This window comes from Burkholderia sp. AU30198 (assembly GCF_020419825.1).
Taxonomy (GTDB): domain Bacteria; phylum Pseudomonadota; class Gammaproteobacteria; order Burkholderiales; family Burkholderiaceae; genus Burkholderia.
The window spans coordinates 112,870-337,875 of record NZ_JAIZSA010000004.1; the positions used below are offsets into that span (position 1 = coordinate 112,870).

Below are 225,006 nucleotides of genomic sequence, written 5' to 3' on the forward strand. Positions count from 1 at the left end.
GAGCCAACGCAGCTTGTCAGTCGCCGCATCGTGGTCGGTCGTGTTCGCGGCGGCGTGCGTCAGCGCGAGCGTGTTCGCGGCGCCGCCGGTCAAGGGCAGCCTGAAGGGCGGCGGTACCGGACAGCTCGAATACACCGTCAAGGTCGACTCGAAGGCCTTCGGCAATACGCAGGAGACCCGCAAGATCCGCTCGGGCGAGACGGACGACTTCAACTGGAAGTCGGTGCCGCCGAGCGGTGCGGTCGCGATGCCGGACGGATGCCCGAACGCCGACAGCCTGCCGCGCGACGAGAACGGCGCGATGGTGCGCCAGACCCAGGTGCGGCTCGCGCCGTCGATCGACGCGAAGGGGATCGCCAACGTGCAGATGAGCTTCCAGGCGGCCGCGCCGAAGGGCACGCGCAACGTGACGGTCGGCGGCAAGTCGCTGCAGTGCCCGGACGTCGTATCGGTGAGCCAGGTGAAGTGGGTGTCGATCCCGACCAATGGTGGGTCGAAGTCCGTCTCGATGAGCGATGGCACAAAGGTGACGGTGTCGATCAAGCGCTGAGCGGCGCGCGCAGGCCGGTGCCGGAGCCGGTGCGTGCGCAACGGCTTCGACTCGCGCGCCGGCCCGGCGCACGTGACCGTTTCGTGTCGCCGTCACGGTTCTTTCCCGCGACCTGCTTCGCGGTAGCGTGCTGCTTCAACGGCATGGCAGCCGTTCGACGTGCGACAACATTGCTGGGCGACCTGCGTGACGTCATGCGAATGTCACGCTATGCTCGCCCGCATCATCACCTTCCTGTCACGACATCCCGATGAAATACCGAATGCGCGCGTTGCTGTGCGCCATTGCGTTCGTCGCCGCGCACGCGCACGCGGCGGACGATTGCGGCTTCGTGAAAAAGGTCGAGTTGCCGTTGCGGCAGCAGGTGGCTGTCGTGTCGAGCGGCGAGCTCGAACCATGCTCGACCGGCAGTTACGCGGTGCGCGTGTATTCGACCGCGCATGCCGCTCCCGGCTTCGATACCGACGATTACGTGACGGGCGCGCTGCATGCGCGTGACGGTACGGTCACCGATGCGTTCACGGCCGACCTCGGTGCACGTGCGCCACAGGCGCTCGTCGTGACGACGCGCTCGGCCGGCAGCGGTGGCTATGTCGGCGCGCAGGCCTACGTGACGACGCCGCGCGCGGTGCGGCTCGTTGCGTCGGTCGAGGGGCTCGCGCCGGACGCGGACATCGCGGCCGCGTTGCGGCAGGCGCTCGGCAAGCGCCGCGGCGTGCACTGAGCGGCGAACCGCGCGAACGCGTCGCGCAGTGACACCGCGTGTCAGTGCGCGCGTTCTTCGAGCCGCGAGGCGAGAAAGCGGTGATCGGGCGAGAACAGCCGGCGATAGGTCATCAGCACCGCACCGACGGTGCCGAGCGCGGAGGCTGCGGCGATCAGGAACATGATCACGATCTGGTAGCGCACGGCCTGCAGCGGCGACTGGCCGGCCAGCACCTGGCCCGTCATCATCCCCGGCAGGCTGACGACGCCAACGACAGCCATCTGGTTCAGCGTCGGCAGCATGCCCGCCCGCACGGCCTGGCGCGCAGCGTCCTGAGCAGCCTCCCAGCGCGTCGCGCCGAGCGCGAGTGCGGTTTCGACACGGTCGCGGCGCGCCGTGAGCTCTTCCATCATCCGTTCGACACCGAGCGACACGCCCGTGAGCGTATTGCCGAGAATCATCCCGAGGATCGGAATCGCGTATTGCGGCGCGTACCACGGATGGATGCGGATCACGACGAACAGGCCGACCGCCGCGACGAACCAGCTGCTGAACCAGATCGACGCGATGCTGTCGATGCGCTGGCCGTGATACGTGCGCTTGCCGCGCCCCGCGCCGGCGAACCCGGCGATCAGCGTCATCAGTGCGGTGAGCGGCAGCACGACGTACCAGTGCGGATGGCCGAACACCCAGCCGAGCACGTAGCCGATCGCGAGCAACTGCACGACGGTGCGCACGGCCGCGAGCGCGAGCTTGCGGCCGAGGCCGAGCGACAGTGCCATCGAGATCGCGCCGTTGACCGCGACGAGCGCAGCGGCGATGCCGACGTCGACGAGGCTCAGGTCCTGCAGTGTGGGGCTCATTGCGTGGCCTCCGTCGGGTTGGCAACGTGCATCACGCCGGCCTGCATCACGAGTCGCATCGTGCCGATTCGTGCAGCCTGGGCCGGATCGTGCGAGATCCACATGTACGCGCGGGCGTCGGGCGCCGCGTCGAACCATGCGCCGACGAGTGCCTCGATCGCGCGCGCCGATTCGGGGTCGAGCGCGGACGTCGGCTCGTCGAGCAGCAGCACATCGGGATCGAGCTGCAGCACGCGCAGCAGCGCGGCGATCTGCGCTTCGCCGCCCGACAGGTCGCTCGCGCGCTTGTCGAGAAAGTCGGGACCGCGGCCGGCCTGCGCGGCGAGCGCTTCGGCGCGCGCGCGATCGAACGCAACGTCGCGATAGATCGCGAGCGAATACGGATAGCGCAACTGCGCTTCGACGGTGCCGTCCATCTGCGCGGGGCGCTGGCGCACATAGGCGACGCTGCGCCGGTAACGCGGGATCGCATTGCGCCGGATCCCTTTGCCGCGCCACAGAATGTGGCCGCCGTCGAGCGGATCGAGCAGCGCGAGCGCGCGCAGCAGCACGCTCTTGCCCGACCCGGACGGCCCGGTGATAGCAATTCGCGATCCCGCTGCGAGGCTGAAATCGGTCGGGGCGAGCAGGGTCTTGCCGCTGCTGGCATCGCGCCGCGTGATGCGCTCTGCATCGATGAGGCCGGTGGGGGCTGTCATGTCACAAATGAAAAAAAGCGTTAATGGCGCCGAAACGTCACCATGGCGTGCGTCATAATACCGATTGAAAAGCCGCGGGTGTCGTGCGCCGTTCGTCCACGCAAGCGGCCCGGCATGGTGCGGCAACATTTCAGAACAACAACGGAACCGCCATGACGCTAACCCGAGCCATCGGCAAATCGGCTGCATGGATCGTCGGTATCGTCGCGGTGCTCATCGCGGCGGCCGGCGTCTTTCTCTTTATCTTCGACTGGAACCGCGCGAAGCCGTGGGTCAACGAACAGGTCACAGCCGCACTCGGCCGCCCGTTCGCGATCAACGGCGACCTCAAGGTCGGCTGGCGCCGCCCCGACGGCGAAACCGGCTGGCGCGCGTGGGTGCCCTGGCCGAGCTTTACGGCCACGCAGCTCGAGATCGGCAACCCCGACTGGGCGAAGACGCCCAAGTTCGTCACGCTCGATGCCGCGCACTTCGATCTCGCGATCCTGCCGCTGCTCGCGCATGAAATCGTGATCCCGTCGATCGACGTCGTGAATCCGGCCGTCGACCTCGAGCGGCTCGCGGACGGCCGCAACACGTGGACCTTCCAGTTCAAGCAATCGTCGCAGCCGTCGCCGTGGAAAGTGCGGCTCGACAGCTTCGGCTTCGCGAAGGGCACCGTCACGTATCGCGACGCGATCACCAAGGCCGACCTGAGCGTCGCGATCGATACGCTCGGGCAGCCGATTCCACTCGGCGACGTGCTGAAGGAGCAGGAGCAGACGTCGCGCGCGGCATCGGCGCAGCGTGTCGGCAAGCACGGCGCCGCGCAACTGAGCGCGAAGGCCAACGCGGAGGCCGCGTCGAGCGCTTCCGCCGCGCAGGCTGCGAGTGGCGCGTCGGCGGCAGGTGCGTCCGCTGCGTCTGCCGTGGTGTCGGCATCGTCTTCATCTTCCTCGTCCGCTTCTTCGGCATCGGCTGCTGCCGCCGCGTCGGGTGCAAGCGGTGCGAGCAGTGTCGCGGCGCCCGCGAAGCCGTCCGGCCCGACCTATGCGTTCGGGCTGACGGTCGACGGCCGCTACAAGAACGTGCCGATCAGCGGTACCGGCAAGCTGGGCGGCGTGCTCGCGATCCAGGACGCATCGCGGCCGTTCCCGCTGCAGGCCGACGTGAAGGCCGGCGACACGCGGCTCGCGATCGTCGGCACGCTGACCGATCCGATGCATCTCGCGGCCATCGACCTGCGGCTGTGGCTGCAGGGCACGTCGATGTCGCACCTCTACCAGCTCAGCGGCATCACGCTGCCCGATACGCCGCCTTACGCGACCGAAGGGCGGCTGATCGGCAACTTCAAACGGAAGGCCAGCACGTTCCGCTACGAGAATTTCAACGGCCGCGTCGGCGGCAGCGATCTCGGCGGCACGCTCGCTTACGAGCAGCGCGAGCCGCGGCCGAAGCTGTCGGGCGAGCTCGTGTCGAACCTGCTGCAGTTCTCCGATCTCGCGCCGGTGATCGGCGCGGATACGGCCGCGAGCAAGGCCAAGCGCGGCGACACGACGAAACAGCCGTCGAGCCGCGTGCTGCCGGTCGAGACATTCCGTACCGACCGCTGGCGCGCACTCGACGCGGACGTCAAGTTCACGGGCCGCAAGCTGGTCAAGAGTTCGGACCTGCCGATCACCAACCTGTACACGCATATCGTGATGACGGATGGCGTGTTGTCGCTCGAGCCGCTGCAGTTCGGCGTCGCGGGCGGCACGCTCGCAACGACCGCGCATCTCGACGGCAGCGGTGCGCCGCTGAAGGGCCGCTTCACGGTGGCCGCAAGGCACCTGAAGCTCAAGCAATTGTTCCCGGCGCAGAAGGTCATGCAGTCGGCGCTCGGCGAGATCAACGGCGACGCGTCGCTGTCGGCGACCGGCAACTCGCCGGCCGCGCTGGCCGCGACGTCGACCGGCGAGGTGAAGGCACTCGTGACGGATGGCCGCATCAGCCGCCTGCTGATGGAAGCGGCGGGGCTGAACGTCGCGAACGTCGTCTACGAGAAGCTGTTCGGCAACAACGACGTGAAGATCAACTGCGCGGCGATCGACTTCGTCGCGACCAACGGGATCCTCGACCCGAAGGTGTTCGCGCTCGATACGGACGACGCGCTGATCAACGTCGACGGCCCGATCAGCCTGCGCGACGAAACGCTGAACCTGAAGATCCATCCGCACACGAAGGGTTTCCGGATCTTCTCGCTGCGCTCGCCGCTGTATGCGAAGGGCACGTTCAAGAACCCGGACGTCGGCGTCGATGCCGGTGCGCTCGCGCTGCGGGCCGGCGCAATGATCGGCCTCGGGCTGATCAACCCGTTCGCGGCCTTGATTCCGCTGATCGCGCCGAGCAACAACCGCGACGTGCCGTGCTCGGAGCTGTTCGGTCAGATGAATGCGAAGGCCGCACAGCGGGCGGCGGCGAAGGTCGGCAAGTAAGGGAGCAGTGCGACGACTGGCGGGGCGCTCAGGCGTGGCCGGTCGCTCCGCACAGCGGGTGAATTGACGGGGCCGGAACGGGCGTGGTCGGCAGTTTCTCCGACACCTGCTAAAATACACGGTTTTCCGTCGATTTATCCTTTAACGGGACCTGCCGTGCTTTCTACTGCCAACATCACGATGCAATTCGGGCCGAAGCCCTTGTTCGAGAATATCTCGGTCAAATTCGGCGAGGGCAACCGCTATGGTCTGATCGGCGCGAACGGGTGTGGCAAGTCGACGTTCATGAAGATCCTCGGCGGCGATCTCGAGTCGAGCGCCGGCAACGTCGCGCTGGAGCCGAACGTCCGCCTGGGCAAGCTGCGCCAGGACCAGTTCGCGTACGAAGACGTGCGCGTGCTCGACGTCGTGATGATGGGCCACACCGAGATGTGGGCCGCCATGACCGAGCGTGACGCGATCTACGCGAACCCGGAAGCCACCGACGACGACTACATGCACGCCGCCGAGCTCGAAGGCAAGTTCGCCGAATACGGCGGCTACGACGCCGAGGCGCGCGCGGGCGCGCTGCTGCTCGGCATCGGCATCGAGGAGAAGTTCCACACCGGCACGATGGCCGACGTCGCGCCGGGCTGGAAGCTGCGCGTGCTGCTCGCACAGGCGCTGTTCTCGAAGCCGGACGTGCTGCTGCTCGACGAGCCGACCAACAACCTCGACATCAACTCGATTCGTTGGCTCGAGCACACGCTCAACGAGTACAACTCGACGATGATCATCATTTCGCACGATCGTCACTTCCTGAACGCGGTGTGCACGCACATGGCCGACATGGACTTCGGCACGCTGAAGGTCTGGCCGGGCAACTACGACGACTACATGCTCGCATCGGCACAGGCGCGCGAGCGTCAGGCCGCGGCGAACACGCGCGCGAAGGAGCGCGTGGCCGAACTGCAGGACTTCGTGCGCCGCTTCTCGGCGAACAAGTCGAAGGCCCGCCAGGCGACCAGCCGCGCGAAGCAGATCGACAAGATCAAGATCGAGGAATTCAAGCCGTCGTCGCGCCAGAACCCGTTCATCCGTTTCGAGTTCGAGAAGAAGCTGCACAACGTCGCGGTGGTGGCGGAAGACATCACGAAGAAGTACGAGCGCACGATCTTCCAGAACTTCAACCTGTCGGTTCAGCCGGGTGAGCGCATTGCGATCATCGGCGAGAACGGCGCGGGCAAGACGACGCTGCTGCGCTCGCTGCTCGGCGCGCTCGCGCTCGAGCACGGCACGGTGAAGTGGTCCGAGAACGCGAATGTCGGCTACATGCCGCAGGACACGTACGAGGAGTTCCCTAACGACATCACGCTGATGGACTGGATCGACCAGTACCGCAAGGACGGCGACGACGAAACGATGGTGCGCGGCACGCTGGGCCGCCTGCTGTTCTCGTCGGACGACATCAGGAAGTCGGTGAAGGTGCTGTCGGGCGGCGAGAAGGGCCGCATGATCTGGGGCAAGCTGATGCTCGGCCGCCACAACGTGCTGCTGATGGACGAGCCGACCAACCACATGGACATGGAGTCGATCGAGTCGCTGCAGATCGCGCTCGAGCAGTTCGAAGGCACGCTGATCTTTGTTTCGCACGACCGTGAGTTCGTGAGCGGGCTGGCGAACCGGATCATCGAAGTGAAGACGGACGGCAACCTGTTCGACTTCGGTGGCAATTACGAGGAGTTCCTGACGAGTCAGGGGCAGGAGTAATTGTCCTGACGCTTTCGTTCATGTGTTGCGGCCAGGCAGTTGTACGAAGCCGGAACGCATAGCCGCGCGAAGCCGCCAGAAACGCATCGGGCCCGCATCGACAGTATTGTCGATGCGGGCTTTTTCATTTCCGTGCCGACGAAGCACGGCCGTGCCGCACATTCCCGTTTCCTTCCGTCAATCGACTTCGGGTAAATTACGCTCCAAATACCACCCTTAATTCCGACCCGGAGCTGCCCCCTCGATGCAGGACCATCCATTCCCGCTCGATCTATCCGGCCTTTCGCAAAGCCTGTATGCGCAGGGCACCGAGGAAAGCATCCTGTCGCGCCTGATGGAGCGGATCGCGCCGACCAACCGCTTCTGCGTCGATATTGGCGCAAGCGACGGCCTGCGCAACAGCAACACGGCGCGGCTGCTGCGTGAACAGGATTGGTCCGGCGTGCTGGTGGAAGGCAGTGCGTACCGCTTTGGCAAGCTTGCCGCCCACTACGCGGGCGCTGATCGCATCAGTCTGCACCACGACCGCGTCCAGCCCGACACAGTCGATCAACTGCTCGCCGATGCGAACACGCCAACCGACTTCGACCTGCTGTCGATCGACATCGACGGCAACGACTACTGGGTGTGGCGCGGCCTGCAAGCGTTCAAGCCACGCATCGTCGTGATCGAATACAACCCGTACTACACGCCGCCCGAGCGTTGGGTGATGTGCTTCAACCCGGACCACGAATGGGACGGCTCGACGTATTACGGCGCGAGTCTCGAATCGCTCGTGCATCTCGGCAGGCAGAAGGGCTATGAACTCGTCTGCTGCGACGACATGGGCAACAACGCGTTCTTCGTGCGGCAGGACCTGTATCCACGGCTCGGCATCGCGAACAACGCTCCCTCGGTGCTGTTTCGCCCGGCGATGTACAAGGTGCGCTACGTCGGGCACAACACGTTCCTGAGCGGCCATCCGTATCGATTCGGGCCGGCCGAGCATATCTGAATGGACTCGCTCGCCGCGACCTTCGACGAGATTCGCGATGCCTATGCGCTGGGCCGAAGCGGGCCGCCGCGCCAGGTCGGCGAACGCGTGTGGCATCTGCCGACCGATGACGGTGGCGTAGCGATCAAGCTCTACGCGTCCGAACATCATGCGCGTGCGGCCAAGGAAGCTGCCGTGCTCGCGCACTTCGAGACGCACGGCGATACACGTTTCCACGTGCAGGTGTTGAAACGCACGGCGGCTGGCACGTCGATGTGGACGGGGTCAAACGCCCACGCGATGCTGACGCGCTGGGAAACCGGACAGTTCAGAACCTACGACACGTTTTCGCCGACCGAATGGGACGCCCTCGGCGCGAGTCTGGGGGCGTTGCACACGAGTCTCGATCAGCTTTATCTGCCGCAGCTCGACACGATTCGCGCACGGCTGACCGCGATCGACGCGGACACGGTGCGCCGCAGCCTGCTCGACGCGCTGGATCGCGCACACTCGAACGACGGCGCCGAGCATTTGCGCCGCTATGTCGATCTCGCGCTGCGCCTGCTCGACCGCTACTATCCGGGCAGCATCGACGCGTTTCCCGCCGACGATCCGCAGCACCCGATCCACAACGACTACAACCAGTTCAACTATCTGTTCACGGGCACGCTGCCGCCGCTCATCCTCGACTGGGAAGCGTCGATCGGCGCACCGCGCGAATACGAACTGGTGCGTTGCCTGAACCATCTGCCGCTGGAGGCGCCGCGTCTGGCGGAAGCATTCGTGCTCGCGTATCGGCGGGTCCGGCCGGTGGATTCCGCGCGTATCGCATGGGCGGTCGATGCCGCGTGTCTGCAGCACGCACTCAAGCTCTGGATCGTGCAAGGCTGGCTCGACGATCCGTCGCGCTTTGCGTCGCATCTGAGCGGCGCGGTGACGATGGCGTCCGCGATGGTGGATGCGCGCGACCGTCTCGTCGATTTCTTTTCCCGATGCATGGAAGCAGGACGCTGAAGTGAATGCGAATCTGAACCGGATCTCGAATCCGACGCCGCCAGGCGAGCGGCAGCATGTGTTTCCGCCGCCGCTGGATCGCGATTACCGCGTCGAAGACGGGCGCGTGCTGACGCGCTCGCTGGAAGCGCACATCGTCGATCACTGCAACCTGACCTGCGCGGAATGCTGCTCGCTGTCGCCGCTGCTGCCCGAGTGGTACGCGAACCCCGCATCGCTCGAGGCCGATCTGCGCCGCGCCGCGAAGGTGCTGCGCCCGCGCATGTTCAAGCTGGTCGGCGGCGAACCGCTGCTGCATCCGGCGCTCGTCGAACTCGTCCAGTGCGTGCGCGCCACCGGCATCGCGCCCGTGATCTCCGTCACGACGAACGGCCTGAAGCTCGGCGAGATGACGGATGCGTTCTGGCAGGCGGTGGATGCGCTGACGATCTCGCGCTATCCGAAGCCGTCGCTGTCGCGCGAGCTGGTCGCGCACATCGAGCATCAGGCCGCGCGCTTCGACGTGCGCCTGAACTGGAAGGTGCAGGACGTGTTCACGACGATGAACCGCGCGCAACCCGGCACCGATCGCGACGAAGCGCAGCGCCTCTATCAGGATTGCTGGATCCGCGAGCGCTGCCATATGATTCGCGACGGCATGTTCTACACGTGCACGCGTCCGGCGCATTTCCATACGCTCTACCAGGGCGAGAGGGATTTTCAATCCGACGGCCTGCCGCTGCGCGACGACGCCGGCATGCTCGACGCGATGCTCGCCTATCTGCAACGTGACGCACCGCTCGAAGCGTGTCTGCATTGTCAGGGCGGCAGCGCGCCGGTGGCGCCGCATCGCATCCTCAAACGCATTGAAGTGGACTCCTTGAAGGCACGTTATCCATGATCGTCGGCACGCGCGACCTGTTCGGCTTCGACCGGCTTCACTATCATCCGCGCAGCGGTACGACGGCGTCCGGCATCCGAGCCGTCCTGCGTGCCGCGGGGCAACCGGCCGGCGAGCCGGACGCGGCGGCCATCGCGGGCTACCTGAGCGGCGAGCGTCTGATCGGCCGCACCGTGCTGCGCGACGTGCGCGCGGTGCCGCCCGGCCATGCGCTGATCCGTTTGCCGCAAGGGCTGACCGTGCAGCCGGCACCCGAGCAGCCGCGGCACGCCGATCTCGAAACCGTGCTGCGCGCGTCGCTGCAGCGCGCGCTCGACAGCGGCAAGCGCGTTGCGCTGGCGCTGAGCGGTGGGCTCGATTCGGCGCTGCTGCTCGCGTTGCTGCGCGAACTCGGCGCGCAGCGGCACGTGACGTCCTACATCCTCGTGACCGACATGCCGGACTATTGCGAGCGCGATGCCGCACTCGAACTGGCCGCGCAGATGCAGGCGACCGTGAAGATCGTGCGCGCGAACGAGGCCGATTTCGTCGCGGCGCTGCCGAGAACGACCCAGGCGGTCGAGGAGCCGATGTTCAACCTGCATCCGGTCGCGAAGCTGCTGCTCGCCGACGCGATGGCCGCGGATGGCGTCGAGGTGGCCATCACCGGCGATGGCGCGGACCAGGTGTTGCGCCGCGACCAGTCGGCCAACTATCTGCCGCTGTGCCATGCGTTGTTCGACGCGGCGTCGGTCGACCTGCATCCGCCGTTCGTCGACGCAGCCGTCGTCGCGCATCTGACGAGCATCGCACCCGATCCGGACAAGCAATGCCTGCGCGATCTCGGTGCGCGCCTGAACCTGCCGGACCGGCTCGTGCACGGCCCGAAGCGCGGACGGCTTGCCCCGGCGATGGACCTCGCGGCGCTGCTCGATCGCGACCGCACGCACGCGCTGGCCGACACGCTCGGTCTGGCCGCGCCCACGTTGCAGGCGGATACCGAACGCGTGCTGTGGACGACGCTATCCCTGCTTCTCGATGATTTCGATTCCCTCGATGCCGCGCATCGCCCAACCTGAGTCGTTCATGAAACGCATCCTGTTCTGCGTGGTGCCCGAGAAAGGGCACGTCAATCCGTGTATTGGCCCGGCCCAGCATCTGCGCGATGCCGGGTGCGACGTCGCGTTCTATGCGCCCGCCGATATCAGCGCACAGCTCGACGGTGCCGGCGGCTTCGAATTCGTCGGGCCGCGCGAGACGCCCGAGCGCCACGACCTGTCGCGCGGCGCGAGCTTCGCTGCGAACATTCGCGACGCGGACTGGCTGCGGCACTGGATCCGCACGCTGCTGATCGATCTCGCGCCCGCGCAGGTGGACGGCATTCGCGCGGTGCTGCGCGATTGGCGGCCCGACGTGGTCGTGATCGATCCGCTGCTCTATGCGGCGGCGATCGCGGCGGAGCTGGAAGGGCTGCCGTGGGTCTCGATGTCGAATTCGCTGAATCCGGTGCTGCCGGACGATCTCGATTCGGAACTGCTGCGCACGGTGCGATGGCTCGCGCCGGAACGCACGCGCCTGTTCGCGCGCTACGGGCTCGATGCGCGTTTTCGCGGTTGCGACATCCTGTCGCCGCACCTGACGCTCGCGTTCACGACCGATGCGCTGGTCGGTGCACCACCGCCCGGTGTCGAGCTGGTCGGCCCGGCACTGCCGTCCGGCCCGCGCGGCGACGAGACGCCGTTCCCGTGGGAACGCCTCGATGCCGCTCGTCCGCTCGTCTACATGTCGCTCGGCAGCCAGCTTTACTACCATCCCGACGTGTTTGCGAATGTCATCGAGGCGACGCGCGCGACGTCGGCGCAACTGGTGCTGTCGGTGGGCGAACTGGTCGATTCGGATCTGCTGCCGGCCGACGACGGGCGTGTGGTCGCAGTGCGTTACGTGCCGCAACTGGCGCTGCTGCGACGCACGCACGCGTTCGTCAGCCACGGCGGCGCGAATTCGGTGATGGAGTCGCTTGCCTGCGGCGTGCCGATGCTGCTGTCGCCGTTCTGCAACGACCAGTTCCATTCGGCACACTTCGTCGAGCGGGCCGGTGCGGGGTGCGTGCTGGATCTGCAGCAGGCCGGCGTCGCGGACATTGCCGATGCGCTCGAACGCCTGTTGCGGCCCGGGACGTTGCGCGATCAGGCGGCGCGGATTCGCACGAGCTATGCGTCGCGCGACGGTTCGGCCGGGGCAGCGTGCCTGATCAACGCACTCGCTTCAGGAAACCGCCTGGCGACAGCGTCATGAGTACGCGGTCCTCGATGTCGTAGTCGACTTCGAACCGGTTGTCGCGAGCGAGGAATTCATGCGTGGCGGTGGCCGGGTTGTTGCCTTTGCCGTACGGCTTGCCGTCGAACGTCGACGCGGGCAGGTACTCCATGATGGTGTCCATCACGATCGCGTAGCTGCCGGGCGTCACGAGCGGCGCATAGCATTCGAGTTCGCGCAGCACGTGCGCGTGAGTGTGCGTGAGATCGAGGATCGCCATCACGCGTGCGCCGTCACCGATCTGTGCGTGCACCGATGCGAGCGTGTCGGCCGCGCACGATTCGCCTTCGATCAGCGTCATGCGGTGGGCGAGCCGGTGCGATTGCAGGCGCTGCCTGACCTCGTCGCGCAGGCGCGGCTCGACCGCGACGACGCGGCCGTTGTCGCCTGCCAGTTCCAGCATCGATGCGGAGAACACGACGCCGCCGCCTGCCGCGATGCCGGTCTGCACGATGCAGTCGGGACGCACGCGCCAGATCAGTTCCTGGAGTGCGAGCATGTCGCCGGGCAGATGGAAGAAGCGCTCGCCGAGCCAGCGCGTCTGAAACAGATGGTCGAATTCGGCAGCGCGCGTCAGCCATTCGATGTTGATGTCCCGCATGCGGGCCGAAGGACGCTCTGACATGGTCAATGCAACGAGTAGGAGTGACGTGAAAACGCTGGAGCCGTGGCTTCACAGGTACTGGAACATCGGGCCGGCGCGCGTGCAGGCGCTGGCGTCGGGCCATACTAACAAAACGTATCTCGTCGAGTGCGATTCGGCGCGCGCGGTGCTGCGCGTGTCGTGGCCCGGCAAGCCGGTCGAGCAGGTGCATCGCGAAGCGGCAATACTCGGCCGTCTGCGTACTGCACCGATGCTGCCCGCGCTGCCGCGCCTGCGGCCGACCGTGGACGCACGGTCCGGTGTGCAGCTTCCCGATGGAAGCTGGCTGCATCTGTTCGAGCATATCGACGGCATTCCCGGCCTGCCGGGCGATGGGGAGGCGGGCGCGCTCGATGCGATGCGTGCGCTCGCGCATCTGCATGCCGCGCTGGCGGCGATACCGTCGACCGAATCGGTGCCGCTTGCGTGGTTGTCGGCGCGTCACGCACGCGTGGCGGCGCGTGCTGCGCCGTCGTTGCCGGGAGGCCTGAGCGGCCACTACGAGACGATGATCCGGCGCATTGGCGCACATCTCGACGCTGCCGCGCACTGGCTGACGGGGGCGGTGCACTGGCTGCATGGCGACTATCACGCGGGCAACCTGCTGTACGTCGGACACGCGGTGAGCGGCGTGCTCGATTTCGACGATGTCGGGCAGGGTGCGCAGTGGCTCGAAGCGGCCTTTGCGTTGTTCGCGCTGTCGCGCGATGCGGGCAGGGACGATCGCTTCGTATTCGATGCGCAGCGCTGGGACGTCGGCCTGCAAGCCTATGCAGCGACGCGGCCCGATCCTGCACCGGACTGGATGCGTGACCGCCGCGATGCGCTGACGGCCCTGTTCTGTGCAGACCAGACGTTGATCCACCTCGAAGCCGCGCAGCGCGGCCTGTGGACGCCGGGGCCCGGCATCGGCTTTCTCGGCGGCTGGCGGCAGTTGCTGGATGGCGCGGCGCCCGGACGCTAGCCGGCTGCCGCGTCAGCGCTGCCGATTCAGGAACAGGCGCACCGCTTCGACCGTGTTGGGCCGCGCCTCGCCGTGCCGCGATCCGTCGTGCATGCAGAACAGCACGTCGCGCTGCCGTGCCGTGCTGGCATCGACATGCGCGCACATCGCGTCGAACAGCGCCTGCGGCGACGGCGCCGGCCGCTGCCAGTCATCCAGTATCGCGGTCCAGCCCGTGTGTTCGCGCTGCAGCCGCGCCAGCACGCCGGCGCGATTGTCGTGCGGCATCAGCCCGTATGGCAGGCGCAGCGGGATCGTGTCTGGCGCGGGCACGCCGGCCCGGCGACAGGCGTCGCGGATCAGCGCGTCGGTCGTCTCGATCTCGTCGATCAGCGCATCGTCCGTCAGCGTGCCCGGCCTCGCGTGCGAACGGGTGTGATTGCCGAGCCGATGGCCTTCACGCGCGATTCTTGCGGCGACGTCGAGCGCGCCTGCGAGATTCTGGCCGAGCAGGAAGAAGGTCGCCCGGCAGGATGCGGCGTGCAGGACGTCGAGCAAGGGGAGCGTCGAGGGGCCGGGGCCGTCGTCGAAACTGAGGTGAATGGACATCGCGAGCGGGTGCGCCGTTCAAGGTGTACCGGACGAACGATAGCGCAAGTCGCGGCGAGCGGCGGCCGGTGCTTTCATCGGCCGGCTACTGGAGCGGCTCGATGGCCAGCGGACAGGTGCCGATCCGGCGCAACCGTGTGCCGGTCCACTCGTAGAAGAACCGGGCGGCCTTCGCGCTGTTGTAGTCGCAATCGTCGTTGAAGCAGCCCGCGACGATCAGCAGCCTGCTGCCGAGTCGGAAATCGACGCGCTCCTCGTCGTTGCCCATCACGCCCGCGATGGCCTGCACGCCGGGCATCGTGTAGGTCGCACCCGTGTATTTGTCGACGATCGCGAAATTTCGGCAATCGGTTCCGCAACCCCAGGTCGCAACACGGTAGTGGCCGGCAAAATTGGCTGGTTGCGTGAATTCGTCGCGAATGGCGGTGCGGTAGAGGCGCGCTTCCTTGGTGGTCAGGCGTGGCGCGTGGGCCGTGGTGTGCGGTGCGGGCGCCGTGCGCACCGGATAGCGTTCGAACGACGGCGACGGGCAGTTTGAGGCGGCCGCCGCGGTGACGGGCACCGGCTGGGCAGCAGCCGAGCCGGCAAGCATGGCCGTGGCGCTGGCCGTCAGCAGAAGTCGGTATGCGCGCATCACGCGATCGTCCTTGCAGGGTAGAGGAACAGGCCGCCGTGTGTTCGTTTGCCGAGGTCGCGGTGGGTCGGGACCGACGGCCCCGCCGCGCGATTCTATGATGCTTTGCTCGCGCCGGCACGCGTTGTAATCGGCGTCCGATGCGGCCGCGCGAATGGCATGGCGGCCTGATGACCGCAAGCCGGACCGGTCGTCAGCGCGACGACCGATCCGCGCTCAAGCGTCGCACGCTTCCCACGCGTCATCCGTCATGGCTCGCTCCGCGAGCGCGACGTAATCGCCGGCCGCCGTGCGTTCGACCCGGGCATCGACGCGATACGCGCGCCGCAGGTGCGGCGGCGTCAGGACTTCGGCGGGTGTGCCGTCGGCGACGAGGCCGTCGGTGCCGAGCAGCACGAGCCGGTCGCAGAATCGCGACGCAAGATTCAGGTCGTGCATTGCGACCAGTACGACCGCACCGTGTCGGCGTGCCGCGTCGCCGACCGCCTCCAGCGCGAGCAATTGCCAGCGCAGGTCGAGCGCGCTCGTCGGTTCGTCGAGCAGCAGCAGCGGCGTGTCGCGCACGAGCACCTGCGCGAGTCCGACCATCTGCCGCTGTCCGCCGGACAGCCGCTCGAGCGGCGACATCGCGAGCGCCTGCAGCCGCAGGCGCTCGAACACGTTCTGCAGGCGCCGATCGCGAGTGACGTCGGACAAACCGGGGCAGGTCGCGCGCAATGCACTGCGTACGGCTTCGTACACGAGCAGCGACGACGGTTGCGGCAGCGTCTGCGGCAGGTAGCCGACCTGTCGCGTGTGTTCCCGGCGCGCGCCGCGCAGCAGGTCGAATCCGCCGAACGCTGCGTTGCCGCGTGCGGCCGCGAGCCGGGCGAGTGTGCGCAGCAGCGTCGATTTGCCGACGCCGTTCGGTCCGAGTAATCCGACCATCGTGCCCGGCGCTACGGGCGCGAGCGACAACCGGTCGAGCACGACCTTCGCGCCATAACGCACGACGAGGTCGTCGACGCACAGCGTGCGCTTATCCATCGAGCCTCCTGCGCCGGCTGACGAGGATCATGAACAGCGGCACGCCGACCAGCGCGGTGATGATCCCGATCGGGAGTGTCACGCCGGGGATCAGCGCCTTGCTGAGCACGGATGCGCCGGCCAGCATGATCGCGCCGGCGAGGGCGGCGCCGGGCAGGTAGTAGCGATGCTCGTCGCCGACGAGCAGTCGTGCGACGTGCGGCCCGACGAGACCGACGAACCCGATCGTGCCGACGAACGACAGCGCGGTGGCCGACAGCAGGCTGATGCGAATCAGCGCGACGAGTCGCAGCCGCTCGACCGCGATGCCCATACTGCGTGCCTGTTCGTCGCCGGCGCGCAGCGCCGTCAGCGACGCGACGTCGAAGCTCGCCCACAACGCGCACGCGGCGAGCATGCACGACAGCAGCGCGATCTTGCCCCACGTCGCGCGCGCGAGGCTGCCCATGCTCCAGAACACGATTTGCTGAAGCGCGTTCGCGTCCGCGAGAAACTGCAGCAGCCACAGCAGCGCCTCGAAACTGAACATCAGGCCGATGCCGAACAGCACCACGGTTTCGGTCGTCGCGCCGTGGCGCCACGCGAGCCAGACGATCAGCAGCGTCGCGAGGCTCGCGCAGCAGAACGCGCCGAGCGACAGCGCGATGTTCTCGTTCCAGAGCACGACGTGCCAGCCGGAGATCACGACGAGCGACGCACCGACGCTCGCGGCGGCCGACATGCCGAGCGTGAACGGGCTCGCGAGCGGATTGTTCAGCACGGTCTGCATTTCCGCGCCGGCGAGGCCGAGCGACGCGCCGACGAGCACGGCCATCAGCGCATACGGCAGGCGCACGTCCCAGAGGATCACGCGCTGCTCGAGCGGCAGCGCGTCCGGCCGGAACAGCCCGGTGACCAGATCCGCGATCGGGAACGGCGACGGGCCGGTGCCGATGTCGACGACGAGCAGGGTGCCGAGCACGCAGGCGAGGAACATCAGCGCGCCGCCCCGCCGCGCGGCGACGGCGCGGTAACGCAGCTTCAGCGAAGCGGACGAGCGGGACGAAGGCGACGATGCGGGCGACGCGGCACTCATACGGCCTCTCCCGCGACGGCTTCGGCCGCGATGCGCGCCGCCAGCATCGCGCTGGGCACCACGACGCCGCCATGATCCTCGCCGTCGATCAGGCGGAACGTCGCGTCGAGGCCCGGGCGGGCGCCGACGCGCTGGACGAAGTCGCGCGCGGAGCTGACCTGCTTGCGCGCCTGCTGCCGGCGCATGCGTTCGGCGTCCGGATTCGGCGCGCCTTCTTCGAGACTGCCCGCGGTGACCAGCAGCCGCAACGCGGGCGCGAGCGGCGCCGATTGCGTGGCGAAACGATCCGCATAGGGCAGCAGCGCGCGGTCGCCCCACCAGATCGACGGGCTTGCCGCGACATACCGCGCGAACAGGTGCGGGCGCGTCAGCATCGCGTACAGCGTCAGCAGGCCGCCGTATGAATGCCCGAACAGCGTCTGGCGTGCCGGGTCGACGGCCACCTGTTGCGCGAGCCAGGGCTGCACGTCGTGCTCGATGAAATCGAGCAGGCGGTCGGCGACGACACCGCGGCCGTTCGGCAGCGGCGCGAGCGTGTAGTCGTCCGCGCGGGCGGCCATGTCGTATGCGGCGTCAGTCGGATAACCGATGCCGATCACGACGGGTTCTGCATCGGGCGGGGCGTCAGGGCGTGCACGCCGGTTGCGCACGAGTTGCGTGGCGAGCGGGAAGAGCGCGTTGCCGTCGAGGACGGTCAGTACCGGATGGGATCCGGCAGCGGCGCGCTCGGCGGGCAGCGCGACGAACAGGCGGCGGGGCTTGCCGCCGACCGTGACGTCGAACTGGCGGCTGTTCGGCACCTGCACGGCGGGCGCGGCGTCGAGAGCCGGCCAGTCCGGTGCGCGCGCGGCGAGCGCGGGGGTGAGGTGGGCGCCGAGCGGGCCCGCAAGGCCGGCGACGAGCAGCGAGCGACGCATCGTGGAAGCGGGGTGCGACATGTCAGGACCCTTCCTGCACCCAGTATTCGCCCTGCAGCGGAACCGGCTGGAAGCGTTGCACCATCGTGTCGAGCGTGCGGCGCGGGTCGACATCGGCGAACAGCGCCGGATGCAGCCATTTGGCCATGGCCTGCACCGCGACGACGTTGAACGGCGAGTTGTAGAAGTGATGCCAGATCGCATAGGCCCGGCGCTCGCGCACCGCGCGCAGCGGCGCAATCTGCGGGCGCTGCAGCGACCGGTCGAACGAACGGGTAGCGGTGTCGCGCGACACGCCGGCGCCGAGTGCGATGCGCAGCGGCGCACTTTGCAGTGTCTGCGTCGAGCCGATCCCCGTGCCGATGTAGAAGTCGGGCTGGCGGCTGAGCAGGTATTCCGGATTCAGCGTGCCGTGCTCGCCGGGCACGCGGCCTTTCGCGATGTTGTTGCCGCCGGCGGCGTCGAGCAGGTGCCCCATCATGCCCGTCATCGTGTCGCAGCAGTCGCTCGACAGGCCGACGCGGCTTTCGAGGAACACGCTCGGCGCGACCGCATGCGCGTTCGCGAGCCGCGTACGGACGAGATCGAACTGCGCCTGCCAGTACGCGTTGAAATCCGCCGCGCGCTGCGGCGCGCCGAAGACCTGGCCGAGCAGCGCGATGCTGCGCGTCGTATTGACGAGCGGGTCGTGCCGGAAATCGACGAAGACGATCGCAACGCCGGCGGCTTCGAGCCGCGCCAGCGTCTCTCGGTCTCGCTCGCCGGGGCCGTGGCCGCCGCCGAGGCCGAAGATCGCAACCTGCGGGCGCAGCGCGAGCGCGCGTTCGTCGCTGAAGCTGCCGGCCTGCGAGCGGCCGATGCGCGGCACGTCCTTCAGCCGCGGAAACCGCTCGAGCCATTGCCCGTAGCTGGCCGGATCGAGCTGTTCGAAATCGCCCATCATGCCCACGAGGCGGCGAGTGGGATCGGCGTCGACGACCGCCAGCGCAGGCAACAGGCGCCCTTCGCCGAGCAGCACGCGTTCGACGCGCGCGGGAATCCGGACCTGCCGACCGGCGAGGTCGGTCACGGTGGTGTCCGCGCATGCCGCCTGCGCGACGAACCCGCTGCACAGCCATGCGACCAGCATGGCCCACATTCCACTTGTCTTTCTCACACGACTCCCGATACGATGTAAATGAGAACAATTCGCATTTAATTGTAACCGAGCAGTCGGGCATCGCGGGATGCCGGCTGTTTGTTCCAACGACGAAATAGTTTGTGCGGGCCCATGGTGCCCGACGCACGCAACGGGGTATCAAGACATGACAGCGCAGACGTCAGCTGCTTTCCAATCCGACGGCAATCGCCACGACGCGCACGTCGCGCGAATCCGCGAGGTGCGTCCGGGCCTGCGCATCCACGCGGACGACGCGACCGACGAATTCGATGCGGTGATGTCGGGGCAGTGCACGCCGGGCCTGCATCTCGTGCTGCTGCTCGAAGGTGCGCTCGACGTGTCGTACGGCGATCGGCGCGTGGTGCTGACGACGGATGCGAGCCGCGCGAGCCGGGCCCCGGTGCCGCGGCCCGCGGTGCGGATGCAGTCGTTCCTGCTCAACGCGGTGCAGCCGGATACGTTCCGCCGGCGGCTCAGCAAGGGCGGCTATGCACGGCGGCTCAGTCTCGCGATGTCGGGCGAGTGGCTCGGGCATCTGCAGGCTGCGAGCCGCGGCATGCTGCCGGAGCGGCTGGACGCGATGCTGTCCGCGCACCTGGCGATCCGCTTCTGGCAGCCGACGCCGCGTGCGACGGCACTGGCCGAGCAGATCGTGCGGCCGCCGACCTATCAGCCGATGCTGCAGGCGATCTATCTCGAAAGTCGTGTGCTGGAATTGCTTGCCGAGGCGTTCGCGCCGCTCGAGGCGGAGGCGGTGGACGCCGCACCGGCGCAGGACGCGGCGCTCGGATCGCGCGACTACCGCCGGATGGCGGAATTGCGCGCGTTCCTGGCGAGCGATGCCGCGCAGGACTTGTCGCTCGACGATATCGCGCGCCATGCCGGCATGAGCACGAACGCGATGCAGCGGCAGTTCCGTGCCGCCTACGGCACGACGGTATTCGACTTCATCCGCGAGCATCACCTGCAGCGCGCGCGGCTTGCACTCGAGCGCGACGCAGTGAGCGTCAAGCAGGCTGCGGCACTGGCTGGCTATACGAGCGCCGCGAATTTCGCGACGGCCTACAAGCGCCGCTTCGGCGTCACGCCGACGCTCGCGCGCCGCAGCGACCATCGCTGACGAGGCAGCCGCCGTGACTCAAACGAGTTTGTAGCTTACGCAAAGATTTCGGCGCATTACATGTTTCATAATGTAAATGAGAATCAATCACATCATGAAACATCGAAAGCGCCACCATGTCGAGTCAAGCTGCACACTTTGCATTGAAGCCGGCCGTCGTTGCCGGTCTGTACCTGATGGGCGTGTCGAGCGCGTGGGCGCAGACGCCTGATCAGCCTGCCGGCCCCGCCGGCGCACCTGCCGCCCCGGTCCAGGCGGTGGCCGGCGATCCGCCGGATCCGATCCTGCTGAAGGACATCGTCGTGACGGCCAGCCGTCGCGAGCAGGCGATCCGCGAAGCACCCGCCAGCATTTCCGTGATCGGTCGCGACGAAATCGAAGCGAAGCCCTACACGTCGGTTGCGGAGATCGTCAACAACGTCGAGGGGGGTGAGCGTCGTCGGCGCGTCGCCGAACGACCAGGACATCTCGATCCGCGGGATGCCCGGCGAATACACGTTGCTGCTGGTCGACGGCCGCCGCCAGAACACCCGTGAAACGATGAACCGCGGCAGCTCGGGCGTGCAGTCGAACCTGATGCCGCCGCTGTCCGCGATCGAGCGGATCGAGGTCGTGCGCGGGCCGATGTCGTCGCTGTACGGTGCCGATGCGATGGGCGGCGTGATCAACGTGATCACGCGCAAGGTGCCGAAGCGCTGGGGCGGCACGATCACGGCCGGCAGCGTGTGGCAGCTCGAATCGAACCAGGGCGATACGCAGAGCGTCGACTTCTGGCTCGGCGGCCCGCTGAAATCCGACGTGCTCGGGCTGCAGGCGTCCGGCCGGCTCCTGCATCGCGGCGAGGACGACATCTTCTACGCGAACAGCGGTACGGGTGGCGCGAACGGGCAGCGGATCGGCAGCTTCGACGTGAAGCTGTCGGCGAAGCCCACGCGCAACCAGGACGTGAGCGTGAACATCGGGCGCGAGCAGCTCACTTACCTGAGCACGCCGGGCAAGAGCGCGGCGCCGCTCACGCCGCGCACGGCCACGTCGGCGGTGACCGAGACGCGCCATGTCCGCGACTACTGGGGCATCACGCACGACGGTCGCTGGGGTTTCGGCAACACGACGGTGTCGCTCTATGGCGAGCGCGGCGTGCAGGACCAGTGGACGCCGGCCGGCCGCGACGCGATCAAGCCCGCGCTGACCGACACGATCCTCGAAGGCAAGGCCGAGGTGCCGTGGTGGGGCGAGCGCAACATCCTGACGGTCGGTGGCCAGCATATCTGGTCGACGCTGTCGGGCGTGGCCCGCCAGGACGCGGTGCCGAAGGGCCACGCGGCGAACTCGGACCGCATCCGGCGCAACGCGTGGGCGCTGTTCGGTGAAAACGACTACTTCTTCAACGACCGGTTTACGCTGACGACCGGCGTGCGGCTCGATCACGACGATCGCTACGGCAGCCACGTGAGCCCGCGCATCTACGGCGTCTACAAGCTCAGCCAGGCGTGGACGGTGCGTGGCGGCGTGTCGACGGGCTTCCGGCCGCCGTCGTTGCGCCAGAGCACGGGCGGCTACTGCATGACGTCGGGCGGCGCGGCGGGGGCGATGCCCGGCACGCTGTGCGGCAATCCGGATCTCAAGCCCGAGACGAGCCTGACCGAGGAACTCGGCGTGCGCTACGACCTGGGCGACACGTATGCGGGGCTGACACTCTTCAACAACCTGTTCAAGAACAAGGTGGCCAGCTACGACACGGGCAAGGCCGATCCGCGCTCGCCGGGCCGCAACATTTACGTGTACGACAACATCGACCGGGTCAAGCTGTACGGCCTCGAACTTGGCGCGGGCACGCGCGTGATGCGCACGCTGAAGGTGTCGGGCACCTACACGCTGACGCAGTCGCGCCGCGAGGGCAGCGGCGAGAAAGCGTTCAACGGCAGCTCGCTCGACGGCTATCCGCTCGACAAGACGCCCAAGCACAAATTCAACGTGCAGGTCGACTGGACGCCGACCGCCAAGCTCGACCTGTACGCGACGGCGAACTATATCGGCAGCGAGTCCTGGGCGGCGTTCCGCAACGGCGCGCAGGGCGTCCGCGAGCGGCCGTCGACGACCACCTTCGATCTCGGCGGCCGCTACCGGATCGACAAGCGTTTCTCCGTCAACTTCGCGGTGCTCAACCTGACCAACAAGATGGTTCCGATCGACGATCGCACGCGCACGACCGGCCTGAGCGGCAACTGGCTGGTCGATCAGGGGCGTCGCGTCGCGGTGAGCCTCACCGCCGAAATGTGACGGCACGGCCGGTGCGACGCGCCGGTCCTTCAATCTGGAGATGAATGCGATGAATGCGATATTCCGTCCTTCCGATCTATTAGCACCCCAAAACATATGGGATCTCTATCGAGCCGATGCGGCGCTGTTCCTCGCAACGCCGGCCCATACGCTGCTCGCGGCCGATCCTGCGGAAGCGATTCCGCATGCGGATACGCCGCTGGCCGAGCGCGTGGCGCGGGCGCTGCGTCATGCACAGGCGCAAGGGCATGCCGGCGCAGCGGTGGTCGGCGCCGTGCCGTTCGACGCAGATACGCCGGCCGCGCTGCGGGTGGCGCACACGATGCTGCGTGCGGCGCCGCGCGGCGCGCCGCGGGCGCCGGAGCCGACCGGCATGCGCTATGCGACGCGCGAGGTGCCGGCGGCCGACGCCTATGCCGATGCGGTGGCGCACGCGGTCGCGCGCATCCGCGCGGGCGAGCTCGACAAGGTCGTGCTGGCGCGCACGCTCGAAGTCGTCGGCGAGCAGCCGGTCGCGGTCGCGCCGCTCGTCGCGCGTCTCGCGGCTCGCAACCCGCACGGCTATACGTTTTCGGTCGATCTCGGCGAGGGGCGCACGCTGCTCGGCGCGAGCCCGGAGCTGTTGGTGAACCGCTTCGGTGGCATCGTGCGCGCGAATCCGCTGGCCGGCTCCGCGCCGCGCAGCCGCGACCCCATCGAGGACCGCCGTCGCGCGGAGGCGCTGCTGGATTCGGCCAAGGATCTCGACGAGCACCGGGTCGTCGTCGAGGCGGTGCGCGACAGCCTCGCGCCGTACTGCCGGCATCTCGACGTGCCCGCGCGCCCGTCGCTGATGCACACCGAAACGATGTGGCACCTGTCCACTGAAGTGCGCGGCGAAACGGACGCCGACGCGTTGACGCTCGCGCTTGCACTGCATCCGACGCCGGCGGTCTGCGGCGCGCCGCGTGATGCTGCCCGCGCGTGCATTCGCGCGGCCGAGCCGTTCGACCGGGGGTTCTACGCGGGGATGCTCGGCTGGGTCGATGTGCGCGGCGATGGCGAATGGATCGTGACGATCCGTTGCGCGCAGGCGTTCGATCGCACGCTGCGGCTCTATGCGGGAGCGGGTATCGTCGCCGAGTCGACACCCGACGGCGAGCGGGCCGAAACGGCGGCCAAGTTCAGGACGATGCTGGATGCGCTGGGGATTCGCCACGACGCCGCATCGGGCGGCGCCCGGGAGGCGGCATGACGATCGCGCACGGCACGCCGTGGCCGGCCGCGCTGGCCGACACGTACCGGAAAAAAGGCTATTGGCGCGGCGAATCGTTCGCCCGGTGGTTCGATGCGCGCGTCGCGCAATTCGGCGAACGGACGGCGCTGGTGCAGGGCGATCTGCGGTGGTCGTACCGGACGCTTGCGAGCGAGGCGCAACGCGTTGCGCGCGCGCTGAGCGCGGCGGGCATCGCGCCAGGCGATCGCGTGGTGTTGCAACTGCCGAACTGCGCGGCCTTTTTCGCGACGACGTTCGCTCTGTTCCGCATCGGCGCGCTGCCGGTCTTTGCACTGCCCGCGCACCGGCGTCGCGAGATCGGTTTCTTCTGCCAGCACGCGGGCGCGGTCGCCTACATCGCGGCGCAATCTCACGATGGTTTCGACTACCGGTCGCTCGCGCGTGACGTGCAGGCCGACGCGCCGACGTTGAAGCACGTGTGGTTCACGACGCCGGGTAACGCAGGGCTCGATCTGCCCGATGCGCCGGACGCCGCATTGCCGCCCGGGCCGGCCGCGCACGAGGTGGCGTTCCTGCAGTTGTCGGGCGGCAGCACGGGCACGCCGAAGCTGATCCCGCGCACGCACGACGATTATCTGTACAGCGTGCGGGAGAGCGCGCGCATCTGCGGGCTGAGCGAACGCACCGTCTATCTCGCCGCGCTGCCGGCCGCGCACAACTACGCGCTCAGCTCGCCGGGCTCGTTCGGCGTCTTCGACGCGGGCGGCACGGTCGTGCTGTGCGACAGCGCCAGCCCCGACGTTGCATTCGAGGTGATCGAACGCGACCGCGTGACCGTGGTCGCGCTCGTGCCGCCGCTCGTGCTCGTGTGGCTGACGGCCGTGGCGCGGCGCGGCGGCGCACCGGCGAGTCTCGAACTCGTGCAGGTCGGCGGGGCGCGATTCGATCCGGCATTGGCCGCGCGCGCGGCGGACGGCTTCGGCGCGCAGCTCCAGCAGGTATTCGGGATGGCGGAAGGGCTCGTCAACTACACGCGGTTGGGCGATCCGCGCGACGTCGTGATCGCCACGCAGGGGCGGCCGATCTCGCCGGACGACGAGATTCTCGTGGTCGACGACGACGATCGTCCGGTGGTACCGGGCGAGGTCGGTCACCTGCTGACGCGCGGCCCGTACACGATCCGCGGCTACTACGACGCACCGGCGCACAACGCGCGCGCGTTCACCGCGGACGGCTTCTATCGCACCGGCGATCGCGTGCGGATCACCGACGGCGGCTATCTCGTCGTCGAGGGGCGCGCGAAGGACCAGATCAATCGGGGCGGCGAAAAGATTCCCGCGGAGGAGATCGAGCACCTGCTGCTGGCGCATCCGGGGGTTGCCGACGCGGCACTCGTGCCGATGCCGGATCCGTATCTCGGCGAGCGCAGTTGCGCGTACGTGATTCGCGGAGCGACGGCACCGAGCGCGGCGGATCTCGTGCGGTTCGTGCGCGAGCAGGGCGTCGCGACCTACAAGGTGCCGGACCGGATCGAGTTCGTCGACGCGTTCCCGAAGACCCCGGTGGGCAAGATCGACAAGCGGGCGTTGCGGCAACGCATCGCCGATTGCGTGGCCGACGTGCCTGCCTGACGTCTGGTGCCGAGGCCATTCCACATCCATTCATTGTTACGACGCTTCACGACGCATTCCAACATGGCCATTCCGAAAATCGCTTCCTATCCGATGCCGGCAGACCTGCCGGCCAACCGCGTGGCCTGGCCGTTCGAGCCGCGCCGCGCGGCGCTGCTCGTGCACGACATGCAGGACTATTTCCTCGACTTCTACGATCGCGGCGCGGCGCCGGTGCCGTCGTTGCTGACCGGCGTGCGGCGCCTGATCGATTTCGCGCATGCGATGGGGATGCCCGTTTACTACACCGCGCAGCCGGCGACCCAGGCGCCGGCGGATCGCGCGCTGCTGACCGACATGTGGGGCCCGGGACTGACTGCGCAGCCGGCGCGCGCGGCGATCAGCGAGATCGTCGCACCGGTATCCGGCGACACGGTGCTCGACAAATGGCGCTACAGCGCATTCCGGCGCTCGGATCTCGATACCCGGCTGCGCGCACAGGGGCGCGACCAGCTTGCAATCTGCGGGATCTACGCACACATCGGCTGCCTGATGACTGCGTGCGACGCATTCATGCGCGACATCCAGCCGTTTTTCGTCGGCGATGCGCTTGCGGACTTCTCGGAGCGCGAGCATCGGATGGCGCTCGAGTACGTCGCGGGACGCTGCGGCAGCGTCGTGTCGGTCGACACGCTCGTCAGCGCCACCCATGACGATCTCGCGACGCCGACCCTCGACGACATCGCGCGGCTGGTCGCCGAAAGCCTGCGCATTCCGGCCGCGACGCTGAGCGCGGACGCCAACCTCGTCGATTGCGGTGTCGATTCGATTCGCATGATGACGTTCGTCGAGCAGTGGCGAGCCGGCGGGCACGACGTCACGTTCGTGCAGCTCGCCGAACAGCCGACGCTGGAAGCGTGGACGCGCCTGCTGCAACGCACCGCGCAGGTGCCCGCATGACCGGGCACGACATGCCCGGCATCCGTCCGGCGCCGTTCGCCAGCACGGCGGAAGTCACGCTGGCGCAGGCCGATCGCGTGCTGTTCAAGCTGTGCAAGCACTACGCGATCAAGGTACCCGTCGTGTTCGACGAGCACCGTGCGACCGTCGACTTCCCGTACGGCACCTGCCGGATGCAGCGGACCGACGATCGGTTGCGGATGCGCTGCGAAGCCGATACGGCCGACAAGCTTGCGCAGATCCAGTACGTGATGGACGAGCACCTGGTTCTGATGTCGCGCAATCGCGAACTGGTGATTGCGTGGCAGCAGGCCGACTGACGGCGTGCATTTCCGGTTCAACGCTTATTCGCGATAACTCTCCATTCATGCAACTCGAAGAAAGACCGATAGAACGGCCGATACGCGCGACATCCGCGCAATACGGAATCTGGGTCGCGCAACAGGTCGATCCCGACGATCCGGGCTACCTGACAGCCGAAACCATCGAACTTGACGGCGCGCTCGACGTCGATGCGCTCACCGGGAGCGTCGAGGCGGTGCTCGATCATGCCGACGCGCTGCACATGCGTTTTGCGTGGGCCGACGATACGCTCTGGCAACATCGCCGCGCGGCGGCCACGCGGCTGCCGCTCGTCGACCTGTCGAGGCAGGCGGATCCCGAGCAGGCGGCGCGGGACTGGATGAAGGCCTCGCTGGCGGTGTGCTGCGATGTCACGTCCGATCCGCTGTATCGCACGGCGCTGCTGCGGCTCTCGCCGACGCGGCACTGGTGGTATCTGCAGGTCCATCACATCGTGCTGGACGGCTTCGGCTACGGGCTCCTGCAGCAAGCCGTCGCGGCACGCTACAACGCGCGTGTCGGCCATGCGCCCGTGCCGACGTTGCCCGACTGGCGTGTGGATCGCGTGGTCGAAGCCGAGACGAGTTATCGCGCGAACGGCGGCTTCGAAGCCGATCGCGCGTTCTGGAGCAGATACCTGCGCGACCTGCCCGCGCCGCTCGCGCTCGCGCCGAAGCAGGACGTGGCGCCTGATGCGTCGCGGGCCACGCGCGTGGTCGACGGCGCCCGGCTCGCGCGGCTCAGGGATGCCGCGGGGCAGGCGGGCGTCGACTGGAACGCGTGGCTGCTGTGCGCGACCGGGATCTGGCTCGCCAGACAGGGCGGGCAGCGCGACCTGACGCTCGGGTTGCCGGTGATGAACCGGCTCGGCACGCCAGCGCTCGGCGTGCCGTGCATGGCGATGAATATCGTGCCGTTTCGCGTGCATGTCGACGCAGGCCATTCGCCGCGCGATCTCGCGCGTGCGTGTTCGGATCAGTTGCGCGCGATCCGGCCGCACCTGTATTACCGGTACGGCTGGATTCGCGGCGATCTGGGCCTGCTCGAGCGCAACGTGTTCCTGTTCAACCAGGCCGTCAACGTGATGCCGTTCGAACGGCAGGTCGCGTTTCGCGGGCTGGCGAGCGAGACGCGCGCGGTGAGCGGCGGGCCGGTGAAGGACCTGAACGTGACGCTCGCCGTGCGCGGCGGCGCGTGGCATCTGACGCTCGAGGCCAATCCGAATGCGTACGATGCCGACACGCTGGCGGCGCACGCGCAAAGCTTCGTGGACTGGCTCGACACGTTCGCCGCGTGCGCGGCCGACGAACCGGTCGCGCGCCTGCTCGACGACATGCCGCCGCCGTCGATCGTGCGTGGCGCGCCGCTCCCCGGGCCGCACGACGACGTGATCGCGCTGATTGAACGCGCGGCACGCGGCGCGCCTGCGCATACGGCGATCGAAGCCGGGGAGCGTCGCGTCGACTATCGCACGTTGCTCGCCGACACCGCGGCGTTGGCGGACGCGCTCGCCCGGCGTGGCGTGACGCAGCAGACGCGCGTCGCGTTCGCGGCGCCGCGTGCGCCGGACGTGATCGCTGCCATGCTGGCCGTCCTGAAGCTGGGCGCCGTCATCGTGCCGCTCGACCCGGACGGGCCGCCGCAACGCACGGCTGCGATGCTCGCGGACGCGTCGCCGGCGATCGTCGTCACGCGCGGCGCGCACCGCGCATGTGCGGGCGCGTGCCCGGTGTTCGATCTCGACGCGGCGCGCGTGCCGGCGACGCGGCATGCGCCAGTCGGCGACGAACCGGTGCCGGATTCGCTGGACGCGTATCTGCTGTACACGTCGGGATCGACCGGGCGCCCGAACGGCGTGCTGACCGGACGCGGCGCGCTCGGCCAGTTCGTCGCGAGCACGCGCGACCTGTACGCCATCGGGCCGCGCGATCGCGTGCTGCAGTTCGCACCGCTGCATTTCGACGCGAGCTTCGAGGAAGTCTTCGCCACGCTGTGCCACGGCGCGACGCTCGTGCTGCGGGACGATGCGATGCTCGATTCGGTCGATACGTTCACGGCCGAAGTCGAGCGGCGCGGCATCACCGTGCTCGACCTGCCGACCGCCTACTGGCACGTGCTCGCGCATGCGATCGACGCACGCCATGCGCGGCGCCTCGAACGCGTGCGTCTGACGATCATCGGCGGCGAGGCCGCGTTGCCGGAGCGGATCCGGCAATGGCGTGCGCACCTGCCGGACCGGGTGCTGCTCAATACCTACGGACCGACCGAGGCGACGATCATCGCGACCGCGGCGTGCGTCGGTGGCCCGCAGGCAGTCTGGCAGGAGGGCGAGCCGGTGCCGATCGGTACGCCGCGTGCGGGTGTCGACGCGTGCATCGTCGACGAGCGCGCGTACCCGGTCGCCGCGGGACGCACCGGCGAACTGGTGCTGTGCGGCGACGGGCTGGCGCTCGCGTATGCCGGCAATCCCGCGCTGACGGCGGAACGTTTCGTCACGTTGCCGCGCGGCGGGCAGCGTGCGTACCGTACCGGCGATCTCGCGACGCTGCGCGACGGCCGGCTGTATTTCGACGGCCGGATCGATCACGAAGTGAAGATCAGCGGCGTGCGCATCGACCCGCGCGAGATCGAGGACGCGCTGCTGCGCGAACCGGACGTGCGCGAGGCGGCGGTCGTCGCATCCCGCAGCGGTGCAGGCGCGGTGACGCTCGTGGCGTTCGTCGCCGGGCCGGCCGAGCCTGCGGCGTTGCGCATGCAACTGGCGCAGCGGCTGCCGGCGGCTGCGATTCCGGACCGCTGGCACGTGCTCGAACGGCTGCCGCGCAACGCGAACGGCAAGATCGATCGCAACGCGCTGCAGCGCGCCGATGTGCGGCGTGACGAGGCGGCCGACGATCCGCGCGCCGGCGCGCTGGAGCGGCAGGTGATGGCCGTGTGGCGGAACGTGCTCGGCGAGGTCGCGCTGACGCCGGCCACCAATTTCTTCGACATCGGCGGCAAGTCGCTGCAGGCGATGCAGGCGAGCGCGAGGCTCGCGGCGGAACTCGGGCGCGACGTGCCCGTCTCGATGCTGTTCCGGCATCCGACGATCGCGATGCTGACAGCCGCATTGCGCACGCCGCTGGCGTACCGGCCGCGCACCGAGCGCAACGCGTTCGCGCCGCACCTGGCGATCCAGTCGGGCTCGGGCGCTGCGCCGCGGCTCATCTGCATTCATCCGGCCGACGGCCTCGCGTGGAGTTACCTGCGACTTGCCGCCTATCTGCCCGACGCGACGATCGACGGGTTGCAGCTTTCGGTCGACGACACGCGCGATGCAGCTGATTTCGACGCACTCGTGCATACCTATGTGCGGCGCGTACGGGCATTGCAGCCCGACGGGCCGTATCACCTGCTGGGCTGGTCGCTCGGCGGCGCGCTCGCGTATGGCGTCGCGGCGGCGCTGGCGCGCGACGGCGACGCGGTCGGCACGCTCGCGCTGATGGACAGCTATCCGTCGTCGGCATGGACGGCGCAGCCGATGCCGGCCTGCGGCGACGCGTTGCGGATCCTGCTGACGGTCAACGGCGATTTCGACACGGCCGACCTGTCCGACACCGTGCTGCGACAACGCCTGCTGCGCGCGAACAGCCCGTTCGCGGCGCTCGGCGGCGCCGGCCTCGATGCGTTCGTCGCGGCGACGCTGCGGCAGATGCGCCTGTTTCGCGCGGCATCGACGCCGCGCTACGACGGCGAACTGCTGCTCTTCAACGCGACCCGCAAGCGGCAGGGCATACCGACGCCCGAGAGCTGGCATGCGCATCGGCCTTCGGGGACGCTGACCTGCCATGCGCTCGACTGCTCGCACGACGGCATGTCGGACCCCGAACCGATGGCGGCGATCGGCGCCGTCCTCACCGAACGGCTCGCCGCAACGGCGGGCCCGGATCTTCAATCACGGAATTCGAATCGATGAACAGCAATCCGAACCTGACTTTCCCGGCAGGTATCGCCGTCGTGACCGGTGCGGCGCGTGGCATCGGCGCCGCGGTCGTGCGCGCGCTTGCCACGCACGGCGTGGACGTGGGTGCCTTCGACATGGATGGCGACGCGCTGGCGCGCACGATCGCCGACAGCCCGCCGACGCCTGGGCGCGTGCACGCGTTTTCGGTGGACGTCGCGGACGCGCGTGCGGTGCAGGTGGCCGTCGAACGGGTGGAATCCTCTGTCGGTCCGATCGGCATGCTTGCCAACGTTGCGGGCGTGCTGCGGCTTTCAAGCGCGGCGTCGCTGACGGACGATGACTGGGCGCATTGCTTCGCGGTCAATGCCGACGGCGTGTTTCATCTGTCGCGCGCGGTCGCGCCGCTGATGATCGCGCGCCGGGCGGGCGCCATCGTGACCGTCGGATCGAACGCGGCGCTCGTGCCGCGCACGCAGATGGCGGCGTATGCGGCATCGAAGGCGGCGGCCCATCAGTTCACCCGTTGCCTCGGCCTCGAACTGGCCGGTCACGGCATTCGCTGCAACATCGTCGCGCCGGGATCGACCGACACGCCGATGCAGCGCCAGCTCTGGCATGGCCCGGAAGGCCCGGCAGGCGTCATTGCGGGAGCGCTCGACAGTTACCGGAACGGCATTCCGCTCGGCCGCATCGCGACCCCCGGCGATATCGCCGAAGCCGTGCTGTTCCTGCTGTCCGACGCGTCGCGTCACGTGACGCTGCACACGCTGTGCGTGGACGGCGGCGCGACGCTCGGCGTATGACGCGCGAACGGTTTTCGGAGCCCTGGCCATGAAACATCTCACTGCCACTACCGAACAGGGTGCGGCGGGCGCATTCGCGCAGCCCCGTCAAGACGAGCGGCTGCGCGTCGGCGCGCCGCTGCCGTCACCCGAAACGCTGCGCCGCGACGTGCCGGCCTCGTTCGCCGCGCGGGCGACCGACGACACGGGGCGCGCGCAGTTGCGGGCGATCCTCGAGCGGCGCGATGCGCGCCGGATCGTCGTCGTCGGTCCATGCTCGATCCACGATCCCGGCGCGGCGCTCGACTACGCGCGGCGGCTTGCCACGCTCGCGCATGCGGTGCGGGACACGTTCTGCATCGTCATGCGCGTCTACTTCGAGAAGCCGCGCACGACGGTCGGGTGGAAAGGGCTGATCAACGATCCGGGGCTCGACGGCAGCCATCGTATCGAGGACGGCCTGCGCACCGCGCGGCAGCTGCTCGCCGACATCAATGCGATCGGGTTGCCGGCCGCGACCGAAGCGCTCGACGTGATGGCGCCGCATTATCTGGGCGACCTGGTGAGCTGGGTGGCGGTCGGCGCCCGTACGACCGAGTCGCAGATCCACCGCGAGATGGCGTCGGGTCTGCCGATGCCGGTCGGTTTCAAGAACGGGACGGACGGCCAGATCGACGTCGCGGCTCACGCGATGCTGGCCAGCATGCGGCCGCACACGTTCATCGGGATCGACGGGGCCGGCCGTCCCGCGCTGCTGCACAGCGCGGGCAATCCGCATGCGCATCTCGTGCTGCGCGGCGGCCGGCACGGACCCAACTACGACACGGCATCGGTCGCGGCCGCGGCAGACGCGTTGCGGGCCAGCCGCTTGCCCGCGAACGTGCTGATCGATTGCTCGCATGCGAACTGCGGGAAGCAGGCGATGCGGCAACTGGCGGTGCTCGACGATGTCGTCGAGCAGATGCGCGCGGGCGACGACGCGATTCGCGGCGTGATGCTCGAAAGCTTCATCGAGACGGGCGCGCAGCCGCTCGGCGGCGCGCTGCGCTACGGCTGCTCGGTGACCGATCCGTGCATCGGCTGGGACGCGACCGCAGATGCGTTGCTGCATGCGCGCAACCGCCTGCTCGCGCGAGCGGGCTGACCGTGGCCGGCACCGGCCGGCCTCTTTCATTTCTCCAACACGACTCCAACACGAACGAATCATGTCGACCCCTTCCGCTGACACCCTGAACGCGCCTGCCGATGCCGGCGCGTCATTTTTGCCGCTGCTGCTCGCGAACTTCGCGATGGTGGCGGGAACCTATGCGTTCGTCACGATCGCGGGCCCGATGGCCCGGCGCATGCACCTCGAACCGCTGCACGTCGGCGCGATCATCGGCATCGTCGGGCTCGTGTGGATGCTGGTCGCGCCGCGCTGGGCGCGGGTCGCGGATCTGCGCGGACGGCTGCCGGCCATGCGCGCGGCGATCGGCGGCTTCATCGCGAGTTCGTTGCTGCTGACGGCGTACGTCGGCTGGGCGCTGCGCGACGGCGGCACGGCTGTGCCGGCCGTCTGGATCGGCTTCGTCGCACTGCTCGTCACGCGTGCGGCGATGGGCGGTTGCTACGCGGGCTTGCCGGTCGCCGCGACCGCGTGGATCGCGGATCGCACGGCCGTGGCGGGACGCGCGGCGGCGATCGCCCGGTTCGGTGCCGCGGGCGCCGTCGGGATGGTGGTCGCACCGCCGCTCGCGGGCTGGATCGCCGGGTACGACATGACGCTTGCGCTGGCCGTGTTCGCGGTGTTGCCGCTCGCCGGGCTGGCCGGGTTGCGCAGCCTGCGCGATGGCCGCGAGGGCGCGGCGCGACAGGCGCCGCCTCGCCTGAAGCCGACCGAGCCGCGCCTGCGGCTGCCCTGGTTCAGCGCGCTGGCGCTTTACAGCGCCGTGATGATCGCGAACAGCGCCCTCGGGTTTTACGTGATCGACCGCCTGGTCGTGAGTGCGCAGGCCGCGCCGCTCATGACCGGGTATGCGCTCGGCAGCGCGGGCCTCGGGCTGATCGTGACGCAGGCGCTGGTCGGGCGTTTCCGGTCGGTTGCGCCGGCGCAGTGGCTGCGTTGGGGCGCGCTCGCGGGCGGCGCCGGATTCGCATCGGTGCTGATGGTCCATGCGTCGCAGCCGCTGGCGCTGTGTGCGAGCTATCTCGTCGCGGCATGCGGGATGGGCGCGGCGTTTCCGGCCGTGGCGGCGCTGGCGAGCGCACGGGGGGCGCCGCACGAGCAGGCTGCCTGCGCGGGGGCGATGTCGATGGCCCAGGGGCTCAGCATGGTGATCGGGCCGCTGGCCGGCGCGATGCTGTACGAGCTGCATCCAGCCATGCCGTTCGCGTCGATCGGCGTGATGCTGGCACTCGTTTCCGTTGCCGCTTCATGGCGGGGAGCGCGTGCGGCGGATGCATAGCGGCGCGCATGCGCGCGCCGGGCGACTGGCTGCGACGCGTGCGGCGCGAATGACGGGCCGGTGAGCCGACGCGTGACGTCAAGCTTTGTCAAATTGTGGCGATATCACGATGCCTGACGTTTCGGGCCGCATCGGAAGGCTGTCATGCACCGGTTGATTGAGTATCCTTGGATTCGATTCGCGGTACTCACGCAGTCACAACCGGGAGGCTTCACATGAATGCACGTCTATACCGCGCGACCGTTGCCGGCGCGCTGATCGGATTGCTCGCGCCGTTTTCGGTGGCGCATGCACAACTTGGCGACGTCCTGAAGCAGGTCGGCGGCGGTGGCGATTCAGGCAGCGGCGCAGGCGGAGCGCTCGGCAACCTCGGCGGCCTCGGCGGTGCATTGACGGGCGGTGGCGGTTCGTCGCTGATGCCGGGCAGCACCGGCAACGTCGCGGGGCTGCTGCAGTTCTGCATCCAGAACAACTATCTCGGCGGGGCGTCCGGCGGCGCGTCGTCGGTGAAGGACGCGCTGATGGGCAAGCTCGGCGGCAACGCGTCGTCCGACAGCGGCTATACCAGCGGCGCGAGCGGGGTCCTCGACGCCGGCAACGGCAGCAAGCTCGACCTGAGCGGTGGCGGCCTGAAGCAGCAGGTGACCAAGCAGATCTGCGACAAGGTGCTGACGCAGGCGAAGTCGCTGCTGTAAGTTTCCCGGCGTGTGGCGGTGCGGGGTGCGCGACGGACCTGCTCAGGTCATTCCGGCTGCCACGCGCAAATCATCGACGAAAAGACGGGCGGCCGCGCGATGCCGCGGCCCGCACGCATGGACTCAATCGGCCAGCCGCTTGTCGGCGAGCGCCTTGCAGCAGTCTTCGTACACCCATTGCACGAGTTTCGCCCGATAGTCGAGATCGTCGGTATCGACGATTTCCTCGACCGCGTCGCGCGCCCACGACGCATCGACGAACCCGGCATGCCGCTTCGCGATGTCCTGCGCGAGCGCCGCGAGCCTGGCGATCACGAGCCAGTCGGCCTGACGGTGATGACGGTCGAGCCAGCGGTGTGCGGCCTGGACCTGGAACGTGGCGTCCGGCCACGATTCGTTGAGGTAAAACGCGCCGAGGTTGCCGCAGGTGAGCCAGCAAAGCAGCTCGAGGCGGTCTTGCGAGCCGAGGATATGGGATGCGTCGGACATGGCAGCGCTCACGAAATACGTCGATTCCGGGCGGCGCCGGTTGCAGTGAGCCGGTGCCGATAATAAAAACATAGCACGATGCGGGCCCGGCCGCGCACCCGGGCGGATGCTGAGATGGCGGCGGCGAAACGGACGCTGCGCCGGCATGGAGGGCCGACGGCAGAGTGAGGGTGCAGCGGGAACGGAAAGTGCGCGAGCGCGTGGGGAATCAGGCGGGAAGAGGCGGCCGGCGACCGGCCATGTGTGCCGGGAAGCGGGCCCGGTGCCGGGCCCGCCGCAGCCCGGTGCGCGGGCTGACGGGGAAGCGAACTCAGGTCGTCGTGTGCGTGGCGCGCGCGATCGAGCGGATGCTGCGCTCGACGCGGATCAGGATGATCAGCACCGCGAGCGACACGAACGAATACAGCGCGACGAGTGCGGCGACGCCGGCATAGCGCGCGGTCTGGCCGTTCTCGGCAGCCGTTTCTTCCGCGGCCTTCTTCTCGTTGTCGATCGCGGTCCGGCGTGCGTCGTAGCGCTCGGAGAAGTCGCGCATGACCGCCGACACGACGTCGGTGTACGCCTGCTCGCGCGCATATTCGTCGCCGTGCCCGGTGACCTTCTTCTTGACGCTGGCTGCGACGTCCGCACGCGACAGCACCTTGTCGAGATACGCGATCTGCTGCTCGTAGTACGCGACGTCCGGATGGTCGTCGTCGCCGAGCACGCGCTGGAACGACGGCTCGTACGCGTCGCGATCGACCGCGTAGTCCGACGACAGGGCCGTGCGGCCGTGCTTCTGCACGATGCCGGACAGTTGCGTCGACAGACGCAGCGCGGGCGACGCGCTGTCGTCCTTCGCCGCGGCGCCGTTGGCAGCCGGCGTAGCCTTGGCGGGTGCATCGTTCTCCCACGCGAACGATGCAGGATCGACCTGGATGGCCGAATCGACCTTCGGCGGTTTCGACAGGCGCGCATCGAGTGCGACCGCGCCGAATATGACCCCGCCGATCAGGACCGCGGTCGCGAACAACAGCACGATCACGCGCAGTACCTGAAGATAGCCGCCCTCGATTTTGGTCAGGATGCTCAAGGCATTCTCCTTTCTTATGATGAATGAGGCGCCGAGGCTAAAGACCTTTCTATTGGCTGTCAATCGTCACACCGGCCGACCGAAACGCTCGCTAGAATGTCGGCTTTCCTGGAGGCGGAAACGATGAAAATCTACGACCAGTTCTATATCGACGGCGCGTGGCGCAAACCGGCCGGCACCGGCACGATCGACGTGATCGACTCGGGCACCGAAGCCGTGATCGGCCGGATTCCGGAAGGCGTCGCATCCGACGCGCAGGACGCGATCCGCGCGGCGCGCGCAGCCTTCGACGCCTGGGCGGCCACGCCGGCCGCGACGCGCGCGGGCTACCTGCACAAGATCGTCGAGCATCTGCAGGCGCGCAGCGAGGAACTCGCGCAGTCGATCACCGGTGAAGTCGGGATGCCGATCAAGCTGTCGCGCGCGATCCAGGTCGGCGGCCCGATCTACAACTGGAAGGCGTACGCGAAGCTCGCCGAGTCGTTCGAATTCGAGGCACAGGTCGGCAACTCGCTCGTCGTGCGCGAGCCGGTCGGCGTCGTCGCGGCGATCACGCCGTGGAACTACCCGCTCAACCAGGTGACGCTGAAGGTCGCGCCGGCGCTCGCGGCCGGCTGCACGGTCGTCCTGAAGCCGTCCGAGGTCGCGCCGCTCAACGCGTTCATGCTCGCCGAGGCGATTCACGAAGCCGGGCTGCCGGCCGGCGTGTTCAACCTCGTGTGCGGTTATGGCCCGGTGGTCGGCGAGGTGCTGGCCACCGATCCGGACGTCGACATGGTGTCGTTCACGGGCTCGACGCGCGCCGGCAAGCGCGTGGCCGAGCTGGCGGCCGCGGGCGTCAAGCGCGTCGCGCTCGAGCTGGGCGGCAAGTCGGCCTCGGTGATCCTCGACGATGCCGATTTCGCGACGGCGGTGAAGGGCACGGTCAACGCGTGCTACCTGAACGCGGGGCAGACCTGTTCGGCGCACACGCGCATGCTGGTGCCGGAAGCGCGCTACGACGAAGCACGCGCGATCGCGAAGGCGGCGGCCGAAGCCTACGTCGCCGGCGATCCGCGGCAGGAAGCGACGCGTCTCGGTGCGCTTGCGTCGGCGGTGCAGCAGCAACGTGTGCAGGACTACATCCAGCGCGGGATCGACGAAGGCGCGGAACTCGTGACGGGCGGCACGGGCCTGCCGGAAGGGCTGGATAAGGGCTTCTTCGTGAAGCCGACCGTGTTCGGCCGCGTCGACCCGAAATCGACGATCGCGCAGGAAGAGATCTTCGGGCCGGTGCTGTCGATCATCACGTATCGCGATGAAGACGAGGCCGTGCGAATCGCGAACGATTCGCCGTACGGGCTCGGCGGCGCGGTGTGGGCCGGCAGCGACGAACGCGCGATGGGCATCGCGCGCCGCATCCGCACCGGGCAGGTCGACATCAACGGCGGCGTGTGGAACATGGCCGCGCCGTTCGGCGGCTACAAGCAGTCGGGGCACGGCCGCGAGAACGGCGTGTACGGGCTCGAAGAATATCTCGAGTACAAGTCGATGCAGCTCAAGCCCGCGAAGCCTGCCTGAGCGTTTCTCACGGCCTGACCCGGAAACGGCACGCTCGCGTGCCGTTTTTTTATTGACGGTCGTCAAGGTGCGCGTCGGTGGATCGTCGATCATCGCGGTTCCGATGTTCCGATGAGGTTTCAGATGACCGTACGCACTTCCTTTCCGCCGCTGACGATTCGCGGCCGCACCTTGCTGCCTGTCGTGCAGGGCGGCATGGGCGTCGGCATTTCCGCGCACCGGCTCGCGGGCAGCGTCGCGCGCGAAGGCGCGGTCGGCACGATCGCGAGCATCGACCTGCGCCACCATCATGCGGACCTGCTCGCGCGTTGCCGCGCGCAACCCGATCGCGCGACGCTCGAGGCCGCGAACCTCGAGGCGCTCGCACGCGAGATCCGCCTCGCGAAGACTTACAGCGAAGGGCGCGGGATGATCGCGGTCAACGTGATGAAGGCCGTGAGCGCGCATGCGGATTACGTGCGGGTCGCATGCGACGAGGGCGCCGATGCGATCGTGATGGGCGCGGGCCTGCCGCTCGACCTGCCCGATCTCACGCAAGCACACGACATCGCGCTGATCCCGATCCTGTCGGACAGCCGCGGGATCGCGCTGGTGCTGAAGAAGTGGATGAAGAAGGGGCGCCTGCCCGACGCGATCGTGATCGAGCATCCGGCGCATGCGGGCGGCCATCTCGGCGTCACGCAGATCGACGACATGCACGACGGCCGCTTCGATTTCGCGCGCGTGCTCGACGAGACCGCCCAGGTGATGGCGTCGCTCGGCCTCGCGCGCGAAACGATCCCGCTGATCGTTGCGGGCGGGATCAACAGTCACGACAGGGTGCGCGCCGCGTTCGACGCCGGCGCGAACGGCGTACAGGTGGGGACGCCGTTCGCGGTGACGGAAGAGGGCGATGCGCATCCGCACTTCAAACGGGTGCTCGCTGACGCGACGCCCGACGACATCGTCGAATTCGTCAGCGTGACGGGGCTGCCCGCCCGCGCGGTGAAAACGCCGTGGCTCGATCGTTACCTGCGCAACGAAACGCGCATCCGCAACAAGCTCGGCGCGCTGAAGCAGCGCTGCCCGACCGCGCTCGAATGCCTGAGCGTATGCGGCCTGCGCGACGGCATCGAGAAGTTCGGCCATTTCTGCATCGACACGCGGCTGGCGGCCGCGCTGCGAGGCGACGTCGCGAACGGGCTGTTCTTCCGCGGCCGCGAAGCGTTGCCGTTCGGGCGTGCGATCCGCAGCGTGCGCGATCTGCTCGACCTGCTGCTGACGGGCGGTGCCGCGGAGCCTGCGGCAAACCGTCCCACGTTTACGCTGGCTTGACGGATATCAAGATGACGAAAAGACCCTACTGGGAGAATGGAAACCATTCTTTGGGGGTCCGTACCATGCATAAAACGATTCGAACTTGTGTCACCGCTGCGGCCGTTGCAGCCGCTTTCGCCGCGATGCCTTCGCTGTCGCACGCGGCCTCGCCGGGCGACGGCATCAATCAGGGCGATGTCCTGGTTCGACTGCGCGCGATCAGCATCCAGCCGAACGAACGCGCGAGCGACACGCTGGGCGCGCTCAACGTCGGCGTGAACAACGCGATCGTGCCCGAGCTCGACTTCACGTACATGATCCGCGACTACCTCGGCGTCGAGCTGATCCTCGGCACGTCGCGGCACCAGGTGACGTCGAGCGTCGGCAATCTCGGCGGCGTGGGCGTACTGCCGCCGACGCTGCTGCTGCAGTATCACTTCAACCATGCCGGCAAGGTGCGTCCGTACGTCGGCGCGGGCGTGAACTACACGTACTTCTACAACAACGGGCTCAATGTCGGCGGCGAGGGTGTGTCGATCAACAAGAGCAGCTTCGGCCCCGCGCTGCAGTTCGGCGTGGACGTGCAGTTGACGAAGAAGGTCTTCATGAACGTCGACGTGAAGAAGATCTGGATGAGCACCGATGCGACGCTCGGCGACAAGGGCATCGGCACGCTGCACATCGATCCGCTGATCGTCGGCGTGGGCGTCGGGATGAAGTTCTAGACGCGGCGGGAAAAGAACAGAGTTGGGGTTGGCGGCATGGCGGTCGGCATGCCGCTTTTTTTTTGCGCGGCGGATTTACAGCTTGTCGTACTGGAAGCGCATCGCGGTGCCTTCGCGCGAGATGCGATCCCAGATCGCGCGCTTTTCGTCGTCGCTCAGGAACACCCAGTTCGACACTTCGGCGGCCGTGCGGCCGCAGCCCTTGCAGACTTCGTCGAAGAGGGTCGAGCACACGCCGATGCAGGGGCTGTCGGGCAGGTCGTGGAGATTGGAGGCCATCGGAAGGGTTTGCGCAGTTGAATCGTCAGCCGCCATTTTAATGCATCGCGGCCGGTCGGTCGGGCGGGTGCGGCGAGCATGCCGTACGGGTGCAGCGGCGGGACAGTACGGCCGGGTGTCGGGCGCAGCCGCCGGGCGGCTCGCGCATCCGGCCGGCGAACGCGCGAACCGACGCCTGTTTTTCCCGGTGGACAGCCGCCGATTACCCGATAGAATTCTCCGGGAACGCCCCGTCGCACGGGCGGCCTGGCCGGCCGGCGGGGGGAATCTGTTCCGTTTGCGCGACACCGCCATGATTTTTTTGTGACGGGGCGCGAATGATGGTAGTTTTCGGGGTTTTCGAGGGGCAGCGCGCCAGAATGCGCCGCCATGACGAGGCAGACGGCAGCCGGGCAACGTGTCCGGTCGGAGGGAGAACGGGATGAATGCAAAGGTAGTGGGCCGGTTCGCAGCGCTCGCGCTGTGCGTGGGTGCATCGGCGGCAGCGGCGAAGGATACGCAGCTCAATGTCTATAACTGGTCGGACTACATTGCGAAGGACACGATCCCGAACTTCGAGAAGCAGACGGGCGTCAAGGTCCGCTACGACAACTACGACAGCGACGACACGCTGCAGGCGAAGCTGCTGACGGGCAGCTCGGGCTACGACATCGTCGTGCCGACCAGCAACTACGCGGGCAAGCAGATCGCCGCCGGCATCTTCGCGCCGCTCGACAAGTCGAAACTGCCGAACCTCAAGAACCTCGATCCGCAACTGATGGCGCTCGTCGCCGGTGCGGACCCGGGCAACAAATTCTCGGTGCCGTGGGCGTACGGCACGACCGGCCTGGCATACAACCTGACCAAGGCGCAGCAGGCGCTCGGCAAGGTGCCGCTCGACAACTGGGACATCCTGTTCAAGCCGGAAAACCTCTCGAAGCTGAAGACCTGCGGCGTGTCGGTGCTCGACGCACCCGACCAGATGTTCGCGGCGGCGCTGCACTACATCGGCAAGGATCCGATGAGCACGAACCCGGCCGACTACAAGGCCGCGATGGAAGTGCTGAAGAAGATCCGCCCGTACATCACGCAATTCAACTCGTCGGGCTACATCAACGACCTGGTCGGCGGCGACATCTGCTTCGCGTTCGGCTGGTCGGGCGACGTCGTGATCGCGAAGCATCGCGCGATCGAAGCGAAGAAGCCGTACAAGGTCGAGTACTACATTCCGAAGGGCGGCGCGCCGGTGTGGTTCGACGTGATGGCGATCCCGAAGGATGCGAAGAACAAGGATGCCGCGCTGCAGTGGATCAACTACATCGAGGATCCGAAGGTGCACGCGGCGATCACGAACGCGGTGTACTACCCGAGCGCCAACGCCGAGGCCCGCAAGTACGTGCGGCCCGACGTCGCGAACGACCCGGCCGTCTATCCGCCGGCCGACGTCGTGAAGACGCTGTTCCTGCTCAAGCCGCTGCCGCCTGAAATCCAGCGTCTGCAGACGCGTCTGTGGACCGAGCTGAAGTCGGGCCGCTGACACGAGCCGGTGTTCCCAGCAGTCATGAAGCCCCTGGTGCCCCCGGGGGCTTTGTTCGTTCAACGCAGGAGAGATGCAGCACATCATGAATAGCCAGTCGGGTGCGCCGGTCGCGGGCGCGCCGTCCTCCGTTTCCTCCTCCGGCGCCGATGCGCGCGCCGAGACCTTTGTCCAGATCGTCGACGTCGTCAAGAAATTCGGCGACACCGAAGCCGTGCGCAGCGTCAACCTGACCGTGCGCCAGGGCGAGCTTTTCGCGCTGCTCGGCAGCTCGGGCTGCGGCAAGTCGACGTTGCTGCGGATGCTCGCGGGCCTCGAGACGGTCACGTCGGGCAAGATCCTGATCGACGGCGAGGACCTCGCGCAGATGCCGCCGTACAAGCGGCCCGTGAACATGATGTTCCAGTCGTACGCGCTGTTCCCGCACATGTCGGTCGAGTCGAACGTCGCGTTCGGCCTCAAGCAGGAAGGCACGCCGAAGGCCGAGCTGAAGGAGCGCGTCGCATCGGCGCTCGAACTCGTGCAGATGAGCAAGTACGCGAAGCGCAAGCCGCATCAGCTGTCGGGCGGCCAGCAGCAGCGCGTCGCGCTCGCGCGCTCGCTGGTCAAGCGGCCGAAGCTGCTGCTGCTCGACGAGCCGATGTCCGCGCTCGACAAGCAGATCCGCCAGCGCACGCAGATCGAGCTCGTCAACATCCTGAACAAGGTCGGCGTCACCTGCATCATGGTCACGCACGACCAGGAAGAAGCGATGACGATGGCGAATCGCCTCGCGGTGATGAGCGAAGGGCAGATCGTGCAGATCGGCTCGCCGAACGAAGTGTACGAGTATCCGAACAGCCGCTTCTCGGCCGAATTCATCGGCTCGACGAACCTGTTCGAAGGCGTGACCGTCGAGGACGAACCCGACCACGTGTACATCGAATCGCCGGAGCTGCCGAGCCGGCTGTACGTGAGCCACGGGATCTCGGGCCCGCTCGGGATGCCGGTCACGGTATCGGTGCGCCCCGAACGGATCGCGCTCACGCGCAAGCCGCCCGAAGGCGCGTTCAACTGGGCGCGCGGGCGGATCAGCAACGTCGCGTACATGGGCGGCTATTCGCTGTATCACGTGAAGCTCGACGCGGGCAAGACGGTGATCGCGAACGTGTCGAGCCTCGCGATCTCGGAGCTCGACACGCCGGCGCTCGGCGATGAAATCTACGTGCGCTGGAGCGCGACGGCAGGCGTGGTGCTGACGTCATGACCACGTTCAAGTCCCTGCTCGAGTGGCCGGTGCGGCGCTTCAACCTGACGGGCGCCACCGCGGTCGTCGCCGGGCCGTTCACGTGGCTCGTGCTGTTCTTCCTCGTGCCGTTCGTGCTGGTCGTCAAGATCAGTTTCGCGGAGCTGCAGCTCGGCATCCCGCCGTACACGGAGCTTGCGTCGTACACCGACGGCGTCGTGCACGTCGCGCTGAACCTGTCGCACTACGCGTTCCTGTTCACGGACAGCCTGTATTTCGCGACCTACGTGAACTCGGTGTGGGTGGCCGCGATCACGACGCTGCTGTGTTTGCTGATCGGCTATCCGATGGCGTACTACATCGCGCGCTCGAACCCGGCGACCCGCAACCTGCTGATGATGGGCGTGATGCTGCCGTTCTGGACGTCGTTCCTGATCCGCGTGTACGCGTGGATCGGCATCCTGAAGAACAACGGGCTGCTGAACGACTTCCTGATGTGGATCGGCCTGACCCATACGCCGATCGAGCTGTATCGCACCAACTACGCGGTGTACATCGGGATGGTGTATTCGTACCTGCCGTTCCTCGTGATGCCGCTGTACGCGCACCTGGTGAAGATGGACCTGCGCCTGCTCGAAGCCGCGTATGACCTCGGTGCCAAGCCGTGGAAGGCGTTCGTGCAGATCACGCTGCCGTTGTCGAAGAACGGGATCATCGCGGGCTGCCTGCTCGTGTTCATCCCGGCGGTGGGCGAGTACGTGATTCCCGAGCTGCTCGGCGGCGCGAACACGCTGATGATCGGCCGCGTGATGTGGAATGAGTTCTTCAACAACGCAGACTGGCCGATGGCGTCGGCCGTGACCTGCGCGATGGTGCTGCTGCTGCTCGTGCCGATGGCGATGTTCCAGCACTTCCAGGCGAAGGAGCAGGGAGGCCGCCGATGAAGCCGAATCGTTACCTGCAGTTCGCGGCGCTGTTTGCCGGCTTCGCGTTCCTGTATATCCCGATCGTCAGCCTGATCGTCTATTCGTTCAACGAGTCGAAGCTCGTCACCGTGTGGTCGGGCTTCTCGTTCCGCTGGTACGCGGCGCTCGTCGAGGACGACGAGCTGCTGACGGCCGCGTGGCTGTCGCTGAAGATCGGCGTGATGACCGCGTTCGCGTCGGTGATCATCGGCACCTGGGCCGGCTTCGTGCTTGCCCGGATGGGGCGTTTCCGCGGCTTCGCGCTGTTCAGCGGGATGATCAACGCGCCGCTCGTGATTCCCGAGGTGATCCAGGGGATCTCGCTGCTGCTGCTGTTCATCGAACTGGCGAAGTGGATCGGCTGGCCGGCCGAGCGTGGCGTGTTCACGATCTGGCTCGGCCACGTGATGCTGTGCATCTCGTACGTCGCCATCATCGTGCAGTCGCGCGTGCGCGAGCTGAACCCGTCGCTGGAGGAAGCCGCTCTCGATCTCGGCGCGACGCCGCTGAAGGTGTTCTTCACGATCACGCTGCCGCTGATCTCGCAGGCGCTGATCGCGGGCTGGCTGCTGTCGTTCACGCTGTCGATCGACGACCTCGTGCTGTCGGCGTTCCTGTCGGGCCCCGGCTCGACGACGCTGCCGCTCGTGGTGTTCTCGCGCGTGCGTCTCGGCCTGAATCCGGAGATGAACGCGCTCGCGACGCTGTTCATCGTCGCGGTGACGGCCGGCGTCGTGATCGCGAACTTCGTGATGCTGCGGCAGGAACGCAAGCGGATGGCCGGGTTCGCGACCTGACGCTCAGGTGGTGATCGCGATGGACAACGCCCGGTGCCGACGACGAGTCGGGCCGGGCGTTTTGTTTGATGAGACAGGCGTGCGGATGTGCCCGGCAAAAGTGACGAAGCGGCGCCGAATCGCCGGCGGGCACCACGGGAGAAAAAAATGAAAGTGTCTGAATGGCTTGGCGCAAGTCTGACCGCTGCGATCGTGGCGGGCCTGCTCATCGGCCTTTTGTCCGCCAAGGATTTCGGCAGTGTGTCGATCGTTTTCGCCGTGGTTGCTTTCGCGGTTGCATTCCCGGTGGCCATGCTGCTTTCGTATCCGGTCTATTGGGCAGGCGCGCGGCTGCCGCGGCAGGCGGCCTTGCCGATGGTGGTCATCGTGGGGGGCGTGGCAGGATCGATCGTTCTTGCGGTTCTGACCAACGCGGGATGGCCGGACGTCGCAGGGAACGGGAAAATGGTGTTGCTGTATGCGGCAGTCGGCGCGATGTGCGCGGTTTCGGCGCTGGGGTATGTCGAGCGATCCAGAATTGCCGGCACGCTGCGCAAATGGCTCGAATGACGGGCACGCCGCGTCTGTCTGGATGAGGACGGGCCATCGTTCCGTTGGGCGGTGGTGCTCACCGCAGTAAAAACGCCCGGCGCCGACGACGAGTCGGGCCGGGCGTTTTGTCGGGTGGCGCTGCGCGTGGGTCGGTGCCGGTCAGTACGCGAAGCTCTTGCCGGGCGTCGTCCAGACTGCCGTGGCGGCCGTACACGGCTGGAGCGTCAATGTGCTGCCGGCGGCGGGCGCCAGGCAGCGGCCCGTCGACGGCGACACGAGCTGCGCCGAACCGGGTGCCGCGCCGGCTTTCACCAGCCATTGCTGATCCGCCGCACCGGCCGCGCACGTGCGCAGCAGCGCGCCGTTGCCCTGCGCGGTGAGGCAGTAGCTGTACTTGGTCTGCAGCGTGCCGTCGCTTGCGACGACCCACAGTTGCGGATTGAAGTGTGTGCCGCCGGACGTGTGCACCGATGCGAGCGTCGGGCAGGCACCGAGCACCGCCGGATGGCCGTCGGCCAGGCCGCCGGACGCGGTCAGGCAGATACCGTTCGCTTTCACGAGGCCGGCCGCCGATTGCTGCGGGCCGCCGATCAGCGTCGCGACGCCGTTCGACACGGATGCGTTCGCATCGCCAGCGGGACAGGTCTTGTTGACCGTGACGGACGGTGCCGGCACCGTCACCGCGTTGCCGATCGCGTCGTACGCGCGAATGCTGAACTGCGCGTCCGTGTACGCGATCGACGTGCAACTCGTGCGGCTCGAGTTCCAGTCGAAATATTCGACCCACTGGCTGATCGACGAAACGGGCACTTGCGTCTGCGTCGTGCCGACATAGATGCTGCCGATGTCGAAGCTGTCGCCGGCCGAGCCGGGCGTCACGTCGGTGACGTTGCTCTTGAACCAGCCGGGGCCCTGGTTCGCGTCGGGTGTGATGCGGAACCGGTAGGTGTGGCCTGCCTGCCAGTCGTAGCGATAGCGGCACTGTGCGCCCGCGCTGCCGTCGGTCGCCGAGCCGCTGACCGTGCAATAGCTGCCCGCGCCGATGCCGGCGCTCGCGGGCGTGCCGGGCTTCGCGGCCGTGGCGCCCCACAGGCTGAACAGGAATTGCTTGCCGACGCCTTCGCTGGCCGACACCAGCTCGGTCGACTGCAGGCCGGTGTAGCCGTGCAGCGAATTGACCTGGTTCGACCAGAACACGTTCGAGTTCGGGCCCGGGTCCGTCTGCGGCGTGATGAACAGGTCGAGCGTGCCGACGCTGCGCACCGTCGACGGAAACCACGTGTTGCTGTAGAGGCCCGGCGTCGAACCGAGGAAGCCGGACAGCGTCGGTGCGGTGGCGGCGGATAGCGTCGCGAGACCGGGTGCCGGATTGCCCGTGACGGTGAAACTGCGCGCGCCAGCCGGCGGAAGTGCCGCGACGGGCGGCACGTCGAGCGTGAAGTTGAACGTGCAGGCGCCGCCGGCCGGTACCGTCGCGCCCGACAGCGCGACTTGCGCGGTGCCGTCGCTGGCCAGCGTGCCGCCACATGCGTTCGTGAAGCCGCCGGCGGTGAAGCCGGCCGGCATGCCGATGAAGAGGCCGGCCGTGGCCGGCTCGGTGCCGGTGTTGGTGAGCGTCAGCGTTGCCTTGTCGGTCCCGCCGACCGACGGCGAGAGACTGGCGAGCGTCAACGCTGCCGTATAGGCAGGCGTGGCGAGAGCGGTGAGTGGCGCGAGCAGCAACGCGGCGACTGCCGCGCGATGGACGGAGGTGACGAGCATGGCCGGACTCCTGAATAATTATTCGTTGTCGACGCGCGATGGATGGGCGCGCGGCGGCGAGTCTAGCATGCGGTCCTGACAAATTCGCGACGGTTGAAGGGCGTCGTGGGCGGGGCGCGGGTTCGATTCCCGCGCCCGATTGTGCATCGCCTCAAGCGCCGAACGCCGCCTTCGCCAGCAGCCCGAGCGCGACGCACACGAGCACGGCCGCGAACCCCGCCTGCACGTGCCGCGCAGCGAGGTGGTGCGACGCGCCGCGGCCGGCGGCCATGCCGAGCGCGGTCGCGACGGTGAACCACAGCGTCACGTCGAGCGGTGCGCGTGTGCCCGACACGAGTGTCGCGAACACGCCGCCGGTGCCGACGAGCGCGATCACCATCAACGACGTCGCAACGACGCCATGCATCGACACGTTCGTGAACTTGCGCAACATCGGCACGATCACGAAGCCGCCACCGACACCGAGCAGCCCCGTCATCAGGCCCGTCATCGCGCCGGTCGACGCCAGCGCGACGCCGACCGGCCAGGACCACACGAGCCGGCCCGTATCGGGATTCACGCGGCCGACGCACAGCGGCGACGCGTCGGCGTCGACCGGCGCATGCCGCAGCGCCTGCCGCAACAGGCGGCCGGCGACGATCAGCATCGTCAGCGCGAACAGCGCGAGCAGCAGGCGTTGCGGCAGCACGTGCGCGAGCCGCACGCCGAGCGTGGTCAGCGGCACGCCGGCCACGGCCATCAGCAGCGCCGCGCGATAGCGCACGAGCCCGCGGCGGAAACCTTCGAGCGCGCCGAGCGCGGCGCTGCCGGCCACCGCGACCAGCGCGACGGGCGTGGCCTGCTGCATCGGCCAGCCCATGCCGACGACGAGCGCGGGCACCGCGAGGATGCCGCCGCCGGCGCCGGTCAGGCCGAGCACGGCACCGACGAAACCACCCAGTACGAGGGAAATCAGCATGACGTCAGCGGGCTCCGGTCAACGTGCGATCGCGGGCTTCGCGAGCCATTCGCGGCCCTTGAGCATCGCCTTCCAGTAGAGCGGCGGCAGCACGCGCTCCTTGAGCAGCCACGCAAGCCGCGACGGGCGCTTGCCGTCGATCAGCCACGCGGGGAAGGTCGGCGCGACCTTGCCGCCGTACAGGAATTCGGCGAGCACGATCTTGCCGCGCTCGACGGTGAGCGGGCACGAGCCGTAGCCATCGTACGCGGCGTCGCCGTGCGCGCGGCCGAGCGACGCGAGCAGGTTGTGCGCGACGACGGGCGCCTGCTTGCGGGCGGCCGCGGCCGTTTTCGCATTGGTCGTGTTGGTCGCGTCGCCGAGCGCGTAGATGTCCGGGAACTGCCGGTGCCGCAGCGTCGCCGGATCGACGTCGATCCAGCCGGCTGCGTCGGCGAGCGGGCTCGAACGCACGAAGTCGGGCGCCTTCTGCGGCGGCACGACATGGATCATGTCGAACGAACGCACGACGGTTTCCTTGCCGCCGTCCGGCAGCGCGCGTGCGAACGTCGCGCGGCGTGCGGGCCCGTCGATCGACACGAGGTTGTGGCCGAACGACAGCGCGATGTCGTAGCTTTTCACGTACTCCATCAGCGCGGGCACATAGTCGGCGACGCCGAACAGCGCGGCGCCTGCATTCAGGAACTCGACGTTCGCGGCTTCCAGGCGGCCGGAACGCCGCCAGTGGTCGCACGACAGGTACATCGCCTTCTGCGGTGCGCCCGCGCACTTGATCGGCATCGGCGGCTGCGTGAAGAGCGCGTTGCCGCCGCGGAACGCGCGCACGAGTTCCCACGTGTACGGCGCGAGATCGTAGCGGTAGTTCGACGTGACGCCGTTGCGGCCGAGCGTGTCGGCGAGGCCGTCGATCGCGTGCCAGTCGAGCTTGAGCCCCGGGCACACGACGAGCTTGCGATACCCGATGCGGCGGCAGCCGTCGAGCACGACCGCCTGCGCGTCGGGCTCGAAGCCCGCGACGGCGGCCTGGATCCGGTGCACGCCGCGCGGCAGCACGTCGGTCATCCGGCGCGCGGTGGTTTCGGGCCGGAACACGCCCGCGCCGACCATCGTCCAGCCCGGCTGGTAGTAGTGGACATCGGCCGGGTCGATCACCGCGATGTCGAGCGACGCATCGCGCGCGAGCAGGCTCGACGCGACCGCGATACCGGCCGCGCCCGCGCCGACGATCACGATGTCGTGCCGCGCGTCGACGGCCGGTGCCGCCTGCCTGCCGCCTTGCACGACCCGCGACGCGAGCGCGCGCAGGTCGTAGCCGGCCGCCGCGGCCGTCGCGACGATGTCGTTCAGCGGGCGCAGGCCGGCTTGCGACAGCGCCCACAGCGTGGCCGAACGCGTGCCGCTGCGGCAGTACGCGAGCACCGGGCCTTCGAGCGACGCGACGAGCGCGCCGAACTGCGCGGCCTGGTCGTCGGTCACCTTGCCCGTATCGACCGGCAGGTAATGCACGTTGATGCCGAGCGGCGCGGCGGCCGCGCGGATCTCGGTGACGGTCGGCTGGTCGGGGCCTTCGCCGTCGGGGCGGTTGCAGATGATCGCGCGGATGCCGGCCGCGTGAAGCGCGGGCAGGTCGGCCGCCGCGATCTGCGGCGAGACCGACAGCGCGTCGGTCAGCTTGCGGATGGTCATGTCGGGGTTCTCCGGGTGGGGCGCGCGGCTCAGATCGCGTCGAGCGGGATCTTCAGGTAGCGCACGCCGTTGTTTTCGGGCTCGGGCAGGTGGCCGGCGCGCATGTTGACCTGCACGGACGGCAGCATCAGCACGGGCATCGCGAGCGTGGCGTCGCGCGCGGTGCGCATCGCGACGAAATCGTCCTCGGTCACACCGTCCTTCACGTGCACGTTCGCGTGGCGCTGCTCGGCCACGGTCGTCTCGAACTGCACGTCGCGGCCGCCCGGCTGGTAGTCGTGGCACAGGTACAGGCGCGTGTCGGGTGGCAGGCCGAGCACGCGCGCGATCGAGCGGTACAGCGTGCGCGCGTCGCCTCCGGGAAAGTCGCAGCGGGCCGTGCCGTAGTCGGGCATGAACAGCGTGTCGCCGACGAATGCCGCGCGCTGGGTCGCGTCGTCGACGCAGTAGGTCATGCACGCGGGCGTGTGGCCCGGCGTATGCAGCGCGCGGATCGTCAGCGCGCCGAGCGCGAGCGTGTCGCCGTCGTCGAGCAGCCGGTCGAACTGGCGGCCGTCCTGCGCGAAGCCGGGGCCCGCGTTGAACAGCGTGCCGAACACGTGCTGCACGCGGCGCACGTGCGAACCGATCGCAATCTGGCCGCCGACGTGTTCCTTCAGGTACGGCGCGGCCGACAGATGATCGGCGTGCACATGGGTTTCCAGCAGCCAGTGCACGTCCGCGCCGAGTTCGGCGACGCGGGCGATCAGCCGGTCGGCGCTGGCCGTATGCGTGCGGCCGGATTTCGGGTCGTAGTCGAGCACGCTGTCGATCAGCGCGCACGCGCGGCTCGCGGTATCGAGCAGGAGATAGCTGACGGTGTGGGTCGCCGGGTCGAAAAAGCCTTCGACCGACAGGGTGGTGGCATGGCTCACGGGGTGTCCTCGATCGGGTTCTGCATCTTTCATCGGGATCGGTAAATCAAGAAGCGTGCCAGCTTGCAGCGCAGTGCCGGCTGATCTGCCAGGGACTTGATTCGGCTCGGGTTTTTGGCGCGGCCGCCGCGATGCGCGGGGCGTCGGCGGCATCCGTCTGTCACAGTGGACTGCCACATCTGGCAGTGTCGTGGCAGAATTGGCAGTCCGCCTGGCAGTGCGTCGGGCAGCCCCTTCACCGAGTCCGCATGAATCCGCACGACACCATCCCGATCGTCCCCGCGTCGCGCCACGACGTCATGCCCGACGTGCGCGCGCTCGTCGCGTATCTCGAGCAGGATCCGCAGCCGATGATCGTCGTCGATCCCGACTACCGCATCCTCGCGGCGAACGATGCGTACCGGCGCCAGTTCGGCGTCGCCGGCGTCGAGCACGTGGGCCGGCACTGCTTCGAGGTCTCGCATCACTACGACGTGCCGTGCGACCAGGCCGGCGAGCATTGCCCGATGAAGCAGGCGCTCGAATCGCGCGGGCTGAACCGCGTGCTGCACATCCATCACACACCGCGCGGCCCCGAGCATGTCGACGTCGAATTGCGGCCGATCTTCGATGCGCACGGTAACGTAATCGCGTACGTCGAGCGGCTGACGACGGTGCGCAGCGCGTCCGCGCAGCCGAGCGCGGAAGGGCTCGTCGGCGGCGCCGATGCGTTCAATGCGGCGCTCGGCGCATTGCAGCGCGTGGCGCCGTCGATGCTGCCGGTGCTGCTGCTCGGCGAATCGGGCACCGGCAAGGAACTGTTCGCCCGTGCACTGCACGAGGCGAGCGATCGCGCGATGGGGCCGTTCGTCGTCGTCGATTGCTCGGGGATCGCCGAGACGCTGTTCGAGAGCGAACTGTTCGGTTACGAGAAGGGTGCGTTCACAGGGGCGAACCAGCGCAAGCCGGGCCTCGTCGAGACTGCGCAGGGCGGCACGCTGTTTCTCGACGAGATCGGCGACGTGCCGCTGCCGATGCAGGTGAAGCTGCTGCGGCTGATCGAGTCGGGCACGTTCCGCCGCGTCGGCGGCGTCGAGGCGTTGCGCGCGGATTTCCGGCTGGTCGCGGCGACGCACAAGCCGCTGCGCGAGATGATCGACGATGGCCGGTTCCGGCAGGACCTCTACTACCGGATCAACGCGTTTCCGATTCCGTTGCCGGCGCTGCGCGACCGCCGCGGGGACGTCGCGCTGCTGACCGAATCGATCCTGCGGCGGATCGCGAACACGCGCGCCAGTGCGGGCGATGCGGGTACGCGGCCGTTCGTGCTGACCGAGCGCGCGCGCGCGTGTCTCGATGCGTATGCGTGGCCGGGCAACATCCGCGAGCTGCGCAACGTGCTCGAACGCGCGTGCCTGTTCGCGGACGACGGGACGATCCGGATCGAGCATCTGCCGGCCGAGCTGGTCGCCGCAGCGGCGGTGCCGCAGGACCGGGCGGCCGATGCGCGCGGCGTGTCGGACGCGGAGCTCGTGCGCATCGCACGCACGTTCGACGGCACGCGCAAGGCGCTCGCCGAGCAGGTCGGGATGAGCGAACGGACCTTGTACCGGCGGATGAAGGCGCTCGGGCTCGGGGTGCGCGAGCGCTGAACGGGCGCATGCGACGGGTGGCTGGCAGCGGCAGGCGGCTTTGTCGATAATGGCGCGTTCGATCCAGCCTCCACCTCGCCGATGAAGACACGCGTCCTTCCGCCTTGCCTGTTTCTTGCATGCACTGCGCTGTGCAACCTGGCGCAGGCCGCCGCCGAATACACATGGAACGATGCGGCCGGCGCGCATGCGGTGACGCTCGCGAGAACCGCGTCAGGCGATGACCTCGAGCTCAAGGTTGCCGCGACACTCGACGGCCGGCCAGACTGGACCGTGCGCGATTACGTGAAGGCATGCCCGGTCGACGTGATACTCGACGTCGTGCCCGCGTCGATCGAAATGCGTGACCTGCTCGGCAACGGCCGCAAGCAGTTCCTGTTCGCGTACAAGATCGGTTGCCGCGGCGACGTCAGCGCTGACCAGGTCAAGTACCTCCTGATCGACCAGGGCACGAAGTATGTGCTGCGCGGCGAGGAAACCGTCACGGTCAACGGCAAGTTCATGGACGGCGGCGCGGCGCCCGTGCCGAATGCAGACCTGAAAGCCCAGCCCGCGTTCCTGCGCTACATGACGAAGCATTGGCACGGGATCAGCGTGCGCGACTATCGGTAGGCGGGCGCTTGGCGACTGCGACGGTGCGTGCAGCACGCGCGTGTCGACGCGGGTCGAACATGCAGTGCGATAAGAAATCATGGTAGGACAACAATTAATTATCGTTTTACGATAATTATCGTCGTACAATCGACGCACGTTCATTTCCCGTCGAGGACTTCGCATGCATTCCGATCGCATTGCCCGTATCAGCCAGCAGATGGCCACCGTCACGCTGTGGTTCATCGTCGGCATGCTGGTGCTCAACGCCGCGTGCTGGGCGTTTCCGTCGCTGAACACGGCCTCCGGGCCCGGTCTCGTATTCGGCCTCACCGATTCGGTGATCTCGAACCTGAACGTGGATGTCGCGGCTTTCCCGTGGTGGCAGAAGGCCTTCGGCATCCTGCTGTCGAGCGTGCCGCTGATTGCACTCGCGAACGGCCTGCGCCATCTGCGCGCGCTGTTCCGCACCTACGCACGCCGCGACTATTTCTCTGCACAAGCGGCCGGCCATCTCGGCAAGACGGGCCGGGCGATCGGCCTGTGGGTGTTGCTGAGCCTGCTGTGCGAACCGCTTCTGAGCCTGTGGGCGACATTGCGCGAACCGGTCGGCCATCGCGTGATCAGCATCGGCTTCAGCCTGCCGTACGTGGTCGCGCTGTTCACCGCGGCCTGCATTGCGATCATTGCGCACATTCTCCGGCAGGCGAGCGAACTCGATGCCGAACATCGGCAGTTCGTCTGAGGCGCGCCATGTCGATCGTGGTCAAGCTCGATGTGATGCTCGCGACGCGCAAGGTCCGCTCGAAGGATCTCGCGGCGGCCGTCGGCATCACCGAACAGAATCTGTCGCTGCTCAAGCAAGGGAAGGTCAAGGGCATCCGTTTCGCGACGCTCGAGGCGATCTGCCGCTATCTCGACTGCCAGCCCGGCGACCTGCTCGCGTTCAGCGATGACGGTGTCGGTGAGCCGGACTGACACATCGCAGCCGCCCGGTGCCGAGGTGGCCTCCGGTCGCGCGTCGTCACGCTGGCCGCGCACCGCGCACGGGTTGCAAAGGTGAAGCGAGCGGCACGGGGGGAAATCCGCCGGCCGCCCGCACCGTCATGCGCTCAACGCGCTCAACGTGTTCATCGCGCAGGCGCAAGCTGCGCCATCGCGTCCCGCACAAAGCCGATCAACGTGTCGTCGATCCACGAATCCTTCGTCAGCGACGGCTCGCTCATCATCGCCTGGCGGAATTTCGCGTGCGTGGCCGGATCGTTGCCGGCATAGCTGCAGAACAGCGTGAGCCAGCGCTGCGCGAGCGCGCGGCCTTCCGCTGAATCCGGTCGGGCGCCCGCATCGATCGCGTCGCGCACGTCGCCCATCAGCTGCGGCCATGCCATTGCGCTTTCACCGTAGTGCGCCCGCATGAAGCGGATCTCGTCCGGCGCGAGGTACTTCTCGAAGATCCGCATCTTGTTTTCCGACGACGCGCGCAGCACATAGTCGCGCAGTGCGGTCGAAATGCCGATCTTCGACTGCATCGCCGGTTCGTGTTCGTGCATCAGGTTCAGCTTCGCCAGCAGCCGCGGATCGTTGTTCGTGTCGCGCACGAGCAGCGCCATCCAGCGGCTGGCGAGCGCACGGGTGCGTTCGTCTTCGGCGGGCACGCCTGCGTCGTGCAGCGCGCGAACGTCGTCGACGAGTGCGATCCATTCGGCGTCGCCCGCCTGGCTCTTCTGGTACATCGGCAGGCGTGCGAGTTCTTCCTCGGAAAAATATTTGTCGTACACGGTCATCAACTCCAGGGTGGTGAGCCAATCAGCCAGCTCCGGCTCCGTGCCCGCGGCGAGCTGCGCATGCAGGCTCACGAGCCGCTCGCGCAGCTGCGCGGTCTGCGCGAGCTGACGGTCGAGCAACGCGATCTGCTTCGCGACGAGATCGACGAGCGGGGTGTCGGGCTGGTTCAGGTGGTCGCCGATTTCGGTGAGCGACAGGCCGAAGCGACGCAGCGCCTGGATCTGGTGGAGCCGGGCGATGTCGTGGCGGTCGTACAGCCGGTAGCCGTTGTCGGCGCGCGCCGAAGGCGTCAGCAAACCGATTGCGTGATAGTGATGAAGCGTGCGGACGGTCAGCCCGCTGCGTTTCGCCAGTTCTCCCACTTTCAGTCGCATTCGTTCCTCCATTCGGGTCGCACACTGGAGTCTCGAACGTTACGCTACGTGAGGGTCAAGCGGAAGATCGGGAATCGGGTGCGCGGGGGATTCCGCGCGCACCCGATGGCAGGGCCGGCTTATTGCGGCGCAGGCGGTGCAGGCGGCGCAGGCGGAGTGTCGGCCGTGGCGGCGCGCGCTTGCTGGCCGGTTGCGTTGTCGGCCGCCTTGTCGGTCTTGCCGGACGGGCCGGCCTTGTCGACCGGCGGCGTGCCCATCGCCTGGTAAAGCCGTGCGGTATCCGCGAACCGCGCGCCGGTCGCGCGGATCTCGTCGAGCCGCGCGTTGCGATACTGCAGCTCGCTGGCGCGCGCGGCCGATGGCGGCAATGCGCCGAGTCGCACACGGGCTGCCGCATCGTCGTATGCGCCGCGCGCGGACAGCGCGGCACGGGACGATGCGTCGAGCGCCTCGGCATCGTGCTCGAGCGCCGCGAGCGCATCGGCGACGTTCTGGAACGCGCCGAGCACGGCCTGCTTGTACTGGTCGACGGCGGCCTCGTAGGTCGCCTTCGCCGCGCGGCGCTGCGCGAGCAGCGCGCCGCCGTGGAAGATCGGCTGGCTCAGCGACGCGCCGATGTTCCAGATCGAACCGGCGCCCGACAGCATCGTCGGCCAGCTGAAGCCGCCTTTGCCCATCGCGGCCGACAGCGACAGCTGCGGGAACATCTGCGCAGTCGCGAGGCCCACTTCGGCCGCGGCCGCCTTCAGCCCCGCGTCGGCCGCCTGGATGTCCGGGCGGCTTTGCAGCAGGTCCGACGGCACGACGACGGGCACCTGTTCGGGCAGGTGCAGATCGGCGAGCGTGAGGTCGGCCGGCGGCCGGTCGGGCGTGCGGCCGACCAGCACCGCGAGCGCGTGGCGCGCCGAGTCGCGTTGCTGGCGCAGCGCGGGCAGGCTCGCCGCGAACGTGTCGGCGCTTTGCCGCGCGTTCAGCGCGTCGCTGCGAGATGCGGAACCGAGTGCGTAGCGGCGTTCGGCATCGTGCGCCTGGTCGTTGGCGAGCGCGACGAGCCGCTCGGTCGTGTTGATCTGCGCATTCAGCACCGATACCGTGATCGACGCGGTGACGATGTTCGCGGCCAGCGCGCGCCGCGCGGATTCGAGCTGGAACGCGCTGACGTCGACGCGTCGTGCCAGCGCGCGGTTCGCGAAACGCGACGCGCCGAACAGGTCGATCGTGTAGCTCGCCTGCAGCTGCCCGACGAACGTGTCGTACAGCAGCGTTGGCGCACCGAGCGCGGGAATCGGCACGCCGAGCGCACGCTGGCGCGTGGCCTGGCCGCCCGCGTCGATCGACGGCAGCATCGAGCTGCCGATCTGCCCGCGCAACTGTTCGCGCGCGGCATCCAGCGAGTGCGACGCCGCGCTCAACGTCGGGCTGTTGCGCAGCCCTTCGTCGACGAGCGCGGCCAGCGCATCGGAGCGGTACTGTTTCCACCAGTCGGGCACCGGTTGCGCGCCGACCTCGAACTGCTGCGCGACGCCTTGCGCGGACACGGTCTGCTGGACTTGCGGCGTGGTGCCGTAGTGCGCGGGCGACGGCATCGCGGGCGGCTCGCCGCTCGGCGCGAACCACGAGCAGCCCGCGAGCGGGCCGGCGAGGCTCGCCACGGCGAGTGCCCGCACGGTTTTGGTTTTCAGGTTCATCGATCGATCCATGGTCGGGCTCCCGACGGCGCGGCAGGCGTGCCGCCCGGCGGCGGGCCGTCCTGCGGGTCGCGTTCGTCGCGCTTCACGCGGAACCACGTCGCATACAGCGCGGGCAGGTAGAACAGCGTCAGCACGGTCGCGCTCGTGATGCCGCCCATCAGCGCGGTCGCCATCGGCCCGAAGAAGTTCGAGCGCAGCAGCGGGATCAGCGCGAGCACGGCGGCCGCGGCCGTCAGCGTGATCGGGCGGAAGCGTCGCACGGTCGCGCCGATGATCGCGTCGATGCGCCGGTGGCCGACCGCGATGTCCTGCTCGATCTGGTCGACGAGGATCACCGAGTTGCGCATGATGATCCCGAACATCGCGATCACGCCGAGCATCGCGACGAAACCGAACGGCTGGCCGAACAGCAGCAGCGTGGCGACCACGCCGATCAGCCCGAGCGGCGCGGTCAGCACGACCATCAGCACGCGCGAGAAACTCTGCAGCTGGATCATCAGCAGCGTGAACACGGCAATCGCCATCAGCGGCATCTGCGCATTGATCGACTTCTGCGCCTTCGCGCTTTCCTCGACCGAGCCGCCGATGTTGATCTGATAGCCGACGGGCAGCTGCGCGCGCAATGCGTTCAGCTTCGCGTCGACCGCGTGCGTGACGTCGATCCCCTGCGCGCCGGCGCGCACGTCCGACTGCACGGTGATGGTCGGCTGACGGTCGCGTTCCCACACGACGCCGTATTCGAGCGTCGGCTTGAAGCGGCCGAGCGAGCCGAGCGGCACCGGGCCGTTCGGGGTCGGCAGCGCGAGGCCCGCCAGCTTCGCGGGGTCGACACGGTCGGCCCGCGGCGCGCGCAGGTCGACCGCGATCAGCTTGTCGCGCTCGCGGTACTGCGTGACGGTCGTGCCGGACAACGTCATCGCGAGGAAGCTCGACACGTCCTGCGACGTGACGTTCAGTTCGCGCGCCTTCTTCTGGTCGATCTCGAAGCGCACCGAGCGCTCGGCCGGCTCGTCCCAGTCGAACTGCACGTTGACCGTGCGCGCGTCGCCGCGCATCGTCGCCGCGACCTTCTCGGCGATCGAGCGAACCGTCGCGATGCTGTCGCCGCTCACGCGGAACTGCACCGGGTAGCCGACCGGCGGGCCGTTCTCGAGCCGCGACAGCCGCGAGCGCACGGCCGGGAACTGCTCGCGCAGCGTCGTTTCGAGCCAGGTCGCGAGCTTTTCGCGATCCTCGACCGATTTCGCGGTGATCACGAACTGCGCGAAGTTCGGCAACTGAAGCTGCTGGTCGAGCGGCAGGTAGAAGCGCGGTGCGCCGCTGCCGACGAAGTTCACCGAATGATCGATCTCGGGGCGCTTGTCGATCACTTTCTCGAGGCGTTCGGTTTCGCGCAGCGTCGCCGCGAACGACGCGCCTTCGGGCAGCCGCAGATCGACGAGCAGCTCGGGGCGGTCGGAGCTCGGGAAGAACTGCTGCGGCACCAGCGAGAAACCCATCAGCGCGACGACGAACAGCGCGCCGGTGATCAGCAGCACGACGAAGCGCCGCTCGATGCACCAGTCGATCCAGCCGCGCAGCCGCCGGTAGAAACGCGTGTCGTAGATGTCGTGTTCATGATCGTCGGGCAGGTGCGCCTCGTGCGCCTGCCGCTTGCGCTCGGGCAGCAAGTGGAAGCCGAGCAGCGGGATCAGCACGACCGCCGCGAACCACGACGCGATCAGCGCGATCGCCGACACCTCGAAGATCGAGCGCGTGTATTCGCCGGTGCTCGATTTGGCGAGCGCGATCGGCAGGAAGCCCGACACGGTGACGAGCGTGCCCGTCAGCATCGGGAATGCGGTGCTCGTATAGGCGAACGCGGCGGCGCGTGCGCGCGTGTAGCCCTGTTCGAGCTTCACGGCCATCATCTCGACCGCGATGATCGCGTCGTCGACGAGCAGCCCGAGCGCGAGCACGAGCGTGCCGAGCGACACCTTGTGCAGCCCGATGTCGAACAGGTACATGAAGAGGGCGGTGACCGCGAGCACGACGGGGATCGAGATCACGACCACCATCCCGGTGCGCAGGCCGAGCGACACGAGGCTCACGACCAGCACGATCGCGACGGCTTCCGCCACCGCTTCGAGGAAGTCGTCGACCGAATGCTCGACCGCGTGCGGCATGCTCGATACCAGCGTCAGCTTGAGGCCGGCCGGCAGTTGCGCCTGCAGGTCCTTCGATTCGGCGTCGAGCGCCTTGCCGAGCCGGATCACGTCGCCGCCCGGCTGCATCGTGACGCCGATGCCGAGGACTGCCTTGCCGTTCGAACGCATCTGCGTGACGGCCGGATCGTCGTAGCCGCGCTTCACCGTCGCGAGATCGCCGAGCCGGAACGTGCGGCCGTTGATGCGGATCAGCGTGTCGGCAATCGCGTTGACGTTGTCGAACTGGCCGCTCGGCCGCACGAACACGCGATCGTCGGCGGTCGTCAGCGTGCCTGCCGACGAGATGTCGTTTTGCGCGTTGATCGCCTGCCCGAGCTGCTGCGGCGAGATGCCGAGGCGCGTGAGCTGCGCGTTGTTCACCTCGATGAAGATCCGCTGGTCGGGGTCGCCGAAATAGTCGACCTTGCCGACACCCGGCACACGCAGCAGCACGGTGCGTAGCTGGTCCGCGTAATCGTGGAGCTGCGCGGGCGTGAAGCCGTCGCCTTCGAGCGTCCAGATGTTGGTGTAGACGTCGCCGAATTCGTCGTTGAAGAACGGGCCCTGCACGCCGGGCGGCAGCGTATAGCCGATGTCGCCGACTTTCTTGCGGATCTGATACCAGGTGTCGGGCACGTCCTTCACGGGCGCCGAATCCTTCATCGTGAAGAAGATCAGCGATTCGCCGGGGCGCGAATAGCTGCGCAGGAAGTCGATGGCCGGCGTTTCCTGCAGCTTGCGGCCGATCCGGTCGGTGACCTGTTCCTGCACCTGCCGTGCGGTCGCGCCCGGCCAGAACGTGCGGATCACCATCACGCGGAACGTGAACGGCGGGTCTTCGGATTGCGCGAGGCGCGTGTACGCAAGGATGCCCGCGAGCGTCGCGAGCGCGATCAGGTAGACGACCAGCGCCTGGTGGCGCAGCGCCCACGCCGACAGGTTGAAGCGGCCTTCTTCGTAGGAAACGCTCACGATGCGAAGTCCTCCGGATGCAGCGGCGCGATCGCGCGTACCTTCTCGCCCGCGCTGACCGTGTGCACGCCCTGCAGCACCACGCGCTCGCCGGGTTGCAGCCCGTGCGACACCGTCACCGTGCGCTCGTTGAAGCGCGCGACGTCGACGCGGCGCAACTCGAGCGTGTCGTCCTTCGCGCGCACGACCCACACGGCCGGTTGCTGGCCGTCGTGGAACAGCGCGGTCGCGGGCAGCGTGATCGACGGCGCGTCGCCGGTAGCCGGTGCGCCGTCGAACGCGACGCTGGCCGTCATCCCGAGGCGGATCGCCGGATCGGGCGCGGCGAGCGTGAGCTTCACGCGATAGGTGCGGCTCTGCGGATCGGCGGCGGGTGCCACTTCGCGCACCTTCGCGGCGAACTGGCGGCCCGGCAGCGACGGCAGCGTGACGGTGGCAGTGTGGCCCGGCGTGAGCGACGCAAGCGCGGCTTCAGGCACGTCGCTGACGACGTCGACGTCGCCCGACCACGCGAGCTGGTAGACGGCCTGGCCGGCCGACACGTTCTGGCCGGTGTCGGCCTGCTCGGCCGTGATGTAGCCGGCATGATCGGCGACGAGCGTCGCGTAGCGGAGCTGGTTCTTCGCGAGTGCGAGCTGCTGCTGCGCCTGGTCGCGCTGCGCGAGCGCCGACGTGTAGCTGTTTTCCGTCTGCTCGAGCTGCGCGGTCGCGATCAGGTTTTCACGTGCCTGCGCGCGATCGCGATCGAGCTGCTGCTTCGCGAACGCGAGGCTGTGCGTCGCGGCATCGAGTTGCGCCTGCGCGCTCGCGGCGTTCTTCTCGACGTCGGACGGATCGAGCAGCGCGACGACCTGGCCGACCTTGACCGTATCGCCGAGGCGCACCTTGCGCTCGATGATCTTGCCGGCGATGCGGAACGACAGCGGGGTGGCGTAGCGCGGCTGGATTTCGCCGGGGAGCGTGCGGGCGACTGCGGCGTCGTCGGCATGGGCGGGCAAGGCGACGACGGGGCGCGGGGCGGGCGGCGCGGATTCTTTCGGATGACAGGCGGTGAGGACGAGCGCGGCGCCGATCAGCAGCGCGGCGCGGGAACCGGAGCGATTCACGAAACCCCCAGATGAGGTGAGAGCGAGAGCGGAACGAAGCCGGCAAGCGCGGCGGACGCTTGCCCCGAGCGGCGCCGGCACGGGCGTGCGGACACCATCTTTCAGAAACTGTGGCGAATTCTAATACACACCTGTATCTGAATGCAAAGATGAATCCGAAAGGTAAAGGGTGCTAGACTGCGCGCCATGAAACCACAGCGCTTAACTCGCGAGCAGAGCAGGGACCAGACGCGCGAACGTCTGCTGAATGCCGCGCACCGGATTTTTATGAAGAAAGGCTATGTGGCCGCGAGTGTCGAGGACATCGCGGCGGCGGCCGGTTTTACGCGCGGGGCGTTCTATTCGAATTTCAGCAGCAAGTCCGACCTGTTGCTGGAGTTGCTGGAGCGCGATCACGCTGAGGTGCAGGCCGACTTCCAGGCGATCTTCGACGGGGGCGGAACGCGCGAGCAGATGGAGTCGATGTCGCTCGCGTATTACCGGACGCTGTTTCAGGACGATGAATATTCGCTGCTGTGGGGCGAGGCGAAGCTGCAGGCCGCGCGCGACGCGAAGTTCCGCGTGCGCTTCAACCAGTTCCTGCATGGCAAGCGCCTGCAGATGGCCGAGTTCATCCGGAGCTTCTCGGAGCGCGCGGGCACGCCGCTGCTGCTGCCGGCGGAGACGCTTGCGTTCGGGCTGATGTGCCTGTGCGATGGCGTGCAGTCGTACTACACGGCCGATCCGCAGCACGTGTCGGCCGAGGTGGCCGAGTCGGTGCTGGCGGGATTCTTCGCACGCGTGGTGCTCGGGCGCGCGCCGGACTGAGCGGGCCTTGGCCGTGTTGATGCGCGCTCGCGCTGCCGGTGGCGAATCGCCCGGTCAGCGCTCGCCGGTCATCCGCCGGTACGCATCGAGCAGCGACGTCTTGTAGACGACCCCCGCGAGCGTCGGCTCGGCTTCGCTTTCGATCACCGGCAGGCGTTCGCCCTGGAACGCCATGAAGCGCTCGAGCGCGGTGGCGAGCGGCATGTCGGGCGTGAGCAGCGGAAACGGCGTGTGCGCGTAATGCGCGGCCGTCTTGTCGGTCGTGTCGCGCTTGTCGAGCAGGTCGGACGTGATGTCCTTCAGCGCGACCGCGCCGCGAAAGCGCCCGGCGTCGTCGGTCACGTACAGGTACTTCACCGGATATTCGAGAAACACGCGCGTCATGTCGGCGACGCTCGCCGTGAGCGGCACGACCGTCTGCGCGGGCTGGATCAGCGCGCGCATCTGCGTCGTGCGGATCCGGCTGCGTTCCTCGGCATCCTGGTGGTGGTGCAGCGTGATCTCGTACATCGACGTCGTGCCGGTCGCGCGCGCAACGAAGTACGCGAATACGCAGGACACCAGCAGCGGCAGCACGACCTGGTAGCTCAGCGTCATCTCGAAGATCATCAGGATCGCCATCAGCGGCGCCTGCGTGGCGCCCGTCAGGAACGCACCCATCCCGACGATCGCGTACGCGAAGTACGCCGACGTATGGCCGGGCCACACGGCTTGCATCGCGAGTCCGAACAGCGAGCCGAACACCGCGCCGACGAACAGCGTCGGCGTGAACACCCCGCCGATCGCGCCGGAGCCGACGGTGGCGGAGGTCGCGATCACCTTGAACACGAGCACCGCGACGAGTGCCTGCCAGGTCCACGGCGAATGGAGGATGAGGTTCACGACGCTGTAGCCGTTGCCCCACACGTCCGGCACCCATACCGAGATCACGCCGACGACGAGGCCGCCGAGCGCGAGCCGCACGGGCAGCGGCACGGGCAGCCGCTTGAACTGGTTCTTCGATGCATCGAGCAGGTGCAGGAACTGCGGCGCGAGCACGCCGCACAGCGCGCCGAGCACGACGAACAGCAGCACTTCGGGGCCGGTGACGGCCGGAAACACCGGCATCTCGTACGGCGGCCGGTAGCCGACGAATTCGCGCATCACGATGTTCGCGACGACCGACGCGACGATCATCGGCCCGAGACTTTCCATGGCGATGCCGCCGAGCACGATCTCCGACACGAAGAAGGCGCCGGCGATCGGCGCGTTGTACGCGGACGTGATGCCGGCCGCGGCCCCGCAGGCGACCAGCAGGCGCAGCCGTGGCGGGTCGAAGTGCGCGAAGCGGCCGACGAGCGATGCGGCGAGCGCCGCGAGCTGCACCATCGGGCCTTCGCGGCCGATCGAGCCGCCGCTGCCGATCGTCAGCAGCGACGACACGCTGCGCCACAGGCTCTGGCGGACCGGCACGATGCCGTTGCCGAGCGCGACCGATTCCATGTAGTCGGTCTTGCCGGCTTTCTTGTCGCCGCGGGTTGCGAGCAGCAGCACGCAGCCGGCGAGGAAGCCGCCCGCGGCCGGCATCCAGAACCGCACGTACCACGGCAGGCGCTTGGCCATCTGCACGAAGCTGCCGCTTTGCCCGGAGATCAGGTGCTGCATCAGGTCGATGCCTTCGCGGAACGCCATCGTGGCAAAGGCGCCGCCGACGCCGACGATGGCCGACCAGATCAGCATCGTATGGGCGTCCGACAGGCGGAACAGCGTTTGCGCGCGAGTGCGCAGCTTCAGCAGGAACGAGAGCACGGCTGAACGAGGGCGATGGAAAACGACGCGAAGCATAGCACTGCGCCGCGCCCGCGGGACCATCCCGTCGGGCGCGGCGCGCGAAGTGTCACGGGCGGGCAACTCAGCCAAGCCAGTGCTGCACGGCCCAGGTGATCCCGTAGCCGCCGGCGATCAGCCACACGTACAGGATCAGGCCGGTCATCAGCGCACGGGGGCCGGCTGCGCGGATCTGCGCGACGCGGGTTTCGATGCCGAGCGCGGTCATCGCCATCGTCAGCGCGAAGGTGTCGAGCACGTTCAGCGTGTGGGTGACGTCGGTGGGCAGCACGTTCAGCGAATTGACGATCACGAAGCCGAGGAAACCGAGTGCGAACCAGGGCACGGCCACCTTGCGCTTGCCTTGCGCGCCGCCGGCGGTGGCGCGTGCCGAGCGGGCGAGCCACCAGCCGAGCACCAGCAGCACCGGGACCAGCAGCATCACGCGGGTCATCTTGACGATCGTTGCGATGTGCGCGACCTGCGGGCTGATGTCGCTCGCCGCGCCGACCACCTGCGCGACCTCGTGGATCGTGCCGCCGAAGAACAGGCCGAGGCCGGCCGGATCGAGGTTCAGCAGCCCGGCGTGATACGCGATCGGGTACAGGAACATCGACAGCGTGCCGAACAGCACGACGCTGCCCACGGCCATCGCGCTCTGGTGCGGCTTCGACTGCAGCGTCGACTCGAATGCGAGCACCGCGGCCGCGCCGCAGATCGCGCTGCCGGCGGCGGTCAGCAGTGCGGAGTCGCGGTCGAGCTTCATGATCTTCATGCCGGCCCAGGTGCCGATCACGAGCGTGCTGACGACGACCAGCACCGACACCGTCAGGCCCGGCAGGCCGACCTGCGCGATTTCCTGCAGGCTCACGCGCAACCCGAAGAACGCGACCGCGATGCGCAGCAGCTTGCGCGCGGAGAAGTTGACGCCGGCCGCCCAACTGGCCGGCATGCCGTCGCGCAGCGCGTTGCCGTACAAGGCGCCTGCGACGATGCCGACGATCAGCGGCGAAAGGCCGAGCCCCGCGATCGCGGGGAGCTGGGACAGGCTCGTGACGGCGGCGGCGAACAGCGCGACGAACAGCACGCCGTTCAACTGGCCGCGCATCGACGGCGCGGCGGGGCTGAGATGGGGAGTCGGGGCAGTGGACATGGAAGCACCGTGATGGAGCGTGTTGCGATGGTGTAATCCTAATTTCGTTATATCGATATGAAAAATTGTGATTTGTGACGTAAGCTATCCGGAAATCCGATAATTTATCCCCATGACCCCGGATCAACTGATAACGTTCGCCGCCGTCGCCGAACACCTGAACATCAGCCACGCCGCCGTGGCGCTGCATCTGTCGCAGCCGGCCGTGTCGGGCCAGTTGCGGCTGCTGCAGGACGAGTTCGGCGAGCCGCTGTACCAGCGCGAAGGCCGCGGCATTCGCCTGACCCCGGTCGGCGAACAGCTCGCGCAGTACGCGAAGGCGCAGCGCGATACCTTCGCGCAGGCGCGCGCGTTTCGCGACGCGGTGCGCGGCCTCGAGGCCGGCACGCTGCGCATCGGTGCGAGCACGACACCCGCGAGCTACCTGCTGCCGTACCTGATCGCGGCGTTCCAGCCGCGCGCGCCGCGCGTGGCGATCCACACGATGAGCGGCAACACGGCCGACGTGGTCGCGGCGCTGCCGTCGCTCGATATCGCGATGATCGAAGGTCCGCCCGGCGAGGCGCTGCCGCCGGGCACCGCGGTGCATGCGTGGCGCGAGGACGAGATCGTGGCGATCGTGCCGACCGGGCATCCGCTGGCCGCTCCCGAATACGCGCCGGGGGTCACGCTTGATGCGCTTGCCGCCCATCCGCTCGTGTTGCGCGAGGCGGGCTCCGCCGTGCGGCAACTCGTCGAGCGCGCGTTCGCGCACGGCGCGGCGCCGATGCGCGTCGCGTTCGAGATCGCGGGCGTCGAGGCCGTGAAGGAAGCCGTGCGCGCCGGGATGGGGGTCGGGTTCGTGTCCGCGATGTCGCTGCGTCACGACGATGCCGCGCTCGTCCTGCGCTCGCTCGCGCCCGCGCCGCTTACGCGTCACTTCTCCATCCTCGTGCCACACGGCGGCGCGCCGTCGCGGGTCGCCGCCCAATTCCTCGAGATGAGCCTCGCGCACGACATCGCCTGAGCGGCCGAACCCGGCCCGGGCACGCGCGATGCGAGCCGTCGGGTGCGCGTTCGCGTCGTATTCCGTCTTAGGGATTTCCTCTATGGTGTGGGTCCGACGTGAAGCGCACCATCCGTCTCAAGCAAATGGAACCGGTTCCAATCCGGTGAAAAGGGCAACATGACAGACATCGTGATCGTGGCGAGCGCATTCGGGATGGACCGCGTGCGTCAGGAGGGCCACAGCGCATTCATCGCCACCGCGGCGGCATCCGGTGCGACCGGTTTCGAGGTGCGGCGTGAACTGTTCGCGTCGGAAGACGAAGCGGCACCCGGCGCGCTGGCCGCGCTCGGTGCGCAACTGGCCAGCCACGGTTTGTGGTCGGTCTATTCGACGCCGGCCAACCTGTACACGGAAACGGGCGCGCTCGATGCGCACGCGTTGCGCAGCACCCTCGCGGAAGCCGACGCGCTCGGCGCGCGCTTCGTGAAATTCCAGCTCGGCGGTTTCGCCGGCGACGCGCACGCGGCCAACATCATCGCGCTGTCGCGCAGCGCGCGGGCCCGCGTGGTGGTCGAGAACGGCCAGCTTCCGGTTGGCGGCGCGCTCGCGCAGTTCCGCGGGCTGTTCGAGGCGCTGGCCGCGGCCGGCATGCCCGACGCGCTCGGGATGACCTTCGACATCGGCAACTGGCAGTGGCCGGGCGAAGCGCCGCTTGATTGCGCACAAGTGCTTGCGCCGCATGTGGAATACATTCATTGCAAGGCCGTCGAGGGCGAGGGCGCGCGCCGTTTCGCCGCCGCGCCCGCACCGAACGACCCGCTCGTGACCGGTGTGCTCGCGGCGCTGCCGCAGCAGGCGCCGCGCGGCATCGAGTTTCCGTTCGACGCGGCCGACCTGGCGGGCGATGCGTGCCGGCGCGTCGCGTGGCTCGCTACTGCGTGACGGCGGCAGGATCCTGGAGAGTTCATTCATGAAAGCAGCACTCGATGTCGTGACCTACGGCGAAGCGATGGCGATGTTCGTCGCGACCGAGCCCGGCCATCTCGCGCACGCGGCGCAATTCGCGAAGCGGATCGCGGGCGCCGACCTGAACGTCGCGATCGGCCTGTCGCGGCTCGGTTTCCGGGTCGGCTGGATGAGCCGCGTCGGCCGCGACTCGTTCGGCGGCTACGTGCTCGACACGCTGGCGCGCGAAGGCATCGACGCGTCGTGCGTGACCGTCGACCCGCGTTACCCGACCGGCTTCCAGCTCAAGTCGCGCAACGACGACGGCTGCGACCCGACCGTCGAGTATTTCCGCAAGGGCTCGGCCGCGAGCCACCTGTCGTGCGACGACTATGTAGCCGACTACGTGCTCGGCGCACGCCACCTTCACCTGACGGGTGTCGCGCCGGCGATCTCCGCGACGTCGTGCGAGCTCGCGTTCAGGCTGGCGCGCGAAATGCGCGCGGCCGGCAAGACGATCTCGTTCGACCCGAACCTGCGCCCGACGCTGTGGCCGTCCGCCGACGTGATGGCGAAGACGCTGAACGCGCTCGCGTCGCTGGCCGACTGGATGCTGCCGGGCATCGCCGAAGGGCGGCAACTGACCGGGCACGACACGCCGGCCGACATCGCGGGTTTCTATCTTGCGCAGGGCGCGCGTGGCGTCGTGATCAAGCTCGGTGCCGAAGGCGCGTACTACCGGATGGCCGACGGCCGTGACGGAACCGTGACGGGCGAGCGCGTGCAGAACGTCGTCGACACGGTCGGTGCCGGCGACGGCTTCGCGGTCGGCGTGGTCAGCGCGCTGCTGGAAGGGAAGACGATCGAGCAGGCCGTGGCGCGCGGCAACCGGATCGGCGCGCTCGCGATCCAGGTGATCGGCGACTCGGAAGGGCTGCCGACCCGCGCCGCGCTCGATCGAATCGAAAACGTCAGCAATCGCGTCGATCGCTTAGAGGAAACCTTCACCGCGTAATGAGAGGCCGGACACGGCACAATCCGCGGACTCATTTCGTCGTGCTCGCGCACGGCAACCTACGGGACCGGGACGCGCGCCGAAGCGTGCGTTCCGACCGCGAAGCATGGGACCAGAGTAAGCGCTGAAGCGCTAACTCTGGTCGACATAGGAGACATTCTGATGGCCAATACTCTCGCTGCCCGCCGCTGGTGGACGATCATGCCGATCGTCTTCATCACGTACAGCCTCGCCTACCTCGACCGCGCGAACTACGGGTTCGCGGCCGCGGCCGGCATCAACCAGGACCTCGGGATCAGCAAGGGCCTGTCGTCGCTGATCGGCGCGCTGTTCTTCCTCGGCTACTTCTTCTTCCAGATTCCCGGCGCGATCTACGCGGAACGCCGCAGCGTGAAGAAGCTCGTGTTCGTCAGCCTCATCCTGTGGGGCGCCTGCGCGGCGCTCACGGGCGTGGTCAGCAACATCCCGTCGCTGATGGCGATCCGCTTCGTGCTCGGCGTCGTCGAGGCGGCCGTGATGCCGGCGATGCTGATCTACATCAGCAACTGGTTCACGAAGAACGAGCGCTCGCGCGCGAACACGTTCCTGATCCTCGGCAACCCGGTCACCGTGCTGTGGATGTCGATCCTGTCCGGCTATCTCGTGCACGAATTCGGCTGGCGCCACATGTTCATCGCCGAAGGCGTGCCGGCCGTCCTGTGGGCCGTGTGCTGGTGGTTCCTCGTGCAGGACAAGCCGGCCGATTCGCCGTGGCTCAACGCGCAGGAAAAGCGCGACCTCGACGCCGCACTTGCGGCCGAGCAGGCAGCGATCAAGCCGGTGCGCAATTATGGCGAGGCGTTCCGCTCGCCGGCCGTGATCAAGCTGTGCGCACAGTATTTCTGCTGGAGCATCGGCGTGTACGGTTTCGTGCTGTGGCTGCCGTCGATCGTCAAGAACGGCTCCGACCTCGGGATGGTCGCGACCGGCTGGCTGTCCGCGCTGCCGTATCTCGCCGCGACGATTGCGATGCTCGCCGCATCGTGGGCGTCCGACAAGGTCGGTTCGCGGCGCGGTTTCGTGTGGCCGTTCCTGCTGATCGGCGCGGCCGCGTTCGCCGCATCGTACGCACTCGGCTCGTCGCATTTCTGGATCTCGTATGCGCTGCTGGTCGTGGCGGGTGCCGCGATGTACGCGCCGTACGGCCCGTTCTTCGCGATCGTGCCGGAACTGCTGCCGAAGAACGTCGCCGGCGGTGCAATGGCACTGATCAACAGCATGGGCGCGCTCGGCTCGTTCGTCGGCTCGTACTTTGTCGGCTACCTGAACGGGGCGACCGGCTCGCCCGTCGCGTCGTATGCATTCATGAGCGCCGCGCTCGTCGCCGCGGTGATCCTCACGCTGTCCGTCAAACCCCAGGCGCGCGATGCGCATCCGCTCGCGGCGCCGCTGCAAGGAAAATGAATCCGATGAAGCCCCGTATCGTCGCGTACAAGCCGCTGCCCGATGACGTCCTCGCGTACCTGCGCGAGCATGTGGACGTCGTGCAGGCCGACGGCGCCGCAGCCCTCGCCGATGCGCTCGGCGACGCGGACGGCGCGATCGGCGCGAGCCTGAAGGTCACGCCGCAGATGCTCGACCGCGCGCCGCGGCTGAAGGCGTGGTCGACGATCTCGGTCGGCTACGACAACTTCGACGTCGCGGATCTCACGCGGCGCGGGATCGTGCTCGCGCATACGCCGGACGTGCTGACCGAGTCGACCGCCGATACGGTGTTCTCGCTGATCCTCGCGTCGGCGCGACGTGTGGTCGAGCTGGCCGAGTGGGTGAAGGCCGGCAACTGGCATCACAGCATCGGCCCCGACCTGTACGGCACCGACGTGCAGGGCAAGACGCTCGGCATCGTCGGGCTCGGGCGGATCGGCGGTGCGGTCGCGCGGCGCGCGGCGCTCGGTTTCCGGATGCAGGTGCTGTACGCGAACCGGTCCGCCCATGCGGAAGCCGAGACGCAATACGGCGCGCGGCGCGTCACGCTCGACGAACTGCTCGCGCAAGCGGATTTCGTGTGCCTGCAAGTGCCGCTGTCGCCGGAAACGCACCACCTGATCGGCGCGGCCGAATTCGCGAAGATGAAGCGCGGCGCGATCCTGATCAACGCATCGCGCGGGCCGGTGGTCGACGAAGCCGCACTGATCGATGCGCTGCGCGCGGGCACGATCCGCGGCGCGGGGCTCGACGTGTTCGAGAAGGAGCCGCTGCCGGCGGATTCGCCGCTGCTGCAGATGAAGAATGTCGTCGCGCTGCCGCATATCGGCTCGGCGACGCACGAGACGCGCCACGCGATGGCGCGCTGCGCCGCGGAAAACCTGGTCGGCGCGCTGGCCGGCACGCTGCGCACGAATCTCGTCAATCCGGATGCGCTCGCGCGGGTCTGATCCGCCATATTCGTCCGGCCGGGGTGACGCCGGCGCCGTTAGAGGCGATGATCTTGGTGCCGGAGGGCTGGCTGCGTTATGATCGCCCGCGCGTCGCGTCGACGGGCCGGCACAGCTGCCGGCCGTGTCCCGCGATGGGTATCCGCGCCAGGTCCGGTGCGGCCGACTGCTTTTGCACGTGACCGGGGCGGGTGCCAACGCGCCGGCGCCGATCGTCGCGAAGCAGGGGATCGGCGCAAGCGCTGAAGGGCTACGTTGGTCGATTGCGAAGCATGGGGTTCGCGCAAGCGCTAAAGGGCTGACGTGGATCGACCGCGAAGCATGGGATCCGCGTAAGCGCTAAAGAGCTAACGCGGATCGACCGCGAAGCATGGGGTCAGCGTAAGCGCTGAAGCGCTAACGCTGACCGACAGGAGATTCCACCGGGTGGCTTACGTTTCCAACAACAAAGGTCCGTCTGCTCACGAAGCGGCGCGGATCGTACGTCGCGAGGCACGACAGTGACCGATTCGCAACCAACCACGACGCGTCCGGCGACGATCAGCGATGTCGCGCGCGAGGCCGGCACCGGCAAAACCAGCGTGTCGCGCTACCTGAACGGCGAGACGCACGTGCTGTCCACCGATCTGCGCCAGCGGATCGAAGCGGCAATCGCGCGGCTCAACTACCGGCCGAACCAGATGGCGCGCGGGCTCAAGCGCGGCCGCAACCGGCTGCTCGGCATGCTCGCGGCCGACCTGACCAATCCGTACACCATCGAAGTGCTGCAGGGCGTCGAGGCCGCGTGTCATGCGCTCGGCTACATGCCGCTGATCTGTCACGCGGCAAACGAAGTCGAGATGGAGCGTCGCTTCCTGCAGCTGCTCACGACCTACCGCGTCGAAGGGCTGATCGTCAACGCGCTCGGCGCCGATGAGGACGTGCTGCGTCCGCTGCGCGGCGCCGGCATCCCGGCCGTGCTCGTCGACCGGACGGTCGAAGGCTTCGAGGCCGACCTGATCGGCCTCGACAACGCCGACGCGATCGAGATGGCGCTCGCGCACCTGGTCGAACACGGCTTCGATGCGATCCATTTCGTCGTGCAGCCGTTCGAGCGTGTCAGCTCGCGGCGCTTGCGCGAGGCCGCGTTCCGCGCGGCACTGGGCGCGCGCGGGCTGACGGTGCCGTCGACGGTCGTGCTCGACCTGGACGCGTCCGACGCGACCGCGTCGGCGCTTGCCGACATCGATGCCCGCATCGACGATGCGGCACGGCGCGGCGTGCGCGCGGCACTGTTCGCCGCGAACGCGCCGGTCGCGCTTGCGATCGCGCGCCACCTGCGCGCGCGTTTCGGCACCGCATGGCAGCAGAAGGCCGCGCTGCTGTCGATCGACGATCCGGAATGGGCCGAGCTGATCGGCATCACGACGATCCGGCAGCCGACCTATGAAATCGGCTACAAGGCCGTCGAATTCGTGCACGAGCGGATCGACGGCGCGGCGGGCGACGTCCGCGTCTCGCTGTTGCCGGGCGAGCTGGTTGCGCGCGCGTCGACCGCAAGCTGAGTATCATTCGGGGCACGCAGCGCGCCAGGTGCGCTGCCCCGAACAAGGAAATACATGACTGTCGCTCCCGTCACGCTGGCGGTGCTGATCGCCGCCACGCTGATCATCGCGCTCCTGCCGCTCGTCCTCTACCGACTCCTGCGCAAGCCGCTGGCGCTGAACCGCCGCGACACGATCGTCGGCGTGGCCGTCTTCACGCTGTTTGCGATGATCCTCGAACGCGCGTTCCACGGGCTCGTGCTGAGCCAGACGCCGCCGGATGGCTGGCTCACGCAGCCGCTCGCGTTCGTCGCGTACAGCGCGCTCGCGACCGCCGTGTTCGAGGAAGTCGGCCGCTATCTCGGGATGCGGTTCCTGAGCCGCCGCAATGGCCCGTCGGCCGGCGACGGCCGCGGAATCGGCTACGGGATCGGTCACGGCGGTGCCGAAGCGTGGTTCGTCGGCGTACTCGTGTGGGGCCAGTGGTCATATCTCGCGTGGCTCGCGAGCCGCGGCCAGCTCGAGACGCAACTCGCCGACCTGCCGGGAGACACCGTCGTGCGGCTGCACGTGATGCTCGCGACGTTGTCGGCGCAGTCGATCCTGCTGTTGCTGCTTGAACGCTGTGCGGCATTCGTGCTGCAGCTTGCGTTGTCGGTGCTGGTCTGGCGCGGCGTGCGCGCCGGCCGTGCTGGCGTATTGCCGCTCGCGATCGTGCTGCATGCGCTCGCGGCTGCGCCGGCGCTGTTGTACCAGGTGCGCGTGCTGCCGGCCGGTTGGGTCGAGGCCGCGTATTTCGTGCTGGCCGCAATCCTGGTCGTCGTGCTGGTGAAGGCATGCCGGCCGTCGCGATCGGCAGCCTGACGGGAGAGACGGGATGGACGACTATCTGATCGAATGCCAGAGCGCGGAATTCGACGCGCTCGCACGCGTGATCTGCGATCTCTTTCCGGAGCAGACGCGTTTCGCCGAAAGCAGCGACGCACGCGGACGGTTCCTGTCCGTGCAGTGGCTCGCGATGCGTTTCGGCTCGGCGCCGAAGCGGATGACGCTCGATATCCGTATCGTGCCGGCCGCGCTCGCGCGCTACCTGGCGCTCAAGCCGATGCAACGGGCACGCAGCCATGCGGTGCTGCATGCGTATACGGAAGCGATGCTCGGGTCGCTCGAGGAGCGGCATGCGGCCGGCGAGGCCGTCGAGCGCGACGCCGAACTCGAACTCGACGAAGACTTCGCGTGATCGTTCGCGCCGGCGCGATGCCGGCGCGCCGCATTACGCGTCGCGGTAGACCTGCGCGAAGCGCTGCGCCTGGACGACACCGTAGTCGCCGGGCGCGTACTGCATCACCCAGTCGCCGGCGACGCCACGCAGCGTGTCGCCGTTTTCCGAGCGGGCGATCGTGAACGGCTCGTCCATCCGGCGCGCGAGCACGATGGCCGGCCGGTTCCGGTAAGCGCCCGGTGCGCCGTGTGCGAGTGCCGGATCGGCGGGCAGGTATTTGGCGTCGAAGCGTGCGCGCGACACGACCCAGCGGTCGCCGGTCGAGCCCGTGATCAGCGCGTCGCCCGTCACATAGCGGTTCGGGCCTTCGAGGCTCATCAGTTCGCCATCGGCATCCGCGAAGGAAACAGCGACGGTTTCGTCCTTGACGACGCGACGCGCCTGCGGGTCGGTACGCAGGTCGATGTGCTTGAGTTCGAGCATGGCGGGGAAGTGCGGGAAAGCTGGAAAAGCCGGGAGCTTATCCCGAATCCGGCGCGCCGTGTGACGCGCCGGTCGCCGTTAGCGGCGCGGCGCCGTTCGGCCCGGACGGGCGGCACGGCGCCGGCGGGGCGGGCGTCAGGGCTGCGCGGGGGTGCTGGCGGCCTGCGCGGCTGCCGCCTTGCCGTCCTTGCCCTTCGTCTTGCCCTTGCCGCGGTGCTCGCCGCCGTGATGCAGCCAGCTGCGGAAGGTCGTGTCGGCCAGTGCCTTCTGGTCGGCCGGGAAGCTCTCGTACAGCGGTGCGAACGCGTCGGCGAGCTTCTTCGCGCCGTCGGCGTTCGCCTGCGACAGTTCCGCATACTGCTTCATGTCGTCGAGCGCGGAGACGTCGTGCTTGGCCATCCGTTCGCGATAGAGGCGGCCCATCGTGTCGCCGTTGTCGCGCATCGTGTCGGCGAACGTCTTCCACTGCGGTTCCTGCGCCGACGTGATCTTCAACTGATCGTGCAGGTACTTGATGCGCTGCTCGACGCGCGCTTCGTGACGTTCCGCACGCTGCTCGGCGGTCGGGGCCGACGCCGCGGCCGTCGTGGCCTGGGCGGGCGCTTGCGGCTGCGCCGGGGTTTGCGCGAACGCGCTGGCTGCAACGGCGAGCGTAGCGAGGGTGAGCGAGATTTTCTTCATGGTTGGCTCTCCGGGGTGGTGTCGTGCGAGCGGGCGCGGCGGCAACTGCCGCAAGCGCGCATCTCGCGTCGCCCGTTATTAGTAGCACGTTGCGTGCGGCGCAGCAGTGAATGCGACACTTGCTTACATCCGATACGAATCGAAATTGAAAGGTTCGTATCGGATCCGGGCGATGGCGTTTGGGCGCTCCGGCGTTCGGCGCTATCATCGCGTCACCTTCCACTCAGCCGGCGCGTCGTGCCCCGGCCCAGCCTCATGCGTCCACCCCGCCTCGACCAACTCGACGATCTCGACCGGCAACTCGTCGCGCTGCTGCAAGCCGATGCGCGCGCCAGCGTCGCGGATCTCGCGCGCCAGCTCGACGTTGCGCGCACGACGGTCGTCGCACGCATCGCGCGGCTCGAACGCACCAACGTGATCGCCGGCTATAGCGTCCGGCTCGGGCAGGACGTGCTCGACGCGAGCATCTACGCGTATGTCGGCATCATCCTTACGCCGAAGTTCGGCAAGGACGTGTTGCGCAAGCTCGACCGGATGCCCGAAGTGCAGCTGCTGTGCGCGGTGAGCGGCGAGTATGACTACGTCGCGTGGCTGCGCGCGGATTCCCCTGAACGGCTCAACGACCTGCTCGACCAGATCGGCACGCTCGAAGGCGTCGAACGCACGACGACGTCGATCATTCTGTCGCGCAAGATCGATCGCGGGACGATCGGCGGCTGACGCTGCTCAAGCGCGGTGTCCGTCGCGCCGTGCGTGCTGCGCCGGCGTATCGGTCCGGCTGTCGGGCTGCGTCGCACCAGGCGGCCGTGCAAGCGGAATCCGCACCGAGATGCGCAAGCCGCGCGATTCCGCGTCGTTCGCATAGGCGAGCGTGATGCCGGCGCCCATTCGGTCCGCGATGATCTTCACGATCGACAGGCCGAGCCCGGAGCCGATCTGCGCGTTGCCGGGCACCCGGTAGAACGGATCGAACACGCGCTCGCGTTCGTGCGGCGCGATGCCCGGCCCGGTGTCCGTGATCGTCACGCACGCATGCGTGTCCGTGCGTTGCGTCGCTAGATCCACGCGTCCGCCCGGCGGCGTGTAGCGGATCGCGTTGTCGACCAGGTTCATCACGAGCGATACGAGTTCGAGCTCGTCGACGGGCACGGCGGTGTCCGGGCCGTCTTCGATGCCGATGTCGAGGGTTTTCGCGTCGGCGAGCGGCATCAGGTCTTCCAGCACGCGGCGATAGACGGCATGAACCGATACATCGCCGGGCGGCGCGGCCGGCGCGCTTTGCGCCCGGGCGAGCGCGAGCAGCTGCCCGATCAGGTGGCGGCTGCGGTCGAGCCCGCCGCGCAGCGCGGCGAGCCGCGCGCGCGCATCGTCCGGCAGGTCGGCATCGGCGAGGCGCTCGGCCTGCAGCGACATCGCCGTGAGCGGCGAGCGCAGTTCGTGCGCGGCATCGGCGACGAAGCGGCGCTGCGCGGCGACCGACTGCGCGACGCGCTCGAGCATCCGGTTGATCGCGACGACGAACGGCCGCACCTCGACCGGCACGCGATCGGCCGGCACCGGGCGCAGGTCGTGCTCGTCGCGTGCATCGATGCCGGCGGACAGCGCGGCCACCGGGCGGAACAGCTTGCGCACGAGATCGGCGACGAGCAGTAGCAGGATCGGTACGAGGATCAGCAGCGGCAACGCGGTGCGCCACGCGCTTTCGCGTGCGACATCGTCGCGCATGCCGGCTTCCTGCGCGACCGCGATGCGCTCGCCGTTCGCGAAGGTCCGGACCATCACGCGATACGTGCTGCCGCCGGCATCGACCGTATGCAGCCCGTCGGCGAGCGTCGGCGCCAGCGCGAGCCGCGGCGTGCCGTCGCCGCCCGGTTGCGGTGCGCCGCCGAGCGGTTGCACGAACACCCGCGACAGCTCGTCGCTTTCGCGCGCGGGCCCGGTGCTGCCGGCATGGAGCGACGGTGCGCGCTGGCGGTCGAGCAGTGTCGCGACCTCGCGCAGCACGTCGTCCTGCAGTTCGTGCGCTTCGTCGAAGGCCGATGAAAACGCGAACGCGGCCGCGGCTGTCGCGACGACCAGGATCGCGGCCGACAGCGCGACCGACAGGCGGAACCCGATCGATTCGCTCAGGCGTTTCTTGAAACCATCCATCCTGCACCCCTGACGTTCTTGATCACAGTGCTGCCGAGCTTGCGGCGCAGCGAATGGATCAGGAATTCGACCGCATTGCTTTCGACTTCCTCGCCCCAGCCGTACAGGCGATCCTCGAGCTCGCGCCGCGACAGGATCGCGCCCGGGCGCACCAGCAGCGCGCGCAGCAGCGAAAACTCGCGATTCGACAGCGGCACCGGCGCGTGCCCGTCGACAGTGGCCTCGCGCGTCGCCGGATCGAGCGACACGATCCCGTTGCTCAGCAGCGGCGCGGCCGAGCCGGCCCGGCGCCGGATCGCGACGCGAATCCGCGCGAGCAGCTCGGCCATCTCGAACGGCTTCACGATGTAGTCGTCGGCGCCGCCGTCGAGGCCGGCCAGGCGATCGTCGAGCCCGTCGCGGGCCGTAACGATCAGCAGCGGTGCGCTGGCGTCCTTCGCGCGGATGGCGGCCAGCACGTCGAGCCCGTCGCGGCCGGGCAGGCCGAGGTCGAGCAGGATCAGGTCGTAGGGCTGCGCGGCGAACGCGGTCAACGCGCGCGCGCCGTCGGTGACCCAGTCGGTGGCGTACGACGCATCCTTCAGCGCGGCATGGACGGCCTCGCCGATCATCGGGTCGTCTTCGACGAGCAGTATTCGCATGCGTGTTCTCCGTGCCGCGCAAACGCCGCCAGCGTATGCGATTCCCGCACGTGCGTCACGCGTCGCGCGCGCGGCAATCCTTATTTGCCGCTGAACCGGTCGAGGGCAGCGAGCAGGCTCTTCATCGCGGCGGCCGAATCGGCCTGGGTCGGATGGTCCGCACGCAGTGCGGAGAGCGCGCGGTCGATCTCCTGGTCGACCATGTGCCAGTCGGCGGCGGCGCGCGGCTTGAGACCGGCTTCGGCCGAGTCCCACGCGATCTCGAGATCCTTGATGCGCGTTTTCGCGCCGGGCAGGTCGCCCTTGGCGACGAGCGCGTTCACGTCGACGGCGATCGTGCGGAATTGGGACAGGTCGCCGAGCTTCGATGCGTGGGCCGCTGCCGGCGACGCTGCGGCCGAGGCGGACACCGGGGTCGATGCGTTCGCATCCTGCTGCTTCGAACAGCCGGCGGCGGCGCTCAGCAGCGCAATCGTGGCTGCGGCAACGGCGAGACGGGAAACGGGATGGGGGATGCGCATGGCGTGTCCTCGAGTCGATGAACGGAAAGAACGGAAAGGAAAGGGCGTCATTCGGCGGCGCCGGCACGCGGGCCGCTGCCGAACTGCGCGACGGCGACGAGCAGCACGATCACGGTCAGGAACAGCAGGCTCGTCCAGGCGGCGCCGAAGCCGAGCCCGCCATAGGTGCGCGCCTGGGTGAGCAGGTCGCCGAGCGACGCGCCGAACGGGCGCGTCAGGATGTAGGCGATCCAGAACGCCAGCACCGCATTGACGCCGAGCCGCCACATGACGAACACGGCCGCGATCAACGCACCGAAGCACAGCGCGCCGAGCGTGAAGCCGAGCCCGAGCGCCTCGGTCGCGAGATCGCCCGCGGCGGTGCCGAGCGCGAACGTGCAGAGGATCGCGGCCCAGTAGAACAGCTCGCGCCGCGGCGTAACGATCGTCTCGATCGACAGCGTGCCTTCGACGCGATGCCACACGAAGAAGATTGCGGCGAGCGCGACGGCAAACGCGGCGGTGCTCGCATAGAGGCTGACGTTCAGGCCGTCGGTGAGCAGGTCGGTGATCTGCGTGCCGACGATGCTGACCAGCACCACCGTGAGCCAGTAGATCCACGGCACGTAGCGGCGCGTGCGCAACTGCAGCCACAGCGCGATCGCAAGCAGCGACGCCATCGCGATGCGCGTGACGGTCTGGCCGAGCCCCGCGTTGACCGCGAGAAAGTCCGCGCCGGTTTCGCCGACCGTGGTCGACATGATCTTGATGATCCAGAACGAGAGCGCGACGTCGGGCACCTTGTTCAGCCAGTGCGACGAGCGGTTGACGAGCAGGGATTGCATGCGATGCCTCCTTGGCGATCGGGTGGTCGGCATGCAGTCTGAAACGGAAGACTTAGGCCAGCCATAGCGAGGCCGGCAGCGGGAAAAAAACGTCATTTCGACGTTTCGACGAAATGTGTCGTCGAAGCGTCGAAATTATCGGTCGTTTCGCATCATTCTTCGTCTTGGAACTGATTTTGAGCGTCCCTACACTGTGTTCATGGCTCAACGCCGTTCACAACACCAACCCATCATCAGGAGATAAGCGCATGAAAATCGCCATCGTCGGCGCAGGTCTGATCGGCCACACCATTGCTCACATGCTGCGTGAAACGGGCGACTACGAAGTCGTCGCGTTCGACCGCGATGCGGATGCGCTCGCCAAGCTGTCGCGCGAAGGCATCGCGACGCAACGGGTCGATTCGGCCGACGCGAACGCGATTCGCGAAGCAGTGAAAGGCTTCGATGCGCTCGTCAACGCGCTGCCTTACTACCTCGCGGTCAACGTGGCCGCCGCTGCGAAGGCTGCCGGCGTCCACTACTTCGACCTGACCGAAGACGTCCGTGCCACCCACGCGATCCGCGAACTGGCCGAAGGCTCCGACCGCGCGTTCATGCCGCAGTGCGGCCTCGCACCGGGCTTCATCGGTCTTGCCGCGCACGAGCTCGTGAACGGCTTCAGCGAAGTGCGTGACGTGAAGATGCGCGTCGGCGCGCTGCCCGAGTATCCGACCAACGCGCTGAAGTACAACCTGACGTGGAGCGTCGACGGCCTGATCAACGAATACTGCCAGCCGTGCGAAGCGATCCGTGACGGCCGCAAGCAGTGGGTGCAGCCGCTCGAAGGCCTCGAGCACTTCTCGCTCGACGGTACCGAATACGAAGCGTTCAACACGTCGGGCGGCCTCGGCACCCTGTGCGAAACGCTGTCGGGCAAGGTCGAGACGCTCGACTACAAGTCGGTGCGCTACCCGGGCCACCGCGATCTCGTGCAGTTCCTGCTCGAGGACCTGCGCCTGTCGACCGACCGCGACACGCTGAAGTCGATCATGCGCCGCGCAGTGCCGTCGACGAAGCAGGACGTCGTGCTGGTGTTCATCACCGTGACGGGCGTGAAGGACGGCCAGCTGGTGCAGGACGTGTTCACGCGCAAGATCTTCGCGAAGGACGTGTGCGGGATGCACATGAGCGCGATCCAGATCACGACGGCCGGCGCGATGTGCGCGGTGCTGGATCTGTTCCGCGAGAAGAAGCTGCCGCAGAGCGGTTTCATCCCGCAGGAAAAGGTGTCGCTGAAGGCATTCCTGTCGAACCGCTTCGGCAAGCTGTACGAGGGCGGCACGATGGAGCACGCGCACGCGGTGGCCTGACCACCTGCCAGCCTTTGGCACGAGGGCCTTACGACGCCGGGAGCGCAACAGCGCTGCCGGCGTTGTTTTTTGCGGGTAACGAAAAAGGCGGGACGGTCAGGCCGGCAGCGGCGGGACGATCGTCGCCGCCGGCGGAGGCGGCGCGATGCGGTACAGCAGCGCACCGATGTCCGTATCGGACGGGGCGGTGTTGTCGAACATCACGATGCCGTCGCATTCGTGGCCGGTCGGCACGAAGCGGCGCTGCCGGTATTCGTCCCAGTGCGCGAGCTTGTATGCGTCGTTCGGGTTGCCGCGCGCGACGATCCGCTGGTGCGCGACGTCTTCCGACGTGTGAACCCAGACGACCGTCAGCGTGACGTCGGGCGCAATGCCGAGCCACGCGCGGTCGAGAATGCGGCGATCGCGCACTTCGCGCGACAGCGGGCCGACCACGAGCGCGCCGATGCCGAGCGCGAGATTTTCACGGGCCGTGTCGAGCAGGCCCTGGTACTCGGGATCGCGCAGGTGCTTCAGGTAGAGCGGGCTGTCGCGGTCGTTCGGATCCTCGGTGAGCGCGCCCATCGCGGCCGAGCTGTAGCGGCCGTACAGCGTGTCCTTGTCGAGCAGGCAGAAGGCCTCGCCGGTCGCGCGCATCAGCGGCCCGATGAGCCGCTTCGCGAGCGTGGTCTTGCCGGTGCCGGCGTGACCGCAGAAGAACACCAGGTGCGTCACGAAACCTTGCCCCCCGGCTGCGGGCTCGACGCGCCGTTGCGCTTGTCGCCGCGCGAGAAGACTTCCGCTTCAAGCCACATCGCGTTGATGATGCCGAAGCCGAGCGCCACGCCGATGCCGAGTATCCACGAGAAATACCACATGGGTCTGTCTCCTTGACGGTTGGGCCGCACGGCCGTGCGGCGTGTGGTTCGAAGTGTCCTGATGCGCATGCTGCGGTGCATGCAGCCCGATCATGACCAATATCGCCGTGCCGCGCAAGCCGGGCCGCGTGCGCAGCAAACCGGTAAACTGATGCGCAAACCGCAACATCACGGACAACATGCTGATCAACTGTGCTGCATACCAGGACGGCCGCAAGCTGGCCGACATCGATATCGACGCCATCAGCGACTACGTGTCGAGGCCCGAATGCTTCGTGTGGGTCGCGCTGAAGGATCCGACGCCCGAGGAAATCGACCTGATGGGCGAGGAGTTCGGGCTGCACGAACTGGCGCTCGAGGATGCCCGCAAGGGGCACCAGCGGCCGAAGATCGAGGAGTACGGCGATTCGCTGTTCGCCGTGCTGCACATGGTTGAACTCGACGATGACGACGAACTCAAGGTGGGCGAACTGAACGTGTTCGTCGGCCCGAACTACGTGCTGTCGATCCGCAATCAGACTGAGCAGGACTTTCGCGATGTGCGCAAGCGTTGCGAGCGCGAGCCGCATCTGCTGCAGGAGGGTTCGGCGTTCGTGTTCTACGCGCTGATGGACCAGGTCGTCGACCGCTATTTCCCGATCCTCGAAACGCTCGGCACCGAGCTCGAGGCACTCGAGGACCGCATTTTCGCGAAGGCGACGCCCGCGTCGTCGCGCGCGATCATCGAGGATCTCTATTCGCTGAAGCGCCGGCTCGTGATGCTGTACCAGCACACGGCGCCGCTGATCGAACCGCTCGCGAAACTCACCGGCGGGCGCATTCCGCAGGTCTGCAGCGGCATGGAGCCGTACTTTCGCGACGTGTACGACCATCTGCAGCGGATCGTGAAGACGATCGAAGGGCGCCGCGAGATGGTCGTGACGGCGATCCAGGTCAACCTCGGGATGATCTCGCTCGCCGAAAGCGAGGTGACGAAGCGGCTCGGCTCGTTCGCCGCGCTGTTTGCGATCCCGACGATGATCGCCGGCATCTACGGGATGAACTTCGCGAACATGCCCGAGCTTCACCTGAAATACGGTTTCTACGGCTGCATCGTCGTGATGGCCGTAGCCGATTTCGCGCTGTGGTGGCGATTCAAGCGGGCAGGGTGGCTGTAGTTTTGCGTCGCGCCTAGCGCGGCGCGTGCTTGCCGATCACGACGCGCCACGGACGCACGCGCCACGATTTCACGAGGCCGTTCTGCACATACGGATCGGCGCGCGCGAACGACTCGGCCGCCTCCGGCGAATCCCCTTCGAACACGAGCACGGCCTGGTCGGCCGGGTCCGATAGCGCACCGGCGAGCACGAGCTCGCCGCGTTCCGTCGCGGCCTGTGCCAGCGCGAGGTGCTGGGCGCGGAACGGTTCGCGACGGGACAGGTAATCGTCGACGAGTTCGTAGATCAACTGGTAATGCATGGTGGCTCCGGGAGGAATCGCGGCGGCCGGGTGGGTCGGCGCGGCCGTCAGTCAGTCAGTCTGCAGGGGCCAGTATAGGACAGGCGAACGGGTGCGGCGCGACCCGGACGGCGGCGCGCTCCCGTGCCTATAAACGCAACTAACGGTCTGCGCGTCCACCGTCCTGGAATCCCGGCCGCAACGCGCCTTCCATGCAGCCAGGTCTACAGGCCACCCGGGGGGCGATCCCTACGCCTTGTAGCCGATCGTGCGCAGCAGTTCCTTGCGCCAGCGGACGTCGTCGTCATTTTCGACACCGAGCGGCCCAAAGCCGTCGACGACGCCGACGATCCCGCGTCCTTGCGCGGTTTCCGCGACGATCACGTCGGTCGGGTTCGCGGTCGCGCAATAGATCCGGCAGACCTCCGGCACGGCCTTGATCGCATTGAGGACATTGACCGGATAGAACCCGTCGCCGAGGAACACGATGAACGCGTGACCGGCGCCGATCGCGCTGGCGTTGCGGCATGCAAGGTCGACGAGCGCCGCGTCGGTGCCGGAGTGGCGCACCAGCCGCTTGCCCGACGCCTCGCAGAAGGCGAGCCCGAAGCGGATGCCGGGCACGGTGCCGACCAGCGCCTCGTGGATGTCCTCGACGGACTTGATGAAATGCGACTGGCCGAGGATGAAGTTCACGGTCTCGGGCTTGTCGACGGCAACGGTTTGCAGTTGCAGCATGGCGGACCTCGTCTCGCGATGCGGCGCATGCGCCGCAATGGGCTCTTCAAGCTTAATACGCGGCGGCCGGCGACGAAAGCCGCGCGGGCGGCCTATCCTTCGTTGTGTGTGGCGCGCGCTGCACGAAGGCAACGGAGGGCGACATGGACGTGCGACAAGGCTTCGTCGACTGCGTGGGGCGCACGCCGCTGATTCGCCTGGCGAAGCTCAGCGCCGAGACGGGCTGCGAGATCCTGGGCAAGGCGGAATTCATGAATCCGGGCGGGTCGGTGAAGGACCGCGCGGCACTCTACATCATCCGCGACGCCGAGCGGCGTGGTGTGCTGAAGCCGGGCGGCACCGTCGTCGAGGGCACGGCGGGCAACACCGGTATCGGTCTGGCGCATATCTGCGCGGCGCGCGGCTATCGCTGCGTGATCGTGATTCCCGATACGCAATCGCCGGACAAGATGGCGATCCTGCGCACGCTCGGCGCCGAGGTGCGCCCGGTGCCGGCGGCGCCTTACCGTGACCCGAACAACTATCAGAAGATTGCCGGGCGGCTCGCTGGCGAACTCGACAACGCCGTGTGGGCCAACCAGTTCGACAACGTCGTCAATCGTCAGGCGCACTACGAGACGACCGGGCCCGAAATCTGGCGCGATACGGCGGGCACGATCGATGCGTTCGTCTGCGCGACCGGTACGGGGGGCACGCTGGCCGGCGTGAGCCGTTATCTGAAAGAGCAGAATCCCGGCGTCACGATCGTGCTGGCCGACCCGCACGGCAGCGGGCTCTATGGTTACGTGAAAACGGGCGACCTCGGTGCAGAAGGCAGCTCGATCACCGAAGGGATCGGATCGACGCGCGTCACCATGAACCTGGCGGACACGCCGATCGACGACGCCGTGCGGATCGACGATCAGCAGTGCGTGACGATGGTCTACCGACTGCTGCGCGAGGAAGGGCTGTACGTCGGCGGATCGAGCGGCATCAATGTCGCGGCCGCGGTCTGGCTGGCCCGCCGGATGGGCCCGGGGCACACGATCGTGACCTTGTTGTGCGACCGTGGCGACATCTATCGCGCGCGGCTTTTCAATCGGGAATGGCTACGCGAAAAGGGACTGGATCCGGGGACTGAACCCGGGAGTTGAGCCGGTGTGCGGCGCGGGAGAGGGAGGATTTCCATCCGCGCGAATGCGACCTATGCTGAACGAATCCGGAGCGAACTCCGTTCGCCCGATTCGCCCAGACGAGGTGTGCCATGCCTGTGTCAGCCACCCTGCAGGATTGCCTGCGTCAGAAGTCATCGCGGTACGAAGTGCTGTACCACCCCTATAGCCATACGAGCATGGAGACGGCCGCCGCTGCGCATATTCCCGGCGATCGCCTCGCGAAAACCGTGCTCCTTGAAGACGACGAAGGCTACGTCGCCGCCGTATTGCCGACCACACATGCCGTGCGCCTGTCGGATCTCTGGGTGAAGACGGGGCGCCATCTCGTGCTCGCCCGGGAAGTCGAACTGCGCGAGCTGTTCAAGGATTGCGACATGGGTGCGCTGCCGCCGGTCTGCATGGCGTACGGAATGAAGACGTTTCTCGAGGAACGTCTCGCGCAGCAGCCGGAAGTCTATTTCGAGGCCGGCGACCACGAAGCGCTGATCCACATGATGCAGGATGAATTCCTGATGCTGATGGAGACGGCCGAGCGTGCGCATTTTTCGCACAAGATGCAGGGCATGCAGTCGTGATGCGCATGGCGCGTGGGCGCTGGCCGATGCTTGCCTGACAGCGTTGCGTGTCGGAGGATGGGGTAGGTCGCGAGATGGTTAATTCGGTTTGCGAAATTATTGGCCGTGGCTTCAAGGGAGAAAGTGAATCTTTGGATTTGCATCGCATTGCAGATTAACTATTTGGATATGCGTGGCGCTTGGGGCGTTCTGAGGAAGCGGTGTCGGCCAGTTCGAGGCGGTCGACAAGCGTATCGGGTGACCGACGCGGGCGTCGACGAGGCGAGGGCGCGTGTCCTGCCGGTCGCTTCCCGGGCGGCCCATTTTGGTGCGGCGCGGGAAATATGCCGATATTTATGTTGGAGCAGCTTAATATCCGGTTTTGCATATAACCATACAATTCAATTACCGTTTTAATAATAAAAGTTTGATTTATGCTTACCGGAATATTATTTGAATAAACCCTCCAAACTTTGTATTCGGGTATCAAATAAAGTTTGACGTCAAAATTTTTTCCTTGCTATCTTCTGCACCCAAGTGAACGGCGCGAATGACATCACCGTGTAACGAACGGCGGATCGTCATACGAAATGTAAGGTGCCGCCTGCTCAGCTGACAATTGCCTGAACGTGCAGGCGTGTGGTTTTCCGGAGAGACACCGGGCCGCGCCGGCCGGAACGATTCCTTGAAAAAGAATGAATTGGAATTCGAATGTAATTCTTTCAATTCGGATTGCTAATTGAATTTGAAATGAAATGTTCGGGTTGATGCGGTGGCGATGCCGACCTGGCTTCGCCGCCGGCAGCGATCCGAAACTGGGCGAATCGCTTGGGGGATGGATGGTGGGCATGAAAGTCGAAGAACGTCTGGTTACGTCGAACAGCGGACTGGCTACGCTGGGCCGCCCGCGAGAGTTCGGCAAGAAGCAACAGAATCCGGTGCGCCGGTTCGGTGGCATCGGAATCGTCCTGGTGCTGCATGCAGTGCTGATCTACGCGCTGCTCAACGGCCTTGCGACGAAAGTCGTGCAGGTGATCCAGCACCCGATCGAAACCCGCATCATCGAGCCGGTCAAGCCACCGCCGCCACCGCCGATGCCCGTGGTCAAACTCCCGCCGCCGAAATTCGCGCCGCCGCCGCCGCCGTTCGTCCCGCCGCCGGAAGTGCCGGTGCAGGCGCCGCCGCAGGCGACGATCACGCACCAGTCGGCCCCGGTACCGTCCGCGCCGGCCGTCCAGGCGCCGGTCGTGGCGCCTCCGGCCCCGGCCAAGCCCGTCAGCCATGACGTGGGGGTGGTCTGCCCGAATTCGGACACGCTTCGCGCGTCGATCCAGTATCCGAAGGAAGCGCAGGAAAACAACATCACGGGCGACGTGACGATCGAGTTCGTCGTGGATGCGGAAGGGAACATCACGAACGAGCGCGTGGCGCAGTCGGCGGATCCGATCCTCGATCGCGCGGCCTACAACACCGTGAAACGATTCAAGTGTGTCGCGCAGGGCCAGTCGGTGCGGGTCCAGGTACCGTTCTCGTTCAATCTGAATTGATGCAGTGGGCGGCCCGGCGCAAACCGGGCCGGGGAAAACCATCTCGAACTGGTGTATTAAGTTCACCGAAATAACTGGAGTGGGGTATGACGAAGCGTTCACTGGCCGCGCTGGCGGCAAGCATCCTGATGTCCGTCGCCGCAATCGACGGGTTCGTTGCGCCGCAGCTCGCCCACGCGCAGGCAAGCGGCGCGGCCGGCACGTCGGCGCAGGCCGCGGCGCCGTCGGCCGCACCGGCCCCGGCTCCGGCCGCAGCCGAGCCGGCTCCGCCGCCTGCACCGGCCACGACGGAAGCGGTCGAGAATCCGTACGGGCTCGGCGCGCTATGGAAGAACGGCGACTTCGTCGCCCGTTTCGTGCTGATCCTGCTGGTGATCATGTCGATGGGAAGCTGGTACATCATGATCACGAAGTTCGTGGAACAGTTGCGCGCGAATCGCCGCGCGAAGCTGGCGGACGCGCAGCTCTGGTCCGCGCCGTCGCTGGCCGAGGGCGCCAGGCTGCTCGACGAGGCGTCGCCGTTCCGGTTCATCGCCGAAACGGCGATCGAGGCCGGCGAGCACCATGAAGACGCGCTGCTGGAAGCGGTGGACCGCAACACGTGGATCGACGTCTCGGTCGAGCGCTCGATCACGAACGTGTCGAACCGGATGCAGGACGGGCTCGCGTTCCTCGCCACGGTAGGCTCCACCGCGCCGTTCGTCGGGCTGTTCGGCACGGTCTGGGGGATTTATCACGCGCTGACGGCCATCGGCATTGCCGGCCAGGCGTCGATCGACAAGGTCGCGGGCCCGGTGGGCGAGGCGCTCATCATGACCGCGATCGGCCTCGCCGTCGCGGTGCCGGCGGTGCTCGGCTACAACTTCCTGGTCCGACGCAACAAGTCGGTGATGGAGCGAGTCCGCAACTTCGGCGCGCAACTGCACACGGTGCTGCTGGCCGGCAATCGGCGCCCGGTGCGTGCGGCGGCGTCGCCGGCAGCCGCGTCGCTTGCGAACTGATCGGCTGACGGAGACGCGCGATGGCCATGAACGTCGGGCAGGACGATAGCGACGAGGTGATCGCCAACATCAACACGACGCCGCTCGTCGACGTGATGCTGGTGTTGCTGATCATCTTCCTGATCACGATTCCGGTCGTGACGCACACGATCCAGCTTCAGTTGCCGAAGGAGACGGTGCAGCCGCTGCAGACGACACCGAAGAGCATCGAGATCGCGGTGAACCGCGACGGCGATTTCTTCTGGGGCGAGCAGCTGGTGGACGCGCAGACGCTGCTTGCGAAGCTGAAGGACGTGTCGCAGCAGCAGCCGCAGCCCAGTGTCCACGTGCGCGGCGACCAGAACACGCGCTACGAGTTCATCGGCCGGGTGGTCACGATGTGCGAGCGCGCGGGGATTGCGAAACTGTCGTTCATTACGGAGCCGCCTGCGCGAAGTGGGTAGTCGCACGCCGGAATCGTGGTGGAACAGGGGGGCTGGCGGCAAGTGTTGAAGCGATTACGCCGGTCGACCGTGAACGTTGGGATCCGCGTAAGTGCTGAAGCGCTGACGCGGGGCGATCGCGAAGCATGGGGTCGGCGTAAGCGCTAAAGGGCTAACGCGGATCGACCGCGAAGCATGGGATCCGCGTAAGCGCTAAAGCACTAACGTGAATCGACCGCGAAGCATGGGATCCGCGTAAGCGCTAAAGCACTAACGTGGATCGACCGCGAAGCATGGGACCAGCGTAAGCGCTAAAGCGCTAACGCTGGTCGACCGCGAAGCATGGGATCCACGTAAGCGCTAAAGCGCTAACGTGGATCGACAGGAGTCGACGATGGGAATGAATGTGCCTTCGGGCGGAAGCAACGCCGAACCGGAAGTGATGGTCGATATCAACACCACGCCGCTGATCGACGTGATGCTGGTGTTGCTGATCATGCTGATCATCACGATCCCGATTCAGATGCATTCGGTGAAGATGGATCTGCCGGTGGGTAATCCGCCGCCGCCGGCCACGCCGCCGGAAATCGTGCAGATCGACATCGACTTCGACGGCACGACGACATGGAACGGCGCGCCGGTGCCGGACCGCACGGCGCTCGAGGCGAAACTGACCCAGGTGGCGGCGGAGCCCGTGCAGGCGGAGATCCATCTGCGCCCCAACAAGCTGGTGCCGTACAAGGATGTGGCCGCCGTGCTCGCGTCCGCGCAACGCGTGGGCGCGACCAAGATCGGCCTGATCGGTAACGAACAGTTCATGCAATGACGACACGGACGAGCCGATGAACCAGCGACGATGGAAACGGATGATGGCGGTGACGGCGCTCGGCGCGGCAGGCATGCTCGGACGCCCGGCGTTGCCGGCGGACGCGCTGCGGCCGGACGTGGCGAAACCGTTGGCGGCCGCACAGGAGCTGTACCGGGCGCACAAGTATCGCGACGCGCTGGGCAAGATCGCGCAGGCGGCCGCCGTGCCGAACCGGACGCCGTACGAGACCTACATGGTGGAAGAGATGCGCGGCGCGGCCGCGATGGCGGCCGGCGACTCGGGCACGGCCGCGCAGGCGTACGAGAGCGTGCTGAACTCGGGGCGGCTGTCGGGCGAGGACGAGCAGCGGACCACGGCGGCGCTGGCCGGCATCTATTTCCAGCAGAAGAACTACCCGCTCGCGATCCGGATTGCACAGCGCTACCTGAAGGCAGGCGGATCGGATCCGGAAATGCGCACGCTGCTCACGCAGTCGTACTACCTGTCAAACGATTGCGCACCGCTCGTGAGCCAGTTGAAAGCGAGCACGGACGCGCAGGCGAATGGCGGACACGCACCGGATGAAGGGCAGTTGCAGATGCTGGCGACCTGCGCGCAGAAAGTGAAGGACGGCAACGCGTACCGCGGCGCACTCGGGCTGTTGGTGGCCTACCACCCGAGCCCCGCGTACTGGGACGAAATGGTCACGGCCATTCGCGGCAACCCAGGCTACCTGCCGTCGCTCGACCTCGACATCTACCGGTTGCGCCGGGCGACGGGCTCGCTCGCGTCAGCAAACGCGTACATGGAGATGACGCAGCTCGCGCTGGTCGCGGGGTCGCCCGTCGAAGGCAAGCAGGTGATCGACCAGGGGTTCTCGTCCGGCGTACTCGGCAAGGATGCGCAAGCGGACCGCGAGAAGCGGCTGCAGACGCTTGCCGCGAAACGCGCGCAATCGGGCGGGGACGCCGCGACGCCCGCGGCACCGATCGACGCAGGCATGAACCTCGTCTTTGCCGGCCATGCGCAACAGGGGCTGCTGATGATGGAGCAGGCGATCGCGAAAGGCGGGATCGAGCATCCCGATGCGGCGCGACTGCGGCTCGGCGAGGCGTACTACGTGGCCGGCCAGAAGGCGCGCGCGGTCCAGGTGCTGCGCACGGTCAAGGGGGCCGACGGTTCCGGTGACCTGGCGCGGCTCTGGACGGTGGTGGCATCCCGGTAACGCAACGGAAGGGCACGACGGCGCGCAACGCGGGCGCGGTCGACAAGCGGTGTGCCGCCGCGACAGCATCGATGCACGACGGGCAGGTCATCCGACGGAAAGGGGCAGCCTTGTTGATTAGTAAACCGAACGAAATGTACGAGGGCTGCATGGCCGCGCGATGCGGGTGCCATGCCGCGCCGCGCGTGGCATGCAGGCCACGGAAGCGTGCTGCCGGGTATCGCGCCGGGCCGGTTGCGTCACGGCATGGGTCGCGTCCTGACGACATCAAACCGATTTCGACTGCGAGGGTCCGTCTTTCCATGGTTTTGCCCCCTGATGAGTCGGTGCTCGTCGCCGTGTCGCTAGGCAACAAGATCCGGGCGCTGCGCCAGCGCCTGAAACTCACGCTCGACGAAACGTCCACGATCGCGGGCATTTCGAAGCCGTTCCTGTCGCAGGTCGAGCGCGGCCGGGCGACGCCGTCGATCACGTCGCTGGTCCGGATCGCGAAGGCGCTGGGCGTGACGATGCAGTACTTCATCGACACGCCGACGGAAGCGCGCTCGGTCTGCCGTGGCAACGCGCTGCAGTATTTCCAGTTCACGAACTCGGCCAGCCTGTTTGCCAGGCTGACGAACCTGGTGGACGGCCGCAAGCTCGACGCGATTCTCGTCCGGATGCCGGCGGGGCAATTGTCGTCCGAGATGACGACGCACGCGGGCGAGGAGTTCGTCTACGTGTTGCGCGGGCAGGTGGCACTGACGCTCGAGGATTGCACGTTCACGCTGAACGAGGGCGATACCGCGCATTACGAATCGACGATGCCGCATGCGTGGCGCAACACGGCCGACGAAGAGGCGGTGATCGTCTGGGTCGGCACGCCCAGGCTGTTCTAGCGAAGGCGGCCGGCGCGGCGGGCCGCCTCGAAGGAGAAGTACCCGATCGGCAGCGGAGGGGCATCAAGGCGTGCGCACCGGCTCGCCTTGTACGGAACCCGTTGCTCGTCGAATCGGGCGGAAGCAGGCAATGCGCTCAATGTAGGTGTTTAGTATGACGAATCAAAATAGAAAACGACGGTGATGCTGGATGGTGCGGGTGACCCGAGGCCGATCCGTTCGAGTCGTGGCAGTCGAAAGCGTGGCAATCGCGGGTTCCGGCACACGGGCACCCAGGACGCGCAAGGAATTCACAAGGTTCCGGCGCGCAGCAGGTGGGGTCTTACTACGAGCGAGAGGGAACAAGATGAAGCAGAGAGTTTTGGCGTTGGCCATCAAGAGGATAGTCTGGGCGGAACTGGCGTTGACGGCCGCACTGGCGCCGCCGGCGTTCGCCCAGAGCCAGCCGGCGCCGGGCGCCGTCGCGATCGCGGATGCGGTCGCGAACGGCGCGCCCGTGACCGTTGCACAGGCGGGCGGTACGCCGGGTGCCGCGTCTGCCACGGGCACCGCAGCGCCCGCGGCACCTGATGCGTCGGCCGGCGCGGCAGCCGAGGCGACGCCCGCCGCACCCGCTGCGAACGGGCAGGGCAAGGTCGCGCAGATCAAGCGGTTCGAAGTGACAGGTTCGCTGATCCGGCAGGCCGACAAGACCGGTTTTCAGCAGGTGCAGACGATCACGCCGAAGGAAATCCAGGCCAGCGGAGCGGTGACCGTCACCGACTTCCTGCGCGATGCGGCGGCCAACTCGGCGAACAGCTGGGGCGAAGGGCAATCGGGCAACTTCGCGGCCGGTGCGGCCGGCATCGCGCTGCGCGGCCTGTCAGAGAAGTACACGCTCGTGATGGTCGACGGCCAGCGCGTCGCACCGTACGCATTCTTCTCGAACAGCGTCGACTCGTTCTTCGACCTCAACACGATTCCGCTCAACGATATCGAGCGGATCGAAATCGTGAAGACGGGCGCCGTGTCGCAGTACGGTTCGGACGCGATCGGCGGGGTCGTCAACATCATCACGAAACACGATTTCCGCGGCCTGCAGCTCGACGGCAGCCTCGGCAGCGCGATCAACGCCGGTAACGGCGACGGCACGGTGAAGTTCGGCGTACTCGGCGGCTTTGGCGACCTGAACGCCGACCGCTTCAACGTGACGGCCGCGCTCAGCTACTACAAGTCGAACGGCTTCACGCTGGCCGACCGCGATTCGACGCGCAACCAGGACTTCACGGGCAAGCCGGGCGGCTTCTCGCTGCTCGCGCCGTCGTACTGGAACATGCCCGGCGGCGTCGCGCAGGCGCTGAGCGGGGGCTGCCCGTTTGGCGGCTCGGTCCGGCCGGCCGTGTCGAATTCGTTGTCGGCCGGTTCGCCGGGCACGGTCTGCGCATACAACACGGCCGAAAGCACGTCGATCCTGCCGATGACCGAGCGCCTGAATGCGAAGCTCCACGGGGACTTCAAGATCGACGACAAGACAACCGCGTTCGCGGATTTCCTCGAGAGCTACAACACGACCACGACCAACGACGGCCTGTGGAACAACGTGATCGGCAACTCGCAGAACCCGGCGCTCGTCTGGAATCCGCAGACGAAGCTGCTGTCGCCGTTCAACTTCACGGTACCGGTCAGCAACCCGTACAACACGACGGGCGCGGCCACGCCGCTTACCTATGCGTTTCCGAACACGGTCGCGCAGAAGACCTGGGCCAACTACTGGCGTGCGGCCGCGGGTATCAAGGGGTCGTTTACGCTGCCGTACGGCGACTGGGACTGGGCGACGTCCGTCAGTCACTCGCAGAGCACGGTGTCGAACGTGTTCACGAACCAGTTGAACGTCAACGCGCTGAACAACATCTACCAGAACGGGACGCTGAACTTCGCGAATCCGGCGGCGACGCCGAACGCGTTCAACGGGCTCTATCAGAATGCGAACAACCTCGGCATCTCGAAGCTCGACACGATCGACGCGACGATATCGACGCCGAACCTGTTTCATCTGCCGACAGGCGACGTCGGCATCGGTTTCGGCGCGCAGTTCACGCACCAGAGCGAAACGCTGACGCCGGGCGCCGAATACCTGAGCGGGGCCGTCGTCACGCCGGACCTCGAGACGGTGGATGGCCAGCGCAACGTCGCGGCCGTCTATTACCAGATCAACGTGCCGATCCTCGAGAACCTGACGTTCAGCCAGGCGGGCCGCTACGATCACTACACGGACGTGGGCGGCGCCTTCTCGCCGCGCTTTGCGTTGCGCTACCAGCCGATCAAGGCGCTCACGCTGTATACGTCGTACAACCGCGGCTTCCGCGCGCCGACCTTCGTCGAGGACAGCAAGTCGCAGACGCTCGGCATCCAGGTCGATCCGGCCACCGGCCAGAACTATACGTCGATCACCGTCGGCAACCCGAACCTCGCGCCGGAACGCACGCGCAACTTCAACATCGGCTTCCAGGTGTCGCCGAGCCGCTACACGGATCTCGGCTTCGACTGGTACAAGATCCGCATCGACAACGTGATCGGCCAGGGCGCACCGTCGCAGATCGCGACCGACCCGACGACGGGCCAGCTGCTGTACAAGGTGATCCCGTACCAGAACCTCGGCTACCTCGATACCAACGGCTTCGAAGGCACGTTCCGCCAGGGCCTGCCGCTCAAGGGCTGGGGCACGGTCACGCTGTCGGGCGACTGGGCGTACATCAACAGCTACAAGATCGGCTTCCCGGGCGGTACGCCGGTCAACGGCGCGGGCAACAACTTCACGATCACGCAGCCGTTCGGCGGCAGCTTCCCGCGCTGGCGCGGCAACACGACGCTGGACTGGAACTACCGGAAGTTCGATGCGGCGCTGACGTGGCAGTTCACGGGCCCGTACGCGCAGAACCTCACGCCGGCGCCCGCGCCGTCGAAGGTCGGTTCGTACAGCCAGTTCAACCTGATGATGTCGTACACGGGCTTCAAGAACTGGACGATCTACGGCGGCATCAACAACCTCTTCAACCGCACGCCGCCGTACGACCCGATCTTCGCGAACGGCACGCTGGACCAGAGCGGGTACGACACGTCGGTGTATTCGTACATCGGCCGGTTCGCGCAGATCGGCGCGACGTACAAGTTCTGATGGCGATCGCGATGCACTGACAGGCTTTAGACCGGCCGCTCCACGTCCACTACCCCCTTTTCGGAGCGGCCTTTTTTCGCCTGGCGCCACGACGGCCCTCAATCGGGACGCGCGGCGACGCAGCTTATCCGATCGTGACCAGCACGAACCATCCGCGGGACGCAGCCGGCATGCGGCGTCCGGCACAGGCATCGACCGCGCGCAGGCATTACGCCCGCACGCTTCCGGGCAGACTGACCATGAGACTGTTGAAATGGCGACGGGCACGCGTACCGCGCCACGCGCACCTGAAGCGCACGCCTATGCGGATGCGCGCCGCCACGCGCGCCGCGCTGCTCGTGTGCGCCGCGTGGCTCGTCTCGGGCGGCCTCATGCCGCAGGCTGCGCTCGCGGTGCAGGCGATCTCGCAATACGATCATCCGAAGTATCCGCCGGGCTTCACGCATTTCGACTACGCGAATGCGGATGCGCCGGACAGCGGCACGCTCCAGTTCGAAAACTACGACGAAGCGCAGAGCTACGACTCGCTGAACCCGTTCCTCGTGCGCGGCGCGCCCGCACCGGACATCAAGAACCTGATGTTCGACACGCTGATGCAGCGCAGCTGGGACGAGCTCGCGTCCGAATACGCGCTGATCGCCGACGACGTCGACGTCGCGCCCGACGGGCTGTCGGCGACGTTCCACATCAACCCGGCCGCGCGCTTCTCGAACGGCGACCCGATCACCGCGGCCGACGTCAAATATTCGTTCGACACGCTGACGAGCCCGCAGGCCTCGCCGCTGTACAACGCACAGTTTTCGATCGTCAAGCGTGCGGTGGTCGTCGACGGCCACACGGTGCGCTTCGAGTTCAAGCATGCGGAGCGCGACGCCGCGCTGATCGCGGGCGACCTGCCGGTGTTCTCGCCGAAGTGGGGGCAGCGCGCGGACGGCACGCGCCCGCCGTTCGACCAGATCGCGAACGTGCCGCCGATCGCGAGCGGCCCGTACCTGATCGACCAGCGCAAGAACGACAAGCAGATCAGCTACGTGCGCGACCCGCACTACTGGGCGGCGAACCTGCCGTCGCGACGCGGCATGTTCCGCTTCGCGCATGTGTCGTTCAAGCTGTACCTGGACCAGTACACGGCGCTCGAGGCGTTCAAGGCCGGCGACATCGATGCGCGCATGGAATACAGCGCGACGCAGTGGGCGCGCAAGTACGTCGGCAAGAATTTCCGCAACGGCATGCTGAAGCGCGGCGAGTTTCCCGACGGCCCCGCACAGATGCAGGGTTTCCTGATCAACATGCGCAAGCCGATGTTCCAGGACGTGCGGGTGCGGCATGCGCTCGCGCTGGCGTTCGACTTCGACTGGATGAGCCGGATGATGTTCTACGGGCAGTATCGCCGTACCAACAGCTTCTGGGAGGCGAGCCCGTTCGCGGCATCCGGCATACCGAGCGAGAAGGAGCTTGCGCTGCTCGAACCGTTCCGTTCGTCGCTGCCGCCCGAGGTGTTCGGCCCGATGGTCCAGCAGCCGTCGACGCTGCCGCCCGACTCGCTGCGCGCGAACCTGAAGGAAGCGCGTGACCTGCTCGCGCAGGCCGGCTGGCATTACCGCGACGGCGCGCTGCGCGACGCGAACGACACGCCGATGACGATCGAGATCATCGACGACCAGCCCGGCATGGACCGCCTGATCCTGCCGTACACGCAGGCACTCGCGATGCTCGGCATCCACGCGTACCTGCGCGAGATCGACAGCGCGGTCTACCTGAAGCGCCTCGACAATTTCGAGTACGACATGACGACGTACATCTACCTGCCGGTGACGATCCCGGGGGCGGAGCTGACGCGCCGCTTCGGCAGCGCGGCCGCGTCGCAACCGGGCTCCGAGAACTATCCGGGCGTGAAGTCGAAGGCGGTCGATGCGCTGATCCGCGCGGCGCTCGCGGCCGACACGCTCGACGATCTCGAGACGGCCACGCACGCGCTCGACCGCGTGCTGATCAACCTGTACGCACTGATCCCGCAGTACTACCTGCCGAATGCACGGATCGCATACAAGGCGACGCTTGGCCACCCGGCGATCGTGCCGGATTCCTATCAATACGAGGACTGGATCATCGACTACTGGTACGTGAAGCAACCGGCGGCGAAATCCGCACCTGCCGCCTGACGGGGGAACGACGATGCTGGCATACATACTCAGGCGTTTGTTGCTGATGATCCCGACGCTGATCGGGGTGGTGACGATCACGTTTGCGGTCACGCAGTTCGTGCCGGGCGGCCCGGTCGAACAGGTGCTCGCGCAGTTGCGCCACGGCAGCGCACGCGGCGGGGAGGCGGGCGGTGGAGGCGGCGGCTACCACGGCAGCCAGGGCGTCGACCCGCAGCAGATCGAGCAGATCCGCAAGCAGTTCGGCTTCGACAAGCCGCCGCTCGAACGCTACATGCTGATGCTGAAAAGCTATGCGACGTTCGACCTCGGCCAGTCCTACTTCGCGCATCGCAGCGTGTGGGCAGTGATCCGCTCGAAGCTGCCGGTGTCGATCACGCTCGGGATGTGGACGGTGATCCTCACCTACCTGGTGTCGGTGCCGCTCGGCATCGCGAAGGCGGTGCGCAACGGGTCGCGGTTCGACACCGTGACGAGCGTGCTGGTGCTGGCCGGCTACGCGGTGCCGGGTTTCGTGCTCGGCGTGCTGCTGCTGATGCTGTTCGGCGGCGGCACGTTCTGGCAGGTGTTCCCGATGCGCGGGCTCACGTCCGACAACTTCGACGACCTGACGCTGATCGGCAAGACGCTCGACTATCTGTGGCACGTCGTGATGCCGGTGACGGCGTCGGTCATCGGCAACTTCGCGATCGTCACGATCCTGACCAAGAACACGTTCCTCGAGGAAATCGGCCGGCAGTACGTGCTGACCGCGCGTGCGAAGGGCGCGCCGGAGCGCGACGTGCTGTGGAAGCACGTGCTGCGCAATGCGGCGATCCCGTTGCTCACCGGGCTGCCGGCCGCGTTCGTCGGTGCGTTCCTGAACGGCAACCTGCTGATCGAGACGCTGTTCTCGCTCGACGGCATGGGGCAACTGTCGTACGACTCGGTGATCCGCCGCGACTATCCGGTCGTGCTCGGCTCGCTGTTCCTGTTCACGCTGATCGGCCTGCTGACCAAACTTATCGCGGATATCTGCTATGTCCTCGTCGACCCCCGTATCCAGTTCAACCGCCTGGACCACTGACCAGGCATGCGCCGCGTGCGCGGCGTCGCCGTCACCGTGGCGGCGCACGTGGCTGCGCTTTCGCGCGCAGCCGCTCGGCTACTGGAGCCTCGTGATCTTCACGGTGCTGTTCGCGCTCAGCCTGGGTGCGGACCTGCTGTCGAACGACCGGCCGCTGATCGTGCGCTACGACGGGCACTATTACTTCCCGATCATGAAGGACTATCCGGAGACTGCGTTCGGCGGCGACTTTCCTGCGATGACGAACTATCTCGACCCGTATATCCGCACGAAGATCGAGTCGCATGGCAATTTCGCGATCTATCCGCCGAACCGCTATCGCTACGACACGATCGACTATTTCGCGTCGCGGCCGTATCCGGCGCCGCCGTCGTCGAGCAACTGGCTGGGCACCGACCAGTTCGGGCGCGACGTGCTCGCGCGGCTGCTGTACGGGTTCCGGCTGTCGGTGCTGATGGCGTTCGCGCTGACCGTGTCGGGCGTGCTGGTCGGTGTGCTGACGGGCGCGCTGCAAGGCTTCTACGGCGGCCGTACCGACTTGGTCGGGCAGCGGCTGATCGAGATCTGGAGCGCGCTGCCTGACCTGTACCTGCTGATCATCTTCGCGTCGATCTTCACGCCGTCGCTGTGGCTGCTGTTCATCCTGCTGTCGATGTTCGGCTGGCTCGTGCTGTCCGACTACGTACGCGCCGAATTCCTGCGCAACCGCGGGCTCGACTATGTGAAAGCGGCGCGCACGATGGGGCTGACGAACGCCCAGATCATGTGGCGCCATGTGCTGCCGAACAGCCTCACGCCGGTGATCACGTTCCTGCCGTTCCGGATGAGCGCGGCGATCCTGTCGCTGACGAGCCTCGACTTCCTGGGCCTCGGCGTGCCGCCGCCGACGCCGAGCCTCGGCGAGCTGCTGCAGGAGGGCAAGAACAACCTGGATGCGTGGTGGATCTCGATCGCGGCGTTCGCGGCGCTGGTGGTGACGCTGCTGCTGCTCACGTTCATGGGCGATGCGCTGCGCAACGCGCTCGACACGCGCACGCGCGGTTCGGCATTCGGCGGAGGGCGGTGATGACGAGACCGTTGCTGCAGATCGACGGGTTTTCCGCGCATTTCGGCGCGAACGTGGCCGTACAGGACCTGAGCCTGTCGATCGGCCGCGGCGAGCGGGTGGCGCTCGTCGGCGAGTCGGGGTCGGGCAAGAGCGTGACCGCACTGTCGATCCTGCGGCTCGCGCAGCAGGCGACGCTGTCGGGGCGGATGCTGTTCGACGGCGAGGATCTGCTCGCGAAAACCGAGCAGCAGATGCGCGGGATCCGTGGCGCCGATATCGCAATGGTGTTCCAGGAGCCGATGACGGCGCTCAATCCGCTGTATACGATCGGCAAGCAGATCGCCGAGAGCCTGCGGCTGCACGAGGGGCTGCGCCCGGGCGACGCGCGCGAGCGCGGGATCGCGCTGCTGCGGCGCACCGGGATTCCGGAGCCGGAGCGCCGCATTGACAGTTTTCCGCACCAGCTGTCGGGCGGGCAGCGGCAACGCGCGATGATCGCAATGGCGCTGGCGTGCCGGCCGCGCCTGCTGCTGGCCGACGAGCCGACCACCGCGCTCGACGTGACGGTGCGCCAGCAGATCGTCGACCTGCTGATCGAGCTGCAGGAGCAGGAGGCCGCCGCGCGCGGGATGGCCGTGCTGCTGATCACGCACGACCTGAACCTCGTGCGGCGCTTCGCGCAGCGCGTGGCGGTGATGGAGAAGGGCGTGCTGGTGGAAACCAACACGACCGCCGCGCTGTTCGCGGCGCCGCAGCATCCGTATACGCGCCGGCTGCTCGACAGTGCGCCGCAACGGGCGATCGAGCCGGTCGCCGCCGGCGCGCAGACGATCCTCGACGTGCAGCACCTCGCCGTCGACTACCGCATCGCGGCAAAGGGCTGGCGCTCGGTGCTCGGCAAGACGACGTTCCGCGCCGTGCACGACGTGCAGCTGACCCTGAAGCGCGGCGAAACGCTCGGGATCGTCGGCGAGTCGGGCTCGGGGAAGTCGACGCTCGCGTCGGCGGTGCTCGGCCTGCAGCGGCCGGCGTCGGGCGCGATCGAGATCGACGGGATGCCGCTCGCGTCGCTGCGCACGACCCAGGGCCGCCGCACGCTGTACGGGCGCATGCAGGTGGTGTTCCAGGATCCGTTCGGTTCGCTATCGCCGCGCATGACGGTCGAGCAGATCGTCGGCGAGGGGCTGGGCGTGCACCGGCCGCAGGTGAGCGGCGACGCGCGGCGGGCGCGGATCGCTGCGTTGCTACAGGAGGTCGGCTTGCTGCCCGAGGCGATGCTGCGCTATCCGCACGAATTTTCCGGCGGGCAGCGGCAGCGGATCGCGATCGCGCGGGCGCTGGCGGTGGAGCCGGAACTGTTGGTGCTCGACGAGCCGACGAGCGCGCTCGACGTATCGATCCAGAAGCAGGTGCTGAATCTGCTGACGAATCTGCAAAAGAAGTACAAACTCAGCTACCTGTTCATCACGCACGATCTGGCGGTGATGCGCGCGATGGCCCACCGGGTCATCGTGATGAAGGCGGGGCGCGTGGTCGAGGCGGGCGAGACGCTCGACGTGCTGCACGCGCCGTCCCATCCGTATACGCGAGCGCTGCTCGCGTCGTCCATGCTGGCGCCGGAGCGCGGCCCGCATGAGAGGCAAGAGAGAACCGATGATTGACGAGAACCGGGCGCCGGGCGCCCGAGCCGTGCAAGCGGCGCAGGCCGCACGTGCGATACGCAGCGACGCCGATTTCTGGTCGCTGCGTATCGTCGACGAGACGATCGACGAACATGCGGTGCGCAACGACGTCGCGCAACCGTTTTCTCGCACGCGCGAGCGCGGTGCGATGCTGACGGCCTGGGCCGGCACCGGCGCGGGCTATGCGGCGACGCCCGACCTGTCCCCGGCCGGGCTGCAGGCGGCGCTCGACATCGCGACCGCGCGGGCGCGAGCCAGTGCGCCGTGGGCGCTGGTTGATCATCGTCACGCCGCGCGCCCGCAGGCGAGCGGCACGTATGCGTCGCCCGATGTCGATGCGGCACTGCCTTCGCGCGCGGAATGGATCGAGCGTCTCGCGCACGAATGCGCGGCGGCGAACCTCGGCGCGCGCATCGTCGAGCGCGCGGCGAGCGTGATGATCGTGCACACCGAGCAGTGTTATGTGACGAGCGACGGGGTGCGGATCGACCAGCGCTTCCGCTTCCTGATGCCCGAACTGCAGGCCGTCGCGCACGGCGATGGCGACACGCAGACGCGCTCACTCGGTCAATCGGGCACGCTGGCGCAGGGCGGCGTCGACGTGCTGGCACGCTACGGCTTCGACGGCGCCGGCGTTCGTGTTGCCGACGAGGCGCTGCAGTTGCTCGCCGCGCCGAACTGCCCGACCGGCCCGCGCGACCTGCTGCTGATGCCGGACCAGATGATGCTGCAGATCCACGAGTCGATCGGCCATCCGCTCGAACTCGACCGGATTCTCGGCGACGAGCGCAACTTCGCCGGATCGAGCTTCGTCAAGCCGGAGATGGTCGGCCACTATCAGTATGGCTCGCCGCTGCTGAACGTCACGTTCGATCCGGAGCCGACGGCCGAAGCCGCGTCCTACGCGTTCGACGACGACGGCACGCCGGCGCGCAAGCAGTACCTGATTCGCAACGGCGTGCTCGAACGGCTGCTCGGCGGGGCGCTGTCGCAGCAGCGCGCGGGCCTGCCGGGCGTGGCCAACTCGCGCGCGTCGAGCTGGAACCGCGCGCCGATCGACCGGATGGCGAACCTGAACGTCGAACCCGGCGACCAGTCGCTCGATGCGCTGATCGCGGGCACCGAGCACGGGATCCTGATGCGCACCAACACGTCCTGGTCGATCGACGACCACCGCAACAAATTCCAGTTCGGCTGCGAATTCGGGCAACTGATCGAGAACGGCCGGCTCACGCAGGTCGTCAAGCGCCCGAACTACCGCGGCATCTCCGCCCAGTTCTGGCGCAGCCTGCGCGCGGTCGGCGATGCGAGCACGTTCGGTATCTACGGCACGCCGTACTGCGGGAAGGGCGAACCCGCACAGATCATCCGTGTCGGCCACGCCGCGCCGGCCTGCGTGTTCGCCGGCGTCGACGTATTCGGAGGCGCGTGATGACGGGATTCGATCCGATGGCACGCCAGGCCGGAATCGACTGGCACGCGTATTTCACCCGCCTCGCCGACGACGCGCAACGGCTGACGGCGCCGACCGAAACCGTCCTGCTCGGCTTCTCCGGTGAAACGTCCGACTTCGTCCGCTTCAATGGCGGCAGGATCCGCCAGACCGGGCGCGTCACGCAGGGGCGGTTGTCCGTGCGGCTCGTCGACGGGGCGCGGCAGGCGCACTCGGCGCTGACCGTCTGCGGCGATCCCGCGGCCGACCTGCGCGAACTGGCGGACGCGGTTGCCGTGCTGCGCGACTGCCTGCGCGATGCGCAGGACGATCCGCACCTGCTGTTCGATACCTCGTCGTGGGTGCAGGAAACGCGCCGCACCGGGCGCCTGCCGGATGCGGACGGGCTCGCGCGAATCGTGGCCGAATGCGCGCACGGGCTCGACTTCGTCGGCTTTTACGCGGGCGGCACGCTGGCGCGCGGCTTCGCGTCGTCGACCGGCAGCCGCGGCTGGTACGAGGTCGAGAATTTCAACTTCAGCTGGTCGCTGTACGACCCGAGCGGCCGCGCGATCAAGACCGTCTATGCGGGCGACGACTGGCGCGATGCGGCGTTCGCGGCCAAGGTCGACGCGGCCGCTGCACGGCTGCCCGTGCTCGGCCGCACGCCGAAGGCGCTGGCGCCCGGGCGCTACCGCGCGTATTTCGCGCCGGACGCCGTCCACGAGATGACGAGCCTGCTCGGCTGGAGCGGTTTTTCGGCGCGTGCGCTGGCGAGCGCCCGCAGCCCGCTGCATCGTCTGTACGCGGGTGAGGTCGCGCTCGATCCGCGCGTATCGATCACCGAGGATTTCTCGCTGGGCATCGCGCCGGCGTTCAACGCGGACGGCTACCGGCGCGACAGCGTGCCGCTCGTCGTCGAAGGGCGGGGCGCGGGGCAGCTCGTATGCGCACGTACCGCGCGCGAGCAAGGGTGCACGCCGAACGGCGCGGGCAACGGCGAATCGCCGCAGTCGCTGACCATCGCGGGCGGCACGCTCGCGGATGCCGACGTGCTGGCCGCACTCGACACGGGGCTCTACGTCGGCAACCTCTGGTACCTGAACTTCTCGGACCCGATCGCGTGCCGGATGACGGGGATGACGCGGTTCGCGACGTTCTGGGTCGAAGGCGGGCGCATCGTCGCGCCGGTCGACGCGATGCGGTTCGACGACAGCTTCTACCGGCTGTTCGGGTCGGAGCTCGAGCAGCTCGGCGCGGCACCGGCGCTGCTTGCGAACGACGACACGTACGGCGAGCGCGCCACCGGAGGCGCGCAGCTGCCGGGGTTGCTCGCGCGTTCGTTCGAGCTCACGCTGTAGCGCGTTCGCCGACACGCGCCGATGCCGTCATTCTTCATCGACCGTCCGGTATTTGCGTGGATCGTCGCGCTCGCGATCGTCGTCGCGGGCGTGCTGGCCATTCCGCAGTTGCCGATCGCGCAGTATCCGCGCCTGGCGCCGCCGCGGGTCGTGATCACCGCGTCCTATCCGGGCGCGTCGACCGAGACGGTCGATGCCGACGTCGGCAGCATCATCGAGGAAAGCCTCGACGGTGCTGACGGGCTGCTGTACTACGAGACGAGCAGCGACGGCCACGGCAACCTCGAGATCGACGTGACGTTTGCGCCGAGCACCGATCCGGACATCGCGCTCGTCGATGTCAACAACCGCTTGAAGCAGGTCGAGCCGCGGCTGCCGCAGCAGGTCGTCCAGCAGGGGATCGGCGTGTTCAAGGCGGCGAACACGTTCCTGATGCTCGTCACGCTGACGTCGACCGACGGCACGCGCGATTCCGCGCAACTCGGCGATTACCTGAACCGCTACGTGCTGCGCGAGCTGAAGCGCGCGCCGGGGGTGGGCGCGGCCGAGCTGTGGGATGCCGACGAGGCGCTGCGGGTCTGGCTCGATCCGGTCAGGTTGCGCGAATACGATCTCGGCGCCGACGACGTGATCGCCGCGATCGGCGCGCAGAACGCGACGGTCACGGCCGGCGCGATCGGCGACGCGCCGTTCGTGCGCGGCCAGCAGCTCACCGCGACGATCGTCGTCAAGGGGCAGCTCACGTCGGCGGAGGAGTTCGGCCGGATCGTGCTGAAGTCGAAGCAGGATGGTTCGGCGGTGCGCGTCGCCGACGTCGCGCGCGTCGAAATCGGCCGCGACGACTATTCGTTCTATTCGCGGCTGAACGGCCGGCCGGCCGCGACGGTCGGCATCCAGCTCGGCCCGCGCGGCAACGCGCTCGAAACGTCGAATGCGATCCGTGCGCGGCTCGCCGAGCTGTCGCGGACGCTGCCGCCGGGCGTCGCGGTCGAGATTCCGTTCGACGGCGCGCATTTCGTCAAGATCGCGATCCACGAAGTCGTGCTGACGCTCGTCGAGGCCGTCGTGCTGGTGTTCTGCGTGATGTGGCTGTTCCTGCGTGACCTGCGCTACACGCTCGTGCCGACTGTCGTGATTCCGGTCACGCTGATGGGCGCGTTCGTCGCGATGTGGGCGTTCGGGCTGTCGATCAACGTGTTCACGATGTTCGGCCTCGTGCTGGCGATCGGCATCCTGGTCGACGATGCGATCGTCGTCGTCGAGAGCGTGCACCGCGTGATGGAGGAGGGCGTGTCGCCGCGCGACGCCACGCGCCGCGCGATGAAGCGGATCGGCGGGGCGATCGTCGGCGTGACCGCGGTGCTGACCGCCGTATTCGTGCCGATGGCGTTTTTCCCGGGCAGCGTCGGCGGCATCTACCGGCAATTCGCGGTGGCGATGATCGCGTCGATGCTGGTGTCGTCGTTCATGGCGCTGTCGCTCACGCCCGCGCTGTGCGCGAACCTGCTGAAACCGGTTGCGCGACACGATGGCGGGGGCGGCCGTGCGCGGCGACGCGGCATCGGCGCGCGCCTCGCCGACCGGTTCGGTGCGGCCTTCGCGCGCGCCGAAACCGGTTATCGCCGTATCGCCGTGTTTGCCGTGCGCCGCACCGGCCTGGTCGTGGCCGTCTATGCGGCGCTCGTGATCGGGTGCGGGCTGCTGTACTGGATGATGCCGGGCGGCTTCCTGCCGACCGAGGACCAGGGGCAACTGCAGGTGATGATCCAGTTGCCGGCCGGCGCCACGCAGGCGCGCACGCTCGCCGTCGTCGAGCGGGTGGAGGCAATCCTGCATGGAGAGCCGGCGATTGCAAACGTGACGAGCGTGATCGGCTGGAGTTTCGTGGGCAGTGGGCAGAACGTCGGAATGGCGTTCGTGGAACTGAAGGACTGGGCAAAGCGCGACGTCGACGCGATGGCGTTGCGCGACCGGCTCAACGGGCGCTTCGGTGCGATCCTCGACGGCGACGTCGAGGCGGCGCTGCCGCCGTCGGTGCGCGGCATCGGGCATTCCGACGGCTTCACGTTCCGGCTCGAGGATCGCGGCGGGGTCGGGCTCGACGCGTTGAAGGCGGCCCGCGAGCAGTTGGCCGAACGCGCGAAGGCGAGCCCGTTGCTGTCAGCCGTGCATTTCGAGGACCTACCGGACGCACCGCGTATCGAGCTCGATGTCGATCGCGCGAAAGCGTATGCGCTCGGCGTACCGTTCGAGCGGATCGCGGGGCTGCTGGGCGGCACGTTCGGCTCGAACTACATCAACGACTTTCCGGCGTCGGGCCGGATGCGGCGGGTGATCATCGAGGCCGATCCGGTCGCCCGCGCGACCGATACGCAACTGATGGCGCTGACGGTGCCGAACCGCACCGGCGACATGGTGCCGCTGTCGGCCATTGCCGCGCCGCACTGGACGATCGGGCCGGTGATGCTGAACCGGTACAACGGCTATCCGTCGCTCGACATCAGCGGCCGGGCGGCAACCGGCACGAGTTCGGGCGCGGCGATGGCCGAGATGGAGCGGCTTGCCGCTGCGCTGCCGGCCGGGATCGGCTTCGACTGGGTCGATGCGGCGCGCGAGGAGCAGGTCGCTGCGCGGCAGACGCCGCTGCTCGTCGGGTTGTCGGTGCTCGCGGTCTTCATGGCGCTGGCCGCGCTGTACGAAAGCTGGACGATTCCGCTGTCGGTGCTGACGATCGTGCCGCTCGGCATGATCGGCGCGATCGCGGCGGCGCTCGCGCGCGGGATGCCGAACGACGTGTACTTCAAGGTCGGGATGATCACCGTGGTCGGGCTGGCGGCGAAGAACGCGATCCTGATCGTGCAGTACGCACGCGACCTGGCCGGTCACGGCGTGCCGTTGCGGCAGGCGGTGGTCGACGCGGCCACTGCGCGATTCCGGCCGATCGTGATGACGTCGATGGCGTTCCTGCTCGGGGTCGTGCCGCTCGTGCTGGCGACCGGCGCGGGGGCGGAAAGCCGGCGCTCGATCGGCACGGGCGCGTTCGGAGGCGTGCTGGCGGCGACGGTATTCGGGCTCGTGTTTGCGCCGGTGGCGTTTCGGGTCGTGGCATCGGCTGGCCGGCGCGGCCGGCGGGTGGCGGTGGCCAAGCGGGACGATCGGCAGGCGGAGGCGGTGGGGGAGTGACGCAGCTTCGCTAGCTGATTTTCGTGCGTTTGGTGACGTACGGTCGTCGTGCAGACGGCTCACGGATGGTTCAACTCAAGGAGACGAACTCAGGCCATGTCCTACGTTCTGTATTACTCGCCCGGCGCGGCAAGCATGGCCGTGCACTGGATGCTGATCGAACTCGGCGTGCCGTTCGAAACGCGACTCGTCGATATCGATACGGGTGCGCAGCATACGCCCGAGTACCTGCGGTTGAATCCCGCCGGCCGAGTGCCGACGCTGGTCGTCGACGACATGCCGCGGACCGAATCGGCCGCCTTGCTGATGCTGCTCGCCGAACGTCATCCGGAGCCGGGCCTGGCTCCGCATCCGGGCTCGCCTGAACGTGCCGCGTGGTTCGAGATGATGATCTATCTTGCCAATTCCGTTCTGCCCGCAATGCGAAACTGGTTTTATGCGGAGACGGATGGCGATCCGCGATGCGCTGACATGGTGAAGGCGTTTTCGCAGGGGCAAGTCGAGGCGTCGATGGCGCATCTCGACAATCTGCTGTCCGACGGTCGGTCGTATTTGATCGACGATCGGTTGAGCACGGTCGACTTCCTGGCGCTGATGCTCATGCGCTGGACGCGTAACATGCCGCGCCCGGCAACGACGTGGCCGCATCTGGCGCGCTATATCCAGCACCTTCGCGGGATGCCGACATTCCTGGAATTGAATGCGCGCGAAGGGCTGACGGAGTGGATGAATCGGGCTGCGTGAGCGCAACACGTTGCCGTGACGTGTTCGCGCTAGTGCAACCCTTCGATGATCAACACGACGGCGATCAAGGCAACGAGCATCACATCCCGCTCGGCGACACGGGCGACGATGCGTCGAAATCCGTTGCATCGACTCGTCCTGGCAAATGACAGGTCGCGGGGTTGAAAATCCATAACTCTGCAGTTATCATTCAGATTCATAACCTTTGAGCTATGGATTGGAACCTACTGCCAACGACCTGTTCGCCGCGTTGAGCGAGCCGACCCGCCGGGCTATTTTTCAACGGCTTTCCCATGAAGGCGAGCAGACCGTCGGACGACTGACCGCGCATGCGGGCGTATCGCAGCCCGCCGTGTCCAAGCATCTGGCCGTGTTGCGACAGGCCGGGCTGGTGGAAGGGCGCCCGGAAGGACGAGAAACCTATTACCGTGCCCGTTCGGAGGGGCTCGCGCCGTTGATCGACTGGCTCGGCGTCTACGGCGTCTTCTGGCGGGATCGAATCGACGCGTTGTCCGACCTGCTGGACAGGATGGACACATGACTGCGTCGCGAGAATCGCACAGCCTGGTCGTGGAGCGGAGCCTTCGGCATCCGCCCGAAAAAGTGTGGCGCGCACTTACGCAATCGTGGTTGATCGAGGAGTGGCTGATGGCCAACGACTTTGTGCCTGAGGTCGGTCACCGCTTTACGTTGCGCGCGACGCCGTTGCCCGGATGGTCGGGCATCACGAATTGTCAGGTCATCGCGGTGGAGCCGGAGCGGCTGCTCAGCTATCGCTGGGGCGATGGCACGGAATCCGCGAGCGGGCTGAAGACGATCGTCACCTGGACCTTGACGCCACATGAGGGCGGCACCTTGCTGCACATGGAGCAGTCGGGTTTTCCTTCTCCAACCGCGCTCAGCTACGTGCGCCTCGGCGCGGCCTGGCCTCGCTTTCTCGACAAACTGGATCAGCTCATCGGCTAGTTCCGGCGACTGAACATCAACGCTTTCTTCTTCCCGATGGGGCCTGCCGGCCGGCCGGCCCCAGGGGTCATGCTTGCCCGGCGCAAGCCATCGGCTTCGGCCGCACGTTCAAGGAATAGCAGGTATGTCGACTGTCCGAATCGCAATCATCTATCACAGCCTGTATGGCCACACCGCCAGGCAGGCCGACGCGGTGCGCGCGGGCGTAGAACGCATTCAAGGCGCAGAAGCGCTTCTCCTGACCACCGAGGAGGCGCCGTCTCGCTGGGACGATCTGGCATTGGCGGAGGGCATCATATTTGGCTCGCCGACCTATATGGCCAGCGTGTCCGCAGCATTCAAGACTTTTCAGGAAGCGACCTCGAACGCCGTCCTGGCCAAGGGCGCATGGAAAGACAAGGTCGCTGCCGGGTTTACAAACTCGGGCGCTCACGCCGGCGACAAACTGGCCACCTTGATCCAGATCGCGCTGTTTGCCGCTCAGCACGGCATGCACTGGGTCAACCTTGCGCTGCCGCCGGCGAACAACTCCACTACGGGCTCGGATCAGGACTTGAATCGCCTGGGATTCTGGCTCGGTGCCGGGGCGCAATCCAATGTCGATCAGGCCGCCGATGTCGTGCCGCCGGAATCGGATCTGGCCACGGCGCGCCATCTGGGGCAACGCGTGGCTGAGGTTGCGATGCAACTTGTGCGCGGGCGGGCGTGAATATTTTCACGTGACGGCAAATGGCTGCGGGGACGTTCATCGGCCCTGGCGATGGCCGGCTCGTCGCGTTGAGCGTCGCCGTATCCCGAACCGTCCGGTCTCGCTTCATCGTGGCGCTCGGCGTGTACGGGCAGGTGCCAGTCAATGATTCGCCCGAAAAATCCTTCAGGGCACCGCCACGGGTGGCAGGTCAGGGTGGCGCACACCCCGCCCCGGAAGGTGATTTCGACGCAATTGATTACCACTCGAATTCGATTTCGGCTTGGGGTGTGGATTAATGACATTAGAAACCTCCCGTTGTATGGGGTTTTTAATTAATCAATACCTGAAAATATGCAAATGATTAAGATTAGGGCCTCTCGACCCGAGGACGGTGCATGCGCAGTTGAAATCTGGATTCATCTTGAATACCGGGATTGAAGAGGATGGAAACAATTTTGATAAGGCAGGGGAAACAATGATGAAGGTCGGACTGGTGGGTTGGCGCGGCATGGTGGGTTCCATGCTGCTGAAGCGGATGCGCGAAGAGGGGGATTTTTCGAGAATATCGCCGACATATTTCAGCACGTCGGCGGCAGGGCGCACGTATCGTGACCCGCTGGGCGCCGAGCACCGTCTGTTCGATGCGAACTCGGTCGAAAGCCTCGGCGAGATGGACATCATCATCACCTGCCAGGGCGGCGACTACACGAAGGCGGTGTATCCGGTGCTGCGCGCGTCGGGTTGGAGCGGTTTCTGGATCGATGCGGCGTCCGCGAAGCGGATGGATGACGATTCGATCATCGTGCTCGACCCGGTCAACCGTGAACAGATCGAGGCCGGCATCGCTGCGGGCGTGCGTAACTACATCGGCGGCAACTGCTCGATCACGCTCTCGCTCATCGGTCTGACCGGGCTGTTCCGCGCCGGACTCGTCGAATGGATGAGCATGATGACCTACCAGGCGGCGTCGGGCGCCGGCGCACAGCATGTGAAGGAACTGCTCGGCCAGATGTCGGCCGTCGCCAGGTGCGTCGATAACGATCTTGCTGATCCCGGCACGCCGGTGCTCGACGTGCTGGCGAAAGCACACGCAGCGTCACGCGCGAGCGACTACCCGATCGAAGCGTTCGGCGCGCCCCTCGCGGGCAGCATCATCCCGTGGATCGACAGCGACCTCGGCAACGGCGTGAGCCGTGAGGAATGGAAGGGTGAAGTCGAGACGAACAAGATCCTCGGGCTGCCGCCGGGCACGATCCGGGTTGACGGACTCTGCGTTCGCGTCGCTGCGCTGCAGAGCCACTCGGCCGCGATCACGCTGAAGCTGAAGGAGAACGTTGAACTCGATCGTCTTGAAACGCTGATTCGCGATGCGCACGAGTGGATCGATTTTGTGCCGAACACCCGGCAGGAAACGATCCAGCGGCTGTCGCCGGCCGCCGTCAGCGGATCGCTGAAGATCGGCGTGGGCAGACTGCGCCGCCTCAACGTCGAGCCGCAGATGTACAGCGTGTTGACCACGGGCGATCAATTGCTATGGGGGGCGGCTGAACCGCTGCGGCGCGTGCTGAACATGATTCTGAACGCGCAGTAGGTTGCCGGCGAACAGGGCGTTTCAGCGATGGCGGCGCAACGTGCGCCGCCGTCGCTCGATCCTTCGGTGGTGGCTTCGTCCCGATACGTGGACAGCGCGACTCGATGCAGCTGGCGTCGACGCGCTTCGTATCCAGAAAGCAGAGAGAAAAACCATGAGTGACATCATCATCGCAGGCGTTTTTATCGGCCTGACTGCCACGGCGCTGTCGGATGTGTGGGCCGTGTTTCTCGAAAAGGCGTTCAAGGTACCGAATTACGGCTTCGATGTCGTGGGCCGCTGGATCGGGCACATGGCACGCGGGCAATTCTTCCACAAGCCGATTTTCGCGTCGCCTCCGATTCCGGGCGAAAAAGCGATCGGCTGGATCGCTCATTACGCATTGGGCGCGGCGTTTGGGTTCTTGCCGATCCTGCTCGGTGGCGGCACGGACTGGATTGCCAGCCCAACGTGGGCAGCCGCGATCGCAGCAGGATTTCTCACGCTCGCGGTACCGTTTTTCATCGTCGTGCCTGCGTTCGGTATGGGTGTTCTGTGCTCGCGCACGCCGGATCCCTGGGCGGCACGGCGCCAGGGCGTTATCACGCACCTGTACTACGGCATTGCGCTGTACCTCGCCGCAATCTCCTTTGCGATGCTGATGCGCTAAGGACGGGCGATGGCGAAGCATCGACCGCATGCGGTTCATCGACGACGCGCACAAGATGGAAGCTGGACTCCAATTGGGAGGCTTTGATGTCGTGCGAAAAGTGTCGCAGCTTTGGTGGAACGCGCTCTAACTATGAATATTTGGGTATAAATATTTCCAGGCATGCGGAGTTGTACCAGTGCATGAATTGTGGCCAATTTCTAGAGATAGTTGCGGAAGCTCGTGCTCCGTATTTTCTTACGCTTGAGCAGGCCAAAGAGCACTTTCCGGATGCTCGCAAAGCGCTCGAGAAGGTTGCGGAGCGAAAGTGAGAAGTGGCGGACTAACCAAAATCCGCCGATGGCCAGTAGGTCTGTACTGGTTTGGCATCGCGGTTGGCCGAACATTACCTTGGAAATGGGAACGAAATTGCTTGGACGGACGGGTCAGTGGGGTCGTCTACAACGCTAGTAATGTGATTTGACATAATCATAGTTATCGACATTTTCCGTTGTAGTGGCTAGATTGAAATGTCCGCTTTTGGCTACATAGAAATGTCCGCTTTCGGGCCGCGTAAGCTGACCGGCCGCCGGGTGTCCGGCGCCGGAGGCTGCGATGGCTGCAACGGAACGGATCACGATGACGATGCGCGAGCTGGACCGATTCAAGGTCATCCAGGACGTAGCCGACGGCAAGCTCAAGCCCTGGCGAGCGGCGGAACGGCTGGAGTTGACGACACGCCAGGTTCGCCGGCTGGTCGCCCGGCTGCGTGAGCACGGGCCGGCGGGATTGGTGTCGGGACACCGAGCGAAACCCGGCAACCGCCGCCTGGATCCAGGATCCGCCGATCGTGCGCTGTCGATCATTCGCGATCGCTACGCCGATTTCGGACCGACGCTGGCCTGCGAGAAGCTCTGGGAATGTCACGGCATTCGGCTGGCCAAGGAAACGGTCAGGAAGCTGATGACGGAGGCTGGTTTGTGGATTCCGCGCCGACAACGACCGCCGAAGGTGTATCAGCCGCGAGCGCGCCGGGCGTGCCTGGGTGAACTGATCCAGATCGACGGCAGCGACCATCGATGGTTCGAGGAACGGGTGCCGGCCTGCACGCTGCTGGTGTACGTGGACGACGCGACGAGCCGGCTGATGATGCTGCACTTCACGCAGACCGAATCGACCTTCAGCTACTTCGAGGCCACGCGGGCGTACATCGAACGCCACGGCAAGCCGGGAGCGTTCTACAGCGATAAGGCCAGCGTGTTTCGCAATGTGACGCCGGGCAAGACTGGCAATCGCGTGACGCCGTTTGGTCGGGCGATGTACGAGCTGAACATCGACACGTTCTGCGCGAACAGCAGTTCAGCCAAGGGACGAGTCGAGCGAGCACATCTGACGTTGCAGGACCGATTGGTCAAGGAGATGCGATTGCGCGGCATCAACACGGTGGTTGACGCCAATGCTTACGCGCCCTCCTTCATGGCCGCCTACAACGCGCGCTTCGCGAAGCCGCCGAAGAGCGACTTCGATGCGCATCGGCCGCTACGGACCGACGAGAGTCTCGACTTGGTGCTGACGTGGCGCGAGCCGCGGAAAGTGACGAAGTCGCTCACGGTGCAGTACGACCGGGTGATGTATTTGCTGGAGGACACGCCGGCCAACCGGAAGCTGATCGACCGCCAGATCGAGGTCTGGGAGTACCCGGATGGACGGATCGAACTCCGGGCTGATGGTCGTGCGTTGCCCTACAGGCAGTACGACCGCCTGGCCGAAATCGATCAAGGCGCAGTCGTTGAGCACAAGCCCTGCTTCTGGCGGCACTCGTGTACCTCGTGATGTACGTTTGGCATCGCGGCATCAAGGCCGTCGTGAACCGGCTGGGCGAGGACCCGGTCTCCATCGACGCGTTCATGCAGTCGAACGCCGCGACTCTCGCACGCGTGCCCGGCACCGCGGTGTTCCTCACCCGGGAGAAGACTAGCGTGCCGCCCGTGCTGCTCTGGTACGTCAGGCACAGCCAGGCGCTGCACCGCAACGTGCTCGCCGTCACGCTCGACATCGCGTCGGTGCCTTGGGTCGACGCCGCCGGCCGCGTTGCCGTCACGCAGCCGGCGCCAGGCTACTGGACGGTGACTGCCACCTACGGATTCATGGAGCGCGCGGACCTGCCGGCGCTGATGACGCAGATCGCCGCGCAGCACGGTTGCCCGCTCGATCCGGCCGCACTCACGTATTTCATCGGCATGGAGCGCATCACGCACCGCGATGACGGACAGGGCATTCCGCGCTGGATGCAGTGGGCGTTCGCGCTGATGCTGCGCAACTGCACGCGCGTGACCGACTATCTGCGGGTGCCAGCGGATCAGGTGGTCGATCTGGGGCGGCAGGTTTCGATTTAGGGGGGGCTGGTCAGCTCGGCCGCGCGGCCGAGCGGCCGAACCTCAGCCACCGCGGAACAGCCACCGCAAATCAGCCGCAAACCCCGGGACGCATCATCCGAACTGCGCCGCGAGTTCACGCAGATATTTCTCGCTCCAGGTCATCGCGCCCGACTCAAGCTCGGCGATCAATCCGTCCAGCCATTTGATCTCGGCTTTCAGCAGCATCTGCCTGTATGAAGACGGTTTTCAATCCGGCGAAGCGGCTGGCTTCCGACCACGCCTACCGGATCGATTGGGACGCTACCGCACTTCCGGCGTCTCGTTGAGCGCCGGAACCGGATCGCCACAAGGTCGTGGGAGCCGCGATCCGGAAACCTGGCATCGAATTGAAATGGCGCATGTTGACGCACGTCTGCGTGCGACGGGGCGCTGACGTTCCCGCTACGCGATCACGAATCAAGGGGGCGAACGATCCGCCGGCTCGGCGGACAGGCTCCTCAGCATGTCTGCAAACATGCTCGCTGCGCGGGTTCGCCCTGTCCTGTTCGACCATAGCAAGCCCAAATCACGCGACAGCTCAGGGCCCGTTATGCGCAACAGATTGACGTGTTCGAAGCGCGCACCGGCGCTTTCGGGAACGATGGCGGCAAGCTGTCCTTGCGCCGCGACGGCGAGAAGCGACTCGGCGGTATCCATTTCTACGGCGACTGCCAGATGTGCGCCGACATTTCTGAACGTTTCCTCGATCAGGATTCGTGTCGAAAATCTCGAAGTGAGCAGTGCCAGCGGGATCGAATCGAGTGCTTTCCACTGGATCCGGTGCTTCTTCGCGAGAGGATGGCTTCGGCCGACCGCCAGCACGAGTCGCTCCGTGAACAGATACTCCGATTCGACATCGTCGCGCGACGCGGGATGAAATGCGATGCCGAGGTCAAGCGCGCCCAGCGCCAGATTGTCTTCAAGCTCCGCCGCTAGAAGATCCCGAACCGAGATCCGCACTTTCGGATACCGCTGATTGAAGGTCGCAACGGCATCCGGCAAGAATGCAAGCGGAAACACGGGGATTGCACCGAGGGTGAAAGTACCCGCCTCGAGTGCCTTGAGTTCCTGCACGGCCCGTTTGGCGTGCATCGCTTCGTTGCATGCCCGAGCCGCGTAGTCGCGAAAAATGCGGCCTGCCTGCGTGAGCCGGATGCTGCGCCCGACCCTGTCGAACAGCGCGGCACCCAGTTCCTCTTCGAGCTGATGCAGCGCGTGTGACAGCGTGGATTGCGCGACGTACATCGTTTCGGCGGCCCGCGACAGGTTGTTCAGTTCAGCGATGGCCAGAAAATAGCGAAGGTGTCGCAGTTCCATAGGTGCCTGCCGTGGAGTTTTTTCACGATGCCGCGCACGCCCGAGAGAGCGTGCAATTCGATTGCGCCAGCGTAGCAACATCGATCGAAACTGTCGAACGAATCCATCCAATTAATTCATTTTTTAGATCGTCGACGCTCACCTATCATCCGTCGTGTTGTCGGGAGTGGGCGCATGCGGCACAAGCGCGACCTGGCTGACAGCGCCCGAACCCGTGAGATTCAATCCGGAACATGAAATGAGCGACGCAATTTTACGATACCCGACTCCCCTTTCCCGCGAGGAATCCTGGGCTCGCGAATTCTCCGAAGCGATCGAAGTGCCCGCAGGGGCGAAAACCATAACGTTGAGCGGTGTAGGCGCGTTGCCGTCCAATCGGGATGCCGGGTCGCGCACGGTCGAGTATTTCGGCGACATGCAGACGCAAACAAGAAGCGTCCTGGACCAGATTCAGCAGATCCTGGAAGCCAGGGGATATGCACTTGGCGATGTCGTTGCTGTACAGGCCCTGTTCGTCGCGGATCAGGCGAATGACGGCATGCCGGACTTCGACGGCTTTTCAACGGTCTATCGCAACTACTTCGGGTCAAAAGCACAACCGAATTTGCCTGCTCGCACTCGCGCACAAGTTGTGCGGTTGGTCGAGCCGGGCTGGCTGGTCGAAGTGACCGTCACGGCAGCGAAGGTCGTCAACACCTGATACGCACCCGATGTGTCGGAAACCCGCTCGACAATTGTGAAGGCGCGGCGCTTCAGGGCGGCATGCGCCGAAGCGCGAACGTGAAGAGTGCTCACGGGTGCCGGGGATGTGCCGCGCCGCGGCCTGCCGATCAGTTCAATTCCCGGTCGTCGTCAGGATTCCAGTTGACGTCAACGACTCGTGCGGATGAACTGGCGGGACCGAAGATCGCGAAACTGACGGCAGCCAGCAACCATGCCGCCAGGCCGCCGTAAAGCATGACCGAGCCGAAGCCATGAACAAGCGCGTCGTGGGTAATGCGCCCGGACGGATCGAGCGTCGGCAACACCGGGGCGAATTGCGCGAGGTGGGCAAGATTGCCGGTGGCAATGACCTCGGTCAACGCGCGTAATTGCAGGCCATCTAGAGCGTCCGGCCAGGCGCTTTTCAGATACGCGAAGATGCTTTGAGACAAGATCGATCCCATCAATGCAATGTTGATCGCGAACGTGATCAGCCGCGCGCTCATGTCGATACCGGCGGCCATGCCTGCGCGGTCGCTCGATATCGAGCCCGTGACCGTATTGGTGACGGTCGTGTTGGTGAAACCGAGTCCGCACCCCGCTACCAGGCAACCGGGAATCGCGGTGAGCCAGCCGGCATTGGCCGCGCCGCTTCCGATCCGGATCAGGAAAAGGCCTAGGCCAATGGTGAACAAACCAGCGGGAATGATCAGGCGCGGGTTGTACCGAAGCATCAGTCGTTCCGCGAGCGGCGGCATCACCAGCGTAGGAAGCGTATAGGCCAGCAGGCACGCGCCGGCGACGGCGGGCGTGTAGCCCAGTGCACCCTGAAAGTAGATCGGCAGATAGATATTGAGCGGCCAGAAGCTGACATTCATCGCGATGGAGCCGACGAGCGCGCCGGAAAGCGGACGTATCCTGAATACGGAAAAATCGAACATCGGTTGGGGATGCCTGAATTCGATCACGATGAATGCAACGAGGCTGATCGTTGCCGCCAGCAAGACACCCATGCTGCCGGTGAAGCCGGCAGACGATCCTTGTGTAATGAAAAAGGTCGCGCCAAGTACCGCGAGCACCAGCGTGAACAGCCCCGCGAGATCGAGCTTCGTTTCGTGGCGATTCCTCGATTCTTCAACGTGGTTGAAAACGAGCACGCCGGTCAGCCCGGCGAGCAGCACGTGTATCAGGAAGATCCAGCGCCAGTTCGAGAGCGCCACGATCAGGCCGCCGACAAGCGGCCCCAGGCCGAGGCCGATGCCGAAGACCAGCCCCCAGATGGCAAACGCCCGGCTACGCGCCCTTCCCGTCTGGAATTGATGCGACAGCACCGCTATCTGGGAAATGATCATCGCACCGCCGCCCAGGCCCTGGAGGAATCGGCTGACGATCAGGAAGGACATGCTTTGCGCGAGACCGCACATCAGGGACGTCACTGCAAACCAGGCAAGACTCAGGACGAACATGCGCTTTCGCCCGTAACGATCCGCCAGTGTGCCCGTGACCATCAGGACGGTCGTGCAGGCGATGGTGTAGGCATTCATGACCCACTGCATGGACTTGAAATCGCCGTGCAGGACGGTCTGCAGCGTGGGGAGGATGACCGGCACGCTGGATATTTCCAGGTGAAACATGACGCCGGCCAGACTGACCGCAGCCAATACGACGGCATGCTTGCGGGTATCGGAGATGAACATGGCTCGCTCGATTCGGATGGATATGAAGGGGCGAACAGCAGGGAAACGACTCAAGTTCGCCAGGCCATCCTACAAGCCGGTTTATCGTGGATAAACGGGATGCGATTCCATACAGAATGAACCTGCCTGTCCGGAATAATTCACACGCCGATGATGAATAACCTGAACTGGGTGCAATCGTTCGTGCGGGTCGCCGATACCCGCAGCTTTGTCGCCGCGTCCCGGCATTTGGGCGTATCGGCTTCTGCGGTCGGCAAGAATGTGGCACGGCTGGAAGCGCACCTCGGCGTCAGGCTGTTTCACCGCAGTACGCGCAGCGTGGCGCTCACCCCCGAGGGCGTCATTTTTCTGGATCGGTGCCGCCGCATACTGGGCGAGCTGGATCTTGCGGAGGTCGAGCTTCAGCAGCGCGCCGGCGCACCCCGCGGCAAGTTGCGGATCAGCCTGCCGCTCACCAGCGTGGTGACGCCGCAGCTCCTGTCCAGGTTTCATCGACGTTACCCGGAGATCGAGCTGGAGGTGGATTACTCCGATCGGCTGGTCGATGTGATCGACGAAGGTTTTGATGTCGTCGTTCGTTCAGGACAGCCGCGGGATTCGCGCTTGATCACACGCGTGCTGGGATCCTGCCGCCGTATCATCGTCGGGTCGCCGGACTATTTCGAACGGTACGGCATACCGGAACGACCTCGGGATCTCGAGCATCATGCGGTGCTGCTGTATCGATATCCGAGTACCGGGAAAATCCAGCCCTGGCCGTTCCCGGATGGAACGCCGATGGCCGAGATCAAGCTCAAAGCGGCCGCCGTCTCGAACATGAGCCCGTCGCTTCTCGCGTTGGCGTGTGACGGCGCCGGCATCGCCTGCCTGCTGGACCATGAAGTCAAAGACAAACTCCGGGACGGATTCTTGCGCCCCGTCCTCGAAGGGGACGCCGCGCCTTCCGTGACCTACCGGATTCTTTGGCCGCCGAGCAGGCAGCGCTCGCCGAAGGTAAGAGCGTTCGTCGACTGCATCACGGAAGAGGCAGCGTTGCACTAGCGGCTACTTTCTCGTCGCTTTCCGGTACGGATACATCACGGAAAGCGCGCGGGCGAGCGCGCCCTGCGACGAACCTTCGCCGGCACCGTCCGTGTCTTCCCGAAAAGTTCTATAGTTCCAGTCGACCCATTTTCCGGCTCAGAATGGCATGACGAACCTGCAGGTCATCAATCCGGACACGTTTCTGGAGACGCCCGTCGGGCGGTTATGGACGCCGGAGAGAAGCAAGGCAGCATGGTCGAGCAGCTTCGCGGCGCTTGAAGATGCATTGGCCGGTCACGGGAAAAATCCCCCGCGGCTTCTGGTCGTGTGCGGTGTGCAAGGAGCCGGGAAATCGTACTGGATCGACCGGCACGCGCATGCGTACGCGCCGTGCATCTGCTTTGACGCCGCGTTGCCCGGCGCAAGGCACCGCAAGCCTGTGATCGATGTCGCCCGTCGGTACGATGCGGAAGTTCATGCGATCTGGATTGACGTTCCGCTGGATATCGCAAAAGAACGGAACGCGCGGAGGCCGGCGGACCAGCGCGTCCCCGATGCGAGTATCGAAAGCGTTGCATCCCTCTTTGCGCCGCCGACCGTTGCGGAAGGGTTTGCGTCGGTTACCCGGATCCAGGGCGACTGATGCAGAACATCCAGCGCGAGCGACAGAATCGTCACGAACGCTGTTTCCGGCTCCGGTGACCGCCTGAACCCAAGCGACCGCGGCGCGACCGAACGCATCGCGCGAGGTCCGCAATCAATTCACCTGCCCCCGCCGTACCCCTACCCGGCAACTACCACTACTGCCGGCACCGCCCCGGCCCGTGCCCTCGTCTGCTTGACGGCATCACCGGCGCGTCGTCCGAGGCCGCGCAGCTTCGTCACCGCTTCGCGGCGGCACCGGGGCCGAACGGCGGACGGGCGAGCCAGACCACCGCGATCACGGCGAGATACACGCAACCGAGCGCGAACGAAACGTCGTTGAACGAGATCTGGTACGCCTGCGCATCGATCAGGTTGCCCAGCAGCGTGGCCGCGCGTTGCGGATCGCCGCCGCCGAGCCGTGCGACTTCGGCGCGCACGGCCGGATCGAACACGCTCACGTGCTCGCCGAGCTGTGCGTGGTGCAGGATTGCGCGGCGATCCCACAGGAACGACGTGATCGACACCGCGAAGCTCGCACCGAGCGTGCGCAGGAACGTCGACAGGCCGGAGCCGGCGGCGATCTCGTCCGGCTTCAGGTCCGACAGCAGGATGCTGTTGATCGGCATGATGAACAGCGCGAGGCCGAGGCCCTGCAGCAACTGGATCAGCGCGATGTGCGTGAAGTCGATGTCGGGCACGAAGCCCGCGCGCAGGAACGATGACGTGCCGAGGATCGCGAACGCGCAGCACACGAGCATGCGCATGTTGACGCGCGGCGCGTACCTGCTCATGAACGGCGTCATCAGCACCGGGATCACGCCCATCGGCGCGACGGCGAGCCCGGCCCAGAACGCCGTGTAGCCGAGCGTGCGCTGCAGCCACTGCGGCACGATCACGTTGACCGCGAAGAATGCGGAGTACGCGAGCACGAGCGTCAGCGTGCCGGCCGCGAAGTTGCGATGCGCGAAGAGCCGCAGGTTCACGATCGGGTTCGGCTCGTTGAGCTCCCAGATCAGGAACAGCGCGATGCCGAACGCGGCGACCACCGACATCACGACGATGAACGTCGAGTTGAACCAGTCGGCCTCGTTACCCTTGTCGAGCACGATCTGCAGCGCGCCGACGCCGACGATCAGCGCGGCGAGGCCGACATAGTCGACGCGCGCGGCAACGGTCGTCTCGACGCGGGCACGCATCTGCGCGAACACGCACATCGCGGCGAACACGCCGATCGGCAGGTTGATCAGGAACGCCCAGCGCCACGAGTAGTGCTCGGTGACCCAGCCGCCGAACACCGGCCCCGCAATCGGCGCGACGACGGTGACCATCGCGATCATCGACAGCGCGAAGCCGCGCCGCTGCGGCGGGTAGATCGACAGCATCAGCGCCTGCGTGGTCGGGATCATCGGCCCGGCCACCAGGCCCTGCAGCGCGCGGAACGCAATGAGCTGCGGCAGGTTCTGCGCGAGGCCGCACAGTAGCGACGCGAACGTGAACGCGAGCGTCGCCCACACGAACAGCCGCACCTGCCCGACGCGCTTGACGAGAAACCCGGTCAGCGGCAGCGCGATCGCGTTGCTGACCGAGAACGTCGTGACGACCCACGCACTCTGCGTCGTGCTCACGCCGAAGTTGCCGGCGATCGTCGGCAGCGACACGTTCGCGACGGTGCCGTCCAGCACCTGCATGAAGACCGCGAGCGCGAGGCCGAAGGTCGTCAGCGCGACGCTCGACGGACGAAAGCCGCTATCGGCGGCCGCCATCGGGGCGCTCATCGCCCTGCCTCCGCGCGCACTGCCGCCGGCAGGTTCGCATGGATGACATCGGCAATCAGGCTGTCGGCGCGTGCGAGCTCGTCGCGGTACACGTCGGTGTGGAATACCGGATCGCGCTGCTCGCGACGCGACAGCATCTCGCCGCTGCGGTCGTGCTGGTCGACGCGTGCGTGCATCGACAGGCCGATGCGCAGCGGATGCGCGTCGAGCTGCGTTGGATCCGTCAGTTCGATGCGGACCGGCAGCCGCTGCACGATCTTGATCCAGTTGCCCGTTGCGTTCTGCGCGGGCAGCAGCGAGAACGCGCTGCCGGTGCCGACGCCGAGGCTCTGCACGCGGCCGCTGTAGCGCACCGCGTCGCCGTACAGGTCGGCGGTCAGTTCGACCGGCTGCCCGATACGCATGTGTTCGAGCTGCTTCTCGGTGAAGTTCGCGTCGACCCACAGTTCGCGCAGCGGCACCACCGCGAGCAGCGGCACGCCGGGCGACACACGTTGCCCGACCTGCACCGTACGCTTCGCGACATGCCCGGTGACGGGCGTGACGACGTCGGTGCGTGCATGTGCGAGGAAAGCGGCACGCAGCCGTTCGGCCGTGGCCTGCACGTCGGGGTGCGACGCGACCGCGGTGTCGTCGATCAGCGCCTTGCTCGTCTGGTGCTGCTCGCTCAGCGTCGCGAGCGCGCTCTGCGCAGCCGCGTATGCACTTTGCGCGGACGTCAGCGTGTCGCGTGCATGCGCGAGTTCCTCGCGTGAAATCGCGCCGGAGCGGCCGAGATCCTCGCGTCGGCTGTAGTCCGCCCTCGCCTTGTCGAGCGCGGTGCGTCGCGTGTCGAGTTCGGCGCGTGCGCCGCCGATGCTGTTCGCAAGCCCGCGCTCGTTGCTGTACAGGCCGCGCACCTTGCGGACCGTTGCCGCGAGATCGGCCTTCGCGGTCTCGAGCGTGATCTGCGCGTCGCTCGGGTCGAGGTGGACGAGCGGCGTGCCGGCGTGTACGAGGTCGCCGTCGTCCGCGTCGATCGACACGACGGTGCCCGTCACCTGCGACGTCAGCTCGACGACGTTGCCTTGTGCGTATGCGTTGTCGGTGGATTCGTACCAGCGTCCGGCGATTACGTACCAGATGCCCCAACCGACGAGGCCGAACGTGAACACGGTGACGAGCGCGCGCACGAGGTGCTTGCGTCGGGCAGGCGGCGGCGTCGCGGGAGCGGCCCCGCCCGGCGCCGGTCGCGTGCGGGTGTCCGATCCACCCGGTACGCGCGGTGCGCCGGTGTGATCGGCAGCCGGCTGCTGTCCGGTACGGGTGGATTCGGTGGCGGCCGGCCGCGCGGGAGTCTGCAGGGAGTTGTCGCTGCTCATGGTTCGATGTCAGGGATGGTGGGTAGGTGTGGTGGCGAGCGCGGCGTCTTCCGGCTCGGCGCGGAAGCCGCCGCCGAGTGCGGCGACGAGCTGCAGTGACTGGTCCGCTCGCTGCGCGCGCAGCGCGGCGACCTCGCGGCTCGCGACCAGCAGTTGCTGGCGCACGACGAGCGCGTCGAGATACCTGCCGACGCCGGCCCGGTAGCGCGCGTCCGCGAGCCGCCACGCATCGGTGGCCGAGTCGAACGCACGCCGCTGCGCATCGGCCTGCACGGCAAGCGAATGCAGCCGGTGCAGATCGTCGGCGACCTCGCCGATCGCCCTGATCAGTGCTTTGTTGTAGCCGGCAACCGCCAGGTCGTATTGCGCGTCGCGCCTGCGCAGCACGCCGCGCCGTTCGCCGCCGTCGAAGATTGGCAGGCTCACGGCCGGGCTGGCGTTGTAGGTGCGCGACGCGGCCAGAAACAGCGATGCGCCGCCGCGCGTCGCGAGCCCGATCAGCGCGGTGAGACTGACGTTGGGCAGGAAATCCGCACGGGCGGCCGTGACATTGCGGCTGGCTGCCTCGACCCGCCAGCGCGCAGCGACGAGGTCGGCGCGCCGGCCGAGCAGCGCGGCCGGCAGGTCGGCCGGCACCGCGAGCGCGGCGGCAGGCAACGGCACGGGACGGACGAGCGCGAGGCCGCGATCGGGGCCCGCGCCGAGCAGGATCGCGAGCGCGATGCGCGCGCTGTCGATCGCCTGCGCGGTGCGGGCCTGCTCGCGCGTCGCGGCCGCGACTTCGCTTTCCGCCTGGCGTTGCTGCGCGACGTTGTCGATGCCTTTCGTGACGCGCTGGCGCGTGAGCACGAGCGCTTCGTCGGCGCGCGTGTATTCGGCCTGCGCGACGTCCTGCTGATCAAATGCGTACGCGAGATTCACGTAGGCGCGCGCAACGTTCACCGACAGCAGCACGCGTGCGGCTTGCGCATCGATCTGCGCGGCGCGCGCTTCGCCGAGTGCGGCTTCCCACGCGGCACGGCGGCCGCCCCAAAGATCGAGATCCCAGCTCAGGCCGAGATTGATCTCGCGCGTGTGGCTGAAGAAGCCGCCGCCCTCGCCCGACGAGAACTGGGTGCCGGACAGCCGCTCGGCCTTCGCGCTCGCGCGGCCGACGAGATGCGGCAGCCGCGCGGCCTGCGCCTCGACTACCAGCGCCTGCGCTTCGCGGGCGCGCGCATCGGCAGTCGCGAGATCGGGGTTGCCGGCGAGCGCCTCGTCGATCAGGGCAGTCAGTTGCGCATCGTTCAGCGCACGCCACCAGTTGGCGGCCGGCCAGGCGGCGGCCGGCGCATGCGCGAGGCTGCGCGATGCGGCGAGCGCATCGGCATTGCGCAACGTGCCGGCCGGCGCGAGCCCGTCGCGGCTCGCGCACGCGCCGAGCATGACGAGCGCCGCGGCGGCTGCCATTCGCGACACGCTACGCCGCGCGCCGGCATGGTGTGTCCAGGGAGCAAGTGCTGCATGCATCGCATTCCTCTGCTTCGTATCGGTTTGAACATGACACGCATTGTTGGACGCTCCCGGACAAAGCTGATAATGTTGTTTAGACAAAAAATAATGAATTCCGGCCATGCCCATCCGAGACCCTTCTCCCCCGCGCACCGTGCAGCGCGCCGACTCCGATCCGAGCGAGCGCGAGGACGGCCCGTCGCTGATCGCCGTCTGGGGCGAAGACGACGGCAGCAATACGTACCGGCTCGGCACCCGCGAGGTCGACTGGCACAGTCATCTGCGCGGCCAGGTGTTCTGCGTGGAAAGCGGGTTCGCACACGTGCGCACGCCGCACGGTTCGTGGCTGCTGCCGCCGCATCGCGCGGGCTGGATTCCGCCGGGTGAGCAGCACAAGGTCAGCATCAGCGGTGCGTTGAGCGGCTGGAGCGTCGTGATCGCACCGGCCGCGAGCCGGCGGATGCCGGGCCGGCCGTGCGTGATCGCGATCACCGAGCTGATGCGCGCGCTCGTGCGGCGCGCGGTGTCGTGGGCTGACCAGGATCGGCTCGATGTCGAGCAGGCGCGCATCAGCGTCGTGCTGCTCGACGAGATGCGTCGCGCGCCACACGAGCCGCTGCACCTGCCGATGCCGCGCGACCGGCGGCTGCTGCGCATCGCCAACGGGATCCTCGGGCAGCCGCACGACAGCCGCACGCTCGAAGCGTGGGCGGAATGGGCCGGGCTGTCCGCCCGCACGCTGAGCCGGCTGTTCGTCGCGGAAACCGGCACGAGCTTCGCGCAATGGCGTCAGCAGGCGCGTCTGACGCACGCGCTCGAACGCCTCGCGAATGGCGAGCGCGTCGCCGATATCGCCGATGCGCTCGGCTATGCGACGCCGAGCAACTTCATCGCAATGTTCCGTCGCGCGTTCGGCGATTCGCCCGCGCATTACTTCGCGAAGCGCGCGCAGCCATAACGCGCCGCGGCTTTGCCCCGCCCCTATCCTCCTGCCAGTACAGCACCTGCCTTGACGTTGCTACAGCCGCCGTGCGACCGGCCGACGGGCTGACGATGTCGTGCCGGTACGCGTGAACGCGCCGGATTGAATGCGGGCGCAACGTATGGTCGCCCTCCCCTCCATCGAATCGATCGAGGAACACGCGGGGATGGGCCGGGAAGTCGAACACCAGACGCGTTTTTGAAACGGCGAGTTTGGATATTTAATAGAGCTATTGTGATAAGAAAAGTTATCCAAATGGCATCGCCATTCTCGAAACCAGGCCCTGCGAAAAACCCGGTCCGGCCACTCAACCGAACCGGAAAAAACGTGAAACGACTGCGGCATGGCACGCATCGTCGCAACGCAGGCGAATCTCAGCGCCGCGTGGCGAAGACGTCGATGCCGGTCAGCTCGGCGGACAGCGCCCAAAGGCGTGCGGCCTCTCCGGGATCGATCGCGTGCGGTCGCACCCCTGCTTCCTCGTCGCCCGTGGTCACGGTCGCGATGTCGCAGTCCTCGCAGTAGACCCCGCCGAGATTCTCCAGGCGCGGCGACGTGGCCGCCCACACCTGGGTCGCGGCACCTTGTGCGGTTGTCTTGAACGTCGGATCGATGGGCACCCCGTGCTCGTCCACCCAGCCTTGCGCCATCATTTCCGCGTGTGTCAGATGCCGCTGCAGCGGCGTGGCGATCTTGCCCGGATGCAGCGAATAGGCCCTTACGCCGCTGCGCGCGCCGAGCGCATCGAGTTGCACCGCAAACAGCGCGTTCGCGGTCTTGGCCTGTCCGTATGCGAGCCATTTGTCGTAGCCGTGCGCAAACTGGACGTCGTCCCAGCGGATCGGCGACAGCCGATGCCCCAGCGACGACACCGCGACGATGCGTGCGCCGTGGCCATGAGCGAGCACGGGCCACAGTCGGTTGACGAGCGCGTAGTGCCCGAGGTGGTTGACCGCGAACTGCGCTTCCCAGCCAGCGCCGACGCGCGTCTCGGGGCACGCCATGATGCCCGCGCTGTTGATCACGATGTGCACGTCGCGCCGTGCGTCGACGAAACGCGCGGCGAATGCGGTGACGCTGGCCAGATCGGCGAGATCGAGCGCGGTAATCTCGACGCCGTTCAGCCCGTGCGTCGCGGCGCGCGCGGCCTCGGGATCCCGTGCACCGACGACGACGCGCGCACCCGCCTGCGCGAGTGCGCGCGTCGTTTCGAGGCCCAGGCCCGAATGGCCGCCCGTCACGATCGCGGTCTGGCCGCCCAGATCAAGGCCGGCCAGCACGTCGCTGGCAGTCGATGCGGCACTGAAACCGGAATGCACGGGTATCTGATGACTCGTCATGGAAGACTCCTGAAGGGATGCATGACGCGCGCGGCCGTTCGTCGGCCGCGTCGATGCATGGCATTCATTGTCGGGTGACGTTCCTGGACTGTGAATGCAATAGAATCCGGTTTTTCGTCGAGATCGTCCGAGGGATGCATGGATCCGCTATCGGAGGTGCTGTCGCTGCTGGAAACGCGCGACTCCTATTTCACTGGCCTGCGCGCCGGCGGAGACTGGGCGATCGCCATTCCCCCGCCCGACGGGATCAAGTTCAATGCGATCGTCGAAGGTTCGTGCTGGCTGACGGTCGATGGTGCCGGTCCGCCCGTCCGGCTGCGCGCGGGCGATTGCTTTCTGCTCACGGCGCCTCGCGCGTTTTGGCTGGCGAGCGATCCCGCCGTCGCGCCGGTGGCCGCGGCGGATGTGTACGTGAATACCGAGAGCGGCATCGCGCACTACGGTGAGCCGACGAATTGTTTTCTGATCGGCGGCCGCTTCTCGTACGAAGACGGTGCGCAGCTGTTGCTCGGCGGCCTGCCTCCGGTGGTGGTCGTGAACGGCGAGTCCGAGCAGGCGGCGGTGATGCGCTGGGCGTTGCAGCAGCTCGCACACGAATTCGGCGCGTCGTCGCCGGGGGCGTCGCTCATGGTCAGGCAGCTCGGGCACATGATGCTGGTGCATATCCTTCGGCTCTACGTGACCGAGGGGGCGCCTGACAACACCGGATGGCTCGCCGCCTTCGGGGATGCGCGGGTCACGGCGGCGCTCAGCGCGATTCACGCGGCCCCTGCACGACGCTGGACCGTCGACGATCTCGCCGCGTGCTGCCATGTATCGCGTTCGACGTTCGCGCTGCATTTCAAGCGGCGGATGGGATTCGGGCCGCTCGAGTACGTGCTGCGCTGGCGGATGCAGCTCGCGATGCGCGAACTGCGCCGCTCGAACGTGTCCGTGTCGGCGATTGCGCAGCAGCTCGGTTACGACTCGGATAGCGCGTTCGGACACGCGTTCAAGCGCATCGTGGGTTGCGCGCCGCGCACCTATCGCGGTCTCGGCAGCGACCAGGCTGGCTGAAATTCGGCTGCAACCCGGGGCGAGCGACGACAGCCGGCACGCGTATCGAGCGCCGTTCGCACGGCGCCCCGATCGCCACGCTATTTCCGTCGCCCCCCGTACCGCCCGCGATCCCGGCCGGTGACGCGGTTCACGCATGTGCCACGCGCCGGCCGCCTCCCTCCTCCCCATTTGTTCCCCCGACGCAAGACTGTTGCTCCACGGTGGGTGTTCGAGATCGTGGCTGGCGCGCCTACAGTGGGCCCATCGGATTCATCGATCCGGTCGGCACCGAAGCCGAGAACCACTCACCTATCGAGGCATATCATGAGCGCATCCAAAGTCATCATCGTCACCGGCGCATCGCAAGGCATCGGCGCGGAAACGGTCAACGCATTCCGGGCCCGCGGCCATCGCGTCGTCGCAACGTCGCGTTCGATCGGGCCGTCGAACGATCCCGATCTCGTCACCGTCGCGGGCGACATCGGCGACGCGGCCGTCGCGCGGCGCGTGGTCGACGCCGCCATCGAACGTTTCGGTCGCGTCGACACGCTCGTCAACAACGCCGGCGTGTTCATCGCGAAGCCGTTCACGCAGTACACCGCGGACGACTACGCGCAGATCACGAGCGTCAACCTGAGCGGCTTCTTCCACGTCACGCAGCATGCGATCGCCGCGATGCAGAAGCACGGCAGCGGCCATGTGGTCAGCATCACGACGAGCCTGATCGATCACGCGAACAGCAACGTGCCGTCGGTGCTCGCGTCGCTGACGAAAGGCGGATTGAATGCGGCGACGAAGTCGCTCGCGATCGAGTATGCGAAGGCCGGCATTCGCGTGAATGCGGTATCGCCCGGCATCATCAAGTCGCCGATGCATGCGCCCGAATCCCATGCGACGCTCGCGTCGCTGCATCCGGTCGGCCGCATGGGCGAGATGAGCGACATCGTCGACGCGATCCTCTATCTCGACTCGGCGCCGTTCGTCACGGGCGAGATCCTGCATGTCGACGGCGGCCAGAGCGCCGGACATTGAGGCGCGGCGTCGAAACCGTGAGCCGGCGCGTCTATCGCGATGCGCCGGCCCGTTTGGCGCGTGTCGCGGCCACCGGCCTGGCGGGCGCGTGTGCCAGATGCTCGACGAGAAAATCAACGAACACACGCACGCGCGACGACAGAAAGCGCGCATGCGGATACAAAAGCATGAACGGCCGCGACCGGCCACCCAGGCCGGGCAACACTTCCACGAGCGTGCCGGCACGCAGATCCTGCTCGACGATGAAGCGATAGGTCTGGAACAGGCCCGCACCGCTGCGCGCGAGCGTCACACCGGCAATGTAGTCCCCCGACGTACTGTAGCTGCCGGTCGTGGCGACATCGATTCCCTCCGATCCATCGTTGAACAGCCACGGAATCGGCCGCCCGCTGCTCGGCAGCTCGAACTGGATGCATTCGTGCGCATGCAGGTCGTCGATGGCGGTCGGCATGCCTGCTCGCTTCAGATAGCCGGGCGTCGCGACGATCACGAGTTCGGCGTCCTCCAGCTTGCGTGCGACCAGGTTCGAATCGGCCGGCGCGCTGCCGCGGATCGCGAGATCGTAGCCTTCCTCGGCAAAGTCGATGTTGCGGTTGCTCAGGTGGGTTTCGACGCGCACGTCGGGATACCGCTCGCGAAACGCCGGCAATAGCGGCAGCACGCGATAGTGCCCGTACGGTGTCGGCATGCTGATCCGCAGCAAGCCGGCGGGTGTGGCCTGCTGGCCGGTCGCCTCGCGCTCCGCGTCGACGAGTTGCGACAGCGCGTCGCGGCATTGCTCGAAATAGCGGCGGCCGGAATCGGTCAGGCGGATCTGCCGCGTCGTGCGCACGAACAGCCGCACGCCGAGCCGCTCCTCGAGCCGCGCCACCGACCGGCTGACGGCGGCCGGCGTGACGCTCGCCGCGTTGGCCGCCAGCGTGAAGCTGCCGAGTTCGGCAGCGAGACAGAACAGCTCGATGCTGCCCAGCAGCAGATCGTCGAATTGTCGTTGCATGGGGCGATTCCTGCCGTCTCCGGCGTGTGGCGCGCGATGACGCCGAGTGTGCATGAATCTCGCGCGGGAAACCAGCGGGCACGCATGGCGCGATTCGTTACACCGCGTCGTGAATCAATTGCGCCGCCGACATTTACCGGCTTCGGCCGCGTGACTACAGTGATTCACAGGCAGCACCGATCGCCCGAACCCTTTTCCCGCAAGGAGCACGACATGACCGTCGAACAGAAACTGGCCGATCTCGGCCTCGCGTTACCCGAACCGCCGAACCCGCTCGGCAGCTATACGGCCGTCAGCGAAGCCGGCAACCTGCTGTTCATCTCGGGACAGCTGCCGCTCGTCGACGGCAGGATCGCCTATACCGGCCGCGTCGGCGAGCAGTTGAGTGCCGACGAAGGCAAGCATGCGGCCCGGCTCGCGGCGCTGAACGTGCTCGCGCAGATCCGCAGGCACCTGGGCGGGTTCGAGCGTCTGCGCAAGATCGTGCGCGTCGAGGGGCACGTGAGTTCGGCCGACGGCTTTTTCGGGCAGCCGGCCGTGATCGACGGCGCGTCGGACCTGTTCGCCGCCGTGCTGGGCGGCAAGGCGGGCCACGCGCGCTCGGCATTCTCCCAGCGTCAGTTGCCGGCCGATGCGGCCGTGATCCTCGTCGTGATCGCCGAGATCGACCCGGCGTGACGGTTCGGCCGCCCCACGGGGCGGCCAGCCATTTCCGGGGGCGCTTGCGCCCGCCCTGCCCGGATGCGTGGATTGTGCCGATCCTTCGAATATCAGGGATCGATCGCCGGGAATCCTTGTCTGGCAAAGCTGCACACGTTCCAGATACATTGAAATACAAAATATCGCATGCGATTTAATCGAACGCGCTTGACATGGGTGGTCGCCGCGACGAAACTCCATCGCATGCGATCGAATCGCATCTGAAACAAACCAGCCAACTGACGGAGCAAATGATGAGCAAGATCGAAACAGTGCTGTACACGGGCAAGACGCATACGACTTCGGGCGGTCGCGATGGCGCGGCGCGCAGTTCCGACGGCCGCCTCGACATCCAGTTGTCGTCGCCGGGCAGCGCCGGCACCGGCACCAACCCGGAGCAGCTGTTCGCGGCCGGCTGGTCGGCCTGCTTCATCGGCGCGATGCAGCTTGCGGCGCGTACCGCGAAGGTGACGCTGCCGGCCGACCTCGCGGTCGACGCCGAAGTGGATCTCGGCACCGCCGGCAACGCTTACTTCCTGCAGGCCCGGCTGAACGTGAGCGTGCCGGGGCTCGATCGCGACGTCGCGCAGCGCATCGTCGATGCCGCGCACCAGACCTGCCCGTATTCGAAGGCGACGCGCGGCAACATCGACGTCGACATCCGTATCGCTTGAACGATGCATCGGGCGGCCAAGTGCCGCCTGCCGAATGCCCGATTTCTTGTCTTTCTTTTCGAGGTGAATGATGAATACCCGACTGATCTCCGCCCTGCTCGTCGCTGTTTCGGCCGCTGTTGCCGCACCGGCGTTTGCCAGCGAATCCACCGTGACGCGGGCGCAGGTGCGCGCCGAGCTCACGCAACTGCAACAGGCCGGCTACCCGTTGAATCGCGCGACCGACGCAACCTATCCGGACGATCTCCAGGCGGCAGTCACGCAGATCCATGCGGCCGATGCGGTCGCAAGGACCGAGCAGGCTTCCGGCTACGGCAGCAACGGCGATGCGGCAACGCAATCGGGCCGCCGGCACGCGGTCAGCGTGGCCGACCGCTCGGTGTATTTCGGTCATTGAGCGCGGCGCATCGTCGATACGCGAACCCTGATTCCTTTCTATCCCTGTCCTGTCGAGGCAAATGATGAAAACCCAATTGATCGCCGCCCTTCTCGTGGCCGTTTCCGCATCCGCTGCCGCACCGGCGTTCGCCGATGCAACCGTCGTGTCCCGCGCGCAGGTGCGTGCCGAGCTCGTCCAGCTCGAACAGGCCGGCTATCGGCCGGGCCGCGCGAACGATCCGCACTATCCGGACGATCTGCAGGCCGCCCTGACGCGCATCCGCACGAACGACACCGCAGTGGCCGACGCAGCGACGTCCGGTTACGGCGGCGATGCCGTCGCCGCGACGCAGTCGGGCAGCCGGCCCGCGACGCGGATCGCCGAACGCTCGATCTACTTCGGTCATTGAACGAAACCGCGCTCGGCGCCGGTTGCCGGCGCGTGGTGCGCAACCGTTGAATCCCCATTTTCTTGTCGAGGTGAATGATGAAGACCCCACTGATCGCTGCCCTTCTCGTTGCCGTGTCGGCCGCCGTTGCTGCGCCGGCGTTTGCTGGCGAAAGCACCGTGACGCGTGCGCAGGTACGTGCGGAACTGGCCGCGCTGCAGCAGGCCGGCTACCTGCCGAACCGGCCCAACGACCCGAACTATCCGGACAATCTGCAGGCCGCGCTGCGCCGGGTCCACGACAACGATGCAGTCGCGGCCGAGTCGCAGGCGTCCGGTTACGGCAGCGACGCAGGCGGTGCGATGCAGTCCGGCAGTCGCAGCGCGGTTCGGCCCGTCGAGCGCTCGATCTACTTCGGTCATTGAGACGTCGTTGCTTCCGCAACCGTATCGAGCAGCGGCCGCGCGCCGGGCGATGGATGGCCGGCCGCATCGATCCGGCATTCGAAGCGATACACGATGGCGGGCGGAAAGTTCATCCACGCGACGCCGACCCGGACGGCACGCATGCGCATGGCCTCCAGGTAGCGCGCCGGGATCGGGCAGCGCGGCACATACGTGAACTGGTAGAACGCGCCATCGGCGGCCAGGTGACGCGCGAACGCGCAGTGAACGATCGCGACGGCCTGTTCGACCGGCATCGCGACGAGCGGCAACCCGCTCACGATCGCATCCGCGCGCGCCCCGCCGAAGAAGTCGCCCGTCATGCCGAGTTGCGCGGCATCCATCTGCATGATCCGTAACGCGGGAAACTGCTGTCGCAGCGCGTTCGCGAAAGCGGGATCGGCTTCCACCAGCACCAGCCGGTCGCTCGCGACGCCGCGCGCAAGCAGCGCACGCGTGAACACGCCGGTGCCCGCACCGAGTTCGATCACGGTGGCGCCGTCGTGCGGGATATCGGCGGTGATCAGCGCGGCGAGCGCCGGGCCGGACGGCGCGAGCGCGCCGACCCGGCGCGGATTGCGCAACCAGGTACGCAGGAACAGCATCCAATCAGGGATTCGCATCGGCAGGCTCCAGGCGGGATCGATCGGTCAACGACATGTCCGGCTAGGCGGCCGCTTGCGCGGCCAGGTAGCCTGCCGTGATGAACAGCGTGTTCCATAGCGCGATGCCGGCCGCGGCCCCCGACGCGAATCGCGTGAAGCTCGTTTCCAGCAGGCCGGCGAGCGCCGGGGCGACGAGCCGGACGAACGGCACCAGTTGCGACCAGAGTGCGAGCCGCGTGGGCCGCGTGCGGATGCCGTCGATCAGCGCATCCATTCTTGCGGGCTGCAGCCTGCCCAGCGGCGCGACGCGGCGCAGCAGGGTCAGCACGCTGTCTTCCGGCCACAGGTTGCCGAGCGCGTAATGCAGCAGGCAGCCCGCGAAGCTGCCGAGCGCCGTGACGACGATGGCCTCCGGCAGTGTCCATGCGCCTTGCGCACTCGCGGCGCCGATCATCGTCAGGAGCACGTGGGACGGCAGTACGGGGATCAGCCGTTCGATCAGCGACAGGCCGACGAGGCAGGCGATGCTGTTGGCGCTGGCCAGGCTGAGTGCGACGCCGAACGGGACGAGCGTGGCGAGCTGGTTCATCGCGCCACTCCCGCGCGGCGGGCGCGCAACACGTACAACGCGCACAACGTGCGCGACCTTCCATGCCAGAATGGCCCGCACCGGGGCGGTGCGAAGGTGGCGCTTCGAGCCGCATTGCATTGCAGCAACGGAATTGAAGGACGTGACACGGTCATCGCGAGCCTCTCGAGAAAACGCCAGATGCATTGCACCGGCAATGCGGCGAATGGCACGCATCGTGGCCCCCAGGCTTTAAGAAGTTTTTAATCGCGGTCGGTCAGGCTGGCGACCTCGACATTCGAGGAGCGAAACCGATGCATATCCTGTTGGTAGAAGACGATGTCATGCTGGCCGACGCGGTTTGTGCCGGCCTCCGGCAGAACGGCTGGCGCGCGGACTGGTCGGCCGACGTGCCGGCCGCGCGGCTCGCGCTCGTCGGCCACGACTACGATGCGGTGCTGCTCGACCTGCAGCTGCCGGGCGCGTCCGGTTTTACGCTGCTCGCCGCGATGCGCGCGAACTACGACCCGACGCCGGTATTGATCGTGACCGCGCGCGATCAGTTGAGCGACCGGATCCGCGGCCTCGACGCAGGTGCCGACGACTATCTCGTGAAGCCGTTCCAGCTGGACGAGCTCTATGCGCGGCTGCGCGCACTCACGCGCCGCAGCCAGGGCCGCGTGTCGGAGCGTCTGATCTACCGCGACGTGCACGTCGATCCGGCGCGCAAGGCCGTCACGCGCGCCGGCGAACCCGTTGCGCTCAGCATTCACGAATACCGCACGCTGCTCGCGCTGATGGAGCGGCAAGGCCGCGTCGTCACGCGCACGCAGCTCGAAGAGCGCGTGTACGGCAACGACAGCGAAATCGAAAGCAACACGATCGCGGTGTACATCCATCAACTCCGGCGCAAGCTCGGCGACGAACTGATCGTGACGGTGCACGGCTTCGGCTATCGCGTCGGGGAGAGCCCCGCATGAAGTCGCTGCGCGTGCGCCTGCTCGCGACCGTGATGGCGGCGGTCGTCGTGTTCTGGGCGAGCTGGGGGGCGTTTCTCGGCATCGGCCTGTGGCGTGAACAGCGCGGCTGGCGCGACAGCATGCTCGAGAGCGCCGCGCAACTGCTGCTCCTGTCGTTGCCGGATGCGATCGATCGCCTGCCCGCGGCGAACGCCCAGGCGGTGGTGCCGAACACTGCGTATGGCAAATACGACGTCGCGTTCCAGGTCTGGGTCGACGGCCGCAACGTGATGCACAGCGCGGATGCGCCGGGGCCGGCACTCAAGGCCGACCTGCGGGACGGATACGGCGTGAGCACCGGTCGCGGCGCCGCGCACGACGAGACCTGGCGGGTCTACTCGCTGTCGGATCCGGCGGGCCGGATTCACGTACAGACCGGCGGCCCGGCCACGACCTGGCAGGAGAAGGCGAACAACGCGCTGCAACTCGGCCTGTTCAATACGGCGGTGATGCTCGCGATGCTGGGCGTCGTGATCTGGTGGGTGATTCGCTGGTCGTTCGGGCCGGTGCGCGACGTCCAGCAGGCGATCCAGCGGAAGGCCGCGTTCGATTTCTCGCCGTTGCCGCTGGTGACGCTGCCGCGCGAACTCCGCCCGCTCGTCGAGTCGTTCAATCGGCTGCTCGCGCGGCTGAGTCAGGCGGTCGACACCGAGCGCCGTTTCATCGGCGATGCGGCGCACGAGTTGCGCACGCCGCTCGCGGCGTTGTCGGCCCAGGCAGAAGTGGCGTTGCAGGCGAACAGTCTGGCGGACAAGAACGAAGCACTGCGTCGGCTCGCCACGGGCGTCGAGCGCAGCACACGGCTGTCCGGGCAATTGCTCGAACTGGCGCGGCTGGATGCCGGTTCGCGCGCCGAACAGCATGGGCCGGTGGAACTGTCGCGGCTCGTTGCGCTGATCGCGAGCGACTTCGACGCGGCCGCGCATGCGCGCGGACAGACGGTGCGGGTCGCGGTCGAACCGGTGCGCGTCTGGGGCGATCTGGACGAGATCGCGATTGCGGTGCGCAACCTGCTCGACAACGCGTTGCGTTACGGCCGTGACGGCGGACGGGTCGAGATCACGTGCGACATCCCTGCCGATACGGATGGGGCGCGGGTCAAGCTGCGTATCGCGGACGACGGGCCCGGCGTACCGGCCGGCGAGCGCACGCGGATCTTCGAACGCTTTTACCGCGTACCGGGTACGGCCCCGCCGGGCAGCGGCATCGGCCTGTCGCTGGTCGCGCGCATCGCCGAGTCGCACGGTGGGTCGGTCGAGGTGGCGGCCGGTATCGGCGGGAACGGGCTGGCGGTGATCCTGTCGTTCCCGATCTGGGTGGATCCGGAGCGCTGGCAGCGCTAGCGCGGCGTGCCGTGTCGGCGACGCGCCGTGCCCTGCCCGTCCGTTCCCGGTCTATGCTGTGCCACCGACACCTTCAATCGAGGAGCAGCCGATGTCCGATGCAACGACCGGAAACGCGACAGGCAGTGCGCACCCGCTCGACCGAGTGGTGTGGAATGCGCTGACGGGCCGGCAGCGCCGCTTTGCGCTCGGCAACGACCGTGCATGGCGGTTTCCGGCGACCGTCGCACCGTTTGCCGCGATCGAGGACACGAGCGCGGCTTCGTTCGACGCGTTGCGCGCACTGATTGCCGCGCACGGGCCGGCGGCACTGGTCACGCCGGACGAGGTCGAGCTGCCGGCGGGATTGTCGGCGATCCGGCGTGCGAACCTGCTGCAAATGGTCTGGCAAGGGACGCTCGACCCGGCGCCCGAATCCGGACATGTCACGCTCGCCGAAGCCGACGTGCCGGACATGCTCGCGCTGACCACGGCCGCGCAGCCCGGCCCGTTCGGCCCGCGCACGTTCGAGCTCGGCCACTACATCGGCATCCGCAGCGAAGGCCGGCTGGCCGCGATGGCCGGCGAGCGGATGCAGGTCGACGGGTATACGGAGATCAGCGCCGTGTGCGTGGATGCCGCGTTCCGGCGGCAAGGGCTGGCGGCACGTCTGATGCGGGCGTTGATTGCGGAGATCGAGGCGCGCGCGGATACGCCTTTCCTGCATGTCCTCACGTCGAACCAGGTGGCGATTGAGCGCTATCTCGCCCTTGGTTTCGTCGTCCGCCGCGAGATGCACTTGCTGGTGCTGGGCGACGCGCAAGCATGACGATGCGGCCGGCGCGATACACGTGCCGGCCGCTGGTTGTCCGGGCGTTTATTCGTCGGTCGACCGGATCAGGTTGCCGCGCAGCGTGACGATCGCCTTCTGCATCTTCGCGAATTCGTCCGGCTTCAACCCGGTGGCTTCGACCAGATTCATGTCGAGCCCCTTCTCGCGCAAGCGGCGGCCGCTCTTCGTCAGGCTGACGAGCACCTGGCGTTCGTCCGACGGATCGCGGTGCCGCTCCAGGTAGCCCATCGCTTCGAGCTTCTTCAGGATCGGCGTCAGCGTATTGGATTCGAGGAACAGTTTCTCGCCGAGCTGGCCGACCGTCTGGTTGTCCTGCTCCCACAGCGCAATGATCGTGATGTATTGCGTATAGGTGAGGCCGAGCTCTTCGAGGATCGGCTTGTAGGCCTTGCCGAACGCGAGGTTCGCCGAGTAGATCGCAAAGCACAGGAACTCGGACAGCTTCGGCGCGGCGGCCGATGGTGCTTCGGTCGGTTTCATGAACGTCCTCCAGCGACGCGAACGGTCGCAGATAGACGCATTATATATCGCGTGCGATCTTATCGTAAGCATGATAATCGGCCTCGATGAACCGGCGGAGTGGCGCGACCCTGCCGGCGGGCCGTCAGTCCGCCCTGCGGCGCTTGCCGGTCTGCGCGCGACTGGACGACATCAGCGTGCATTGCACCGGATGCGCGATTTCGGTCGCGAGCCCGCCTGCTGCGAACAGCAGGATCATCAGCCAGCGCTTCATGCGTCCTCCACGACCGAGAGGCTCGCGCCGTCGGCGACCGTCGCGTCGAGCGCATACGGGTCGATGCCGTTGAGACAGCCAAGATTGACGCGCCAGCAGGCGGGGTCCTTGCGCGTCTGATGGAACGGATAGATGCCGCAATGGCTGCAGAAATAGTGACGGGCCGTGCGCGTGTTGAACTGATAGCACGTCAGCGCGCCCTCGCCCTCGACGATCTTCAGTTCGTTGGCGGCGAACATCGGGCTCATCAGCGCGCCGCGCCGGCGGCACAGGCTGCAGTTGCAGCGCACCGCCGGCGTAATGGCGGTTCGGACTTCGAATTTGACGGCCCCGCAATGGCAGGACCCTTTGAACCAGGTTGCAGACATGATGCACTCCAGAAGAGGTCATGCCTGCTTTATAGCGGACGCCCGAACGTGCGTTGTATCGCGATGTATCCGCGGTTCGTACAGATACAGAACATTGCAAATCGGCGGCGGTCGGCGAAGTATCGGCGCGGCGATCGGGGTGCGTTCGCCGATCGCCGGCATGTGCTTGCGTCCCGCCGCTCGCGAATCGTGCGATCAATCCAGCACGTGCTGCATCCGCTCGATCGCCGCCCGCGTTTCGCGTTCGAGCGCGGCGAACAGCTCGGCAGCCGGCAGCGACCGCACGAGCGGCGCCGCCTGCCCGGCCCACTGCGCGCCGTAGCCGAATTCACCCTTCGCCTTCGCAGCCGCATGCAGCGCCTTGCCGGCGTCGTACGCGATCGGATAAGCGGGCGTGGCCGGTGCGTGCGGGTCGTCGCCGAGCGCGGTCAGCCGGTTGGCGATGCCGCGCGCGATCCGGCCGGAGATCGCGGCCGTGAACGTCGTGCGGCGTGCCGCATCGCCAAGCAGCGCGCGGCGATAACCGTCGTCGATCGACGTCTCCGGGCACGCGACGAACGCGGTGCCGAGCTGGGCGGCCTGCGCGCCGAGCGCGAGCGCGGCGGCGATGCCCTCGCCGTCCATGATGCCGCCAGCGGCGATCACCGGCAGCGCGCATTCGCGCACGATCAGGCGCGTGAGCGCGAACGTGCCGAGCCGATCGTCGTGCGCGGTCGAATCGAACACGCCGCGGTGCCCGCCCGCTTCGATTCCCTGCGCGACGATCGCGTCGATGCCGGCCGCAGCGATCTGCTGCGCCTCGTCGAGATTCGTCGCGGCCGCGAACAGCGTGATGCCCGCGCGCTTGAGCGCGGCGATCACGTCCGCGGACGGCAGGCCGAAGTGGAAGCTGACGACGGCCGGCTTTTCTTCGACGAGCATCGCCTGCATCGCGTCGTCCGCGATGAAACTCGTATAGATCTCCGACAGCGATGCGGGCGGTGTCGCGCCGTATTCGCGGAATGCCGGCGCGAGCCAGTCGAGCCACGCGCGTTCGACGGCCGCGTCGGCGTGCGCCGGCCGGTGGCAGAACACGTTGATGTTGAACGGCTGGTCGGTGAGCGCGCGCGTGTCGCGGATCATCTTGCGGGCGCCGTCGGCGTTCGTCGCGCCCACGCCGAGCGAGCCGAGCCCGCCCGCATTCGACACGGCGGCCGCCAGCGCCGGCGTGCTGACGCCGGCCATCGGCGCCTGGACGATCGGTGCGCGCATGCCCAGCGCGCGCAACGGCGTCCGGTTGTCGGTCGATTGATTCATGTTGCTTGCCTCCTGCAAGATCCGTCATCGAAATGCTTCGGCCGGATGGGGGCCGAAACGCGTGAGTCGGGTGCGGATCGGTGCGCGTTCGTCGTGCTTTGCGCGCAACCGGTCACGTGAAAGCCATGTCGAAAGCGATGGGCGGCCGTGCGGTGCGGTGTCTGCGACTGCGGCGTCCGCGACGCGCGGTGAACGTGTACGCAGCCGCCGCTTCCCGGCGCGCACCCCCGCAACTGCGCCCATCCTACGCCAGCCCGCGATCCGCCGGCCAGCCGCTATCGGCCGCGCGCCCAATGCGCGAGCCCCGCGCAGGCCGCCAACAGCGCACCCGTCACGAAGAACACCGAATGCAGCCCCAGCGCGACGCCGATCTGCCCGCCGATCACCGGGCCGATCACCTGCCCGCTGAACTGCGCGGACTGCAGGTAGCCGAGCATCTGCCCGGTCGCACGCTCGTCGACCGATTGCCGCACGAGCTTGCCGATCGACGGCAGCAACCCCGCGAGCGTCATGCCCATCAGCACACGCAGCGCGCCAAGCTGCCACCAGTGCGTGACGAACGCCTGCGGCACCATCGCGAGCGCGGTCAGCAGCAGGCAGCCGATGATCACGTTCCAGCTGCCGATCCGGTCGGCCAGCGCGCCGAGGCGCGCGGCGGTCAGCATGCTGCCGAGCGCCGAACACGCCATCACGACGCCGGCGACGCGCGCCAGGTGATCGCCACCCACGCCGAGGCCGCCGATATAGACGGTGATGATCGGCTCGATCGACATGTTCGCGAGCAGCACCATCATCGCCGTCACCAGCAGCGCGGCGACCGCCGCGCGATTCGTGCGATGCGGCGTGCCGGCCGCCGCGCTCGCGGAGCGCGTTCCGGCATCGGTGCCCGCGTGGAAGTCTTCCTTCACGACGAAGATCGTCAGCAGCGCGGCGACGGCGATCATCGCGCCACCGGCGAAGAACGTGCCGCGAATGCCGAGCCAGCCCGGCAGCAGCCCGCCGACGAGCGGCCCGACGAGATTGCCCGCGAGCGCGCCGGTCGACAGGATGCCGAGCGCCCAGCCCGCGCGTTCGCGCGGCGCCTGGGTGCCGACCATCACGGTCGACGCCGACGCATAGCCGCCGACGAGCCCCGCGAGCAGCCGCAGCGCGACGAGTTCGGCCACGTTGTGCGCGACGCCGATCAGCGACATCACGATCGCCATGCCGATCGCCGCGCGCACGAGCATCGGCTTGCGGCCGAAACGGTCCGCGAGGCGGCCCCACAGCGGCGCGGTGACGGCCGTGCCGAGAAACGTCGCGCCGAACGCGATGCCCGACCACTGGATCACCGCCGACTGCGTATCGACGCCGAGCTGCCGCACGTACAGCGGCAGGAACGGCAACAGCATGCTCAGGCTGACGAGCGTCGTGAACGAGCCGAACACGCAGACGGCGAGATTGCGCCGCCAGTAGCGCGCGTTGCGTTCGGCATAGCTGGCGGCGGGCCGTTCGGCCAGTGCCGCGGCGGATGCATGCGAGATCGTGCTCATTGCACCCTCGCCGTCGCGGTCATCGGTGCGGGAACGCCCTGCGCGGTGAAGATCACCGGCAACGGCACGCAGGCGAAACGGGCAATGCCGATAGCGGACACCACGCGGTGCGTCAGTCCGAACGCACGGGCGCGAGGCGGGGCGGGAAGCGCTTGATGCATGTTGACCTCCATTCGCTGGACGGACGCCAGGCACGTCCATCGGTTGAAGGAAGTCTAGATTGAGTCGAATGCCGGGAGAATCCTCGTCATGCGAAAGCCATTCTTCCGCATTCCGGTTCAATCGCCGTCGGTGATGGCCGCCAGCCGCGCGAAGTGCTCGCGCAGGCGCGGCGCCGCGAAATCGACGAAGGCGCGCACCTTCGGCACCGAAAGGCGTCCGTAAGGCGTGACGAGATGGATCGGCAACGGCGCGTGTTCGCTGTCGCGCAGCACGATCCGCAGCGTGCCGTCCCGTACCGGTTCGGCGACGTGATACGAAAAGAGCCGCGTGACGCCGTGCCCGGCGACAGCCGACGCGACCGCGCCGCGGATCGTGTTGATGATGAAGCGCGGCGCGAACGGGACGACCTGCGGCAGTGCCGACGGCGTGGAGGGCGGAAAGCTCCACGAGTCGAGGCCGAAGTGCGTCATCGAGATGATCCGGTGCTGCGCGAGATCGGCCGGTGTTTCGATCGCCGGATGCTGCGCCAGGTAATCGGGCGATGCCACGACGACCCGCCGCACCGCGCCGACCGGAATCGCGACCAGCGTCGAATCGGTCAGGTGCGCGATCCGCAGCGCGACGTCCATCCCTTCGTCGATCAGGCTGACGGGGCGGTCGAGCAACTGCAGGCGGATCGACACGGCCGGATGGCGTTCGATGAATTCGTCGAGCAGCGCGCGCAGCACGTCTTCGCCCGCGGCGACGGGTGCGGTGACCGTCAACAGGCCGCGCGGCGCCGAGCGTTCATCGGCGACCAGCATGTCGGCTTCCTCGAGATCGGACAGGATGCGGCGGCACGCGGCCGCATAGCGTTCGCCGGCCTCGCTCAGCCGGATCGTCCGGGTCGTGCGGTACAGCAGCGCGGTGCCCGTGTGTTCTTCAAGGAACGCAATCGCGCGACTGACCGCCGCCGGCGACCGGCCGAGCTTGCGGCCCGCGCCCGCGAGGCTGCCCTCGTCCAGCGTGGCGACGAACACCTTCATCGCATCGATTCGATCCATGGTCTGTGTGGGCTGGGTGCGAACGGTCGTGTGATGGGCGGCAGGCAAGCGAGCGACCAGTCTACCGCACGCCGGCGCGGTGCCTTGCCCGGGGGACACTGCACGTGCGGTTTTGGCCCTACAATGCGCAGGCGAAGTAACCGCATGACCGGCCGTCAGGGTGCCGCGTTCCTCGAACGCAGCGTCCGACATTCAAGCGGTTCCGCTGAATAACGAACAACATCCATAACAGCACTCATGAAAAGAAGAACATTTCTCGCGCTGCCCGCCGCGGCAGCGTCCGGCATGCTCGCCGGCTGCGCCGATTTCGGTCCCGTCACCAAGGCGTGGATGGAGGATTCGAAATACGACGAAACCTTGTCGACCTTCCTGATTACCGCAGACGGCAAGCAACTCGTCGTGCTCGGCCAGAAGTATCACTACATCTTCGAGATGCCGCCGGGCCTCGCGACGGTACTCACCGCGCCCTATCGTCCCAAGATCCACACGGCGTTCAACGGTTTCGAGACGCACGGCGACACGATCACCGGTCGATACGCGATGAGGCTGGATTACTCGGATGCGCCAACCGGCTCCGACGTGCGTGAGCGTGCGCTCGCGGACGGTTTCAAGCAGGAGAGTGGCTACCTGGCGTCGAAAGGCACGATCAGCGGCAAGCGCTATCTGCCGAACGATGTCACGCCTTCGTCGGTCCCGCAGGCGTTCAATCGTCCTTACCATGTCACGGTGACGGACAAGCTGACGGCTGTCGGCCACGGCGCCAAGCTGGCGTTGTCGCCGATCGCGATGGCGGCCGATGGCGCGCTGGGCCTGCTCGGCCTCGCCCTGTTCCCGATCGCGCTCACCACCTTCATCATCGTAGCGAGTTGAGACCGGAATCCAGGATGAAATCCCCTGCCCGTACGATGTTCCGAATCGGCTGCGTGGCGACCTGCCTGGCCTTCGCCCAACACGCCTTCGCCGAAAGCGACTGGGACGCGGCGCGTCATGTCCGTACCGACTGGGTGTTCGCGTCGATGAAGGAAAGCGACGTGCGGCCCACGCTCGATCGCGCGCTGAAGGACCAGGCGCGCTGGGCCGGCCAGCCCGGCAACGCGCCCGATGCGGGTGCGTTCCAGTGCACGAAGCTCTCGTTGCCGCCGCCATCGGCCGAAGCCCAGGCCGCGTTTGACGCGGCGCCGTCGCCGCGCGGCCGCGACGCCGACATCGCGTATGCGAAGGCGGCATCGCTCGGTTCGTGGCGCGCGGCCGCGCGTCTGGCGAGCAGTTCGCTCGACGACGAGGATTGGGAAGGTGCGCAGCCTGCGATTGCGTGGCTGCTCGTTCATCACGTGCCGGCCGGCTACAACAAGCTCGCGGATGTCTTGCAGGCAATGTCGGGCTACGACGGCGAAACGCCCGGCGAGGGCATGAGCGGAATGATCGCGTCGCTGCGCTGGCGCGCGGCCCGCGAAGGCGATCCGGTCGCGCAGATGGAGATGGCCGACCTGTTCGACAAGCTGGGCAAGACCGATCTCGTCACCGCGTTGCGCGCCTGCGCGACGCAGCAGAATCCGGCGCTCAAATGAAGCGAGCCGGTACGCCGCGATGACGTGCGGTGTACCGGCTCGTGTGGTGACGGTGTCGCATCAGACTTCGTACCGCACCGCGTGCGCTTCGGTAGGCAGCGGCAGATCCCAGCGCAGCAGCATCGCCTCGAGCGCGCGATTCGTCAGCGACGTGTCGCGCCGCGCGTTGCGACGCAGCAGTTCCGCGCGCGGCTGTTCGAGGTAGACGAGCGTCACGTCGGCGCCGTACGCAAACAGCAGGTCGAGCGTCTTCTTGCGCATTAGCGGCGACAGGTTCGTCGCGTTCCACACGAATGGTTTCTGTTCGCGCAACAACGCCTTCGCGGCGTCGACCGCATGGTGCGCGACCGCGCCCTCGTTCTGGCCGTGGCGCAGCCCCAATGCGTCGCGTGCATCGTCAAACGACACGACCGGCAGAGCCGGATGATGCCGCGCAACCCACGTGTTCTTGCCCGACGCGGGCAGGCCCGACATCACGATGACCTGCGAGCCCGGCGTGCGGAACAGCGGATAGTCGGGATGCACGTCCGCGCCGCGAAAGTAGCTGAGCGCCGTGTGCGCATCGGCGAACGCGCGTGGCTGGCCGTAACAGCCCTCTTCCCGCGCCAGTTCGCGCAACAGTTCGATGTTGTCGAGCACGCGCTGCGTGTCGTCGCAGATACGCCCGCGCATGTCGGCTTCGGCGAGCAGGCACAGCAGCGGCAGGCTGACCTGCCACGACAGCTCACGTGCGATGAACTCGGGCGTGCCGCGGCGCGACCCGCTCATCGCGAAGAACGGCACCTGGTGTACGGCGATCATCCGGCAGATCGCTTCGCGCACCGCGAACGGCACGCCGGCATCCCACAGCGCGATCCGTGCATCGATCGCGCCCTTGCGCGAGTGGCCGGGATGGCCGATCGCACCGGTGACGGGATCGACGACCGTCGTGCTGTACTTGGCGATGTCATGCAGCAGCGCGGCCAGGAACACGATCTCCTGATCCGCGCGCGACGCGGCCTGGTACCCGGGCAGCGCAAGCAGCGCATCGATCACCATCATCGTATGCGTCCACACATCGCCTTCGCCGTGGTGCGCAGGCGCCTGCGGGGTCGTCTTCGCGTGTTCGAGCGCGGGAAACGCCGCGAGGCACGCACGATAGTCCGGCTGCCGGCCGGGCGCAGGCACGAGTGCCTGCAGTTGTTCGTACTTCATGATCAAGACTCCTCTCGAAACGGCGATCGACCGTTCCGCATTCATGGGTTCGGTTGCGCAGCGGGGATCGATGCCCACGTTACCGTCGGGCGCGGCGCATACAGGTCGACATCCGGCGCGAGCAGGTTCGGGATGAACGGCTGCTCCGAGTGGTGGCGCGCCGATTCGAGAATGGCCTGCACGAAATCGTGGCGCACCCACTTCAGGCGCGCGGTCGTCGTGTCGTCCGTCTCGACCTTCACGTAGAGCCCTTCGGAGCGCTCCGACTGGTCGCACTGCTGCCATGCGCGGGCGAGGTCGAGCCCCTGCCGCCGCACCGTTTCCTCGAACGCGCGACGCCAGTTTGGTGTCTTCGCGAGCGACGGGCCGAGCCATGCCTTCAGGTCGGCGAGCCGCGCCGGCGCGATGCCTTCGTACAGCACGGGCACCGACAGCACGGGCCCGTCGGCGAGCAGCGCGCGACGCGCAGGCGTCGACAGGAAGCGGCCCGTCGTGCGGTCGAACACGTCGAATTCGAAGAAGTGATGCGGCAGCGCGTCGTAGAACACCGTGTGTTTCTTGCTCATCGTCTCGCCGTACATCACGTAGCGATCGCCGAGGCGATCGAGCAGCCAGCCGGCGTGGGCGGCGGCCCAGGTCTTCACGAAACCGAACTGCCGCTCGCGGCCGCCGCCGGCCAGGTAGTGGCCGCGCGACTGCAGCAGCAGATCACCGGCCGGGCTGAAGCTGATGCCCGTGTTCGCGCCGTCGAGCTTTTCCTCGACGACGAGATGGGCGCCCGCGAGGGTGCGATAGGGAACGTGGTCGTGACCTTCGTCGCCGTCCTGCAGGCGCGAGCCTTCGAGATGCGGCGTGCGCGGGTAGCGGGCAAGGTCGAGCGATTGCGCGTAGGCGCGAAAATCCAGCGTCATGGTCTTTCTCCGGAAACAGGGGAAAAAGCCGACGACGTGAACGAACGATGGGGTGTGCGTTGCGGTGTCAGTGCGGGTCCGGGCGCGTTCCTGCGATCGACGTTCCGGCGCCGCGAGGCAGACGGAAACGGGCAGGACGACACGCGGCCGGGACGGCAGTCGTCGGCGTATCAGGCGAAGGGACGAATGTTTGCGGGCACTTGGATCACCGATTCGATGAGGGTTCAGGGATGAAGCAGGCGGATGCTACGAAACGGCTTTTGCGCTGTCAAGCGTGGCGGGAGGCATCCGTTGCGGCCGTCTGCAAGCGCCGGATGCCTGCTGAGGCGTGCTTGGCGCCCGATCGATACGGAAATGATCCGGATTCCTATTTGTGTGTTTTTCACCACATCGGGCGATGATTCGATGGGCAACGCGGCGCTGCCCGCTTGCTGCGCCCGTCGCGGGCATGCTAGAGTCGCCGCCATTCCGATCAACCCCTCACTCGCAAGGAGAAAAAAATCATGACGTCACGCCAACACTCCTCCCGTCGCGGGTCGTAGTTCGGGTTTTTCGCGTCCGTTCGTTTCATCGTTCACGCCAAGCAGCACCACACATCGCCGTCACGGCGATGAGCCGGGTCGTTCCGATCCGGTCGTGCCGCCCTCTTCCCGACTTCCGATGTCGGGCAGCGCATGGTTGCGCTGCCTGCGCCATGGCCCGCCGTTCTACTTTTTCATCGAACGGAAACCTCCATGGGCAATTCCATGCAATACCTGGCCAAGCACATCACGCTGTGCGCTTGTGCCACCACCTGGATCGAAGGTGAGGCGATCCGGCAGCTCGAACACGCTGCCACCCTCCCCGGCATGCGGCGCGTCGCCGGCATGCCCGATCTTCATCCTGGACGCGGCTACCCGGTCGGCGCTGCGTTCTTCTCGACAGGCCAGCTGTATCCGGCGCTGATCGGCGGCGATATCGGCTGCGGGATGGCGCTGTGGCAAACCGCGCTCGATGCGCGGCGCGTCAGCGCGTCGAAGCTCGCGAGCCGGCTCGGCTCGATCGACGCCACGCCGGATGCCAGCTGGCAGCCGTGCATTGCGGCCGCCGGGTTCGCGGATCACGCGTTCGCGGCGTCGCTCGGCAGCGGCAATCATTTCGCGGAGGCACAGCGGATCGACGCGGTGTACGACGCCGATGCCGTCCAGGTGCTCGGTCTCGACCGCGACCGCCTGCTGCTGCTGGTGCACAGCGGGTCGCGCGGCTTCGGCCAGTCGATCCTCGAGCAGCACATGCGCGAGCACGGCTACAACGGTCTCGACGACACCGATGCCGCCTGCACCGCGTACCTCGCGCGTCATGATGCGGCGTTGCGTTATGCGGTCGCGAATCGCGACCTGATCGCGCGGCGCATGCTGGCGCGCTGGCGTACCGACGGCCAGTGCGTGCTCGACGTGAACCACAACCTGGTAAGCCGCGCGAACGTCGGCGGCGAGCCGGGCTGGCTGCATCGCAAAGGTGCGACGCCGGCCGATGCAGGGCCGGTCGTCATTCCCGGGTCGCGCGGCGACTACAGCTACCTCGTTGCGCCGGTGCGGCCCGACGATACGGCCAGCCTTGCGTCGCTGGCGCACGGTGCGGGCCGCAAGTGGGCGCGCGGCGATTGCAAGGGGCGCCTCGAACGGCGCTTCACGCCGTCGCAGCTCACGCGCACGCCGCTCGGCAGCCACGTGATCTGCGAAGACCGCGAACTGCTGTACGAGGAAGCGCCGCAGGCCTACAAGCCGATCGACAGCGTCGTCGACGCGCTCGAGGCGGCCGGCCTGCTGCGCAAGCTCGCGCGGCTCGCGCCGGTGCTGACCTACAAGACGTCCGCGGAGGCTGACCGATGCTGATGCAGATTTCTTCAGCGCACGGCCCGCTGGAGTGCCAGCTCGCTGCGGCCAATGCGTTGCGGCGCCTGCAGGCGGAAGCCGACGCGCAGCGCGTCGTCGTGACGGTGCTCGATGCGCAGCCGGGCGAGCGGCCCGGCACGCTGCGCTCGGCGCTGCTCGATCTCGACGGCGATGGCGCGCAGGCGCTTGCCGAGCGCTGGACGGGCACGCTGCAATGGATTTGCGCAAGCCCGTACCGGTTGCGCCATCCGCGCAAGAACTGGTTCATCGGCGTCACGCGCTGTGCCGACGCGCAGCCGCTGCCGGATGGCGACGTGCGGTTCGAAGCGATGCGCGCACGCGGGCCGGGCGGCCAGCACGTGAACAAGACGAGCTCCGCGATTCGTGCGACCCATGTTGCGACCGGCCTGTCGGTGCGTGTGGAAAGCGAGCGCAGCCAGCACGCGAACAAGCGCCTGGCGCTGCAGTTGCTGCAGGTGCGATTGCAGCAGGAAGCCGACCGTCATGCGTCCGATGCGCGCCGGCAACGGCGAATGCAGCACTTTGCGCTGGAGCGCGGCAACCCCGTGCGCGTGTTTTACGGGGCGGCGTTCGTGCCGGCTGACTGAGCATGAGCGCCTGGCCGCCGGCGGCTGTTGCGCCGGCGGTCACGCAACGGCGCTCATGGTTTTCCCGGCCCGCCGGCAGCGTGCAAGCGTAACCGGTTCCCGCGCGTGACCGTGCGCCACGCAGGCCGCACGGGCCTGCCGCGCGCGTGCCGCCTGCCGCGTGTTCCGTACCCTTTCTGCGCAGGAAAGGACGCTTGAAACATCCGCAATTATCACGTGCCGCGGATTTGCCCACCATGTGTCGGACGATCGGTACAGCCCGCTTATCCGGCCCTTTCTCGGGCCGTGCGGTGCCTGCCGCCACGTCGTGCGACCGGGTGCAGTGCGCCGGTCGCGAACGGCCGGGCCACGCGCCACGGCGTATCGATAATCAGGAGACGCGATGAACAGCCATTCCCTCGATCTCGGCGGCAACGCGGGCGGACCCGCGCCCGCACGACCGCCGGCCACTGCCGCCGGCGTCGGCGCCGATGCGTCGGCCCTCCCCGCCCGCCGTGTCACGCTCGGCGATTTCATGGACGACCTGCCGGTTGGCGCTTTGCACCGGTTCGTCGTCTGGGTGATCGGCATCGGGTTGTTCTTCGACATGTACGAGATCTTTCTCGTCAGCACGATCGGGTCCGCGTTGCAGAACGAATACGGCCTGAGCCGGCAGAGCACCGATTTCAAGCTGCTGCTGGCATCGGCATTCATCGGCATGTTCGTCGGCGCGATGTGCCTCGGCAGCCTTGCCGACCGCATCGGCCGGCGCAAGGCGTTCCTGCTGACGCTCACGTGGTACAGCGCGTTCTCGCTGGTCGGCGCGTTTTCGGTGAATGCCGACATGCTCGTCGCGTGCCGGTTCCTGACCGGCATCGGCGTCGGCGCGATCTACCCGGTCGCCGACAGCTTCCTGTCCGAGATCCTGCCGAAAGAAAAGCGCGGGCGGCTCGCCGCGTGGGCCTATACGACTTCCTATGTCGCGGTGCCGCTCGTCGGCTTCCTCGCGCTGTGGCTGAACCCGCTGCAGGTGGGTGGCGTGGCGGGCTGGCGCATCATCCTCGCAATCGGCAGCCTCGGCGCCGTGTATGTTCTGCTCGTCCAGCACCGGTTGCCGGAAAGCCCGCGCTGGCTGCTCGCGCAGGGGCGCACCGCGGATGCGCACGCGGCATTGCGGCGCTTCGCGGAAGGGACCGGCGTGCGCGTGCCCGAGCAGTTCGCGGAACCGGTAGAACCGCAGCGGCCGCTCGGGCTCGGCGAGCGTATCGCGCTGCTGCGCCGCGAGCCCTATGGCGCGCGCTACCTGATGCTCGCGATTTTTCACCTGTTCCAGGGCGTCGGCTATTACGGCTTCGGTACGCTGGCCGGCACGGTCGTGAAGAGCCGCGGTTTCGATGTGACGGACAGTACGCTGTTCATCGCGCTGTCGTTCATCGGCTATCCGATCGGTTCGCTGCTGTCGATTCCGCTGCTCAACTGGATCGAACGCCGCACGCTCGTGATCGTGTCGATCCTGTCGATCGCCGTGTTCGGGCTGTGCTTCGCCTACTCGGGCCATACGATGCTGATCGTCGGCTTCGGGTTCCTGACGACCTGCGCGTCGAACGTGTTCAGCAACGCGTATCACGTGTACCAGGCGGAGATTTTCCCGGCGCGCGTGCGCTCGACGGCGATCGGCAGTACCTATGCGCTGTCGCGGATCGTCAGCGGTGCGCTGCCGTTCGTGTTGCTGCCGGTACTCGCCAGTTATGGCGCGGGTGCGATGTTCGGTGTGATCTCGATTGCGCTCGGTATCGTCGCCGTCACGCTGCGCGTGCTCGGGCCGCTGACTACGCGGCGCAGCCAGGATGAGATCAATCCGGTTTGAGCGGTTGTCGATGCGGGCGCGTGGGAACGCGCTCCCGCATCATGCCTGGGGCTTTGCGACAAGGACGCTACGATGATATTCCCGCTTGAGAAACGACGACCGTAAATTCGATCCCCGATTCAAAATCCAGCGTCGTGGTCGAGAACCGCGGATCGTCGTCGAGGTAGTGCTTGTACGGTCGAACGGCGTCCTCGGCCGTGTACATGTTGTCGGCCAGTACGACCGATCCCGGGCGCAGCAGGCGCTCGATCTCCTTGAACACCTTCAGATAGACGTCGGCCCATACGTCGATGAATACCATGTCGAAAGTACCGTCCAGCTCGGCGATGGTCTGGAAGACATCGCCCTCTCGCACGTCGACATAGGCGTCCAGGCCCGCCGTGCTGACGTGATCGCGCAAACGCGTGCACTTGAGCGCATCGCGTTCGGTCGCGACGACCACGCCGCTGCCCAACGTGCGCAGCGCCTCGGCGAAATACAGCGTGGACACGCCGCATGAACTGCCGAGTTCGAGGATTCTGGCCGGTCGTTGCGAGAGCACCAGGTTGCGTAAAAATCCGCCGGTTTCCGGCGACACGGCCAGCGACAGCGGACTGCCTTCCGGGGACGCGAAGTCGTCGCTGGACAGCCCGAACGTTTCGAGAAACCGCCCCCGCAGACGGGGTGCGATCGCTTCATATTCTTCGGCTAACGACAGAAAATCCTCGCTCGATCCCTGGAACTGCGCGCGGGCGCGGGCGACGATTTCGGTCCGGCTCTCTTCGTGGAGCCGTCGCAGCAGAACGGTGGTGGGTGAAGCCATGTGCGTTCCTTGGCGAAATTGATCACTTCGACGATGTATCCAGCGACTGCCTATCCCGTCAGGGCTTCTGCGCCGTCGCTCGATATCGGCGATAACGGAGGTCGCTATGCCGTTCGGGCGAGCGTGATTGCGTGTTCGGGGCACGCCGTCACGCACAGTCCGCATGACCGGCACGCGTGCGCGTTCGGCGTGTAGGCGACTTTCATGCCATGCACGCGCTGCTTCAAGCGATGCATCAGATCGAGGCCGACGTAATCGGCTTGGTCGATGCGCCGGACCTCGAACACATTCTCGGGGCAGACCGCGACGCAATCCCCTTTGCCTTCGCAACGTTTCAGATCGACGACCGGCGCGATCACCCCCGGTTTCTGCTTGCAGTCGCCCGTTGATTTTTCGCGCACGTTCACTCCCCGTCAGGCCGGTTGCTGCCGGATCGCCACGCGGTCCGGAAATGCTCGCGTTCTTCGGGTGTCATGGATTCCCACTTGCGCCAGTGGCGCCGACCGCGCCAGCCGCGGTGTCCACGGAATCCGCCGAACAGGATGCGGCTCAACACGAGCAGGCCCAGTGCATGGGCGAAGTCGATCGTGCGGGCGCCGATGAATAGCGCCGGCATCACCCAGTTCCACAACATCATGACGACCCATCCGAGCACCGCGATGGCGATCACCACGAGCAGCGCCTTGCCTGCACATCTGATTCGAAAATTCATCTGTCGACTCCTCTAGGTATTGTCCAGTTCGTCATAAACGGGCTGCAGCCGGGCACGCAGATGCAAGACCGCATAGCGTTTGCGAGCGAGCAGCGTATTGAGCGCGACTCCGCTTTGCGCGGCCATCTCCTTGAAGGAGCGGCCCTCCAGTTCGTGCGCGATGAATACCTCGCGCTGATTGGCCGGCAACTCGTCGAGCGCATCCTGCAAGGCCTTGAGCAAGAGCGTGCGCGCGTAGAGCGCCTCGGGGCCGGCATCGTGCGCGGGGAGCGCGAGGTCGAGGCGATACTCGTCGTTCGCGTCATCCTCGGCCTCGAACAGATCCGCCAGCGGCTGCTCCTTCTTCTTGCGAAAGCGGTCGACGATACGGTTGCGCGCGGCACGGAAAAGCCACGCGCTCGCCTGTTCGATTGGCGCCGGCAGCCGGTAAGCCTGAACGAACTCGTGAAACACATCCTGCAGAACGTCCTCGGCATCGTCCGGGTCGCGTATCCGACGCCGGATAAAGCTCACGAGCCTCGTTCGTTCACGCATCACGATCGCGGTGATGTCGCGGTCTGGGTCGGTCATCGTGCGTGAAGTGAGTGGCGGTCCATGTGCCTGTAGACGTTTCAGGCGCGCGAATATTGTGTCGAGTGTGAAAATCTGCTGCGCGAGCGCGCAGGCTTTACGGGTGGATAGCGCGTGCGGCGCCAAGCCGGGGAACCCGAGTTTGGTCCGGCCCGGACGTCATCGCTGACGCAACAGGGCGCCGCGTAAAGAAAGTGAAAGCAACGGGCCGGCGACGACGGTCAAAAGGTCACGACCCACCGTGCAAGGCCTCCGACTGCCGCCGGACCCAGGCTGCGGCGACCGGCCGAGGCCGAGTGAAAACGTTCAGCGAACGTCTCGTGCGAGAAAGACTTCGCGTGTCACGCAGCCTCGATCCAGATCGGCTCTGCAGGATGATGCTCTTGAATGACGGCAACTGCGCGCGCCATTTCATGGACGTCTCCTGCGCGAGCACGGCCTGTGAAATTCGTGACGTGCATGCCCGCAGAGCGAAGCGCAGCCATCTCCGCTTCAGTCAGTACGCCGGCATCCACCCACAGGCGGTGAGCCTGGTTGTCGCGCCATAGACTTTCGAACGCGGTGACGCCGATCCTGGAGTTGGCAAAGAACACCATGTGCATCTCCGTCGTTGCGTGATTGACCAAGTATCAGGCATCCGGCTCCGCCGGGATCGCCTTGTGGCGTAGCGCGTCAGTCAGTGCCTGGCCGGCGTCAGCGATGTGTGTGGCCAGGCGCTCGCAGGCTTCGTCGACCCGGCCAGCGCATGCGGCATCGAATATCTCGACATGCTCGTTATCGGAGCGCGCACGCCAGTCGAGCCATTTCCACGCGGCAAACAGATGGCGCGCGCTGGCCTGATGCAGATCCGCGATCACGGAGACGACCCGCGGCATGCCACACGGCGTCGTGATCGCCTGATGAAAGCCTCGATTGATGCGTTCGAGCGCGGCGATGTCTCCTGATGGCGCGTCGGCCTCGAGAAAGGACGCCGCGCGTGCCAGGTCATCTTCGGTGTAGCGGGGAATCGCGTACCGGAGCGCGAGCGGTTCGAGCGCAGCCCGCATGCGGGAGACCTCAATGACCGCCTCGACATCGAGCGGCGCCACGCGAACGCCACGCCGAGGCTCCGCGATGACCAGGCCTTGTGCCTCGAGCCGACGAAACGCTTCGCGCACCGGTACATGGCTCGTGCTGAATGCGTCGGCCCACTCGTCCTGCTTGAGCCGCTCGTCCGGCGCAAGCTCGCCCGAAACGATCCGGGCGGCAATCGACTGCGCAATATGCGCCGCGACCGAGCGATCGTCCTTGACATCGCCATTCATCTCAACCACCATCAGAATAGATTATCTATTATCTATAGTAACAGATCGGGAGACAGACATGCGCCACCGCCGCCCCGCCCGACTGCAGGAGATCGCCGGCATCGGCGTCGACCGCATGGGATCAATCGCGGACCACGCCGGCCGCGACGTGCTCCGGCTGGAGAATCTCGATACGGATATCCCGCCGCACGCAGATGCGCTCGCGCGAACGCGCGCGGCGGCGAGCGAGGATGCCGCGAATTCGTATCTGCCATTCGTCGGCCAGGACCGGCTGCGCGCCAGTGTTGCAGCGCACGTCACCGTGCAGACGGGGGTGAACTACCGGGCCGACAACGTCATCGTATCGGCGGGCGGCCTGTCCGGCATCCTGAACGTCCTGCTGGCCGTGCTCGAAGTCGGCGACGAGGTCATTCTGACTGACCCGACCTATGCGGGGCTGCTCAACCGCGTGCGGCTGGCCGGCGGCTCACCCGTGCAGATCCCGTTCAGTTTTCACCCGGGCGCCGAATGGAAACTCGATCGCGCGGCGATGTCCGCCGCGTGTGGCCCGAAGGCGCGCGCCATGCTGCTGATGTCCCCGTCGATGCCCTCCGGCGCGGTGCTTGACGAGGAGGACTGGGTTTTCGTCGCCGGTTTGTGCGTGCAGCACGACCTGTTGCTGATCGTCGACAGCGCGATGGAGCGGTTGCTGTTCGACGGGCGCCAGGTCGTTCATCCGGCTCGGCTGCCCGGCATGGCCGAGCGCACGATCACGGTGGGCTCGGCGTCGAAGGAGTTGCGGATGATCGGCTGGCGGGTGGGCTGGATCGTGGCGCCGGATGCGCTCATCCCCGATCTGGTTGCGGTGTCGCTCGCGAATGTGGTCGTGCCGGTCGGCATCGCGCAGGAGGCCGCCGCCATCGCGCTCGAGCGCTCGACGATCGACCTGCCCGATTACGTCGCGGAACTGCAGCGTCGACGCGACGCGATTGCCGCCGAGCTTCACGGCCTGCCGTTCGGCATGCCTGCGGGCGGCTGGTCGATGCTGCTGCGCGTGTCGGATTTCGGTCTCACGGGTGAACAGATGTCGGAGCGGCTGCTCGAACTGGACGTATGCGCGACGGCGATGACGGGCTGGGGTCGGCAACATGGAAGCGCCTATATCCGTTTCGTCTTCGCGAACGAGCCGGTGAACCGGTATGCGGGATTCGGCAAGAAGGTCATCGAGGCACTCGGGATGTAAGGATGCCTGATGGAATTCCTCTGCCCGGGATTTCGCAGCCCGAGAACGGAATGCGCAGCCCTCGCGTTACCGCCTCCCGAGATGCCGGCTCGATTGCAAGCGTCGACAGGTCTGCCCTTCGACGTCGTAGCCCGCACGCGCGAGACCCAACGCCTGGGCTCCGATTCCGCACGCGCAATCAAGAACCTCGCCCGTCTCGCCAGGCGGTAATGGAAGTGGCGTGAGGATGCCACCTTGACGGTCTATCGCCTTCTCCCAGTCATCGAACTGGCCAGATCGTCATAATGGCCAGATCGTCATAAAAAGGCTCGCGAGGTGAGTTCATCGCGAGTTGGCGCGAAAGGGACGCTCTCCGGATGGGCTTCGACATCGAAAGGCGGTCGATGTAGCCAACCAAATCGGCAGGTAACCAACCGCCCCATCGAAGCCATTCGGACACCCGGGAAGCGGACGTTCAAAGCAACCTCAGATCTCGACAGTGATCGACCGCGTGACGACGCCGGTACCGCCGGCCATCAATCGCGAGATCCTGCCGCCGTCGACATCGAGCATGACTTTGATGACGCTCGGCGAAGGTTGCGGCATCAAATGCCCTTGTTCAATGATGATGTCCGTGTCGCCGGCCCCCATCCGCTCGTATAGCAAGCACGCCAGCGGCCCGGCTGCCGTTCCGGTCGCCGACTCTTCGGCAATGCCGAAACGCGGCGCAAACATGCGGGTGCCTGCATGGCGCCCGGGTATTTTCGTCGTCGTCGAGAAGACGTAGTAACCAATCAAATCAAGATCGTCGCTGATCGATTCAATCGCTCGCAGGTCCGGACGAATCGCAGCCACGGACGGCTCGTCGGGCAACGCAATCATCAGAAAGCTGTTGCCGGTATTGACGACGGTCGGGCTTTCCACGCTATGGATTTGGGCAGTCGAGACGCCCAGCGATTGAGCGATTCTGGCAGAGAGCGGAGATTCCGCCTCGATTGAACGATAAGTTGGGGAACGCTGCTCCATCAGAACGGTATCGCCCTCGATCATGATGTCTCTGCATCCGTCGATCGTCTCTTTCGACGACTGGCCGTCATCCACCCTGCCGATTGCTCTCAACAGAGAAAACGTGGCGATAGTGGCATGGCCGCAATGCGCGATCTGCCGCGTCGGTGTGAAAAATTCCAGCTTGACCGTCGCAATATCCGATTTCGATACGAATGCGGTTTCTGACAATGCGGCCTGTTGGGCAACGTGCAACTTCTGATTTGCCGTCAGCTCATCGGCATCGATCACCACGCCGGCAGGATTGCCCCCGGCTTTTCCGTCTGTCAACGCATTGACGATTTGAACTTCAACTCGCACGAGTCCTCCCAATGGACGAAACGCAAACCAAGCGCGATAACCACCTGCGCTCGTGCCGACTATCAACGATCTTGAGGCCGGCGCCGACTGACTGCGACTGGCCGACGCTGCTCATTCAGCAAGACCGGACAGCCGGTCCTTTCCTGCCTAATTGTTGCTCGTGGTGGTCGGCCCTTGCAGCTGGATATCGTCCCCGCACCACGTAGCTCGCATCCGCTTGCCGTTGCCGAGATCAACCACGGTGTCCTCGAGTGTCGTATCGTCAGCAGTCTTGAAAAGATACCGGTAGCGGTTGTTTTCATAGCCGATCGAATAGCCAGCCGGCAATTTCTGTGGCGCGATGGGCCGGAGCGGACCAAACCGGTGCGCCGGCGTCGGCGCGGCGAGCTTCGCGAGCGCGCCGCACAACGGTCCATCGTCCCTCGACACGGCACTCCGCAGGTTGATGAACCCGAGATCGTCGGCCAGGTAGCCGGCTACCGGGCCACTCAAACGGCCTGCGATTTGCACGCGACTTGTCATGGCGCCTGCACCGTAGGCTTGATGCGACGGGTCAAGATCGAAGATCTGCTTTCCACCGATACCGAGATACGACGAACCCGGCATCACAAAATAAACGAAGTCGGGCACATTGGCGATGCGCTTGATATCGTCGAACTCGTGGAAATACAGCACATCCAGTCCACTTCGGGCTACCCGGAACTCGTCCGGCTGGGCATTGCGGACGCATTTCAAATCGGGGGCGCCGGGCACCGGGCACACCGGGGCCAGCATCTGGAACGTGGCCGCCCGCGCGCCGTCAAGCGGCTTCCGGCCCAGGTAGACGCGCTCGCCGTCGCTGATGATGGCGGGTTGAAGTGAGGCCGGCGGGCTAAGCAGCTTCAGCTGCGCCTTGATTTCCGGCTGATAAACGGGACCCTCGAGGGCGTCGACTGAAAATACGCGCCCAGCATTGACTGCGAAGGTATTACCGATAACTTCGACCGGACCCGGCACCATCTTCGGGTCCGTTCGCTCTTCCATATACACGTGGTTGCGGTCGTACGCCCATCCATCATCGGCCTTTGCGCCCTTGGGCACAAAGGTCTTGAAGGTCGCGGGATCGGCGCCCGGAATCACGTCGGCGCCGTCGAATACCTGCTGGCCGTCGGTGGCGTGGAGTCGATCCAGAACGCGCAGCGCCGAACCGCGTTGCGTGAGCAGATAATAATGTCGTGCCTCGTCATCCTCATGACGACGCATACGCGAGGGTAAAAGACAGGACATGTCGGGTACCGGCCCGCCATGCGAACACGCATCATGTAATTCGTGCAATGCCGAGATGAAATACCCCTGGCCATTGATCACGCCATACTGGTCGCTCAGCATCTTGACGGGCGGATGCGTGCACGGCCCCTCGCGCTCGGCAGACAGCCCGCCCATGCTTTTGCCGGCACGCGCCAGCGGATACCAGTATTCCCGACAGATATTGTCCGTGTATGCCAGTGCCTCGCCGGCGAGGCTGAACATGAGCAATCCGAGTACCAGCAAGATGACGTCACGAATTCGGTCGCTCGATTGCGGGCTCATGCGAACCCCGGCTTGCAAGGTGTTTTCGTTCATAAAAGACGGTTCGGTTTCGCTCGACCCCATATCGTCGACGTACGATTGTCAGCGATCTGCGCCGGTATGTCGAACGACCCGTCGTGGCTGATTGCTGCCCGATGCTGAAAGCCGTGGTTGACCCGATATGGACGCCCGGCCTCGTCCAAACCAGACACTGGAATCAATACGGCTCACCGTTTTTGTGTTCGAAAACCCATTGGCCGGTTGAATTCATCACTGCGGCGAGGTCGTCGGTTGCATAGCTTACTGCGTCGCCCGCTACTCGACTGCCGACTTCGATGATCGTGGCATCGCCCGTCGAGTTGTTTTGTAAATGGTGCGGCGTGCCGTTCGCGCGAAAGCCTGCGCACATTCCCGGCTGCATCAGATAGTGATCGTCACCGACGTAGAGCGTGACCTCGCCGCTGAGCACATACACCCACTCGTCCTGTTTCGAGTGTCGATGGTGTAGAGCGGATACTGCCCCGGGACGCAATATCGTCAAGTTCACGCCAAATTGACTCAAACCGAACGGATCGCCAAGCGGTTTCTTCTCCCGCCCCGCCATGCGAGACGCAAACGGCTCCGGGTAGTTTGAAGGTTTTGTGCGCGGCGCGGCATCGGCGGCAACCATGCAAGCTTCGAGTCGGTCCATTCGCATTCCTCGTTCAGTCGACATTGACAGACGGAATCTTGCGAATTCACCAACGGAACGTCAATCTTGATTCGAATAATCAACCTGTCTTCGATTGACCGTGTACCGGAATCGCTTTGATAACCTTTGAATGCTCAAGGCGATTGTTGACGATTTTCGCGTCGGACTGGGTGTCTTGTCGTGGCCGACTACCGACCAACGGGCCCGATTGCCACTCTTCTTTTTGAAATCGCAGCGAAGCGAGCGTGCAGGCTTCGTGAGGTGATTGCCCCCGAATTGGCAGCCGATTAATATCGTTGAATTCTCGGGGCTAACGTGTAACCACTATGCGCATACTGGTAATGGGCGGGACACTGTTTCTCGGCCGGCACATTGTCGAAGCGGCCGTGCAGCGCGGACACGATGTAACGATATTCAACCGGGGGCGACAAAACCCATCACTATTTCCCGAGATCGAGCGTCTCGTTGGCGACAGGGATTCGGATCTCTCTGCGTTGGCGGACCGGCAATTTGACGCGGTGATCGACCCTTCCGCGTATCGCCCGGAACACGTCGACCTCGTGCTGTCTGCGCTGAAGGCCCCGCCGAAGCACTACACGTTCATTTCCAGCATTTCTGTCTATCGCAGCTTCCCGCCCGGCATGCGCTACGACGAGCACGCGGACACCCTTCCCGGCCACGACGGTTATGGTGCGCTGAAGGCCAGGACGGAAGCGGCCATTCAGTCGGCCATGCCGGGGTGTGTCGCGATTCTGAGGCCGGGGTTGATCGTTGGCCCCCACGATCCCACCGGCCGGTTCACGTACTGGATTCGCCGCGTCGCGACAGGGGGCCGCATCCTTGCACCGGGGCGGCGTGATCGCCCGATCCAGTTCATCGATGCGCGCGACCTGGCGCAATGGTGCGTGCAGATGACGGAAAGCAACGCGAATACCGTATTGAACGCGGTGGGTCCCGCATCGACTTTGACGATGGAGCAGTTCCTCAGCCGGTGCATCGAGGTTGCGTCAAGCCGCGCACAGCTGGTATGGCTCACGGATCAACAGGTTCTCGACGCGGGGATCGAGGGATGGACGGAGCTTCCGCTCTGGATCGCGGAAAGCGATGGTGACGCGGGCGGCATATTCCACGCCGACAACCGCCGCGCGCTACGGTGTGGTCTCGCGTTTTCGCCTCTGGCGCGAACCATTCGGGACACGCTCGAATGGGCGCGGGAAGCCGGCGCCGAGACAGCATCGCCGTTGCTGGTCGACGCGCTGAGCGCATCGAAGGAACGCGCCACGCTTGCACGCCTCGGTGCCGCTTGAGTCAGCTTCCGCGACGATTCAGGCATGAGCCTCGGAACGCGCACCGGTGATCGCATGCCCTGGAGGCCATGCCGCGCCATTTTGTGACGCTTGCCGACCGCTTCACCGTGCCGACATGAAATCGAACAGCTTCGCGATATCGGTCGTCAGCACGCTGCCCGCCTTCACGCCAACCCACAGCGTTCGTGTGGCCCACGCATCGTTGAGCTTCACGACCCCGAGCCGCGCCGCGCGCTCGCCGGTCACCGCATCGCGCGGCAGGATGCCGATGCCGAGCCCCGCCTCGATCATCCGGCTCACACCGTCGAAATTCGATACCTGGATCCGCAGCTTCAGCGAGCGCTCGACCGCGAACGCGGCGTCGGTCATGCGCGCGAGCAGCGAACTGCCGTCGCTGAGCCCGACGTAGTCCTCGTCGAGCGTATCCGCGAAGCGGATGCTGTCGCGCGCGGCGAACCGGTGCGTGCGCGGCACGAGCAGTACGAGCTCGTCGCGCCGGTACAGCCGCCGTTCGATGCCGGGCGCCGGCACGTTGTCGGCGAACACGCCGAGATCGGCCTTGCCGGACGCGAGCGCGTCGACGATCTCGTGGCTCAGCCGCTCCTCGAGGCTGACCTTGATGCCCGGATTGTCGGTGAGGAACGCGGCGAGATCGGCTGGCAGGAACTGGACGATCGCGGACGTGTTGGTCCACACGTGGATGTGGCCGCGCACGCCGGCGACGTAGTCGCTCATCTCGTGCGCCATCCGGTTGACCTGCTCGATCACCTTCGCCGCATGGTCGAGCAGCGCACGGCCCGCGGGCGTCAGTTCGACGCCGCGCGCATGCCGGACGAACAGCGCACTGCCCGTCACGCTTTCGAGCTCGGCGATGCGCTTGCTGACCGCGGACAGCGTGAGCTGGCCGTGTTCGGCCGCTTTCGTCAGGCTGCCGTGCTCGGCGACGAGCGCGAACACGCGCAGCGACTGCAGATCGAAATGAAGCGGGTTCACCATGTCGTGGGTCCTGGGAAGGCCGTGCCGGCGCATGCCGTCAGCGCGGCGGCCTAGCGCCGATCATACGCCCGGCCGTGTGAGCGCGAAATGGCACCTCTAGCGCGGCGCGATCGATTGCAAGGCGGCGAGCATCGCACCGTCCGGCTTCGCCAGATCGTCGAGCACGTCGAAGTGTTTCATGCCGGGCAGCCCGACGTGGGCGGTCCGTTCGCCGGCCGCGTCGCAGGCCGTCGCGTAGTCGCGCGCTTGCCTGACGAGTTCGGGCAGCTCGGCGTCGCCGACCGCAACGACCGTCGCTGCGCCGGGCCCGATATGGCGCAACGGGCTGTATGCGTCGACCTCGTGCGAGGTGAGCTGCAGCTTGTCGTTCAGGCAGCACAGCGAGATCGGCTCGAGATCGACGAGCGGGCTGATCGCAAGCGCCGACACGACGGCCGGATGCGCGCGGTGCACGGCCGTCAGGTGGCCGCCCGCCGAATGGCCGCTCAGGTGGATCGGCCGCTTCGCGGTGCCGAGGCCGTCGGGGTCGTTCGCCAGGTAGTCGAGCAGCGCACCGATCTCGCCGACGATGTCGGTCATCGTCGCGATCGGCGCAAGCGTGTATTCGGCGAGTATCACGTCGAAACCGCGCGCGAGCGGCCCGCTTGCCGCATACGAAAAATCCTCTTTCGCGCAGTGCTGCCAGTAGCCACCGTGAATGAACACGAACAGCGGCGCATCGGGCTGACCGCACGACAGCCAGTCGAAACGCTGCGCCGGTCGTGCGCCGTAACGTAGGTCGCGCCTGCCGGATGCCGCTTCGTAAAGCACCGCACTACGCGCCTGCATCGATGCGAGCAACGCCGGGAAATTGGGCACTACCTTCGTGTTCAGATAGGCGGCGTCGAGCGCCGCGCGGTCCATGCCGCGATAGAGGATCGTCATCGGGAATCGCCTGGGTCGGGATGCGGAAAGCGCGGACGCAAGCATCGCGTCCGGCGCGAAGGCGGCTTCTCAGTCGCCGATGCATGCATTATCCGCAGCGTGGTACGGGCCGGCTATCCGGAATCGGCGAGCGCGGAAACCGGCTGTCCGTTTTCGGCGGGAGATCGGCGCGGCATGCGGCCGCACCGGCGCGCGCCGTGCCGCATGCGCGACTGCACGATACGGCACGGTGGTGCGCCGACGGTCAGATCAACTCGGAGATCTCGATCAGGTTCAGGTCGGGATCGCGCACGTAGACCGACCGGATCTTCTGCGTCGCACCCGTGCGTTCGACGGGCCCTTCGACGATCGGCCAGTCGACACGCTTCAGGTGCGCGATCACGTCGTCGAGCGGCACCGACGCGATGAAGCACAGGTCGAGCGCGCCGGGCACCGGCACATGCGCTTTCGGTTCGAATTCCGCGCCGCGCACGTGCAGGTTGATCTTCTGGTTGCCGAAGCGGAATGCGATCCGGCCGGCGCCGAAGGTTTCGAGCTGCATCTGCAGGACCTCGGTGTAGAAATGCTTCGTCCTGTCGGGATCGACGCAGGTCAGCACGAGATGGTCGAGGTGGTCGATCAGCGCCATGAGATTCGCTCCGGTTCGTTGTTCATGAGAAAGCGCGTTGCGCGGGCATGTCGCCGGCGTCCGCGCGCGGCGGCGGATGAAGGTCCGAGCGGCGCCCGGCCTTCAGGATCTGGCTCGGCACGTCATGACCGATCAGCGCGGGCAGCCGCGCCGACGCGGCCAGCACGGCTGCGAGATCGATGCCCGTATCGTAGCCGTCGAGTTCGAGCATGTGCACGAGTTCTTCGGTGCACGCGTTGCCGGTCGCGCCCGGCGCGTACGGGCAGCCGCCGAGCCCGCCGAGCGATGCGTCGAAGCGGTCGATCCCGGCGTCGAGTGCCGCGAGCGTGTTCGCGAGCGCCATTCCACGCGTGTTGTGGAAGTGCAGCGTGAGCTGCAGCGCACCGAAGCGCTCGCGTGCCCGTGCAGACAGTTCGCGCACCTGCGACGGAAACGCCATGCCCGTCGTATCGCACAGTGTGAAGCCATGCACGCCGAGATCCGCGAAGCGCTGCATCCAGGCGAGCACGCCTTCGGCCGGCACGTCGCCTTCCATCGGGCAGCCCAGCGCGGTCGACAGCGACACGTTGATCGCGACACCCGTGCCGCGTACTGCGTCGATCACGTCACGCAACTGCGCGAACGACTGCTCGCGCGTCATCCGCAGGTTCGCGCGGTTGTGGCTTTCGCTCATCGACATCACGAGGTTCACTTCGTCGACGCCGCACGACAGCGCGCGCTCGGCGCCGCGCACGTTCGGCACGAGCACCGTATAGACGACACCCGGTGCGCGCGCGATACCGTGCATCACGGCCTCTGCGTCGCGCAACGCGGGGATCGCCTTCGGCGACGTGAACGACGTGACTTCGATCTTCGCGTAGCCGCACGCGCTCAGCGCGTCGACGAGCGCGATCTTGTCGTCGGTGTCGACGAAGGCCGCTTCGTTCTGGAAACCGTCGCGCGTCGCGACTTCGTGGATGTAGAGCCGTTTGTGTTCGCTGCTCATGTCGTCGTCTCCGGGTTCGGGTTCAGATCACGCCGCGCGTGCGCCAGTCGCCGCGCGTCGCCGCATCGATGCCGAGTGATTCGAGTACCGCGTCGGTGTCCGCGCCGAGCGCGGGCGCCGCGTGTTCGATACGGCCGGGCGTCGCGCCGAGCTTCGGCACGATGCCGGGCACGAGCACGGGCGTGCCGTCGGGCAGCGCGGCATCGACGAGCATGTCGCGCGCGCGGTAATGCGGATCGGCCGCGATGTCGGCCACGTCGTAGATGCGCCCGGACGGGATGCGCGCTTCGTTCAGCGCGGCCAGCACCGCGTCGAGATCATGCTGCGCGCTCCACTCGCCGATCGCCGCGTCGATGCCTTCGACCTGCGCGACGCGCCCGTCGTTGTGCGCGAGCGCCGGATCGTTGCCGAGATCGGGCCGGCCGATCAGCTCCATCAGGCGCCGGAAGATGCTGTCGCCGTTGCCGGCGATCAGCGCGTACTTGCCGTCGCGGCAACGATACGCGTTGGTCGGCGCGATGCCGGGCAGGCTGCTGCCGGCCGCCTCGCGCACGGCACCGAACGCCGAGTATTCGGGCAGCAGGCTTTCCATCATGTTGAACACCGATTCGTACAGCGCGACGTCGACGACCTGCCCCTTGCCGCCCTGCTGCTCGCGATGCCGCAGCGCGAGCAGCACGCCGATCACGCCGTGCAGTGCCGACAGCGAATCGCCGAGCGAGATGCCGACGCGCACCGGCGTGCGGCCGGGCTCGCCGGTCAGGTGCCGCAGGCCGCCCATCGCCTCGGCGATTACGCCGAAGCCGGGACGGTCCCGGTACGGGCCCGTCTGCCCGAAGCCCGACACGCGCAGCATCACGAGCCCCGGGTTGATCGCGGACAATTCATCCCAGCCGAGCCCCCAGCCTTCGAGCGTGCCGGGCCGGAAGTTCTCGATCAGCACGTCGGTCTCGGCGACGAGGCGGCGCACGACGTCCTGCCCTTCGGGCGTGCGCAGGTCGAGCGTAAGCGAGGTCTTGTTGCGCGACTGCGCGGCCCACCAGACCGACGTGCCGTCGTGCAGCAGCCGCCATTTGCGCAGCGGGTCGCCGAGCCCGGGCGGCTCGACCTTGAGCACGTCGGCGCCGAATTCGGCGAGCATCCGGCCCGCGAACGGCCCGGCGATCAGTTGGCCGAGTTCCAGCACGCGGATGCCGTCCAGGGGGCGTGTCATGGCTGTCTCCGATGAAATCGTGGTGTCGATGACGGCGATCATGACGGCGTTCGCGCCCGGCGAAAATCGATCGATGCTCAACCAGCCTTTCCGAAACGGAAAGGCGTGTGTCGTGCAGCTTCAAATTTGCGATGCGTCAGCCTTTCCATCCGGGAAAGTGCGCTCGCGCAACGGTCAAACGACGGAACGCGCGCCGCCGGCAGAATCGAACCCGTTCCGCGCCCGCCGGGCGCCTGTCAGCGAGACCCGCCATGTTTTCTGTTTCCTCTCCCGCGAAGATCGTGTTTCTCGACCGCGCGACGCTGTCGCCGCACACCGTGTTGAAGCCGTTTCCGTTTCCGCACGTGTTGCGCACGTTCGACCGGACGGCCACGCACGAGATTGCCGCGCGGATCGGCGACGCGGACATCGTCGTGACCAACAAGGTGCGGATCGATGCGACAGCGCTCGCCGATGCGCGGCGCCTGCGGATGATCGCGATCGCCGCGACGGGCACCGATATCGTCGATCTCGACGCGTGCGCGGCGCGCGGCATCGTCGTGAGCAACATTCGCGGGTATGCGGTCAGAACGGTGCCCGAGCACACGTTCGCGCTGATCTTCGCGCTGCGCCGCAGTCTCGTTGCGTACCGCGACGCGGTGCGCGCGGGGCGCTGGCTCGACAGCGGGCAGTTCTGCTTTTTCGATCATCCGATTCGCGACCTGGCCGGCTCGACGCTCGGGATCGTCGGCGACGGTGTGCTCGGGCGCGCGGTGGCCGGCATCGCGCGTGCGCTCGGCATGCATGTGCGGTTCGCGGCGCACGGCGATGCGTCGGGGGACGACTACGCGCCGCTCGACACGCTGCTGCGCGACAGCGACGTGATCACGCTGCACTGCCCGCTCACGCCCGCGACGCGGCACCTGATCGACGCGGCCGCGTTCGAGCGGATGGCACGCCGGCCGCTGCTGATCAATACCGCGCGCGGCGGGCTCGTGGATGAAAGCGCGCTCGTCGACGCCTTGCAGTCGGGGCAGATCGCGGGCGCGGGGTTCGACGTGGTCACGCAGGAGCCGCTGCCGGCCGCGCATCCGTTCCACGCGATCCTGTCGCATCCGGCGTTCATCCTGACGCCGCACATTGCGTGGGCGAGCGACGAAGCGATGCAGGCGCTCGCCGATCAGCTCGTGGACAATGTCGCCGCGTTCGTGGGCGGCACGCCGCGGCATGTGGTGTGACGTGCGCGGCGCATCGCGTGGCGGGAAGTCATTCGAACCGCGCAAACAGAACGGCCCCGCTCGATGGCTCGAAGCGGGGCCGGCTGAATTTGGGGGCTGCTTACGTCAGCGACTCGGCACGTGGCGGGCTCGCGCATCTGTCCTGTCTTGCGGCCGGTTTCGAATTCCTGATGGGCTCTACGCCAAGGAATCCGGGCCGCCAACGTTGTAGGGCCAGTCTGAAACGGAATGGGACGAATGCTGAAAACGCCCGTTTCGACAGCAGCGCACCGCTATCGGCGCGAATTTCAGTAAGCGGACATCTCGACGCAAGGATCGACCTTGGACGGCGAGCAGATGACCGAATACTTGGCGCTCTCGCGCATCAGCGCTTCGCCTTCGTGCAGCGCGATCTTGATCTCGGGGTGACGCTCGTACGCGAGGAATGCCGAGCACACGACTGCGGACATCACGACGAGGGAAAACACAAATTTTTCAAGGGCTTGGAAACGTTCAGGCATGGTTCGACCTATCTCTTAGGCCGTGATTATATCTCGAAATAAGGGTTTTCCCTATAAGGCAGCCCGCATACCGAGGATGCCTTCAATCGCGTGCGGCCCCGATGCTCATGCCCTTTTTCTCCGTTAATCCGCACTTAAGCACCGGTCGAACAAGATGGGTCGACCGGTTGCGGTGTCCATGCCGTGCCGGCCACCCTGTCCTGTTCGGAGATCCTGAAGATGAAAACCGCCCTTTCCCTGCTTGCCCTCGCCGCCGCGATCGCGGCACCCGCCGTGTCGTTTGCGCAGACGGCCAATGGCCCGGTCACGCGTGCCGAAGTCGTCGCGCAGTTGCGCCAGGTCGAACAGGCCGGCTACAAGCCGCTGAAAGGCCAGTATCCGGAAGATATCCAGGCGGCCGAAGCACGCATCGCGCAGTCGTCGGGGATCGGCGCGGAAGCCGGTGGGTCGGCTGCGTCCGGCCGCCCGGCGTTGCCGGCAACGGCAACCGTGTCCGGCCAGCCGAGTCGCGGGCGCTGACCCGCCCCCGCCCCGGTGCAGGCTGCGACGTGCGCGCGGCAATCGGTCGATGGCGTGCCGTCAGCGGAGCAGAAGGAACCGTGCGGCCGTCAGGCGCGACAGGCCGCGCATCGCGGGACCGAAACGACCCGCCCGCCGCCTGCTTGCGTCACTGCGGCGCCGACGCGCCGCTCGCCGCGTTGCCCGGCAACGCCTTGCCGATACTGTCGATCAGCGATTTCGCGGTGCCCGTCACGAGTGCTGCGTCGACGCCGGACGTCTGCCATGAGCCGTCGGCGGCCTTCACGAAGGTCAGGTTCGCGCGCGATGGCTTGTAGTCGGCATTGCGCCACGTGACCACGACATCGCACGAGTAGGTGCGGTCGCCGAGCTTCTTGCAGTCGCCGTCGGGCTTTGCCGACACGACATCGGCCGAGACGGGCAGCGGCTGGCCGAACAGCGCGTTCAGGCCGCCGTGGTTTTCCGCCTCGAGCGCGCGGCGCACGGCGGCGTCGACGTCGCTCGATCCGGGGCCGTCGTGGAGCAGGTTGCAGGCAGCCAGCAGCGTCGATGCCCCGGCGAGTGTCAGCAGCGTGTGGAGCTTCATGGATATCCGTAATCGGGTGAACGCCGCGTAGTCTGCAACGTCCGCGTGTCGTGCGCGGTATCCATTTGTAACCAATTGCACGGATACGCAGGCGGCATCGCGTGCCCGTGTGTCGCGCTCGCCTACTGCCGCTCCTGCTTCACGCGGCTGACGAGCTGCGTCGGGCTCACGAACTGCAGCGCGATCACGACCCACACGAGCGTGATGGCCATGTAGATCATCGCCATCGCGTCGATCGACTGCGGCGCGCGCACGCCGGTCGAGAACACCGCGTAATACAGCGCGACGACGAGCGTCTGCGTGCTCGGCCCCGCGGTGAAGAAGGTCAGCTCGAACATCCCGATCGTGCGCACCAGCACCAGCAGCCCCGCCGCGAGCATGCCGGGCACGAGCAGCGGCAGCAGCACATAGCGGAAATAGCGCCACGTGTTCGCGCCGAAGATGCGCGCCGCGGCTTCGAGATTCGGGTCGATCTGCTCGATGAACGGCGTCATCACGAGGATCACGAACGGCAGCGCCGGCACGAGGTTCGCGAGGATCACGCCGGGCAAGGTGCCCGCGAGCCCGACTTTGTACATCACGGTGGCCATCGGGATCCCGTACGTGACGGGCGGCACCATCAGCGGCAGCAGGAACACCAGCAGCGCGAAGCGCTTGCCGCGAAACTGCACGCGCGCGAGCGCATACGCGGCCGGCACGCCGAGCGCGATCGACAGCAGCACCACCGCGCCGACGACCTCGACGGTCACCCACAGCACGCTCGCGAGCTGGAAGTCTTCCCACGCCTTCGCATACCAGTGCAGCGTGAAGCCCTGCGGCAGCGGCGTGCCGAACCAGCGGGTCGCGATCGAATTCACCGCGACGGTCGCGATCAGCAGCATCACGTTCAGCAGGAAGAACGCCATCAGCCCCCAGACGAGCGCCTTCCACGCACGGCCGGCCAGGTTGCTTTTCATCTTGCGCAGGTTCCTCGCATCGACGGACCGCGTATCGGACGCATCGTGTTTCGGCGGCCAGGTGCGCGCGGCACGATTGTCGGTCGCCATCAGCCCTTGCCCCCCGTCACCGCGCCGGTATAGAAGAAGCGGCGCGCGCCTAGCATCGAGGCGACCACCAGCAACTGCACGAAGCCCATCACGATCGCGATGGCCGACGCGAGCGAATAGTCGTAGCTCTCGAACGCGGCTTCCGCCGCCGCGATCGAGATCACGCGCGTGGGCCCGGCCGGCGCGCCGAGCAGCACGGCCGACGGGAACACCGAGAACGCCTGCACGAACGACAGGCACGCGGCCATCGTGAGCCCCGGCACGAGCAGCGGCAAGTAGATCTGCCGGAACTGCTGCCACGGGTTCGCGCCGAGTGTCGCGGCCGCGCGCGCGAGCGTCGGGTCGATGCCGCTGATGTACGACAGCATCAGCAGGAACGCGAACGGAAAGCCCGACACGATCAGCGACAGCAGCACGCCCCAGTAGTTGTGCGTGAGGCGCACTTCGTCCGTGTACAGGTGCAGCCCCTGCAGCGCCTGCGGGAACCAGCCGTTCGGCCCGAAATACGTGAGCATCCCGTCGGCGACGAGCACCGTGCCGAGCGTGACGGGAATCACGAGCAGCGTCGTGACGAACTTCTGGTAAGGCGAATGGCGGCGCAGCGCGAACGCGACGGGCACCGCGATGCCGACGTTGATCAGCGTTGCCGGCACCGCCAGCTTCAGCGTGACGAGCACGGTCGGCCACATGGCCGTGTCGGTGAAGAACTGCACGTAGTTCGCGAGCGCGCCGCCGCCGTTCATCGGCTGGAACGACAGCACGAGGCCGTACGCGAACGGATAGATGAACAGCGCGACGATGAACGCGAGCGCGGGCGTGACGAGCCAGGCCTTCGCGTCGCGCGGCGTACTGGCTGGGAGCGTGCTCATGCGGCCTCCCGGTGTGACCGCGCTGCGGCCACGCCGCTCATGTCGGCGCTCCCGGATAGACGAGCGTGCGTGACGGCGCAACGCGCAACCGTAGCGGCTCGCCTTCCACGAATTCGCCGGCCACGCGCGCCCAGATCGCGCCGAACGGTGTGACCGCGCGAATCAGCGAATCGCGGCCGCCGTACTCGACCGTTTCGACGGTCGCATCGAACGTGTTGTTGTCGCCTTCGTCCGCGCGCTCGATGTCGTCGGGGCGCAGCGCGACCACGACCTCCTTCGCGTCGAAACCGGCCATCGGCACGCCCGTGAGCTGCACGCCGCCCGCGGCGACGCGCACGCCATCATCGCCGGCCATCCCTTCGAGCATGAACGGCAGCACGTTGCGATAGCCCATGAAGCGCGCGACATGCAGGTTGTGCGGGCGCGTATAGACGTCCTTCGGCGTCGCGACCTGCTGCACGACGCCCTCCTTCATCACGACGATGCGATCGGCCATCGACAGCGCTTCGTCCTGGTCGTGCGTCACGTAGATCGTCGCGCGTTCGAGCTGCGTGTGGATGCGGCGGATCTCGGCGCGCATCTCGATGCGCAGCTTCGTGTCGAGGTTCGACAGCGGTTCGTCCATCAGCACGAGCGGCGGCTCGATCACGATCGCGCGCGCAATCGCGACGCGCTGCTGCTGCCCGCCCGACAACTGCCCGGGCAGCTTGCCCTCGTGCCCGACGAGCTGCACGAGTTCGAGCGCCTGCTGCGCGCGCCGCCGCGTTTCCTGCTTCGGCACGCCGCGCATCTTGAGGCCGAAGCCGACGTTGTCGAGCACCGACATGTGCGGAAACAGCGCGTAGTTCTGGAACACCATCCCGAAGCCGCGGCGCTCGGGCGGCAGCACGTCGATGCGCGTGTCGTCGAGCCAGATACCGCCGCGCGTGAGCGGCTGCAGCCCCGCGATGCAGTTGAGCGCGGTCGACTTGCCGCAACCCGACGGGCCGAGCAGCGCGATGAACTCGCCGCGCCGGATCTCGAGATCGAGCCCGTTCAGCGCGGCGACCTGCGCACCTTCCGCATTGGTGAAGCTGCGGCACACGCCATCGAGCCGCAACCGTTCGAAACTGTGCTTCATTGCGCGAACTCCATCGACGCGGGCGCCGCGGCGCCCGCCGGTCCATGCGTTACTTCGACTTCTGCGAACCGATCTCGCGATCCCACTTCTGGAACGCGGCGACCATCGCCTGCGCGCTGAGCGGCTGCACGTGCGGGCGATCCGCGAGCAGCTTCGCGTACTCGGGGCGGCCGAACTTGCGGACCACCTCCTGGCTGTGCGCGGGCGCCATCTCGAGCGTCACGCCCTTCACCGCCGGGCCCGGATAGAAGTAGCCGTCGTCGTAGGTCATCGCCTGCTGCGCCGGTTCGAGCAGGAAGTTCATCAGCTTGAACAGCGCGTCGAGCTTTTCCTTCGGCACGCCCTTCGGGATCACCATGTAGTGCGCGTCGTTCACCCACGTCATGTTGTCGAACGCCTGGATCCTGAATTCGGCCGGCACGATGCCGAGCGCGCGCGGGTTGAGATCCCAGCCCGTGACGGTCACGGTCATGTCGCGCGTGCCCTCGCCGAGCTCCTTCATCACGGCCGACGTGCCGCCCGGGTAGTACGGCACGCAGTCGTTCAACGCCTTGAGGAACGCCCAGGTCTTGTCCCAGCCGTTGATCGGATCCTGCGGATTCTTGTCGCCGAGCACGTACGGCAGCCCCATCAGGAACGTGCGGCCGGGGCCCGAGTTTGCCGGGCGCGCATAGATCAGCTTGTTCGGGTGCGCCTTGCACCATGCGAGGAGCTGATCGGGGGTCTTCGGCGGGTTACTGACTTTCGCCGGGTTGTATTCGAGCAGCGGGCCGGCCGGCATGTAGGTGACTTCGAGACCGAAGCCCTGCGCGAGATCCTGCATCTTGCGCGGGCCGGGCGCGTATTTGTCGAGCACGCCGGGGAACGCGGCCGCGTCGTCGGGCAGCAGCTTCAGCCACAGGTTCTGTTCGATGCCGGCGGCCAGCGCGTCGGTGCCCGTCAGCACGAGGTCGATGTCCGAGCGCCCCGCCGCCTGCATTGCCTTGATCTTGCCCGGCAACTGCGGCGCCGGCGCATTCGTGAACGTGACGTTCGATACGAGGTTCGGGTTCTTGTCCTTGAAGGCCTCGATGGCCTTTTGCGTGAGCTGCAGGTTGCCCGCGACGTCGACGATGTTCAGCGAAACGGGGGCGGCAACGGCTGCCGCGGCCGACAGCGTGAAACCCAGGGCGAGTGCGATCCGGCGGACACGGCGAGCGATCGTGGTGGCGTTCATGTCTCCTCACTTCGGTCGGTGGATGGGACCTTTCTTTTCAGGAAATCATGACGGCGTTATACGATGTCGGTCAACAAAAAACCACCGTGCGCGGGGCGGGACTTTCCCTGACAAACACCTTCCGGTGGATGGCGATTTGGTTACCAACCGATGCGAATCAAGTGACCGGCGTTAGATGAGGATGTGTCTTGTGACGTCATATCTCCAAGACGCTTCCCTACGTGAAACCGAAACGGCAGGCATCCGACAGGGATCGCGCTCGCCGGAATCAACGATTCTTTAAGGCAATCAGCACATCCCGATGCTCGGATATGACTTTTCGAGCCGAGCGAAGCACGTCGTCTTTCTCGGCTTGAGTCGAAGCTTTGACTTCGGTGGTAGGACGGATGATCGTGCGGGGTTTCAAGGCAACCCCGTACAGCACCTTTCGTTTGGGAACCATCAAGCATCCCGCTCTAAAAATTGATCGCAATCGGCCGCTTGTCCTCATTTGGACGCAGCGGCCACGTTGCTTTCAATCATAGCGCTCGACAAACTGCCGAAGACGGCCCAACACTGGCAAGCGGTGCTGAAAGGTCATGCCTAAAAGCTGGCACCACCTTCACCGAGCGCAATCACCTCCCCGATCAACCGCTCCGCATCCCGCCACTCGCCATACCCGGACGCCGGATTCAGGTGCCCGACCTCCCCCAGATCGACGAGCTGGCTACCCCACCCGGCCGCCAGCGCCTCGACGCGTTCAAAACGCGCGAGCGGATCGTTGCGGCTCGCGGCGACGATGCTCGGAAACGGCAGCCGTTCGGTCGGTATCGGCGTCCAGCCGTTCGCGTCGATCGCATCGGGCGCCGGATAACCGGCGGGCATCGGCGATTCGAGATCGGCCGGCGCCGCGAGCAGCGCGCCGTGGATCCGGCGCGTGGCCTGCCGTGCCCAGTGCACCGTAATCATCACCCCCGCGCTGTGCGCGACCAGGATCACGGGGCCGTCGATCTCGGCCAGCGCCGCATCGAGCGCGGCGACGCGTGCGGCGCGGCTCAGCTTGTCGGCTTCGAGCGGCGCGACCGAGCGCGCGTTCGGCAGGCGCCGTTCGAGGTGCGTTTGCCAGTGGTCTTCGACGTGATCGCGCAAGCCGGGCACGATCAGGATGGTGGGTGGGGTCGTCAGGGTCATGCAGTCTCCGAAGCGTTCAGGAAAGTTGGGAGGCGCGCCGTTCGCGTTCGACGCGCGCGAGATCGGCCACGTAGCTCGCGCGTCCGATCGCGAACAGCACGGCGGCCATGAGCGGCACGACAGGAATCCATTGCAGCGCGCCGACGAGCCCGGCGCGATCGGCAACCCACCCCGTCAGCAGCGGGCCCGGCGCCATGCCGAGCAGGTTGTTGGCGAGCGTGAGCGTCGCGAATGCCGACGCGTGGATCGCGGCCGGCGTCAGGTTCGCGACCATCGCACCCGATGCACCGGACGCGCCTGCACCGACCAGCATCCCCACGCAGATTAGCGCGAGCTGCAGCGGCCCGGGCGGCAGCCGGAACGCAATCGCGAGGCACACGCCCGTGAGCACGCAATACGTGATCGCGGTCAGCCACTTGCGCTTGCCGTCGGTCTTGCCGACGCGGTCGGTGACGATCCCGCAGCCGACCATCCCGACACCCGCGAGCAGCACGAAGCCGGCCGCGAGCACGGCCGCGCGGTCGGGCGCCATCGCGTAGTAGCGGTTCAGGTAGCTCGGCAGCCATGCGAACAGCGCGCCCGGCACGAACAGGTGCAGCCCGCTGCCGAGATACGCGCAGATCACCGAACGCGACGCGAACAGCCCCGACATCAGCGCGCGCACGCTGCCGCGCAGGTCGCGCGGCGCGCTGGCATCGCGCCGGCACGGTTCGATGCGATACGCGGCGAGCCGCCGTTCGGTCACGACACAGCGATACGCGACGAGCAGCACGATGCCGAGCGCGGCCATCACGCCGAACGACCAGCGCCAGCCCAGATGCGCGCCGACCAGCCCGCCGAGCGCCATCCCGAACACGGAGCCGAATGCGCCGCCGGCCATGAACGCGCCGGTCAGCGTCGCGCGCAGCCGTGCCGGAAAGATGCTGAGGATCAGCGCGACGCCGACGCTGCCGTATGCGGCTTCGCCGAGCCCGACGAGGCCGCGCGCGACCAGCATCTCCGCGTAGTTGGTCGACAGCGCGCAGCCGAGCGTCGCGACGCTCCACAACGCGGCCATCAGCACGATGCTGCGCACGCGCCCGAAGCGGTCGGCGAGCACCGACACAACGCGGCCATCAGCACGATGCTGCGCACGCGCCCGAAGCGGTCGGCGAGCACCGACAACGGAAACGTCAGCAACCCGACCAGCAGCGCGACGACACCGGAAAGCGAACCGAGCTGCGTGTCCGACAGCGCCCACGCGTGCTTGAGCAGCGGGAACACGGCGTTGAGCACCTGCCGCGACATGTAGTCCGACAGCAGCAGGCCGACGGTCAGCCCGAACACGAGCCACGCATACGCGGGCGCGCGCCGGCCGGCGGCGGCGACGTCCTGCATCGACGGCTCGACATGATGGATCAGCATGCGTGTCTCCTCCGGCACCGGAGCGGTCGTGCTCCGGCGCGGCTTGCGTGGCCCCGCTCCGTTGACCGGAGTCCGCTCCCGCGCGCTGCGCAGGGGTGGGTGCCACGCCACAACGATCGGCGGGCGGCGGCCGTCACGGCCGCCTACCCGGATGCGCGGATGCGCGGCGCGTCAGGCGGCCCGCAGCGGCACGTTCACCTGGCCCGGCCGGCGGTTCGGCGCCATCCCGAGGTGCGCAAGCGTCTCGTCGATGCCGTCGTACTGCACGCCGATCCGGTAGATCGCCTTCGCCTCCTTGCCGGTGGCGATGTCGCGGCCGAGTTCGCGCGCGATCCGTGCGCACTGCTCGACCTGCTGCACCGACGTCATCCGGTTGCCCTTCTGGTCGATGATCGTGTCCTCGATCCCGCAGCGCGGATGCAGGCCCAGCGCCATCGCGATCGTGTTGATCGGCTGCACGTTCTTCATCAGCGATTCGAGCGTGATGCACGCGCCGTCCGGACAGCGCCGCACGAATTCCATGAAGTTGTACGGATTCGGGCCGTCGAAGCCGCCGCCGATGCCGACCCACGTGACGTTCAGCGGGCCGCGATAGACGCCGCGGCGGATGATCCGTTCGAGCGTTTCCAGCGCGTGCATGCCGGTGAGCTGGAAATGCGGCTGGATGCCGGCCGCCTGCAGGCGGCGCAGGTGCTCGTCGACCCAGCCGGGGCCGGCCGGCACGGTCATCTCGCGGTACGCGTCCCAGTACGCGGCTTCGTTCAGCGACGTGCCGGCGATGTCCTGGCGGTTCATCAGCTCGGTGATGTTCATCTGCACGGTGTTGATCGCAATCGTCACCTGGTCGGGCTTCGGCGTCAGCTCGGCGAGCATGTGGCGCGTGTCGTCGGACAGCCATTTCGCGTCCGCCCCCTCGCCTTCCGGCGCGAACGAGATCGAGCCACCCACCTGCAGGATCATGTCGGGCACCGCTTCACGCAGCCGGCCGAGCAGCTCGTTGAACTTCGACAGCCGCTTGCTACCCTTGCCGTCGAGCTCGCGCACATGCATGTGCAGCACCGTCGCGCCCGCGTTGTAGCAGTCGACGGCCTTCTGCACGTGCTCGTCCATCGTCACCGGAATGTCTTCCGGAAAATCGGCGGGCATCCATTCGGGGCCATACGGTGCGACCGTGATGACTACCTTGTCCTGGTTTTCCGGGTGCAGCGAATCGTCGAGAAATTGCATGTCGTCCTCCAGTGGAAATCGTTGTATGTCGGGCGTACGGGCGTGCGTATCCCGCCGCGCCGGGCGGCAGGCCCGGCGCGTGGTTCAGGGTTGCGGATCGGTTACGGTGCGGACGCGCTCAGAACGGCACGTCGCCGACGATGCCCGCGCGCTCCATCCGGCGCACACAAGGCGGGTAGTCCATCACCGCGTAATGCTGGGTGCTGCGGTTGTCCCAGATCGCGACGCTGTTCTTCTTCCAGCGCCAGCGCACCTGGTATTCGGGGATGTAGGCCTGGCTGATCAGGTACTGCAGCAACTGGCCGGCGCCGGGATTCGCGTCCTGCCCGACCCGCACGCGCGCCGGCGTGTGGAAGTTCGTGAAATGCGTGGTGAACGCGTTCACGTACAGCACCTTCTCGCCCGTTTCCGGATGCGTGCGCACGACCGGATGCTCGGCGTCCGGATACTGCGCCTTCAGCGCGAGGCGCTTGTCGATCGGCATCGCCGCGCCGAAGCTCGCCTCGATGCTGTGGCGCGCGCGCAAGTCGTCGATCTGCTGCTTCACGTGCTCCGGAAGGCGCTCGTAGGCGAGCACCATGTTCGCCCACATCGTGTCGCCGCCAACCGGCGGACCGTCGATGCAGCGCAGCACGCAGCCGAACGGCGGCGCCACGCGCCAGCTCGCATCGCTGTGCCACGCATTCTCGTAGCGGTCGTTCGGCTGGTCGGGCGACTTGTAGATCCGCACGAGCCCCGGGTGCTCGGGATCGCTGCCGGCAACCGGATGATCCTCGAGCTCGCCGAAGCGTCGCGCGAACGCTACGTGCTCGGCGCGTGTGATGTCCTGGTCGCGCAGGAACAGCACGCGATGCCGGAGCAGCTGCGCGCGGATCTCGGCGAACAGGCCGTCGTCGTGCACGGCGTCGGCGAGGCTCACATCCAGCAGTTCCGCGCCGATCGCGCAGGTCAGGGGTTCGACTCGCATGCGCGTCTCCTCAGACGATGAACACCGACGAACCGGTCGTCTTGCGCGATTCGAGATCGCGGTGCGCCTGCGCGGCGTCCTGCAGCGCGTAGCGCTGGTTGATCTCGATCCGGATCCGGCCGGCCGCGACGTGCGCGAACAGTTCGCCGGCCAGGTCGTTCTTCTCGGCCGGATCGGCGATGTAGTCGGCCAGCGCCGGGCGCGTCAGGTACAGCGAACCCTTCATCGCGAGACGCTGCGGATCGAACGGCGGGATCGGGCCCGACGCGGTGCCGACGCACACCATCAGCCCGCGCCGCTTCAGCGAATCGAGCGAGCCTTCGAAGGTGTCCTTGCCGACGCTGTCGAACACGACGTCGACGCCCGTGCCGTCCGTCAGTTCGCGCACGCGTTTCGCGACGTCCTCGCGGCTGTAGTCGATCGTATGGTCGCAGCCGTGCGCGCGGGCGATCCCGGCCTTGTGCTCGCTCGATACCGTGCCGATCACCGTGAGCCCGAGCAGCTTCGCCCATTGCGACACGATCAGCCCGACGCCGCCGGCGGCCGCGTGCAGCAGGATCGTATCGCCCAGGGCGAACGCATGGATGCGGCGCAGCAGGTAAGCCGACGTCAGGCCGCGCATCGTCATCGCCGCCGCCGTTTCGCACGTAATGCCGGCCGGCAGCCGCACGAGCGGCGCGGCGGGGATCAGCCGTTCGGTGCTGTACGCGCCGAGCGTGTTCAGGAAGCCTGTGTAGGTCACGCGGTCGCCGACGGCGACATTCGTCACGCCGGGGCCGACGGCCTCGACCACGCCTGCTGCCTCGACGCCGAGGCCGGCCGGCAGCGGCACCGGATACAGGCCGCTGCGGAAATACGTGTCGGCGAAATTCAGGCCGACCGCGTCGTGCCGCAGGCGCACCTGGCCGGGGCCCGGGTCGCCGACCTCGACTTCCTCCCAGCGCAGGACCTCGGGGCCGCCGGTTTCGTGGAATCGCACTGCATGTGCCATCTTTGTTCTCCGTATGGTGTCAGTCGGATGCGCGTCGCGCATCGTCGGGTTCGTTCGGTTCGTTCGCGCGTGGCGGCGTCGCGGCTGCGCCGTCCGCCAGCGATTCATCCAGTCCGGCCCAGTCCGCGTCGCCGAGATAGCGCCGCGCGGCCGGGAAAATCACGCCTTCCATCCGCCCCATCTGCTCGAACGCGCCGTGCGCATAGCGGGCGAGCGCCGTATCGAACGCGGCCGACGGCAGCCCGTCCGCGGCGATCCGCACGAGCGCATCGAGCGCTTGCGCGTCGCGCCGCCGCTGGCGGTCGAGTTCGTCCAGTTCTGCCGCGACGCACTCCGCGCGGACGCGCAATGCCGCGAAGAGGCGCGCTTCGGCGGCTGTGCCGACCCGGGCGCGCTGCAGGGCGGCGAGCGACGTCAGAGCATCTTGCATGTCGGCCCCTTGCTGCTGCGCATCCACGCCCCCGCCCACCTTCGCGCCGGACGCCATCAGCACATGCAGCAACCCACCGACCGCGCGATGCGCATCGAGACAACGCGCCATCACGCGCGCCTCGGCAGGCGATCGCCGCGACGTGCACACGAGCACCGGCACGCCGCTCGTCGCGAGCAGGTGCTGCCGTTGCGCACAAGCCGCTGCATCGGCATCGTGCGGCAGCGCCGCGACGCCGATCAGGTCGCAGCCGAGTTCGGCCGCCAGCACGCCGGGCTCTGCGTCGCCGGCTCCCGGATGGCCGGCCCCCGGGTGGCCGGCCCCCGCGATCACATGGGACAACCCCTGCGCCCGCGCGGCGGCTTCCACTTTCGCACCGTGCTCCGGCAGCCGCGCTCCGGATAAACGCGAGTCCGGCGCGGCGCCGGTCAGCATGAACGTGACCCGGGCGCCGACCGCACGCGCCAGTTCGAGCGCATGGCCGATCGCGTCGATGCCGCCGGGCGTGCCGTCGACCGTCACGAGCAGATGGCGGTACATCGTGCCGCTCCGCTTATCCGGCGAGCGGCGCGCTGCGCCGCGTGCCGGTCGATACGATGTTCATGGCCCTCTCCTCGTTGCGTTCGTCATGCCTCGGAACCCATGCTATCGATGCGGTGCCGGTGCGGCCCCACTCGTCGCGGGGGGGATTGACGCGCGAGCGCGGTTCGACCGATCCTTCCCCCCACACCCACCCCGGACGCTGGCCTGCACGGCACCGCCGGATTCCGACCGCTGCCCCGATGGCCCACCCACCCGATCGCGCCGACGCGCCCCCCACCGAACTGGTCCTGAAGACGACCGCGCCGCGCGTGCCGGCGCAGTTGCTGGCTCGCGCGCGGCTGAGCCTCGCTGCGCCCGCTTTCGACGGTCGACCGGTCACGCTCGTGCAGGCGCCGGCCGGGTACGGCAAGACGTCGCTGCTCGCGCAATGGCGCCGCGAAACCCTCGCGCTCGGCCGCGCGGTCGTATGGCTGTCGGCCGACGAGCGCGACGATGCGGCGCGGTTGCTGCAGGGGCTCGTGCAGGCGGTGCGGACCGGCTGCGCGCGGCCCGGCTTCGGGCGCCTGATCCCGGTCGGCGCGGCCGACGCGGCGCGCGCGCTGGAAGGCGTGACCGCGTGGCTGGCCGAGGTCGCGCAACTGTCGATCGATGCGCTGCTGATCGTCGACGATGCGGAGCGCCTGCCACCCGCCGGCCTCGACGCGCTGACCTACGTGCTGCACAACGCGCCGCAAAACCTGCATGTCGTCGTCGCCGCGCGGCGCGGGCTCGATCACGTGGCCGGCGACCTGCTCGCCGGCGGGCAATGCACGCTCGCGGGCCCCGACTGGCTGCGCTTCACGCTCGACGAGACGATTGCGCTGGTCGGCGCGCGCTTTGCGCAGCGGGTCGACGCCGACGCGTGCGCGCGGCTGTTCGAACGCGTCGACGGCTGGCCGCTCGGGCTACAGCTCGCGATGGCCGCGATGGCGCGCTCGGCCGATCCGCGCCAGGCGGTCGACGCGCTCGCCGCCCGCGTGGACGGCACGCGCGACCGGCTGGTCGAGCTGCTGCTCACGAACCTGTCGGCCGACGACACCGCGTTCCTGACCCGCACGAGCGTCGCCGATCGCCTGCATCCGTCGCTGTGCGCCGCGCTGCTCGACGACGCGGACGCGCCCGACCGTCTCGCGCGGCTCGCCCGCGACACGCCGCTGTTCATTGCATCGGACGATTCGGACTGGTGCCGGCTGCATCCGCTCGTGCGCGATACGCTGCGCGACCGCCTGGCCGCGGGCCCCGACACCGAGCACAGCGCGCTGCATGCGCGTGCGGCCGAATGGCTCGGCGCGCACGGGATGACCGAGGAAGCCGCCCGCCACGCGTATGCGGCCGGCCAGTTCGAGGTGGCGTATGCGCTCGCGCAGCGTTGCCTCGAGGATGCGATCAAGCAGGGCCGCATCAACGACGTGCTCGACTGGCTCGCGCTGCTGCCCGATGCGGAACTCGACAAGCGTCCGACGCTGCGCGTCGAGGTCGCGTGGGCGCTGGCGCTCGGCGAGCGCCATGTCGAGGCGCGGCGCCAGATCGCGGGCATCCTCGCGGATCCCGGCACGCCTGCGGCGATGCGCTACGAATGCGCGCTGATCCTCAGCGCGGCCGCGTATTACGCCGACGAAATCGACCGCTTCGTCGAGCTGTTCGAGCCGTGGGCCGACTTCACGCCGCCGGCGGCGACCTGGCTCGCGCAGATGCACGCGAACCGGCTGTCGGCGCGCGCGATCATCGTCGGCGAGCCGGCGCAGGCGCGCCGCTTCCAGCACGCCGCGCCGCGCGGCGAGACGGCGGCCGGGTTCGGCTATGTCGCGCGCTGGGGCGAGCTGATCACGGGGCTGAGCTACCTGCGCGAAGGCCAGGTCCGGCTGGCCGACGACGCGTTGTCGCCGGCGCTGGCGCGGGCGGAAGCCGATCTCGGGCGCCGCCATCCGCTGACCTGCATGCTCGCGGCGATGTGCGCGGCGCTCGCATACGAGGCCGACCGCGTCGACCAGGCCGCCGCGCTGCTCGCGAACCGGCTCGACGTGCTCGAACATACGGGCACGCCCGATACCGTGCTGCTCGGCTATCGCACCGCCGCGCGCATCGCGCTGCTGCGCGGCGTCGAGCACCGTGCGATCGACCTGCTCGAAGCGCTCGACGCGATGGGCGTCGCGCGGCGCCTGCCGCGCCTGTCGGTCGCGAGCCTCGCCGAGCAGGTGCGCATTCATGCGGCGCGCTATCGAGAGGCAACCTGCCATGCGCTCGTCGAGCGGATCGATGCGATCGCCGCGGCCGAGTTTCCGTCGCACGGGCCGTTGTGGCGGCGCCCCGTCGTGCTGCTGCAGGCGACCGCGCACGCGGGTGCGGCGCTGGCCGCGCGCCGCTGGGACGATGCGAGCGCGGCGCTCGACGAAGCAGCCGTGCTGGCCCGTGAAATGAGCATGGGGCAAGCGCGCATCGAGATCATGGCGCTCAGCGCGTTCGCGCTCGAACAGTCGGGGGGCGCCGGCCGCGCGCTGCTCGACGAGGCGATGAACCTCGCGGACGTGTTCGGGCTGACGCGCACGCTCGTCGACGCGCATCCGGCCATCGCCGACTGGGCGCGCCGCGCGGGTGACGAAGCCGGCGCCGGCCCCGCGCGACACGCGCTGCCGCAGCCGCGTATCGTGCCGCCTGCCCCGCGCGCCGCGGCCAGCCCGCGCGCGGTGCCGAGCGTCGTGCTGACGCCGAAGGAGCGCGCGATTCTCGAGCTGCTCGCGCGCAATCTGTCGAACAAGGAGATCGCGGTGGCGCTCGCCGTCGGCGAGGAAACCGTGAAGTGGCACCTGAAGAACCTGTTCGGCAAGCTCGACGCCAGCTCGCGCAAGCATGCGGTGCGCCGCGCACTGGTGCTGGGTCTCCTCGAAAGCGCGCCCTGACGTTGTAACGCCGGTTTCGCCAATCGGGCGTGCTGCCACGCCCGCCTTCCTCCGATTCTCCGCAACCCTGCCCCCCGCGCATGGGGGGGAGCGGCCGCCCGCCGGTGCGTAGTCTCTCCGCATGGCTCACGCGGGCATCGCCTGTCACACCTTCCCGCCAGCCTTCTTGCTTCCCCGCTTCACCCGGACGGGCTCGATCCCGTCCGGTCCAATACGACCCTGGAGACTTCATGAAGACGAAACTGGCCGCGCTCGCGGCGCTTGCCGGCTGTTCGGCACTCGCGCACGCGCAATCCTCCGTCACGCTCTATGGCGTGATCGACTCGGGCCTGCTGTACCAGAGCACGTCGGCGGCGTCGTTCAGCCCGACCGCGCCGAATACCGGCAAGGTGTTCCGCATGAAGGACGGCGGCATCTACTCGAGCTTCTGGGGGATCAAGGGCAGCGAGGACATCGGTGGCGGCTACAAGGTCAACTTCAAGCTGCAGGGTTCGTTCGACAGCGGCACCGGCAAGCTGCAGCTGAGCGATACGCCGGGCGCCGTCGCGATCTTCAACCAGGTCGCATCGCTCGGCGTGTCGGGCCCGTTCGGCACGTTCACGGCCGGCCGCCAGATCGTGCCGATGATCTACGCGATGGCCGACACCGACGTGCGCAACGCGCAGTTCTTCGGCAGCGTGCTGATCGCGTGGCTCGGCCTGAACACGGCGGCCGGCTGGTCGGGCACGAGCACCAACGCCGCGATCGGCGCGCTGTACGACAGCAACGCGCTCGTCTACCAGTCGCCGACCTTCGCGGGCGCGTCGATCGCGCTCGAATATGCGCCGGGGGGCGTGGCCGGGCAGTTCCAGGGCGGCACGCGCGAATCGGTCGTGCTCAGGTATGCGAACTACGGGCTGAACGCATCGGCCGCCTACTACAACGGCCACGACACGAGCCCGGCGCCGGGCGTCGCGCCGACCGGCGTCGACAACAACCGCTTCCTCTACGTCGGCGCGAAATACACGATCCACGATTTCTCGGTGTCGGCGTCGTACGGCAACGGCCGGAATCCGTCGCATGCGGACAAGGTGAACCTCGACATGCTGTCGGCCGGCATCGGTTATCGCTTCACGCCCGCGTTGCAGGTGACTTCCGCGGTGTACTACCTGAAGGACCGTAACCAGTCCGAAAACCGGTCGACGGCGGTCGTGCTTGCGGCCGACTACAGCCTGTCGAAGCGGACGATGGTCTACGCGCAGGTCGGCCACGTGAACAACCGCGGCACGATGGACCAGATGCTCGTGTACGGGCAGCCGGTCGCGCCGGGCGTCGGCACGACGGCCGCGATGGTCGGGCTGCGGCACAACTTCTGATCTCTGCCGGCGGCGGCTCCCGGCGGTGTGGCGGCCGCTATCGGCATCGATCGCCGGGATCGGCTACAGTGGGCGTTTTCGGCGCGTTCCGCCCCGCCGCCGCGCCATCGACCGTGGCGCGCGCGGCAGCATGGACGGAGCGCGGATCTCCCACTTCGACGAGCGAACCTCCATGCCCGACCTGTCCGCCTTCCCGATCACGCAAAAGTGGCCGGCCCAGCATCCCGACCGTCTCCAGCTCTACTCGCTGCCGACGCCGAACGGCGTCAAGGTGTCGATCATGCTCGAGGAAACCGGCCTGCCGTACGAGCCGCACCTCGTGAGCTTCGACACGAACGACCAGCTCTCGCCCGCGTTCCTGTCGCTGAACCCGAACAACAAGATCCCGGCGATCATCGATCCGAACGGCCCGGACGGCAAGCCGCTGCCGCTGTTCGAATCGGGCGCGATCCTGATCTATCTCGCGGACAAGACGGGCCAGCTGATCCCGAAGGATCTCGCGGGCCGTTACGAGACGATCCAGTGGGTGATGTTCCAGATGGGCGGCATCGGGCCGATGTTCGGCCAGGTCGGTTTCTTCCACAAGTTCGCCGGCCGCGACTACGAGGACAAGCGCCCGCGCGACCGCTACGTCGGCGAATCGAAGCGCCTGCTCGGCGTGCTCGACGCGCATCTCGTGAACCGCCAGTGGGTGATGGGCGATAGCTACACGATCGCCGACATCGCGATCTTCCCGTGGGTGCGCAACCTCGTTGGCTTCTATGAAGCGGGTGATCTGGTCGGCTTCAGCGAATTCCGGAACGTCAAGCGGGTGCTCGACGCGTTCGTTGCGCGTCCGGCTGTCGCGCGCGGGCTCAACATTCCTGCACGAGGCTGACCTGCCACGCGGCCGCACGCTGTGCGGGCCGCGAACTGCAACGCCCGCCGCATTGCGCGGCGGGTTTTTGCGGTTTATCGCGAATTTCCGGGGAACGCCGGGATGAGAAGAATGAGTCCGCCGTTTCTCGAAGAAGCCTTGGACACGCGTTATATCGGCGACCCCGGTGTCGTCTCGCGGGCGGCGGTGCCTCGATTACCGTGCAGCAACAGGAGAACCCGATGATCAAAGTCAGTGTCATGTACCCGTACGCCGCAGGCGCGCGATTCGATCATGCGTACTACCGCGAAAGGCATATGCCAATGGTGAAACAGCGGCTCGGCGCTGCATGTCTGTACTACACGGTGGACAAGGGCATCGAAGGCGGTGCTCCGGGCACTGCCCCGGCTTACGTGGCCAAGTGCGACTTCGTCTGCACGTCTGTCGAAGCTTTCCAGGCAGCCCGCGATCCGCACGCGCAGGAGATCATGGCCGACATCGCCAATTACACGGATATACAACCCGTGCTGCAAATCAGTGAGGTGGTGGTGGAGCGTTCAGACGTCTGACCAAGGTGCGGATCTCGGCCAAGCACCGCATCCGCGTATCGCGTACTCGGGCAGCAAGGCGGTGCTTAACAAGTGTTCCAGCCCTTCGACGATCTGCGTGGTCGCATGCATGACTTCGCGCTTTACGCCGACCCTGCGGTCTTGCTCCCCTCACCATCCGTCGCGCCCGGTGTCGAGGCTATCAAGGAACGCTGTCGCTTTGGAGCCAGCGACCTTTCCTGCCTCGATCTCCTTCTCGTTGGGCCATGCCGCGATGGGTGCCTGAGTTACCAGCGGGCCGCACGGGACCACTCGAAATTCGCCGTTCGGCCCGTTGCAGGAGATCACGACCGGCGGCTGACGGCCAAGAGCAGCCGTTGCCGGATGACCGGTATCTGGCGGCGCAATCGATCAAGAATTGATGTAAGAGACCCGACTCCCTCAATGAAGCAATCCGAAATCGACCGAGAACTTCGACTGCTGGTAAAGGCAGAAGCTAAAGCGAGGCGCTGGAAGTCAGTCGGCACCACGCCTTACTGGACGAATGGCCCTCTCTTCTTCTCCATGACCTTGTCCGCTGGGGCGAAGGAGGGTTCATTTCACTCTTGGCTGCGCTTCAAGTGGCTTGAACTTGATCATCTACTCTGGCGCGTCCTCGGCATGTCAAGCAACGAGAACGCACCCTTCAGTCTTCACGCCAACGGAGCCTTCGTGCTTACCGGTTGGGAAATTCAAAGTTTTACAGTCCGTGATCTTGTGTGGGAACCAGGGCTGCTGGAACATCAGCTTGAGATCGCCACCCGACAAGCAGCATCTAGGGCGGAAGAGGTAGCGTTGGAGGCTGACTCCTTGGACTCCTACATTCGCTTCCTCGATCGAGAGCACGAAATCTTTATGCGGAAGCACCCACGTGCGGCGGTAACCATCTGGAGGGAGCGTCTGCTCGTGCACATGCTGCAAGGAGAAAAGAGTTCTGCTGTTGATGTCGCGAAAGAGCGAATCGCCAAGCAAGATTCCGGTGGTTTTTCTTCCGGAGGCAAAACATTTTTTGAGCGGGCGCTTGCCCTAAACGAGGCATGACGCTTAGGGGGCCGCATTGCGAAAGGGCACGGAGCCGGCTTGAACCATCTGAGTGACTGGTAACAAGCGTCGAATCTTGCTCCCGCGACCGGCCGTTCAGGGTCGTGAGCCGTCGATCATTGATAAGCGGCAGACTGCCGGCAGCGATCATTTCGCCGAACTTTTAGAGATGGCCCGGTACTTTACGGCGTGGCGGCACCGCGTCATCCGTTCGATTGCAAAGGCTGAAATCGCTGACGTTAGCCCAACGGCGCTCGCTGCTTGCGTCCATCGTGCTGAACAGAAGTCTGTCCAGCGTGCCACGGCAACGCCGAGAGGTGTGACCCGAACAATCAGTCAACCCGGTACCAGCGACCAGATTCTGGACACACAGCGGCTGGTGCGCCGTTCGACCAGACTTGCTCCTCATCCAGGTGCAGCGAGGTCGAAGGGGCGGTGTCGAAGACTACCTTAAGTGCTTGCCCAACATGGGCATCTTCGATGGGAAGCTCCCAAGTCAGGAATATCTGGATGCAATCCTGGTCCGTCGCGAAGTCGACCGCATTAAAGCCGCTGCTGCGGCGCTGAATGACGCCATGAGGCTGGCCGGTATCGAATATCACAGCTGTCCCCCGAGTCAGGGGAATGCGGCGGCCCGTAGATGGAAAATGCAAGTCCAGCCCCCGGTCCTCGCTCAGGAATAGATTGCAGAAGGCCGCACCGCCATATTGCGCACCGTCATGGTGGTACTTCGCGCCACGACAGGCCATGAGGGCTACGTCACTGGAGGCAAGCACGGTGGGCAGTCCTAGTGCGCACGTCCAGTCGGACATTGCCTGCACGCAGCGCTTATAGTCCGGCCAGCGCGCTTGCGTTCGCGCCAAAGGCATAGCCTCGACGTCCCCGGGTTCCAGGACGAGCCGCGACGATGTTTCTCTTTCCCAGTCTGCAAGCACGCGTGCGGAGGGAACGGGCACGTCGACCGTGCCTGATAGAACGATGTCACTTACGCGTCGACTGCGGATGGCGTCGCCGCTCCAGAAATAGGAAGTCAGCATGTTTCGAATTCGACGCTGTCGAAGGGGGCATCTGGGCGATTGTAACGATTCAGCCTGATCACGTCGGCGAAAATCGGCCATGAAGGGACATTCGACACAAGCACCCGGATCGATGACAATCCACGCTGGGTTGGCAGCGGCCATCAATCTGTAGCCGGATGCGTTGCACACTTTCGCGACGAAGCCGATGCCTCGGGATTGACTCTCGCTTACGTGGTTGCCTCGTCCAGCGCCCCCAACCATCAACTGAGATCAACCGCAATTCTCTTTGCGAAGCGTGTTTGATGGAAATAGCCGTAGCGACAACAAAGAGGGGTTGATGCCAACTTACTCATTTCCTTGGCAATAGCTGCTTCAGGGGCGGTTGCCGCCCCGTCAGCTTCTGTGTTGGTCGGGCCGGATTCTCTTCTCCCTCCTGCTCAAAAACCTTGTGGGATAGTGGGCTCGATAACTATTCCACCGGAGGTTCCGCATGCACGGGCATGCTTTAAGCGGTCCGCAGTGGAAGAGTTAATCCGCTCTTCAGATGGACTCTCCACTGCTGTGATGCAAACCCTGTTGCCCCCCCTTGGGCGGTACGAGTTTGGGCAGGTCGAATTTCTGCAGTCGGGTATGCAATCCTGCTTGCAACAAATCACTTTCATCCCAAACAACGATTGTGCAGCAGACCAAACAAGCCGATGAGGTGAGTGATGCATGTCGATGCATGCGACCGTGGGGCGGCAATTGCGGATTGCCAACGAACTGACTGACGCATGAACGAGTAAGTTTTGACTTACAGATGAGTGGCCGCTTGGAGTCAGCCGAGCGGCTGTTTCGGGTCGGCAGCGGAAGGTCACCGGTCCATACGATGGTGTATCACCGCCGGCCAGGTTTTCTGGTTCGGCCATGACGCATATCCCACGCGTTCAGAGGTCAGGACGCTCGGACGTCGGCGCATACTTCGCAAACGGTCATTCGACTTCGACGGTGGAGCGTCGCTCAATCGCCGTGTTGACGAGAGATGTCGCGAACGGCCGGTACCCTATGCCGATCACGAGCGCGAGATGAACCTCGCCGCGCATCACAGGGTGCACCGAGTCCCCCGCTGCCACCGTTCTGGTTGCGCTCATTCTCTTCACCGCGATACATGCCCTGACATGACATGCGATCTGCGGCGACGCGGGTATCGCACACGACGCAATCATTGCCCCGCTGGCGGCTGATTCGCTTTCTATACTGTTTATGTTGCCGAGTTATCAAGGGCGTGCGTGCGTCAGCAATGCACACGTCCGACAAATCCCGGGGTAAACGAAAACTGCACCTGCCGCAAACGCTTGCGGCTGGTCGGTGAAGTTCGTCCCGTGTATGGACGGGAGAACGTGGATGGGCTCCTCAACCATCGGAGGCAATATGGCGACTTACATCGTATTGATGAATTGGACCGAACAAGGCGCGCAGTCCGTGAAAGACACGGTCCAGCGAGCGAGATCGTTTCAGGAAGGGGCGCAGGCGATGGGCGTCACCGTCACCTCGCTCAAATGGACACTTGGGCCCTACGACATCGTCGCAACACTCGACGCGCCCGACGACGAAACCGCGACGCGGCTGGGACTGATGGTGGCGCAATTGGGCAATGTTCGAACCGTCAGTATGCGTGCTTTCGGCGAGACGGAGATGGAGAGGATCGTCGGCGGCATGAAGTGAAGCCTTGACGCGCGAGATGCAACAGCCATCGACAGAACGGCCATCGACATAGATGAAACAGGCGTCCTGGAAGCCGGCTGGTCGCCGTCGCATCGTGGCGTCACGGGTATTGCTCACGAGCCAGACGAATAGCGCAGGCAAAGGCCGGCGATGCGGGCGGCAAGCGTGTAGCGTGACGCCATTCTCGCGCGCCTCGACATGAGCCGGATGCCTGCGCAGCTCTACGCTCCCGGTGGTCGATCAACGACAAGGAACGGCGCCGCTTGTACGGAAAGGTTGTAGTAAGCGGGCAGCTTTCCTGCGCGACATCGGCAACCGGGTCACTGCCAGCATCCTCGCACCTCGCGACGAACCGCTCGCAATCATCCGTCAAATCATGGGTGCCATTGCCGGCCCGCAGTCGGGCATGTTTTCATGCCCGCGTCGGTTGCCGCTCAGGTGAACCCCGGTGCTGGCGTGCTGACGTTCGTCAGCACCGGCGAGAAACGCGATCGCAAACGCCGCCGTATCGGCAAGACGATATGCGTCCGCACCGAATACTTGTCCGCGAGTAGCCGTACCGAGCGACCGTTTGGCCCTGATATCCGCCGTAGTGCGTCTGACGCGCCGACCGTCGGCAATGGGTCGGCAAGCGACGTCCGAGAAAATTCACGAAGAACCTGTTGGCCCGCCCCTTCCGTTTGCGTCACGCATTCCTCAGCGCTACTTTCCCTCCGCCCCTTCCAGCGCCCCGTCCCCCAGCCCAGCAAGCAGCTTTTCCAGCAGTCGCGACAACTGCGTCTGCTCATCGTCCGACAGCACGGCCAGCACCTCGCGCTGATTGTCGATGTGCGCGACGACCGCTTCGTCGATCAGCGCGCGGCCGGTATCCGTCAGTGCGACGAGCGTGCCGCGCCCGTCCGCCGGGTTCGGCCGGCGCTCCACCCAGCCAGCCTTCTGCAGCCGGTCGATGCGCGCGGTCATCCCGCCCGACGACATCATCAGCGCGTCGTACAGTGCCGTCGGCGTCAGCGCGAACGGCGCTCCGCCGCGCCGTAGCGTCGCGAGCACGTCGAATTCGCCCGGCTGCATCCCGTAGCGCGCAAACAACGGATTGAGACGGTCGCGCGCGATCACGAGCGCCGCTTCCTGCAGCCGCCCCATCACGACCATCGACGACGCGTCGAGATCCGGACGCTCGGCGCGCCATTGTGCGAGCGCATGCGCGGCTCGATCCATTAACCCTCCTCGGCTTGGCAGTTATCTTGACGTCGAGATAAATCGGCGTTTATCTTGATGTCGAGATACTTTACATGAAAAACGTGCGGCGCCTCCCCGGGGTCGCACACCGATATCGAGGGCCTTGCAATGAATCGCTTCACCTCCCCCGGATGGCGGCTCGCCGCCATCGTGCTTGTCGGGCTGAACCTGCGGCCGGCGCTCGCCGCGGTCGGTCCGCTGCTCGACATGATCCAGCGCACGACCGGCATCAGTGACGGTGCGGCCAGCCTGCTGACGACGATCCCGATCCTGTTGATGGGGCTCGGCGCGCTGAGTGCGCGGCGTCTGCAGCGCGTAACCGGCATCACGGGCGGCGTCTGGCTCGGCGTCGCGCTGATCGGGCTGGCCTGCGTGTCGCGCGTCGGCGCGCAGCACGCGTGGCTGCTGCTCGCGAGCGCCTGCTGCGCGGGCGTCGGGATCGCGATGGTGCAGGCGCTGCTGCCCGGCTTCGTGAAGGCGCATTTCTCGACGCGGATCGGCGGCGCAATGGGCGTCTATTCGACGTCGATCATGGGTGGCGCGGTGCTCGCGAGCGTCGTCGCGCCGTTCGCCGCGGCCCGCTGGGGCTGGCTCGTCGCGCTTGCGGGCTGGGCGCTCCCGGCCGCGGTGGCCGCGCTGGCCTGGCCGCTGGCCAGCCGCGGCGGCAACGCACTCGCCGGCGGGCCGGCGTCCGCATCGAATGCGCAGCCGTCGCGCTCGCCGCGTGCGTGGCGACTCGCGCTGTTCTTCGGCATCGCGACCGGCGCGTACACGCTCGTACTCGCGTGGCTGCCGCCTTACTACATGCGGCTCGGCTGGTCGCCGACGGCGGCCGGCAGCCTGCTCGGCGGCGTGACGCTCGCGGAAGTCGTCGCGGGGCTGACGATCTCGGCGATGATCGACCGCCTGCCCGATCGCCGGCCCGCGCTGCATGCGGCAATCGCGTCGCTGCTCGTCGGCTTGCTCGTGATGCTGGCCGCCCCGGAAGCGCTTGCGCTGCCGGCCGCGCTGCTGATGGGCGCGGGGATCGGCGCGCTGTTTCCGCTGTCGCTGATCGTCACGGTCGACCACGCGGCGACGCCGGCCGATGCCGCATCGCTGACGGGGTTCGTGCAGGGTATCGGCTACCTGATCGCCGCGCTGTTCCCGTTCGCGGCAGGCATCGTGCGCCAGCATCTCGCGGACCTGTCGCCCGCGTGGATCGCGATGGCCTGCCTGTGTGTCGCACTGTTCGCGCTCGCGGCAGGGTTTGCACCGAAGCGGGTGCTGCACGCCGCGCGTGCGTAGCAGCGGCGCCGCTCAGTTGACCGGCTCGCAAAACGGGATCTTGTCGCGCAGCGCGTTGCCTGCGGCGACCGGGTCCCGCCCTGCCGGCAGCGTGACGGAAACCGACGTATGCCCGGTTTTGCTGCGCGGTTCCTGGCCCGGCCAATGGTTCTCCTTCCACGTGGCGATCCAGTCGAGATGGCCGGCGCTCGCGCCGGGCACGAAGCGCAGCCGCAGCGAACCGTCGAAGTCTTCGCTGCAATGCGGCGAGTGCTGATAGTCGTGCTCGGTGAAGCAGGCCCGGATCTGTTTGTCGCAGCTGAACGGGAGCTTCGCGACGCGTGGCGTGCGGGCATGGCCGCCGTTCGGCCACAGTTCGACGAAGTCGGCGTTTTCCCAGCTTCCGCCACCGCCTGAATAGCTTTCGGACCAACCGGCCAGCACCGCGACCGCGAAGCGCTCGCCGCCCAGCGGGTACAGCGCGGGGTAGATCCGGAGCGGCGGCGGCTCGCCGTCGCCGTCGACCCGGTCGGCGGGCTGGTAGTCGGAGAAATTCCACTGCTGAACGACCTGCCAGCCCGCGGTGGACGCGAAACTCACTTTCAACAGCTGCGGGCCCGGCAGGATCGCGTAGTAGATGCCCGACGCGTCGTTCCTGGCCCGGTACAGCGACGGCGCGTTGTCCGCATCGCCGGGCGCGCCGCACGACGCCGACGCCAACTCGCACACCTTGCGCGGCCAGTCGCGATCGGGCACGGCGGTTTTCGCGACCGCGACGAATGGCACGGCGCGGGCTTCGGTGGCTTCACCGGCCGCGTGGGCCGCGGATGCCGCCAGCAGCGCGGCCGTCAATCCCGCCAGGCCGAAAATGCCCGATCGAATACGGGTACCCATTCAACGTTGTCCTTGTAAGGGGGATGGCGCGCCGTGATCCGGCGAAGTGGCCCAGTCTGCCCGAAAGCGCCCGATCCGCCCAGACACTGCGTCGTTGTCAGCCGCCCGCTTCCTGTTCCGCAGAGAGCCGCCGATACGCGCACTCGGACGGGCAGCGTCGCAAATCGCACGCGTCTTCGTCGCACTGCCGGCACACGCGGATCGCGTTCTGCATGTCGTCGGCCAGCGCGCCGACCAGTTGCTCGCAGATCGGCATGAGCTGCGCGCATTGCTCGGGCGTCAGCGTGCGCGTGAGGTCCGCGATCGCCGTGCCGCGCGCGGCAAGCACCTGCTGCACCGCATCGTGCCCGGCCTCGGTCAGCGTCAGCACGACGGTGCGCTTGTCGTCGCCTGGCTCGCGCGCGACGAGCCCTTCCTGCGCCATTCGCTCGGCGAGCCGCACGGCCGACGAATGCACGAGCATCAATTGCCGCGCCAGCGCGTCGATCGTCAGTGCATGCGCTTGCGACAGCAGCACCAACGCATCCACGCTCGACCCGTGCAGCCCCGTGTCGCGGGCGATTGCGTCCTCTACCCGGTCGTTCAGCCCGAGCGCGAGCGCGCCCAGCAAATTGTTCAGGCGTTGCTTTTTCACGTAGGCGCTCCTAGCATATGTGTGCGTCACGCATATAATTTAAACCATCGTTTCACCGATGTCAGCCGCGGCGCGGCCCGCTCGATCCGGGCGGCCGCCCGCCCGCATTCTACGGGTCGACAGGCCGAGTGGAGTCCACGCATGAACGACAACGCGCGCAAGACCGGATACCTGATTATGGCGACGCTGTGCTGGGGCGTCGCCATTCCGTTCAGCAAGATGGTGCTGCCGGCCCTGTCGCCCGCGTGGCTCATCGTGCTGCAGATCGCCGCCAGCGTCACGGTGCTCGCCTGTCTCGCCGCCGCACAACGCGTGAGCCTGACAGGCATCGCGCCGGCGCAGCTCGCCGTCGTCGCGCTGATCGGCATGCTCGAACCGTGCGGCGCGTACTATCTCGGGTTCGTCGGCATGCAATCCACGTCCGCGCTGCACACGGCGGTGATCTTCGCGCTCGAGCCGCTCGGCATCCTCGCGTTCAACATCGCGCTGTTCCGGTTCAGGGTCGACAGGCGGCTGCTGGTGGCGGGCGTCGTCGCGTTGCTGGGTGTCGTCGTCATCACGCTCGGCGACCCGTCGGCGGACGGGCACGCGTCGCTGCGCGGCGATGCGTTCGTGTTCGCCGGCGTGATGGTGGCCGCGCTTTACGTGTCGTTGTCGACACAGGCCGTGACGCTTCCGTCCACGACCGCGATGCTGCTGATCCAGCAGGCCGGCTCGCTGCTGCTGGCGCTCGTGCTGCTCGGCATCGATGCGGGCAGCGGCGGCCCGCACCGGTTGCCGGCGTGGCCGGCCGTGTGGCCCGCGCTCGCGATCGGCGTGCTGCAGTTCACGCTCGCGTTCCTGTTCTATTTCCGCGGCGCGCGCGACAACGCATCGTACTGGAGCGTGGTCGTGCTCAACCTGATCCCCGTCGTCGGCATCGCCGCGTCGATCCTGATCCTCGGTGAATCGGCGTCGCCGATCTACTTCGTCGGCGGCGCAATCACGATCGGCGCAGCGCTCTACACGCACCTGCGCGAACGCCGTACCGAGCTCGCGCCCGCCCGCGCGTGATCAGCCCGCGCTCGCGTACAGCGTCGAATCCGCGAACCCTTCGGCGTCCAGCACGCGCCCGATCAGGATCAACGCGGTGCGCTCGATCTGCGTGCCCTGCACCTTGGCGACGATGTCGGCGAGCGTGCCGGTCACGCGTTCCTCGTCGGGCCAGCTCGCGCGATAGATCACCGCGACCGGGCAATCGGCGCCGTAATGCGGCAGCACTTCGTCGACGATGCGGGCGAGATGGCGCACGCCGAGATGGATCGCGAGCGTCGCGCGGTGCGCGGCAAGCGAGCCGAGCGCTTCGCCTTCCGGCATCGTCGTCTTGCCCGCGAAGCGCGTGAGGATCACCGTCTGCGCGACGCCGGGCAGCGTCAGCTCGACGCCGAGCGTTGCCGCGCACGCGGCCGTGGCCGTCACGCCGGGTACGATTTCGTACGGAATCCCGAGCGCCTTGAGACGGCGGATCTGCTCGCCGATCGCACCGTACAGCGACGGGTCGCCCGAATGTACGCGGGCGACGTCCTGCCCTTTCGCATGGGCGCCGGCGAGCAGCGCGACGATGGCGTCGAGGTCGAGCTCGGCCGTATTGACGACCTGCTCCGCGCGATGGCCGTCGAGCACGGCGGCCGGCACCAGCGAGCCCGCATACAGAATCACCGGGCATGTGCGCACGAGGCGCTGGCCCTTCACCGTGATCAGCTCCGGGTCGCCGGGGCCCGCGCCGATGAAATACACCGTCATCGAAAAATCTCCGTCAATTCATGGGATGACCGGCCGCGCGGCGTCATGCGCGCGCGGCCGGATCGAGCGCGTCGATGAGCGCCGCGGCCGAGTCGAACGCGCGGTCGGCGTCGGGCAGCGGCGGCCGGCGCAGCATCACGACCGGCAGCCTGCGTTCGCGCGCGACGTCGAGCTTGGCTTCGGTGGCCGCGCCACCGCTGTTCTTGCTGACGACGACGTCGATGCCCATCAGCGCGAACAGCGCGCGCTCGCCGTCGAGCGTGAACGGCCCGCGCGCGGCGATGATCTGCGCACGCGCGTTACCGGGATGCGCGTCGAGGCAGCGCACGAGCCAGAACTGGTGCGGCGGGATCGCGTCGAGATGCGCGAGCGGTTCGCGGCCGAGCGTGAACAGCGGCCGCTTGAACGGCGCGAGCGCCGCTTCGATGCCGGCCCAGTCGTCGACCATGCGCCAGTCGTCGCCGGGTTGCGGCGACCACGGCGCGCGGCGCAGCGCCCACAGCGGCACGCCCGCTTCACGCGCGGCGGCGGCGGCATTCGCGCTGATCTGCGCGGCGTACGGATGCGTCGCATCGATCACGAGGCCGATGCCGGCACTGCGCAGATACGCGGCCAGCCCGGCAGCGCCGCCGAAGCCGCCGACACGCACGTCGCAGCGCAGGTCGTCGGGCACCTTGCCGAGCCCGGCCAGGCTGTAGACGTGACGGGGGCCGAGTGCGCGTGCGATTTTCAGTGCGTCGCCGGTGCCGCCGAGCAGCAGGATGCGCGTGCTCATCGCGCTTCCCCGACGAAGCGGCCTTGCCGGTCGATCGCGAACATCTCGACGGCGACCGACGGCGGCACGATGTCGCGCGCGACGCGCAGCGCCTGTGCGCAGACGAGATCGCCGAGCGGCACGCCGTCGGCGTGGGCGAGCTTCATTGCTTCCTGGCTCGTGTTCGCGGCGCGCATCGCGGCCTGCAGCGTGTCGCTTGCGCCCGCGTCGGCCGCCCACTGCGCGAGCAGCGGCAGGTCGATGCTCGAATGGCGGCTGTGCAGGTCGAGATGGCCCGCGGCGAGCTTGCTGAGCTTGCCGAAGCCGCCGCACATCGACAGCCGCGCGACCGGTGCGCGCCGCAGGTGCTTGAGCACCGCGCCCGCGAAATCGCCCATCTCGATCAGCGCCATGTCGGGCAGTTGATAGTGCGCGCGCATCGCGTCCTCGCTCGCGTTGCCCGTGCACGCGGCAATGTGTGCGATGCCGTTCGCCCGCGCGACGTCGATGCCCTGGTGGATCGACGCGATATAGGCGGAGCACGAGAACGGCCGCACGATGCCGGTCGTGCCGAGGATCGACAGCCCGCCGACGATGCCGAGGCGCGGGTTCATCGTCTTCAGCGCGAGCGCTTCGCCGCCTTCGACGCCGATCGTCACGTCGAAGCCGCCCGCATAGCCGTGCTCGGCCGCCAGCGCTTCGAGGTGCGTCGTCATCATCTGGCGCGGCACCGGGTTGATCGCCGGTTCGCCGACCGGCAGCGTCAGCCCCGCGCGCGTGACCGTGCCCACGCCCGGCCCCGCATGAAAATGCACGCCGGGTGCCGCTGCGAGCGCGACGCGCGCGAAGATCAGCGCGCCGTGCGTGACATCCGGATCGTCGCCGGCATCCTTGATCGTGCCGGCTTCCGCACCGTCGGCCGTGGCCCGGCAGAACTCGAGCCGCATCATCACGCGCTGCCCCTTCGGCAACACGATCTCGACTGCGTCGTCCGCACGACCCGCGAGCAGCAGCCGCGCGGCGGCGAGCGACGTCGCGGTCGCGCAGCTGCCGGTCGTGTAGCCGAAGCGCAGCGGCGCGGGCTGTTCGGGGGTCTCGTCGCGCATCACGCGTCCGTTGTGTTCGTCGTGGCCGACGATGCGGTCGTGTCGGCCATATCAGCCGCGTCGGGCTTGCGCACGTCGTACAGCGTGACCGGCAATGGCTGCCGCCACGTATCGAAGCGGCCGAGCGGCTCGGCATGGGCGAGCGACACGCGCGTGAGCGTGCCGCCGTGCGCGTCGCGCCAGGCGGCAAGCGCCATCTCGCCCTGCAGCGTGACCGCGTTCGCGACCAGCCGGCCGCCGGGCTTCAAGGATGCCCAGCAGGCATCGAGCACGCCGGGCGCGGTCGCCCCGCCGCCGATGAAGATTGCGTCGGGCGCGGTGAGCCCCGCGAGCGCATCGGGGGCGCGGCCGGCGACGAGTTGCAGGCCCGGCACGCCGAGCGCGTCGCGGTTGTGCTCGATGAAGCGCTGCCGCTCCGCATGCGCTTCGATCGCGATTGCCTGGCAGGACGGGTGCGCGCGCATCCATTCGATGCCGATCGAGCCGCTGCCGGCGCCGACGTCCCACAGCAGCTCGCCGGGCGCGGGCGCGAGGCGACCGAGCGTCATCGCGCGCAGGTCGCGTTTGGTGAGCTGGCCGTCGTGGCGGTACGCATGGTCGGGCAGGCCCGGCGTGAGTGCCCGGCGCGGCGCGTCGGGGCCGGCCTGGCAGTCGAGCGCGACGAGATTGAGCGCGGCCGTTTCGTCGACGTTCCAGTCCTGTGCAAGCCCGTCGAGACGCCGCTCGAGCGGGCCGCCCAGATGTTCGAACACGCTGACGCGGGTCGGCCCGAAGCCGCGTGCGACGAGTTCGGCCGCGACGGCCGCCGGTGTGCGTCCGTCGGCACTCAGCACGAACAGGCGTCGCCCGGGCAGCAGGTGGCGCGCGAGCGTCGCCAGCGGACGGCCGACGAGCGAGACCGCGCCGACATCCTGCAGCGCCCAGCCGAGGCGTGCGGCCGCCAGCGACAGCGACGACGGCGCGGGCAGCACGCGCCATTCGTCAGGAGACAGCACGCGCGCAAGCGTGGCGCCGACGCCGAACAGCATCGGGTCGCCGCTGGCGAGCACGCAGACGGGCGACGCGCGCCGCGCGAGCACGCCCGCTAGATCGAACGGCGACGGCCACGTTTCGCGCGCGGCCGGCAGCCGCGCGGGCAGCATGTCGAGATGCCGCTTCGCGCCGACGACGAGCGTCGCGTCGAGCAGCGCGCGGCGCGCGCTGCGACCGAGCCCCGCGTAACCGTCGTCGCCGATGCCCACTACCGTCAGCCACGCCGTCATGCACCCTTCCCCATCGTTCGATTCCCTACCGTTTGTTGCGATGCGCGGCGGCCGGGCCGCCGCGCGTTGATTCGTTGATGATCCTGATCCGCTCCCGCGCCGTGCGTGTCGCCCGCCCGCCGATGCGATACGGCGACGACGTCAGCCGCGCGGCAGCGGGCCGATCAGGACCAGCAAGCCCAGGTACATGCCGCCGATCGACGCGATCAGCAGCCAGCCGAGCAGCAGCCACATGAGCGGCCGCACCCCGCTTTTCCTGTACAGGAACGTTCCGCCCGCCACGATCGGCACGCCGAGGCCGGCGAGCCCGACATTCTTCGGCCACTCGGCCGACGGTGCAAGCGGGATCAGCAGGCACGCGAGCAGCATCCAGGCCGGGATGGCCAGCAGGCCCAGCGCAATGCCCATGCCGAACAACTCCGTCCTGCCGAGTTTCATAGCGGATGCCGGCGGTCGCCGATCTGATGTCGAGCCGCCAATCGTACCATTTGCGAGACAGCGCAAAACCGGCTGCGGCCGTGCTGCGACGCGGTTGTGCGACGAATCGCCGATGCCGGATCGTCGTGAAAATCGGGTATCCTACGGCCGTTCGTTCGCCGGTGCCCTTCGGGGCCGAAGAGGGAACACAGGGCGCGCCATGCGCCGCTGTGGCTGCCCCCGCAACTGTAGACAGCGAGCCGATCTCCCCCTCATGCCACTGGTTCCACCGGGAAGGCCGGGAGCCGGCGCCGACCTGTCAGCCAGGAGACCTGCCGGCCTGAAAGTGCGTGCGTGCCAGTCGGCGTCGGGCGGGGTGTACCGATGCGTTGGCCGCGGCGCGACACTGTCCCGGTACCCCGTTGAGTTCCGCCCCCGTTTCGATTCCTGCGTCGCCCGTCGTGCGCCCGTCGGCCTGCCCGGGGCTCGTGCGCGTGGTCGCGGCCGCCGACGGCGGGCTGTGCCGGATCAAGCTGCCGGGCGGCCGGCTCGATGCGCGCCAGGCGCGTGCGATCGCCGCCGCCGCGCGTGCCTTCGGCTCCGGCACGATCGACGCGACCAACCGCGCGAATCTCCAGCTACGCGGCATTCGCGACGGCGCGGCCGACGCGCTGACGCGCGCGTTGCTCGACGCGGGGCTCGGCCCGTCCGTCGATGCAACCTCGAATGCGGCCGCCGACGCGGCCGCGCTCGCAGCGAGCGACGACGTCCGCAATGTGATGCTCAGCCCGCTCGCCGGCCACGACCCTGCCGCGCTCGTCGACAGCCGCGCGCTCGCCGTGCCGCTCTTCGACATGCTGGCGCGCGAGCCACGCCGCGGCGAGCTGTCGCCGAAATTCTCGATCCAGCTCGACGGCGGCGAATCGGTGGCGGCGCTCGATCACCCGCACGACATCTGGCTGGCCGCATGGCGTCGCGGCGACGGCGCGGTGCGCCTCGCGGCCGGGCTGGCCGGCTGCCCGCCGGTCGCGCACGGCGACCCGCCCGCTTCGATCGATGTCGCGCCCGATCAAGGTGTCGCGCTGGTGCGCGCGCTGCTGCTCGCATTCCTCGATCTTGCGCCGGCCGACGTCACGCGGATGCGTACCCTGCTTGCAACATGCGGTGAACGCACGCTGCTCGAACGCGCGCAGCACTATTCGCCCTTCCCGCTCGCGGCCGATCCGGCACTCGTCGGCTGGCGCCGCTCGCACGCCGACGCAGCGCTGCGTTTCGGCGTGCGCCCGTCGCTCGATGCGGCGCGCTGCAACGTCGGCGCGCAATTCGTGCTCGGCCGGCTCGATGCCACGCAACTGGAACGGCTCGCCGCGCTGGCCGAAACCGACGGCGACGGCACGCTGTCGATGACACCCTGGCAAGGCGTGTTCCTGCATCGCGTATCGCGCGAGCGCGCGCCGGCCACGCTCGATGCGCTCGCGTTGCTCGGCCTCGTCTGCGCACCGTCCGACCCGCTGGCGTCGCTGGTCGCATGTACCGGCAGCGCGGGCTGCGCGAAGGCGCGCGCCGACACCAAACACGACGCGCTCGCGCTTGCCGCGCGCATCGGCCACGCGGTCGACGTGCACCTGACCGGCTGCGAGCGCCACTGCGCGCTGCCGCATCCCGCGACGCACACGCTCGTCGCGGTGGCGCCCGCGCACTACGACCTTTACCGGCGCGACGCCGCTGCGGGCCTTGGCGCCCCGCTCGCGCGCCATCTGACGATTGACCAGGCCGCGGCCCGACTGACGGGCGCGCGGCACAGCCAGGACACCACCGATGCTTGACTACATTCGCGACGGGCAGGAAATCTACCGCCAGTCGTTCGCGACGATCCGCGCCGAGGCCGACCTGTCGCAGGTTCCGCCCGACCTCGAGAAACTCGCGGTGCGCGTGATCCATGCGTGCGGGATGGTCGACGTCGTCTACGACCTGCGCTTCTCGGCCGGTGCCGGCACGGCGGGCCGCGCGGCCCTTGCCGCCGGCGCGCCGATCCTGTGCGATGCGAGGATGGTCGCCGAAGGCATCACGCGCGCGCGGCTGCCGGCCGACAATCGCGTGATCTGCACGCTCGGCGAGCCGGAGGTGCCCGATCTCGCACGGCATCTCGGCAACACGCGTTCGGCTGCCGCACTCGAACTGTGGCGCCCGCATCTCGCGGGCAGCGTCGTCGTGATCGGCAATGCGCCGACCGCGCTGTTCCACCTGCTCGACATGATCGATGCCGGCGCGCCGCGCCCCGCGCTGATCCTCGGTTTCCCGGTCGGCTTCATCGGTGCGGCCGAATCGAAGGCGCTGCTCGATGCCGACAGCCGCGGCGTGCCGTACGTCGCGCTGCTCGGCCGGCGCGGCGGCAGCGCGATGGCGGCGGCTGCGGTCAATGCGCTCGCGACGGAGGTCGAATGACGACCGCGCGCGGACGCCTGTTCGGGGTCGGCGTCGGCCCCGGCGATCCTGAACTGATGACGATCAAGGCGGTGCGTGTGCTGCAGGCCGCGCCCGTGGTCGCGTATTTCGTCGCGAAGGGCAAGAAAGGCAATGCATACGGCATCGTCGAAGCACACCTGCAGGACGCGCAGACGCAACTGCCGCTCGTCTATCCGGTGACGACCGAGGCGCTGCCGCCGCCGCTGTGCTACGAGACGGTGATCGCCGACTTTTACGACACGGCCGCCGAAATCGTTGCCGCGCACCTCGACGCGGGCCGCGACGTCGCGGTGATCTGCGAAGGCGACCCGTTCTTCTACGGCTCGTACATGTACCTGCACGACCGCCTCGCGCCGCGCTACGACACCGAGGTGATCCCCGGCGTGTGCTCGATGCTCGGCGGCACCGCCGTGCTCGGCCAGCCGCTCGTCTATCGCAACCAGAGCCTGTCGGTGCTGTCGGGCGTGCTGCCCGAGCATGAACTGCGCGAGCGGCTTGCGCGGGCCGACGCGGCCGTCGTGATGAAGCTCGGCCGCAACTTCGACAAGGTGCGGCGCGTGCTCGACGAATTGGGGCTCGCGAAGCGCGCGCTGTATGTCGAGCGCGCGACGATGGCGAGCCAGCGCATCGTGCCGCTCGACGAAGTCGATCCGATGGCGTCGCCGTATTTCTCGCTGCTCGTCGTGCCGGGGGAAAAATGGCAAGGATGACGACTCCGCCCGCGATCGTGATTCTCGGCGCGGGCGCGCTCGATACCGCGCGGCGCATCCAGGCGCGCTATCCGGGTGCGCTCGTGCATGGCCTCGCATCGCGCGTCGCGGCCAACGTGCCGTTCGACGATCTCGGCGCGCACTTGCGCGAGCTCTATGCCCGCGGCTTGCCGATCGTCGCGCTGTGCGCGGCCGGCATCGTGATCCGCTGCCTCGCCCCCGCGCTCGCCGACAAGGGCGTCGAGCCGCCCGTGCTCGCGGTGGCGGAAGACGGTTCGGCGGTCGTGCCGCTGCTCGGCGGGCTGACCGGCGTCAACGTGATCGCGCGCGAAATCGCCGCGTGCGTCGGCGTCGCGCCGGCGATCACGACGAGCGGCGAACTGCGCTTCGGCGCGTGCGTGCTCAATCCGCCGGAAGGCTATGCGCTCGCCGATCTCGCGCAAGGCAAGCGCTTCGTGTCCGATCTGCTCGCGGGTGCGTCGACGCGCATCGATGGCGCGGCGCCCTGGCTCGACGATGTCGCGCTGCCGCGCGACGACGCGGCCGCGCATGCGATCCGCGTAACACCCGAGGCATGGCACGGCACGCGCGACGAACTCGTGATTCATCCGCGCAGTGTGGTGGTGGGCGTCGATGCGCATCGCATGCATGCGGACGATGCGCTCGCCGCACGCATCGAGGCGGCGCTCAACGCACATGGTCTCGCGCGGCTGGCGCTCGCGGCCATCGTGGCGCCCGCATCGGCAATCGGTGATACCGCACTGGAAGAAGCAGCGCAAACGCTCGACGTGCCGCTGCGCTTCGTCGATGTCGATGTCGATGCCGACGGCGACACCAACGCGACAATCGATGCTGCCGCTCTTCTCCGCAGCGCCCTGCGTGTCGCCCACACACTGCGCGCCACGACGAACGGCATTGCATGCGCAGTCGCGTCGCACCCGGTCGATCCGGCCGCGCTCGGCCGTGCGCGCGGCCGCCTGACGGTGCTCGGGCTCGGCCCGGGCGGCGCCGCGTGGCTCACGCCGGCCGCACGCGCCGCGCTCGCGGACGCGACCGACATCCTCGGCTACACGACCTACGTGAACATGGCCGGCCCGTTCCGCGACGACCAGCGCGTACACGGCACCGACAATCGCGAGGAGATGCAGCGCGCACGTCATGCGTTCGAACTCGCGGCCGAGGGCCGGCGCGTCGCGGTCGTGTCGTCGGGCGACCCGGGCGTGTTCGCGATGGCCGCGGCCGTGCTCGAAGCGCTCGACGAAGCGCGCGATCCGCACTGGGCGGCGGTCGACCTGCGCGTCGAACCCGGCATCTCGGCGTCGCTCGCGACGGCCGCGCAGGCCGGCGCGCCGCTCGGCCACGATTTCTGCGCGATCTCGCTGTCGGACAACCTGAAGCCGTGGGACGTGATCGAGACGCGGCTGCGGCATGCGGCGCAGGCCGATCTCGTGATGGCGTTCTACAACCCGATCTCGCGTGCGCGGCCGTGGCAGCTCGATCGTGCGCTCGATGTCGTGCGTGCGCACCGCACGGCCGATACGGTGGTCGTGCTCGGCCGCGACATCGGCCGGCCGGGTGCGACGCTCACGACGACGACGCTCGGCGCACTGCGCAGCGACCAGGTCGACATGCGCACGATGGTGATCGTCGGCTCGTCGACGACGCGCCGTTTTGCGATCGGCAATGCGCGCGAGTGGGTCTATACGCCGCGCTGGTATCGCTGAACCCGGTCAGCGCGTCGGCGTGACGCTGCGCGCGCCGGCATGTGCGATGCCGGCCGCGCCGTCGCTTCGCCAGAACCGGTACACGAGCACGCCGACGATGGCCTGTGCCACGACCACGAAGGCGACGCAGCCGGCCCATCCCCACCGATGCCAGCCGGGCACCGGCAGGATCGAGCCGAGGCTGCCGCCGAAGTAATAGCAGGACAGGTAGATGCCGATCGCCGTCGAGCGCGCGCTCGACGCCGCCTGCGAGATGAACGTGTTGGCCGATGCCTGTTCGACGAATACGGCGGTCGAGCTGAGTGCAAGGCCGGCCAGGATCACCGGTACGTTGTCGGACAGCGTCAGCAGCGCCCCGCCGATCGCGAGCGCGGCCGCGGCAAGGCCCGGTGCGCGCGGGCCGCGATGCCGCGCGAGGCGCCCTGCCAGCGGGGTCACGACCACCGCCACCAGAAACACCGCATAGATCGCGCCGATCCCGACCGTGCCGAAGCCGAACGGCGCGCGCGCAAGGCGCAGGCCGACGAACGTGAACGTCGCGACCTGCGACGCGAGCACGCATGCGCCGATCGCGAACGACGCGAGCAGCGGGCCGCGCGTGACGATGCGCCACGACGGCCCCGCACCGGCATCCGCATCGTGTTCGACACGCCGTGCGATCGCTCCGGACGCCGGAAGGCTCGCGTAGATCGCGACGCCCGTGACGAGACACAGCGCCGCGACGACGTCGAGCGCATGCCGCCAACCCCATATCGACGTCATCAGGTTGGTCGCGAAGCGGCCGGCGAAACCGCCGAGCGTCGTGCCGGCGACGAACAGCGCGCTGATCTCGGCCGACGTTCCACGATCGAAACGCTCGGCGATATAGGCGATCGACAGCGCGAAGACGAACGGCATGACGAGACCGGCCGCAAAGCGCGCACCGAGAAACGACGCGAAACTGCCCGCGTGCGCGGACCACACGATCGGCAGCGCGACGGCCACCGCCGCCAGCGAGATCGCGACACGCCGCTCGATACGCGCAGCCAGCACGCCGACGAACGGCGCGATAATGGCGACGGCCGTCGTGGTGGCGCTCACGCCCTGCCCCGCTCGCTCGGCGCTGACGCCGAAGGTGGCCGCGAGTTCGTGCAGGATGCCCTGCGTCGAATACAGATTGAGAAACGCGGCGAAGCCGCAGAGAAAGAACGCGATGCGCGTGGTCCTGTCGTTCATCGGAGCTGCCTGGTCGTCGATGCCGACAGTCTGACCAGCGCGCCGCGTGCACGCCAATACCGTTTTCATCGCGATTGATACCGGAACGACAACAATGCTCGACCTGCGCCGCCTCCGTTATTTCGTGGTCGTTGCCGACGAACTGCATTTCGGGCGTGCCGCGCTACGCCTGCGGGTCGCGCAGCCGCCGCTGACGCGCCATATCGCCGCGCTGGAAAGCGAGCTCGGCGTGCGGCTGTTCGAGCGCTCGACCCGTGCGGTGCGGCTGACGCCGGAAGGCGCCGCGTTCCTCGAGCATGCGCGCCACGTCGTCAGCGCGGCCGCCGAGGCAGAAGCGAGTGCGCGCAAGATCGCGCAGGGCATCGCCGGGCGCATCGTGATCGGCTATGCGAGTTCGATTCCGATGTCCGACACGTTCCCGGACGTGATCCGGGTCGCGAGCCGGACGATGCCCGACGTCGAACTCGCGTTTCGCGAGGCAGCGACCGCCAGCCAGCGCCAGCAGATCGCGGACGGCACGATGGACATCGGCTTCGGCTGGGCATGGGACGGCGCGCCCGGTGTGCCGGTGGCGTCGCTCGTCGTGTCGCGCGAGCCGCTCGTCGCGGCCGTGCCGGCCGGCGATCCGCTCGCGGGCCGGGCGAGCGTCGACGTCGCTGAGCTTGCGCACGCAACCTTCGTCACTTTTCCACCCGGTTACGGTTCGGCATTGACTGCCGCACTGGACGACCTGTGCGCGCAAGCCGGATTCGCGCCCAGGATCGGCGCGACCGCGGCACAGATCACGACGCTCGTCTCGCTGGTGGCCGCCGAGCGAGGCATCGCGATCGTGCCCGGTTTCACGGCGACGCTGCAGCGTCCGGGCGTCGTCTACGTGCCGCTCGCCGGCACGCGCGCGGTCGAGCAGATCGTGTCGTGGAACGAGCCATTCACGTCGGCGTGCGTCGAGCGCTTCGTCGCGCTGGCACGCTCGCTTGCGCAGCCCGCATCGGCCTGATGCGACGCGAACGACGCGCGTCGGGCCACGCGCGATCGATCGTTCGATCGGGAAATTCACCCGCGTCACGCATGCCGTAACTGTGTCGAATCGGCAAGATCGTTACGTATCGGGAATCAAATAACAAAAAGAACTCCTGACTATTCACTATTCGACGCGAATCCTCCAAGATGGGCACGCCGCCGGCCGGGCATGCCCGGTCGCACGACCGGCGGCGATACGCAGGCCAGCGTATCTTTCTTCCACTTGGAGAACACAATGAACAACAATGTGTTGCCGCGTTTCATTCCGCGCGCATTCGCCGCGGGTTGCCTGCTTGCAGTGGCGAGCGTGTCCCAGGGCGCCGGCGTCTATGCGCCCTATGTCGACGTGACGCTCTATCCGACGCCGCTCGTCGACCAGATCGGGGTCCGGCAAGGCATCCAGCAATTCACGCTCGCGTTCGTGGTCGCGGGCAGCGGCTGTACGCCGTCGTGGGGCGGCGTGCAGCCGATCGGCAACGGCGCGAGCGGCGGCCTGCTGACCGCGTTGTCGACGTCGATCGCGAGCTATCGCGCGAAAGGCGGCGAAGTCGCCGTGTCGTTCGGCGGCGCAAACGGCACCCCGCTGATGCAGGCATGCTCGACGGTCCCCGCGCTGGCGAGCGCATACCAGACCGTGATCGATACGTACGGCCTCACGCACATCGACTTCGACATCGAAGGCGTGTCGCAGCTGGACACCGCCGCCGTCGCGCGCAACTTCCAGGCGGTCACGCAGTTGCAGGCGAGCTACGCGGCGAAAGGCAAGCCGCTGCATGTCACGTTGACGCTGCCGACGATGCCGACCGGGCTCACACAGGACGGTCTGAACATCGTCAACGCGGCGATCTCGAACCAGACCGTGTTCGATGCGGTGAACGTGATGGCGATGGATTACGGCCCCGCAAACCTCGACATGGGCGCAGCCGCGATCAGTGCCGCGCAGGCGCTGTACGCGCAGCTCGATACGGCCTTCAAGTCGGCGGGCCAGCCGAAGACCAATACCCAGCTGTGGCAGATGGTCGGCGTCACGCCGATGATCGGCGTGAACGACGTGCAGGGCGAAACCTTCACGCTCGCGAATGCGCAAAGCGTGCTGAACGCGGCCGTCGGCAACGGCTACGGCTTCTTCGGCAACTGGTCGGTCGGCCGCGACCAGGCGTGCCCGTCCGGCGGCACGTATGCGTCGCCGACCTGCTCGGGCGTCGCGCAGCAGCCGTACGCGTTCGCGACGATCTTCAAGCAGCTCGACGGCAAGTGGGGCGCGGGCGTCACGCAGGATCCGAACTACGGCGGCGGCTCGGACGGCGGCACGCCGCAGCCGGGCGCGCCCTGGGCGGCCGGCCAGGTCTATACGGCCGGCATGACGGTCACCTACCAGGGCACGACGTATCAGGCGCAATGGTGGACCCAGGGCGACGTACCCGGCCAGGCTGCGGTGTGGAAGCCGGTCGGCGGCGGCACCGCCACGTGGTCGGCAACGACCGCGTATTCAGGCGGTACCTGTGTGATGTACCAGGGCGCGAAATACTGCGCGAAATGGTGGACGCAAGGTGACAACCCGAGTGCGGGCGGTGTGTGGGTGAAGTCGTGATGCGGCATATCGGCCGTCGCTAGGCTTCAGGCCGGCGCATCAGGGGCCGTTCACGGCGATCGCCAGCTACCGGATCGCCGGCGGACGGCCCGCTGGTCGGCAGTACCCTGCCCGCTTTCAGCCGCGCGCGTGCTCGGCCAGCAGCCTGGCCTTCGCGTCGACGAGCAGCGCTGCATGCATGTCGCGATGCTGGCGAATCCGCTCGGTCGGCCCGACCACGGACAGCCCGTACCAGTCGCCGTCGAGCGTCAGCGCGACCGCGATCGCCGACAACTCAGGCGCGCTTTCGCCGAAGTTCTCGGCCCAGCCGAGTTCGCGAAACCGGGCGGTTTGCGCGACCAGCGCGGGCAGGTCTGCCACGGTCGAATCAGTGAAGCGCTCGAACGGCAGCTGCGCGCCGAGCGCCTGCTGCGCGTCGCCCGCCAGTTCCGCGAAAATCGCCTTGCCGATCGAGTTCGCATGCAGCGGGCGCAGCTCGCCCGGCGCGCGCGTATAGCGGATCGCCTGCTCCGATTCGACGACGTCGAGGTACGTGACCGACACGCCCTGGATCTTGCCGAGCACGGCCGTCTCGCGGCTCGCGTCGCGCAGCGCGACGAGATGCGGATGGACGATGTCGACGACCGGATCGGTCGCGTCGATCGCGGCGGCGATCGTCTGCAGGCGGCGCGTCGGATAGTAGCCGCCGCGCTTGCGTACTTCATACAGGTAACCGCGGCTCACGAGCGTGCGCGCCATCGCGAGGCAGCTCGACGCCGGCACATTGAGCAGGCGCGCGAGTTCGGTGAGCGGCAGCGGCCGCCGTTCGGCGGCGAACAGCTCGAACAGGTCGAGCGTACGGGCAACGAGTTTGACGTCCATGACGAGCGCTTGAGTCGGAACGGGAAACCGCGCACCGGGCCGGCCGCCGGGTCGGACCGGTCAGTACGACTTCGGCAGCCCGAGCACCTTCTCCGCGATGTAGCACAGGATCAGTTGCGGGCTCACGGGCGCGAGCCTCGGAATCATACACTCGCGCAGGTAGCGCTCGACATGGTATTCCTTCGCGTAGCCCATTCCGCCGTGTGTCGCGACCGCCGTCTGGCAGGCCTGGAACGCGGCTTCCGCGCCGAGGTATTTCGCGGCGTTGGCCTCCGCGCCGCACGACTGCCCCGCGTCGTAGCGCGTCGCGGCCTTCATCACCATCAGCCACGCGGCCTCGAGCTGCATCCACGCCTGCGCGAGCGGATGCTGGATCGACTGGTTCTGGCCGATCGGCCGGCCGAACACGACACGCTCGCACGCGTACTGCGTCGCGCGGCGCAGCGCGGCCTGCCCGAGCCCGATCGCCTCCGCGGCGATCAGGATCCGTTCGGGATTCAGCCCGTGCAGCAGATAGCGGAAGCCGTCGCCTTCGTTACCGATCAGGTCGCCTTCCGGCACGCGCAGGTTGTCGATGAACAGCATGTTCGAATCGACCGCCTTGCGGCCCATCTTCTCGATCTCGCGCACCTCGACGCACGAGCGGTCGAGATCGGTATAGAACAGGCTCAGCCCGTCGGTCGGCTTCGCGACCTGGTCGAGCGGCGTCGTGCGCGCGATGATCAGCATCTTGTTCGCGACCTGCGCGGTCGAGATCCAGATCTTGCGCCCGCTCAGCACGTAATGGTCGCCGTCACGGCGTGCCTGCGTGGTCAGGTGCGTGGTGTCGAGGCCCGCGTCGGGTTCCGTCACCGCGAAGCACGCCTTGTCGCGCCCGGCGATCAGCGGCGGCAGGAAGCGCGCCTTCTGCGCGTCGTTGCCGAACACCTGCACCGGGTTCAGCCCGAAGATGTTCATGTGGACGGCCGACGCGCCGGACAGGCCGGCGCCCGATGCGCTGATCGTGCGCATCATCAGCGCGGCCTCGGTCATCCCGAGCCCGGCACCGCCGTGGGCCGGGTCCATCGCGATGCCGAGCCAGCCGGCCTCGGCGAGCGCCGCGTGGAAATCGGCCGGAAACCCGCCCGCGCGATCGCGCTCGAGCCAGTAGTCATCGCCGAAGCGCGCGCAGATTTTCTCGATCGCGCTTTCGATCGCGCGCTGGTCATCGGTCAGGTCGAACTGCATGGAATGCTCTCCCGGAAAAAGCCGAGCGGCCGCGCCGCTCTCAAGAAAACGCCAGGCGGTGCCAGGATCTCCGCTCCGACGGACGTCCCCTGGCGGGAAGCGCCGGCACGAAGCGGCAGGCCCGGGCCGCTCACAACGGAAACACGCCAACGATCACGGCGGCGAACACCATCAGCACCGTGGCGGCAAACAGGAACGGAATCGTGAATTTCTGGTGCTCGGCCAGCTCGACGCCGGTCAGGCCGACGATCAGGAACGTCGCGGGCGTGAGCGGGCTCACCGGGAAACCCGTCGTCATCTGGCCGAGCAGCGCGGCCTGTGCCATCTGGATCGGCGGCACGCCGAGCAGCTTCGCGCTTTCCGCGAGCACCGGCAGCACGCCGAAGTAGAACGAATCGGGGTCGAACAGCAGGCTGAGCGGCATCGACAGCAGCCCGAGCACGAACGGCATGTGGCGCGCATGCTCGACCGGCACGTGCGCGACGACCACGTCCGCCATCGCCTTCAGCATCCCGGTGCCGGACATGATGCCGGTGAACGCGCCGGCCGCGAGCAGCACGCTCGCCATCATCAGCGCGGCCTTGGCATGCGCGTCGATCCGCTCGCGCTGGGCCTGCACGTCCGGGTAATTGATCACGAGCGCGGCGACCGTGCCGAGCATGAACATCACCATCGGGTCGACGATGCCGGACACGAGCGTGACGAGCACGACGAGCGTCAGCACGAGATTGATCCGGAAGCGCTCAGGCCGGCGCAACGCGCGTTCGGCATCGGTCAGCGCGCGCGGCGCAATCGCGAGCGACGCCGCACCGGCACGATCGAGCCCGAGCCGTTTCGCCTCGCGCACACCGAGCACGTAGGCGGTGCCGAACACGAACACGAGCCCGACGATCTGCACCGGGATCATCGGCATGAAGATCGCGGAACCGGGAATGTGCAGCGCCGCCGACGCGCGCAGCATCGGCCCGACCCACGGCAGGAAATTGACGCCGGCCGCCATCGACGCGACGCACGCGAGGATGCGGCGGTCCATCCCGAGCCGCGTATAGAGCGGCATCATCGCGGGCAGCGTGACGAGAAACGTGACGGCACCCGAGCCATCGAGATGAATCAGCAGCGCGAGCAGCGCCGAGCCCATCACGATGCGCGGCGGATGGCAGCCGATCACACGCAGCACGCCCGCGATGATCGGGTCGAGCATCCCGGCATCAGTGAGGATTCCGAAAAAAAGAATCGCAAAAACGAACATCCCGGCGATCGGGCCGATGTTCTGGACGCCGTGCACGATGAACTTGCCGGTCGCGAGCCCGAACCCGGCCGCGAGCGACGCGGCCACCGGCACGACGATCAGCGCGACGAGCGGCGACAGCCGTTTCGTGATGATCAGGCCGAACAGCGCGACGATGGCGATCGCGCCGATCCATGCAAGCATGATGCGTCTCCTCTTCAGCCGGTGCGCCCGTGCGGAGCCCGGCGTGGGGTTCGAAGGGTCGGGCGGTGCCCGTGGCCGTGCGGCGCCGTCGGGCGCGCGGCACGGCCGGCGGCCGCGATGCCGGTCAGTCCCGGTGTGTGTCGTGGTCGCTATCGTTAGCGTTGGCGTTGGCGTCGGCGAACACCTGCGCCGCGTGCTCGTTCAGCGCGGGCGGCGGCCGCCGGTACGTGGCCGGCGTGCGGCCGAGCTTGATCGGCGACGCGATGCCGCGATGCCGGCCCAGCTCGACCTTCATCTGCCGGTGCGCGACATGCGGATGGTCGAGCGCCGCATCGAGCCCGAGTACGGGCGCGCACGGCACGCCGCGGCGCATCAGCTGCTCGGCGAGTGCCGTGCCATCGTGTCCGGCCAGCGCCGTTTCGAGCAGCGTGCGCAGCGCGGCGCGATTCGCGCTGCGCGCGCGGTTGTCCGCGAAGCGCGGATCGTCGAGCCAGCCGCGCGTGCCGAGTACGTCGCACAGCCCCGCAAACTGCCCGTTGTTGCCCACCGCCAGAAAGATGTCGACGCTCGCCGTCGGAAAGCTGTCGTACGGCGTGATGTTCGGATGCGCATTGCCGGTGCGCACGGGTGCATTCCCCGAATGAAAGAAGTTAGGCGTATGCGGATGCAGGATCGACAGCGCGCAGTCGAAAAGCGTCGATTCGACGAACTGGCCGCGGCCGCTCGCGTCGCGCTCGCGCAGCGCCATCAGCACGCCGAGCGCCGCGTTCAGCCCGGTGACGAGATCGACGATCGGCACGCCGACCCGCAGCGGTGCACCGCCGGCCTCGCCATTGACGCTCATCAGCCCCGCGAGTGCCTGCACGGCCGCGTCGTAGCCGGGCAGCCCGCCGAGCGGACCGTCCGCGCCGAAGCCCGACACACGGCAATGGACGAGGCGCGGAAAGCGCGCGTGCAGCACATCGAAGCCGAGCCCCCAGCGCTCCATCGTGCCGATCTTGAAGTTCTCGACGATGGCGTCCGCATGTTCGAGCAGGCCGAGCAGCCGCTCGCGGTCGGCCGGTTGCGTCAGGTCGAGCGCAATGCCGAGCTTGTTGCGGTTCACGCCGAGGAAGTACGACGCGGTATCGCCGTCGAACGGCGGGCCCCACATGCGCGTTTCGTCGCCGGACGGCGGTTCGACCTTGATCACCTCCGCGCCGTGGTCGGCCAGGATCTGCGTCGCATACGGGCCGCCCAGCACCCGCGACAGATCGATGATGCGCAATCCCGCCAGCGCGCCCTGCTGCTCGTGTTCCGCCATGCGTCCCGCTCCTGGTTCCGGTTGATCGGACTGCCGGCTCCGGCGGCCCGGCGCCTGCGGCGCGACCTTCCGGATTCGGCGAATAATTCTTGTACGTGAATTTATATTCACACTCGGGAATTATGTTGTCAACCCCGGCGGCACCCTGAGTCCGTGCGGATGACGCCGCCGCGCGCAAGTGGGGGCGACACCGAACACGGACCGGTTGCGGTGGCGCACTGCCTTTCGCTAAGCTGGCGGATAACCTTCATCTCGAAAAAATAAGGCGGATTATTCATGAAACGGATGCTGCTCGCGGCTTTCGTGCTGGTGTCGACGCTGGGTGTCGGACACGCGCAAACCCAGACATTCCATTTCGGCGAAGGACAGACCGGGGTACCGAGCGCGGCGCCGCAGGCCGCCGCGCCGACCGCTCGGCCCGCACCCGCGCGCCGGCACGCGACGGCGCCATCGCCCCACCATCGGCGCGCCGTTCACAAGCGCCGCCATCCGCGCCATGTGAAGCCGACCCGCAACGGGATCTATACGCACTCGTAACGCGTCAGCCATCCCGCGGCGCCGTGCACGGAACTGTCACGAACCGCCGGTAGGATCGTTGCGGCTGCCTGTACGCCGTCGCGGCCTGCCGCCGAATAACGCGCCGCCGACGCGCATTTTCTCCACGATTCAGCACCCGTTTCGCCGAACATGAGTACCGGGCCGGACACTCTCGCCGTCATCAAGGAACGCGCCACGATCGTGTGCCGTCAGCGCAGCAGCGTACTGCTGGTCGCCCGCACCGCGTCGCGCTGGTCGCTGCCGGGCGGCACGATCCGGCGCGGCGAGACACCGCTCGATGCTGCACTGCGGGAGCTCGCCGAGGAAACGCGGCTGGAGGGGCTCGCGCTCGATTACGCGGTGCAGTTCGGCGGGCTGACGAAGCTCCACCACGTGTTCGTGGCCGACGTGCCGGCGCACCTGACGCCGCGCGCGAGCAACGAGATCGCCCGCTGCAAGTGGTTCACCGTCGACCGGCTCGACACGCTGCGTGCAAGCGTGCCGACGCGCAAGATCATCGAGTTGCTGCGGCTCGACTGTTTTTCGGCGATCGCGAACGGCCGGCTGCGCTGACGTCGCTAGCACCCACGCCGGTCACGTGCGCAGGAACGGGCCGGCCTTGCGTTCGAGCAGCGTGATGAGTTCGGGCTGCATGTACGTGTACCGGTCGGGAATGTCGAGGCACACGATCTTCTTGTGCCGCAGATGCGCACCGAATTGCGCCGCCAGCCGCGCCTTGTGCGCCCGCTCCATCACGAACACGACGTCGGCCCAGTCGAGCTGCTCGGCGGACACGCGCGTGTCCGCATCGGGCGCGAGGCCCGCCGAGTCGGTTTCGACACCCGTCCATGCGGCGAACACCGCTTCGGCCGTCGGGCTGCGCAGCCGGTTGCGGCTGCAGATGAAGAGTGCCCGCGTCATGTCGCTTCGAGGTGGCCGGGTGCCTGCCTGCTCACCCTTGCGGAATCGTGCCCGGACGAACGTACGCGAGCATGTGCGACACGTAGTCGGCCTTGCCGAGTTCGACGCCATGTTGGCGCAGGATCGCGTAAGCGGCGATCGCGTGGAAGTAGAACTGCGGCAGCGCCCAGTCGCGCGCGTACTGTTCGCCCGTCATGTCGAACGCGATCCCGTTCGGCATTTCGAGCGCGATCGGCAGCGCGGCACCGCCATCGAGCGCATCCGGCGCGAGGTCGCCGAGAAAGGTCAGCGTGCCGGCGATGATCGCCTGCGCGTCGGCCAGCGAGCCAGGCTGCGCATCCGCATTCCATCCCGCTTCGCGCAAGGCCAGCAGCGCAGCCGGCAACGGTTCGCCGCGCAGCCGGTGGACGGGCTCCATCGCCTGGAAGCACGAGAAGCGCACCTGTGCCGCGAGCGGATACATGTCGGGCGCCAGCTTCAGCGACATCGCCGCATCGGGCGCGTCGCCCGCGGCCTGCCGATGTGCGACAGCCTTGTCGAGCCACGCGGACTGCGCGCGCAGCATCTGGGTGAAGGTCGGAACGAGAAGTTGAGTCGGTGACACGCGTGCGCTCCTGTGTTGTGGTTTGCGCCACGATAGCAGCGTCGGCACGAACCTGCACCCCCGGCATGGGCGATGAGCGCGATTTAATGCGGATTCGGTGATGTGGCGCATGGCGCGTGCGCGTGTCGCCGCTCGCAGGACGATCACGGCACGCGGTCTCCTCGACCCGACCTCAAGGCTTGCCGTGCCGAGCCAGGAACCGGTCGAGTTGCGATGCGAATGTCTTGCCGTCGCGCGCGCTGAACGGCGCCGGCCCGCCCGTGTCGATGCCCGCGCTGCGCAGCTGATCCATCATCGCGCGCGTCGACAGGCGCTCCTCGATGTTCTCGCGGCTGAACCAGTTGCCGCGCGGGTCGAGCGCATGCGCGCCCTTGTCGAGCACGGCGGCGGCCAGCGGGATGTCGGCAGTGATCACGAGATCGCCGGCTTCCGCGAGCTCGACGATCCGCGCATCGGCCACGTCGAAGCCGGCCGGCACCTGCACCGCCTTGATGAACGGCGACGGCGGTGTACGCAGAAACTGGTTCGCGACCAGCGTCACGCAGATTTCGGCACGACGCGCGGCGCGAAACAGCATGTCCTTGATGACGGCCGGACACGCGTCGGCATCGACCAATACTTGCATGGCGGGTTGTTCCAATGGGTTGAAGCAGAAGCGGCGATCATAGCGCACCGCCGGCCGGCCATCAGCCGGCGCGGCCCGCGCACAGCGCGTCGGCCGTTACCCACTGCGCGCCCCACGCCGCGGCCAGCCGCGTGCCCTGCCCGATCCGCACGGCCGCATCGTCGAAGTCGACGAACACGACGTGATCGGCCGCCGCGGGCTTCGCGGGCATCTCGCGCGTGCGTCCGTCGGACAGCACCCACAGCCAGCGCTGCTTGCCGGGCTCGCGCCGCGCCGCGCGCGCGAGCAACTGCGCGGCGGCCGCAATGCCGTCCGCGAGCGGCGTGCCGCCGCCGCCGTCGACCGGTTCGAGCCAGCGCGCATTCCACCAGCGCGGCACGGCCGGGCCGAAGCGGCGCGCGGCGCCGTTGCCGCCGAAACAGATCAGCGCGGTTTCGACACGGTCGCGCGCGGCTTGGTCGAAATACGCGACGATCAGCCCCTTCGCCAATGCGAGCCGCTCGTGCGACAGCATCGACGCCGAACAGTCGAGCACGAAGCAATGCAGCGCGTCCGGCGTGCCGGCGCGTTTGCGGAAGCGCAGATGGCCGCGATGCAGCGGGCCGCCGCGTTTCGCGGCGAGCGTCGCGGGCCACGCCACGGCCGTGCCAGCGCGCGCCGTGCCCGGCACGCGCGCGGCTGCGCCTGATTGCCATCGAGGACCGCGAACGGTGTTCGCAGCGGCGCCGGCTCGATGGCTCAGCGTTTTTTTAGCGGCAGCGGCACCACGCCTTTCACGTCGCGCAGCCCGGCCGGTTCGGCCGGCAGGTAGCCCCAATCGCCCTGTGATGCCGTGGCATCGTTCTTCGCCGCACCCGGTGGATCGTCGGGGCGCTTGCGCGTATCGGGCGGAGAACGACCGTCGCGTTCGTCGTTTTGTTGAGGCGCGCCGGACGATGGCGGCGCCCCCGCATGGCGCCGGTGCCGCAGCACCGCGTCGGCCACACGCTCGACATGCGATACCGTCACCACATCGGCCTGCTCCAGTGCGGCAAGCGCACGCGCCGCGCGCAGCATCACGAGATCGGCGCGCAGCCCGTCGACGGCCGCGTCGATGCACAGCGCGCTGACGCGTGCATGGACTGCATCATTGAAATCGAGCGCCGCCAGCCGTGCACGCGCCGCGTGAATCCGGTCGCCGAGTTCGCGCTGCGCCGATGTATGACGTGCGCGGAACGCGTCCGGATCGAGATCGAATGCAAGCCGTGCCTTCACGATCCGCTCGCGCTGCGTGGCGTCGAAGCAGTTTTCCAGTTCGACCATCAAGCCGAAGCGGTCGAGCAGCTGCGGACGCAGCTCCCCCTCCTCCGGATTCATCGTACCGATCAGCACGAAGCGTGCATCATGCGCGTGCGACACGCCATCGCGTTCGACGATGTTCACGCCGCTCGCGGCGACATCGAGCAGCGTATCGACGAGCCCGTCGGCGAGCAGGTTCACTTCGTCGACGTACAGCACGCCGAGATGCGCCCGCGCGAGCAGGCCCGGCCGGAAGCGCACGCCGTTTTCAGCGAGTGCATGCGCGAGATCGAGCGTACCCGTCACCTGCTCGTCGCTCGCCGACAGCGGCAGCGTGACGAACTGCCCTTCCGGCAACAGCTCCGCGAGGCCGCGCGCCGCGGTCGATTTCGCGGTGCCGCGCGGCCCGCTCACGAGCACGCCGCCCAGCGACGGGTCGATCGCGGCGAGCAGCAGCGCCTGCTGCAACGCATCCTGCGCGACGAGCGCCGCGAACGGAAAAACCGCGCGGGCGCGGTGCGTCGTCGGATCGGTCATCGCCGTCCCCCTTCCTGGAGTTGTTCGCTCGCGAGCCAGACCGCTTCGATCCGTTCGCGATAGTCGCCCGGCTGCTGCCACAGGCCGCGCTGCATCGCCTCGACGAAGCGTTCGCAGATGCCGTGCAGCGCCTTCGGGTTGTGCCGCTCGAGGAACGCGCGGGTGGCGTCGTCGAACAGGTATGCGTCGGCCACGAGCGCGTATTGATGGTCGGACAGCACGCGCGCGGTCGCGTCATAACCGTACAGGTAGTCGACGGTCGCCGCCATCTCGGCCGCGCCCTTGTAGCCGTGGCGCTTCACGCCGTCGAGCCATTTCGGATTGACGACGCGCGAGCGGATCACGCGCGCGATTTCCTCGCGCAGCGTGCGCATCTTCGGCGCGACCGGGTTCGCATGGTCGCCGTGGTAGATGCTCGGCTGCTGCCCGGACAGGTGCCGCACCGCCGCCGTCATCCCGCCCTGGAACTGGTAGTAGTCGTTCGAATCGAGGATGTCGTGCTCGCGGCTGTCCTGGTTCTGCACGACGACGTCGATCGTCGCGAGCCGCTCGCCGAACACGTCGGCCGCCGCGTCGCCCGCACTGTTCTGCGCATACGCATGGCCGCCCCACTGGCGGTACGCATCGGCGAGATCGGCGTCGGTCTGCCAGCGGCGCTGGTCGATCAGGTCCTGCAGGCCCGCGCCGTAGCTGCCGGGCCGTGCGCCGAACACGCGCCAGCCGGCGCGGCGCCGCGCTTCGTCCGGTGCCATGCCCTGCGCGACCCATTTCTCGCGTTCGCGCTCGATCCGTGCGCGGATCGGGTTCAGTTCCTCGGGCTCGTCGAGTGCGGCCACCGCCTGCACGGCCGCGTCGAACAGGTGCATCAGGTTCGGGAACGCGTCGCGGAAGAAGCCCGACACGCGCAGCGTCACGTCGATGCGCGGCCGGTCGAAGATCTCGATCGGCAGGATCTCGAAGTCGGTCACGCGATGGCTGCCGTGCGCCCATTTCGGCCGCACGCCGAGCAGCGCGAACGCCTGCGCGATGTCGTCGCCGCCCGTGCGCATCGTCGCCGTGCCCCAGACCGACAGGCCGATCGCGCGCGGATAGTCGCCGTGATCCTGCAGATGGCGCTCGATCAGCTGCTGCGCGGATTTCAGGCCGAGCGACCACGCGGCCTGCGTCGGCACCGCGCGCGTGTCGACCGAGTAGAAATTGCGGCCGGTCGGCAGCACGTCGGGGCGGCCGCGCGACGGCGAGCCGCTCGGCCCCGGCGGCACGAAGCGGCCGTCGAGCCCGCGCAGCAGTTGACGCATCTCCTCGCCGCCGCATGCGTCGAGCGCGGGCAGCAGCGTCGCGCGGACGCGCTCGATCACGGCGAGCGTGTGCGGCCAGTCACCGGGGGGCGTCGCGTCGGTATCTGCGTTGCCGCCATCGGCTGCGCAGAGCCCGTCCAGCCATTGCTGCGCAAGCCGTTCGAGCCGCTCGCGCGTATCGCCCGCATGGCGCCACGGCGATGCGTCGAGCGCCTGCAGGATCGCCGGTCGCGGCCCGGCCCACGGCGCGGCCCAGTCGGCCGCGAGCGGATCGAAGTCGTCGCCGAGTGCGAGATCGCGTGCCAGCGCACCGATCAACCCTGCGCGCGCACCCTTGCCATCGCCGACGGGAAAACGCGCGAGCGCGAGCAGCGTGTCGCGCCGCTGGCGCTCGGCCGGCGATGCGCCGAACACATGCAGCCCGTCGCGAATCTGCGCTTCCTTCAGTTCACACAGCCACGCGTCGACGCGCGTGAGCAACGCATCCTCGTCGCCCGTATCGCGCGGCGGCGACACGCTCAGTTCGTCGTGCAGCCGATGCTCGGCAATCGTGGCAAGGATCGTCTTGCGCAGCAGCTTCGCGCGCCGCGCATCGACCATCAGCGCTTCGTAGTATTCGTCGACCTGCCGCTCGAGATCCTGCAGCGGGCCGTAGTTTTCCGCACGCGTGAGCGGCGGCATCAGGTGATCGATGATCACCGCCTGCGCGCGGCGCTTCGCCTGGCTGCCCTCGCCCGGATCGTTGACGATGAACGGATACAGGTGTGGCAGCGGCCCGAGCGTCAGGTCGGGCCAGCACGCGTCGGACAGCGCGACGCTCTTGCCCGGCAGCCATTCGAGGTTGCCGTGCTTGCCGAGATGGATCACCGCGTCGATGCGATACGCATCGCGCAGCCAGAAATAGAACGCGAGATACGCGTGCGGCGGCACGAGATCCGCGTCGTGGTAGCTCGCGTAGTCGTTCTCGCCGCGCGAGCGCGACGGCTGGATACCGACGAACACGTTGCCCGCGCGCCAGCCGGCGATCGTGAAGCGCCCTTGCCGCAGCGTCGGGTCGGCTTCGGGCGGCCCCCAGCGTTCGTTCAGCGCGTCGCGCACGGCAGCAGGCAGCCGCGCGAAACGCGCGACGTAGTCGGCCAGCGGGAAGCTCTGGAATGCGGGGCGCAGCGCATGCACGGCCGCGTCGTTGGTCACGCCTTCGGTGAGCCGCGCGATCAGCGCGTCGCCGTCGGGCGGCAGGTCGGCCACCGTGTAGCCCGCGTCGCGCAGCGCCGCGAGCACGCGCAGTGCGGACGCCGGCGTGTCGAGCCCGACGCCGTTGCCGATCCGCCCTTCGCTTTGCGGATAGTTCGCGAGAATCAGTGCGACGCGCTTGTCGGCGTTGTCGAGCGTGCGCAGCCGGCACCAGCCGCGCGCGAGCGCCGCGACGAATGCGATCCGCTCGGCGTCCGGCTGGTAGCGCACGACGTCGACCTCGGTGTGCGGGCAGCGATACGCGAGCCCCTTGAAGCTCACCGCGCGCGTGACGATGCGCCCGTCGACTTCCGGTAGCGCGATGTGCATCGCGATATCGCGCGCATGCAGGCCCTGGTTGTCGGCCACCCACGCGTCGCGATTGCCGCCGGACAGGATCACCTGCAGCACCGGCGCGTCGCCGGCGAGCACATCGTGCTCGGGGCTGTCGATCGCGCCGGCCGCGAATGCGGTCGTGTTCAGCACGAGCGCGACGTCGTGCGTGTCGCAGAGCTGCGTGATGACCTCGCGGCTCACCGCGTCCTTCAGCGACGTGACCGCGATCGGCAGCGGATTCAGCCCTGCCTCGGCGAGCGCATCGGCCAGCGCGTCGAACACGGCCGTGTTCGCGGCCTGCCAGTGCGCGCGATAGAACAGGATCGCGACGACGGGCGCGCCGGGCGTCCAGCGCGGCCGCCAGTCGTCGACGCTCGCGCGGTCGCGCGCCGGGTGATACAGCGCGGCGGCCGGCAGCGGGCGCGGCAGTTCGGGTTCGTCGCCGAACCCGAGCGTGTGGAATGCAATGCTGCGCAGCAGCGCCTCGGCGTTGTGCACGCCGCCTTCACGCAGATAGCGCCACCACAGCCGGCACAGGTCGGGCGCGACGGTGCTCTTCGCGACGAGGTTCGGGTCTTCCTGCAAGTCGCCCGAGAACATCGCGAGCTGCTGCCCGCGCTTCGACGCAAGCGACACGGCCTGCTCGATCCCGTACGGCCAGTACGCCTCGCCGCCGAGATGATCGATCACGACCGACTTCGCATGCTGCAGCACGTCGTCGACGTAGAAATCGACCGACGCCGGCTGCCGCAGGAACGTGACGTTCGCGAGCCGCACGCTCGGGAAGCCTGCCGGCAGGTGCGGCACGACGCTTGCCAGTAGCGACAGTGTCGTGTCGGCCGAGCTCAGGATCACGATGTCGGCCGGCTGCTGGTCGATCCGGACGACACCCTGCGTATCGTCGACGAAGCCGCCCGGCGTGGTGCGCAGCAGATGCATCGTGCGTTACGCCTGTTGCGGCTCGGCCGCACACGCGGCGTCGAACGCGCGTTGCAGCACGGCCGCGTCGAGATCCTCGCCGATCAGCACGAAGCGGCTCGCGCGCGTTTCATCGTCCTGCCAGCGACGGTCGAAATAGCTGTCGAAGCGGCGGCCGACGCCCTGGATCACGAGCCGCATCGGCGCGCCGGGCAGCGCGGCGAAACCCTTCGCGCGATAGATCGTGTGCGCTTCGACGACGCGCTGCAGCGCGGCGATCGTCGCTTCGCGCGTGCCGGCGTCGCCCGACACGACCACCGAGTCAAAATCGTCGTGATGGTGATCGTGGTCGCCGTCGTCGGCCGAGCCGTGATGGTCGTGACGCAGGTGGATCGTTTCTTCCGATGCCGATTCGAGGCCGAGCAGCATCGCGAGATCGAGTTCGCCGCGCGTCGCGCGCACGATCTTCACCTGAGGCGGAATCTCGTCGCGAATCGCGGTTTCGATCTGTGCGAACTCCGTGTCGCCGACGAGATCGGCCTTGTTCACGATCACGAGATCGGCGGACGACAGTTGATCGGCGAACAGCTCGTGCAGCGGCGACTCATGATCGAGGTTCGGATCGGCGCGGCGCTGCGCATCGACGGCCTGCGGGTTTTCCGCGAACTGGCCGCTCGCGGCAGCCGGCCCGTCGACGACGGTCACGACCGCGTCGACCGTGAAGCTGTTGCGGATCGTCGGCCAGTTGAACGCCTGCACGAGCGGCTTCGGCAGCGCGAGGCCCGAGGTTTCGATCAGCACGTGGTCGATGTCCGCGCGCCGCTCGACGAGCGCTTCCATCACCGGATAGAACTCTTCCTGCACGGTGCAGCACAGGCAGCCGTTCGCGAGTTCGTAGAGCTGGCCCGATGCTTCGCCCTGCGCGCCTTCCGCATCCTCGCAACCGATGCCGCAGCCCTTGAGGATTTCGCCGTCGATGCCGAGCTCGCCGAATTCGTTGACGATCACCGCGATGCGGCGGCCTTCGGCGTGCTGCAGGATGTGGCGCATCAGCGTCGTCTTGCCGCTGCCGAGAAAGCCCGTGACGATCGTGACGGGAAGCTTGCGCATGGTCATGGTAGGTCCTGTGTCGAAAATGGAATCAGCCCGGGATCGTCGCGGCGATGGCGGCGTGGCAGTTCATCTGGCGGATCGCAGGCAGGCCGCCGCGCGATCCGGACGGACAGTCGCGGGACGGGCGGAACGACGAAGCGGACATGGTGCTTCCTTGCGAACGGTCGACATCGTGAATGCCAACACGGCTGCCGCCGGCCCGGCGCGCGCCGCCTGCCGTTCGCCATGCCGGCCGGCGCGGGTTCGCGCAGGGACGGATCGGCGGACGAAGCGGGCAACACGCGGGCGTCGGGCCTGCTGCGGCCGTGGACGATGCGCCGCCTCCCCGCGGCGCTGAACCCCAACGTTTCGGCCGGTATCCGGGCTGGCGAACACGCCGCTTCGCCTTCCCGGATGCGCGCGGCATCCAGTGGCGGTCGTCCGCATGCACGCGGCATGCGGCGAAGCGGCGTTGCGTGGCGCTTGCGCGCGACGCGTTCGCTTACCGTTGCGGGGGCAGCACAGGTTGGCTCGACTGCGGCGCAGGCAGGCTCCCTGTTTCCCGTTTAACTGCGCGCGCCGGAGCGGCGCGCGCGAGCACCAAAACGCGTGCGAGTGTAGGCGGCGCGGGCGGGAGCGTCAAGGCAGCGTCGGGGCCGGATGACGCGGCGTCGAGGGTCTGACCTGCCGACGATTGACGTGGCTGCGGGGATTTGGATACCGTCTGTCCGGATGACGCCGTGTCGCCCGATTCAGGCGGCGCCTGACCGAACCGGCTGCGGCAGCCGCCTGCATCGTCACACTTCCATCGATGGGGATTCGACATGACCGTCTCACGCATCGCCCGCTACGGTATCGCGGCTCTGCTGATGCTTCGGCTTTCGGTGGCGTTCGCGGTGGACTACCGGATCGAACGATGCGACAACCTGATCACGGTCGACGCATCCGGCAAGCGCGTCGTGAAGGTCGATCTGTCGATCAAGCTGCTGACGGATGCGGCGATCGCCCGCTTCGGCCAGTACGTGCTGTCGTACAACGCGCAGTTCGGGAAAGTTGACGTCGATTCGGCGCAGACGGTGCATGCCGACGGCTCGACGGTGTCGGTCGATGCCGCGCAGGGCATCTTCGATCGTCCGGCACCCGTCGCGATCGCCGCGCCGCAATTCAGCGCCGAGCATTTGCGCATCGTCACGTTTCCCGCGCTCGCGAAAGGCGATTCGATCCGGCTGTCATACACGCTGACCGACACCGACACGCTGTTTCCCGGCAAATTCAGCGTGCAGCTCTCGTTTCCGCCGATCGAGGACTATCGTTCGGCGAACGTCACGCTCGACACGCCGGACGACATGCCGGTCGCGATCGACGCGCGCGGGATGCGTCCGCTGGCCGATGCGTCGCATGACGGACGCCGGATCCGTTCCTACCATTACGAAACACCGCCGTCCGGCCCGCTCGATGAGCAAGCGAACACGGTGGCGTGGACGGATATCGGCCCTGTCTTCATCGCGAGCAACTTCTCCGGCTATCCGGAAATCGCCCACGCCTACCAGGTGCGCGCGTTCGACAGGCAGCAGCAGGACGACGGGATCCGCCAGCTCGCCGATCGGTTGACCAGCGGGATCGCCGACCGGCGCGAACAAGCGATGCGGCTGTACGCGTGGGTCGCACGCAACATCCGTTATGTCGGCGTGTATTTCGGTGCCGGGCCGGTCGTTCCGCACCGCGCCGGCGAGGTGCTCGCCAACCGCTACGGCGACTGCAAGGATCAGGTGACGCTGCTGTCCGCCCTGCTCGATGCAAAGGGGATCGAGAGCCACACCGTGCTGGTCAATCTCGGCAACCGCTATCGGCTGCCGGCCGTACCCGATGTCCTGACGTTCAATCACGCAATCGCGTGACTGCCGGAATTCGACGTGTTTGCCGACACCACGGTCGGCGTGCTGCCGTTCGGCGCACTGCAGTTCGAGGCAAGCGGCAAGCCCGCGCTCGACACCTCGACCGGCAAGCTGATCGTCACGCCGCCGCAAAACGGCCGCAACAGCCGTTCGTCGCTGGCCTATGCGGTCAATCTCGATCGTGACGGCAATGCAACGATGACGGGCGACATCACGCTGGCCGGCCAGGAAGTCCAGCGGGCGCGCCAGATGTTCATCCACGTCCAGCCGAAGCGGCTCGCCGACGAGATGCTGCGCCGCTACGGCCTCGCGGGCGAATTGCAGATGAGCCCGCGTCATCTCGACGACCTCGACCAGCCGTTCTCGATCGCGCTGCGCGGCAATCTGAACCAGTTGGCGTTGATGCCCGGCCCCGCGGCATTTGCGATTCCGTCGCTGCCCAACTTCGGCCAGATCCGGAGCTTCGCCGATTTCGTGCTCCAGGAGAAAAGCAAGGTATTTGAAGGCGTGTGCGCTGGAACGCGGCTCGAGGAGCGCTACCGGATCACGTTGCCGGCCGACACCCACCTGCTCGCCATCCCGCCGGACGTCTCCGTACGAGCCGGGGAAATCGCCTATCAGTCCACTTATCACCGTGATGGCCGGACCGTTGACGTGACACGCGTGCTCGATCGCAACCTCGGCAGCAACGTGTGCAGCGGCGCGAAGCTCGCCGAGTGGGCGGACGCCGCGCGCAGCATCGCGAAGGATCTGAAGCGGCAGATCCTGTATCGCTAGACGCGCGGCACGGGTATCCCGCATCACGCTGACCCGGCCGCGGGGAGCGCCGGATGGGCATCCTTGCGCCGCAATGCCTGTGCTATCGTATGCGCCGCGTTCGGTGCTCGCACGCGCATTGCGCGCCTGCAGTTAAACGGGAAACAGGAGGCGGACCACCGCCCGGCCTGTGCTGTCCCCGCAACGGTACGCCGCCCGCGCGACGCGCTTCCCCGCGCACGCGCCCATGCCGCCCACGATGCCACTGCCCTTCAGCCGGGCGGGAAGGCTGCGGCCTGGCAAGCGGCCAGCCCGGATACCGGCCGACGCAAGGGGCGAGCCCGAGGCTCGCCGAACGCCCGATCCGCGGGGGACGGAGGGGGTGCGCATTCCGCCCGCTTCCGCGCGGGCTTCGTTCGATCCGTCATGCATTTCCTGTCTGCCGGCCGCCGCCGTGCCGCCCGCCTGCCCTGTTCCACTGTTTCGACACGGTGCGCGCCGTGCCGCGCCCGATGAGCCGCGCCTGGCTCATCGGCGCCGGCCCCGGCGACGCCGACCTGCTGACGCTCAAGGCCGTCCGCGCGATCGGCGCGGCGGACGTGCTGCTCGTCGACGATCTCGTGAATCCCGACGTGTTGCGCCATGCGCGTGCCGATGCGCAGATCGAGCACGTCGGCAAGCGCGGCGGTCATGCTTCGACGCCGCAGGAGACGATCGTCGCCGCGATGCTCGCGCATCTGCGCGCGGGCCGCAGCGTCGCGCGGCTCAAGGGCGGCGATCCGTTCGTGTTCGGCCGCGGCGGCGAGGAACTGGCCGCGCTCGGCGCGGCGGGATTCCCGGTCGAGGTCGTGAACGGCGTCACCGCGGGCATCGCCGCGCCGGCTGCAATCGGCATTCCGGTCACGCAACGCGGCGACGCGCAAGGCGTGATCTTCGTCACGGGCCACGGCGCGGGCGCCGACGAACCCGACTGGCGCGCGCTCGCGGCCACGCGCATGACGATCGTCATCTATATGGGCATTCGCCGCCTCGACACGATCGCAGCCGCGCTGCGTGAAGGCGGCCTGCCCGGCGATACACCGTGCGCGGCGATCGAGAACGCGACGCGCCCCGAACAGCGGCACGTGCTTGCGACGCTCGATACGCTCGTCGAACGCATCGGCGCGACGGGCATCGGCTCGCCGGCCATCGTCGTGATCGGCCGCGTCGCCGCGTTCGCCGACGATCCCGCGGTACGTGCCGCGCTCGGCAGCCGCGCATGATGCGCGTCGCGCTCGGCGTCGGTTTCCGCGCGGGCGCGACGGCCGCGCAACTCGATGCCGCGATCCGCGCAGCGCTGACGCTGTACCCGGGCGCCGAACCGGCGCTCGTCGCAACGCTCGCCGACAAGGCGCGTGCCCATGCGCTGCGCACGCTGTGCGCGCGCCGCGGCTGGCCGCTCGTCGCGTTCGACGCGGCACAACTCGCGAGCCGCCCGGAACTGGCCGCAAGCGGCCCGTCGGATGCCGCGCTCGCCCGCTTCGGCGTCGCGGGCGTGGCCGAGCCGTGCGCGCAGCTCGCGGCGCCGCACGGCCGGCTGCTGGGCCCCAAATCCATCCGGGACGGCGTGACGGTCGCACTCGCCGGCCCGCTCTGAATCCTTTGTTTCGCTTTCTTTCGACAGGACCAATCCGATGAAAACCGACGCCGAATCCCATCAACGGATGACCGAACGCCGCCGTGCGGGCCACGAGAAGAAGCAGGCCGCCGCCACCAATGAAAAGGGCCTGCTGATCGTCAACACCGGCAACGGCAAGGGCAAGAGCACGGCCGCGTTCGGCATGGCCGTGCGCGTGCTCGGCCACGGCATGCGGCTCGGCGTCGTGCAGTTCATCAAAGGCGCGCTGCACACGTCCGAGCGCGACTTCCTCGGCGCGGTGGCCGAATGCGATTTCGTGACGATGGGCGACGGCTATACGTGGAACACGCAGAACCGCGACGCCGACATCGCGACCGCGCGCAAGGGCTGGGACGAGGCGCGCCGGATGATCGAAAGCGGCGACTACCGGATGGTGATCCTCGACGAATTGAACACGGTGCTGAAGTACGAATACCTGCCGCTCGACGAAGTGCTCGCGACGCTGGCCGCGCGTCCCGATTCGGTGCACGTCGTCGTGACCGGGCGGCATGCGCCCGATGCGCTGATCGACGCGGCCGACCTCGTCACCGAAATGCGGCTCGTCAAGCATCCGTACAAGGAACAAGGCGTGAAGGCGCAGCGCGGCGTGGAGTTCTGAGCATGCCGGCCTGCCCCGCGCTGTTCGTCAGTGCACCCGCGTCGGGCCAGGGCAAGACGTCGGTGACGGCCGGCCTCGCGCGGCTGCACCGCCGGCTCGGCCGGCGCGTGCGCGTGTTCAAGACCGGGCCCGACTTTCTCGATCCGATGCTGCTCGAACGCGCGAGCGGCGCGCCCGTGCATGCGCTCGACCTCGGGATGGTCGGCGAGGCCGGCTGCCGCGCGCTGCTGGCCGATGCTGCGCGCGAGGCCGACCTGATCCTGATCGAAGGCGTGATGGGGCTGTTCGACGGTACGCCGAGCAGCGCCGACCTCGCGGCTGTGTTCGGCGTGCCGGTCGTTGCGGTGATTTCCGCGAAGTCGATGGCGCAGACGTTCGCGGCGATCGCGTTCGGGCTCGCGCGGTTCCGTCCGGGGCTGCCGTTTCATGGTGTGCTGGCGAATCGCGTCGGCTCGGAGCGGCACGCGGAACTGCTGCAACAGGCGCTGCCCGACGACCTGCGCTGGCTCGGGCACGTGCCGGCCGATGCGGGCATCGCGCTGCCGGAGCGGCATCTCGGCCTGCACCAGCCGAACGACATCGACGATCTCGATGCGCGGCTCGAGCGAGCGGCCGACGTGCTCGCGCAAACGGCGCTTGCCGAGTTGCCGCCGGCTGTTGCGTTCGCGGAACCGGATGCAGCAGCACCGCTGCCGCGTGCGCTCGCCGGCAAGCGGATCGCGGTGGCGCGCGATGTGGCTTTTTCGTTCATCTATCCGGCGAATCTCGCGTTGCTCGACGCGCTCGGTGCGCAGTTGCGATTCTTCTCGCCACTCGCCGACGAACCGGTGCCGGACGATTGCGACGCGCTGTTTCTGCCGGGCGGCTATCCGGAACTGCATGCGGCGACACTCGCAGCGAACGCCGCGACCGCGCGGTCGATTCGCGCACACGCGGCAGCGGGCAGGCCGATCGTCGCGGAATGCGGGGGGATGGTTTATCTGTGCGAATCGCTGACCGACGTCGACGGTTTGACGACGCCGATGCTGGGCGTGCTGCCAGGTCATGCGACGATGCAGCGCCGGTTCGCGGCGCTAGGGATGCAGCAGGTCGATACGCGCACCGGTCCAATGCGCGGCCATACGTTCCACTACTCGCGGCTCGCGACGCCGCTCGAACCGGTCGCGACCGCAAGGCGCCCCGACGGCGCGTCGGGCAGCGGCGAAGCCGTCTATCGCAGCGGCGCGATCGTCGCGACGTACATGCACATGTACTGGCCGTCGAATCCGGATGCAGTCGTGGCGTTGTTCAGCGGCGAAGCGTTCTAGATTGCTCGATGCTGCGCCGCCTGCGTTGCGTCGTTCATCAGGTCAGGGTTTTTCGCGGCCCGGCGCTTCCGAACGCGAAGTCCGGATCACGGTGCCGTCGGGCGAGAAATGCGCGTTGAACATCGCGTCGCCGGATACGCCGCCCTCGGCCCAGTGCCAGCTCCATACCTCTTCATGGCTCAACGCGTATTGCGCGACCTCGGTCGGCTTGCCGAGCAGTTGTCGCACGTCGTCCTTCGACATTCCGGGCACGACCTTCGTGATGTTCGCCGCTGTCAGCGCCTGCGTGATCGACACGAGCCGGCCGTCGGGCCCGAAATCGAGCATGTAGGTGCTCGTGCCATAAGGACCGCGTGGATACTCGAACCGCTGCGAGCCGTCGTCGCCCTGCCTGACCATCTCGGGCTTGCCTGCCTGACGGAGCACGTCCTCGATCGTCGAGACGCCCGGCTGCAGGTTGCCGAACGCCATCGGATCGGGCTTGATCGCATTGACCGCGTCAGCCACCTTCTGGTCGTCGCACCCGGCCACCAGAACGCCGACCGCACAGGCCGTCAGCACGGTCAGAAGCTGTTTTCGCATTTCGTCCACACCTGTATTCATCGAGCCGATTCGGCGTCGCGCGCAGCGTAGCACGCGACCTGTCCCGCCGATGTCAAGGAGCGTCAAATTCACGCGCATCCCGTCGCGGCCGATGTCGCGGACGCGCATGCCGCGGACGCGCATGCCGCGCACCGGGTGGCGGCTTCCACGCCGCCGCGCCGCCGTGTCAGATCAGAAACGTCTCCGCCAGCTTCACCCAGTACGACGCGCCGGTCGGCAGCGCCGCGTCGTTGAAGTCGTAGCCCGGGTTGTGCACCATGCAGCCGCCCTCCCCGTCGCCGTTACCGATGATCAGGTAGCAGCCCGGCCGCTTCTCGAGCAGGAACGCGAAATCCTCGCTGCCGGTGAGCGGCACCATCTCGTCGATCAGGTTCGCGTCGCCCACCCACTCGCGGGCGACGTTGCGCGCGAATGCGGTCATTTCCACATCGTTGACGAGCACCGGGTAGCGGCGCTGGTAGTCGATCGTCGCGGTCGCGCCGAACACGGCCGCCTGCGCGTGCACGACTTCCTTGATGCGCGTCTCGAGCAGGTCGCGCACCTCGGGTTTCAGCGCGCGCACCGACAGGCGCATCTGCGCGCGATCGGGAATCACGTTCGGCGCCTCGCCCGCGTGGATCGCGCCAACCGTGACGATCGCCATGTCGAGCGGCGACACGTTGCGCGACACGATCGTCTGCAGCGCAATGACGATCTGTGCACAGACGACCACCGAGTCGACCGCCTTGTGCGGCACCGCGCCGTGGCCGCCACGGCCCTGCACGTCGACGATCACCGTATCCGACGACGCCATGAACGGCCCCGGCAGGAAACCGAACTTGCCCGTCGGGAAGCCGGGCATGTTGTGCATCGCGAAGATCGCGTCGCACGGGAACTGCTCGAACAGCCCTTC

The 225,006-nt window shown here is 67.3% G+C and carries 213 protein-coding genes, 2 pseudogenes and 3 riboswitches (2 of these 218 cut by a window edge); of the genes and pseudogenes, 116 read left to right on the plus strand and 99 right to left on the minus strand.

Annotation, left to right across the window (positions count from 1 at the left end; genetic code table 11):
- Positions 1-550 carry the 3' portion of a DUF6013 family protein gene (locus tag LGN19_RS11505; RefSeq protein WP_174959306.1) on the plus strand. 2 nt of this gene lie to the left of the window's left edge, so only the last 550 of its 552 coding nucleotides appear in the window; the start codon is cut by the window's left edge — 1 of its three bases falls inside, at position 1; it ends in the stop codon at positions 548-550.
- A gap of 250 nt (positions 551-800) precedes the next feature.
- Positions 801-1,274 carry a PliI family lysozyme inhibitor of I-type lysozyme gene (locus LGN19_RS11510; protein ID WP_226214706.1) on the plus strand — a complete coding sequence of 158 codons (474 nt, stop codon included), beginning with the start codon at positions 801-803 and terminating at the stop codon, positions 1,272-1,274.
- Between the two features lie 41 nt (positions 1,275-1,315).
- On the opposite strand, the gene LGN19_RS11515 is transcribed toward LGN19_RS11510, so the two are convergent.
- Both LGN19_RS11515 and LGN19_RS11520 read right to left on the minus strand, forming a co-directional pair.
- A complete protein-coding gene (locus LGN19_RS11515) occupies positions 1,316-2,119 on the minus strand; it encodes an ABC transporter permease (protein ID WP_226214708.1) in 804 nt (267 codons plus the stop codon).
- Positions 2,116-2,817, minus strand: a complete 702-nt coding sequence (locus LGN19_RS11520; RefSeq protein WP_226214710.1) for an ATP-binding cassette domain-containing protein — start codon at positions 2,815-2,817, stop codon at positions 2,116-2,118. The genes LGN19_RS11515 and LGN19_RS11520 overlap by 4 nt, the downstream gene beginning before the upstream one ends.
- A 152-nt stretch (positions 2,818-2,969) precedes the next feature.
- On the opposite strand from LGN19_RS11520, the gene LGN19_RS11525 reads away from it, so the two are divergent.
- From LGN19_RS11525 to LGN19_RS11555, 7 genes are all read left to right on the plus strand, one after another.
- On the plus strand, positions 2,970-5,273 hold the full coding sequence (locus LGN19_RS11525; protein WP_226214712.1) for an AsmA family protein: 2,304 nt from the start codon (positions 2,970-2,972) through the stop codon (positions 5,271-5,273).
- A 156-nt stretch (positions 5,274-5,429) separates the two neighbouring features.
- Positions 5,430-7,022, plus strand: a complete 1,593-nt coding sequence (locus LGN19_RS11530; protein ID WP_226214714.1) for an ABC-F family ATPase — start codon at positions 5,430-5,432, stop codon at positions 7,020-7,022.
- A gap of 244 nt (positions 7,023-7,266) precedes the next feature.
- Positions 7,267-8,016, plus strand: coding sequence for an FkbM family methyltransferase (locus LGN19_RS11535; RefSeq protein WP_226214715.1), 750 nt, complete (start codon positions 7,267-7,269; stop codon positions 8,014-8,016).
- Positions 8,017-9,009: a phosphotransferase enzyme family protein gene (locus tag LGN19_RS11540; protein WP_226214717.1), complete on the plus strand. Its 993-nt coding sequence runs from the start codon at positions 8,017-8,019 to the stop codon at positions 9,007-9,009.
- Position 9,010: 1 nt separating this feature from the next.
- Positions 9,011-9,889, plus strand: a complete 879-nt coding sequence (locus LGN19_RS11545) for a 4Fe-4S cluster-binding domain-containing protein (protein ID WP_226214719.1) — start codon at positions 9,011-9,013, stop codon at positions 9,887-9,889.
- Positions 9,886-10,947, plus strand: a complete 1,062-nt coding sequence (locus LGN19_RS11550) for an asparagine synthase-related protein (RefSeq protein ID WP_226214722.1) — start codon at positions 9,886-9,888, stop codon at positions 10,945-10,947. Before LGN19_RS11545 ends, LGN19_RS11550 begins: the two co-directional genes overlap by 4 nt.
- 7 nt (positions 10,948-10,954) lie before the next feature.
- Positions 10,955-12,163 carry a glycosyltransferase gene (locus LGN19_RS11555; RefSeq protein WP_226214724.1) on the plus strand — a complete coding sequence of 403 codons (1,209 nt, stop codon included), beginning with the start codon at positions 10,955-10,957 and terminating at the stop codon, positions 12,161-12,163.
- On the opposite strand, the gene LGN19_RS11560 is transcribed toward LGN19_RS11555, so the two are convergent.
- A complete protein-coding gene (locus tag LGN19_RS11560; RefSeq protein ID WP_226214726.1) occupies positions 12,120-12,809 on the minus strand; it encodes a cephalosporin hydroxylase family protein in 690 nt (229 codons plus the stop codon). The genes LGN19_RS11555 and LGN19_RS11560 overlap by 44 nt on opposite strands.
- Positions 12,810-12,834: 25 nt before the next feature.
- On the opposite strand from LGN19_RS11560, the gene LGN19_RS11565 reads away from it, so the two are divergent.
- A complete protein-coding gene (locus LGN19_RS11565) occupies positions 12,835-13,791 on the plus strand; it encodes a phosphotransferase (protein ID WP_226214728.1) in 957 nt (318 codons plus the stop codon).
- A 12-nt stretch (positions 13,792-13,803) separates the two neighbouring features.
- Here LGN19_RS11565 and LGN19_RS11570 read toward each other — a convergent pair whose 3' ends face one another.
- The 6 genes from LGN19_RS11570 to LGN19_RS11595 form a co-directional block, all read right to left on the minus strand.
- Positions 13,804-14,379: a polysaccharide deacetylase family protein gene (locus LGN19_RS11570; protein WP_226214730.1), complete on the minus strand. Its 576-nt coding sequence runs from the start codon at positions 14,377-14,379 to the stop codon at positions 13,804-13,806.
- Positions 14,380-14,464: 85 nt separating this feature from the next.
- Positions 14,465-14,971 carry a hypothetical protein gene (locus LGN19_RS11575; protein ID WP_264173025.1) on the minus strand — a complete coding sequence of 169 codons (507 nt, stop codon included), beginning with the start codon at positions 14,969-14,971 and terminating at the stop codon, positions 14,465-14,467.
- A 258-nt stretch (positions 14,972-15,229) separates the two neighbouring features.
- Entirely contained in the window at positions 15,230-16,039 is an 810-nt protein-coding gene (locus LGN19_RS11580; RefSeq protein WP_226214732.1) for an ABC transporter ATP-binding protein, read from the minus strand.
- Complete coding sequence (locus tag LGN19_RS11585; RefSeq protein ID WP_226214734.1) at positions 16,032-17,114, minus strand: FecCD family ABC transporter permease; 1,083 nt, start codon at positions 17,112-17,114, stop codon at positions 16,032-16,034. The genes LGN19_RS11580 and LGN19_RS11585 overlap by 8 nt, the downstream gene beginning before the upstream one ends.
- Complete coding sequence (locus tag LGN19_RS11590; protein WP_226214735.1) at positions 17,111-18,052, minus strand: alpha/beta hydrolase; 942 nt, start codon at positions 18,050-18,052, stop codon at positions 17,111-17,113. Before LGN19_RS11590 ends, LGN19_RS11585 begins: the two co-directional genes overlap by 4 nt.
- A gap of 1 nt (position 18,053) precedes the next feature.
- Positions 18,054-19,169 carry an ABC transporter substrate-binding protein gene (locus tag LGN19_RS11595; protein WP_226214736.1) on the minus strand — a complete coding sequence of 372 codons (1,116 nt, stop codon included), beginning with the start codon at positions 19,167-19,169 and terminating at the stop codon, positions 18,054-18,056.
- Positions 19,170-19,335: 166 nt separating this feature from the next.
- Between LGN19_RS11595 and LGN19_RS11600 the strand changes: the two genes are divergently transcribed.
- The 12 genes from LGN19_RS11600 to LGN19_RS11655 all read left to right on the plus strand — a co-directional run bounded on the left by LGN19_RS11600 (position 19,336) and on the right by LGN19_RS11655 (position 34,582).
- Positions 19,336-20,310, plus strand: coding sequence for a helix-turn-helix transcriptional regulator (locus LGN19_RS11600; protein WP_226214737.1), 975 nt, complete (start codon positions 19,336-19,338; stop codon positions 20,308-20,310).
- Positions 20,311-20,453: 143 nt separating this feature from the next.
- A complete protein-coding gene (locus LGN19_RS39775; RefSeq protein ID WP_226214738.1) occupies positions 20,454-20,846 on the plus strand; it encodes a hypothetical protein in 393 nt (130 codons plus the stop codon).
- Positions 20,740-22,590, plus strand: a complete 1,851-nt coding sequence (locus tag LGN19_RS11610; RefSeq protein WP_226214739.1) for a TonB-dependent receptor domain-containing protein — start codon at positions 20,740-20,742, stop codon at positions 22,588-22,590. The genes LGN19_RS39775 and LGN19_RS11610 overlap by 107 nt, the downstream gene beginning before the upstream one ends.
- A 49-nt stretch (positions 22,591-22,639) precedes the next feature.
- Positions 22,640-23,824 carry an isochorismate synthase gene (locus LGN19_RS11615; protein WP_226214740.1) on the plus strand — a complete coding sequence of 395 codons (1,185 nt, stop codon included), beginning with the start codon at positions 22,640-22,642 and terminating at the stop codon, positions 23,822-23,824.
- The gene (locus tag LGN19_RS11620) at positions 23,821-25,437 is read left to right on the plus strand and encodes a (2,3-dihydroxybenzoyl)adenylate synthase (protein WP_226214741.1); all 1,617 of its coding nucleotides are present in this window, start codon (positions 23,821-23,823) and stop codon (positions 25,435-25,437) included. Before LGN19_RS11615 ends, LGN19_RS11620 begins: the two co-directional genes overlap by 4 nt.
- Before the next feature lie 63 nt (positions 25,438-25,500).
- The gene (locus LGN19_RS11625) at positions 25,501-26,376 is read left to right on the plus strand and encodes an isochorismatase family protein (RefSeq protein WP_226214742.1); all 876 of its coding nucleotides are present in this window, start codon (positions 25,501-25,503) and stop codon (positions 26,374-26,376) included.
- Positions 26,373-26,696, plus strand: coding sequence for a DUF2218 domain-containing protein (locus tag LGN19_RS11630; RefSeq protein ID WP_226214744.1), 324 nt, complete (start codon positions 26,373-26,375; stop codon positions 26,694-26,696). Before LGN19_RS11625 ends, LGN19_RS11630 begins: the two co-directional genes overlap by 4 nt.
- A gap of 47 nt (positions 26,697-26,743) precedes the next feature.
- The gene (locus tag LGN19_RS11635) at positions 26,744-30,673 is read left to right on the plus strand and encodes a non-ribosomal peptide synthetase (protein ID WP_226214746.1); all 3,930 of its coding nucleotides are present in this window, start codon (positions 26,744-26,746) and stop codon (positions 30,671-30,673) included.
- Positions 30,670-31,464: a 2,3-dihydro-2,3-dihydroxybenzoate dehydrogenase gene (locus LGN19_RS11640; RefSeq protein WP_174959348.1), complete on the plus strand. Its 795-nt coding sequence runs from the start codon at positions 30,670-30,672 to the stop codon at positions 31,462-31,464. Before LGN19_RS11635 ends, LGN19_RS11640 begins: the two co-directional genes overlap by 4 nt.
- Before the next feature lie 28 nt (positions 31,465-31,492).
- Positions 31,493-32,587: a 3-deoxy-7-phosphoheptulonate synthase gene (locus tag LGN19_RS11645; RefSeq protein ID WP_226214750.1), complete on the plus strand. Its 1,095-nt coding sequence runs from the start codon at positions 31,493-31,495 to the stop codon at positions 32,585-32,587.
- Between the two features lie 61 nt (positions 32,588-32,648).
- On the plus strand, positions 32,649-33,887 hold the full coding sequence (locus LGN19_RS11650) for an MFS transporter (protein ID WP_226214752.1): 1,239 nt from the start codon (positions 32,649-32,651) through the stop codon (positions 33,885-33,887).
- Between the two features lie 215 nt (positions 33,888-34,102).
- Positions 34,103-34,582: a DUF2501 domain-containing protein gene (locus tag LGN19_RS11655; protein WP_122945506.1), complete on the plus strand. Its 480-nt coding sequence runs from the start codon at positions 34,103-34,105 to the stop codon at positions 34,580-34,582.
- A gap of 123 nt (positions 34,583-34,705) precedes the next feature.
- On the opposite strand, the gene LGN19_RS11660 is transcribed toward LGN19_RS11655, so the two are convergent.
- Both LGN19_RS11660 and LGN19_RS11665 read right to left on the minus strand, forming a co-directional pair.
- The gene (locus LGN19_RS11660) at positions 34,706-35,071 is read right to left on the minus strand and encodes a hypothetical protein (RefSeq protein WP_122945505.1); all 366 of its coding nucleotides are present in this window, start codon (positions 35,069-35,071) and stop codon (positions 34,706-34,708) included.
- Positions 35,072-35,381: 310 nt separating this feature from the next.
- The gene (locus LGN19_RS11665) at positions 35,382-36,143 is read right to left on the minus strand and encodes a hypothetical protein (protein ID WP_226214754.1); all 762 of its coding nucleotides are present in this window, start codon (positions 36,141-36,143) and stop codon (positions 35,382-35,384) included.
- 123 nt (positions 36,144-36,266) lie between these two features.
- Here LGN19_RS11665 and LGN19_RS11670 point away from each other — a divergent pair, with 123 nt between their 5' ends.
- The 3 genes from LGN19_RS11670 to LGN19_RS11680 all read left to right on the plus strand — a co-directional run bounded on the left by LGN19_RS11670 (position 36,267) and on the right by LGN19_RS11680 (position 39,724).
- Positions 36,267-37,703 (plus strand): aldehyde dehydrogenase family protein, encoded by a 1,437-nt coding sequence (locus LGN19_RS11670; protein ID WP_226214756.1) that lies wholly within the window; start codon positions 36,267-36,269, stop codon positions 37,701-37,703.
- 123 nt (positions 37,704-37,826) lie between these two features.
- The gene (locus LGN19_RS11675) at positions 37,827-39,017 is read left to right on the plus strand and encodes an NAD(P)H-dependent flavin oxidoreductase (protein WP_226214758.1); all 1,191 of its coding nucleotides are present in this window, start codon (positions 37,827-37,829) and stop codon (positions 39,015-39,017) included.
- Positions 39,018-39,082: 65 nt separating this feature from the next.
- On the plus strand, positions 39,083-39,724 hold the full coding sequence (locus LGN19_RS11680) for an OmpW/AlkL family protein (protein ID WP_226214760.1): 642 nt from the start codon (positions 39,083-39,085) through the stop codon (positions 39,722-39,724).
- Positions 39,725-39,799: 75 nt separating this feature from the next.
- Here the strand turns inward: LGN19_RS11680 and LGN19_RS11685 are convergent, their stop codons facing one another.
- Positions 39,800-40,003: a DUF1289 domain-containing protein gene (locus tag LGN19_RS11685; protein ID WP_122945501.1), complete on the minus strand. Its 204-nt coding sequence runs from the start codon at positions 40,001-40,003 to the stop codon at positions 39,800-39,802.
- 421 nt (positions 40,004-40,424) lie between these two features.
- Here LGN19_RS11685 and LGN19_RS11690 point away from each other — a divergent pair, with 421 nt between their 5' ends.
- From LGN19_RS11690 to LGN19_RS11710, 5 genes are all read left to right on the plus strand, one after another.
- On the plus strand, positions 40,425-41,519 hold the full coding sequence (locus LGN19_RS11690) for a polyamine ABC transporter substrate-binding protein (protein WP_226214761.1): 1,095 nt from the start codon (positions 40,425-40,427) through the stop codon (positions 41,517-41,519).
- A gap of 85 nt (positions 41,520-41,604) precedes the next feature.
- Positions 41,605-42,765, plus strand: a complete 1,161-nt coding sequence (locus LGN19_RS11695) for an ABC transporter ATP-binding protein (protein ID WP_122946686.1) — start codon at positions 41,605-41,607, stop codon at positions 42,763-42,765.
- Positions 42,762-43,688: an ABC transporter permease subunit gene (locus tag LGN19_RS11700; protein WP_174959360.1), complete on the plus strand. Its 927-nt coding sequence runs from the start codon at positions 42,762-42,764 to the stop codon at positions 43,686-43,688. The genes LGN19_RS11695 and LGN19_RS11700 overlap by 4 nt, the downstream gene beginning before the upstream one ends.
- Entirely contained in the window at positions 43,685-44,506 is an 822-nt protein-coding gene (locus LGN19_RS11705; protein ID WP_122945498.1) for an ABC transporter permease subunit, read from the plus strand. The genes LGN19_RS11700 and LGN19_RS11705 overlap by 4 nt, the downstream gene beginning before the upstream one ends.
- A 147-nt stretch (positions 44,507-44,653) precedes the next feature.
- Positions 44,654-45,055 (plus strand): hypothetical protein, encoded by a 402-nt coding sequence (locus LGN19_RS11710; RefSeq protein ID WP_226214762.1) that lies wholly within the window; start codon positions 44,654-44,656, stop codon positions 45,053-45,055.
- Between the two features lie 141 nt (positions 45,056-45,196).
- Here LGN19_RS11710 and LGN19_RS11715 read toward each other — a convergent pair whose 3' ends face one another.
- The 4 genes from LGN19_RS11715 to LGN19_RS11730 form a co-directional block, all read right to left on the minus strand.
- Positions 45,197-46,798, minus strand: a complete 1,602-nt coding sequence (locus LGN19_RS11715; RefSeq protein ID WP_226214763.1) for an RICIN domain-containing protein — start codon at positions 46,796-46,798, stop codon at positions 45,197-45,199.
- 151 nt (positions 46,799-46,949) lie between these two features.
- Positions 46,950-47,756, minus strand: a complete 807-nt coding sequence (locus LGN19_RS11720; RefSeq protein WP_122945495.1) for a sulfite exporter TauE/SafE family protein — start codon at positions 47,754-47,756, stop codon at positions 46,950-46,952.
- An 18-nt stretch (positions 47,757-47,774) separates the two neighbouring features.
- A complete protein-coding gene (locus tag LGN19_RS11725; protein WP_226214764.1) occupies positions 47,775-49,442 on the minus strand; it encodes a bifunctional protein tyrosine phosphatase family protein/NAD(P)/FAD-dependent oxidoreductase in 1,668 nt (555 codons plus the stop codon).
- Between the two features lie 29 nt (positions 49,443-49,471).
- Positions 49,472-50,389, minus strand: coding sequence for an MBL fold metallo-hydrolase (locus tag LGN19_RS11730; RefSeq protein WP_264173016.1), 918 nt, complete (start codon positions 50,387-50,389; stop codon positions 49,472-49,474).
- Between the two features lie 215 nt (positions 50,390-50,604).
- Between LGN19_RS11730 and LGN19_RS11735 the strand changes: the two genes are divergently transcribed.
- The 4 genes from LGN19_RS11735 to LGN19_RS11750 all read left to right on the plus strand — a co-directional run bounded on the left by LGN19_RS11735 (position 50,605) and on the right by LGN19_RS11750 (position 53,556).
- Positions 50,605-51,987, plus strand: coding sequence for a sigma-54 interaction domain-containing protein (locus tag LGN19_RS11735; protein ID WP_226214765.1), 1,383 nt, complete (start codon positions 50,605-50,607; stop codon positions 51,985-51,987).
- Between the two features lie 81 nt (positions 51,988-52,068).
- The gene (locus LGN19_RS11740; protein WP_226214766.1) at positions 52,069-52,599 is read left to right on the plus strand and encodes a M949_RS01915 family surface polysaccharide biosynthesis protein; all 531 of its coding nucleotides are present in this window, start codon (positions 52,069-52,071) and stop codon (positions 52,597-52,599) included.
- Positions 52,600-52,762: 163 nt separating this feature from the next.
- Positions 52,763-53,323, plus strand: a complete 561-nt coding sequence (locus LGN19_RS11745; protein WP_122945490.1) for a DUF2975 domain-containing protein — start codon at positions 52,763-52,765, stop codon at positions 53,321-53,323.
- Between the two features lie 8 nt (positions 53,324-53,331).
- Positions 53,332-53,556 carry a helix-turn-helix domain-containing protein gene (locus tag LGN19_RS11750; RefSeq protein WP_027787308.1) on the plus strand — a complete coding sequence of 75 codons (225 nt, stop codon included), beginning with the start codon at positions 53,332-53,334 and terminating at the stop codon, positions 53,554-53,556.
- Between the two features lie 152 nt (positions 53,557-53,708).
- Here the strand turns inward: LGN19_RS11750 and LGN19_RS11755 are convergent, their stop codons facing one another.
- The 4 genes from LGN19_RS11755 to LGN19_RS11770 form a co-directional block, all read right to left on the minus strand.
- Complete coding sequence (locus tag LGN19_RS11755; RefSeq protein WP_226214768.1) at positions 53,709-54,737, minus strand: MerR family transcriptional regulator; 1,029 nt, start codon at positions 54,735-54,737, stop codon at positions 53,709-53,711.
- A gap of 119 nt (positions 54,738-54,856) precedes the next feature.
- Positions 54,857-56,437, minus strand: a complete 1,581-nt coding sequence (locus tag LGN19_RS11760) for an efflux transporter outer membrane subunit (RefSeq protein WP_226214775.1) — start codon at positions 56,435-56,437, stop codon at positions 54,857-54,859.
- On the minus strand, positions 56,422-59,586 hold the full coding sequence (locus LGN19_RS11765) for an efflux RND transporter permease subunit (protein ID WP_226214777.1): 3,165 nt from the start codon (positions 59,584-59,586) through the stop codon (positions 56,422-56,424). The genes LGN19_RS11760 and LGN19_RS11765 overlap by 16 nt, the downstream gene beginning before the upstream one ends.
- The gene (locus LGN19_RS11770; RefSeq protein WP_226214779.1) at positions 59,583-60,692 is read right to left on the minus strand and encodes an efflux RND transporter periplasmic adaptor subunit; all 1,110 of its coding nucleotides are present in this window, start codon (positions 60,690-60,692) and stop codon (positions 59,583-59,585) included. The genes LGN19_RS11765 and LGN19_RS11770 overlap by 4 nt, the downstream gene beginning before the upstream one ends.
- A gap of 186 nt (positions 60,693-60,878) precedes the next feature.
- On the opposite strand from LGN19_RS11770, the gene LGN19_RS11775 reads away from it, so the two are divergent.
- Entirely contained in the window at positions 60,879-61,499 is a 621-nt protein-coding gene (locus LGN19_RS11775) for a TetR/AcrR family transcriptional regulator (protein WP_122945485.1), read from the plus strand.
- Positions 61,500-61,553: 54 nt separating this feature from the next.
- On the opposite strand, the gene LGN19_RS11780 is transcribed toward LGN19_RS11775, so the two are convergent.
- The gene (locus LGN19_RS11780) at positions 61,554-63,287 is read right to left on the minus strand and encodes a ClcB-like voltage-gated chloride channel protein (RefSeq protein WP_208459332.1); all 1,734 of its coding nucleotides are present in this window, start codon (positions 63,285-63,287) and stop codon (positions 61,554-61,556) included.
- Positions 63,288-63,390: 103 nt separating this feature from the next.
- Positions 63,391-64,458 (minus strand): YeiH family protein, encoded by a 1,068-nt coding sequence (locus LGN19_RS11785; RefSeq protein ID WP_011352183.1) that lies wholly within the window; start codon positions 64,456-64,458, stop codon positions 63,391-63,393.
- 112 nt (positions 64,459-64,570) lie between these two features.
- Here LGN19_RS11785 and LGN19_RS11790 point away from each other — a divergent pair, with 112 nt between their 5' ends.
- The 8 genes from LGN19_RS11790 to LGN19_RS11825 all read left to right on the plus strand — a co-directional run bounded on the left by LGN19_RS11790 (position 64,571) and on the right by LGN19_RS11825 (position 72,583).
- Positions 64,571-65,464 (plus strand): LysR family transcriptional regulator, encoded by an 894-nt coding sequence (locus LGN19_RS11790; RefSeq protein ID WP_226214781.1) that lies wholly within the window; start codon positions 64,571-64,573, stop codon positions 65,462-65,464.
- 159 nt (positions 65,465-65,623) lie between these two features.
- Positions 65,624-66,388, plus strand: coding sequence for a sugar phosphate isomerase/epimerase (locus LGN19_RS11795; protein ID WP_226214783.1), 765 nt, complete (start codon positions 65,624-65,626; stop codon positions 66,386-66,388).
- 28 nt (positions 66,389-66,416) lie between these two features.
- Positions 66,417-67,406: a sugar kinase gene (locus LGN19_RS11800; protein ID WP_226214785.1), complete on the plus strand. Its 990-nt coding sequence runs from the start codon at positions 66,417-66,419 to the stop codon at positions 67,404-67,406.
- 162 nt (positions 67,407-67,568) lie between these two features.
- Positions 67,569-68,849: an MFS transporter gene (locus tag LGN19_RS11805; protein ID WP_122945480.1), complete on the plus strand. Its 1,281-nt coding sequence runs from the start codon at positions 67,569-67,571 to the stop codon at positions 68,847-68,849.
- A gap of 5 nt (positions 68,850-68,854) precedes the next feature.
- A complete protein-coding gene (locus LGN19_RS11810; RefSeq protein WP_226214787.1) occupies positions 68,855-69,820 on the plus strand; it encodes an NAD(P)-dependent oxidoreductase in 966 nt (321 codons plus the stop codon).
- 500 nt (positions 69,821-70,320) lie between these two features.
- Positions 70,321-71,364: a LacI family DNA-binding transcriptional regulator gene (locus tag LGN19_RS11815; RefSeq protein WP_226214788.1), complete on the plus strand. Its 1,044-nt coding sequence runs from the start codon at positions 70,321-70,323 to the stop codon at positions 71,362-71,364.
- Positions 71,365-71,418: 54 nt separating this feature from the next.
- Positions 71,419-72,207: a YhfC family glutamic-type intramembrane protease gene (locus LGN19_RS11820; protein WP_175221822.1), complete on the plus strand. Its 789-nt coding sequence runs from the start codon at positions 71,419-71,421 to the stop codon at positions 72,205-72,207.
- A gap of 13 nt (positions 72,208-72,220) precedes the next feature.
- On the plus strand, positions 72,221-72,583 hold the full coding sequence (locus LGN19_RS11825) for a DUF3022 domain-containing protein (protein ID WP_043182999.1): 363 nt from the start codon (positions 72,221-72,223) through the stop codon (positions 72,581-72,583).
- A gap of 33 nt (positions 72,584-72,616) precedes the next feature.
- Here the strand turns inward: LGN19_RS11825 and LGN19_RS11830 are convergent, their stop codons facing one another.
- Entirely contained in the window at positions 72,617-73,048 is a 432-nt protein-coding gene (locus LGN19_RS11830) for a PGDYG domain-containing protein (RefSeq protein ID WP_226214790.1), read from the minus strand.
- 135 nt (positions 73,049-73,183) lie between these two features.
- Complete coding sequence (locus tag LGN19_RS11835) at positions 73,184-73,729, minus strand: Spy/CpxP family protein refolding chaperone (protein ID WP_226214791.1); 546 nt, start codon at positions 73,727-73,729, stop codon at positions 73,184-73,186.
- A 255-nt stretch (positions 73,730-73,984) separates the two neighbouring features.
- On the opposite strand from LGN19_RS11835, the gene LGN19_RS11840 reads away from it, so the two are divergent.
- Positions 73,985-74,449 carry an Lrp/AsnC family transcriptional regulator gene (locus LGN19_RS11840; RefSeq protein ID WP_006481526.1) on the plus strand — a complete coding sequence of 155 codons (465 nt, stop codon included), beginning with the start codon at positions 73,985-73,987 and terminating at the stop codon, positions 74,447-74,449.
- 6 nt (positions 74,450-74,455) lie between these two features.
- On the opposite strand, the gene LGN19_RS11845 is transcribed toward LGN19_RS11840, so the two are convergent.
- From LGN19_RS11845 to LGN19_RS11860, 4 genes are all read right to left on the minus strand, one after another.
- Positions 74,456-75,880, minus strand: a complete 1,425-nt coding sequence (locus LGN19_RS11845; RefSeq protein ID WP_226214793.1) for a sensor histidine kinase — start codon at positions 75,878-75,880, stop codon at positions 74,456-74,458.
- A complete protein-coding gene (locus LGN19_RS11850) occupies positions 75,856-76,521 on the minus strand; it encodes a response regulator transcription factor (RefSeq protein WP_226214795.1) in 666 nt (221 codons plus the stop codon). The genes LGN19_RS11845 and LGN19_RS11850 overlap by 25 nt, the downstream gene beginning before the upstream one ends.
- Positions 76,522-76,601: 80 nt before the next feature.
- The gene (locus LGN19_RS11855; RefSeq protein WP_226214797.1) at positions 76,602-77,042 is read right to left on the minus strand and encodes a hypothetical protein; all 441 of its coding nucleotides are present in this window, start codon (positions 77,040-77,042) and stop codon (positions 76,602-76,604) included.
- Positions 77,043-77,089: 47 nt separating this feature from the next.
- Positions 77,090-77,866 carry a hypothetical protein gene (locus LGN19_RS11860; RefSeq protein ID WP_122945472.1) on the minus strand — a complete coding sequence of 259 codons (777 nt, stop codon included), beginning with the start codon at positions 77,864-77,866 and terminating at the stop codon, positions 77,090-77,092.
- 248 nt (positions 77,867-78,114) lie between these two features.
- On the opposite strand from LGN19_RS11860, the gene LGN19_RS11865 reads away from it, so the two are divergent.
- On the plus strand, positions 78,115-79,215 hold the full coding sequence (locus LGN19_RS11865) for a saccharopine dehydrogenase family protein (protein WP_226214798.1): 1,101 nt from the start codon (positions 78,115-78,117) through the stop codon (positions 79,213-79,215).
- A 96-nt stretch (positions 79,216-79,311) separates the two neighbouring features.
- Here LGN19_RS11865 and LGN19_RS11870 read toward each other — a convergent pair whose 3' ends face one another.
- Entirely contained in the window at positions 79,312-79,929 is a 618-nt protein-coding gene (locus LGN19_RS11870; protein WP_122945471.1) for an AAA family ATPase, read from the minus strand.
- Positions 79,926-80,072: a cytochrome bd-I oxidase subunit CydX gene (gene cydX, locus LGN19_RS11875; RefSeq protein WP_085039112.1), complete on the minus strand. Its 147-nt coding sequence runs from the start codon at positions 80,070-80,072 to the stop codon at positions 79,926-79,928. Before cydX ends, LGN19_RS11870 begins: the two co-directional genes overlap by 4 nt.
- Positions 80,073-80,251: 179 nt before the next feature.
- On the opposite strand from cydX, the gene corA reads away from it, so the two are divergent.
- Positions 80,252-81,229: a magnesium/cobalt transporter CorA gene (corA, locus tag LGN19_RS11880; RefSeq protein WP_226214800.1), complete on the plus strand. Its 978-nt coding sequence runs from the start codon at positions 80,252-80,254 to the stop codon at positions 81,227-81,229.
- Positions 81,230-81,242: 13 nt separating this feature from the next.
- Here the strand turns inward: corA and LGN19_RS11885 are convergent, their stop codons facing one another.
- Complete coding sequence (locus LGN19_RS11885) at positions 81,243-81,530, minus strand: YciI-like protein (protein ID WP_089450553.1); 288 nt, start codon at positions 81,528-81,530, stop codon at positions 81,243-81,245.
- A gap of 228 nt (positions 81,531-81,758) precedes the next feature.
- Positions 81,759-82,247 (minus strand): adenosine-specific kinase, encoded by a 489-nt coding sequence (locus LGN19_RS11890; protein ID WP_122945469.1) that lies wholly within the window; start codon positions 82,245-82,247, stop codon positions 81,759-81,761.
- Positions 82,248-82,390: 143 nt separating this feature from the next.
- Here LGN19_RS11890 and LGN19_RS11895 point away from each other — a divergent pair, with 143 nt between their 5' ends.
- From LGN19_RS11895 to LGN19_RS12015, 25 genes and pseudogenes are all read left to right on the plus strand, one after another.
- On the plus strand, positions 82,391-83,380 hold the full coding sequence (locus tag LGN19_RS11895) for a cysteine synthase A (protein WP_226214802.1): 990 nt from the start codon (positions 82,391-82,393) through the stop codon (positions 83,378-83,380).
- Positions 83,381-83,490: 110 nt separating this feature from the next.
- Positions 83,491-83,976: an aminoacyl-tRNA deacylase gene (locus tag LGN19_RS11900; RefSeq protein ID WP_226214808.1), complete on the plus strand. Its 486-nt coding sequence runs from the start codon at positions 83,491-83,493 to the stop codon at positions 83,974-83,976.
- Positions 83,977-84,803: 827 nt separating this feature from the next.
- On the plus strand, positions 84,804-85,502 hold the full coding sequence (locus LGN19_RS11905) for an energy transducer TonB (RefSeq protein ID WP_043183188.1): 699 nt from the start codon (positions 84,804-84,806) through the stop codon (positions 85,500-85,502).
- Between the two features lie 86 nt (positions 85,503-85,588).
- Positions 85,589-86,503 (plus strand): MotA/TolQ/ExbB proton channel family protein, encoded by a 915-nt coding sequence (locus LGN19_RS11910; protein ID WP_174959398.1) that lies wholly within the window; start codon positions 85,589-85,591, stop codon positions 86,501-86,503.
- Positions 86,504-86,523: 20 nt separating this feature from the next.
- Positions 86,524-86,946, plus strand: coding sequence for an ExbD/TolR family protein (locus LGN19_RS11915; protein WP_122945466.1), 423 nt, complete (start codon positions 86,524-86,526; stop codon positions 86,944-86,946).
- Positions 86,947-87,319: 373 nt separating this feature from the next.
- Entirely contained in the window at positions 87,320-87,751 is a 432-nt protein-coding gene (locus tag LGN19_RS11920) for an ExbD/TolR family protein (protein ID WP_048022780.1), read from the plus strand.
- Positions 87,752-87,767: 16 nt separating this feature from the next.
- Entirely contained in the window at positions 87,768-88,958 is a 1,191-nt protein-coding gene (locus LGN19_RS11925) for a tetratricopeptide repeat protein (RefSeq protein ID WP_226214809.1), read from the plus strand.
- A 302-nt stretch (positions 88,959-89,260) separates the two neighbouring features.
- Positions 89,261-89,836: a helix-turn-helix domain-containing protein gene (locus LGN19_RS11930; protein ID WP_043182976.1), complete on the plus strand. Its 576-nt coding sequence runs from the start codon at positions 89,261-89,263 to the stop codon at positions 89,834-89,836.
- 346 nt (positions 89,837-90,182) lie between these two features.
- Positions 90,183-92,990 (plus strand): TonB-dependent receptor, encoded by a 2,808-nt coding sequence (locus LGN19_RS11935; RefSeq protein ID WP_226214810.1) that lies wholly within the window; start codon positions 90,183-90,185, stop codon positions 92,988-92,990.
- A gap of 239 nt (positions 92,991-93,229) precedes the next feature.
- Positions 93,230-95,152 carry an extracellular solute-binding protein gene (locus LGN19_RS11940; protein WP_226214811.1) on the plus strand — a complete coding sequence of 641 codons (1,923 nt, stop codon included), beginning with the start codon at positions 93,230-93,232 and terminating at the stop codon, positions 95,150-95,152.
- Positions 95,153-95,165: 13 nt separating this feature from the next.
- Positions 95,166-96,218 (plus strand): microcin C ABC transporter permease YejB, encoded by a 1,053-nt coding sequence (locus tag LGN19_RS11945; protein ID WP_122945461.1) that lies wholly within the window; start codon positions 95,166-95,168, stop codon positions 96,216-96,218.
- On the plus strand, positions 96,172-97,284 hold the full coding sequence (locus LGN19_RS11950; protein ID WP_226214812.1) for an ABC transporter permease: 1,113 nt from the start codon (positions 96,172-96,174) through the stop codon (positions 97,282-97,284). The genes LGN19_RS11945 and LGN19_RS11950 overlap by 47 nt, the downstream gene beginning before the upstream one ends.
- Positions 97,284-98,927 carry an ABC transporter ATP-binding protein gene (locus LGN19_RS11955; RefSeq protein ID WP_226214814.1) on the plus strand — a complete coding sequence of 548 codons (1,644 nt, stop codon included), beginning with the start codon at positions 97,284-97,286 and terminating at the stop codon, positions 98,925-98,927. The genes LGN19_RS11950 and LGN19_RS11955 overlap by 1 nt, the downstream gene beginning before the upstream one ends.
- Positions 98,920-100,380 carry a TldD/PmbA family protein gene (locus tag LGN19_RS11960; protein WP_226214815.1) on the plus strand — a complete coding sequence of 487 codons (1,461 nt, stop codon included), beginning with the start codon at positions 98,920-98,922 and terminating at the stop codon, positions 100,378-100,380. Before LGN19_RS11955 ends, LGN19_RS11960 begins: the two co-directional genes overlap by 8 nt.
- The gene (locus LGN19_RS11965; RefSeq protein ID WP_226214816.1) at positions 100,380-101,741 is read left to right on the plus strand and encodes a TldD/PmbA family protein; all 1,362 of its coding nucleotides are present in this window, start codon (positions 100,380-100,382) and stop codon (positions 101,739-101,741) included. Before LGN19_RS11960 ends, LGN19_RS11965 begins: the two co-directional genes overlap by 1 nt.
- Before the next feature lie 21 nt (positions 101,742-101,762).
- Complete coding sequence (locus LGN19_RS11970) at positions 101,763-104,924, plus strand: multidrug efflux RND transporter permease subunit (RefSeq protein ID WP_226214818.1); 3,162 nt, start codon at positions 101,763-101,765, stop codon at positions 104,922-104,924.
- Between the two features lie 96 nt (positions 104,925-105,020).
- Entirely contained in the window at positions 105,021-105,668 is a 648-nt protein-coding gene (locus LGN19_RS11975) for a glutathione S-transferase family protein (protein WP_226214820.1), read from the plus strand.
- Positions 105,669-105,885: 217 nt separating this feature from the next.
- Positions 105,886-106,209, plus strand: coding sequence for an ArsR/SmtB family transcription factor (locus LGN19_RS11980; RefSeq protein WP_205169106.1), 324 nt, complete (start codon positions 105,886-105,888; stop codon positions 106,207-106,209).
- Positions 106,206-106,634, plus strand: coding sequence for an SRPBCC family protein (locus LGN19_RS11985; protein WP_122945454.1), 429 nt, complete (start codon positions 106,206-106,208; stop codon positions 106,632-106,634). The genes LGN19_RS11980 and LGN19_RS11985 overlap by 4 nt, the downstream gene beginning before the upstream one ends.
- Before the next feature lie 124 nt (positions 106,635-106,758).
- The gene (locus tag LGN19_RS11990; RefSeq protein ID WP_122945453.1) at positions 106,759-107,343 is read left to right on the plus strand and encodes a flavodoxin family protein; all 585 of its coding nucleotides are present in this window, start codon (positions 106,759-106,761) and stop codon (positions 107,341-107,343) included.
- Positions 107,344-107,363: 20 nt separating this feature from the next.
- On the plus strand, positions 107,364-107,621 hold the full coding sequence (locus tag LGN19_RS11995) for a hypothetical protein (protein ID WP_226214822.1): 258 nt from the start codon (positions 107,364-107,366) through the stop codon (positions 107,619-107,621).
- Between the two features lie 182 nt (positions 107,622-107,803).
- Positions 107,804-108,916: an aspartate-semialdehyde dehydrogenase gene (asd, locus tag LGN19_RS12000; protein WP_226215074.1), complete on the plus strand. Its 1,113-nt coding sequence runs from the start codon at positions 107,804-107,806 to the stop codon at positions 108,914-108,916.
- Positions 108,917-109,070: 154 nt separating this feature from the next.
- Positions 109,071-109,565: a DUF2938 family protein gene (locus LGN19_RS12005; protein WP_226214823.1), complete on the plus strand. Its 495-nt coding sequence runs from the start codon at positions 109,071-109,073 to the stop codon at positions 109,563-109,565.
- Positions 109,566-110,159: 594 nt separating this feature from the next.
- Positions 110,160-111,344 (plus strand): annotated as a pseudogene (locus LGN19_RS12010) (ISNCY family transposase); the annotation flags it as partial.
- Positions 111,345-111,376: 32 nt separating this feature from the next.
- On the plus strand, positions 111,377-111,940 hold the full coding sequence (locus tag LGN19_RS12015) for a KUP/HAK/KT family potassium transporter (RefSeq protein WP_264173029.1): 564 nt from the start codon (positions 111,377-111,379) through the stop codon (positions 111,938-111,940).
- A 438-nt stretch (positions 111,941-112,378) separates the two neighbouring features.
- On the opposite strand, the gene LGN19_RS12020 is transcribed toward LGN19_RS12015, so the two are convergent.
- On the minus strand, positions 112,379-113,278 hold the full coding sequence (locus LGN19_RS12020) for a LysR substrate-binding domain-containing protein (RefSeq protein WP_051889838.1): 900 nt from the start codon (positions 113,276-113,278) through the stop codon (positions 112,379-112,381).
- A 238-nt stretch (positions 113,279-113,516) separates the two neighbouring features.
- Here LGN19_RS12020 and LGN19_RS12025 point away from each other — a divergent pair, with 238 nt between their 5' ends.
- Positions 113,517-113,978, plus strand: coding sequence for a RidA family protein (locus tag LGN19_RS12025; protein WP_226214828.1), 462 nt, complete (start codon positions 113,517-113,519; stop codon positions 113,976-113,978).
- A gap of 130 nt (positions 113,979-114,108) precedes the next feature.
- On the opposite strand, the gene LGN19_RS12030 is transcribed toward LGN19_RS12025, so the two are convergent.
- Entirely contained in the window at positions 114,109-115,677 is a 1,569-nt protein-coding gene (locus LGN19_RS12030) for an MFS transporter (protein ID WP_226214829.1), read from the minus strand.
- 153 nt (positions 115,678-115,830) lie between these two features.
- On the opposite strand from LGN19_RS12030, the gene LGN19_RS12035 reads away from it, so the two are divergent.
- Together LGN19_RS12035 and LGN19_RS12040 are read left to right on the plus strand one after the other, a co-directional pair.
- The gene (locus LGN19_RS12035; protein WP_089450707.1) at positions 115,831-116,718 is read left to right on the plus strand and encodes a LysR substrate-binding domain-containing protein; all 888 of its coding nucleotides are present in this window, start codon (positions 115,831-115,833) and stop codon (positions 116,716-116,718) included.
- A 148-nt stretch (positions 116,719-116,866) separates the two neighbouring features.
- The gene (locus LGN19_RS12040; RefSeq protein ID WP_175984809.1) at positions 116,867-117,343 is read left to right on the plus strand and encodes an AAA family ATPase; all 477 of its coding nucleotides are present in this window, start codon (positions 116,867-116,869) and stop codon (positions 117,341-117,343) included.
- 238 nt (positions 117,344-117,581) lie between these two features.
- On the opposite strand, the gene LGN19_RS12045 is transcribed toward LGN19_RS12040, so the two are convergent.
- The 3 genes from LGN19_RS12045 to LGN19_RS12055 are packed head-to-tail and all read right to left on the minus strand — an operon-like array spanning position 117,582 to position 121,930.
- Positions 117,582-119,120, minus strand: a complete 1,539-nt coding sequence (locus LGN19_RS12045) for a DHA2 family efflux MFS transporter permease subunit (RefSeq protein ID WP_226214835.1) — start codon at positions 119,118-119,120, stop codon at positions 117,582-117,584.
- A complete protein-coding gene (locus LGN19_RS12050; RefSeq protein ID WP_226214837.1) occupies positions 119,117-120,481 on the minus strand; it encodes an HlyD family efflux transporter periplasmic adaptor subunit in 1,365 nt (454 codons plus the stop codon). The genes LGN19_RS12045 and LGN19_RS12050 overlap by 4 nt, the downstream gene beginning before the upstream one ends.
- 9 nt (positions 120,482-120,490) lie before the next feature.
- The gene (locus tag LGN19_RS12055) at positions 120,491-121,930 is read right to left on the minus strand and encodes an efflux transporter outer membrane subunit (RefSeq protein WP_226214839.1); all 1,440 of its coding nucleotides are present in this window, start codon (positions 121,928-121,930) and stop codon (positions 120,491-120,493) included.
- Positions 121,931-122,093: 163 nt separating this feature from the next.
- On the opposite strand from LGN19_RS12055, the gene LGN19_RS12060 reads away from it, so the two are divergent.
- Positions 122,094-122,930 (plus strand): AraC family transcriptional regulator, encoded by an 837-nt coding sequence (locus LGN19_RS12060; protein ID WP_174959436.1) that lies wholly within the window; start codon positions 122,094-122,096, stop codon positions 122,928-122,930.
- 398 nt (positions 122,931-123,328) lie between these two features.
- On the opposite strand, the gene LGN19_RS12065 is transcribed toward LGN19_RS12060, so the two are convergent.
- Positions 123,329-124,294, minus strand: a complete 966-nt coding sequence (locus tag LGN19_RS12065) for an SDR family NAD(P)-dependent oxidoreductase (RefSeq protein WP_226214840.1) — start codon at positions 124,292-124,294, stop codon at positions 123,329-123,331.
- Positions 124,295-124,432: 138 nt separating this feature from the next.
- On the opposite strand from LGN19_RS12065, the gene LGN19_RS12070 reads away from it, so the two are divergent.
- Positions 124,433-125,350: an AraC family transcriptional regulator gene (locus LGN19_RS12070; RefSeq protein ID WP_175017005.1), complete on the plus strand. Its 918-nt coding sequence runs from the start codon at positions 124,433-124,435 to the stop codon at positions 125,348-125,350.
- 306 nt (positions 125,351-125,656) lie between these two features.
- The gene (locus tag LGN19_RS12075) at positions 125,657-126,364 is read left to right on the plus strand and encodes an SDR family NAD(P)-dependent oxidoreductase (RefSeq protein WP_122945417.1); all 708 of its coding nucleotides are present in this window, start codon (positions 125,657-125,659) and stop codon (positions 126,362-126,364) included.
- Positions 126,365-126,395: 31 nt separating this feature from the next.
- On the opposite strand, the gene LGN19_RS12080 is transcribed toward LGN19_RS12075, so the two are convergent.
- The gene (locus LGN19_RS12080; protein ID WP_226214842.1) at positions 126,396-127,361 is read right to left on the minus strand and encodes a LysR family transcriptional regulator; all 966 of its coding nucleotides are present in this window, start codon (positions 127,359-127,361) and stop codon (positions 126,396-126,398) included.
- Positions 127,362-127,574: 213 nt separating this feature from the next.
- Here LGN19_RS12080 and LGN19_RS12085 point away from each other — a divergent pair, with 213 nt between their 5' ends.
- The 5 genes from LGN19_RS12085 (at position 127,575) to LGN19_RS12105 (ending at position 129,926) form a co-directional block, all read left to right on the plus strand.
- Positions 127,575-128,039 carry a RidA family protein gene (locus tag LGN19_RS12085; protein ID WP_175984815.1) on the plus strand — a complete coding sequence of 155 codons (465 nt, stop codon included), beginning with the start codon at positions 127,575-127,577 and terminating at the stop codon, positions 128,037-128,039.
- Between the two features lie 275 nt (positions 128,040-128,314).
- Positions 128,315-128,734, plus strand: coding sequence for an organic hydroperoxide resistance protein (locus LGN19_RS12090; RefSeq protein ID WP_226214844.1), 420 nt, complete (start codon positions 128,315-128,317; stop codon positions 128,732-128,734).
- 67 nt (positions 128,735-128,801) lie between these two features.
- Positions 128,802-129,131, plus strand: coding sequence for a DUF4148 domain-containing protein (locus tag LGN19_RS12095; RefSeq protein ID WP_413227205.1), 330 nt, complete (start codon positions 128,802-128,804; stop codon positions 129,129-129,131).
- Positions 129,132-129,192: 61 nt separating this feature from the next.
- A complete protein-coding gene (locus LGN19_RS12100) occupies positions 129,193-129,522 on the plus strand; it encodes a DUF4148 domain-containing protein (RefSeq protein ID WP_122945414.1) in 330 nt (109 codons plus the stop codon).
- A 74-nt stretch (positions 129,523-129,596) separates the two neighbouring features.
- Entirely contained in the window at positions 129,597-129,926 is a 330-nt protein-coding gene (locus tag LGN19_RS12105; RefSeq protein WP_175984817.1) for a DUF4148 domain-containing protein, read from the plus strand.
- On the opposite strand, the gene LGN19_RS12110 is transcribed toward LGN19_RS12105, so the two are convergent.
- Positions 129,920-130,567, minus strand: a complete 648-nt coding sequence (locus LGN19_RS12110; RefSeq protein ID WP_226214847.1) for a class I SAM-dependent methyltransferase — start codon at positions 130,565-130,567, stop codon at positions 129,920-129,922. The genes LGN19_RS12105 and LGN19_RS12110 overlap by 7 nt on opposite strands.
- A gap of 43 nt (positions 130,568-130,610) precedes the next feature.
- On the minus strand, positions 130,611-131,138 hold the full coding sequence (locus LGN19_RS12115) for a DedA family protein (protein WP_175016997.1): 528 nt from the start codon (positions 131,136-131,138) through the stop codon (positions 130,611-130,613).
- A 293-nt stretch (positions 131,139-131,431) separates the two neighbouring features.
- On the opposite strand from LGN19_RS12115, the gene LGN19_RS12120 reads away from it, so the two are divergent.
- The 3 genes from LGN19_RS12120 (at position 131,432) to LGN19_RS12130 (ending at position 134,287) form a co-directional block, all read left to right on the plus strand.
- Positions 131,432-132,097: a response regulator transcription factor gene (locus LGN19_RS12120; protein ID WP_122945411.1), complete on the plus strand. Its 666-nt coding sequence runs from the start codon at positions 131,432-131,434 to the stop codon at positions 132,095-132,097.
- A complete protein-coding gene (locus tag LGN19_RS12125) occupies positions 132,094-133,479 on the plus strand; it encodes an ATP-binding protein (protein ID WP_226214849.1) in 1,386 nt (461 codons plus the stop codon). Before LGN19_RS12120 ends, LGN19_RS12125 begins: the two co-directional genes overlap by 4 nt.
- A gap of 91 nt (positions 133,480-133,570) precedes the next feature.
- Complete coding sequence (locus LGN19_RS12130) at positions 133,571-134,287, plus strand: GNAT family N-acetyltransferase (protein WP_175016994.1); 717 nt, start codon at positions 133,571-133,573, stop codon at positions 134,285-134,287.
- Between the two features lie 48 nt (positions 134,288-134,335).
- Here the strand turns inward: LGN19_RS12130 and LGN19_RS12135 are convergent, their stop codons facing one another.
- The 6 genes from LGN19_RS12135 to LGN19_RS12155 all read right to left on the minus strand — a co-directional run bounded on the left by LGN19_RS12135 (position 134,336) and on the right by LGN19_RS12155 (position 139,445).
- Positions 134,336-134,791 carry a MarR family winged helix-turn-helix transcriptional regulator gene (locus tag LGN19_RS12135; protein ID WP_122945408.1) on the minus strand — a complete coding sequence of 152 codons (456 nt, stop codon included), beginning with the start codon at positions 134,789-134,791 and terminating at the stop codon, positions 134,336-134,338.
- Between the two features lie 124 nt (positions 134,792-134,915).
- Positions 134,916-135,044 (minus strand): hypothetical protein, encoded by a 129-nt coding sequence (locus tag LGN19_RS39565; RefSeq protein WP_264173017.1) that lies wholly within the window; start codon positions 135,042-135,044, stop codon positions 134,916-134,918.
- Positions 135,041-135,412 (minus strand): GFA family protein, encoded by a 372-nt coding sequence (locus LGN19_RS12140; protein WP_226214851.1) that lies wholly within the window; start codon positions 135,410-135,412, stop codon positions 135,041-135,043. Before LGN19_RS12140 ends, LGN19_RS39565 begins: the two co-directional genes overlap by 4 nt.
- Positions 135,413-135,607: 195 nt before the next feature.
- Positions 135,608-136,708, minus strand: coding sequence for an NAD(P)H-dependent flavin oxidoreductase (locus LGN19_RS12145; RefSeq protein ID WP_226214853.1), 1,101 nt, complete (start codon positions 136,706-136,708; stop codon positions 135,608-135,610).
- 275 nt (positions 136,709-136,983) lie between these two features.
- Positions 136,984-138,240 carry an MFS transporter gene (locus LGN19_RS12150; RefSeq protein WP_226214855.1) on the minus strand — a complete coding sequence of 419 codons (1,257 nt, stop codon included), beginning with the start codon at positions 138,238-138,240 and terminating at the stop codon, positions 136,984-136,986.
- A gap of 278 nt (positions 138,241-138,518) precedes the next feature.
- Positions 138,519-139,445, minus strand: a complete 927-nt coding sequence (locus LGN19_RS12155) for a LysR family transcriptional regulator (RefSeq protein ID WP_122945404.1) — start codon at positions 139,443-139,445, stop codon at positions 138,519-138,521.
- 237 nt (positions 139,446-139,682) lie between these two features.
- Here LGN19_RS12155 and LGN19_RS12160 point away from each other — a divergent pair, with 237 nt between their 5' ends.
- Together LGN19_RS12160 and LGN19_RS12165 are read left to right on the plus strand one after the other, a co-directional pair.
- Positions 139,683-140,315 (plus strand): 5-formyltetrahydrofolate cyclo-ligase, encoded by a 633-nt coding sequence (locus tag LGN19_RS12160; RefSeq protein ID WP_226214857.1) that lies wholly within the window; start codon positions 139,683-139,685, stop codon positions 140,313-140,315.
- Positions 140,316-140,329: 14 nt separating this feature from the next.
- The gene (locus LGN19_RS12165) at positions 140,330-141,013 is read left to right on the plus strand and encodes a hypothetical protein (RefSeq protein WP_226214859.1); all 684 of its coding nucleotides are present in this window, start codon (positions 140,330-140,332) and stop codon (positions 141,011-141,013) included.
- A gap of 60 nt (positions 141,014-141,073) precedes the next feature.
- Here the strand turns inward: LGN19_RS12165 and LGN19_RS12170 are convergent, their stop codons facing one another.
- Complete coding sequence (locus LGN19_RS12170; RefSeq protein WP_226214862.1) at positions 141,074-142,207, minus strand: AAA family ATPase; 1,134 nt, start codon at positions 142,205-142,207, stop codon at positions 141,074-141,076.
- A 41-nt stretch (positions 142,208-142,248) separates the two neighbouring features.
- On the minus strand, positions 142,249-143,118 hold the full coding sequence (locus LGN19_RS12175; RefSeq protein ID WP_226214864.1) for an RNA ligase family protein: 870 nt from the start codon (positions 143,116-143,118) through the stop codon (positions 142,249-142,251).
- A 734-nt stretch (positions 143,119-143,852) separates the two neighbouring features.
- On the opposite strand from LGN19_RS12175, the gene LGN19_RS12180 reads away from it, so the two are divergent.
- From LGN19_RS12180 to LGN19_RS12190, 3 genes are all read left to right on the plus strand, one after another.
- The gene (locus tag LGN19_RS12180; protein WP_226214866.1) at positions 143,853-144,992 is read left to right on the plus strand and encodes an RNA ligase RtcB family protein; all 1,140 of its coding nucleotides are present in this window, start codon (positions 143,853-143,855) and stop codon (positions 144,990-144,992) included.
- Positions 144,986-145,600: a peptide chain release factor H gene (gene prfH / locus LGN19_RS12185; RefSeq protein ID WP_226214867.1), complete on the plus strand. Its 615-nt coding sequence runs from the start codon at positions 144,986-144,988 to the stop codon at positions 145,598-145,600. Before LGN19_RS12180 ends, prfH begins: the two co-directional genes overlap by 7 nt.
- Positions 145,601-145,982: 382 nt before the next feature.
- Complete coding sequence (locus tag LGN19_RS12190; RefSeq protein ID WP_226214868.1) at positions 145,983-147,446, plus strand: MFS transporter; 1,464 nt, start codon at positions 145,983-145,985, stop codon at positions 147,444-147,446.
- A gap of 67 nt (positions 147,447-147,513) precedes the next feature.
- Here LGN19_RS12190 and LGN19_RS12195 read toward each other — a convergent pair whose 3' ends face one another.
- The 6 genes from LGN19_RS12195 to LGN19_RS12220 all read right to left on the minus strand — a co-directional run bounded on the left by LGN19_RS12195 (position 147,514) and on the right by LGN19_RS12220 (position 150,834).
- Positions 147,514-148,248 carry an O-methyltransferase gene (locus LGN19_RS12195; RefSeq protein ID WP_226214869.1) on the minus strand — a complete coding sequence of 245 codons (735 nt, stop codon included), beginning with the start codon at positions 148,246-148,248 and terminating at the stop codon, positions 147,514-147,516.
- A 104-nt stretch (positions 148,249-148,352) separates the two neighbouring features.
- Positions 148,353-148,649 carry a 4Fe-4S dicluster domain-containing protein gene (locus tag LGN19_RS12200; protein WP_175984884.1) on the minus strand — a complete coding sequence of 99 codons (297 nt, stop codon included), beginning with the start codon at positions 148,647-148,649 and terminating at the stop codon, positions 148,353-148,355.
- 2 nt (positions 148,650-148,651) lie between these two features.
- Positions 148,652-148,960, minus strand: a complete 309-nt coding sequence (locus LGN19_RS12205) for a hypothetical protein (protein ID WP_089450504.1) — start codon at positions 148,958-148,960, stop codon at positions 148,652-148,654.
- A 12-nt stretch (positions 148,961-148,972) separates the two neighbouring features.
- A complete protein-coding gene (locus LGN19_RS12210; protein WP_122945393.1) occupies positions 148,973-149,530 on the minus strand; it encodes an RNA polymerase sigma factor in 558 nt (185 codons plus the stop codon).
- Positions 149,531-149,871: 341 nt separating this feature from the next.
- The gene (locus LGN19_RS12215) at positions 149,872-150,126 is read right to left on the minus strand and encodes a hypothetical protein (protein ID WP_226214870.1); all 255 of its coding nucleotides are present in this window, start codon (positions 150,124-150,126) and stop codon (positions 149,872-149,874) included.
- Between the two features lie 33 nt (positions 150,127-150,159).
- Entirely contained in the window at positions 150,160-150,834 is a 675-nt protein-coding gene (locus LGN19_RS12220) for a GntR family transcriptional regulator (protein ID WP_226214871.1), read from the minus strand.
- A 58-nt stretch (positions 150,835-150,892) separates the two neighbouring features.
- Here LGN19_RS12220 and LGN19_RS12225 point away from each other — a divergent pair, with 58 nt between their 5' ends.
- Positions 150,893-152,056 carry a pyridoxal phosphate-dependent aminotransferase gene (locus LGN19_RS12225; RefSeq protein ID WP_226215078.1) on the plus strand — a complete coding sequence of 388 codons (1,164 nt, stop codon included), beginning with the start codon at positions 150,893-150,895 and terminating at the stop codon, positions 152,054-152,056.
- A gap of 465 nt (positions 152,057-152,521) precedes the next feature.
- On the opposite strand, the gene LGN19_RS12230 is transcribed toward LGN19_RS12225, so the two are convergent.
- From LGN19_RS12230 to LGN19_RS12240, 3 genes are all read right to left on the minus strand, one after another.
- Positions 152,522-153,400: a PhzF family phenazine biosynthesis protein gene (locus LGN19_RS12230; protein ID WP_226214873.1), complete on the minus strand. Its 879-nt coding sequence runs from the start codon at positions 153,398-153,400 to the stop codon at positions 152,522-152,524.
- Between the two features lie 147 nt (positions 153,401-153,547).
- Positions 153,548-155,002 carry a DKNYY domain-containing protein gene (locus LGN19_RS12235; protein WP_226214875.1) on the minus strand — a complete coding sequence of 485 codons (1,455 nt, stop codon included), beginning with the start codon at positions 155,000-155,002 and terminating at the stop codon, positions 153,548-153,550.
- A 163-nt stretch (positions 155,003-155,165) separates the two neighbouring features.
- Complete coding sequence (locus LGN19_RS12240; protein ID WP_226214877.1) at positions 155,166-155,639, minus strand: cupin domain-containing protein; 474 nt, start codon at positions 155,637-155,639, stop codon at positions 155,166-155,168.
- Positions 155,640-155,980: 341 nt separating this feature from the next.
- Here LGN19_RS12240 and LGN19_RS12245 point away from each other — a divergent pair, with 341 nt between their 5' ends.
- The gene (locus LGN19_RS12245; RefSeq protein ID WP_226214878.1) at positions 155,981-156,946 is read left to right on the plus strand and encodes an NAD-dependent epimerase/dehydratase family protein; all 966 of its coding nucleotides are present in this window, start codon (positions 155,981-155,983) and stop codon (positions 156,944-156,946) included.
- Between the two features lie 102 nt (positions 156,947-157,048).
- Here the strand turns inward: LGN19_RS12245 and LGN19_RS12250 are convergent, their stop codons facing one another.
- The 5 genes from LGN19_RS12250 to LGN19_RS12270 all read right to left on the minus strand — a co-directional run bounded on the left by LGN19_RS12250 (position 157,049) and on the right by LGN19_RS12270 (position 161,692).
- Entirely contained in the window at positions 157,049-157,942 is an 894-nt protein-coding gene (locus tag LGN19_RS12250; protein WP_226214880.1) for a LysR family transcriptional regulator, read from the minus strand.
- 96 nt (positions 157,943-158,038) lie between these two features.
- Positions 158,039-158,866, minus strand: a complete 828-nt coding sequence (locus LGN19_RS12255; protein WP_226214882.1) for an alpha/beta hydrolase — start codon at positions 158,864-158,866, stop codon at positions 158,039-158,041.
- A gap of 244 nt (positions 158,867-159,110) precedes the next feature.
- Positions 159,111-159,494 carry a VOC family protein gene (locus LGN19_RS12260; RefSeq protein ID WP_089440118.1) on the minus strand — a complete coding sequence of 128 codons (384 nt, stop codon included), beginning with the start codon at positions 159,492-159,494 and terminating at the stop codon, positions 159,111-159,113.
- A 22-nt stretch (positions 159,495-159,516) separates the two neighbouring features.
- Complete coding sequence (locus tag LGN19_RS12265) at positions 159,517-160,479, minus strand: hydroxymethylglutaryl-CoA lyase (RefSeq protein ID WP_226214884.1); 963 nt, start codon at positions 160,477-160,479, stop codon at positions 159,517-159,519.
- A gap of 22 nt (positions 160,480-160,501) precedes the next feature.
- Complete coding sequence (locus LGN19_RS12270) at positions 160,502-161,692, minus strand: CaiB/BaiF CoA transferase family protein (protein WP_226214886.1); 1,191 nt, start codon at positions 161,690-161,692, stop codon at positions 160,502-160,504.
- A 251-nt stretch (positions 161,693-161,943) separates the two neighbouring features.
- On the opposite strand from LGN19_RS12270, the gene LGN19_RS12275 reads away from it, so the two are divergent.
- Positions 161,944-162,909, plus strand: coding sequence for a D-2-hydroxyacid dehydrogenase (locus LGN19_RS12275; protein ID WP_226214888.1), 966 nt, complete (start codon positions 161,944-161,946; stop codon positions 162,907-162,909).
- A gap of 287 nt (positions 162,910-163,196) precedes the next feature.
- On the opposite strand, the gene LGN19_RS12280 is transcribed toward LGN19_RS12275, so the two are convergent.
- Complete coding sequence (locus LGN19_RS12280) at positions 163,197-163,409, minus strand: hypothetical protein (RefSeq protein WP_059585338.1); 213 nt, start codon at positions 163,407-163,409, stop codon at positions 163,197-163,199.
- Between the two features lie 219 nt (positions 163,410-163,628).
- On the opposite strand from LGN19_RS12280, the gene LGN19_RS12285 reads away from it, so the two are divergent.
- Positions 163,629-163,928, plus strand: coding sequence for a DUF4148 domain-containing protein (locus LGN19_RS12285; RefSeq protein ID WP_122946675.1), 300 nt, complete (start codon positions 163,629-163,631; stop codon positions 163,926-163,928).
- A 148-nt stretch (positions 163,929-164,076) separates the two neighbouring features.
- Here the strand turns inward: LGN19_RS12285 and LGN19_RS12290 are convergent, their stop codons facing one another.
- The 11 genes and pseudogenes from LGN19_RS12290 to LGN19_RS12340 all read right to left on the minus strand — a co-directional run bounded on the left by LGN19_RS12290 (position 164,077) and on the right by LGN19_RS12340 (position 175,494).
- Complete coding sequence (locus tag LGN19_RS12290; RefSeq protein ID WP_174961615.1) at positions 164,077-164,514, minus strand: hypothetical protein; 438 nt, start codon at positions 164,512-164,514, stop codon at positions 164,077-164,079.
- 122 nt (positions 164,515-164,636) lie between these two features.
- A complete protein-coding gene (locus LGN19_RS12295; RefSeq protein WP_226214890.1) occupies positions 164,637-165,560 on the minus strand; it encodes an ABC transporter permease in 924 nt (307 codons plus the stop codon).
- The gene (locus LGN19_RS12300; protein ID WP_226214892.1) at positions 165,560-166,429 is read right to left on the minus strand and encodes an ABC transporter permease; all 870 of its coding nucleotides are present in this window, start codon (positions 166,427-166,429) and stop codon (positions 165,560-165,562) included. The genes LGN19_RS12295 and LGN19_RS12300 overlap by 1 nt, the downstream gene beginning before the upstream one ends.
- Positions 166,430-166,466: 37 nt before the next feature.
- Entirely contained in the window at positions 166,467-167,549 is a 1,083-nt protein-coding gene (locus tag LGN19_RS12305) for an ABC transporter ATP-binding protein (protein WP_226214893.1), read from the minus strand.
- 49 nt (positions 167,550-167,598) lie between these two features.
- Positions 167,599-168,765: an ABC transporter substrate-binding protein gene (locus tag LGN19_RS12310; protein WP_226214894.1), complete on the minus strand. Its 1,167-nt coding sequence runs from the start codon at positions 168,763-168,765 to the stop codon at positions 167,599-167,601.
- 582 nt (positions 168,766-169,347) lie between these two features.
- Positions 169,348-169,935, minus strand: a complete 588-nt coding sequence (locus LGN19_RS12315) for an RBBP9/YdeN family alpha/beta hydrolase (RefSeq protein ID WP_226214895.1) — start codon at positions 169,933-169,935, stop codon at positions 169,348-169,350.
- 16 nt (positions 169,936-169,951) lie between these two features.
- Positions 169,952-171,339 (minus strand): annotated as a pseudogene (locus LGN19_RS12320) (MFS transporter).
- A gap of 171 nt (positions 171,340-171,510) precedes the next feature.
- Positions 171,511-172,566 (minus strand): 3-keto-5-aminohexanoate cleavage protein, encoded by a 1,056-nt coding sequence (locus LGN19_RS12325; protein WP_226214896.1) that lies wholly within the window; start codon positions 172,564-172,566, stop codon positions 171,511-171,513.
- A gap of 118 nt (positions 172,567-172,684) precedes the next feature.
- The gene (locus LGN19_RS12330; RefSeq protein WP_174918818.1) at positions 172,685-173,533 is read right to left on the minus strand and encodes a TauD/TfdA dioxygenase family protein; all 849 of its coding nucleotides are present in this window, start codon (positions 173,531-173,533) and stop codon (positions 172,685-172,687) included.
- A gap of 10 nt (positions 173,534-173,543) precedes the next feature.
- The gene (locus LGN19_RS12335; RefSeq protein WP_226214902.1) at positions 173,544-174,524 is read right to left on the minus strand and encodes a quinone oxidoreductase family protein; all 981 of its coding nucleotides are present in this window, start codon (positions 174,522-174,524) and stop codon (positions 173,544-173,546) included.
- 19 nt (positions 174,525-174,543) lie between these two features.
- Positions 174,544-175,494, minus strand: coding sequence for a universal stress protein (locus LGN19_RS12340; protein WP_226214904.1), 951 nt, complete (start codon positions 175,492-175,494; stop codon positions 174,544-174,546).
- Between the two features lie 242 nt (positions 175,495-175,736).
- Between LGN19_RS12340 and LGN19_RS12345 the strand changes: the two genes are divergently transcribed.
- The 5 genes from LGN19_RS12345 (at position 175,737) to LGN19_RS12365 (ending at position 182,272) form a co-directional block, all read left to right on the plus strand.
- Complete coding sequence (locus LGN19_RS12345) at positions 175,737-178,433, plus strand: LuxR C-terminal-related transcriptional regulator (RefSeq protein WP_226214906.1); 2,697 nt, start codon at positions 175,737-175,739, stop codon at positions 178,431-178,433.
- A 230-nt stretch (positions 178,434-178,663) separates the two neighbouring features.
- On the plus strand, positions 178,664-179,788 hold the full coding sequence (locus LGN19_RS12350) for a porin (RefSeq protein WP_122945370.1): 1,125 nt from the start codon (positions 178,664-178,666) through the stop codon (positions 179,786-179,788).
- A gap of 172 nt (positions 179,789-179,960) precedes the next feature.
- Entirely contained in the window at positions 179,961-180,665 is a 705-nt protein-coding gene (locus tag LGN19_RS12355) for a glutathione S-transferase N-terminal domain-containing protein (protein ID WP_226214913.1), read from the plus strand.
- Between the two features lie 221 nt (positions 180,666-180,886).
- Positions 180,887-181,213 carry an EthD family reductase gene (locus LGN19_RS12360; protein ID WP_226214914.1) on the plus strand — a complete coding sequence of 109 codons (327 nt, stop codon included), beginning with the start codon at positions 180,887-180,889 and terminating at the stop codon, positions 181,211-181,213.
- Between the two features lie 423 nt (positions 181,214-181,636).
- Entirely contained in the window at positions 181,637-182,272 is a 636-nt protein-coding gene (locus tag LGN19_RS12365) for a hypothetical protein (protein WP_226214915.1), read from the plus strand.
- Positions 182,273-182,604: 332 nt separating this feature from the next.
- Here LGN19_RS12365 and LGN19_RS12370 read toward each other — a convergent pair whose 3' ends face one another.
- Together LGN19_RS12370 and LGN19_RS12375 are read right to left on the minus strand one after the other, a co-directional pair.
- Positions 182,605-183,309 (minus strand): hypothetical protein, encoded by a 705-nt coding sequence (locus LGN19_RS12370; protein WP_226214916.1) that lies wholly within the window; start codon positions 183,307-183,309, stop codon positions 182,605-182,607.
- A gap of 953 nt (positions 183,310-184,262) precedes the next feature.
- Positions 184,263-184,421 (minus strand): hypothetical protein, encoded by a 159-nt coding sequence (locus LGN19_RS12375; RefSeq protein WP_226214917.1) that lies wholly within the window; start codon positions 184,419-184,421, stop codon positions 184,263-184,265.
- Between the two features lie 280 nt (positions 184,422-184,701).
- Here LGN19_RS12375 and LGN19_RS12380 point away from each other — a divergent pair, with 280 nt between their 5' ends.
- Entirely contained in the window at positions 184,702-184,995 is a 294-nt protein-coding gene (locus LGN19_RS12380) for a GYD domain-containing protein (RefSeq protein ID WP_226214918.1), read from the plus strand.
- A gap of 702 nt (positions 184,996-185,697) precedes the next feature.
- Here the strand turns inward: LGN19_RS12380 and LGN19_RS12385 are convergent.
- On the minus strand, positions 185,698-186,213 hold the full coding sequence (locus LGN19_RS12385; RefSeq protein ID WP_226214919.1) for a MarR family winged helix-turn-helix transcriptional regulator: 516 nt from the start codon (positions 186,211-186,213) through the stop codon (positions 185,698-185,700).
- A gap of 129 nt (positions 186,214-186,342) precedes the next feature.
- On the opposite strand from LGN19_RS12385, the gene LGN19_RS12390 reads away from it, so the two are divergent.
- Positions 186,343-187,521 (plus strand): MFS transporter, encoded by a 1,179-nt coding sequence (locus LGN19_RS12390; RefSeq protein ID WP_122945364.1) that lies wholly within the window; start codon positions 186,343-186,345, stop codon positions 187,519-187,521.
- A 12-nt stretch (positions 187,522-187,533) separates the two neighbouring features.
- Here LGN19_RS12390 and LGN19_RS12395 read toward each other — a convergent pair whose 3' ends face one another.
- Positions 187,534-188,394 (minus strand): hypothetical protein, encoded by an 861-nt coding sequence (locus LGN19_RS12395; protein ID WP_226214921.1) that lies wholly within the window; start codon positions 188,392-188,394, stop codon positions 187,534-187,536.
- 97 nt (positions 188,395-188,491) lie between these two features.
- Entirely contained in the window at positions 188,492-189,028 is a 537-nt protein-coding gene (locus LGN19_RS12400) for a MarR family winged helix-turn-helix transcriptional regulator (RefSeq protein WP_164462578.1), read from the minus strand.
- A 141-nt stretch (positions 189,029-189,169) separates the two neighbouring features.
- Between LGN19_RS12400 and LGN19_RS12405 the strand changes: the two genes are divergently transcribed.
- Positions 189,170-190,081 carry a DMT family transporter gene (locus tag LGN19_RS12405; protein WP_226214923.1) on the plus strand — a complete coding sequence of 304 codons (912 nt, stop codon included), beginning with the start codon at positions 189,170-189,172 and terminating at the stop codon, positions 190,079-190,081.
- Here LGN19_RS12405 and cobM read toward each other — a convergent pair whose 3' ends face one another.
- The 5 genes from cobM to LGN19_RS12430 all read right to left on the minus strand — a co-directional run bounded on the left by cobM (position 190,082) and on the right by LGN19_RS12430 (position 194,340).
- Positions 190,082-190,810, minus strand: coding sequence for a precorrin-4 C(11)-methyltransferase (gene cobM, locus LGN19_RS12410; RefSeq protein ID WP_122945360.1), 729 nt, complete (start codon positions 190,808-190,810; stop codon positions 190,082-190,084).
- Positions 190,811-190,853: 43 nt separating this feature from the next.
- Positions 190,854-191,585, minus strand: coding sequence for a cobalt-precorrin-6A reductase (locus LGN19_RS12415; RefSeq protein ID WP_226214925.1), 732 nt, complete (start codon positions 191,583-191,585; stop codon positions 190,854-190,856).
- Positions 191,582-192,670 carry a cobalt-precorrin-5B (C(1))-methyltransferase gene (locus LGN19_RS12420; protein ID WP_226214927.1) on the minus strand — a complete coding sequence of 363 codons (1,089 nt, stop codon included), beginning with the start codon at positions 192,668-192,670 and terminating at the stop codon, positions 191,582-191,584. The genes LGN19_RS12415 and LGN19_RS12420 overlap by 4 nt, the downstream gene beginning before the upstream one ends.
- Entirely contained in the window at positions 192,670-193,932 is a 1,263-nt protein-coding gene (gene cbiE, locus LGN19_RS12425) for a precorrin-6y C5,15-methyltransferase (decarboxylating) subunit CbiE (protein ID WP_175984859.1), read from the minus strand. The genes LGN19_RS12420 and cbiE overlap by 1 nt, the downstream gene beginning before the upstream one ends.
- 141 nt (positions 193,933-194,073) lie before the next feature.
- Positions 194,074-194,340, minus strand: a complete 267-nt coding sequence (locus tag LGN19_RS12430; protein WP_226214928.1) for a hypothetical protein — start codon at positions 194,338-194,340, stop codon at positions 194,074-194,076.
- A 172-nt stretch (positions 194,341-194,512) separates the two neighbouring features.
- A riboswitch (cobalamin riboswitch) is annotated at positions 194,513-194,704 on the plus strand.
- 106 nt (positions 194,705-194,810) lie between these two features.
- Here LGN19_RS12430 and cobG point away from each other — a divergent pair.
- The 4 genes from cobG to cobJ are packed head-to-tail and all read left to right on the plus strand — an operon-like array spanning position 194,811 to position 199,249.
- Positions 194,811-196,175: a precorrin-3B synthase gene (gene cobG / locus LGN19_RS12435; protein WP_319000648.1), complete on the plus strand. Its 1,365-nt coding sequence runs from the start codon at positions 194,811-194,813 to the stop codon at positions 196,173-196,175.
- On the plus strand, positions 196,168-196,794 hold the full coding sequence (locus tag LGN19_RS12440; RefSeq protein ID WP_122945354.1) for a precorrin-8X methylmutase: 627 nt from the start codon (positions 196,168-196,170) through the stop codon (positions 196,792-196,794). The genes cobG and LGN19_RS12440 overlap by 8 nt, the downstream gene beginning before the upstream one ends.
- Positions 196,791-197,525 carry a precorrin-2 C(20)-methyltransferase gene (locus LGN19_RS12445; RefSeq protein ID WP_226214932.1) on the plus strand — a complete coding sequence of 245 codons (735 nt, stop codon included), beginning with the start codon at positions 196,791-196,793 and terminating at the stop codon, positions 197,523-197,525. Before LGN19_RS12440 ends, LGN19_RS12445 begins: the two co-directional genes overlap by 4 nt.
- A complete protein-coding gene (gene cobJ, locus LGN19_RS12450; protein ID WP_226214934.1) occupies positions 197,522-199,249 on the plus strand; it encodes a precorrin-3B C(17)-methyltransferase in 1,728 nt (575 codons plus the stop codon). The genes LGN19_RS12445 and cobJ overlap by 4 nt, the downstream gene beginning before the upstream one ends.
- A gap of 6 nt (positions 199,250-199,255) precedes the next feature.
- Here the strand turns inward: cobJ and LGN19_RS12455 are convergent, their stop codons facing one another.
- Positions 199,256-200,464: an MFS transporter gene (locus tag LGN19_RS12455; protein ID WP_226214935.1), complete on the minus strand. Its 1,209-nt coding sequence runs from the start codon at positions 200,462-200,464 to the stop codon at positions 199,256-199,258.
- A gap of 94 nt (positions 200,465-200,558) precedes the next feature.
- Here LGN19_RS12455 and LGN19_RS12460 point away from each other — a divergent pair, with 94 nt between their 5' ends.
- Together LGN19_RS12460 and LGN19_RS12465 are read left to right on the plus strand one after the other, a co-directional pair.
- Positions 200,559-201,461, plus strand: coding sequence for a LysR substrate-binding domain-containing protein (locus tag LGN19_RS12460; RefSeq protein WP_226214937.1), 903 nt, complete (start codon positions 200,559-200,561; stop codon positions 201,459-201,461).
- Between the two features lie 258 nt (positions 201,462-201,719).
- The gene (locus LGN19_RS12465; protein WP_226214939.1) at positions 201,720-203,075 is read left to right on the plus strand and encodes a chitinase; all 1,356 of its coding nucleotides are present in this window, start codon (positions 201,720-201,722) and stop codon (positions 203,073-203,075) included.
- A 117-nt stretch (positions 203,076-203,192) separates the two neighbouring features.
- Here LGN19_RS12465 and LGN19_RS12470 read toward each other — a convergent pair whose 3' ends face one another.
- From LGN19_RS12470 to LGN19_RS12485, 4 genes are all read right to left on the minus strand, one after another.
- Positions 203,193-203,936 carry an IclR family transcriptional regulator gene (locus LGN19_RS12470; RefSeq protein WP_174961563.1) on the minus strand — a complete coding sequence of 248 codons (744 nt, stop codon included), beginning with the start codon at positions 203,934-203,936 and terminating at the stop codon, positions 203,193-203,195.
- A gap of 60 nt (positions 203,937-203,996) precedes the next feature.
- Positions 203,997-205,163, minus strand: coding sequence for an acyl-CoA dehydrogenase family protein (locus tag LGN19_RS12475; RefSeq protein ID WP_226214941.1), 1,167 nt, complete (start codon positions 205,161-205,163; stop codon positions 203,997-203,999).
- A 130-nt stretch (positions 205,164-205,293) separates the two neighbouring features.
- Positions 205,294-206,595 (minus strand): CitMHS family transporter, encoded by a 1,302-nt coding sequence (locus LGN19_RS12480; protein WP_069247950.1) that lies wholly within the window; start codon positions 206,593-206,595, stop codon positions 205,294-205,296.
- A 124-nt stretch (positions 206,596-206,719) separates the two neighbouring features.
- Positions 206,720-207,898 carry a CaiB/BaiF CoA transferase family protein gene (locus LGN19_RS12485; RefSeq protein WP_226214942.1) on the minus strand — a complete coding sequence of 393 codons (1,179 nt, stop codon included), beginning with the start codon at positions 207,896-207,898 and terminating at the stop codon, positions 206,720-206,722.
- Positions 207,899-208,174: 276 nt separating this feature from the next.
- Here LGN19_RS12485 and LGN19_RS12490 point away from each other — a divergent pair, with 276 nt between their 5' ends.
- Both LGN19_RS12490 and LGN19_RS12495 read left to right on the plus strand, forming a co-directional pair.
- Positions 208,175-208,435: a hypothetical protein gene (locus tag LGN19_RS12490; protein WP_174961555.1), complete on the plus strand. Its 261-nt coding sequence runs from the start codon at positions 208,175-208,177 to the stop codon at positions 208,433-208,435.
- 150 nt (positions 208,436-208,585) lie between these two features.
- Positions 208,586-209,008: an NUDIX hydrolase gene (locus LGN19_RS12495; protein WP_043182812.1), complete on the plus strand. Its 423-nt coding sequence runs from the start codon at positions 208,586-208,588 to the stop codon at positions 209,006-209,008.
- 21 nt (positions 209,009-209,029) lie between these two features.
- Here the strand turns inward: LGN19_RS12495 and LGN19_RS12500 are convergent, their stop codons facing one another.
- From LGN19_RS12500 to cobW, 7 genes are all read right to left on the minus strand, one after another.
- The gene (locus tag LGN19_RS12500) at positions 209,030-209,356 is read right to left on the minus strand and encodes a low molecular weight protein tyrosine phosphatase family protein (protein WP_226214944.1); all 327 of its coding nucleotides are present in this window, start codon (positions 209,354-209,356) and stop codon (positions 209,030-209,032) included.
- 31 nt (positions 209,357-209,387) lie between these two features.
- Positions 209,388-209,960 (minus strand): DUF1993 family protein, encoded by a 573-nt coding sequence (locus tag LGN19_RS12505; protein WP_226214946.1) that lies wholly within the window; start codon positions 209,958-209,960, stop codon positions 209,388-209,390.
- 172 nt (positions 209,961-210,132) lie between these two features.
- The gene (locus tag LGN19_RS12510) at positions 210,133-210,585 is read right to left on the minus strand and encodes a YaiI/YqxD family protein (protein ID WP_047900659.1); all 453 of its coding nucleotides are present in this window, start codon (positions 210,583-210,585) and stop codon (positions 210,133-210,135) included.
- A gap of 61 nt (positions 210,586-210,646) precedes the next feature.
- A complete protein-coding gene (locus LGN19_RS12515; protein ID WP_226214947.1) occupies positions 210,647-211,255 on the minus strand; it encodes a vWA domain-containing protein in 609 nt (202 codons plus the stop codon).
- Positions 211,256-211,323: 68 nt separating this feature from the next.
- The gene (locus tag LGN19_RS12520) at positions 211,324-212,400 is read right to left on the minus strand and encodes an ATP-binding protein (RefSeq protein ID WP_226214949.1); all 1,077 of its coding nucleotides are present in this window, start codon (positions 212,398-212,400) and stop codon (positions 211,324-211,326) included.
- On the minus strand, positions 212,397-216,206 hold the full coding sequence (gene cobN / locus LGN19_RS12525) for a cobaltochelatase subunit CobN (protein WP_226214951.1): 3,810 nt from the start codon (positions 216,204-216,206) through the stop codon (positions 212,397-212,399). The genes LGN19_RS12520 and cobN overlap by 4 nt, the downstream gene beginning before the upstream one ends.
- 6 nt (positions 216,207-216,212) lie before the next feature.
- Complete coding sequence (gene cobW, locus LGN19_RS12530; RefSeq protein WP_226214953.1) at positions 216,213-217,301, minus strand: cobalamin biosynthesis protein CobW; 1,089 nt, start codon at positions 217,299-217,301, stop codon at positions 216,213-216,215.
- Between the two features lie 329 nt (positions 217,302-217,630).
- A riboswitch (cobalamin riboswitch) is annotated at positions 217,631-217,897 on the minus strand.
- 204 nt (positions 217,898-218,101) lie between these two features.
- Between cobW and LGN19_RS12535 the strand changes: the two genes are divergently transcribed.
- The 6 genes from LGN19_RS12535 (at position 218,102) to LGN19_RS12560 (ending at position 223,511) form a co-directional block, all read left to right on the plus strand.
- Positions 218,102-219,175, plus strand: a complete 1,074-nt coding sequence (locus LGN19_RS12535; protein ID WP_226214955.1) for a DUF3857 domain-containing transglutaminase family protein — start codon at positions 218,102-218,104, stop codon at positions 219,173-219,175.
- A 15-nt stretch (positions 219,176-219,190) separates the two neighbouring features.
- Positions 219,191-219,949, plus strand: a complete 759-nt coding sequence (locus tag LGN19_RS12540) for a hypothetical protein (protein WP_226214956.1) — start codon at positions 219,191-219,193, stop codon at positions 219,947-219,949.
- Positions 219,950-220,033: 84 nt separating this feature from the next.
- Positions 220,034-220,271, plus strand: a riboswitch (cobalamin riboswitch).
- 169 nt (positions 220,272-220,440) lie between these two features.
- Positions 220,441-221,190, plus strand: a complete 750-nt coding sequence (gene cobA / locus LGN19_RS12545) for a uroporphyrinogen-III C-methyltransferase (RefSeq protein ID WP_174961539.1) — start codon at positions 220,441-220,443, stop codon at positions 221,188-221,190.
- On the plus strand, positions 221,187-221,564 hold the full coding sequence (locus tag LGN19_RS12550; protein ID WP_226214958.1) for a cobalamin biosynthesis protein: 378 nt from the start codon (positions 221,187-221,189) through the stop codon (positions 221,562-221,564). The genes cobA and LGN19_RS12550 overlap by 4 nt, the downstream gene beginning before the upstream one ends.
- A gap of 37 nt (positions 221,565-221,601) precedes the next feature.
- A complete protein-coding gene (gene cobO, locus LGN19_RS12555; protein WP_122945335.1) occupies positions 221,602-222,204 on the plus strand; it encodes a cob(I)yrinic acid a,c-diamide adenosyltransferase in 603 nt (200 codons plus the stop codon).
- Between the two features lie 2 nt (positions 222,205-222,206).
- Positions 222,207-223,511: a cobyrinate a,c-diamide synthase gene (locus LGN19_RS12560; RefSeq protein ID WP_226214960.1), complete on the plus strand. Its 1,305-nt coding sequence runs from the start codon at positions 222,207-222,209 to the stop codon at positions 223,509-223,511.
- Between the two features lie 42 nt (positions 223,512-223,553).
- On the opposite strand, the gene bamE is transcribed toward LGN19_RS12560, so the two are convergent.
- Positions 223,554-224,093 carry an outer membrane protein assembly factor BamE gene (bamE, locus tag LGN19_RS12565; RefSeq protein WP_122946672.1) on the minus strand — a complete coding sequence of 180 codons (540 nt, stop codon included), beginning with the start codon at positions 224,091-224,093 and terminating at the stop codon, positions 223,554-223,556.
- 187 nt (positions 224,094-224,280) lie between these two features.
- Positions 224,281-225,006, minus strand: partial view of a M20 aminoacylase family protein gene (locus LGN19_RS12570; protein WP_175984877.1) — the 3' portion only. 438 nt of this gene lie beyond the right edge of the window; 726 of the gene's 1,164 nt are visible here — the last part of the coding sequence; its start codon lies off the right edge, out of view; the stop codon is at positions 224,281-224,283.

Bases quoted from the DNA above. Each gene is read 5' to 3' on its own strand.
- LGN19_RS11840 (WP_006481526.1), top strand. From the start codon at position 73,985: ATGCGTCCACCCCGCCTCGACCAACTCGACGATCTCGACCGGCAACTC.
- LGN19_RS12005 (WP_226214823.1), top strand. From the start codon at position 109,071: ATGAGTGACATCATCATCGCAGGCGTTTTTATCGGCCTGACTGCCACG.
- LGN19_RS11670 (WP_226214756.1), top strand. From the start codon at position 36,267: ATGAAAATCTACGACCAGTTCTATATCGACGGCGCGTGGCGCAAACCG.
- cobO (WP_122945335.1), top strand. From the start codon at position 221,602: ATGAAAACCGACGCCGAATCCCATCAACGGATGACCGAACGCCGCCGT.
- LGN19_RS12060 (WP_174959436.1), top strand. From the start codon at position 122,094: ATGCCCATCCGAGACCCTTCTCCCCCGCGCACCGTGCAGCGCGCCGAC.
- LGN19_RS12385 (WP_226214919.1), bottom strand. From the start codon at position 186,213: ATGGATCGAGCCGCGCATGCGCTCGCACAATGGCGCGCCGAGCGTCCG.
- LGN19_RS11525 (WP_226214712.1), top strand. From the start codon at position 2,970: ATGACGCTAACCCGAGCCATCGGCAAATCGGCTGCATGGATCGTCGGT.
- LGN19_RS11745 (WP_122945490.1), top strand. From the start codon at position 52,763: ATGCATTCCGATCGCATTGCCCGTATCAGCCAGCAGATGGCCACCGTC.
- LGN19_RS11845 (WP_226214793.1), bottom strand. From the start codon at position 75,880: ATGGATGGTTTCAAGAAACGCCTGAGCGAATCGATCGGGTTCCGCCTG.
- LGN19_RS12245 (WP_226214878.1), top strand. From the start codon at position 155,981: ATGGGCGGGACACTGTTTCTCGGCCGGCACATTGTCGAAGCGGCCGTG.
- LGN19_RS11700 (WP_174959360.1), top strand. From the start codon at position 42,762: ATGACCACGTTCAAGTCCCTGCTCGAGTGGCCGGTGCGGCGCTTCAAC.
- LGN19_RS12550 (WP_226214958.1), top strand. From the start codon at position 221,187: ATGATGCGCGTCGCGCTCGGCGTCGGTTTCCGCGCGGGCGCGACGGCC.
- LGN19_RS11800 (WP_226214785.1), top strand. From the start codon at position 66,417: ATGAAAGCAGCACTCGATGTCGTGACCTACGGCGAAGCGATGGCGATG.
- LGN19_RS12420 (WP_226214927.1), bottom strand. From the start codon at position 192,670: ATGCGCGACGAGACCCCCGAACAGCCCGCGCCGCTGCGCTTCGGCTAC.
- LGN19_RS12125 (WP_226214849.1), top strand. From the start codon at position 132,094: ATGAAGTCGCTGCGCGTGCGCCTGCTCGCGACCGTGATGGCGGCGGTC.
- LGN19_RS11710 (WP_226214762.1), top strand. From the start codon at position 44,654: ATGAAAGTGTCTGAATGGCTTGGCGCAAGTCTGACCGCTGCGATCGTG.
- LGN19_RS12560 (WP_226214960.1), top strand. From the start codon at position 222,207: ATGCCGGCCTGCCCCGCGCTGTTCGTCAGTGCACCCGCGTCGGGCCAG.
- LGN19_RS12510 (WP_047900659.1), bottom strand. From the start codon at position 210,585: ATGCAAGTATTGGTCGATGCCGACGCGTGTCCGGCCGTCATCAAGGAC.
- LGN19_RS12170 (WP_226214862.1), bottom strand. From the start codon at position 142,207: ATGAAGTACGAACAACTGCAGGCACTCGTGCCTGCGCCCGGCCGGCAG.
- LGN19_RS12050 (WP_226214837.1), bottom strand. From the start codon at position 120,481: ATGAGCAGCGACAACTCCCTGCAGACTCCCGCGCGGCCGGCCGCCACC.
- prfH (WP_226214867.1), top strand. From the start codon at position 144,986: ATGCTGATGCAGATTTCTTCAGCGCACGGCCCGCTGGAGTGCCAGCTC.
- LGN19_RS12455 (WP_226214935.1), bottom strand. From the start codon at position 200,464: ATGAACGACAGGACCACGCGCATCGCGTTCTTTCTCTGCGGCTTCGCC.
- LGN19_RS11720 (WP_122945495.1), bottom strand. From the start codon at position 47,756: ATGCTGATTTCCCTCGTACTGGGTGGTTTCGTCGGTGCCGTGCTCGGC.
- LGN19_RS12235 (WP_226214875.1), bottom strand. From the start codon at position 155,002: ATGAACGAAAACACCTTGCAAGCCGGGGTTCGCATGAGCCCGCAATCG.
- LGN19_RS12310 (WP_226214894.1), bottom strand. From the start codon at position 168,765: ATGAACGCCACCACGATCGCTCGCCGTGTCCGCCGGATCGCACTCGCC.
- cbiE (WP_175984859.1), bottom strand. From the start codon at position 193,932: ATGACGGCGTGGCTGACGGTAGTGGGCATCGGCGACGACGGTTACGCG.
- LGN19_RS11540 (WP_226214717.1), top strand. From the start codon at position 8,017: ATGGACTCGCTCGCCGCGACCTTCGACGAGATTCGCGATGCCTATGCG.
- cobA (WP_174961539.1), top strand. From the start codon at position 220,441: ATGAGCCGCGCCTGGCTCATCGGCGCCGGCCCCGGCGACGCCGACCTG.
- LGN19_RS11645 (WP_226214750.1), top strand. From the start codon at position 31,493: ATGAAACATCTCACTGCCACTACCGAACAGGGTGCGGCGGGCGCATTC.
- LGN19_RS12205 (WP_089450504.1), bottom strand. From the start codon at position 148,960: ATGAATTTTCGAATCAGATGTGCAGGCAAGGCGCTGCTCGTGGTGATC.
- LGN19_RS12520 (WP_226214949.1), bottom strand. From the start codon at position 212,400: ATGACCGATCCGACGACGCACCGCGCCCGCGCGGTTTTTCCGTTCGCG.
- LGN19_RS11650 (WP_226214752.1), top strand. From the start codon at position 32,649: ATGTCGACCCCTTCCGCTGACACCCTGAACGCGCCTGCCGATGCCGGC.
- LGN19_RS12255 (WP_226214882.1), bottom strand. From the start codon at position 158,866: ATGACGATCCTCTATCGCGGCATGGACCGCGCGGCGCTCGACGCCGCC.
- LGN19_RS12480 (WP_069247950.1), bottom strand. From the start codon at position 206,595: ATGCTTGCATGGATCGGCGCGATCGCCATCGTCGCGCTGTTCGGCCTG.
- LGN19_RS11630 (WP_226214744.1), top strand. From the start codon at position 26,373: ATGACCGGGCACGACATGCCCGGCATCCGTCCGGCGCCGTTCGCCAGC.
- LGN19_RS12325 (WP_226214896.1), bottom strand. From the start codon at position 172,566: ATGCAATTTCTCGACGATTCGCTGCACCCGGAAAACCAGGACAAGGTA.
- LGN19_RS11575 (WP_264173025.1), bottom strand. From the start codon at position 14,971: ATGCTTGCCGGCTCGGCTGCTGCCCAGCCGGTGCCCGTCACCGCGGCG.
- LGN19_RS11715 (WP_226214763.1), bottom strand. From the start codon at position 46,798: ATGCTCGTCACCTCCGTCCATCGCGCGGCAGTCGCCGCGTTGCTGCTC.
- LGN19_RS12275 (WP_226214888.1), top strand. From the start codon at position 161,944: ATGTTTTCTGTTTCCTCTCCCGCGAAGATCGTGTTTCTCGACCGCGCG.
- LGN19_RS12175 (WP_226214864.1), bottom strand. From the start codon at position 143,118: ATGACGCTGGATTTTCGCGCCTACGCGCAATCGCTCGACCTTGCCCGC.
- LGN19_RS12390 (WP_122945364.1), top strand. From the start codon at position 186,343: ATGAATCGCTTCACCTCCCCCGGATGGCGGCTCGCCGCCATCGTGCTT.
- LGN19_RS11785 (WP_011352183.1), bottom strand. From the start codon at position 64,458: ATGTCCACTGCCCCGACTCCCCATCTCAGCCCCGCCGCGCCGTCGATG.
- LGN19_RS12445 (WP_226214932.1), top strand. From the start codon at position 196,791: ATGACGACCGCGCGCGGACGCCTGTTCGGGGTCGGCGTCGGCCCCGGC.
- LGN19_RS12345 (WP_226214906.1), top strand. From the start codon at position 175,737: ATGGCCCACCCACCCGATCGCGCCGACGCGCCCCCCACCGAACTGGTC.
- LGN19_RS11760 (WP_226214775.1), bottom strand. From the start codon at position 56,437: ATGGATCGATCGATGAACCTGAAAACCAAAACCGTGCGGGCACTCGCC.
- LGN19_RS11680 (WP_226214760.1), top strand. From the start codon at position 39,083: ATGCATAAAACGATTCGAACTTGTGTCACCGCTGCGGCCGTTGCAGCC.
- LGN19_RS11590 (WP_226214735.1), bottom strand. From the start codon at position 18,052: ATGTCGCACCCCGCTTCCACGATGCGTCGCTCGCTGCTCGTCGCCGGC.
- LGN19_RS11960 (WP_226214815.1), top strand. From the start codon at position 98,920: ATGATTGACGAGAACCGGGCGCCGGGCGCCCGAGCCGTGCAAGCGGCG.
- LGN19_RS11790 (WP_226214781.1), top strand. From the start codon at position 64,571: ATGACCCCGGATCAACTGATAACGTTCGCCGCCGTCGCCGAACACCTG.
- LGN19_RS11915 (WP_122945466.1), top strand. From the start codon at position 86,524: ATGGCCATGAACGTCGGGCAGGACGATAGCGACGAGGTGATCGCCAAC.
- LGN19_RS11895 (WP_226214802.1), top strand. From the start codon at position 82,391: ATGGACGTGCGACAAGGCTTCGTCGACTGCGTGGGGCGCACGCCGCTG.
- LGN19_RS11515 (WP_226214708.1), bottom strand. From the start codon at position 2,119: ATGAGCCCCACACTGCAGGACCTGAGCCTCGTCGACGTCGGCATCGCC.
- LGN19_RS12440 (WP_122945354.1), top strand. From the start codon at position 196,168: ATGCTTGACTACATTCGCGACGGGCAGGAAATCTACCGCCAGTCGTTC.
- corA (WP_226214800.1), top strand. From the start codon at position 80,252: ATGCTGATCAACTGTGCTGCATACCAGGACGGCCGCAAGCTGGCCGAC.
- LGN19_RS11550 (WP_226214722.1), top strand. From the start codon at position 9,886: ATGATCGTCGGCACGCGCGACCTGTTCGGCTTCGACCGGCTTCACTAT.
- LGN19_RS12110 (WP_226214847.1), bottom strand. From the start codon at position 130,567: ATGCGAATCCCTGATTGGATGCTGTTCCTGCGTACCTGGTTGCGCAAT.
- LGN19_RS11585 (WP_226214734.1), bottom strand. From the start codon at position 17,114: ATGAGTGCCGCGTCGCCCGCATCGTCGCCTTCGTCCCGCTCGTCCGCT.
- LGN19_RS12210 (WP_122945393.1), bottom strand. From the start codon at position 149,530: ATGACCGACCCAGACCGCGACATCACCGCGATCGTGATGCGTGAACGA.
- LGN19_RS12265 (WP_226214884.1), bottom strand. From the start codon at position 160,479: ATGAGCAGCGAACACAAACGGCTCTACATCCACGAAGTCGCGACGCGC.
- LGN19_RS11890 (WP_122945469.1), bottom strand. From the start codon at position 82,247: ATGCTGCAACTGCAAACCGTTGCCGTCGACAAGCCCGAGACCGTGAAC.
- LGN19_RS12395 (WP_226214921.1), bottom strand. From the start codon at position 188,394: ATGGGTACCCGTATTCGATCGGGCATTTTCGGCCTGGCGGGATTGACG.
- asd (WP_226215074.1), top strand. From the start codon at position 107,804: ATGAAGGTCGGACTGGTGGGTTGGCGCGGCATGGTGGGTTCCATGCTG.
- LGN19_RS12160 (WP_226214857.1), top strand. From the start codon at position 139,683: ATGAAAAGAAGAACATTTCTCGCGCTGCCCGCCGCGGCAGCGTCCGGC.
- LGN19_RS11865 (WP_226214798.1), top strand. From the start codon at position 78,115: ATGAAAATCGCCATCGTCGGCGCAGGTCTGATCGGCCACACCATTGCT.
- LGN19_RS12035 (WP_089450707.1), top strand. From the start codon at position 115,831: ATGAATAACCTGAACTGGGTGCAATCGTTCGTGCGGGTCGCCGATACC.
- LGN19_RS12070 (WP_175017005.1), top strand. From the start codon at position 124,433: ATGGATCCGCTATCGGAGGTGCTGTCGCTGCTGGAAACGCGCGACTCC.
- LGN19_RS11625 (WP_226214742.1), top strand. From the start codon at position 25,501: ATGGCCATTCCGAAAATCGCTTCCTATCCGATGCCGGCAGACCTGCCG.
- LGN19_RS12405 (WP_226214923.1), top strand. From the start codon at position 189,170: ATGAACGACAACGCGCGCAAGACCGGATACCTGATTATGGCGACGCTG.
- LGN19_RS12165 (WP_226214859.1), top strand. From the start codon at position 140,330: ATGAAATCCCCTGCCCGTACGATGTTCCGAATCGGCTGCGTGGCGACC.
- LGN19_RS11555 (WP_226214724.1), top strand. From the start codon at position 10,955: ATGAAACGCATCCTGTTCTGCGTGGTGCCCGAGAAAGGGCACGTCAAT.
- LGN19_RS11950 (WP_226214812.1), top strand. From the start codon at position 96,172: ATGTCCTCGTCGACCCCCGTATCCAGTTCAACCGCCTGGACCACTGAC.
- LGN19_RS12350 (WP_122945370.1), top strand. From the start codon at position 178,664: ATGAAGACGAAACTGGCCGCGCTCGCGGCGCTTGCCGGCTGTTCGGCA.
- LGN19_RS12485 (WP_226214942.1), bottom strand. From the start codon at position 207,898: ATGGCGGAACACGAGCAGCAGGGCGCGCTGGCGGGATTGCGCATCATC.
- LGN19_RS11920 (WP_048022780.1), top strand. From the start codon at position 87,320: ATGGGAATGAATGTGCCTTCGGGCGGAAGCAACGCCGAACCGGAAGTG.
- LGN19_RS11595 (WP_226214736.1), bottom strand. From the start codon at position 19,169: ATGTGGGCCATGCTGGTCGCATGGCTGTGCAGCGGGTTCGTCGCGCAG.
- LGN19_RS12365 (WP_226214915.1), top strand. From the start codon at position 181,637: ATGAAGCAATCCGAAATCGACCGAGAACTTCGACTGCTGGTAAAGGCA.
- LGN19_RS11855 (WP_226214797.1), bottom strand. From the start codon at position 77,042: ATGCGCATCCCCCATCCCGTTTCCCGTCTCGCCGTTGCCGCAGCCACG.
- cobW (WP_226214953.1), bottom strand. From the start codon at position 217,301: ATGACCATGCGCAAGCTTCCCGTCACGATCGTCACGGGCTTTCTCGGC.
- LGN19_RS11740 (WP_226214766.1), top strand. From the start codon at position 52,069: ATGAAGACACGCGTCCTTCCGCCTTGCCTGTTTCTTGCATGCACTGCG.
- LGN19_RS11510 (WP_226214706.1), top strand. From the start codon at position 801: ATGAAATACCGAATGCGCGCGTTGCTGTGCGCCATTGCGTTCGTCGCC.
- bamE (WP_122946672.1), bottom strand. From the start codon at position 224,093: ATGCGAAAACAGCTTCTGACCGTGCTGACGGCCTGTGCGGTCGGCGTT.
- LGN19_RS11905 (WP_043183188.1), top strand. From the start codon at position 84,804: ATGAAAGTCGAAGAACGTCTGGTTACGTCGAACAGCGGACTGGCTACG.
- LGN19_RS11535 (WP_226214715.1), top strand. From the start codon at position 7,267: ATGCAGGACCATCCATTCCCGCTCGATCTATCCGGCCTTTCGCAAAGC.
- LGN19_RS12460 (WP_226214937.1), top strand. From the start codon at position 200,559: ATGCTCGACCTGCGCCGCCTCCGTTATTTCGTGGTCGTTGCCGACGAA.
- LGN19_RS12075 (WP_122945417.1), top strand. From the start codon at position 125,657: ATGAGCGCATCCAAAGTCATCATCGTCACCGGCGCATCGCAAGGCATC.
- LGN19_RS12315 (WP_226214895.1), bottom strand. From the start codon at position 169,935: ATGACCCTGACGACCCCACCCACCATCCTGATCGTGCCCGGCTTGCGC.
- LGN19_RS12055 (WP_226214839.1), bottom strand. From the start codon at position 121,930: ATGGCAGCCGCCGCGGCGCTCGTCATGCTCGGCGCGTGCGCGAGCCGC.
- LGN19_RS12115 (WP_175016997.1), bottom strand. From the start codon at position 131,138: ATGAACCAGCTCGCCACGCTCGTCCCGTTCGGCGTCGCACTCAGCCTG.
- LGN19_RS11955 (WP_226214814.1), top strand. From the start codon at position 97,284: ATGACGAGACCGTTGCTGCAGATCGACGGGTTTTCCGCGCATTTCGGC.
- LGN19_RS11975 (WP_226214820.1), top strand. From the start codon at position 105,021: ATGTCCTACGTTCTGTATTACTCGCCCGGCGCGGCAAGCATGGCCGTG.
- LGN19_RS12330 (WP_174918818.1), bottom strand. From the start codon at position 173,533: ATGCGAGTCGAACCCCTGACCTGCGCGATCGGCGCGGAACTGCTGGAT.
- LGN19_RS11805 (WP_122945480.1), top strand. From the start codon at position 67,569: ATGGCCAATACTCTCGCTGCCCGCCGCTGGTGGACGATCATGCCGATC.
- LGN19_RS12155 (WP_122945404.1), bottom strand. From the start codon at position 139,445: ATGGATCGAATCGATGCGATGAAGGTGTTCGTCGCCACGCTGGACGAG.
- LGN19_RS12500 (WP_226214944.1), bottom strand. From the start codon at position 209,356: ATGACGCGGGCACTCTTCATCTGCAGCCGCAACCGGCTGCGCAGCCCG.
- LGN19_RS11830 (WP_226214790.1), bottom strand. From the start codon at position 73,048: ATGCTCGAACTCAAGCACATCGACCTGCGTACCGACCCGCAGGCGCGT.
- LGN19_RS12090 (WP_226214844.1), top strand. From the start codon at position 128,315: ATGAGCAAGATCGAAACAGTGCTGTACACGGGCAAGACGCATACGACT.
- LGN19_RS11655 (WP_122945506.1), top strand. From the start codon at position 34,103: ATGAATGCACGTCTATACCGCGCGACCGTTGCCGGCGCGCTGATCGGA.
- LGN19_RS12370 (WP_226214916.1), bottom strand. From the start codon at position 183,309: ATGCTGACTTCCTATTTCTGGAGCGGCGACGCCATCCGCAGTCGACGC.
- LGN19_RS12295 (WP_226214890.1), bottom strand. From the start codon at position 165,560: ATGGCGACCGACAATCGTGCCGCGCGCACCTGGCCGCCGAAACACGAT.
- LGN19_RS12250 (WP_226214880.1), bottom strand. From the start codon at position 157,942: ATGGTGAACCCGCTTCATTTCGATCTGCAGTCGCTGCGCGTGTTCGCG.
- LGN19_RS12280 (WP_059585338.1), bottom strand. From the start codon at position 163,409: ATGCCTGAACGTTTCCAAGCCCTTGAAAAATTTGTGTTTTCCCTCGTC.
- LGN19_RS12335 (WP_226214902.1), bottom strand. From the start codon at position 174,524: ATGGCACATGCAGTGCGATTCCACGAAACCGGCGGCCCCGAGGTCCTG.
- LGN19_RS11570 (WP_226214730.1), bottom strand. From the start codon at position 14,379: ATGTCCATTCACCTCAGTTTCGACGACGGCCCCGGCCCCTCGACGCTC.
- LGN19_RS12305 (WP_226214893.1), bottom strand. From the start codon at position 167,549: ATGAAGCACAGTTTCGAACGGTTGCGGCTCGATGGCGTGTGCCGCAGC.
- LGN19_RS11935 (WP_226214810.1), top strand. From the start codon at position 90,183: ATGAAGCAGAGAGTTTTGGCGTTGGCCATCAAGAGGATAGTCTGGGCG.
- LGN19_RS12470 (WP_174961563.1), bottom strand. From the start codon at position 203,936: ATGGACGTCAAACTCGTTGCCCGTACGCTCGACCTGTTCGAGCTGTTC.
- LGN19_RS12355 (WP_226214913.1), top strand. From the start codon at position 179,961: ATGCCCGACCTGTCCGCCTTCCCGATCACGCAAAAGTGGCCGGCCCAG.
- LGN19_RS11750 (WP_027787308.1), top strand. From the start codon at position 53,332: ATGTCGATCGTGGTCAAGCTCGATGTGATGCTCGCGACGCGCAAGGTC.
- LGN19_RS12040 (WP_175984809.1), top strand. From the start codon at position 116,867: ATGACGAACCTGCAGGTCATCAATCCGGACACGTTTCTGGAGACGCCC.
- LGN19_RS11675 (WP_226214758.1), top strand. From the start codon at position 37,827: ATGACCGTACGCACTTCCTTTCCGCCGCTGACGATTCGCGGCCGCACC.
- LGN19_RS12180 (WP_226214866.1), top strand. From the start codon at position 143,853: ATGGGCAATTCCATGCAATACCTGGCCAAGCACATCACGCTGTGCGCT.
- LGN19_RS11985 (WP_122945454.1), top strand. From the start codon at position 106,206: ATGACTGCGTCGCGAGAATCGCACAGCCTGGTCGTGGAGCGGAGCCTT.
- LGN19_RS11900 (WP_226214808.1), top strand. From the start codon at position 83,491: ATGCCTGTGTCAGCCACCCTGCAGGATTGCCTGCGTCAGAAGTCATCG.
- LGN19_RS12140 (WP_226214851.1), bottom strand. From the start codon at position 135,412: ATGTCTGCAACCTGGTTCAAAGGGTCCTGCCATTGCGGGGCCGTCAAA.
- LGN19_RS12150 (WP_226214855.1), bottom strand. From the start codon at position 138,240: ATGAGCACGATCTCGCATGCATCCGCCGCGGCACTGGCCGAACGGCCC.
- LGN19_RS12130 (WP_175016994.1), top strand. From the start codon at position 133,571: ATGTCCGATGCAACGACCGGAAACGCGACAGGCAGTGCGCACCCGCTC.
- LGN19_RS12085 (WP_175984815.1), top strand. From the start codon at position 127,575: ATGACCGTCGAACAGAAACTGGCCGATCTCGGCCTCGCGTTACCCGAA.
- LGN19_RS11635 (WP_226214746.1), top strand. From the start codon at position 26,744: ATGCAACTCGAAGAAAGACCGATAGAACGGCCGATACGCGCGACATCC.
- LGN19_RS11725 (WP_226214764.1), bottom strand. From the start codon at position 49,442: ATGACCATCCGCAAGCTGACCGACGCGCTGTCGGTCTCGCCGCAGATC.
- LGN19_RS12025 (WP_226214828.1), top strand. From the start codon at position 113,517: ATGAGCGACGCAATTTTACGATACCCGACTCCCCTTTCCCGCGAGGAA.
- LGN19_RS11560 (WP_226214726.1), bottom strand. From the start codon at position 12,809: ATGTCAGAGCGTCCTTCGGCCCGCATGCGGGACATCAACATCGAATGG.
- LGN19_RS11850 (WP_226214795.1), bottom strand. From the start codon at position 76,521: ATGCGAATACTGCTCGTCGAAGACGACCCGATGATCGGCGAGGCCGTC.
- LGN19_RS12535 (WP_226214955.1), top strand. From the start codon at position 218,102: ATGACCGTCTCACGCATCGCCCGCTACGGTATCGCGGCTCTGCTGATG.
- LGN19_RS11705 (WP_122945498.1), top strand. From the start codon at position 43,685: ATGAAGCCGAATCGTTACCTGCAGTTCGCGGCGCTGTTTGCCGGCTTC.
- cobN (WP_226214951.1), bottom strand. From the start codon at position 216,206: ATGCATCTGCTGCGCACCACGCCGGGCGGCTTCGTCGACGATACGCAG.
- LGN19_RS12215 (WP_226214870.1), bottom strand. From the start codon at position 150,126: ATGGTGTTCTTTGCCAACTCCAGGATCGGCGTCACCGCGTTCGAAAGT.
- LGN19_RS11910 (WP_174959398.1), top strand. From the start codon at position 85,589: ATGACGAAGCGTTCACTGGCCGCGCTGGCGGCAAGCATCCTGATGTCC.
- LGN19_RS11775 (WP_122945485.1), top strand. From the start codon at position 60,879: ATGAAACCACAGCGCTTAACTCGCGAGCAGAGCAGGGACCAGACGCGC.
- LGN19_RS12290 (WP_174961615.1), bottom strand. From the start codon at position 164,514: ATGAAGCTCCACACGCTGCTGACACTCGCCGGGGCATCGACGCTGCTG.
- LGN19_RS11885 (WP_089450553.1), bottom strand. From the start codon at position 81,530: ATGCATTACCAGTTGATCTACGAACTCGTCGACGATTACCTGTCCCGT.
- LGN19_RS12430 (WP_226214928.1), bottom strand. From the start codon at position 194,340: ATGGGCATTGCGCTGGGCCTGCTGGCCATCCCGGCCTGGATGCTGCTC.
- LGN19_RS12145 (WP_226214853.1), bottom strand. From the start codon at position 136,708: ATGAATCAATCGACCGACAACCGGACGCCGTTGCGCGCGCTGGGCATG.
- LGN19_RS12105 (WP_175984817.1), top strand. From the start codon at position 129,597: ATGATGAAGACCCCACTGATCGCTGCCCTTCTCGTTGCCGTGTCGGCC.
- LGN19_RS12240 (WP_226214877.1), bottom strand. From the start codon at position 155,639: ATGGACCGACTCGAAGCTTGCATGGTTGCCGCCGATGCCGCGCCGCGC.
- LGN19_RS12220 (WP_226214871.1), bottom strand. From the start codon at position 150,834: ATGAATGGCGATGTCAAGGACGATCGCTCGGTCGCGGCGCATATTGCG.
- LGN19_RS11810 (WP_226214787.1), top strand. From the start codon at position 68,855: ATGAAGCCCCGTATCGTCGCGTACAAGCCGCTGCCCGATGACGTCCTC.
- LGN19_RS11820 (WP_175221822.1), top strand. From the start codon at position 71,419: ATGACTGTCGCTCCCGTCACGCTGGCGGTGCTGATCGCCGCCACGCTG.
- LGN19_RS11930 (WP_043182976.1), top strand. From the start codon at position 89,261: ATGGTTTTGCCCCCTGATGAGTCGGTGCTCGTCGCCGTGTCGCTAGGC.
- LGN19_RS12080 (WP_226214842.1), bottom strand. From the start codon at position 127,361: ATGCAACGACAATTCGACGATCTGCTGCTGGGCAGCATCGAGCTGTTC.
- LGN19_RS11925 (WP_226214809.1), top strand. From the start codon at position 87,768: ATGAACCAGCGACGATGGAAACGGATGATGGCGGTGACGGCGCTCGGC.
- LGN19_RS11970 (WP_226214818.1), top strand. From the start codon at position 101,763: ATGCCGTCATTCTTCATCGACCGTCCGGTATTTGCGTGGATCGTCGCG.
- cobJ (WP_226214934.1), top strand. From the start codon at position 197,522: ATGACGACTCCGCCCGCGATCGTGATTCTCGGCGCGGGCGCGCTCGAT.
- LGN19_RS12475 (WP_226214941.1), bottom strand. From the start codon at position 205,163: ATGCAGTTCGACCTGACCGATGACCAGCGCGCGATCGAAAGCGCGATC.
- LGN19_RS11615 (WP_226214740.1), top strand. From the start codon at position 22,640: ATGAATGCGATATTCCGTCCTTCCGATCTATTAGCACCCCAAAACATA.
- LGN19_RS12120 (WP_122945411.1), top strand. From the start codon at position 131,432: ATGCATATCCTGTTGGTAGAAGACGATGTCATGCTGGCCGACGCGGTT.
- LGN19_RS11825 (WP_043182999.1), top strand. From the start codon at position 72,221: ATGGACGACTATCTGATCGAATGCCAGAGCGCGGAATTCGACGCGCTC.
- LGN19_RS11660 (WP_122945505.1), bottom strand. From the start codon at position 35,071: ATGTCCGACGCATCCCATATCCTCGGCTCGCAAGACCGCCTCGAGCTG.
- LGN19_RS12495 (WP_043182812.1), top strand. From the start codon at position 208,586: ATGAGTACCGGGCCGGACACTCTCGCCGTCATCAAGGAACGCGCCACG.
- LGN19_RS12045 (WP_226214835.1), bottom strand. From the start codon at position 119,120: ATGAGCGCCCCGATGGCGGCCGCCGATAGCGGCTTTCGTCCGTCGAGC.
- LGN19_RS12065 (WP_226214840.1), bottom strand. From the start codon at position 124,294: ATGACGAGTCATCAGATACCCGTGCATTCCGGTTTCAGTGCCGCATCG.
- LGN19_RS11735 (WP_226214765.1), top strand. From the start codon at position 50,605: ATGAATCCGCACGACACCATCCCGATCGTCCCCGCGTCGCGCCACGAC.
- LGN19_RS12190 (WP_226214868.1), top strand. From the start codon at position 145,983: ATGAACAGCCATTCCCTCGATCTCGGCGGCAACGCGGGCGGACCCGCG.
- LGN19_RS12260 (WP_089440118.1), bottom strand. From the start codon at position 159,494: ATGGCGCTGATCGACCACCTCGACCATCTCGTGCTGACCTGCGTCGAT.
- LGN19_RS12030 (WP_226214829.1), bottom strand. From the start codon at position 115,677: ATGTTCATCTCCGATACCCGCAAGCATGCCGTCGTATTGGCTGCGGTC.
- LGN19_RS12415 (WP_226214925.1), bottom strand. From the start codon at position 191,585: ATGAGCACGCGCATCCTGCTGCTCGGCGGCACCGGCGACGCACTGAAA.
- LGN19_RS11755 (WP_226214768.1), bottom strand. From the start codon at position 54,737: ATGCGACTGAAAGTGGGAGAACTGGCGAAACGCAGCGGGCTGACCGTC.
- LGN19_RS11600 (WP_226214737.1), top strand. From the start codon at position 19,336: ATGACAGCGCAGACGTCAGCTGCTTTCCAATCCGACGGCAATCGCCAC.
- LGN19_RS11945 (WP_122945461.1), top strand. From the start codon at position 95,166: ATGCTGGCATACATACTCAGGCGTTTGTTGCTGATGATCCCGACGCTG.
- LGN19_RS12490 (WP_174961555.1), top strand. From the start codon at position 208,175: ATGAAACGGATGCTGCTCGCGGCTTTCGTGCTGGTGTCGACGCTGGGT.
- LGN19_RS12380 (WP_226214918.1), top strand. From the start codon at position 184,702: ATGGCGACTTACATCGTATTGATGAATTGGACCGAACAAGGCGCGCAG.
- LGN19_RS11620 (WP_226214741.1), top strand. From the start codon at position 23,821: ATGACGATCGCGCACGGCACGCCGTGGCCGGCCGCGCTGGCCGACACG.
- LGN19_RS12300 (WP_226214892.1), bottom strand. From the start codon at position 166,429: ATGAGCACGCTCCCAGCCAGTACGCCGCGCGACGCGAAGGCCTGGCTC.
- LGN19_RS11795 (WP_226214783.1), top strand. From the start codon at position 65,624: ATGACAGACATCGTGATCGTGGCGAGCGCATTCGGGATGGACCGCGTG.
- LGN19_RS11695 (WP_122946686.1), top strand. From the start codon at position 41,605: ATGAATAGCCAGTCGGGTGCGCCGGTCGCGGGCGCGCCGTCCTCCGTT.
- LGN19_RS12285 (WP_122946675.1), top strand. From the start codon at position 163,629: ATGAAAACCGCCCTTTCCCTGCTTGCCCTCGCCGCCGCGATCGCGGCA.
- LGN19_RS11580 (WP_226214732.1), bottom strand. From the start codon at position 16,039: ATGGATAAGCGCACGCTGTGCGTCGACGACCTCGTCGTGCGTTATGGC.
- LGN19_RS11940 (WP_226214811.1), top strand. From the start codon at position 93,230: ATGAGACTGTTGAAATGGCGACGGGCACGCGTACCGCGCCACGCGCAC.
- LGN19_RS12015 (WP_264173029.1), top strand. From the start codon at position 111,377: ATGTACGTTTGGCATCGCGGCATCAAGGCCGTCGTGAACCGGCTGGGC.
- LGN19_RS11640 (WP_174959348.1), top strand. From the start codon at position 30,670: ATGAACAGCAATCCGAACCTGACTTTCCCGGCAGGTATCGCCGTCGTG.
- LGN19_RS12195 (WP_226214869.1), bottom strand. From the start codon at position 148,248: ATGGCTTCACCCACCACCGTTCTGCTGCGACGGCTCCACGAAGAGAGC.
- LGN19_RS11685 (WP_122945501.1), bottom strand. From the start codon at position 40,003: ATGGCCTCCAATCTCCACGACCTGCCCGACAGCCCCTGCATCGGCGTG.
- LGN19_RS11990 (WP_122945453.1), top strand. From the start codon at position 106,759: ATGTCGACTGTCCGAATCGCAATCATCTATCACAGCCTGTATGGCCAC.
- LGN19_RS12225 (WP_226215078.1), top strand. From the start codon at position 150,893: ATGCGCCACCGCCGCCCCGCCCGACTGCAGGAGATCGCCGGCATCGGC.
- LGN19_RS11995 (WP_226214822.1), top strand. From the start codon at position 107,364: ATGGCTGCGGGGACGTTCATCGGCCCTGGCGATGGCCGGCTCGTCGCG.
- LGN19_RS12465 (WP_226214939.1), top strand. From the start codon at position 201,720: ATGAACAACAATGTGTTGCCGCGTTTCATTCCGCGCGCATTCGCCGCG.
- LGN19_RS12135 (WP_122945408.1), bottom strand. From the start codon at position 134,791: ATGAAACCGACCGAAGCACCATCGGCCGCCGCGCCGAAGCTGTCCGAG.
- LGN19_RS11730 (WP_264173016.1), bottom strand. From the start codon at position 50,389: ATGAAAGATGCAGAACCCGATCGAGGACACCCCGTGAGCCATGCCACC.
- LGN19_RS12340 (WP_226214904.1), bottom strand. From the start codon at position 175,494: ATGTACCGCCATCTGCTCGTGACGGTCGACGGCACGCCCGGCGGCATC.
- LGN19_RS11835 (WP_226214791.1), bottom strand. From the start codon at position 73,729: ATGAAGAAAATCTCGCTCACCCTCGCTACGCTCGCCGTTGCAGCCAGC.
- LGN19_RS11690 (WP_226214761.1), top strand. From the start codon at position 40,425: ATGAATGCAAAGGTAGTGGGCCGGTTCGCAGCGCTCGCGCTGTGCGTG.
- LGN19_RS11965 (WP_226214816.1), top strand. From the start codon at position 100,380: ATGACGGGATTCGATCCGATGGCACGCCAGGCCGGAATCGACTGGCAC.
- LGN19_RS12095 (WP_413227205.1), top strand. From the start codon at position 128,802: ATGATGAATACCCGACTGATCTCCGCCCTGCTCGTCGCTGTTTCGGCC.
- LGN19_RS39565 (WP_264173017.1), bottom strand. From the start codon at position 135,044: ATGAAGCGCTGGCTGATGATCCTGCTGTTCGCAGCAGGCGGGCTCGCG.
- LGN19_RS12360 (WP_226214914.1), top strand. From the start codon at position 180,887: ATGATCAAAGTCAGTGTCATGTACCCGTACGCCGCAGGCGCGCGATTC.
- cydX (WP_085039112.1), bottom strand. From the start codon at position 80,072: ATGTGGTATTTCTCGTGGATACTCGGCATCGGCGTGGCGCTCGGCTTC.
- LGN19_RS12375 (WP_226214917.1), bottom strand. From the start codon at position 184,421: ATGAGCGCAACCAGAACGGTGGCAGCGGGGGACTCGGTGCACCCTGTG.
- LGN19_RS12100 (WP_122945414.1), top strand. From the start codon at position 129,193: ATGATGAAAACCCAATTGATCGCCGCCCTTCTCGTGGCCGTTTCCGCA.
- LGN19_RS11860 (WP_122945472.1), bottom strand. From the start codon at position 77,866: ATGCAATCCCTGCTCGTCAACCGCTCGTCGCACTGGCTGAACAAGGTG.
- cobM (WP_122945360.1), bottom strand. From the start codon at position 190,810: ATGACGGTGTATTTCATCGGCGCGGGCCCCGGCGACCCGGAGCTGATC.
- LGN19_RS12270 (WP_226214886.1), bottom strand. From the start codon at position 161,692: ATGACACGCCCCCTGGACGGCATCCGCGTGCTGGAACTCGGCCAACTG.
- LGN19_RS12020 (WP_051889838.1), bottom strand. From the start codon at position 113,278: ATGGAACTGCGACACCTTCGCTATTTTCTGGCCATCGCTGAACTGAAC.
- LGN19_RS11520 (WP_226214710.1), bottom strand. From the start codon at position 2,817: ATGACAGCCCCCACCGGCCTCATCGATGCAGAGCGCATCACGCGGCGC.